Genomic DNA, 230686 nt, shown 5'->3' on the forward strand with positions numbered 1-230686 from the left:
GTTTCTAGGATTATTTCAATGTTGCCAAAATAATCTGTTCTGGATCCACGTGTAACCACACATCTTGTCCCACTTTCCAACCATCTTTGCTATGAATGCTCGCGCAAAATTCAATTGAGCTGTCCTTTATTTGCACAATGGCTTCTTCATTCTGCATTGAAAGAATCGTCGCTTGAAAAAGGTTATTTTTTTCTTCTAATGGGGTGGCGCTAATTTTCACCCAAGGGGCTTTAAACATGACCATCACTTCTTTTTCAGTAATAAGTCTGAGACGCTCAGCACTGCGCATTGTGATTGAAACATGTAATGGATGAGGCAAATCCTGAATGTTTACTGCAACAATGCAGCGAGAGTCCACAATATGTTGACTTGCAACCTTACCAAAAAATTGATTGCGTGCGCTACTTTGTAAGGAGAATTTTGCCGTTGCTGAAAGGAGACTGTTTAGCGGGATCGTCTCATCTTGCAGAATATGAAAGGCGTGCTCTTGCGTTTGTTCGAGCAAATCATAAAGCTGCAGTAAACGCTCGGCATAAGTGGTTAATGAGGTACCGCCTCCATTTTTCCCACCGATATTACGTTCTAAAAGCGGTTTTGGGCTGATTTTATTCATTGCCTCAAGGTGATCCCAAGCACTTTTGTAGCTTACTTTGGCGTTTTTGGCTGCTTGGTTGATTGAGCCACATTCTTTAATTTCTTTTAAGAGGCGAACACGTTTTGGATCAATAAATAATTCTTGATGAAGTTTGATCGTCAGTAAAATTTCAGTTTGTTTCATCATCTCCTCCTAATACACAATTCTGTTTATTTTACTTGATCTTTAAGTTTTTCTGTATGCTTATTTAAAAATTCAAGTTATAATTTACCCGTAGTATATTTTTTTATATATAGTTTCATTTATATAGGAGATAAATAATGAAATTAACTAAATTTGCAACCGCACTTTTAATTGCGGGTATGGGGGTATCTTTTGCTGCATCAGCAAAAGTGACTGTGTTTGCTGCCGCTTCAATGACTGATGCGTTACAACAAATTGCAGATCAATACCAAACTGAAAAGCCAAATAATACCGTCGTTTTCTCTTTTGCTTCTTCTTCTACCCTTGCAAAACAAGTTGAAGAAGGTGCACCAGCAGACTTATTTATTTCAGCTAGCAACAAATGGATGAAATATTTATCAGATAAGAATCTTACTGTTAAAGAGACTGAGAAAGTCATAGCTGGCAACGAATTAGTGTTAATTGCACCAGCCAAAAGTGCCACTAATTCAGTAGATATTGCAAAAGGTGAATGGATCAAAGGTTTAAAAGACAGCTATTTATCTGTGGGTGATCCTGCGCATGTTCCTGCAGGACAATATGCTGAAGAGTCATTAACCAAATTAAATTTATGGGATCAAGTTAAAGATAAGTTAGCGCGTGCGAAAGATGTGCGTGGTGCGTTAGCCTTAGTTGAACGCGCTGAAGCCCCTTATGGTATCGTGTATAGCACTGATGCAAAAGTGAGTAAAGACGTGAAAGCAGTAGGTGTATTCCCGAAAGACAGTTATAAACCAGTTGAATATCCCGTTGCGATTTTAAAAGATCATGACAATGCGGATACCCGTGATTTCCTTAATTACTTAGAATCGAGTGCAGCGAAAAAAATATTTGTTGAATATGGTTTCTCTGTGAAATAATGAGCTCAGACTTTATAAAGAAAGGACAGGCAACTGTCCTTTTTGTTATCTCTAAAGAAATTTCGTCATATCGATATATACACAAGGAAATATTTTGCTCTCTTGGTTTCAATTAAGCCCGATGGAATGGGATGCGATTCACTTAAGCATGAGTGTCGCATTGAGTTCTATGCTTTGGAGTTTGCCCTTCGCAATTTTTATTGCTTGGTTACTGGCTCGTAAGGAATTTTATGGTAAGTCGCTGGTTACAGGAATTATTCATCTGCCTTTGGTGTTACCGCCGGTAGTAATCGGTTATTTATTATTAGTCGCCATGGGACGTAATGGCTTTATTGGCAAGTATTTATATCAATGGTTTGGCTTATCCTTTGGCTTTAGCTGGAAGGGGGCAGTATTAGCTTCAGCGGTAGTGGCATTTCCATTGGTCGTACGAGCGATACGTCTTTCCTTAGAAAGCATCGATTTTAAGTTAGAGCAAGCCGCACAAACGCTTGGCGCTTCGCCTTGGCGAGTCTTTTTTACAATCACGTTGCCTCTTTCTTTACCTGGCGTATTGGCAGGTTTAGTATTAGGTTTTGCACGCTCTTTAGGAGAGTTTGGTGCGACTATTACTTTCGTTTCCAATATTGCGGGTGAAACTCAAACCATTCCTTTAGCAATGTATTCGTTTATCCAAACACCTGGCGCAGAAGCACAAACTGCACGCCTTTGCTTGTTTGCGGTGATCCTTTCATTAATTTCCTTATTGCTTTCCGAAGCCTTAAGTAAACGGATGCAGAAAAAATTGGGGCAGGGCGATGCTACACATTAATGTACAACAACAATTAGGTCGCCTGACTTTGCGAGCGGATCTCCAGCTACCAACACAAGGTGTGACGGCTATTTTTGGTTTGTCAGGTTCGGGTAAAACCTCATTGATTAATTTAGTGAGTGGTTTAACTCATCCTGATCAGGGATTTATTCGTTTAAATGACCGCACTTTGGTCGATGTGGAGAACGGTGAGAATCTCCCCGTGCATCAGCGCAAAATTGGCTATGTATTCCAAGATGCCCGTTTATTTCAGCATTACAACGTCAAAGGCAATTTACGTTATGGCATGAAGAATGTCAGCCGTGAAGACTTTGACTATATCGTTCAGCTACTTGGTATTGAACCGTTACTCAAACGCTATCCTCTGACGTTATCGGGTGGCGAAAAACAACGTGTGGCGATTGGACGAGCCTTATTGACAGATCCTGATATTTTGTTAATGGATGAACCTCTTTCAGCTTTAGATGTGCCTCGCAAACGTGAGCTTATGCAATATCTGGAAAGTCTATCCAAAGAAATTAATGTGCCGATTTTATATGTGACGCATAGTTTGGACGAATTATTGCGTTTGGCCGATCGTGTTGTGCTGATGGAAAACGGCAAAGTAAAAGCCTATGACACCTTAGAAAATGTGTGGAACAGTCCGTTATTTGCTCCTTGGAAAGGCGAATCGGAACAGAGTAGTGTATTGGCGTTGCCAGTATATTTACATAATCCAACTTATAAAATGACCGCACTTTCTTTAGGCGAACAACAGCTTTGGATCAACGAAGTGCATCATCAAGCGAATGAAAAAGTGCGCGTCTGTATTTATAGTTCCGATGTGTCACTCACTCTCAGCAAGCCAGAGCAAACGAGTATTCGCAATATATTACGAGGGCAAATCGTACAAATCGTTCCGCAAGAGAATCGCATTGATATTGCGGTGTTGGTGGAAGGGCATAAAGTTTGGGCAAGTATCAGTAAATGGGCGTTTAATGAATTGCATTTTGCTCAAGGCATGGATGTTTATGTACAAATAAAAGCCATTTCTGTCGTGTAAAGTCATTACTTATAAAATAAAAGTGCGGTCAATTTCAAAATAGTTTTAAAATTGACCGCACTTTCTGTTTAGGATTACTTACCTAAGTTATCAAAGAATTTCTTCACACCGTCTAAAAAGCTTGAAGATTTCGGGCTATGAGATTTTTGCCCTTTCAAACTTTCTTCCAGTTTTTCTAATAATTCTTTTTGTTCTTTATTTAAGTTGACTGGTGTTTCAATCACCACGCGGCAAATGAGATCGCCTGCGTAGCCGCTACGTGTAGAGATCACCCCTTTACCACGCATACGGAATAGTTTGCCTGTTTGGGTTTCCGCAGGAATTTTGAGTTTCACTTTACCGTCTAAAGTTGGGACCTCAATTTCACCCCCTAACGCTGCCATTGAGAAACTGATTGGCACTTCGCAGTAGAGGTTGTTTCCATCACGTTCAAAGATATGATGTTCTTTAACGTGAATCACCACATATAAATCGCCTGCTGGCGCACCATTTTCACCCGCTGCGCCTTCACCGCTTAAACGTAATTGATTGCCGGTATCCACACCTGCTGGAATTTTAACGGACAGGTTTTTCTTCTTGTGAACACGACCTTCGCCATGGCAGCTTTTACATGGTTTTTCAATTTTCTTACCAGAACCATGACAAGTCGGACAAACCGCTTCAGTTACGAAGAAGCCTTGTTGACGACGAACACGACCAGAACCATGACAGCTTGGACATGTTTCAACTTTTGAGCCTTTTTCTGCACCAGAGCCATCACAGCTATCGCAGTGAGCAAGCGTATTGATTTGGATGTCTTTGGTTGTACCTTTTACGGCTTCTTCTAACGTAATTTGGATGTCATAACGTAAATCTTCACCACGCACTACGCGCTGACGACCACGTCCGCCACCGCCGAAGATATCGCCGAACATATCACCAAAAATATCACCAAAATCAGCGCCACTGAATCCGCCACCGAAGCCACCGCCTCCCATGCCACCTTGTTCAAAGGCTGCGTGACCGTATTGATCGTAAGCCGCACGTTTTTCTTTATCACCTAAAATTTCATAGGCTTCTTGGATTTCTTTAAATTTTTCTTCTTTGGCTTTATCACCTTTGGTTCTATCAGGGTGATATTGCATGGCGAGTTTTTTGTAAGCACGTTTAATTGCTTTTTCATCTGCGCCACGTTCAACACCAAGAACGTCGTAATAATCTTTCTTTGCCATAATGTTTTCGTTTTCCGTTTAAAAATATAAATTTAAAAAATTTTATTTTGTTATTGTGTGGTACTGCATAACAACATACCTAACAATAAAAATGATGCCGAAGGCAGAAATATCAAGGGTAAATACGTTAATTTATACTTGTTTTTGTTTGCTTACTATTAAGATAAGTAAACAAATAAAAATAAGCGATAAGCTGAACGCTTTTATCTCTCTATTTAAAGTGGCAGGCAATTTGCCTGCCTTATAATACTTATTTCGCTGCAGCGAATGCTTGTTCTAAGTCAGCTAAAATATCTTGAATATTTTCAATACCGCAAGAAAGACGAATAAGTCCTGCAGAAATACCAACTTGTTCTAGTTCAGCTTCACTTAATTGGCGATGTGTTGAAGTCGCTGGATGTAACGCACAAGTACGAATATCGGCTACGTGTACTTCACGTGAGATCATTTGTAACGCGTTTAACCATTTTGCCGCGGTTTCTTTGCCACCTTTAATCTCAAAGGAAATGACACCACACAAGCCATTAGGTAAATATTTTTGTTTGAGTGCATAGTATGGTGAGCTAGATAAGCCAGGGTAATTCACTTTAGCGACTTGCGGATTTTTTTCTAAAAACTCGGCTACGGCCTGTGCATTTTCATAATGACGTTGCATACGAAGTGCTAGGGTTTCCATACCTACATTCAATAAGAAACTATTTTGTGGGGCAGGCGCTGCACCTAAATCACGCATTAATTGAACACGCGCTTTGACAATATAAGCCGCAGGGCCGAAGGTTTCTGTATAAACTAAACCGTGATAAGTTTGGTCTGGTGTGCTTAGTTGCGGATATTTACCGTTATTCCAATTAAAGTTACCACCGTCTGTAATTGCACCACCAAGGGCAATAGCATGACCATCTAAATATTTAGATGTGCTGTGAATGACCACATTCGCGCCAAATTCGATTGGACGACAAAAATAGGGGGTAGCAAAGGTGTTATCAACTAATAATGGCGCCTCTGCAGCTTTTGCTAAGGCAGCAAATTTTTCAATATCTAACACTCGTAAAGCGGGGTTAGCAATGGTTTCAGCAAAGACCGCTTTTGTATTTGGACGGATTGCTTTTTTGAGTTCTTCAAGTGGTAAATCTTGATCTACAAAAGTCACTTCAATACCCATTTTTTTGAATGTGTGGGCAAATAAATTGTAGGAACCGCCATACACATAAGAAGAGGAAATGAAGTGGTCGCCCGCTTCTAAAATATTTAACATTGCGTAGAAAACAGCAGATTGGCCTGAGGCAGTACACATTGTTGCGACGCCACCTTCAAGTGCGGTAATTTTTTCTTCCGCTGCATTAGTTGTTGGGTTTGCTAGGCGAGTATAGAAATAACCTGCAGCTTGTAAATCAAATAACTTACCAATTTCTTCTGCAGAATCGTAGGTATAAGTTGTGCTTTGCACGATAGGTTGAACACGTGGCTCACCGTTTTTAGGGCTATAGCCAGTATGGAGGCATTTCGTTTCGAATTTCATTGTTTTTTCCTTTAGTTGTGTTTGTTTTGGGGATAAAGTGCGATCGTTTTTTATAAAATTTTATGCACTTTGAGTTTAGCAATGAGGTTCAACAGCGATATAAATTTCTACCAAACCATCAGGGTGGTATTTTTCAAAATCTACCGAATAAGCCCGCTTAAGTAAACCTTGTTGTTCTTTTTTCCAGATCAGTTGCCATGTTTGATAAATTTCATCTACTTTGCAACGAAAAACTTCGTAGAAACTCAAATCTTCAATTTCAATCACCGGGATATCTGTTTCTAATGCTACTTCACTTGCAATCGCAAAATCATAGTCAGCTTGGTAATTCGTAGCATAATTAAAATAAATGCCATAACAACAGTGACCTTGTGGTAGTTTATTGAGGTTGTTTTGCCAAAGGGACGGGATTATCTCATCTGCTATGTTATTATTTAAGCGTTGTTGTACGATTGGGTAGAGTTTTAATGCCATTTATCCTCCTGGTTTATTTTTCCTCACTTCACTTTTTCAAATAAAGTCAGGAAAAATGGCATTTAATGAATATGCCAAAAGGGCGTATTGCTACGCCCTTCGATTTGGGTTCAAGTGAAATTATTTATTATCTTTCACTTCTTCAAACTCTGCATCAACAACATCATCATTTGGATTGCTGTTGCTTTGAGCTTGTTGTGCATTACCTTGTGGTTGTGCAGCTTGAGCAAGTTTTTGAGCAACTTCTGCAAGCGCTTGAAGTTTAGCTTCGATTGCTGCTTTATCTTCGCCTTTCGCTGCAGTTTCTAAATCGCTTAATGCGCTTTCAATTGCAGCACGATCTTCAGCTGGAACTTTATCACCGGCTTCTTCTAATTGTTTACGTGTACTGTGTACAAGATGATCCGCTTGGTTGCGAGCTTGTACTAATTCTTCAAATTTACGGTCTGCTTCAGCGTTTGCTTCTGCATCGCGAACCATTTGTTGAATTTCTTCATCACTTAAACCAGAAGAGGCTTTGATAGTGATTTGTTGTTCTTTACCCGTACCTTTATCTTTCGCAGAAACGTGGATGATACCGTCAGCATCGATGTCGAAGGTTACTTCAATTTGTGGCATACCGCGTGGAGCCGGGTTGATGCCTTCAAGGTTGAATTGACCTAAAGATTTATTCGCTGATGCTTGTTTACGTTCACCTTGTAATACGTGAATGGTTACTGCACTTTGGTTATCTTCTGCTGTTGAGAATACTTGTGATTTTTTAGTTGGAATCGTAGTATTTTTCTCAATTAAGGTAGTCATCACACCACCCATGGTTTCGATACCTAAAGATAATGGTGTTACGTCTAACAATAATACATCAGTTACATCACCTGCTAATACACCACCTTGAACAGCTGCACCGATAGCAACTGCTTCATCTGGGTTCACATCTTTACGAGGTGCTTTACCGAAGAATTCTTCTACTTTTTGTTGTACTAATGGCATACGGGTTTGACCGCCCACTAGGATAACATCATCAATTTGTGATGCACTTAAGCCAGCATCGTTTAATGCAACTTTTACAGGTTCAAGTGATTTAGCCACTAAATCTTCTACTAAAGATTCTAATTTAGCACGAGTTAATTTAATGTTTAAGTGTTTAGGACCTGTTGCATCTGCCGTGATGTAAGGTAAGTTCACATCAGTTTGTTGTGCAGAAGAAAGTTCAATTTTTGCTTTTTCACCTGCTTCTTTTAAACGTTGCATTGCAAGTGGGTCATTACGTAAATCAACGCCTTGTTCTTTTTTGAACTCATCTACTAAGTAGTTGATTACACGGTTATCAAAGTCTTCACCACCTAAGTGAGTATCCCCATTGGTTGCTAATACTTCAAAGGTTTTTTCACCACCCACTTCATCAATTTCGATGATAGATAAGTCGAATGTACCACCACCTAAGTCATATACAGCGATAGTTTTGTTGCCTTGACCTTTATCTAAACCGTAAGCTAATGCTGCAGCTGTTGGTTCGTTGATAATACGTTTAACTTCTAAGCCTGCGATACGACCTGCATCTTTTGTTGCTTGACGTTGAGCATCGTTAAAGTAAGCAGGAACAGTGATTACCGCTTCAGTCACTGGCTCACCTAAGAAATCTTCTGCAGTTTTCTTCATTTTTTTCAATACTTCTGCAGAGATTTGTGGAGGCGCAAGTTTGTCACCTTTTACATTTACCCAGGCATCACCATTGTCTGCTTTAGTGATTTCAAATGGCATAATGTCGATATCACGTTTTACTTCAGCATCGTCAAAGCGACGACCGATTAAACGTTTAATCGCGAATAATGTATTTTTTGGGTTGGTCACTGCTTGGCGTTTTGCCGGTTGACCCACTAAAATTTCGTTATCATTTGTATAAGCGATAATTGACGGGGTAGTACGATCGCCTTCTGCGTTTTCAATTACGCGTGGTTTATCACCATCCATTACAGCGACACAAGAGTTTGTTGTACCTAAGTCAATACCAATAATTTTTCCCATGTTGTTACTCCTAATTAAATTTTAAATTCGTTGTAAATTGTTACGATGAATAAGATGTGGATACTTTTTCGCATTTCAAGAGGCAAGATTTAAAATTTTTTCTTCCTTTTAAAGTGCGGTCATTTCCGTTCTTGTTTTACAAAATAAGTCCAGCTGAACAAAGTTCAAGGGGGAAATATAAAATTATTTTGAAAAAATAAGAAAAAAATTGTGATTTGTGGTAAATTGCCGACAATTTTAATCATCTATTAATTTAACAAAGGAATCTAAATGAAAAAATCAGTTGTAGCATTAGGCGTAGTTGTAGCTCTCGGTGCAGTAAGTGTCGGTGGTGCGTGGTTTACCGGGGAAAAAGCACAAACTGAATATTTACGTCAAATTGAATTAGCAAATAAACAAGCTCAAACTTTAGGCTTATCGGATTCATTTAAAGTTGTTTATCAAAATAAACAGTTTGAACGCGGTTTCTTTACCTCTCAAGTAGAAGATGAAGTGGTTATTTCTTTACCTAAAGAAGGGAAAGTATTCACTATTCCCCTTTCAACTAAACTTTATCATGGCCCATTTCCGCTTAATCAGCTAGAAAAATTTAACTTTGTACCAACGATGTTTTCAGCACAAGGTGTGATTGGTAAAAATGAAACAACCCAACCTTTATTTGATTTACTTAAATCAGATAAGCCAGTTCAATATCAAGCCTCTACTAGCTATAGCTTAGCAACAAAAGGTAAAGTTGAACTAGCTGCTGGGGAAGTGACAGATCCAAATTCTCCACAAAATAAAATAGCGTGGTCAAATATCAATATTGGTTTTGATGTAGATAAAGATCGTGCGGGTAAATATGACATGACCTTAGACGAAGTGACTGCTGATTTAGGACCTAATAGTGCAGATGGGGAAGAGAGCCAGGATGGCACTGCGGTTAAATCAGTAAAAACAAAGATGAAGGGCATGAAATTAGACGCTTCATTCAATCCTACAAAATGGGCTTATATTTATACGGGGAAAGGTTCTTATACTACAGAAAGCTTCGAAATGACAAGCACTGACTATGCTGGAAAAACGACTTCTCTTATTGAAAAAGGCTTAAAAGCCACATCTGATATTTCACTTAATGGTGATTTTGTAAACTTAAAAAGTGAAAGTGCAGTAGATTCATTTGTTCTAGATGGAAAAGAGCTAGGAAAATTAACTAACAATAGCGAGTTAAATCATATTGAAGCAAACGCAGTAAATGCTTTGATTGAAGCTGTTTTCACTGTCTTTAAGTCAGTCAGAGATGATAAAAATGTGAATGATGAAGTGGTATCTGAAATTTTAAGTTCATGGGTTGAAAATCATGGTATGGCTATTTTTAATAATCAACCTCAAATTAAACTCAATCCTGTGTCAATTTCAGATGATCAAGGCAAAGTGTCATTAGATTTAAATGTGGCGCTAGCGAAAGATCCGAAATTTGATTTAATGGCGGGGAGTTTATATAAACAGTTTACAGATTTTGCAGTGAATATTCATGTAGATAAAGCAACTGCAGAAAAACTTATGACACAATTAGATCCAGAAGCAGATAAAGCGTTGATTAAAGCACAAATTGAAGAGCAAGCTAAGCAAGCGGCAGCACAAAATATTGTGGTGAATAATGATAAAAATGTGACGCTTAACTTAGTGCTTGAAAAAGGCGAACTCAAACTTAATGGTCAAGTGATTCCAGAAGAGCAAGTTCAAGGCGTATTATTTATGTTAATAATGGGCGCAGCAATGCAGGGTAAATAATTAACGAATAAATAAGCAGAAAGGAGATAAAGTGATTTATCTCCTTTTTTATTTGGTTAATTTAAACGTGCTTTTAAATATCCTTCATAATCGGGAATATCAATATTGATTTCTTGATCAAATAAACTTGATGTTAAAAGGAAATCGGCTGTGCTTTGATTAATCGCCACCGGAATATTCCAGACGGTTGCAATACGCATGAGCGCTTTTACATCAGGATCATGTGGCGCGGCATTCATCGGATCCCAAAAGAAAATCATCATATCAATTTTTTTCTCAGCAATTAGTCCACCGAGTTGTTGATCGCCTCCCATCGGGCCACTTAATAGTGAGGCTATTTTGAGTCCCGTTTCTCTTTCTAATAGATGGCCTGTTGTACCAGTTGCATAAAGTTGATGGGGCGCGAGTGCTTCTTTGTGTTTTTTTACCCAATTGAGCAGATTTTGTTTACAGCTATCATGTGCAACGAGCGCTATTCGTTTATGAGAAAAGATTGGGCGAGTTGTCGTGTTCATATTTTGTCCTCTAAAAAGCTCAAAAGCATACGAACACTTTAGATCAAAGCGGGTAGGGAATGCAATATATAAAGTATGCTTTAACTTAAACCTAAAAATCCTTTAAAAATGACCGCACTTTTAATCACAAGTATGGAAATAACAGGAAGAAAACCGCAAGAACAGTCAAAATCTACTATCTTTCTTGCAAAAAATCTTCTAAAATTTACAAAATTTGTTAAATGTTTGTAACATTGATTAACAAGCTTGATTTTCGTGTTTGGTCATGACCAAACTTTATTTTCACTCAGTAAAATAAGGAAAGACTATGTCAGATACCTTAGTAAACGATATTGACCCAATTGAAACACAGGATTGGTTGTCAGCTGTTGATTCATTAATTCGTGCAGAAGGCGCAGAGCGTGCGCATTACATCATCAATCAGGTGATTGATCAGGCACGTAATGGTGGTGTGAACATTGCAAAAGGTGGCGTAACAACCCCTTATGTTAATACCATCCCACTTTCTGAACAACCAGCATACCCAGGTGATAAAGCTATTGAGCGTCGTATTCGTAGTGCTGTACGTTGGAATGCGATCATGGCGGTATTACGTGGCCAGAAAAAAGATCTTGAATTAGGTGGTCACATTTCAACTTATCAATCTGCTGCAAGTATGTATGAAGTTTGTTTTAACCACTTCTTCAAAGCAGCGACTGATAAAAACGGCGGTGACTTAGTCTTCTTTCAAGGCCACGCAGCACCAGGTATGTATGCTCGTGCATTTGTTGAAGGTCGTATTACTGAAGAACAAATGAATAATTTCCGTCAGGAATGTGAACCAGGAAAAGGTCTTTCTTCTTACCCACACCCGAAATTAATGCCTGAATTCTGGCAATTCTCAACTGTATCTATGGGTTTAGGCCCTGTAAATGCGATCCGTACTGCTCGTTTCTTAAAATACTTAGACAACCGTGGTTTAAAAGACACCAAAGATCAAAAAGTGTATGCTTTCCTTGGTGATGGTGAGATGGATGAAATCGAAGCAAAAGGTGATTTAACATTCGCAGCACGTGAAGGCTTAGATAACTTAATCTTCGTTGTAAGCTGTAACTTGCAACGTTTAGATGGTCCAGTAACGGGTAACGGCAAAATCGTTCAAGAATTAGAAGGTTTATTTGCTGGTGCAGGTTGGGAAGTGATCAAAGTCATGTGGGGCTCTGGCTGGGATAAATTATTTGCAAAAGATACTACCGGCAAATTAACCCAATTAATGATGGAAGTAGTTGACGGCGACTATTTAACCTTCAAATCTAAGAATGGTGCATACGTTCGTGAACACTTCTTCGGTCGTTACCCAGAAACCGCTGCATTAGTAGCAGACATGACAGATGATGAAATCTGGGCATTAAGACGTGGTGGTCATGATTCAGAAAAACTTTATGCTGCATTCCATAAAGCTCAAACTGCTGGTAAGCCTGTTGTGATTTTAGCGCACATGATTAAAGGTTATAAAATTCCTGAAGCAGAAAGTAAAAACACTGCGCACCAATCGAAAAAAATGTCTCTCGAAAGCTTAAAATCTTTCCGTGATCATTTCCAATTAGATATTAAAGATGAAGATATTCCTAACTATCCATACATCACTTTCCCAGAAGGTTCGGAAGAGTACAATTATCTTCACGGCAGACGTAAAGCGTTAAACGGTTATTTACCAAAACGTTTACCAAAATTCACCACTGAATTTAAAGTGCCATCATTGGAAGAATTTGCACCATTATTGGAAGAACAGGCTCGTCCAATTTCAACTACAATGGCATTTGTACGTTTCTTAAATACCTTATTGAAAGATAAAGACATTGGTAAACAAATTGTGCCAATTGTTGCTGACGAAGCGCGTACTTTCGGTATGGAAGGATTATTCCGTCAAATCGGTATTTACAACCCACATGGTCAAAACTATGTGCCTTCTGACCGTGACTTAGTGGCGTACTACCGTGAAGCGAAAGATGGTCAAGTATTACAAGAAGGTATCAATGAATTAGGTGCAGCATCCTCTTGGTTAGCGGCAGCGAACTCATACTCTGTAAATAACCTTCCGATGATTCCATTCTTCATCTACTACTCAATGTTTGGTTTCCAACGTGTGGGTGACTTAATGTGGGCAGCAGGTGACCAATTAGCACGTGGTTTCATGATCGGTGGTACTTCTGGCCGTACAACATTAAATGGTGAAGGTTTACAACACGAAGATGGTCACAGCCATATTCAATCTCTTGTTATTCCTAACTGTGTATCTTATGACCCAGCTTACGTTTATGAAGTGGCAGTTATCCTACAAGACGGTATCAACCGTATGTACGGTGAAAAACAAGAAGATGTGTTCTACTACATCACCACATTAAACGAAACTTACGAACAACCAGCAATGCCAAAAGGCGCAGAAGAGGGGATTCGTAAAGGTCTTTATAAATTTGAAACCGTTGAAGCGAAAGGCAACAAAGGTCATGTTCAATTATTAGGTTCAGGTGCAATCTTCCGTCATGTTCGTGAAGCAGCACAAATCCTTGCAAATGAATATGGCGTAAGCTCAGATGTATATAGCGTGCCTTCATTCACTGAAGTCGCTCGTGAAGGTGCGGATGCAGTACGTTGGAATATGTTACACCCAACAGAAACACCACGCATACCTTACATTGCACAAGTAATGAACGATGCTCCAGCTGTTGCAGCAACTGACTACATGAAATTATTTGCAGAACAAGTTCGTGCCTTTATTCCAGCACAAAGCTATCACGTATTAGGTACTGACGGTTTCGGTCGTTCAGACAGCCGTGAAAACTTACGTGAACACTTTGAAGTGGATGCACGTTATGTTGTGGTTGCAGCATTACATGAGCTTGCAAAACAAGGCAAACTTGATGCGAAAGTGGTGGCTGATGCAATCGCGAAATTTGGTTTAAAAACTGAAATTTTAAATCCGCTTTACGCTTAATAAAAATATCCTGTGTGTGAAAGCACACAGGAACATCTACAAATAAAGTGCGGTTGATTTTAACTGCGTTTTTTAAAGGTAAGATAACATGTCAAAACAAATTCAAATTCCTGATATCGGTAGTGATGAAGTTACCGTAACAGAAGTGATGGTGAAAGTAGGTGATACCATTACCGAAGATCAAAGCATTATTAATGTTGAAGGTGATAAAGCTTCAATGGAAGTACCCGCACCAGAAGCCGGTGTGGTAAAAGAAGTATTAGTAAAAGTGGGTGATAAAGTCACAACTGGCACACCAATGCTTGTTTTAGAATCGGCTGATGCGGCAGCACCTGCTCCAGCTGCAGCAGCACCTGCGCCGGCAGCCGCACCTGCAGCTGCAAGTGTCGTTGAAGTTAATGTACCCGATATCGGTTCAGACGAAGTAAATGTGACTGATATTATGGTGAAAGTAGGCGATACCGTTGAAGTTGACCAATCAATCATCAATGTTGAAGGTGATAAAGCTTCAATGGAAGTGCCTGCTCCTGTTGCTGGCGTAGTAAAAGAAATTTTAATCAACGTGGGCGATAAAGTTGTTACTGGCAAATTAATCATGAAATTTGAAGTGGCAGGTGCAGCACCAGCCGCAGCGCCTGCTCAACAAGCTTCGGCACCTGCAGCAGCACCGACAGCTTCAGCGATTAAAGAAGTGAATGTACCTGATATCGGTGGCGATGAAGTTAACGTAACTGAAATCATGGTTGCCGTTGGTGACAGCGTTTCTGAAGAGCAATCTTTAATCACCGTTGAAGGCGATAAAGCCTCAATGGAAGTGCCAGCTCCGTTTGCGGGTGTGGTAAAAGAAATTTTAGTGAAATCAGGTGATAAAGTTTCAACTGGTTCATTAATTATGAAATTTGAAGTGGCAGGTGCCGCACCAGCGCCTGCAGTAGCTCCTGCTGCGGCAGCTCCAGCTCCTCAAGCAGCACCTGCAGCAGCGCCGGCAGCACAATCAGGTAATGTGTCTGGTTTAAGCCAAGAACAAGTTGTAGCAAGCGCAGGCTATGCACACGCAACACCGGTAATTCGTCGCTTAGCGCGTGAATACGGTATTAACCTTGATCGCGTAAAAGGTACGGGTCGTAAAGGTCGTGTTGTGAAAGAAGATATTCAAGCTTACGTGAAAACTGCTGTTAAAGCGTTTGAAACAGGCACTGTATCTTCTGCAGCAGCGGGTAATGGTGTGGCAAACGGCGCAGGCTTAGGCTTATTACCATGGCCGAAAGTTGACTTCAGCAAATTTGGTGAAGTAGAAGAAGTTGAATTAAGCCGTATCAACAAAATCTCTGGTGCGAACTTACATCGTAACTGGGTAATGATTCCACATGTTACTCACTTCGATCGCACAGATATCACCGATTTAGAAGCATTCCGTAAAGAACAGAATAAGATTGTTGAAAAACAAAAATTGGATGTGAAAATTACACCAGTTGTGTTCATTATGAAAGCGGTAGCGAAAGCATTAGAAACGTTCCCACGTTTCAATAGCTCTATCTCTGAAGACGGACAAAAATTAACACTTAAAAAATACATTAACATTGGCGTAGCGGTAGATACACCAAACGGTCTCGTTGTACCTGTATTTAAAAACGTGAATAAAAAAGGTATTATCGAACTCTCTCGTGAATTAATGGAAATCTCCAAAAAAGCACGTGACGGTAAACTTTCAGGTTCTGATATGCAAGGTGGTTGTTTCACCATTTCAAGCTTAGGTGGTATTGGTACAACTCACTTTACACCAATCGTAAATGCACCTGAAGTGGCCATCTTAGGTGTGTCTAAATCAGAAATGCTACCAGTATGGAATGGTAAAGAATTTGAGCCACGCTTAATGCTTCCATTGTCATTATCTTTCGACCACCGTGTGATCGATGGTGCTGATGGTGCTCGCTTCTTAAGCTATATCAATGGCGTATTAGCTGACTTACGTCGCTTAGTGATGTAATTAACGCGGTAAGATGTGAGTGATTAGGCTCACATCTTACAGAAAGGATCGCAAGTGCGGTCAAAAATTTGAACGTTTTTACGAGGTAAAAATGAGTAAAGAAATTAAAACCCAAGTTGTGGTACTTGGTGCTGGTCCTGCAGGTTATTCAGCGGCATTCCGTTGTGCGGACTTAGGTTTAGAAACAGTACTTGTTGAACGTTATTCAACATTAGGTGGGGTATGTTTAAACGTAGGTTGTATCCCTTCTAAAGCATTACTTCACGTAGCGAAAGTCATTGAAGAAGCGAAACATGCAAGCAAAAATGGTGTGTATTTCGCAGAGCCTCGCATTGATTTAGATGAAGTACGCGCAGGTAAAGAAGCGGTTGTGGCTAAATTAACAGGTGGTCTTGCAGGCATGGCTAAACAACGTAAAGTCACCGTTGTTGAAGGTTTAGCGGCGTTTACCGATCCACATACATTAGTAGCACGTGATCGTGATGGTAAACCAACCACAATCAAATTTGATAATGCGATTATCGCAGCGGGTTCTCGCCCAATTCAATTACCATTCATTCCACATGAAGATCCACGTGTTTGGGATTCAACGGATGCACTTAAATTAAAAGAAGTACCGAAAAAACTTTTAATCATGGGCGGTGGTATCATCGGTTTAGAGATGGGTACCGTATATGATGCATTAGGTTCTGAAGTTGAAGTGGTTGAAATGTTTGACCAAGTAATTCCTGCGGCAGATAAAGATGTGGTAGGTATTTATACCAAACAAGTTGAGAAAAAATTCAAGTTAATGCTTGAAACTAAAGTGACTGCAGTTGAAGCAAAAGATGATGGTATCTATGTTTCAATGGAAGGTAAAGCATGCAACGATACTAAACGTTATGATGCAGTATTAGTCGCAATCGGTCGTACACCAAACGGTAAATTGATTGATGCAGGTAAAGCAGGCGTTGAAGTGGATGAGCGTGGTTTCATTCATGTTGATAAACAAATGCGTACCAATGTGCCTCATATCTTCGCAATCGGTGATATCGTTGGTCAACCAATGTTAGCGCACAAAGGTGTTCACGAAGGTCACGTTGCGGCAGAAGTGATTGCAGGACAAAAACATTACTTCGATCCAAAAGTCATTCCTTCAATTGCTTATACTGAACCAGAAGTGGCTTGGGTAGGTAAAACTGAGAAAGAATGTAAACAAGAAGGTTTAAACTACGAAGTGGCTAAATTCCCTTGGGCTGCTTCAGGTCGTGCGATTGCTTCAGAATGTGCTGAAGGTATGACCAAATTAATCTTCGATAAAGATACTCATCGTATACTTGGTGGGGCAATCGTTGGATCTAACGGTGGTGAATTATTAGGTGAAATCGGTCTTGCAATCGAAATGGGTTGTGATGCAGAAGATATCGCATTAACGATTCATGCTCACCCAACACTTCATGAATCTGTAGGTCTTGCGGCTGAAGTATTTGAAGGTTCAATTACCGATCTTCCAAATGCAAAAGCGAAGAAAAAATAATCAAATTTAATCCTTTTAAGGGCTGCTCATTGAGCAGTCCTTATTTTTTTGAGATCCCACTCACAAAATTGCATAAAAATTCAATAAAAACTGGCGGGCATAATGACTTTTTGATAAAATCCGACCAGTTTTATTTTTATATTTTTTTATTATTTAAAAGCTATGTTAAAGAAGATTTTGATTATTGTAGGTTTGGCTGTTTTGACAACAGCCTGTTCCAACGACTCGGGGCAGGCGCGAAACGGCATGATTAGTGAAAGTGATGATGCTGAGTTAACTGGACTGATTGCCGGTTTAGATGGAAAAAAAGGGGGCGTTTACCCTAAATTAAGAACTAACCGTCCTAAATCAGGTTTAATTGGTGATAAAGCGCTTGCTCAAGTTTATAACGAATGGGTTGGTACTCGTTATAGAATGGGGGGCACTTCAAAACATGGTATTGATTGCTCTGCATTTATGCAAACTGCTTTTCTCGATGCTTACGGCATGGAACTTCCACGTTCAACCTCAGAACAACGCTATTTAGGTCGCCAAATCCAAAAACATGAATTACGTAAAGGTGATTTAGTGTTCTTCCGTCGCAACAATCATGTTGGCGTTTATATTGGTAATAACCAATTTATGCATGCAAGTTCAAGCCAGGGCGTAACAATTAGCTCATTAGATGAAGATTACTGGTCAAGAACTTATACACAATCTCGTCGTGTGATGTAATGACAATTTTATTTCAATAAAAAAGTGCGGTTAATTTTAACCGCACTTTTTCTTTATTTAGATTATCTGATTATAGACTTAAGCTGCAAATTTCATTAAGTCTCTTCTTGGTTTCATTTGATGGATTGTATTCGTCACTGTGCCAACTAATGGAAGGTTTGTCCATTGTGTTGTTTTAATATTTTCCACTTTAGAATCTAATGCCATGAATACAAATTCATTACCGCTTATGCCGGCAAATTCATAAATATGGAATTCGTCTTGTTTTTCTAAAACGACAAGATCACCAATGAAAAGGCTGTCATTTTTTTCAACCACTAACATATCGCCCATTTCAATTCCCCAAGCAAGCATATTCGGATTGGTAACACGAATAAAGCAAGTTTGTTGTGGACGTTTGATGCAATAAAGGTTGAGATCTAATTTTTTATTAAATGTCGATTTACTTTCAACATCATTGAAAAATGGCATAGGATGATAAGAAAACGTCATATCATTTTGTGCAACTGTATTTGCGTAGTTCATCATCTTGTGTTCCTTTTAGTTAATGAGTTTTTAATCAGTGGTTGTTTATACAGGGTAATATACTGTGGTTAGATACAGTATGTCAATAGGGCATAGAAAAAATTTTTTTATAGGCGAAAATTTTAGAAAAAATTCATTCCTAGCTTAAAAAGTTCAATTTTTTAGCAAAATAATAAAGAAAAAATTTTCTTTTAAATAAAATTTGAGCTATCTTTATCGTGTTTCGGTGGATCGTAACGATCTGAAGTTCAACTTAATCTTCATTTAAAACTATTATGAATACATCACGTTTATTTCATTTTTTGTTCCAAGGTAATTTGGTAAAACGAATTGCCGTTGGTTTGGTACTCGGGATCCTTGTTGCGTTGGTGAATGAGAGTGTAAAAAATTCAGCAGGTATTGATCTTGCATCTAGCTTTGGTGTGCTCGGTCAAATTTTTGTTAAAGCATTGCGTGCCGTTGCACCAATTTTAATTTTCTTCCTTGTTATGGCAGCACTCGCTAATAAGAAAGTGGGTTCTAAAAGCAACATGAAAGAAATTGTCGTGCTTTATCTTTTGGGTACTTTCTTAGCGGCTGTGGCTGCAGTAATTGCAAGTATGACATTCCCATCAGATGTAGCTCTTGCAGTAAAAGAGGATGCGAGTTCAGCGCCTCAATCTGTTGGCCAAGTGATGCTTGCTTTAGTATTGAATGTGGTGGATAACCCATTAAATGCAATTTTCAAAGCAAACTTTATCGGTGTTTTAGCGTGGTCTATCGGTTTAGGTTTAGCCCTTCGTTATGCATCAGATGCAACTAAACAAGTGGTGGCTGATTTTGCAGAAGGCATTTCTAAAATCGTTCATGTGATTATTTCATTTGCACCTTTCGGTGTATTCGGTTTAGTGGCTGAAACATTATCTGACAAAGGTTTATCTGCGTTAGGTGGATATGTTCACTTATTATTCGTGTTAATCGGTACAATGCTATTTACTGCCTTTGTACTTAATCCAATTCTTGTTTATTGGAAAATTCGCCGTAATCCATATCCATTAGTGTGGACTTGTGTACGCGAAAGTGGTGTAACGGCATTCTTTACACGTAGCTCTGCAGCAAACATTCCTGTAAACATTGAATTAGCAAAACGCTTAAATCTTGATGAAGAAACCTATTCTGTGGCAATTCCATTAGGTGCAAATATCAATATGGCGGGTGCGGCAATTACCATTACTGTATTAACCTTAGCTGCTGTTCATACATTAGGCATCGAAGTATCTTTCATCAGTGCGGTGTTATTAAGTATTGTGGCGGCGCTTTGTGCATGTGGTGCTTCTGGTGTGGCAGGTGGTTCATTATTATTAATCCCATTAGCTTGTAGCTTATTTGGTATCAGTGATGACATCGCGGCACAAATGATCGGTGTAGGTTTTGTGATTGGTATCTTACAAGACTCAACAGAAACCGCGCTAAACTCTTCAACTGACGTATTATTTACTGCGGCAGTATGTATGGAAGAAGAGCGTAAAAACGGTTAATTAAATTAATCTGACAAGGCGGGCAAATTGCTCGCCTTTTGTTTTTAAAGGAAAGAGAATGACACTTTTAATTCAGCAAGCAAAATTTGAGCTTCATCAAAAACAAACCTTAAACTTACCGCACTTTGCGATTGAGCCACGACAATATTGGGTTGTGGTAGGCAGTAATGGGAGTGGAAAATCAGCGTTTGCTCTCGCTTTGCAAAATGAATTGTCTTTGCAGGAAGGGAAGTATCATAATTCCTTTCAACGGGTTCAATCCTTCTCTTTTGAAAAACAACGTGAAATTCTTGAAGCCACATTAAAGAATTTAAATAATGATGATACCGATCCAGATTTTTTTGGTAAAACCGCAAGGGAAATGATCTTAAATGGCAGTTCATCGCTAGATTTTTGCGAAGAGATTGCAGAAAAATTAGGGATTACTTATCTCTTAGAGCGTTTCTTTATCAAACTTTCCACCGGGGAAACGCGTAAAGTGTTATTGGCACAAGCGTTATTACAAAAGCCCGACCTATTAATTTTAGATGAACCTTTTGAAGGGTTAGATCAGCAATCTGTGCAAGATTGGATGGCGATGCTGAACGAACTAAAAAAAGAATGTGCAATCGTTCTGATCGTTAATCGTCTAGCTGATATTCCGGCTGAAGCGACTCATTTAGCTATGTTGGAAAATTTAGAGTTAGTATTAGAAGGTGAACGCCAATCTATTGAGCAACAAAGTATTTATCAACAATTAGTTTATGCGGAGCAATCTGTTGATGTGGCTTTGCCTGAACCAGCCTCACCATTACTAAAACTACCTGAAGACCAACCGCACTTTGAGCTTAAAAATGTCACGGTCCAGTATGGCGATAAAGTCATTTTGGAGCATTTAAACTGGGTTGTTCAACCTCATCAAAATTGGTGGATTAAAGGACCAAATGGTGCAGGAAAGTCAACCTTACTTTCTTTGATTACAGGTGATCACCCGCAAGCATTTGCTAATCATGTGGTGATCTTTGGTAAACAACGTGGTTCAGGCGAAACGATTTGGGATATTAAACAAAAAATTGGTTACGTAAGTAGCCAACTGCATTTAGATTATCGCGTGAATTGTTCTGTATTGGATGTCATTATTTCGGGCTTTTTTGACAGTATAGGGATTTATCAACAGGTGCCAGAGGCAATTCGTTTGAAAGCCATGCAGTGGTTAGCTCGTTTAAATCTAACTCATTTAGCAAAAACGCCATTTCGTTCACTTTCTTGGGGGCAGCAACGTTTGCTTTTAATCACACGAGCGATGGTGAAACATCCGCCTGTTTTAATTTTAGATGAGCCTTTTCAAGGGCTTGATGGGTTAAATCGCAAGTTAGTAAAACATTTTATCGAACAACTGGTAAATAATAGTGAAACGCAGCTTTTATTTGTTTCTCATCAAGATTTAGATGCCCCGAATTGCATTACGCATCTTTTTGAATTTATAAGAGAAAACGATAAATATATTTATGTACAAAGTGCGGTCTAATTTGATAGACTTTTCTTATATTTCCTCATCATTAAGGAGCAATCTATGGAAGGCTTATCTATTGCCGCAATCGTCTTTATTGTATTAGTTGTTGTAGTGCTATTTTCGGCACTTAAAACTGTACCGCAAGGTTATAACTGGACGATTGAGCGTTTTGGACGTTATACCCACACCTTAATGCCTGGCTTGAACTTTGTGGTCCCATTTGTGGATCGTGTTGGTCGTAAGATCAATATGATGGAACAGGTATTAGATATTCCCTCACAAGAAGTTATTTCTAAGGATAATGCGAACGTATCCATTGATGCGGTTTGTTTCGTCCAGGTGATTGATGCTCGCAGTGCAGCTTATGAAGTGAATCATTTAGAACAGGCGATTATCAATTTAACCATGACCAACATTCGTACCGTGCTAGGCTCGATGGAATTGGATGAAATGCTTTCTCAACGTGATTCCATTAATGGTCGTTTATTGGCAATTGTGGATGAAGCGACCAATCCTTGGGGGATTAAAGTCACCCGTATTGAAATTCGCGATGTGCGTCCACCACGAGAATTGATTGATTCCATGAATGCGCAAATGAAAGCGGAACGTAATAAACGCGCGGAAGTGTTGGAGGCAGAAGGTATTCGTCAGGCAGAAATTTTACGTGCAGAAGGGGAAAAACAAGCCCGAATTCTGAAAGCGGAAGGGGAGCGTCAAGAAGCCTTCTTACAAGCAGAAGCGCGTGAACGTGCAGCAGAAGCGGAAGCGAAAGCAACTCAAATGGTATCAGAAGCGATTGCCAGCGGTGATACCAAAGCGATCAATTACTTCATCGCACAAAAATACACAGAAGCCTTAAAACAAATCGGTGGTTCACCAAATAGCAAAGTGGTCATGATGCCGCTTGAAGCCGGTAATTTAATCGGCTCGGTAGCGGGCATTGCTGAACTGTTAAAAGGCGACAAAAAAGCGTAATTTCCTAAAGTGCGGTTAAAAATGACCGCACTTTTTCTCTCAAGGAGTTGATATGGCAGATTGGTTAACAACTTGGTCGGTTTGGCATTGGTTGGTATTAGGTTTTGTATTGTTAATTGCTGAAACCCTTGTACCCGGCGTGTTTTTATTATGGTGGGGCTTGGCTGCGATTGTGACGGCAGGCGTGATGGCGTTGGTGCCAAGTTTATCCTTAACCGTGTTAGCTGTTTTTTATGCGATTTTAGCGATTATATTCTCGTTGCTCTGGTGGAAATATCAACATAGCAAAGATAATCAGGACCAATCACGTACAACTTTAAACCAACGAGATCATACTTTGTTAGGTAAAAAAGGCACGGTATTAGAAATTGGTTCTAATGGGATTGGTCGTGGTGCCTTTGGCGATACCACATGGCGTATTCAAGGTGAGCATTTAGCGGTGAATGATCTAGTGGTGGTAGAACGCGTTGATGGCATTACACTGTTAGTTAAAAAGGTAACAGAATGAATCATTTAATTATTTTTGCACATCCCAATAGCCAAAAAAGTTTTGGTCGTGCTATCGTAGATCGCGTTGTAAAAGCAAGCCAACAACTTGGTGTTGAAACCCATTTGCGCGATCTTTACACCATGGAATTTAATCCGATTATTTCCTTTGAAGAATTACAATCGGCGAATAAAGGGATTATCCCAGCGGAAATTCAGCAGGAACATAATTTTATTCGCCAAGCAGATTTGATTACGATGGTTTATCCTTTATGGTGGATGGGTTTTCCAGCGATGCTAAAAGGCTATTTGGATCGTGTATTAAGTCATGGTTTTGCTTATAAAACAGAAAATGGCGAATCCAAAGGTCTGCTTCAAGGTAAAGCGATGCAACAATTTATCACTATTGGTAGCAGCGTAGCAAAATATCAAGAATACGGCGTGGATAAGTCCCTCAATCATTGTTTGATCAATGGTTTATTTAATTATTGTGGTATTGAGAATGTGGATTACACTTTGTTCGGTGATATTCATATTATCGATAATGCTGCTCGCCAAGCGATGCTTGATGAAGCCGCCGAAAAAACAACGGCAAAATTGACCGCACTTTTAGCTCAATCGTGAGCACAATCATAGGAAAGCAAACAGATGTCAGAAACTCAAGTGAATAATTTTTCTTTAATAAGCCGCCTATTTGGCAATTTATTTTATCGCAGCCCTACGGATCCCATTTTGAGTGGGGTATTTGATTGGTTGCAGCAACAAGGTTTAAGTCAAGTGTGGGCACTTTCTACGGATAAAGAAAGCGAAGCGGCCATTGATAATTTACAAATGAAAATTGATTTAACGTTGCTTGATCAAGAATATCAAAAATTGTTTGGACCAAACGGTAACGTACCAAAGGCTATTTCAAGTTATGATATGGATGTACAACGTTTTGTGGATTTTCGTCATGCGCGTAATGTGCCTGAAGCAGAGAATGTGGATCATTTTGCCTTGTTATTGCTTACGGCTTCTTGGTTAGAAGACAACACGGAATCGCTATCTGCTCAACAAGATTTATTCGGTGATTTCTTATTACCTTGTGCAGCGAAATTCTTAACCCAAGTGGAAACTTATGCAACACTTCCTTTCTATCGTTCATTGGCGTATTTAACCCGTGAAATTCTTGCGGCAATGGCTGATGAATTAGAAGAAGGCGAGTAGTTTTCATCAATAGAATAGAGCTCTAAAAGAGATTTTTAGATGCCAATAAAAAAGCCCCGCGAATCAAAACGCGGGGCTTTTATTTAATGGAAGACCAATTATTCTTCAGAAGTCACATCTTCAGTGCCTTCGTCTTCATCATCCACATCACAAACACGTTCAAGACTGACTACGTGCTCATCTTCTGCGGTACGAATTAAACGAACCCCTTGGGTGTTACGGCCAACGATACTTATTTCACTTACACGAGTACGCACTAAGGTACCTGCATCAGTGATAAGCATAATTTGGTCGGTTTCTTCTACTTGTGTCGCTGCAACGACTTTACCGTTACGTTCGCTCACTTTAATCGAAATTACCCCTTTGGTATTACGCGATTTGGTTGGGTATTCGCTTAATTGTGTACGTTTACCGTAACCGTTTTGTGTCGCCGTAAGGATTGCACCATCATTTTTCGGCACAACTAAGGATACGACTTTATCGATGTTGAGATCGAGTGTTTCTTCTGCATTATCGTCAGAAACATCTTCAATTTCGACCGCACTTTCATCGTCAGCGATGTCATTAGTAAGGGCAAGTTTAATACCGCGTACACCTGTTGCTAAACGACCCATTGCACGGACCGCACTTTCTGCGAAACGCACTACGCGACCTTGAGAGGAGAACAACATGATTTCGTTAGAACCATCAGTGATATCCACACCGATTAATTCATCTTCATCACGCAAGTTCAAGGCGATGATGCCGCTTGAACGTGGACGGCTGAATTCGGTTAGCGCAATTTTCTTCACAATACCACCAGCGGTTGCCATGATGACGAATTTATCTTCTTCATAAGCAGAGATTGGCAAGATTGCGGTGATACGCTCGTTTTCTTGTAACGGTAGAATATTGACAATTGGACGACCACGTGCACCACGGCTAGCTTGTGGTAATTGATAGACTTTCAACCAATATAAGCGACCACGGCTAGAGAAGCAGAGAATCGTATCGTGAGTATTCGCCACTAAGAGTTTTTCGATGAAGTCTTCATCTTTCATCTTCGTTGCAGATTTACCTTTACCACCACGACGTTGTGCTTCGTAGTCGGTAAGTGGTTGATATTTTACATAACCTTCGTGAGAAAGGGTCACTACCACATCTTCTTGAGCGATTAAATCTTCTAAATCAATATCACCGGAAGCCGCAGTAATTTCGGTACGACGTTCATCCGCGAATTGAGTGCGTACTTGTTCAAGCTCTTCACGAATCACTTCCATCAAGCGCTCAGGGCTGTTGATGATGTGGAGAAGTTCTGCAATTTTAACCAATAACTCTTTGTATTCATTGATCACCTCTTCGGTAGCAAGACCGGTTAAACGGTGCAAGCGAAGTTCTAAGATTGCATCAACTTGTTCTGGAGAAAGGTAGTAATCAGAACCTTGAATACCAAATTCAGCGGCTAATTCAGCTGGGCGTGCCGCTGCATCAAGTAAGCCTAAGATCTCATTGTTGAGTTTCCAAGGGCGAGAAATTAATTTTTCTGCCGCTTCTTTACGCTCTTTCGATTGACGGATGATGTCGATGATTTCATCGATATTTGATGTTGCAACCGCTAAACCTTCTAAAATATGGGTACGCTCGCGGGCTTTACGCAATTCAAATAAAGAACGGCGAATCACCACTTCGCGACGGTGCATCACAAAGGCTTCAATGATTTGTTTTAAGTTGAATAAACGTGGTTGACCGTGATCTAAAGCCACCATGTTGATCCCGAAGGTCACCTGCATTTGGGTAAGCGCATAGAGGTGATTTAATACCACTTCGCCTACAGCATCACGTTTGATGTCGATTTCAATGCGGATCCCTTCTTTGTTAGAAAGATCGATAATATTGCTGATGCCTTCGATTTTTTTATCTTTGATAAGCTCAGCAATTTTTTCCACTAATTTGGCTTTGTTCACTTGATAAGGCAATTCGGTCACAATGATTTGCTCTTTGCCTTTATCTGTGGTTTCTACGCTAGCACGAGCGCGAACATACACTTTGCCGCGCCCCGTGCGATAAGCTTCTTCAATCCCTTTACGGCCATTAATTAATGCCGCTGTTGGGAAGTCTGGGCCCGGGATATATTGCATTAATTCATCAATGGTGATGTTTTCGTTATCAATATAAGCCAAGCAGCCATCTAACACTTCATTTAAGTTGTGTGGTGGAATGTTGGTTGCCATCCCCACCGCAATACCGGAAGAACCGTTTGCTAAAAGTGCAGGAATACGGGTTGGTAATACATCCGGAATCATTAATTCGCCATCATAGTTTGGCGAGAAATTCACGGTTTCTTTGTCCAAGTCAGTTAATAACGCTTGGGTAATTTTTTGCATACGGACTTCGGTATAACGCATTGCCGCTGGCGCGTCACCGTCGATTGAACCGAAGTTACCTTGCCCATCTACCAACATGTAGCGCAATGAGAACGGCTGTGCCATACGCACAATGGTGTCATACACCGCAGAATCACCGTGCGGGTGATATTTACCAATTACATCACCTACCACACGGGCAGATTTTACGTATTTTTTGCCGGCAGTGATGCCAGATTGATCCATGGAGAAAAGCACACGTCGATGCACCGGTTTTAAACCGTCACGTACGTCGGGCAAAGCACGCCCAACAATCACCGACATGGCGTAGTCAAGGTAAGAAGATTTGAGTTCTTCTTCAATATTGACTGGGGTAATAGAGGAATGGATTGAATCCGTCATTTTTATTCCTTTTTTGATCAAAAAATTGTGACGGATTATAGCATAAATTTAAGCGTTTTTGTGTGAAAAGTGCGGTTGATTTTAAAGCGTTTTTTTAATGCGGAAATAAATAAGGCAGACATTAAGTCTGCCTTATGATTGAGAGAAAATCGTCTATTTACAATTTTCTCGTTTGGCTCTTTGTAATTTAGCATAGGCACCGAGTAAAGCTTGGTGTTCTTTGAAGTTTTCAAGCGTTTCATCGCTGGCTGGCAAGTTATAGAACGGGTTACCTTTTTCTGCCACCGTAGCCCAAGCTTGTTGAACGGCTTCTTTGCCATACATTCTTTCAAATACAGTGCGATATTGTTGTGGATCGCGAGTATTGTCTAAATGTAATTCAATGATGCTGATTAAGGCACGATAGTAATTTGCACGCTCAGGCGTAAACACAGAGCTATTCATATTCATCGTCCAGTTTGCCCAATCTAAGGCTAATTCTAATTCACCTAAAGCTAAGTAAAGCATGGATTTAAGCTCGCCAACACGTAATGTTGTCCAACCGCTTGCTTTTGGTGCAACGATACCGATAAATTCGCGAACACGAGTGGCATCGTCAATATCTTGCTCATCTAATTCTGCCAATAATTCTTCATAAGTTTCAGCATCATGATGATGATGTGGTAGATCCAATAAGATCTCACGCCAGTCCATACCCATATTATTATTGGCATAAATGAGGTCATCAGCAGGATAGATATCAGACATGCCTGGTACGATAATGCGGCAAGCGTAAACGTCTAAATGGTTGTAATCCATGATATAGACTTCTTTTTCTTCCGCATTAAAGATTGCCATCAAGTTTTCATATTCTTCTTGCGTTGAACCTGAGAAATCCCAATCTACAAATTCATAATCTGGCGTATTTTTGAATAAATCCCAAGAAATTAAACCGCTAGAATCAATGAAATGTGTTTCAAGATTGGCATGCTCCGCCACATCATCATTATTGAATGATGGAGGCGAGAATACATCGAGATCTTTTAAGCTACGACCTTGTAAAAGCTCCGTTACGGTACGCTCTAATGCCACTTGGAAGTTTGGATGTGCACCAAAAGAAGCAAAGCAAGTGCCATTATTTGGGTTAAGCAACACAACACAAATGACAGGATATTTGCCACCTAGTGACGCATCAAAGGCATAAATAGGGAAGCCTTCTTCCTCTAATTTTTCAATAGAGGCTTGAATAGATGGATAACGATCCATCACGGATTTTGGAATTTCAGGAAGACTGATTGCTTCTGCAATAATACGATTTTTTACGTAACGTTCAAAAACTTCTGAAAGCCCTTGCACTCGTGCTTCATTTTTTGTGTTACCAGCGGACATCCCATTAGAGACGTACAAATTCGCAATGATACTTTGTGGAATATAGACGGTTTTTTGATCGGATTGGCGCACATAAGGCATCGCGACAATACCGCGATCGTAATTACCGGATTGCAGATCCACAAGCAATTCAGGGGTTAGCTCTTGATTTGGATCGAAATAATCCCATAAATAATCATCTAAAATCCCTTCTGGTAAAAGGGCTTCATCTTCAATTGGAAACCATTTTTCAGTGGGATAATGGACAAAATCACCATTAGCAATCTCTTGTCCTAAATAGAAATCAGCAAAGAAATAGTTGGTGGAAAGACGCTCGAAATATTCACCTAATGCAGATGCTAACGCAGCTTTTTTGCTCGCGCCTTTGCCGTTAGAAAAACATTGTGGGCAATCCTTATCACGAATATGTACAGACCAGACATTTGGCACAGGATTAAGCCAAGAGGCTTCTTCGATATTGAAACCAAGTGCGGTCAATTTTTGTTGAAATTTTGAAATACTGTCTTCAAGTGCGGCATCTTTGCCGAGAATAAATGTTTGTTCAGTCATAATTGTTCCTGTTATAAAAAGCTCCCGCATCATAGGGGAGTTTAGTGGGCTAATCAAGCATAAAATTTATACGCTTTAGCTCTTGTTTTCCCTGATTTTTAAGGGTAAATTAGCTTGGCGCAGAAAGGCATTTTCTGTGTAGGTAAAATTATAAACAAATCAATCAATTGGGAGACATTATGGCTCAAGGGTTTTATGAATTAAAAGTGGCTAAAGACGGACAATTTATGTTCAACTTAAAAGCAGCAAACGGACAAGTTATTTTAACTAGCGAACTTTATAAAACAAAAGCATCAGCTGAAAACGGTATTGCTTCAGTACAAAAAAATGGTGTGGATGCGAAAAACTTTGAATATCGCGTAGCGAAAAATGACAAACCTTACTTCATTTTAAAAGCGGCTAACCACCAAGAAATTGGCCGTAGCCAATATTATTCTTCTCAAGCTGCAGCAGAAAAAGGCGTTGAGTCTGTAATGAATAATGCATCTTCTGCAGTAATCAAAGAAGTAACAGAATAATCATTCTGTTCTGATTTCTTTAAATGCACCTGCCGGCTCTAAAAACGCCGGCATTTTTGAGCACGCTTTCTCCGGGTTCAGTGTTAACGGATAAGTTCGTTTTTGGGCAATGATCACAGTGAGCGGAGAGCAGAGCGTGCTCTTTTCTTGTTTTATGGATAGTCTTTCTTCTGCAATCACATCAAAATTTAATAATGATAGCCAGTCAACCACTCGCCAAGTAGCATATTGTCGGAACTTAAATTCGCCTAATTTCGGTTTGAAAAGCAAGGGACTCAGCGGATTAAATAACGTGATGAACATCCAGCCGTCATCCTTTAAAACGCGATGTGCTTCACGTAATATTTGATGAGGGTCTTGCGCAAAATTTAAGGTGTTTGCCAACAAGCAGGCATCCATTTCTTTTTCAATAAAAGGTAAGGTTAATGGCGATGCTTGGAGCAAGCTATCACTTTCATTTAAAAGTGCAGTAGGAAAATGCGCTGTTTTTTCAGATAATACAATTTGATGACGTAAAGGCAAGTCAAAGGCAATTTCGCCACTTAATGCACCGACTTTCAGAATTTGATAGCCTAAAATTTTTGGTGTCCATTGGGCAAAATAATGTGTTAATACGTTACAATAGGCTTCACCTTGTGGTAACACTTGCCAACTTTCAGGTGAAAGAAGTGGTTTGTGCCATTTGGCTTTCCAATTCAATGTTAATCCTATTTTCATAAGGTAATTTATGCTAGTTCCTATTCCTGCACTCAATGATAACTATATTTGGCTTTATAGACGAGAAAATTTCCCCGTAATTGTGATCGATATCCCAGAAATAACCCGTTTAATTCCGTATTTAGAATCGAATAAGTTAGACGTAGAAGCGGTGTTATTAACCCATAATCACGATGATCATGTGCAAGGTGTTGCGGAGTTTAAGCAATATTATCCCAATGTGCCTGTTTTCGGCCCAACAGAATGTGCAAATAAAGGGGCAACCAACATTATGGATAGTGGCGTGATTAATACAGCACATTATCATATTGAAGTTTTGCCAAGCGGTGGTCATACGGCAGGGCATGTCAGCTATTTGGTGGATGCGCATCTATTTTGCGGCGATGCGTTATTTTCTGCGGGCTGTGGTCGCGTATTTACGGGAGATTTTGCTCAAATGTTTGAATCTATGCAGCGTTTTAATCAATTACCTAATGAAACCGTGGTTTGTCCCGCTCATGAATATACGCTGAGTAATTTAGCTTTTGCGGAAACCATATTGGCGGATAAAAGTGCGGTTGAAAATCGACGTGTTTTAGTGGAACGTTATCGAGCAGAGGGTAAACCGAGTTTGCCAACAACAATTGGATTAGAGAAACAAATTAACCCGTTTTTACAAGCAAAAAATTTAGACGAATTTACAAGATGGCGTTTAGCTAAAGATAAGTTTTAACTCATTTTAGTTATTTGTTTGAGTTTTTTCTCTTGAAATTTGCTCAATTCTCAACAATTCATTAAAATAGCGAAACTTTTACTTTCTACTTAAGCCGCATATTCATAAAAGTGCGGTTGTTTTTATTAGGTTTTTATGACCCTTCTTGTTCTTGGCATTAATCATAAAACGGCTTCTGTCGCTGTTCGTGAGAAAGTCGCTTTTTCTGAAGAAAAGCGGCAGCTTGCCTTACAACAAATTCACCAACAAGATTTGGCAGAAAGTGCGGTTATTCTTTCTACCTGTAACCGTACAGAGATTTATCTTCACCATCGTCAAATTTCACCCCAAGAGTGTAAGCAATGGCAAACGAACTGTACAAATTGGTTTGCTAATATTCATCAGCTTTCTGTCGATGAATTAAATAAGAGTATTTACACACATCAAAATCAACAAGCAGCGAATCATTTAATGCGCGTGGCCTGTGGTTTGGATTCATTAATTTTGGGTGAGCCGCAAATTTTAGGACAGGTGAAACAAGCATTCCAAATCAGTGAAGATTATTATCAAGCGGCGAATATTCCACTTTCGAGCACGCTTTCTCGTTTGTTCCAAAAAACCTTTGCTACGGCAAAACGTGTACGCACTGAAACTAATATTGGTGAAAGCGCTGTATCGGTGGCTTATGCAGCTTGTAGTTTGGCACGTCAAATTTTTGAATCTTTACGTGAATTACAAATTTTGCTCGTTGGGGCAGGGGAAACCATTGAATTGGTAAGCCGTCATTTATTACGCCATGGTGTAAAAAAATTGATGATTGCTAACCGCACTTTATCTCGCGCTGAACAGTTGGTAGAGACTTTAGCCTCCAATACGCCGATTGAGGTGTACTCTCTTGAAGAGTTGCAAACTCCACTAAATCAAGCGGATATAGTTATCAGCTCAACAGGCAGTCCGAATGTTTTAATCACCAAAGCAATGGCTGAAATTGCAGAAAAAGCACGCCAATTTAAACCGACTTTAATGGTGGATATTGCGGTGCCGCGTGATATTGATGAAAACGTCTCGGAATTAGAAAGTGTGTATCATTACACCGTAGATGATTTGCAAGATATTATTCAACGCAATCTTTCTCAACGTGAGCAAGCATCAGAGCAAGCGCAAGACATCATTACACAAGAATGCACGGATTTCTTCGAGTGGTTGAAGGTTCATCAGTTCTCTAATTTGATTCGTCATTATCGTGATGAGGCGGAGAATACTCGACAAGAATTACTCGAAAAAGCCTTACACCAAATTCAACAAGGTGAGAATGCTGAAAAAATTTTGCAAGAATTAAGTTATAAATTAATGAATAAACTCATTCATGCACCAACCCAAACCATGCAAGCCATGATGAAATCCGGTAATGCGGAAGGTTTGCATGCCTTTTCCAATGCTTTGCATTTAACCCATCCTTTAAATGAAAAAAACGATTAGATTTTTGACCGCACTTTTAGGTGGCTTATCGCTATTGATGAGTGTATCAGCCCTAGCAGAATATCGAACCTTTAATGATGGCAATATTACTTACGGGATTTTCCAAGCTAAACCTGAAGAAGTTCAGCTACATTGGAAGGATGCTGAAGGTAACGATTATCAAAGTTTAACGCGTCTCAAAAATGCCTTAGAAGATAGCTATAACGTAAAAATGATCATGAATGCGGGTATTTATAGCATGAATAATGTACCTGCAGGGTTATGGATTGAGCAAGGAAAAGAGCTCAATGCGTTAAATACAAAAGCAGGCAAAGGTAATTTCCATGTGCAGCCTAATGGGGTATTCGCCATTGCTGGAAATAAACCCTACATTTTAACAACCGCCGCGTATCAGAAAAGCAAACTCAAACCAGATTTTGCGTTGCAATCAGGCCCGATGTTAATTATTCATGGAAAAATGAATCCACAATTTCGAGCAAGCCTAGAAAGCTATCATAAGCGTAATGCAGTGTGTTTGACAAAACAAAATGAATTACTTTTCTTGATGACGATAAAAGGTGAGCCTAACCTTTATACCTTAAGCCAAGGTTTGCTGAAAATAGGTTGTCATGACGCCTTATATCTTGATGGAACAATATCTAATTGGTACATTCCAGGGCAATTTAACACCTTGCATTGGAAGCGTTTTGTTGGAATGATCTCCGTTCTTGATGTGAACAAAAAATAGCAAAAGCGTTTTATTTATAATCAACTAAATCAAAAAATCCGTTTTTTGCAAAAAAATGATTGACGAGAATAGGTCAAATCAGGATAATACGCCCCGCAAAGCCGATAAGGTAAAGCAAATGATGGCTACATAGCTCAGTTGGTTAGAGCACAACACTCATAATGTTGGGGTCGCAAGTTCGAATCTCGCTGTAGCCACCAAATTTGCGGGACTGGCGAAATTGGTAGACGCACCAGATTTAGGTTCTGGCGCCGAGAGGTGTGTGGGTTCAAGTCCCTCGTCCCGCACCATTTATCAGCTTGCAGTCAAATAGTAGTTGGGGTATCGCCAAGCGGTAAGGCACCGGGTTTTGATCTCGGCATCCCTAGGTTCGAATCCTAGTACCCCAGCCATACTATCTAAATAAAATCTTCTTTATTTCCAATCAAAGAATTTCAGTTGGGGTATCGCCAAGCGGTAAGGCACCGGGTTTTGATCTCGGCATCCCTAGGTTCGAATCCTAGTACCCCAGCCATCTTATTTTCTCTATTTCTTTTATATAAAAGAAAAGCCACCTTGTGGTGACCTTTCATATTGATTTATTTTAATTCTACTAAAGTTAAATTACATTGAGCTGTTGATGCTGCGGGTAATGCTTCATAGTCTTTACCTGCTTTGGGGGTGAATATAAGTTTTTTGCCTAGGCAATGTTCATGTACTATGAACTGATGATTGGTTATATAATTAGCACCATCGGGTGTAATAATTTCACTTTGTAGAGTGATTTCAGCCCCTGATGGGATTATAAATTCTTTAAAAAAAGTACCAGAACCTATTTCATTGAATTGACTAGGATTCATACTTGCACTAGAGCTTGGCATGCCAATAGATTCATTCCCTTTAAGATAGAGTAATGAGCTGAAAGATTGTCCAATGCTTCCTCCAACATTCACTTTTTCTGTTTTTCCATCCTGTTTTACTTCCATCTCGGTATAGCGACCATTTTGTCCGTATAGACGGATACGTGCATCAGTTTGTGGATTATAAGCTTTTCCTGCATTTGATAGCTCGGTGTTTACACAGCCTGAAAGTAGTAATGCTGCTGTACTGATAAGCATCAATTTTTTCATGATTTTTCCTTTTGTTAATGATAGAAAATAGTGAATTAATGTTCTCTTGTTTTAAAGAAGGTGACGTCAGGATAACGTTCTTGTGCAAGGTTTAGGTTTACCATAGTTGGTGCGATATAAGTGAGATTATCCCCTCCATCTAATGCTAGATTTTGCTCATTTTTACGTTTGAACTCTTCAAATTTTTTGTTATCCGCACATTCTACCCAACGAGCCGTTGCGACATTGACAGTTTCGTAAATGGCTTCAACGTTATATTCTGATTTCAAACGAGAAACGACCACATCAAACTGTAACACACCGACCGCGCCAACAATTAAATCATTATTGCTTAATGGGCGGAAAACTTGCACAGCACCTTCTTCAGAAAGCTGTACTAAGCCTTTTAACAATTGTTTTTGTTTAAGAGGATCTTTCAAACGAATGCGACGGAATAATTCAGGCGCAAAGTTTGGAATACCGGTAAATTTGAGATCTTCACCTTGTGTGAAGGTATCGCCAATTTGAATTGTGCCGTGATTATGCAAACCAATAATATCGCCAGCATAGGCTTCATCAGCATGGGTACGATCTCCTGCCATAAAGGTGAGTGCATCGGAAATAACCACATCTTTACCAATACGCACGTGTTTAAGTTTCATGCCTTTTTCATATTTGCCAGAAACTACACGAAGGAAAGCCACGCGGTCGCGGTGTTTTGGATCCATATTGGCTTGGATTTTAAACACGAAACCGCTGAATTTTTCTTCTTCAGCTGAGACTTTACGCGTGTCAGCCTGACGAGCTTGTGGTGCAGGCGCCCATTCGGTTAAACCATCTAAGAAATGATCGACACCAAAGTTACCTAATGCAGTACCGAAAAAGACTGGCGTCAATTCACCACTTAAGAATAAATCCAAATCAAATTCATTACTTGCACCTTTTACTAACTCTAATTCATCACGCAGTTGTTGGGCTAAGTCATCACCTACAGCAGCGTCTAATTCTGGGCTATTTAAGCCTTTCACAATTCGTACTTCTTGAATGGTCGAGCCTTGGCCACTTTGATAAAGATAGGTTTCATCTTTATATAAATGATAAACCCCTTTAAATAATTTACCGCAACCAATCGGCCAAGTAATCGGCGCACAATGGATTTTTAATACGCTTTCCACTTCATCTAATAATTCCATCGGATCGCGAATATCACGGTCAAGTTTATTCATGAAAGTGATAATTGGCGTATCGCGTAAACGGGTCACTTCCATTAATTTAATAGTACGTTCCTCAACCCCTTTTGCAGAATCGATAACCATTAAGCAGCTATCCACAGCCGTCAAAGTGCGGTAGGTATCTTCCGAGAAATCTTCATGTCCCGGTGTATCCAATAAATTCACTAAGCATTCATTGTAAGGGAATTGCATCACGGAAGTGGTAATGGAAATACCACGTTGTTTTTCCATTTCCATCCAGTCAGATTTTGCATGCTGTGCAGAGCCTTTACCTTTTACTGAGCCTGCTTTTTGAATGGCATTGCCGTATAGCAATACTTTTTCGGTAATGGTGGTTTTACCCGCGTCAGGGTGGGAAATAATCGCAAATGTGCGACGTTTATTCACTTCTTCTAATGGATAACTCATTTGTCTTGTTTCTTCTGTTTTAAATAATGCTGTATTGTCGCTGATTTTCAGATTGAGCTCAAATTAAATTGTTTTTCTTTTGTTATCTATAGCTTATTTAGGTGTATGACTCTGTCATTTCTTTTCTTTAAAAATTTTTGATAAAAAAAGCAAACGTTTGCGCGAAAAGTGCGGTATAATACGCGCCGATTTTTTATTCTTATAATAAAAGGTGCAAACAATGACACAACTTAGTCTAAAAAAAATCTATTCAGGGAAAGTGCGTGATCTTTATGAGATCGATGATAAACGGATGTTAATGGTAGCCAGTGACCGTTTGTCCGCATTTGATGTGATTTTAGATGATCCTATCCCACGTAAAGGTGAAATCCTGACTCAAATTTCCAATTTCTGGTTTAATAAGTTAGCCCATATTATGCCGAATCATTTTACGGGCGATTCAGTTTATGATGTGTTACCAAAAGAGGAAGCTGATTTAGTAAAAGATCGCGCAGTGGTTTGCAAACGTTTGAATCCAATTAAAATTGAGTCTATCGTGCGTGGTTATTTAACAGGTAGCGGGCTAAAAGATTATAAGCAAACAGGTACCATTTGTGGTTTGAAATTACCGGAAGGGTTAGTTGAGGCAAGTAAATTACCTGAACCGATTTTTACGCCATCAAGTAAAGAAGAAGTAGGTAATCATGATATCAATATCAGCTATGAACAATGTGAAAAAGCAATTGGCGCAGAGTTAGCGGCACAAGTGAGAGAAAAAGCCATTGCACTTTATACTGAGGCTGCCAAATATGCGCTGACTAAAGGTATTATTATTTGTGATACTAAATTTGAATTCGGTTTAGATGAAAATGGCACACTAACTTTAATGGATGAGGTATTAACACCAGACTCTAGTCGTTTTTGGTCAGTTGATACTTATAAAGAAGGAACAAATCCGCCCTCATTTGATAAGCAATTTGTACGAGATTGGTTAGAGCAAAGTGGTTGGAATAAACAACCGCCAGCGCCTAAAGTACCAAAAGAAGTGATTGAAAAAACAGTGGCTAAATATCAAGAGGCGTTGGATTTATTAACAAAATAACATTAACAAACTCCCTGCTATGCTTTAGAATAGCAGGGATTTTTATGGATAAAATATTGTGAATAAAAGAGTATGAAATCTGTTGCGATAGTTGGTTTAGGTTGGTTAGGCTTACCGCTGGCGCTGCACTTAAAAGAACTTGGTTGGTGTGTAAAAGGCTCAAAACAATCCCCTGATGATGCTCAGAAATTGCATCAGCTAGGTATTGAAACTTATCCTTTTTCGCTTTCTGACGAAATGAAACGTTTACCAGACCATATTCGCCCTCTTTTTAATGTAGATGCTCTCATTATCACCCTACCACCTAGCAGTTTTTCTTCTCAACAGTATTGTGAATATCTTGCTTTTTTAACTAATCAAGCCAAGAAACAAGGTGTACAACATGTACTTTTTACCAGTTCAACTTCTGTTTTTCCTGATATTTCGGGGCAATTTGATGAAGGTTCTCAACTTTCAGCTGAAACAGAAATGGGTAAAACACTGATGCAAGCAGAACACTGCTTGTTCCAATCAGGAATATCGCATTGCGATATTCTTCGACTTGCAGGATTAATTGGTAAACAACGCAATCCGGTTAAATTCTTAGCAGGAAAATGCAATTTAAAACAGGGCTATTCACCTGTTAATTTGGTGCATCTAGAGGATTGCATTCAAGCTATTACTGCCTTACTCATGAATCCAAATGGATTGCGAACTTATCATCTTTGCGCGCCAATTCATCCTACTCGAGCAGAATATTACACAAAAGCAGCGGTATTTTATGATTTATCCATACCACAATTCGATTGTAGTGATTCGGATCCGAAACGAATCATTATGGCAGATAAAATTTGTCGAGATTTAGGCTTCGCTTATCGTTATCCAAATCCCGATGATATGTTAGAAAAGCGCAGTGATTTTTGACCGCACTTTTTAAAGACTTACTCACCATAACCACAATGAAGGAAATAAAATATGTCAAATACGATTCTGCAACATTTACCTAAAGGTCAAAAAGTTGGTATCGCTTTTTCAGGCGGGCTTGATACCAGTGCGGCATTACTTTGGATGCGTCAAAAAGGTGCAGTACCTTATGCTTATACAGCAAACTTAGGTCAACCAGATGAAGATGATTACAATGCAATTCCGAAAAAAGCGATGGAATATGGTGCGGAAAATGCGCGTTTAGTGGATTGTCGTGCGCAGTTAGCCCATGAAGGGATTGCGGCTATTCAATGTGGTGCATTCCATATTTCTACTGGTGGAGCAACCTATTTCAATACCACACCACTTGGTCGTGCGGTAACAGGTACGATGCTTGTCGCAGCAATGAAAGAAGATGATGTTAATATCTGGGGGGATGGCTCAACTTTCAAAGGTAACGATATTGAGCGTTTTTATCGTTATGGTTTATTAACCAACCCAAATTTAAAAATTTACAAACCATGGCTAGATCAACAATTTATCGATGAGTTGGGCGGTCGCTTTGAAATGTCAAAATTCTTAATCGCAAATGGTTTTGACTACAAAATGTCGGTAGAAAAAGCGTATTCAACTGACTCTAATATGTTAGGTGCAACACACGAAGCGAAAGACTTAGAAGAATTAAGCACTGGCATTAAAATTGTGAAACCAATTATGGGCGTGGCATTTTGGGATGAAAATGTTCAAGTAAAACCAGAAGTGGTGACTGTTCGTTTTGAAGAAGGTGTGCCGATTGCATTAAACGGTAAAACATTTGATAACGTGGTGGATCTTTTCTTAGAAGCAAATCGCATTGGTGGTCGTCATGGTTTAGGCATGTCAGACCAAATTGAAAACCGTATTATCGAAGCCAAATCACGTGGTATTTATGAAGCACCGGGAATGGCATTATTCCATATCGCTTATGAACGTTTAGTGACCGGTATTCACAATGAAGATACTATTGAACAATATCGTATCAACGGTTTACGTTTAGGTCGTTTGTTATACCAAGGTCGTTGGTTTGATCCACAAGCGTTAATGTTACGTGAAACTGCACAACGTTGGGTCGCTCGTGCGGTGACTGGTGAAGTGACATTAGAACTTCGTCGTGGTAATGACTACTCAATCTTAAATACTGAATCACCAAACTTAACTTATGCGGCAGAACGTTTAAGTATGGAAAAAGTGGAAAATGCACCATTTGATCCAATCGATCGTATTGGTCAATTAACCATGCGTAACTTAGACGTAGCGGATACGCGCGGAAAATTAAGTATCTACTCTCAAGTAGGTCTCTTAACAGCAGGGAAAGATTCCGTTTTACCACAATTAGGTAAAAAATAATTTTCTCTTTTAAATTGGAAAAAGTGCGGTCGATTTAAACCGCACTTTTAGTTGAGAGAATAAAAAACCTTAGGTTTTAGCCTAAGGTTTTTGTTCTTTAGCAAGAATTATTTTTTCTCTTCACATTTGTTGATATCGCTACATTTGCCGTAGAGATATAAACTGTGTGCTTTTAATTTGATGCCATGTTGTTCACTGATTTCTTTTTGACGTTGTTCAATAATGTTATCAGTAAACTCAAATACTTTGCCACAATCTTCACAGATAATGTGATCGTGGTGTTCTGTTGGCGCAAGCTCAAAAACAGATTTGTTGCCTTCAAAATTATGGCGAATCAAGATATGAGCTTCATCAAATTGGTTAAGCACGCGATATACAGTTGCAAGGCCAATATCACTGCCTTGCTCTAACAAGATTTTATATACTTCTTCAGCTGAGAAATGTTCATGCTTATGCTCTTGCATTAATGCAAGGATAGTGAGCCGAGGTTCAGTAATTTTTAATCCTGCTTTTTTGAGTAATTTGATGTTTTCTTCAGACATAATGTTCCCTTAAATTTGCTAAATTAGAGATGGTTAAGCTAATTCTGCTAAACACATTTCATCGTAGATTTGTTTTGTCCATTTCTCTACGCGTTCTGCAGTAAGTTCAGGTTGACGATCTTCATCAATACATAAACCGATAAAGTTTCCATCATCTAATAATGCCTTTGATGATTCAAAGGTATAACCATCCGTTGGCCAGTTCCCTACAATAATCGCACCGCGTGGTTCAACGATATCTCGTACTGTACCGATCGCATCACAGAAATAATCTGCGTAGTCTTCCTGATCGCCACAGCCAAAAATACCGACTAATTTGTCAGTAAAATCAATTTCTTCTAGAGTTGGGAAAAAATCATCCCAGTCAGCTTGTGCTTCACCGTAATACCAAGTTGGAATACCGAAAAGTAAAAAATCATAACCTTCGATATCTTCTTTAGAGCTTTTTGCAATGTCACGAATATCAACGAGTTCGTTGCCTAATTGCTTTTGAATCATTTTTGCAATGTTTTCTGTATTACCTGTGTCACTACCGTAAAATAAACCGACAACTGCCATTGTTCTTTCCTTTTGAAATAAAATTAGGTGAGTAGAAAAAAAAGATGAGGGATCAAAGCCCTACAATTTGTGCGAACTATAACATAAATGAATTCTCATTTGAATAGAATAATTCTCATTTAAAACGATTAATTTTTATTTAGAAACCTATCAATAGCACGTATCACAAAATCAGGTTTTTCTGCATGAACCCAGTGCCCACAACCATTGATAGTGAAGGAGGTCGCATTAGGGAATTGTTTTAGAATGGTTTCGGTATATTCAGGTTTAATATAAGATGAAAGCCCGCCTTTAATGAAGAGTGTAGGCGTATTAGCATAAACTTCCTGCCAATCCATCAGTTCTGCATAATGCTCAAAAAGTGCGGTCAAATTGAAACGAAAATATTCATTTGAAGTTGGCTCAAAAGATTTCAACATAAATTGCACTACACTAGGATCAGCAATTTCAGTTTCTAAAATAGGCTTAGCTTGTTGACGAGTTTGTGGCTGCGCTTTTTTCACCGCAAACAAAGCACGAAACACATCATCATGTCCAGCACTGCTATTTGCGACTGGAGCAATATCAATGACAACTAATTTTTCCACTCGCTGTGGTTGAAGTGCGGTCATTTTCATGGCCGTTTTTCCGCCCATTGAATGACCAATTAAGATCACTTTATCTAATTTAAGGTGATCGATAAGTTGCCATACATCATCAGCTATGACATCGTAATTCATTGTTTCTGAATGAAAACTATGCCCATGATTACGTAAATCTACGCGCAAAATATTATAGTTATCGCTAAATGCACGCGCGATGACGCCAAGATTATTCATATCCCCAAACAAGCCATGAATGAAAATTAAAGTGGGCGAATTAATTAATTGTTTTGCTTGGTGAAATTGATGGTTTAATAATTGGGAAGATGACATATATTTTGCGTGAGAATTTGGTTAGAAATCGTTATAATGGACGAAAATTTTAGCAAACGGAGAGAAAAAAATGAAGATAATTGAAGTCGATGAAGAATTATATCAATACATTGCGGCACAAACTCAATCTATTGGAGAAAGTGCGTCTGATATTCTTCGCCGTTTGTTGAATTTACCTACTCATGCAACAAGCTCGGTTGATTTCTTTGAATCAGTGGCATCAGCTGAAACGCCAAAAAGTGCGGTGCATTCTGAGCCTGTTTTAGCGGAAAAAACAACCGAAGCATCTCAGCCAAAAGTTGAACCTGTCGAACCGCCAAAAGCAGTGAAAAAACAATCAGATGAAGCAATTAATCACATTGTTGATAAAGTGCGTGCACTCTTGAATTCTGCTGAATTTAAAGAAGAGCCAAAAGCAGTCGTGCGTTTTTTAAGTATATTGCGTACACTTTATCGTACCAATCCAGAAAGCTTTGCACAGGCAACCGAAAGCTTGCAAGGCCGTACTCGTGTGTATTTTGCTCGTGATGAAGGAACGTTGCTTGTGGCGGGGAATCATACTAAACCAAAACAAATTCCAGATACGCCATATTGGGTGATTACCAATACCAATAGTGGTCGTAAGATGTTGATGCTAGAAGGGGCGATGCAATCTATGCATTTGCCGGAATATTTAATTGACGAAATTCGCCCTTATTTCGTTAGCAACTAATTCGATGCAAAAATTCCCTTGGCAAGCATTTGCCCAAAATTCAGCGTATGCAAATCAGGTCGCGTTGCGAAATTCGCAAGGCGATCCTTTTACTTGGGTGGAACTTGCTGAGAAAATTAATCAAGTGGAAGCCTTTCTTTTACAACAAGGTGTAACGACGCAAAGTGCGGTCGCTTTTTGCGGTAAAAATTCAGAACAGATCTTATTTCTCTATTTAGCGGTCATTCAGCTAGGCGCAAAAATTTTAGGTATCAACCCTGCATTTCCTCAAGAAAAAAGAGAAGAATTGTGCCGAGTTTATGGTGTAGATTTTTGTTATCAAACCGAAGATATTCGCTATTTAGTGACTAAAGCGTTAGCCCAACATGAAACCGATTGTACAAAAGCAGCTACGATGACGCTCACATCGGGTTCGACTGGTTTGCCTAAAGCTGTTGTGCATAATATTTCTGCTCATTTAGCTAATGCGGAAGGCGTTTGTGCCTTAATGAATTTTGGCAAAGAACAATCATGGCTACTTTCCTTACCGCTTTATCATGTTTCTGGACAAGGTATTGTGTGGCGTTGGCTGTATGCGGGAGCAACTTTAGTACTACCGAAAGAAGATTTTTATCAATCTATTGGTGAAGTTTCTCATGTTTCTCTCGTGCCAACGCAATTACAACGTTGGTTTGATTATTTGACGGAGCATCCTCAATCTATTCATACGCAAGCGGTATTATTGGGGGGAACGCAAATTCCTGTTAAATTAACTCAAGCGTTAAATGAATTAGGGATTCGAAGTTATTCCGGTTATGGTATGACAGAAATGGCTTCTACCGTATTCGCTAAGCAATCTGATGGAAAAATAGGCGTGGGACAGCCTTTACTTGGCCGAGAGTTCAAGTTAGTGAATGAAGAAGTTTGGCTAAAAGGTGCCGGACTTGCCATGGGATATTGGCGAGAAGGGCATATTGTTCCACTCACCAATGCAGAAGGTTGGTTCCAAACAAAAGATAAAGGTCAATGGCTTGATGACGAATTAGTTATTCAAGGCCGATTGGATAATATGTTTATTTCTGGTGGAGAAAATATTCAGCCGGAAGAAGTTGAAAAAGTGATTGCACAATCAGATTTTGTGAAACAAGTCTTTGTTTTACCTAAACATGATGAGGAATTTGGCCATCGCCCTGTCGCAATTGTTGAATTTCATACCTCATTTAATGAAAGTGCGGTCGAATCTCTCAACGTTTTTTTACAAGGGCGATTGGAGCGATTTAAGCAACCTGTTGCCTACTATGAACTCCCTCAGGATTTAATCCAAGGGGCAATAAAGATTTCTCGCAAAGCACTCGCCGATTGGCTGTCGCAACAATAGGAAAGTTAGTTTAATGAAAAATATCTCTCGAGTTTTGACCGCATTTGGTCTTTCATTTGTTTTTACGCTGGCGCTTTCTCAGCCTGTTTGGGCAGAGAATAATAATGCTGATTTACCGACGGAAAAAACACTAAAAAGTGAATTAGCCGAGGCACAAAAATTACCAGATGGTGATGAAAAAACAAACAACGTCGCGACAATCCAGGCTTCGCTTGATTTCTTGCAACAAATTCAAACACAGCAAAAAAATAATAACGATTTGCAAGATACGCTTATTGATGCAGATTCTGAAATTCAGAAGAATAATGCCGATCTTCAAAATCTTAAAAAACAGCTAAGCACGCCAAATAACACCGATTATGCTTCGCAAAGTTTAGCGAATTTGCAGGCTCAGGTTGAGAAACTGACCAATCAACAACAAGATGCTCAATCTGCATTAAGTGCCGTGAATACACAACTTGCAGGGCAAAGCTCTGTATCCGAACGCGCCCAAACTGCCTTAACAGATAATGTTAAACGTACGCAAGAATTGAATCAGAAATTGGCTGACCCAACAACTAGTTCGCTATTAAAACAGCAAATTCAACTTGAGTTGCAATTGATTGAGCTAAAAAATATCTATAATCAAGTGCTATTAAAAAATAGCGATCAGTTGACTGTGCTTTATCAAAGTCGATATGAACTGTTGAATACGCGAGTTCAAGCATTGCAGCAACAAATTGCGGCTATTCAAGAAGTGATAAACCAAAAGAATTTGGCTAAAACACAAAATCAAGTTGAGCAAGCACAACAACAAAACCAAAGTGTTGAGCAAAATCCGCTGATCCAGAAAGAGTTGGATTTAAATTCTCAACTTAGCCAATATTTACTTGAGCAAACAGAGAAAACCAATACATTAACGCAAGATGAACTACGCATGCGAAATGTGTTGGATAACTTAACGCAGACACAACGTACCATTGATGAGCAAATCAGTGCATTACAAGGCACATTGGTGCTTTCACGCATTATTCAGCAACAAAAACAAAAATTACCGACCAACTTAAATATTCAAGGTCTTTCAAAACAAATTGCGGATTTGCGTGTACAGATCTTCGATATTACGCAGAAACGTAATGAGCTTTATGATATTGATGCCTACATCAGTAAAATTGAGCAGGATGAAAACAAATCCTTTACGCCAGCAGAAAAAACACAATTAACCAATTTGCTCACTGAACGTCGTAAAGTGGGTTCTGATTTAATTAAATCGTTGAATAATCAATTGAATTTAGCGATTTCCTTAGAGCTAACCCAACAGCAAATTACACAAATCAGTGATCAGATTCAGTCTAAACTCGACCAACAAAGTTTCTGGGTAAAAAGTAATAATCCAATTAATCTTGATTGGTTCAAGAAATTACCGATGTCACTTAAAGCACAATTTGATGGTATTGGTAAAAAATTAGGTTTCCCAACAAACTTTGATAATTTGCCGTATTTACTCACTTACGTCTTTATTTTGTTTGTGATTGGTGGATTGATTTTCAAATTTAAAGAATCGATTAAACAACGCTTAGCCGTGATTAATGGTGAGATTAACACGCTTCGTTCTGACAGCCAATGGCATACGCCACTTGCGTTATTTTATACGGCGCTTTTATCGTTATCAGGCACCCTGTGGTTCTTAGCGACTTGCCAACTTTTAGGCTTTTTCTTTGTGAAAAATCCACAAGAGTTTTGGGAGTGGTCGCTTAGCATGGCGGGCTATTGGTGGTTCTTTAGTTTTATCTTAGCTATTCTTCGTCCGAATGGTATTTTAGTGTGCCATTTTGGTTTTACTAAAGAGAGTGCAGCGAGCCTACAAGACGTCACGAAACGTATTATTGTTTCTGTTGTGTTATTACTGAATACGTCAATTTTCAGTAATGTCATGGATACAGGTTTAGCAAATGACGTATTGGGTGAAATTAATACCATTGTTGCTTTGCTTTTCTGCATTGTAATTATTGCACCACGTTTTATTCGTACTGAAAAATCATTGAGTTCAACGACAACAGATAAGCGTGATAGAACCATTTTCAAAATTGTACGAATCTTATTGCAATTGGTCCCTGTTATTTTAATTGCACTAATTGCTTTAGGCTATTATTACACCGCCTTAAATTTAATTACGCATATTATTAATACCTACATTGCATGGGTGGTGTGGTCGTTGGTGCGTCATACAATTTATCGTGGTGTCACCGTAGCATCAAGACGTTTAGCTTATCGTCGTTTACAAGAAAAACGTCAGCAAAAACAACAAGATTCAAGTGATGCTTCAGCCTCTGATGATGTGGTCGTGATTACCGAACAAGAAGAGGGATTGGACTTAAATGAAGTGCGTAGCCAGTTACTACGCTTTGCCGATCTCTTTATTTGGACCGCACTTTTTGTCATCTTTTATTATGTCTGGTCAGATTTAGTTACGGTGGTAAGTTATTTGCGTGATATTACCTTGTGGCAACAAACTTCAACAACTGAAGCGGGCGTGGTGACCGAAACGATTTCACTCTTTAACTTGATTGTTGCGTTAATCATTGTTGTGATTACCTATATTTTAGTGCGTAATATTCAAGGTATTTTAGAAATATTACTCTTCTCCCGAGTGAAACTTTCACAAGGTACGCCTTATACCATTACAACATTATTAACCTATATCTTGGTTGCAGTGGGTGGCGCATGGGCATTTTCTACCCTTGGGATGTCATGGTCTAAATTACAATGGTTATTTGCCGCCCTTTCCGTTGGTCTCGGTTTTGGTATGCAGGAAATTTTTGCGAACTTTGTTTCCGGCATCATTTTATTATTTGAGCGTCCAATTCGTGTGGGCGATACTGTGACAATTAACGATGTAACAGGTACAGTAGCGAAAATCCGTATTCGCGCCATTACGATGATCGATCCGGACCGAAAAGAAGTGATTGTGCCAAATAAATCCTTTGTAACCGGACAAGTGACTAACTGGGCATTATCTAACACCGTTACTCGTTTGGTTGTATCTGTTGGGGTGGCGTATGGTTCAGATTTAGACTTAGTGAAACGCTTATTATTGCAAGCTGCACATGAGCAACCAAGCGTCTTAAAAGATCCAGAACCAAGAGCGCTATTTTTAACCTTTGGGGCAAGTACATTAGATCACGAATTACGTGTTTATGTAGGGCAAGTATCTGAGCGAAATGATACGCTTGATGCGCTCAACCGCCGCGTGAATGAGTTATTTGCAGAAAATAATATTGATATTGCATTCAACCAATTAGATATCTTTATCAAAAACAAAGATACAGGCGAAGAGATTCCATTTATTGATGTGGCAAAATTAGCCCAAAATCATTAATTAAAGAGAGAAAATATGGCAGGGAATACTATCGGACAACTTTTTCGTGTGACGACCTTTGGGGAGTCACATGGTATTGCATTAGGCTGTATCGTAGATGGCGTACCGCCGAATCTTGAATTATCGGAAGCGGATATTCAACCTGATTTAGATCGTCGTAAACCCGGTACATCGCGTTACACTACGCCACGTCGTGAAGACGATGAAGTACAGATTTTATCTGGGGTGTTTGAAGGTAAAACAACGGGTACCAGTATTGGAATGATCATTAAAAATGGTGATCAACGTTCACAAGATTATGGCGATATCAAAGATCGTTTTCGTCCTGGGCATGCTGATTTTACCTATCAACAAAAATACGGTATTCGTGATTATCGCGGAGGTGGACGATCTTCTGCACGTGAAACCGCTATGCGTGTTGCTGCGGGAGCGATTGCGAAGAAATATTTACGTGAACAGTTTGGCATTGAAGTACGTGGCTTTTTGAGTCAAATTGGCGAAGTGAAGATTGCACCACAGACTATCGATAAAATTGATTGGGATAAAGTGAATAGCAATCCATTTTTCTGTCCAGATGAAAGTGCGGTCGAAAAATTTGATGAATTAATCCGTGAATTGAAAAAAGAAGGCGATTCGATTGGCGCCAAACTAACCGTGATTGTAGAGAATGTTCCTGTTGGTTTAGGAGAGCCTGTTTTTGATCGACTTGATGCGGATTTAGCCCATGCTTTAATGGGGATTAATGCGGTTAAAGGTGTAGAAATTGGCGATGGCTTTGCAGTGGTCGAACAGCGTGGCAGTGAACATCGTGATGAAATGACACCAAATGGTTTTGAAAGCAACCATGCTGGCGGTATTTTAGGGGGCATTAGCTCAGGTCAGCCAATTATTGCGACTATTGCTCTAAAACCAACATCCAGTATTACCATTCCAGGACGCTCTATTAATTTAGCGGGAGAACCCGTGGAAGTGGTGACAAAAGGTCGTCATGATCCTTGTGTGGGTATTCGTGCAGTACCCATTGCAGAGGCTATGGTTGCAATTGTTTTACTCGACCATTTATTGCGTTTTAAGGCGCAGTGTAAATAACTATTTTAAATTAAGCTTATTTTTCTTTTATTAAAGATAAGGTAATTCGTTTTAGGAAATCTTATGAATAAATCTTTAACAAAATTACTTTCAAGTGCGGTTGTTTTAGGGAGCGTTTTTTTCTCGCTACAAACAACAGCCTCGCCACAAGATTGGCAACGAATTAAACGTCCAATTCCTGCAACAGATGGTAAGGCAAATCCAATTGGTAGCTATTCGAATGGTTGTATTATTGGGGCTGAACCTTTGCCTTATAAAGGTGAGGGATACCAAGTGATTCGTATGAATAAAAACCGCTATTATGGTCATCCGGATATGATTGCCTATTTACAGCGTCTTGGACAAAAAGCGAAGTCAGCGGGCTTACCGACAATGTTAGTTGGGGATATTGCTATGCCAGGTGGTGGTCGCTTTTTAACGGGGCATGCAAGCCATCAAATGGGATTAGACGCGGATATTTGGTTGCGCATGGGTACCATGACAGACAGTGAAGCGTTAAATTCTGACGGAAAAGGCTTACTCGTGGTGAATCGCCAAGCACAACGTGTTGATGAAAATGTGTGGAGTAACAATCATGCAACGTTAATCAAACTGGCCGCGCAAGATCCCAAAGTGACCCGTATTTTTGTGAATCCAGCAATTAAATTAAAACTTTGTCAAACTGCGGGAGACGATCGTGCTTGGTTACACAAAATTCGTCCATGGTTTGGCCATGATTCACATTTCCACGTGCGTATTGCTTGTCCAAAAGATGCCGCTTATTGTGAAGATCAAGCACCTGTACCAGCAGGCGATGGTTGTGGCGATGAACTTTATTCTTGGTTTGAACCCGCAAAACCAGGTTCAGGCGCTTCTAAACCAAAAGTGACACCACCAGAACCGTTCTTGTGCCAACAAGTGTTGAGTTCGCCAAATAGTAGCGAATGGTTAGAGTAGGAGTTAAATAATGGACTTGGGGATTGATATTTTAGCCATGCTTTTTGCTGCTGCCTTTATTGCCGCATTTATTGATGCGATAGCGGGTGGCGGAGGCTTAATTACAATCCCTGCCTTATTAATGACAGGTATGCCACCTGCAATGGCATTAGGCACGAATAAATTACAAGCATTCGGCGGTGCGTTGTCGGCAAGTATTTACTTTCTGCGTAAAAGAGCGGTCAATTTATCGGAGTTTTCTTTCATCTTACTGGTGATTTTTATCGGCTCGGTGATTGGTACCTTGCTTATTCAAAGTTTAGATGCGTCATTAATTAAGAAAGGGCTTCCATTTCTCATTTTAGCGATCGGCTTATACTTTTTGTTTACGCCTAAATTGGGCGAAAGTGATCGCAAACAACGAATTTCTTATACTGTTTTTGCGTTATTTTTTGGCTCTCTTCTGGGTTTTTATGACGGCTTTTTCGGGCCTGGGACGGGTTCATTGATGAACCTAGCTTGTGTGACGTTACTTGGATTTAACCTAACCAAAGCCACCGCACATGCGAAAGTGATGAATTTAACCTCAAATTTTGCTTCATTAATTTTCTTCTTTATTGGTGGTCATGTGATTTGGACCGTCGGTTTAGTTATGATGGCAGGAAGCCTGATAGGTGCAAATTTAGGTGCCAAAATGGTGATGGCAAAAGGCAAACAACTGATCAGACCGATGGTGGTGATTATGTCATTTATCATGACGATAAAAATGGCGTATGATCAAGGTTGGTTTCATTTTTAACGATTGATTATGACAGATTCTCAAAAAAAATTACGTATTACGGCACGAACAGGCTATGAACCACATTTTTCATGGTCATATTTGCACCCGAAAAATTGGGGCATTTGGCTTGGTATTTTTGTGCTTTTGTTACTTGCTTTTGTGCCATTTCGTTTACGCGATAAAATGGCCGAGAAACTGGCTCGTGCGCTGACGAAAAAAATCGGTAAACCACGTATTCGTGCCGAGATTAATTTGAAACTCTGTTTCCCGGATTGGACGGCTGAGCAGCGTGACAAAGTGATTGAAGAGATGTTTGTGACGGTCGCACAAGTCATGCTTGGTATCGGTGAAATTGCCATTCGTTCTAAAAAACATTTACAAAAACGCAGTGAATTCATTGGTCTTGAGCATATCAAACAAGCCAAAGACGAAGGGCATAACATCATTTTGATGGTGCCACATGGTTGGGCGATTGATGCCTCTGGTATTATTTTGCATACACACGGCATGCCGATGACATCAATGTATAACCCTCACCGAAATCCATTAGTAGATTGGTTATGGACTTTAGCTCGTCAGCGTTTTGGCGGGAAAATGCATGCTCGCCAAAATGGGATTAAGCCGTTTTTAGCGCACATCAAGCAAGGTCAAATGGGATACTATCTTCCAGATGAGGATTTTGGTGCCGAGCAAAGTGTCTTTGTAGATTTCTTTGCCACTTATAAAGCCACACTTCCTGGGTTAAACAAAATGGCGAAATTAGCAAAAGCGGTGGTTATTCCAATGTTTCCACGCTATAACGCTAAGAATGGCAAGTATGAAATGGAAATTCGCCCACCTATGCAATTAAGCGAAGATCCTGAGCAATCAGCTCGTGCGATGAACGAGGAAATTGAATATTTTGTTACACCAACCCCCGAACAATATGTCTGGATTTTACAGCTTCTTCGTACGCGAAAAGACGGGGAAGATATTTACCCAGATTAATTTATTTTATTTATAAAAGTGCGGTCAAAATTCACCGCACTTTTGTATTTTTATATGCTAGAATGCGAGCCTAAAAACAGGATTTTTTCTTACTCTTTTTTGAGCAATTATTTATGAACAAACAACTTGAATTAATCAAATCTTCTATCAAATCTATCCCAAATCATCCAAAAGAAGGCATCATTTTCCGTGATATCACGAGCTTACTCGAAGTGCCTGCGGCTTTCAAAGCCACAATCGATTTGATCGTTGAAAAGTATAAAGATCAAGGTCTCACAAAAGTAATTGGTACCGAGTCTCGTGGATTTATTTTTGGTGCGCCAGTTGCATTAGCATTAGGCTTGCCATTTATCCCCGTTCGTAAACCAGGAAAATTACCGCGTGAAGTGATTGCACAGTCTTATCAATTAGAATACGGTCAAGACACCCTTGAATTGCACACAGATGCGATTTCACAAGGTGATAATGTGTTAATCATTGATGACTTGTTAGCGACAGGCGGTACAGTTGAAGCTACCGTGAAATTAGTTCAACGTTTAGGCGGTGAAGTGAAGCATGCTGCCTTTGTAATTAATTTGCCAGAATTAGGGGGCGAAAAACGCTTACGTGATTTAGGCATTGATTGCTATACCTTAGTAAATTTTGAAGGCCATTAATTTTTAAAGAGATGCGATGAGCTACCAAGTTTTAGCCAGAAAATGGCGACCAAAAAACTTTTCTGAAGTAGTGGGACAAAGCCATGTGCTCACTGCTTTGGAAAACGGTTTAAAAGAAAACCGTTTACATCATGCTTATTTATTTTCCGGCACCCGTGGCGTGGGTAAAACCTCCATTGCTCGTTTATTTGCGAAAGGATTGAATTGTGTAAACGGTATTACTGCCGATCCTTGCGGTGAATGTGAAAACTGCAAAGCGATCGAAGCGGGCAACTTTATTGATTTAATTGAAATCGATGCGGCTTCTCGTACCAAAGTAGAAGATACGCGTGAGCTATTAGACAACGTGCAATATAAGCCGGTAGTGGGGCGCTATAAAGTCTATCTTATCGATGAAGTGCATATGCTTTCCCGCCATTCTTTCAATGCGTTGTTAAAAACCTTGGAAGAACCGCCTGAATATGTGAAATTCTTATTGGCTACAACGGATCCACAAAAATTGCCGATTACAATTTTATCCCGTTGTATGCAATTTCATCTTAAAGCATTAGATGAACCGCAAATTTCAGCGCATCTTAATCGCGTGCTTACGGCAGAAAATATTCCTTTTGATGCGCCTGCATTGGATAAATTAGCCAAAGCGGCACAGGGCAGTATTCGTGATAGTTTAAGTTTAACGGATCAAGCGATTGCCATGGGCAACGGTAAAGTTTCTACCGATGTGGTGAATACCATGCTTGGGCTGTTAGATGAAGATCAGCCGATTGAAATCATTTACGCCTTACATCAAGGTAACGGTGAGCGTTTAATGAAAACCATCCAAACGGTGGCAGAAAAAGCGGGCGATTGGGATGAGTTATTGGCAGAAACAGCAGAGAAATTGCATCAAATTGCCTTAATGCAGTTGCTTGCTAAAAATGCCACAGATGAAAACGATCACTTAGGTTTTCTGGCCAAACATATTTCACCGGAAGACGTACAATTTTTCTATCAAGTGATTGTATCGGGTCGAAAAGAATTGGCCACCGCACCAAATCGTCGAATTGGTGCAGAAATGACATTATTGAGGGCATTGGCATTCCACCCAAAGTTCCTTACGGCAGCACAAACGCCTAAACAAGGCGTGCTATCCCCTGAACAAAATACACAGAAAAGTGCGGTTGAAAATCAGCCTATCTCTGGTTATGTGGATATGCCGGTGCTGTCGCAAAACATCAAAGCAAATTATTCTGCACAAGCGCAAAAGCCAATGGCTCAATCGGCGATTGTGCATTCTTCACCTTCTCAACCTGTTTCCACTCAAACAACATCTTCATTAAATTTAGCCAGTCTTGCGGCATTAGAAGCATTGAATCAATTAACGCAAATTGAGCAATCAGAGCGCCAACATCATCATGATGAACAACAAGCCGCAGTGGAAGAAACCTTGCATCATCTCCAAGCGTTAGATGAGCAAAAAAATTCACCGAAAATGACCGCACTTCCTGTGCGAGAGATGACACCACCGAAAGCGACGCAAACGAAAGCAGCAGTGTCAAATCCAATTACTCAACAAGCAGAAGCGTTAAAGCAAAGTGTTGAAACGGTTGAAAATACCATTGATGACAATGCTGAAATGGATGCGGAAGAGCAGGAAATTCTGGATGCGGAAACTTACCGTTGGGAGTGGAGTAATCCGGATTTAGCTAAAGTGGATAGCGGTGTGCGACCTTCTGATATTAAACAGGCGATTTTAAAAGATGTGACACCAGAATTGCGTGAGAAAATTATTCAAATTACGCAAAAACAAGATCCTTGGACGGATATCGTTGAACGCTCTGGCGTGACTGGTTTCTCAAAAGAGTTGGCATTAAATTGCTTTATTAAGTCGCAAACCGAAGATGAAATTCAACTCGGGCTTCATTCTGAAAAAGCCCATTTAAAACAAGATCGAAATATTAAAAATTTAGTGGATCATCTTGAACGTTTATATGAAAAACCAGTCAAATTGTCGATTTTTGTTGAAGATTCCGATGTTTTAACCCCGATGGATTACCGCAAAAAAGTTTATCAGGAGTTGCGTGAACAGGCACGTACGGATTTACAGCAAGATAAAAAACTGCTTTTATTACAAAAAGAGTTTGATGCGAAGTTGGATGTTGAAAGCATTCGACCAGTCTAAAACTCATTTCTCTAAATTTTAACTTTATAAAGGAAAGAATATGGCGTTTAGCTCTCTTTTTACTCTTATTGATGACATTGCATCGATTCTTGATGATGTCGCCTTGATGACCAAAATGGCAGCCAAGAAAACCGTTGGCGTGGTAGGCGATGACTTAGCCTTAAATGCTAATCAGGTAACAGGGGCATCTTCCGATCGTGAATTACCCATTGTCTGGGCGGTAACAAAAGGATCGTTAGTCAATAAAGTCATTTTAATTCCAATTGCTTTACTGCTTTCTGCGTTTTTACCTTGGTTAATTGTGCCACTTCTGATGATTGGTGGGGCGTATTTATGTTTTGAAGGGGGAGAGAAAATTCTACATAAGTTTATTGCTCATGAAGAGCATGAAGAAAAAACAACCTTTAATGAAGCCGCTAAAATTAAAGGGGCAATTCGTACGGATTTTATTCTTTCCGCTGAAATTATCATTATTGCATTGGGCGAATTAACCGAAGCGAGCTTGCTGACCCGCATTATTTCCCTTTCAATAGTCGGTATCGGAATCACTATTTTTGTTTATGGCTTGGTTGCATTAATTGTTAGAGCAGATGATTTTGGTTTATACCTTATCAAAAAAGGTGGCGTAGCGAAGTCAATCGGGAATGCAATTTTAGTGATTATGCCAAAATTTATGCGTTCACTTAGTTTTATCGGTACGCTTGCGATGTTCTTAGTCGGTGGCGGTATTTTCGTACATAATGTGGATTTCATTCATCATTTGCTCGCTGATTATCAATTAGCCGATGGTTTACTCGGTAATGTGTCGACGTTAGTCGTGGGTGTGATCGTAGGCGCGATTGCTTGTGCGATTGTATTACCCGCGATGAAATTATTCGGTAAACACTAAAATGAGATAAAAAATAACCGCACTTTGATTGTTTCAAGGTGCGGTTTTTTATAGACAAAACAGATTATTTACGAGAAGTGTAATCGCCGACACAGACCCATTTATAACTGGTTAAGGCTTCTAACCCCATTGGGCCACGAGCATGAAGTTTTTGGGTACTTACCGCCACTTCTGCACCTAAACCAAATTGTCCGCCATCGGTGAATCGAGTACTTGCATTAACATACACGGCTGCCGCATCTACTTGATTGATAAATTGCGTGGCTAATCGTTGGTTTTCCGTCAAGATACTTTCTGAATGTTGTGTGCCATATTCACAGATGTGAGCAATCGCCGCATCCATATCTTCAACCACCACAACATTGAGATCGAGTGAGCCCCATTCTTGGCGTAATGCTTGTTCAGTCACTTCTTGCACATCGACATTTGTAGCTTGAAGAATCGAAAGTGCGGTCGATTTTGCATGGAATTTTACTTTTTTCTCGGCTAAATATTTCGCGAGTTTTGGTAGGAAGGTTTCTGCAATCGAGCGTTGAACTAAAAGTGTTTCCAACGTATTACATGTGCTTGGACGTTGGCATTTTGCATTCGCAATCACCGCAAGGGCTTTTTCTTGGTCAGCACTTTCTTCCACAAAAAGATGACAAACACCCACACCACCGACAATCACTGGAATGGTAGAATGTTGTTTACAAAGCTCATGTAAACCAGCACCGCCACGAGGAATAATCATATCCACGTAGCGATCCAATTTAAGCAGTTGCATCACCAGTTCACGATTCGGATCGGTAATAGCTTGGACTGCATGGCGTGGTAATCCTGCTTGTTCAAGGGCATTTTGTACCACTTCTACTAAAATTTGGTTGGAATGTTGTGTTTCCTTTCCGCCACGTAAAATCACGGCATTACCGGTTTTTAAGCAAAGGCTTGCCACATCAATGGTGACATTTGGACGTGCTTCGTAAATGGTACCAATCACGCCAAGCGGAGTACGAACTCGTTCGATCTTTAATCCGCTATCTAAGGTGCCCCCATCAATAATTTTACCCACAGGATCGGCGAGCGAAATCACATGGCGCACATCATTTGCAATGTCTTTTAGGCGATCTTCGGTTAATAAGAGGCGGTCAATTAAGGCTTCAGATAAGCCATTTTGTTTCGCGATTTCAATATCTTTTTGGTTTGCGGCAAGAATACGATCCGCTTGTTGTTCTAATTGATCTGCAATAATGCTGAGTGCATGATTTTTTTCAGTGGTGTTTAACTGCGCTAAAATAAAGGCTGCATCTTTGGCCTGTTTGCCCATTTGTTCTAACATATCGAATCCCTTGTTATTTCAACAAAAATATGGTGTAGCTTATCGTAAAAATGAGCAAGGTGAAATGATTAAAATTAAGGATTTTGTGAATTATGAGTAATGATTTATCATCTATTCAGTTTATATCTCGTGAGTAGGGTGCGATTTGAGAATTTATAAACCCTAGGTAAGTCTTAATATTTCTTAAACAATAAAATAAAGGTTTGTATGACATTATTTGAAGAGTGTGTAGAAGCTCTTTCAGACGATTTTAGCCTCTTATCAGAGGAAAAAGAGAAAGAGGTTCTAAATATTTTTTATAAATATCCATTTGAGTATGGAAATATAAATAAATTAAAGGAAGGTATTGTTACTTTAAAATTTGATAAATTGATCAGATTGATTGAAGAAAAAGTAAAATCTTCAGAAGTTTATGTTTTAGCCGATATAAGTGGGGTACCTATCTTTAAAACTAATTTATTCTTAGCTTTAGAAAAAATATATGATATATCTGCACTATCAACAAAAGTGTTTTTGCTTGGGGATGGTTATTTGGCTCAAATAGTGCCCCGAAAAACTCCATTAGATATTGTAGCCTTGAATTCTGAGTAGTTATCGAGTCGTTTAGCATTTGAGCGGTATACAATCTAAAGTGCTAGAATATAAAATGAGTTTGATTTTTAAGAAATTTTAAAAATTTTTTAAATAGTTTTATCTTATGACTCCATCATGCAATCTCTTTAATCAGAGAAAGCTAAACGTACAGCTTATCAATTATTTCGTTTTCTTCGGTAATTTATCATTTGTTTCATCTTCTTGCTCTTGGAAATCGAAAACGGGTAGTCCCCAGCCAAATCGAACAGCAAGTAAACGCAATGAAAAACCGCTGAATAAAGTCAGTAAAATCGTAAATGTATGATCTAATTGAATGTGTTGGAATGCCATATACATAGCCGCGGAGAAGAATGACACGCTGGCGTAAAGTTCTTTTTGGAATACAAGGGGAATGCGGTTACAAAGTAAATCACGCAACACACCACCAAATGCCCCTGTCACGGTTGCCGCAATGGATGTCACGGTAAAGCCATAACCCATATCAATGGCAATTTGCGCACCGATGATGGAGTACACGATTAATCCTAAGGCATCTAACACCAAGAAAATGGTGCGAAAGTAGCGCATAAAATGTTTGATGAAGGGCGCAATAAAAACGGTTAATACTGCCGCACCAGCTACCATGATGAAATATTCAGGATGTTTAACCCAGCCAACAGGGTAGTGCCCTAATAATACATCACGTACTGTACCTCCGCCAATCGCCGTCACGCAGGCGATAATAATTACCCCGAAAATATCCATTTTTTCTCGTCCAGCGGCTAATGCGCCGGTAATTCCTTCGGCGGTAATTCCAATAATATAAAGTACGCTTAATAGCATTTTTTGTGGTTCCTAAAGTGCGGTTATTATTTTGCTTATTTTAAAAGGGAATGAGGCAAAATGCACGAAAGCCATTAAAAAAAGCCGTAAATTTTGGCATAATGACGCCTTCTTTTTCTAATCGAGAATTTTATGTCAGAAGAACAATCCAAACCCTTGGCCGCATTTCTTGCGATATTGCCAATTGGGTTGCTATTAATGGTCGATTTTTTTATAGAATCTTTGCAACTTGCTGAAAAATTGATTCCTCATTTAGCCTTTGGCGTGCTGATTGCCCAATTGCTTTGTTTAGTTGCCTTTATTAAAGGGGAAATTTGCCCAGGGCAGCGTGGGCGTTTAATTAAAGCAAATGTCTGTTTTGCGCTTTATTGGTTTATTTGGCTAGGGATGAGCTTGGCCTCACCACATCATTACGTGATAATTGATATTGTCAGCTTATGCGGGTTATCTGCCGTATATGCAGTATGGAAACAACCTAAAGATGAAGTCGCTCGCCGTGGTTTTCTCTTAATGGCATCTTTGGTGAGTGGATTTGGTGTCATTGCCTATTTGATGATTTTCTTCGGCAATCCAACACCGAATTTCGTGCAATATAACCCACTGGCACAAGCTTTAATGGGCGTATTATTAGCGAATTTATGTTTGTCCGTTTCTCGTAATCGTCTGCAAGGTTTCATTGCATTACTACCATTATTGATGATTTTATTACTAGTCCTTAATGCATTGGCAGTACTGATTTTTATTATTTATCAAGGCACAAGTGCGGTCGTTTTTTCGAACGTTTTCGCATACGGCATTTATTTTCTGCTTCACTTAGTGATAGCGGGTGTATTGCTCTTACACAGTGTAAATAAATGGAAACTCAGCTATAACAGCCTACTCATTTTATTCTTTATGGCTAGTAGCTTGCCAGTCTGGGCGATGTTTATTTAATGGATAAAATAAAATCTTACGCCGCCCCGATGTTAGTCGTGGGCTGCGTGCTATTCGGTTTAGGAAGCCTAATTGTTAAGTTTGTGCCAGTGGGAGGTTATGCCATTGCGTTCTGGCGCTTACTCATTGCCTCTTTTATTTTCTGGTTTTTGATGAAATTAAAAAGACAGCGTTTTCCTAAAAGCCGTAAAGCGATCATGTATGCCGTATTATCTGGTATCTTTTTAGCCTTTGATTTATCTTTTTGGCATGATAGTGTATATGCAGTGGGGCCAGGTATTTCAACCTTGTTGAATAGCTTGCAGATTTTCTTCTTGGCGGCAATTGGGTATTTATTTTTTGGCGAACGTCAAAGCAAACTACAAATGTTAAGTCTATTTTTAGCGGTTGTGGGGGTTGTCTTAATCACTGGGGAAGAACTACAACATAATTTTGAAGGGATGTACGGCATTATCATTGGTCTCATTTCTGCAGGCATGCTTGCGGCTTCAATGATTATGATTAAAAAGGTGCACGAAGAAGAGCCAACGGCTTTATTTCCATTAATGTTTATTCTGAGCGTGAGTGGTGCTTTGGTCTTAATTATTCCTTCGCTTATTTTTAATTACGATAACCTTTATCCAACTACATTTACCGATTGGGGATTGGTATTTATTTATGGTACGGTGATGCAATGCTTAGCATGGGGAATGATTGCTTATACCATTCCTTACTTATCTTTAGGTTTAACCGGTTTATTGCTTCTTTCTGAACCGGTGGTGGCGCTTGTGATTGATTATTTTGGTTTGGATAAGCCCATCAATCATTGGCAATGGGCGGGTGCAGTGCTGACATTAGTGGCAATTTATCTGGGCTCTCAAAAAAGTAAAACCTCTTAAAACAAAAAAGTGCGGTAAATTTCACCGCACTTTGTCTTCACATTAAACCAATTACTCAGCTGTTTTCTTTTTCAAGTATTGATAGAGCTCGTCTTTAATCCGTAATTTTTCTTTTTTCAAGTTCTCAATTTCCGTATGAGTAGCGAGTTCTATGTTATCAATCTTATTTTTGATCTCTTGGTCTAATGCATTGTGCTTTTCAAACAAGCGATCGAAATAAGCATCTTTATTTTTGAGATTAGTAATTAAATCGCGAAATTCAGGAAACATAGGTTACTCCTCTTGGTTAACGTTCATTTTCATTATAGAACTTTTTTTTGCTGTTTCTAGTGTCTCATTCTCAGAATTTGACAGAGATCACAAAATTAAATCATGGCAAAGTGCGGTCATAAAATTGGATGTTTTTGAAGATATTAATAAAAGAAAAATCAGGGTTTTAACTGGTTTATTTGCTCAAAGCACGCTAGAATAAAGGTATCTGTTTCATAATGAAAAATAGGGAATTCCAATGATCGATCCAAATTTACTCCGTAATAATCTGGCTGAAGTAGCAGAAAAATTAAAAGTAAAACGTAACTTTATTCTTGATACGGAAAAACTTACCGCATTAGAAGAACAACGCAAAGATTTACAAGTAAAAACTGAAACATTACAAGCTGAACGTAACGCGCGTTCCAAAGCCATTGGTGCGGCAAAAGCACGTGGTGAAGACATTGCACCATTATTGGCTGAAGTAGATAACATGGGCGAACAGCTTAACGAAGCGAAAACTCAACTTGATGCCGTGTTAGCAGAAATCAATCAAATCGCGTTAAGCATTCCAAACATCCCAGCGGATGAAGTGCCATTAGGTAAAGACGACACTGAAAATAAAGAAATTTTACGTTGGGGGACACCGCGTACATTTAATTTTGAAATCAAAGATCACGTGTCATTAGGTGAAGATGCCAATGGATTAGATTTTGCAGCAGGGGCTAAATTAGCAGGTGCGCGCTTTGCGGTAATGAAAGGTCAAATTGCTAAAATGCATCGTGCATTAGCGCAATTTATGCTAGATCTTCATACTGAACAACATGGTTATTTAGAAGCTTATGTACCTTATTTAGTCAACCATACGACTCTTTATGGAACAGGTCAATTACCAAAATTCGGTGAAGACTTATTCCATACTTTAGCGCTAGAAGGCGAACAACCTTACGCATTAATTCCAACAGCAGAAGTACCGGTAACTAACCTTGTTCGTGATGTGATTGTTGATGAAGCAGATTTACCAATCAAAATGACCGCACATACACCATGTTTCCGTTCTGAAGCAGGATCTTATGGTCGTGATACCCGTGGTTTAATTCGTATGCACCAATTCGATAAAGTGGAAATGGTACAAATCGTTGATCCTGATAAATCTATGGAAGCGCTTGAAGAATTAACAGGCCATGCAGAAAAAGTATTACAACTTTTAAATTTACCATATCGTAAAGTATTACTTTGTACTGGTGATATGGGCTTTGGTTCTTGCAAAACTTACGACTTAGAAGTGTGGGTGCCTGCACAAGATACTTACCGTGAGATTTCTTCTTGCTCAAACATGTGGGATTTCCAAGCGCGTCGTATGCAAGCTCGTTGCAAAGCGAAAGGTGATAAGAAAACTCGCTTAGTGCACACATTAAACGGCTCTGGCTTAGCGGTAGGCCGTACATTAGTGGCGGTGCTTGAGAACTATCAAAATGCAGATGGCTCAATTACTGTGCCAGAAGTATTACGTCCTTACATGGGCGGATTAGAAGTGATCTGCAAATAATCAAAAATATATTAATTCAATTTAGGGCTAATGTTTATTAGCCCTTTCTTTCATTTAGAGAAATGAGATTTTTATTCTAGTCTTTGAGATAAATCCACATCAATATTCGTGCATTTATGGGTAATCTTATAAGGTACCAATTTTAGGAGAATAATCATGACTGATAAACGACCTTTTCCATTACCAACAGGGTATTTTGCTATTCCATTAGGTTTAGGTGCCTTGTCTTTAGCTTGGCTGCATATGGGCGATACGCTCTCTTTTTCTCGGGATGTGAGTGATATTATTGGCATAACGTCTGTTTCAGTATGGGCACTTTTCGTCTTACTTTATATTTATAAAATAATTTATTTCTCTCACGAAGTACGAGATGAATATTGTTGTCCGATACGTTTTTCTTTTCTTGCCTTAATACCGATTACAACGATGTTAACCGGGGATATTCTGTATCGTTGGTTTCCTCTCATTGGTGAGGGATTAATTTGGATCGGGACAATTGGGCAATTATTGTTTGCTTCAGTGCGTATTAGTGCATTATGGAAAGATGGCAAATTTGAGCAGAAATCGACACTGCCACCATTTTATTTGCCCTCTGTCGCGACTAATTTCACCAGTGCCTCATCATTAGCCTTGTTAGGCTATCAAGATTTAGGCTACTTATTCTTAGGGGCGGGGATGATTGCGTGGATTATTTATGAACCGGTGTTATTCCAACGTTTACGAGTGTTGCAGATTGAACCACAATTTCGTCCAACAATGGGGATCATTCTTGCCCCAGCATTTGTGGGCTCGTCGGCTTACTTATCGCTTAATGAGGGAGAGATTGATCTTTTCGTTAAGCTCTTATGGGGATACGGCTTTTTACAAATGTTCTTTTTAATTCGCCTTTTCCCTTGGATTAGTGAAAAAGGGATGAATATTGGTTTTTGGTCTTTTTCATTTGGATTAGCTTCTTTAGCAAACGGGGCTGTTTCTTTTGTTCATCATAACGTACTGAGCGGATTGGCAAACGGTGCATTTATCTTTGCTAACTTGATGATGAGCGGTTTGGTGCTGATGACATTAGGAAAAATTTTCAAAGGACAATTTTGGTTAAAATAGCTTAAATAAAAAGTGCGGTTAAAAATAACCGTACTTTTTTTATGAATTTTTTAAATAACAACCTATCATTTACAAAAACTAGACATGTCGTTTTGCTGTTGATGTAAACGCAATCTTATCTGGTCGATAACTAATACTCCCATATTGAAACGGTCGCCCATCAGCCAAATAAGTGGTGCTCGTCACATTCACAATCATGTCATACTCACCAAGATTTATCGCATTTTTTTCTTCTTCATTCGCATAGCGAAAGACAATTTTTCGTTGTGAGTGGCTAATTTTTAATTTTAATTCGTTTTCCAAATAGTGATAAATAGACTGCTCAGCGATTTCTCGGCTAATAAAAGGCACGATACGGCGATCAAAATAAGAAACCTCATATTCAACGGCTTCGCCATCAATTTCACGGAGACGAGCAATACGGTAGAAATCGATCTGGTCATCGACATTAAAAATATGCATCAGCTCTTCTTCACCTTGCACAATATACAAGCTGGTTAATGTGGTTTTTACTTGGTGTGTAGAGGCATTATTTAATTCGCTGACGGTTTTAATTTCAGAAAGCATTTGTGGTTTAGATAAATCATGTTCTAAAACAATCGAATTTCGGCCTTGTTGCTTTTGAATGTAGCCATCAATTTCTAGTAAAGAAAGCGCTTTTCGAATAGTATCTTTAGAAAAACCATAGCTTTGCATGAGTTCATTTTCACTCGGGAGTTCTTGCAATGGCGCTAAATTACCATTATTAATTTGGGTCTTTATCTCGTTATAGACTTGCTTGTACTTGCTCATTTTTAATCCTTTTATCGACCGTTCGTTCCATAGGTGTCGTCATAGCATATCATAAAATCATAAATGTTATACGTATAAAATGTGACAAAAGTCACACATTTACGAAAATGTTATTAACTTTTACGTATAAGTTGTTGCATAAAAATACGGTTAGGTTAGAATGAGCCAAAATGATAACTTCCTAGAGGAAATATTATGCTTACTCGTTCAAGTGGTGTTCTTATGCACATTACCTCGTTACCAAATGCATTCGGGATTGGTAGCTTTGGGCAATCGGCTTATGATTTTGTCGATTTTTTAGTTGAAACTAAACAAACTTATTGGCAAATTCTTCCACTTACTACCACCAGTTATGGTGATTCACCTTATCAATCTTTCTCTGCAATTGCAGGTAATACTCACCTTATTGATTTTGATTTACTAACCCAAATGGGCTTACTGAAAGAATCTGATTATGCTTCAGTCCATTTTGGTGATGATCCAACTAGCGTGGATTATGAACGTATCTTTTACGCACGCCGTCCGATTTTAGAAACAGCCGTAAAAAATTTTTTAGTGAATCAATCACTCCAAGCTGATTTCAATCACTTCGAGAAAAACAATCGATTATGGTTGGAGGATTTTGCTGAGTTTATGGCAATTAAAGAGCATTTTGGTAATCAAGCATTACAAAAATGGGATGATAAAAAAGCCGTTGCGCGCGATCCAAAGACATTAGAAAAATATCGCACGATGTTAGTGGATCAAATTCAGTACTTTAAAGTGACTCAATATTTCTTCTTCAAACAATGGGGCGAATTAAAAGATTACGCGAATCAAAGAGGCATTAAGATTATCGGTGATATGCCGATTTATGTGGCGGCAGATAGCGTTGAAGTTTGGACAAAACCAGAACTCTTCCAATTAGATAAAGAACGTAATCCACTTTTTGTTGCGGGGGTTCCAGCCGATCAATTCAGTGCAACGGGGCAGCTTTGGGGCAATCCGCTTTACGATTGGGAAGAACATAAAAAACAAGGCTATACTTGGTGGATTCACCGTATTGAAGAAAGTTTCAAGATTTATGATGTACTTCGCATCGACCATTTCAAGGGTTTCTCAGATTACTGGCAAGTGGACGGAAAGGCAGAGGTTGCTAAAGATGGTAGTTGGCAGCCAGGTCCAGGCTATGATTTATTTAAAGCCGTTAAAGAGCAATTGGGTGATTTACCGATTATTGCCGAAGATTTAGGTAATATTGATGATAAAGCAAGAAAACTGCTTGCAGATTGTAATTACCCAGGCATGAAGATCCTGCAATTTGGTTTTGAAGATGTCAGCGGAAAAAGCTTAGATAGCCCGCATTATTGCATCCCACATTCCATTGTTTATACCGGTACACATGATAACGATGTGACCAATGGTTGGTATAACGGACTTACCGATCAACAGCAACAATATATTAATGATTATACGCATCGTAGTGAGGATGAATCGATTTGCCAAGCGATGATTCGTCAGCTCTTTGCAACAGTCAGCAATACCGCGATTGCCACAATGCAAGATGTTTTAGATTTGCCAGCGAGCTCAAGAATGAATATTCCCTCAACAATTGGTGGAAACTGGCAATGGAGAATGCAGCAATCTGATTTAACGCAAGATAAAAAAGACTTTTTAGCAAAAATGACCACGTTATATCAACGTGCTAATCAGGAAAATCCAATGATTAAATTTAGTACATTTGTAAAAAACAAAACCAATAAATCGCTTGAGCAATTAAGTGATAAAGAAACTTATATTCAATTATTAAATTACGTAAAAAACCTTTCCGCAGATAAACCTAAAAACACGGGTAAACGTAAGGTTTACTATATCTCAGCAGAGTTTTTAATCGGTAAATTACTTTCTAATAACCTCATTAACCTTGGTGTGTATCAAGATATCAAAGTGGAATTAGAAAGTGCCGGTAAATCATTAAGCCATATTGAAGATATTGAGCCAGAACCATCTTTAGGAAATGGTGGTTTAGGGCGTTTGGCTTCTTGTTTTATTGATTCAATGTCTACCCTTGGCTTAAATGCTGAAGGGGTCGGTTTAAATTATCATTATGGTTTGTTCAAACAAGTCTTCAAAAAGAATGAACAACATGCCGAGCCTAATGACTGGATTGAAGATAGCTCTTGGTTAATTCCAACGGATATTAGCTATGAGGTGCCATTTAAGAAATTTACGTTAACCTCTAAATTAGATCGTATTGATATTTTAGGTTATAAGAAAGACACGAAAAACTATCTCAATTTGTTTGATATTAAATCAGTGAATCCTAAACTGATTAAAAAAGGTATCGAGTTTGATAAAACCGCGATTGAAGAAAATCTAACATTATTCCTTTATCCAGACGATTCAGATAAAAATGGGGAATTACTGCGTATTTATCAACAATACTTCATGGTATCAAATGCGGCACAATTATTAATTGATGAAGCAATTGTGCGTGGCAGTAATTTACATGATTTAGCCGATTATGCGTATGTACAGATCAATGATACACACCCTTCAATGGTGATTCCTGAATTAATTCGCTTATTAACCGAAAAACATCAAATTAAGTTTGCCGAAGCCGTTGAAATCGTACGTAATATGGTGGGCTACACAAACCATACCATTTTGGCTGAAGCATTAGAAAAATGGCCGCTAGATTATTTAGATGAAGTCGTGCCGCATTTAGTGGTGATCATTAAGAAATTAGATAAATTAGTGCGTGCAGAATATAAAGATCCTGCAGTACAAATTATTGATAAACAAAAACGTGTGCATATGGCGCACATGGACATCCACTTTTCAAATTCTGTGAATGGTGTGGCGGCATTACATACGGAGATTTTGAAAAATTCAGAACTTAAAGCGTTCTATGCGTTATATCCTGAAAAATTCAATAATAAGACAAATGGCATTACCTTCCGCCGTTGGTTAGAGTTTTCTAACCAACCATTAGCGTCTTACATTAAAGAATTGATTGGCGATGAGTATTTGCATGATGCAACGAAATTAGAAAAATTGTTAGCCTTTAAAGCTGATAAAAAGGTTCATCAACAATTAGCGAAAATTAAGTTTGAAAATAAATTAGCATTAAAAGCGTACCTTAAAGAAAATAAAGGTATTGATTTAGATGAAAATTCAATCATTGATACGCAAATTAAGCGTTTCCATGAATATAAACGCCAACAAATGAATGCGCTTTATGTGATTCATAAATACTTAGAAATTAAAGCGGGTAAATTACCAAAACGTAAAATTACGGTGATTTTTGGTGGAAAAGCCGCACCAGCTTACGTGATTGCACAGGATATTATTCATTTAATTCTTTGCTTATCTGAGTTAATCAATAATGATCCTAAAGTGAATAAGTATTTAAACGTGCATTTGGTGGAAAACTATAATGTGAGTGTGGCGGAAAAACTGATTCCAGCAACCGATATTTCAGAACAAATTTCACTTGCCTCTAAAGAAGCTTCTGGTACAGGGAATATGAAATTTATGCTGAATGGCGCATTAACGTTAGGCACAATGGATGGCGCTAATGTTGAAATTGCAGAATTAGCAGGCGCTGAAAATATCTATACATTCGGTAAAGACTCAGAAAGCATTATTAAACTTTATGAGACAGCGGGTTATGTTTCAAAAGCGTATTATGAAAACGACAAAGAGATTAAAAGAGCGGTCGATTTTATTCTGAATCCTGCCGTGGTGAAATTAGGCAATAAAACACGTTTAGAACGTCTTTATAACGAATTATTGAATAAAGACTGGTTTATGACGTTGATTGACTTTAATGCTTATGTTGAAGCGAAAGAACAAATCTTAGCTGATTATGAAGATCAAGATAGTTGGAATGAGAAAGTAGTTCACAATATCGCAAAAGCGGGCTTCTTCTCATCAGATCGTACTATCGCTCAATATAATGCAGACATTTGGCATTGTGAGGGCTAAGGGGGGAGGCAATGAAACTACTTACCCTGAATGTACACGCTTGGTTAGAAGCTAACCAAGCGGAAAAAATAGAGATTCTTGCTGAGACTATTGTGGAAAAGGGCTATGACATTATCGCCTTACAAGAGGTTAATCAATTGATGTCGGCTCCTGCTATTTCGCCAACGTTAAAGCAAGATAACTATGGTGTCATTCTGTTGAATAAAATCAATCAACGCGTTGCACAAAAATATTCGCTTTTTTGGAGCAATTCGCATATTGGCTACGATAAATATGATGAAGGCATTGCGTTTTTAACCCGTTTGCCTGTTTATGATGTTGATGCGTTTTATTGTAGCCAACACCAACGTCTTGACTCGATTCTCTCGCGTAAAATCATTGGCTTGACAGTGGAATATCAAGGCCAATTGATTGAATGTTATTCTTGCCACATCAATTTGCCAAATTGCGATGGGGAAAACCAACTCGATAATGTTCGTTATATTGTAGAGCGAAGTCAAAGTGCGAATCTTAAAATCTTGATGGGCGATTTCAATACCGATGCAATAAGCGATCAACACGCTTATCAACAAATTAAATCCTTAGGCTTATTCGATACCTTTGAAATGGCAGAACAGAAGGATAGCGGCATCACTGTGGAGAAAGCGATTGATGGCTGGAAAGGCCATAGTCAAGAAAAGCGGTTAGATTATATTTTTTTAAACCAAGCAAAAAGGGTTTTATCCAGTCAGGTTATTTTTAATGGCAAAAATAAACCGATTGTTTCCGACCATTTTGGCGTAGAAGTAAATCTCATCTCGTAGGAGGATTGATATGAAAAAACTACTCAGTTTTGAGTTTTGGCAAAAATTCGGTAAATGCCTAATGGTTGTGATTGCCGTTATGCCAGCAGCGGGTTTAATGGTGAGTATTGGTAACTCACTGCCTTTGATTAGTGACGCAGAATGGCTAGCGCGTGTCGGAAACATTATCGCTCAAATTGGTTGGGGGATTATCGGTAATCTTCATTTATTATTTGCTTTAGCGATTGGTGGTAGCTGGGCAAATGAGCGTGCAGGTGGGGCATTTGCAGCGGGCCTTGCTTTCATTTTAATTAACTTAATCACGGGTCACTTCTTCGGCGTGAAGATTGAAATGCTAGCCGATCCAAATGCTCACGTAAGTACCGTATTTGCAGGAGAAATCCCAGTTGCACATTACTTTGTGAATATTCTAGGACAGCCTGCGTTGAATATGGGGGTATTCGTCGGTATTATTGCGGGTTTTGTTGGAGCAACAACCTTCAATAGTTACTACAATTTCCGTAAATTACCTGAAGTACTCACTTTCTTTAATGGTAAACGTTTTGTTCCTTTCGTTGTCATTTATCGTTCTGTATTAGTCGCTATCGTTTTATCGCTATTCTGGCCTTTAGTTCAAACTGGAATTAACCATTTCGGTCAATGGATTGCGAACTCACAAAACTCAGCGCCAATTTTAGCACCATTTATTTATGGTACTTTAGAGCGTCTATTACTTCCGTTTGGTTTACACCACATGTTGACTATCCCAATGAACTATACGTCATTAGGCGGTACTTATGAATTCTTAACAGGTGTACAACAAGGTAAACAAGTATTTGGTCAAGACCCACTATGGCTTGCATGGATTTCTGACTTAATTAACCTTAAAGATGCGGGTAATGTAACCCAATATAACGAGCTACTTTCAACCGTGACACCAGCTCGATTCAAAGTAGGGCAAATGATTGGTTCAAGCGGTATCTTAATGGGCTTGACGCTTGCTATGTATATCAACGTAGATGAAGACAAGAAAAAACTCTATAAAGGTATTTTCCTTTCATCAGCACTTGCGGTGTTCTTAACAGGCGTAACCGAGCCAATCGAATACATGTTTATGTTTGTCGCATTACCGCTTTATATTGTTTATGCTTTAGTACAAGGTTGTGCTTTCGCGATGGCAGATATCGTGGACTTACGTGTGCATTCATTCGGTAACATTGAGTTCTTAACGCGTACACCAATGGCGATTAAAGCTGGCATTGGTATGGATGTGATCAACTTTATTTGGGTATCTATCCTCTTTGCCGTTGCCATGTTCTTTATCGCGAACTTTATGATTAAGAAATTTAACCTTGCCACAGCAGGCCGTAATGGTAACTATGATGCGAAAGGTTCAGATGAAGCTTCTAGCGATGAGCCAAAAGTTGCGAATGCTAGCACGCAAGTTATTCAAATCATCAACTTGCTTGGCGGACGTAATAATATCGCGGATGTTGATGCTTGTATGACACGTTTACGTATCACTGTACATAATCCAGATTTAGTCGGTGATGAAGCCAGCTGGAAACAAGCGGGTGCAATGGGCTTTATTGTAAAAGGTTCTGGTATCCAAGCGATTTATGGGCCAAAAGCAGATGTCTTAAAATCAGATATCCAAGACGTGCTTTCATCTGGTGTTGATATTCCTAAAATGTAATTCAATCTAAATGCTAATTTTATCCCCGCTCTTCAAGGCGGGGATATCATATACCTCTCCTAGATATTGAATATCTTCAATATATCTCCAAAATTCCTTTATTTGATACCATCTATAAAATATTGTCACAACTTCGGCGCTATAAAAAATACCGCCTATTGTGTAACGAGCGGTATTTTTAGTGTTAGATAGGAAGTGGTCATTAAATGATTAACTGACCGATAATACTGCGAGTTTCTTCTCGAACCTCGGTAAGTTTCACTTTCACTAAATCACCGATTTTGTAACGACGTTCCCCTTGAATATACAGCGCCAATTCATCCGCATTCACTTGCATTTCATCTTTATTTGGATGCAATGTGGAGGCCGGTACGAACATGGATGCGCCATTTTCCAATAATTGAACCCGTAAACCACCACGCATCACATCTTGCACTTCTGCATCAAATTCAGCATTTTCAGCGACTTTATCAGCAAGATAGCGACAATATAACCAATCTGCAATATCACGTTCAACCAAGCGATTTTGGCGACGTGCTTCTTGCAAGCGAGCAAGCACCTCATCTTGTGGTTTTTCACAAGCTTGCTGTGTGAGCACGGCTTTAATTAAACGATGGTTCACCATATCGGAATATTTACGGATAGGCGATGTCCAAGTTGCATAACCTTCTAATCCAAGCCCAAAATGTGGAGCAAGTTCCGATTTAAATTCCGCAAAGGTTAAATAACGGCGTAAACGGAATTCTAAATAGTCACCTTCAATCGGTTCAATATCATGACGCATTTGACAATAACCCTTTAAGGTTGCCAAATTTTCTACCGAATAACGCTCAGCAAGCTCGGCTTGATTTTCTTCATTAGCTAAATTTGCCATTAAGAAATTATGCGCGCTTTCTAAGAATTTCTTATCAAACCCAGAGTGTGTATTAAAAATACCGGTTTGTGCTTGTTCAGCTAAGAATTGTGCAGCACAGATATTGGCAATAATCATGGATTCTTCCACAATTTGATTTGCAATACGACGATATTCTGCTTTAATTTCTTTCACTTTGCCATTTTCAGCGAGAATAAAGGAGTAATCCGGTTTCTCTTTAAATAAGAGAGAATGCGTTTTGCGCCATTGAATACGCGCTTTGGTAAATTGATGTAACCAATCAATTTGCTGTGCAATTTCAGGTGTTTCCGGTTGCCATGCATTCGGTACTTGTTCTAAATAATCTGAAATCTTGTTATAGGCTAATTTCGCTTTAGATTGCACATAAGCCGATACAAAATGCGGTTTAGCCGTGATATTACCTTCAAGATCTGTTTCAATGTAACACACTAATGCAGGGCGAGTTTCATTTGCCATTAATGAACATAATTCATCAGATAATTCACGAGGCAACATTGGGATATTAAAGCCAGGCAAATAATTGGTAAAACAACGCTGTTTGGCATCTTTTTCAATTTGTGAATCTAATGCAATGTAAGCTGTTGGATCCGCAATAGCAACGACTAATCGCCAGCCAGTTTGTGTACCATTTTGCTCGACAGGTTCGATGTAAAGAGCATCGTCCATATCCTGCGTGCTTTCAGAGTCAATGGTGACAAAATGAAGTGCGGTCAGATCTTCGCGAGTTTGTTGATCTAACATTTCATAACTTTCTGCACCTTGCACAGGATGACGAGATTGCTCATGACGTGCTAATGTCACCCACCAAGGGGCTAATTCATCATCAGCACGGCAGATAAATTGATTGATGGTAGCATAGAAAAAGCGATCATCACGTAATGGGTGCGTTTTCAAATTTGCTACGACCCAGTCGCCTTCTTGTAATTCTTCTTTGACGGATTTGGCTTGTTGCGCGCCAATGGGTTGGTTGATACTTGGGTGATCAACCAAAACTTGTAATTTTTTGTCTTTATTGAACCGCACTTTGGCAATAAAGCGAGTGAGCATTGGCTCAATTAATTCTTCAGGTTCAGCTTGCTCTTTATCACCTTGTTTTTCGATGGTGGCTTTAATTTTGTCACCGTGCATGACTTTTTTCATTGCCGGTGGGGCAATAAAGTAGCTTTTTTTATCGCACTCTAAAAAACCATAAGCTTTATCGGTACTTTTTACCACGCCTTCAACGTGTTCTTTGCTATCGTGGATTTGTTGCTTAAGTTGTGCGAGTAATGGATTATCTTGGAACATAGTTATATTTAAAAAAAGAGAAAAGGCAGACTGAAAAGCCTGCCTAAAAATAGATTGTACGAAAAATTACTCTTCGCCTAATTCACCCATTGCAGTGATGCTGAAACCTGCATCTACGTGAACGATTTCACCTGTAATACCCGATGCTAAATCAGAGCATAAGAATGCTGCTGAGTTGCCCACATCTTCGATAGTAACAGTGCGGCGTAATGCTGCGGTTTTCTCAAATGCAGAAAGCATTTTCTTGAAGTTTTTAATACCTGATGCTGCTAAGGTTCGGATAGGACCAGCAGAGATCGCATTCACACGAATACCTTCTTTACCTAGATCAGCCGCCATCACGCGAGTTGCCGCTTCAAGAGAGGCTTTCGCTAAACACATGACGTTGTAGTTAGGAATTGCGCGCTCAGCACCTAAGTAAGAAAGGGTTAATAACGCTGCATTTGGATTTAAGTAAGGACGTGCCGCTTGAGCCATTGCTACAAAGCTGAATGCACTGATGTCGTGAGCGATACGGTAGCCTTCACGAGTTGCTGCGTTTACGTAATCACCATCTAATTGGTCGCCTGGTGCGAATGCGATAGCGTGTACGAAACCATCAAATTTTTCCCAACGTTTGCTTAATTCAGCAAAGCAGTTTTGGATGCTTTCATCGGTTGCTACGTCTAAAGGAAGTACGATGTCAGAACCAAATTCTTTTGCAAATTCTTCTACGCGTGGTTGTAATTTATCGTTTAAATAAGTGAAAGCAAGTTCAGCGCCTTGTTCTTTCATTGCTTTTGCAATCCCGTAAGCAATAGAACGGTTGCTTGCAAGACCTGTTACTAAAATACGTTTACCAGTTAAAAAACCCATATTTTTTCCTATGTTTGAGTTAAAAAAATCGACGAGATTATACTTGTTTTGTGTGCTTTCGGCAATTAATCACACTTTGTACCAGTTAGGCCGGATTATCAATATCTTTAAATTCTACATCCAAGCCATATTCAGCCGCTAACCATTCACCTAATGCTTTGATACCGTAGCGTTCAGTCGCATGATGACCAGCCGCAAAGAAATGAATACCTTGCTCACGAGCAGAGTGAATTGTTTGCTCTGAAACCTCACCGGTAATAAAGGCATCACAACCTTGTGCTGCCGCTAAATCAATATAGCCTTGTCCGCCACCGGTACAAATGCCAATTTTTCGGATTAAGTGCGGTCCGTTTTCCGTGCAAATTAACGGTTTGCGTTGAAGTACTTGTTCAATACGTTGAGTAAATTCTTCAGCGGTAACGGGTTCTTTTAACGTTCCCCAAACAGGAATGCTGGTTGTGCTATTTTCTAAAGGTTGAAGATCGCTAATCCCTAATAACAGAGCAAGTTTGGCATTGTTGCCTAATTCTGGGTGAACATCCAAAGGCAAGTGGTAGCCGTATAAATTAATGTCATTCACAAGCAAGGTTTTGATGCGTTTTCCTTTCATGCCGCGAATACATGGATTTTCACTTTTCCAAAAATAGCCATGGTGGACAAGCACTGCATCAGCTTGTTGTACAACGGCATAATCAATTAGTGCTTGGCTTGCGGTGACACCCGTGATGATCTTTTTGATCTCCGCTTTGCCTTCTACTTGCAAACCGTTAGGCGCATAATCGTTAATTCTGTCTGTGCTAAGTTTTTCGTTTAGTAAACGTTCAAGTTCTAGATTGTTCATGATCTCTAAGAAAAAAGAAAAGGGTGAGATATGGTAAGAGATTTCAAAAAAAATGGCTAGTGCAAAAGGAGTGGGGGGAATGCACTAGCCAGTAGAGTGTCTGTCATAACACAAGTTTACTATCTAAAACGAGATTCATTATATACTTAATTATATAAAGATCAAGAGGGATTTTAGATATTTTTAAAAATAGAATTATTGACAGATTTACCAGCCCTCAATAATAGTATTTTTACAAAATTTTATAGGCAGAACTCGCTGAGTTAGTCGCATAATAGAGCAATTAACTCAAGATATATTTAAGTGTTTAACCAATTGTTTTAATTATATTTTATTCCAAGAAGTATACTTCTTTTAGTTGGTATTGACATACCAACTAAACAAACACTGATAAAAATATTTTTAATTAACATTTAACATAAGGAATCGGAGTAAAACATGCCAAAAATTGAATTATCAAGTAAATGGTCTTGTGATGGACGTGAGTTAAAACCTAAAGTTGGAGTAAACCAAAGTGATATTTGGATATATGATGGACGTGAGCTAAAACCTAAAGTCGGAGCAAAACAAAGTGATATTTGGGTATATGATGGACGTGAGTTAAAACCTAAGGTTGGAGCAAAACAAAGTGATATTTGGGTGACAGAAGGGAATAAGATTAAGCCTAAAATTTCAGCAAACAATAATACTACTTATGAACTAAGTGGTAAGCCTATTCTAGTTGCTTTTGGTCAGATTGTTTTAAAACTTTGGTAAGAGAGAGGTAGTTATGTCTAAAAAAATTAGAAGTTGTGCAATTTATAAAGATTTAATTATCGAATCTGCTGAAGATTATACCGTTACTATCAGATGTCGTGACAGAAAAACACGAAACATGTTAAGAGAAATTTCTGAAGATCTTGGTTTTGAATATTCTGACGAATGGAATACTCGTTATTTTGGCCATCGATTAATTAATTTCATCAACGGTGTTGATACTCGTAGAGAAACTACAAAATTAGCAGAGGATAAATTCCCAGAAGAACTTATCTCAGATACTGATACTACAGAGTATATTTCTGATGAGGATTGGGAATGGTGGTGTGGATTATCAGATACACTAAAATATATTGTGTTATGGAATATTAAAGATGAATTTCTTGATGAAGACCATGGCCTAACTCCTGAATATGATGATTTAAGTCAGGAAATTTCTACAGAACTAGATCTTTATGACAGAAATGGTGCAATCGCTTTCTATTTGAAAGATTATATTGTAGGTGTGCATTTCTCAGATGGTAATTTTGAACCTGGAATAACTCATAAATTTGTCATTCCGGATAATGTGTATAATATTAGAGAGTTGCCTAAATTGTCACATATTAAGCAATTGTCTTCATTATCGTTCCATGGTTGGGGGGGCGGTTTTGGTTCGGAGGAAATTGATTTGCTTGCTCAAATTCCTCAACTGAAAGAACTGGATCTTACTACTAATAGTATTTCCGGAGATGCTCTAGAAAAATTATCCTCGTTGACTAATTTAAGAACTCTTTCTTTGCCATATTCGGGGGATTGGAGTGCGGATGAGTGTAGTATGTTAGCCGCATTAGGTGATAAATTACCAAATTGTGTAATTAATCTACATGTTGGTACTTATGAGGATATTAGTAATCTTGCTGCATTAAAAAACCTTAATGTATCATCACTTTCATTCAGAGATTGGGATGAGTCTATAAAAGAAGATGTAATAGATTTGATAATTTCATTCTCTAGTATTAAAGAATTAGACCTTTCTGGTAATAAAGTAGATATTCAATTATTAGCTAAATTAGCGTCTTTGCCTAATTTAAGCACCCTTTATTTAGAAGATACTAAGAATTTTGATTACTACAGCATAGAACCTGATAGTGATGAGTGTAATCAACTTCAAAGTGCATTACCAAATTGTAAAATTCGGTATAGCATATAATAAGTTGGATTTACGATTGACTAACTTTATAAATAACACTGTGTGTAATACATGCGGTGTTTATTATTTTTATTGTGGAATGGCAAGTATATAGAAAGAAATATTACTTATTCGTTTTGGTGTTCCCATATTTAAATAAATATCAAGAATTGGAGAAAATATGGAAAAGCCTTTACCTCCTAAACCCCATTTTTCAGAAGTTAATAAATATCTAAATGAATGGAAAAATCTTGAAGGTTATACTTCACAAGAAGAGGCATTAAATAAACTTTTTCTAGAGTTATTACCTGGAAATTCTGAAATAGCTGATATTTTATTAAAGGCATCATGTTTAAATGATTTTTATAGCACAAGAATATTTGCTATTTATCCTGTGGCAAAACATATTTTAAGTATTAAAGATCTAGATAAACGTTTAAAGGCTGGTGATATAAAATTAGTTCGTGAATTAGGAAACGTAAAAATTGGTGATAACAAAAGGTATTTTTATTCTTTTGCGACTAAATATTGTAGTCATCATAATCCAATTTCTTTTCCAATTTATGATAGCTATGTGGAGAAAGTTCTCGTTTATTTTAATAAAGTAGATAAATTTTCATCTTTTAAAATAAAAGATTTAAAAGATTACAGAAAATTTAAAGGGATTTTATTAGATTTTCAAAGATATTATAAATTAAAGAGATTCAATTTAAAAGAGATTGACCGATATCTCTGGTTATTAGGTAAGGAGTTTTTTCCAAAAAAATAATAACCTATTCTTAATATAAAATAAAAGGCTAGATTCTTTATAGTATCTAGCCTTTTCAGATTTTTTTAGTAGACCATCTTTTTTACAAATATAAACTCGGCTCATCTTCCGTTGGGCGGGTTTTAAATCGGCGATGTAGCCACATGTATTGTTCCACACCTTTTAAGATTTCCTTTTCTACGACTTTATTCATTCTTGCAGCGATCGCCGTTTCATCTGAAAGATCGGAAAAATCCACCGGTGGCGAAATACTGACCGTATAGCCTGAACCATCTTTATTACGTAATGGGGCAAAAGGCACGACTTTGCAATTTGGCGCAGATTTAAGTAGATAGTAACTGCCCGTCGTGGTTGCCGCTTCTTGTACAGCAAAGAAAGGCACAAATACCGCATTTTTTCTGCCGTAATCATGATCAGGCGCATACCAAATGGTTTCGCCACTGCGAAGAGCTTTAATCATTCCACGTAAATCTTTTCGATTAAGTAAATCTTTGTTAGATTTTAAGCGGCCTTGAGTTTGCAACCAATCAAAAGCTGGATTATCGTTGGGACGATAAACGCCTACACCGGGATGCTCTAAGCCTACAATACGCGCGCCTAACTCCAGAGTGAGGAAATGAACTCCCACAAAAATGATGCCATCTTGAGCATTTTCTTTTAAATAATTTAAGCCTTCAATTTTTGACCATTTTTTAATGCGCGCATCAGACCAAAACCATGCCATGCCGGTTTCAATAATCGCCATCCCAACGGCACGCAAGTTTTCTTGCAAAATGGCTTCACGCTCTTGCTCGGGCATTTCTGGGAAGCAGAGCTCAAGATTTCGGCGTGCGATAGCGGCACGGCGTTTTCCCACTTTTAGTTTTGAGAAAAGCCAGCCCAAGCCATTGCCAATATGACGTAGAATTGGATAGGGAAGTAACAAAAGGCTTCGCCAAATCGCCACACCAAGCCAAAATCCCCAGTATTTAGGGGCAAGAAAGTGCGGTTGAAATTGAGGGAGTTTTTCGTTTTTCATAATTCTTTTCTAGTTAGTTCGGGGTGTAGTTTATCGCAAATTTGAGTTGTGGTAAAATTGCGCCAAATTTTTATTATTCCAACAGAGAGATTTCAAAATGGCTCAATATTCTGCCAATTTTAATCAAGCAAAAGTATTAGTGTTAGGCGATGTGATGCTTGACCGTTACTGGTTTGGTGCGACTAATCGTATTTCACCGGAAGCACCGGTTCCTGTGGTTCGTGTACAAGATAATGAAGAGCGTGCAGGTGGTGCAGCAAACGTGGCAATGAATATTGCTTCTCTTAATGTACCTGTGCAAATTTTAGGTTTAATTGGTCAGGATGAAACAGGTTCCGCCTTAACGAATTTATTACAGCACCAAAAAATTGATTGTAATTTTGTGGCATTGAATACTCATCCAACTATTACAAAATTACGTATTTTATCTCGCCATCAACAGTTACTTCGTTTAGATTTTGAAGAAGATTTCCAAAATGTGGAATGCCAAGAGTTGCTTGCAAAATTAGAAGCAGAAGTGAAAAACTTTGGTGCGTTAGTACTTTCTGATTACGGTAAAGGTACGTTAAAAGATGTGCAAAAGATGATCCAAATTGCACGTAAAGCTAACGTACCCGTGTTAATCGATCCAAAAGGTACGGATTTTGAGCGTTACCGAGGCGCCACTTTACTGACACCAAATATGTCAGAGTTTGAAGCGGTAGTAGGTAAGTGTGATTCTGAAGAAGAAATCATTGAGAAAGGTTTAAAATTAATTTCAGACATTGAATTGACCGCACTTTTAGTGACGCGCTCTGAAAAAGGCATGACATTACTGCGTCCAAATCAAGAGCCTTTCCATTTGCCAACCGTTGCCAAAGAAGTATTCGATGTAACAGGTGCAGGTGATACCGTAATCAGCGTATTAGCAACCTCACTTGCAGATGGACGTTCTTTTGAAGAATCTTGCTATTTAGCCAATGTGGCGGCAGGTATTGTGGTCGGTAAATTGGGTACATCAACGGTTTCTACTGTGGAGTTAGAGAATGCGATCCACGGCCGTTCTGAAACAGGCTTCGGTATTATGTCTGAAAGCCAATTAAAAACTGCGGTAGCTCATGCTAAAGCGCGCGGTGAGAAAATTGTGATGACAAACGGTTGTTTTGACATTCTTCACCCTGGCCACGTGTCTTATTTAGAAAATGCTCGCAAACTTGGCGATCGTTTAATTGTTGCCGTGAATACGGATGATTCAGTGAAACGCTTAAAAGGTGAAAGTCGCCCAATTAACAATCTGAATGCTCGTATGACAGTATTGGCTGGTTTAGCTTCTGTGGATTGGGTTGTTTCTTTTGATGAAGATACACCACAACGTTTAATCGGCGATATTTTACCGGATTTATTGGTAAAAGGCGGCGATTACAAACCTGAAGAGATTGCAGGCAGCAAAGAAGTGTGGGCGAATGGTGGCGATGTTTGTGTATTGAATTTCGAAAATGGCTGCTCAACTACGAACGTAATTGAAAAAATCAAAGCGCTGAAAGATTAATTTATTAAGGAATGAGTAGAATAAAGCTTGCCTTTATCCTGCTCAATCGTTAAAATTCAGGCTCCTTGTCATCGCTGAGTTAGAGATCGGCGAATGATGTATTAATAACACTACCTTTTAGGAGTAAAAAAATGTCTCTAAGTACTGAAAAAAAAGCAGCAATCGTTGCTGAATTTGGTCGTGATGCGAAAGATACTGGTTCTTCTGAAGTTCAAATCGCATTATTAACTGCACAAATCAACCACTTACAAGCTCACTTCGCTGAGCACAAAAAAGACCACCATGGTCGTCGTGGTTTATTACGTATGGTTTCTCGTCGTCGTAAACTTTTAGACTACTTAAAACGTACTGATCTTGCTTTATACCAAAGCACTATCGCTCGTTTAGGTTTACGTCGCTAATTTTTATTACGATAGTAAAAATAAAAGCCTTCGGATTACCGAGGGCTTTTTTATTTTCTGCATATTAGAAAAATAAAAAACGGTCAAAAATTTGACCGCTCTTTTTTAGTCCATTAGTTTGCAATGCCTTTATGACGAAGTAATGCATCTAATTGAGGTTCACGTCCACGGAAGCGTTTGAATAATACCATTGGTTCTTCAGAGCCGCCGCGAGTGAGAATTTCATCCAAGAAGGATTTACCGGTAACTGGATTGAAAATCCCTTCTTCTTCAAAGCGAGAGAAGGCATCTGCAGATAGTACTTCAGCCCATAAATAGCTGTAATAACCGGCTGCATAACCGCCCGCAAAAATATGGCTAAAGCTATGTGGCGCTCTTGCCCATTCAACACCTTTAATCACGGCAACTTTATCTTTCACAGCTTTTAAGGTATCAAGCACTTGGTTAGCTTTACCCACTTCAAAAGTATGATGAAGGGTAAAATCAAACAAGCCAAATTCAAGCTGACGTAACACAAACATTGCCGCTTGATAGTTTTTCGCTTTGAGAAGTTGATTTAATTTTTCTTCTGGCAATGGTTCGTGCGTTTCAAAGTGACCCGAAATACAATCAAGGGCTTCTTTTTCCCAACACCAGTTTTCCATAAATTGACTTGGAAGCTCTACCGCATCCCAAGGTACACCATTGATACCCGCGACATCTGGAACATCAACTTTGGTGAGCATGTGATGAATACCATGACCAAACTCGTGGAAGAGGGTCGTGACTTCATCATGGGTGAATAGCGCAGGTTTATCACCAATAGGCGCATTGAAGTTACAAGTTAAATAGGCAACAGGTTTTTGAATTGAACCGTCGGCATTGCGTTTTCTGCCGATACAATCATCCATCCATGCGCCACCACGTTTATTTTCGCGTGCATAAAGATCGAGATAGAAACTACCGCGTACTTCATCGGTTTCATCAATTAAATCAAAGAAACGCACATCTTTGTGCCAAGTATCTACACCAAAACGTTCAACTGCACGAATATTAAAAATACGTTTAATTAATTCAAATAAACCCGAAATAACGCGATCTTCAGGAAAATAAGGACGAAGTTCTTCATCATTGATCGCATATAAATGTTGTTTTTGTTTTTCGGAATAGAAACTGATATCCCAAGGCGCAAGTTCAGTGACGCCAAATTCTTTTTCACAATAAGCTTTGAGTTCAGCTAATTCTTTCTCACCTTGTGCTTTTGAACGATCTGCAAGGTTATTTAAGAAATCTAACACTTGCTGTGGGTTTTCTGCCATTTTGGTCGCAAGTGAGCGTTCAGTATAGGTATTGAAACCTAACAATTTAGCCAATTCCACACGTAACGTCATGATTTCTTCAATGATCGCCGTATTATCCCATTTACCGGCATTTGGACCTTGATCTGAAGCGCGAGTCGCATAAGCACGATACATTTCTTCGCGTAATGCTGCATTTTTACAATAGGTCATGATTGGCAAATAACTTGGGATTTCTAACGTAAAGCGATAGCCTTTCAAGCCTTTACTTTCGGCGGATTGTTTTGCCACAAGTAATGCGGATTCAGGAAGACCCGCTAATTCACTTTCATCTTCAATGACTTTTTCCCAGCCCATGGTGGCATCGAGTACATTATTACTAAATTGTGAGCTTAATTCAGATAAGCGAGCAACAATCTCACCATAACGTTTTTGTTTTTCTTCGGATAAACCGATACCTGAAAGCTCAAAATCACGTAGTGCATTTTCAATGGCTTTCTTTTGTGCGACGGAATAAGTCGCAAATTCAGGGCTATTTTTTAAGGATAAATAGGCATTGTATAACCCTTCGTGTTGGCCTACCCAAGTACTGTATTCAGAGAGTAGTGGTAAGCAAGCTTGGTACGCATCACGTAATTCAGGGCTATTTTTAACTGAATTTAAATGGGAGATCGGTGACCAAGCACGACTTAAGTGCTCGCCTGCTTCAGAAAGCGGTTCAATAAAGTTTTCCCAAGTAAAGTGCGGTTGTTTTAGCACTTGTTCTATAGCTTGACGATTTTCTTCGATAAGTTTTTCAATTGCTGGTTGAATGTGTTCCGGTTTGATTTGAGAAAACGGAGGTAAGCCTTCAATATGAAGTAATGGATTAGACATAAATATTCCTTTTGCTAACTATTTCTTTAATAAGTTGCGACAAATTCTATAATATCAAGGTTGAAAAATCTAAAAAATCAGTGATAATTGCGTATCACTTTTATTTAGGAATGATGATGAACGACGCTTTATTGTTTTCTGGCTTAATCACTTTTTCGGTTATAGCCGGTTTTGTTGCACTTAAATTCTTCCCCAAAAATCCTTTAATTAAAGCCATTTATATTGTACTTGGTTGTATTTCTTTGGTTTTAGGCGTGATTGGTATTTTTCTACCGATTCTTCCGACCACACCTTTTTTGTTGCTAACACTTTATTCTTTTGCGCAAGGTTCATCTCGCTTAGAACGTTGGTTTTTAGAAACCAAGCTTTATCAAAAGTATCTGAAGTCTTTTAATGAACGTCGTACATTAACAAAAAAAGCAAAAATTTCTATTCTAACCTTTTCAACTACGATGCTTTTAATTGGCTTTTACTTTACCCCAAGTGTAGTGGGTCGAACGATTATTGCCATTTTAATTGCGGTAAAATATTGGTTCTTTTTCTTTTGGATTAAAACAGAAGATGTTGAAAATGGATAATTCTTTCTTTACTTGGCTTAAAAGTGCGGTTATTTTCGGTATCGTTTTTGGATTGAGTGGTTGTGATAAATTAAATAGCCCTAAATCTACAAATACGGCAATGGAAGATCAGCCGAAACAAAGTCAGTCGATTGAACAAGAAAATATATCAAAACCGAGTAGGACTTTACTGACTCGGGCGTTTACTCATCCCCCTTCTTTTGAGCCTTGGTTTGTGCGTTATCCCGAACAGGAAAACTTATTGCGAGATCTATATGAAGGCTTAACCGCCTATGATTCGGAAGGGCGAATCGTGCCAGGTATTGCAGAAAGTTGGCAAACCAAAGATAACAAAACCTGGATCTTTATCTTACGTGAAGGGCTTCGCTGGTCAAATGGTGATTCTCTAGTCGCCCAAGATGTCATGCTTTCTTGGCAAGCACTGTCTCAATCAAATAGTCCTTTAAGATCCTATTTAGCTTATCTCAATTTAAAAAATGCGAAAGGCGTTTTAGAAAAAAATAAACCTTTTAGGAGTTTAGGAATTTATGCGGAAAATGATCGCACTTTACGCATTGAGCTCGATAAAGCAACGCCTTATTTACCGGAAATGTTGGCGCATATCAGCCTTGTGCCTCAATATCGCGATCCTGATTACCCAGTGACAAACGGGGCTTATATGATCGAAAGTGAAAGTGTGAAAAGCATACACTTAACTAAAAACCCCTATTATTGGCAGAAAAATAATGTCGCTTTTGAACGCGTAGCCTATTTGCCTTTTGTTGAACCTAAATTGGCTGACTTTGATGTGGTGGTTGATGTGCCAGAAGTACATTCAGATCTTCAACATTTTCCACAGCTTTGCGGTTATTTTTATGAATTTAATCTGAAAGATCCTAAAGTTGCTAAGGCCGATGTGCGTAAGGCGATAGCGTCGTTGGTCTCTGTCACTAATATTGTGAATAATGAGATTCCAGCAGCAATTCCGAGTTCGTATTTTTTACCGAAAGCCATGTTAAATGGACAAGACTCAAGATGGGAGCCCGTTGTTGCCGAGCAATTATTGGCTCAAAATAAAATTGATGAAAGACATCCATTGCATTTAAATATGCTTTATGATGATGCGCCATTGCATGTGAATATCGCGCAGCGCTTAGTGGGGCAATTGACTCAATCAGATATGTTGCGCGTGGATGCTCAACCAGTCAATTGGCAAACATTACAAATGAAACGCCAAAAAGGTGATTTTCAAGTCATTCGTTCTGGCTGGTGTGCAGATTTCAATCATCCGATGGCATTCTTGGGGTTGTTCTATTCTAAAAGTCCTGATAATAAAAATGGCTATGCCAATGCAGAATACGATCAACTTTTTGAGCAAGCATTGCAAAGCTTAAATGAAAAAGAGCGGTCAGAAATTTACTTAAAATTAAGTGAGAAGATCCAACAGGAAAACCTTGCTTTACCGCTTTTCCAATACACCACGCCAGTTTATCTTTCTCCAACTATTATGGGGGCGAAGAAAAATCCAGTGGGCGTTATTTACAGTAAGGATCTATGGCGAAAAGTTGAAAGCTAAAGCTGATTAAGAAAGTTGTTCATGATGTGGTGAACAACTTTTTTTATTAAATTAAATAAAAGTGTAGAGTAACACTATTTACTTTTTATTTTTATACGATACAATACACAACAAATCAACCTAGAGGGAAATCCTTATGTTAAAAATGAATGATTTGGTTAAGCTCAGTCAGACACCAAAATCCACGGTGCTGTACTATGTGAAAGAAGGTTTGTTGCCAGAACCAGTAAAAGATAAACCGAATTTTCATCTTTATGATGAATATTGTGTAGAGCTGCTCAGCTTTATTAAATATTTACAAAGCAATTTCAATGCGACGATTTCACAAATTAAAGCACTTTTTGCTCATCCTAGTTTTGATTGGAATAATCCTTATGAAAGCCTTATTGGATTATTAGACATTATCATGGGGGCTGAAAATGAAGTATTTTCAGTCGAGCAGCTCTCTGCAGAATTTCATCTTTCCGCTGAACAAATAGAAGACATGGTAGCGGAAGGCTTATTGAATCCTCGTGAAGGCATTTTTACAGCAAAAGAACGTGATATTTTGGCGATCTTAGCTCGTTGTGATGAAGCCGAAATGGATGTGGTGAAAGCTTATTTGGCCGCTGCGAAAATGTTAGCGGAAAAAGAGGTGAATGTGACTTTAGCGGCATTAGCCAATAGCGAACAAAAAGATGAAAAATTAAAACACTTATTTGATTTATTGTTAGTGTTAAAACCGTATCTCTTGAATATGAAAACCTTTAATCTTTATCAAGCGGAGAGTGCGAAATGAAACTCTTAAAATATGCTGGCTTTGTACCTTATTTAGCCATTGCCTTTATTAATGCCAGTGTGGATTTGGCACATAAAATTACCATTCAAAATGTGTTGCTGAAAAGTTTTTCAGGCGAGAGTTTGGTTATTTTAACGGCATTAATTAATGCCATGATTTTATTGCCATTTATTTTCTTATTTTCGCCTTCGGCATTTATTAACGATAAATTTTCTCGCACCAATGTGATTCGTTATAGCAGTTTAGCGGCTGTGCTGATCAGTGCTGGGATTTTATTGAGTTATATGACGGGTATGTTTGCTATTTCCTTTGTACTGACATTGATTTTGGCAGCGCAAAGTGCGGTCTATTCTCCGGCCAAATATAGCATTATTAAATCAATTGTGGGCACTGAAAATATCGGTATGGCAAACGGTGTCATTCAAGCGCTTACTATTGTAGCCATTCTATTTAGTTCTTTTGTATTTTCTTTCTTCTTTGAAGCGCATTATGTAGCATCAGATGATCCGAATGAAGTATTACAAAGTGTTTGGGTGATTGGTGTGGCGTTAGTATTACTGAGTGCACTAGAAGCCTATTTTGCTTTTAAAATCCCATTCTTTAAGCAAGAAGCTGAAAATACAGATGGTCAGTTTGATATGAGAAAATACCTTTCTTTAGGGTATTTAAAAGATAACGTTCGCACATTAAAAGCAGATCAAAATATTTGGTTGAGTGTCATTGGATTAAGCCTATTTTGGGGCGTGTCACAAATTATTGTGGCAGCATTCCCTGCGCATTATAAAGCAATGTTCAATGAAGATAATGCTATTGTCATTCAAGCGATTCTTGCGGTGAGCGGAATAGGGCTTGCGCTTGGTTCATATCTTGCAGGACGTGCTTCTCGTTTGCATATTGAGTTAGGTATTGTTCCGCTTGGTGCATTAGGTATTTGTGTGTCGTTATTCTTTTTAACCCTAGCCCAAAGTGGGGTGGTATTAGCACTTTGTTCTTTTGTCTTTGGTTTCTCTGGCGGTTTATTAATCGTGCCACTAAATGCAACTATTCAGTATTTCGCACCTGAGAAAATCAGCGGCAAAATCATGGCAGGTAACAACTTTGTACAAAACGTGTTTATGGTAGTGTTTTTGCTATTAAGCATTGTTTTTGTACAACTTAATGTTTCGACTCAAGGTTTATTCTTAGTGACTTCAGTTGCATGTTTTGCTGCGAGTTTATATACCATGTCGAAAGTGCCTCATTTATTTACGCGTTTATTCTTGCTCTTTGCGTTAAAAGCGAATTACCGTTTTCATGTGGATGGCTTAAAAAATCTTCCACAAAGTGGTGGAGTTCTATTATTAGGCAACCATATTAGCTGGATTGACTGGTTGGTGTTACAAGCGGCTAGCCCTCGTGCGATTAAATTTGTGATGTATCGTCCGATTTACAACAAATGGTATCTCACTTGGTTCTTCCGTATTTTCAAAGTCATCCCAATTGGTGGTGGTTCAAGCCGAGAATCTATTGAAACCATTCGTGAATATTTAGCGCGTGGCGAAGTGGTAGCTTTATTCCCAGAAGGCCATATCAGCTATAACGGTCAAATTAATGAGTTCCAAAAAGGCTTTGAGTACGTATTAAAAGATTTAGAGAATGTGACGACTGTTCCTTTCTATTTACGTGGATTATGGGGCAGCAGCTTCTCTCGTGCAGATTCTTTCTATAAGAATTTAACTAAACGCCAAGGTAAGCGTGAAATTTTAGTGGCATTTGGTAAACCCATTCATGGCTTTATTGATGCGACAGCGATGAAGCAAAAAGTACTCGAACTTTCTTTCTCCGTATGGGAAAAAGTCATGAGTAAACGTAAACCGCTTATGCATCATTGGTTGAGCTCGGCAAAATCGAATTTATTCAAAGAAGCGGCTGTTGATGCACAAGGCACTAAATTGAATAACCTGAAATTCATTGCTGCAGTGCTAATGTTTGTGAAAACCTTGAAAGCTGCTTTAGGGGATGAAAAAAATGTTGGTGTGTTATTACCAAGTTCATCAATTGGAGCAATTATTAATATGACCCTAATGGTGATGGGCAAAGTACCGGTAAATTTAAACTACACACTAAGCCCAGAAGTGATGGAAAAAGCGTTGAAAAAAGCCAACATTTCGCAAGTCATTACCTCTGAAAAATTCTTGGATAAGTTGAACACAAAAGGTTTTGATTTTAGCCAAGTGGTGGCTGATAAAGCCCTCTTTATGGAAAATTTAGGGAAATCGATCACTAAGGCTAATAAAGTGCGGTCATTTTTAACGGCGTTTTTGGCGCCACAATGGTGGATTAAATTACGTTACTTTGCAGACGTAAGCTTGGAAGATAATGCAACCATCTTATTCAGTAGTGGCAGTGAAGGTGATCCAAAAGGCATTGAATTAAGCCATAAAAACTTACTGACAAATATTAAACAGATCGGTGAATTATTAAACTTCCACAAAGATGATGTGATTTTGAATTCCTTACCAATTTTCCATTCATTCGGCTTAACAGTGACAACTTTATTGCCATTGTGTGAAGGCATTAAAATGGTAAGTGTAGCGGATCCGACGGATGGGGCGACAGTAGGAAAAATGTGTGCTCGACATCGGGTGAGTATTTTATTTGGTACTTCAACTTTCTTTAGATTGTATGTACGCAATAAGAAATTCCATCCGTTAATGCTACAAAACGTGCGTATGGTTATTGCGGGCGCCGAAAAATTGAAAGCGGATGTAAAAGAAGCCTTCAAACTTAAATTTGGCTTGGAAATTTACGAAGGTTATGGCGCAACTGAAACAGCACCGGTAGCTAGTGTGAATATGCCTAATTTACTTGATCCGGAAACCTTACAGGAATTTACCTTCAATCAAGCTGGTACAGTTGGTATGCCATTACCAGGCACCATTATTAAAATTGTGGATCCAGAAAGCTTGCAAGAATTACCAGTCGGCGAAGATGGTCTGATCTTGATTGGTGGTGGACAAGTCATGAAAGGTTATTTGAATGCACCAGAAAAAACAGCAGAAGTGATTGTTGAAATTGACGGTGTACGTTATTACAAAACCGGCGATAAAGGTCATATCGATCATAACGGCTTTATTACTATTGTGGATCGTTATTCTCGATTTGCTAAAGTCGGCGGCGAAATGATCAGTCTTGGCAGCGTGGAAGAGAAACTTTCACAAGTATTTGATGAAGAAAATCAATTTGTTGCCGTCGCCTTGAGCGATGATAAAAAAGGCGAGAGCATTGTACTTTTAATCAAATCTGCACTTTCTTTAGATGAGATCAATGAACGCATTAAAGGATTAAATGTACCGCCGATTATGCTACCAAGCCAAGTTTTCTTAGTGGATGAAATCCCGATGCTCGGAAGTGGTAAAGTGGATTTCAAAGGTGCGAAGAACTTAGCGATGAGTTTGGTTAAGTAAAGAAAATTGTAATAAATAAAAGAGCGGTCAATTTGACGGCTCTTTTTGTTATTTTAATAAACCTCATTTAGGTGTTTTTCAGCATCTTTCACCTTACATCAACGTACCGACATATTTTAACATGACCCCAGCGGCAATAGCCGAGCCAATTACACCAGCAACGTTCGGTCCCATCGCGTGCATCAGGAGGAAGTTTTGGTTATCCGCTTCCAATCCGATTTTGTTAGAAACACGAGCGGCCATAGGAACGGCAGATACACCAGCAGAACCAATAAGCGGGTTAATTTTGTTTTTGCTGAATTTATTCATCAATTTTGCCATTAATACACCGCTACCTGTACCGATTCCGAAAGCAATGACACCAAGAATTAAAATGCCTAACGTTTGCGGTTGTAAGAATTTATCGGCGATAAGTTTAGATCCCACAGACAGGCCAAGCACAATGGTTACAATGTTAATCAAGGCATTTTGTGTAGTGTCACTTAAACGTTCTACTACGCCGCTGACGCGCATGAGATTACCGAAACAGAACATCCCGAGTAATGGGGCAGCATCCGGTAGGAGCAAACCAACGAGCAACAGCAAAATCACCGGGAATAACACTTTTTCACGATTACTTACATGGCGCATTTGCGTCATGCGGATTTTGCGTTCTTCTTCTGTGGTTAATGCTTTCATAATCGGTGGTTGAATCAACGGCACTAACGCCATATAAGAATAAGCCGCCACCGCAATAGCACCAAGCAATTCAGGCGCCAGCTTACTGGTTAGATAAATCGCAGTCGGACCATCCGCACCACCGATAATACCGATAGAGGCAGCTTGAGGCAGTGTGAATTCGATAATACCGAAGTAATTTAAGGCTAACGCACCAAGCACGGTAGCGAAAATGCCGAATTGTGCAGCCGCACCAAGTAGCAACGTTTTTGGATTGGCTAATAACGGACCAAAGTCTGTCATTGCACCTACACCCATAAAAATAACCAATGGTGCAATGCCGTATCCAATCGCAACTTTATAGAATAAAGCCAAAATACCGGCGCTGTAACCCATATCCACAGATAAAGCTTCTAATTGATTTATCATGGATATTGGCGCGGAAGTCATCGCTGTTTTAATCGCAGCAAGATCGGGTGAAACACCCAGTTGCGAGGCGATTACCACAATTTGCTCTGGTGAGCCGAGATGAAGCAAATTCTCTAATGCTGTCATGGCTAGCCCTGCTTCAGGGATATTTGACAATAATCCGCCGAAACCAATTGGTAGCAACAGCAAAGGTTCAAATTTGCGCGAAATGGCAAGCCACAGCAACAGCAGGCTCACAACGATCATTACTGCTTGCCCCCATTGCAGATGGAATATGCCCATCCCTTTAATTAACGCAATAATACTCTCCATAGACCATTCCTTATGCTAAGGTCATCACGGTATCACCTACCGCGACAGCATCACCAGCTTTGACGCAAATGCCGCGTACGGTACCAGCTTGTGCAGCTTTCACTTCGGTTTCCATTTTCATGGCTTCGAGAATGAATAATACATCGCCAGCTGCTACAGTTTGACCTTCTGTTGCAACAACTTTCCAAATATTACCCGCCATCGGCGCCGTTACTGGTGTCCCCCCCGTTGCTGGAGCAGGAGTCGCTTGTGGCGCAGCTTGCGGAGCTGTAGTCGCGACATGAGAGATATCACCACCTTCGCTTACTTTCACCACAAAAGCTTTACCTTCTAATTCCACGGTATAAACAGCGGAGCCAGAAGCAGATGGTACAGCTTTAGAAACAGGTTTATTTTCCACCGCACTTTCATTGCCGGTAGGGGCTGGTTCAAAGGCGGCAGGGTTGTTGCGGTTTTCTAAGAATTTCCATGCAATTTGAGGGAAGAGCGCCACGATTAAAGCATCATCTACGGCGTTGTCTGCCAATTTCACGCCTTTCGCTTTAGCTTGTTCAGCAACTTCAGCTTCAATTTTCGCCATTTCAGGTGCAATGTGATCGGCTGGACGGTCAGTTACTGGCGCAGCACCTTCTAATACGCGAGCTTGCAACGCACTATCTACCGGTGCAGGTGTTTTACCATATTCACCTTTTAAAATTCCGGCAGTTTCTTTGGCGATAGTTTTGTAGCGTTCGCCTGTAAGTACGTTAATAACCGACTGTGTACCAACAATTTGAGAGGTTGGTGTAACAAGAGGAATATAACCCAAATCTTTGCGTACGCGTGGGATTTCTTCTAATACTAAATCTAATTTATCGGACGCATTTTGTTGTTTTAATTGGTTTTCCAAGTTAGTGAGCATGCCGCCTGGCACTTGTGCCACTAAAATACGACTATCGACACCGCGTAATTGGCCTTCAAATTTAGCGTATTTTTTACGTACATTGCGGAAATAGGCAGCAATTTTTTCCAAACGAGGAATATCTAAACCGGTGTCATACTCAGTACCTTGCAAGGTGGCAACTAGGGATTCAGTTGCTGGGTGACCATAAGTACCTGACATAGAAGAAATTGCCGTATCAATACCATCTACACCAGCTTCAACCGCTTTTAATAACGCCATTTCTGCCATACCGGTGGTTGAGTGGCAGTGTAAATGCAATTCTACGTCAAAACGTTTTTTGATTTCGCGAACTAAGTCTGCTGCCGCCATTGGATTTAAAATACCTGACATATCTTTGATGACCAAGCTATCGATACCGATTTCAAGTAATTGTTCAGTCGTATCAAGCCAGGTTTGCATGGTATGAACTGGGCTAGTGGTATAACTTAAAGTCCCTTGAGCATGACCACCAAATTTACGTACTGCTTGCAACGCTGCTTTCATATTACGCGGGTCATTGAGTGCATCGAATACGCGGAAAACATCCATACCATTCGCTACACAACGTTCTACGAAACGTTCTACCACGTCGTCAGCATAGTGACGATAGCCTAATAGGTTCTGACCACGTAATAACATTTGTAATGGGGTTTTTGGACAGGCTTTTTTCAATTCGCGCAAACGTACCCAAGGATCTTCACCTAAAAAGCGAATACAGCTATCAAATGTTGCACCGCCCCAAGCTTCCAATGACCAATAACCAATATCGTCTAATTCATGAGCAATTGGTAACATGTCATCAAGACGCAAGCGAGTTGCGAAAAGTGATTGGTGGGCATCACGAAGCACCAGTTCTGTCATTTTAATTTTTTTAGCCATGGTAAAATCCTTATGTTATTTGAACTGTTGGGTACGGCGATGGTGTGCGATAGCCGCTGCAATCACAGGACGTAAACGCTCAAAATCGTCAGTTGGTGCCGCAGAAAGCGCGGTTGAATTTGGGGAAGTTTTGGGTTCGGGTTGTGGTTCAGGAAAGAATCGATTGATAAGTTTAGACATCACTCCAATTGCCCAAATTAAAATGAGCAAAAAGACCAACACAAAACCCATCCCTGAAAACATCAGGTTAATTCCTTCGCCTATAAGTGCTGAGGGAGTCATCATTTTTCTTCCTTATTTGTTTGAAAAAATGGACAATTTTATTCTAATCGATCTGTTCAAATAAAACTGTGATGAAGATCATAATTTGAAATATAGGCACACAAGAAAAGGTGAAAAGTGCAGTTGATTTTGACGATATTTTTGCGTGAGCTAAATATTATTAATGAGTCATCTCTGTATTAGAAATAACTTATACAAAGCTTATAAAAACTAAAAGGACCAAGCTCTGTAGTCACAGAACTTAGTCCTTGAATTAAGTGAATCTTGCTTTATTGATAGAAAGGAAAATTATTCTACTTTTACAATCCAGCCTTCAGGTGCTTCCACATCACCGAATTGGATACCTGTTAGCTCGTTGTAAAGTTTACGTGTAACAGGGCCCACTTCAGTTTCTGAATAGAACACGTGAAATTTACCTTTGTGTTGAATACCGCCTACTGGCGTAATTACTGCGGCAGTACCACAAGCTCCCGCTTCTGCAAATTGATCAAGTTGATCAATATACACATCACCTTCGATAGCTTCCATACCTAAACGCTCTTTTGCAATGTGAAGTAATGAGTATTTAGTGATACTTGGTAAAATAGATTCAGATGCTGGTGTGATAAATTTGTTATCTTTGGTAATACCAAAGAAGTTTGCCGCACCCACTTCTTCAATTTTAGTATGTGTTTTTGGATCGAGATAGATCGCATCAGCGAATTTACGTTCTGGCGTACCTTCTTCTGCGGCTAGTTCATGTGGAAGCAAACTTGCTGCGTAGTTACCACCTACTTTTACACCACCGGTTCCCATAGGTGCAGCACGGTCGTAATCAGTCGTAATGAAATTAGATGGTGCTAAACCACCTTTGAAATAAGCGCCAACAGGGCAGCAGAATACAGAGAAAATAAATTCAGGTGCGGTTTTTACACCGATATTCGCGCCTGTACCAAAGAGGAATGGACGTAAATATAATGTTGCGCCAGATCCGTAAGGACCCAACCATTCTTGGTTTGCTTTCACCACTTCTTTACAAGCACGGATAAATAATTCTGTTGGCACTTGCGGCATTAATAAGCGATCAGAGGTATGTTGCATGCGTTTTGCATTTTGATCAGGACGAAATAAGTTGATTGAACCGTCTTTACAACGATAGGCTTTTAAGCCTTCAAAGCATTGTTGACCGTAGTGAATAGCAGTTGAACCTTCGTGGATATGTAGCATATTATCGGTGGTGAGTTTACCTTCATCCCATTTGCCATCTTTCCAATGTGCGATGAAACGGTAATCTGTTTTGATATAACTAAATCCAAGATTGTTCCAGTCTAAGTCTTTCATTTTGCTTCCTTAATTTGTATAAATAATTTTATGAATGGAAATGCAGTTAATCTACACCATTACGATAACTATGAAAACCTTTAAACACAAAAATATTGTGATTTCTCAAAATTTTTATTGGATTTTTAAATTTGTGAAGTTGGTCAGGAAATAAAATTTTGCTTATGCTAAAATGCCAGGAATAAAAAAAACGCCGCTCGAAACGAGCAGCGCTTAACCAGAATGGTTTTAATATATACAGGAAGTAAATGAGTAACTTAATTGTTACTCCAGTTCGGAGAACCGAACTATATGCAAACACAACATCATACTTAAGTCTGAAACTCATTAACTTGTAAGGAATTACCAATCATTAAGTATGGGTGTATTGTAGGTAGAAGGTGATGGAAGGACAAATGATGTTTTTTTATTTGATGCATAAAAAAAACTAATCCGAATTAAATCTTCGTTATTATAAACTAAAATTTAGCTGTTTGGAAGAATTATGTATAAACGTTTGCCTCCCTTGAATTCATTGAAGTCTTTCGAGTCTGCTGCACGACATTTAAGCTTCACAAAAGCGGCAGATGAACTTTTTGTGACACAAGCCGCAGTGAGCCATCAAATAAAATTATTAGAAGATTTTTTAGGTGTTGAGCTTTTTATTCGTAAAAATCGTTCACTCGAATTGACAGAATTTGGGAAAGCCTATTTTGTTGATATCAATAAAATCTTACGAAAATTAAATGAAGCAACTGAACGTTTATTAACACTTAAAGCAGAGCCACATTTGGCAATTAGCGTGCCACAAACCTTTGGTATTCAATGGCTTGTGCCACATTTGAGTGATTTTAATAAGCAACACCCTGAAATTGAAGTACGCTTGAAGGGTGTGGATCAAGATGAAGGTTTATTGAATAAAGAAATTGATATAGCCATTTATTATGGAAAAGGTGATTGGGAAAATTTACAGGTTGATCGTTTAGGCGAAGAAAACCTCGTGATTTTGGCTGCGCCTTCATTGCTTGAGAAAACACCTGTGCGTTGTCCTAATGATTTGAAAAAGCATACGCTGATTCATACGCATACTCGAGATAACTGGCAAGCAATGGCGGATTATCTCAAATTAGATGATTTGAATATTCAGCAAGGCCCGTTATTTAGCCACACCTTTATGGCATTGCAGGCGGCCGTTCATGGGCAGGGGATTGCTCTAGCAAATCGTATTTTGGCTCAGCAAGAAATTGAAAACGGTCATTTGCAAATTGTGTTACCAACCGAATTGCGGGATCCAAAATCATTCTATGTGGTTAATCATTTAGATCGTTTAGATGACGAACAAATTCAAGCCTTTAGAAAATGGATTAAAGATTCAATTAAATTAGGAAAACATGAATAAATTAGCCTTATATTGTCGAATTGGCTTTGAAAAAGAAGTCGCTGCAGAAATTACCGACCGAGCTTCTGAGCGTGGTGTATTTGGTTTTGCTCGTGTAGTAGAAAATAGCGGTTATGTCATTTTTGAATGCTATCAACCAGGCGATGCGGATCGCTTAGCGAGGGAAATCCCTTTTAATCGTTTGATTTTTGCGCGTCAAATGATCGTTATTTCAGATTTCTTAGAAAATCTCGATCCTCAAGATCGTATCTCGCCAATTCTTGCTCAATATAAACGCATTGCAGAAGACATTAATCTTAAGCAAGCGGTAGAGCTATTTGTCGAAACAGCAGATACCAATGAAGCTAAAGAGCTTTCGACATTTTGCCGAAAATTTACCGTGCCGTTACGCCAAGCGTTGAAAAAACAAGGTTGGTTACAAGGTAAGCCGAATGCAAAGCGCGGTCAGATTTTACATTGTTTTTTCATTCAGCCGAATTGCTGCTATGTAGGGTATTCCTATCTTGGCAATAACTCTACCCATTTTATGGGGATACCACGTTTGAAATTTCCAGCGGATGCGCCAAGCCGTTCAACTTTAAAATTGGAAGAAGCGATTTTAACCTTTATTCCTCGAAATGAAGAAAGTAAACGCTTAAATGAAAGTATGGTTGGCGTTGATCTCGGTGCTTGCCCTGGCGGGTGGACCTATCAATTAGTGAAACGTGGTTTATTTGTGTATGCAGTTGATCACGGCAAAATGGCGGCCAGTTTGCATGATACTGGCAGAATAGAACATTGCCCAGAAGACGGATTTAAATTCCAACCACCAAAACGTAAGCATATCGATTGGCTTGTGTGTGACATGGTGGAGCAACCAAGTCGGATTGCGAATTTAATAGGGAAATGGTTGATTAACGGCTGGTGCCGAGAAACTATTTTTAACTTGAAATTGCCAATGAAAAAACGCTATCAAGAAGTGATGTTGTGCTTAGAAAATCTTGCAGTGATGTTGACAGAAAAAGAACTGGAATTTGATATTCAGGCTAAGCATTTGTATCACGATCGCGAAGAGATTACGGTGCATATTGCCTTAAAATAGAAAAGCAAAGCGCGGTCAAAAAACATAGGATTTTTTTGGCCGCTCTTTTATTTAAGCAATTATTTATTGGCTAAAATCACTGCACGAGTTGGAGCTTGATAGCCTTCGATGGTTTTACTGTGATCATTTGGATCTAAGAAATCAATCAAACTTTCATTTTCTAACCAATCCGTTTTACGCTGTTCTTCTAATGTCGTGGTGGCGACATCCACACAACGCACATTAGTAAAGCCGACTTTTTCCAACCAATTAATGAGTGCAGCAACAGAAGGAATAAAATATACGTTCTTCATTTTTGCATAGCGATCTGAAGGCACTAATACCGTATTGACATCGCCATCAACTACTAAGGTTTCTAAGACGAGCTCGCCACCTTTTACTAATTGATTTTTTAGCTGTGTGAGGTGATCAAGCGGTGATTTACGATGATAAAGCACACCCATTGAGAATACCGTATCAAATGCCGCAAGTGGTTGCATTTCTTCAATACCTAATGGGATTAAGTTAGCTCGACGATCGTTATTTAATAATTTTCGAACGGCTTCAAATTGGCAAAGGAAAAGTTCGGTTGGATCAATACCTACCACCATTTTTGCACCTTCACCAACCATTCGCCACATATGGTAGCCGCTACCACAGCCTACATCTAAAATGGTACGCTCTTTTAATGGAGCAAGATGAGGCAAGACACGATCCCATTTGAAATCAGAACGCCATTCGCAATCCACGTGAATATCAAATAAATGATAAGGTCCTTTTCGCCATGGCATTAATTGTTTCAAATGATGAATAATACGTTGTTTTTCGCCCTCTGAAAGTGGGGAAGTGCGGTCAGATTTCACTGCATTTTTTAAATCGATGGTATCTGCCTGCAAATCAGGAAGAAAGTCCACGATTTTTGACCATTTAGCATAATCACCATGGGTTTGTTTTTCCCATTCTTTTAATTGCAAAGGCAATGTTTCTAGCCAAGCAGATAAATTTGTGGTGGCAATTTGTTGATAAAAAGGACGAAAATCAATCATTATTTGCTTCCTTATAGGCTTTTTCTGCTTTCTCAAAAGTTTCTTTAACTTCATTTTCAGGTTCTGCAGAAAGGAGGGAAACCACAATAATCGCCAGGCTAGCAAGGATGAATCCCGGGATCATTTCATACACATTAAACCATTCACTGGTTTCAGGAATCACCGATTTCCAAGCAAAAACAACCACTGCGCCAACAATCATGCCTGCCATCGCCGCTGATGAAGTCATGCGTTTCCAGAATAAGGAGAAAAGCACGACCGGACCAAATGCAGAACCAAACCCTGCCCAGGCAAATTCAACGAGTTTTAATACTTTGCTGTTTTCATCTTGTGCAATCCAAATGGCAATGCCCGCGATAACTAAAACCATTGCACGACCTAACCAAACTAATTCTTTTTCAGCGGCTTTTGGACGAATAAACCCTTTATAAAAATCTTCAGTAATAGAGCTTGAAGAAATTAATAATTGTGCGGAAAGTGTGCTCATTACTGCTGCTAAAATTGCAGACAGTAGAATACCGGCAATCCATGGATTAAAGAGTAATTTAGCCAGTTCAATAAACACTTGTTCTGGTTCATTATTTACTACGCTCGCAACACCAGGATTCGCAAAGAAATAAGGGATACCGAAGAAACCGATACCAATTGCACCGGCTAGACAAATCACCATCCATGTCATACTAATACGGCGTGCTTTGATTAATGATTTCACCGAATAAGCTGCCATAAAACGCGCAAGGATATGCGGTTGACCAAAATAACCTAAGCCCCAAGCCGCTAAACTTAATAAACCTAATGGTGTAGTTGAACTAAATAAATCAGTAAAGTCTTTATTTGCTGCGATTTCTGCTTGATGTAACACTTCAGTAAATTGTGATGCATCACCCAAACTTAAAAAGATAAAGAGAGGCGTTAAAATCAGTGCAAAAATCATCAATGTGGCTTGAATGGTATCCGTCCAGCTTACAGCTAAAAATCCACCGATAAAGGTATAGACGATGGTCGCTAATGCGCCGTACCAAATGGCGGTGGAATAGTCGACTGAGAATAGGTTTTGGAATAATTTTGCTCCCGCAACCACACCTGAGGCACAGTAAATCGTGAAGAATGCTAAGATGATTGTTGCAGACACAATTTTTAAGAGATTATGTGATGTGCCAAAGCGATGGTGGAAATATTCCGGTAGTGTGAGAGCATTGTTGTTAAATTCGGTATAGATCCGTAAACGACCAGCCACGAGTAACCAGTTAAAATAAGCTCCGAGAATTAAACCAATGGCGATCCAACCTTCTACTAGGCCAGACACATATACCGCACCTGGCAAGCCCATTAATAACCAGCCTGACATATCAGATGCGCCAGCAGACATGGCTGTCACAAAACTTCCGAGTTTACGGCCACCTAAAATGTAATCGGATAAGTTGTTTGTATAATAATAGGCAAGGACACCGATTAAAATCATGCCGAAAATATAAATACTAAAAGTAATAAGAGTTGGGTCTAAACCAAACATTAAGTACCCCAAAAAAAGTCATGAAAATTTGAGAAAGGTCATATTTTACCTTATTTGGGTCTATTATTCTATTTTCCTTTTCGATAGACTTATACCATTAAAACTAAGGTCGAAAAAATGGATTCTGTTGAATTATTAATGAATGTTACGCCCAATGAAACTCGCGTTGCGTTGGTGGAAACGGGCGTTTTAAAAGAAGTTCATATTGAACGTCAAGCCAAACGTGGCATCGTGGGGAATATCTATAAAGGACGAGTAACCCGTGTTTTACCGGGAATGCAGTCCGCATTTGTGGATATCGGTTTAGAAAAAGCCGCATTTTTACACGCTTCCGATATTGTTTCACATACCGAATGTGTGGATGTGAACGAGCAAAAGCAATTCCGAGCAAAAAGCATTTCTGAACTCGTACGCGAAGGGCAGGATATCGTAGTCCAAGTGGTAAAAGATCCTTTGGGCACTAAAGGTGCAAGATTAACTACCGATATTACATTACCTTCTCGTTATCTCGTCTTTATGCCAGAAAATAGCCATGTTGGTGTCTCGCAACGTATTGAAAGCGAAGAAGAACGCGCAAGACTAAAAGCGTTAGTTGAGCCTTTTTGTGATGAGTTAGGCGGCTTTATTATTCGTACTGCTACCGAAGGTGCAACAGAAGAAGAATTGCATCAAGATGCAGAATTTTTAAAACGTTTATGGCGTAAAGTGCTTGAGCGTAAAGGCAAATATCCAACTCGTTCTAAAATTTATGGCGAGCCTGCATTACCACAGCGTATTTTACGTGATTTTATCGGCGCCAATTTAGAGAAAATTCATATCGATTCCAAACTTTGTTTTAACGAAGTGAAAGAATTTACCGATGAATTTATGCCTGAATTGAGTGAAAAATTAATGCTTTATACGGGCAGTCAGCCGATTTTTGATATTTATGGCGTAGAACGTGGTATTCAAAATGCCTTAGAGAAACGCGTGAATTTAAAATCAGGCGGCTATCTCATTATTGAGCAAACCGAAGCCATGACGACCATTGATATCAATACGGGAGCATTCGTTGGTCATCGAAATTTAGATGAAACCATTTTTAACACCAATATTGAAGCCACTAAAGCTATTGCTCAGCAGCTACAACTACGTAATTTAGGCGGTATTATCATTATTGATTTTATTGATATGCAAACCGATGAGCATCGCAATCGCGTGATTGAATCCTTGGAAGAGGCCCTATCGAAAGATCGCGTAAAAACCAATGTAAATGGCTTTACTCAACTTGGCCTAGTGGAAATGACGCGTAAACGTACTCGCGAAAGTTTAGAGCATGTATTGTGTGATGAATGCCCAACTTGTCAAGGTCGTGGACGTGTGAAAACCGTCGAAACAGTATGTTACGAAATTATGCGTGAGATCATTCGTGTTAACCACTTATTCTCGAGTGAACAATTTGTGGTGTATGCGTCTCCTGCTGTGGCGGATTACTTAATCAAAGAAGAATCTCACGGTTTATTGCCAGAGATTGAAATGTTCATCAGCAAACAGGTTCAAGTCAAAACAGAACAGTACTACAACCAAGAACAATTTGATGTAGTAGTGATGTAAAAGACAAAAGTGCGGTCAATTTTGACCGCACTTTTTATCCTTAAACTTAGATAGAATATGAGTGACTCAAAGGTAATAGAATAATGAAATATGTTTTTGGATATTTTGTGAGTATTCTGGCTTTTTCTTTGATTTATTTTGTTGCTATTTTTTATGTGCAATTTGATTCGGGAGTTAATAACATAAATTATGTTCTTCTAGCAAAAGAGGCAATAGTAGCAAGTTTGAAACTTCATATTCTCATTCTTCCTATTATATTTCTAACAACTAAAAGAAAAACAAAATAGCATGATGGAGCACTTTATATTTGTGTGTGAAAGTACTCTGTACAAATTATTTTTTACTTTTAAATGGCATAAATTTTCTGATGTTAGTTTTTAATTGCTTGTTGATAAGTTTTCATTTATAAAACGTATAGTTTAGAGTTCATAGGGGAAGTAAATGCTTATAGCTGATTTAAAATGGATTGATTATGGCTTTTCGATGAGGGATGAGGCATCCTTACTAGTTCTTAAGCCAGCTTATTGCTTAAATTTAACATTAGCAATAGGAACAAAAGGAAATTCTGGGAGTGACTATTTTTATACTAATGTTTTTAATGTAGGAATGGTGCAAAGAGAAAAGGTCTTGGTGATAAATAAAGGAATGGTTGTTGCTCTGAAAACATTAGATGACATAGAAAATTATTTGTCACTCATGATAAATAGTATATCAGGAGAAACCTGGGATGATATTGTTATTCAGTTACAAAAATATTTTGATTGGGAATATGAAGGGTATAGAGAAGTTTAAAAAGCATCAAATTTTAAATTCAAGAATAAAAAGTGCGGTCAAAATTGACCGCACTTTTTACTTTAACTACTTCAATCTTTCTAACTGTTGAATAATGGCTTCATCAGATTGTGATTGGATTTTTCGCATCCGAATAAAGAGTAAAGCCGCAGCAATGGTTAAGGCAATGATAAACGCAACCCAAAAACCTTTTGCGCCGATGCTTGGAACAATCCAATCCGTTCGTGAAAGAATATACCCAACCGGAATACCTACGCCCCAATAGGCAAGTAATGTGATATAAAGGATAATTTTGGTGTCTTTATAGCCACGTAAAATACCGCTCACGACGACTTGCACTGAATCTGAAAATTGATAAATCGCCGCTATCGCTAATAAGCTGCTTGAAAGAGCAATAACGGTGGCATTATCGCCTACAATCAATGTAGCGATCTCTGCACTAAATACCCAAATCACCAACGCCAATACACTTGCCGCAATCAAGCCAAGAATAATAGCGGCGTAAGACATGATTTTGGCTTTTTGTGGTGCATGATTACCCAGTTCTTGAGCCACTAAAATGGTTGCCGCCATGGCAATAGACATGGGGAACATAAAGGCTACGGCACTGGTGTTTAAGGCAATTTGGTGGCTGGCGACCACATCCGCGCCTAATGGGGAAAGTAATAAACTACTTAATGCAAAGAGTGAGACTTCACTACACAGCGCAATGGCAATAGGCAAGCCAAGTGCGGCCAATTTTTTCAGTGTTTTGATATCTGGCTTTTCAATAATCTTTTCAAAGACTTTCAGACTACGTTCATTATAGTTTTTAGCTGAATAGGTAATCATCAAGATCGCCATCGCCCAGTTAACAATAGCCGTTGCCACACCACAACCGACACCACCCAATGCCGGTGCACCAAATTTGCCGTAAATAAACATATAATTCAACGGAATATTCAGCATTAACCCCATGAAGGTAATCACCATAGCGGGTTTTGTTTTGGCAATGCCATCATTCAAACAGCGGAAATTAATCAGCAATAAATAGGCAGGCAAGCCCCATACCATCGCACGCAAATAATTCATCGTCACATCAGCCATGTGGGCATCCATATTCATGAACTGTAATATGAAATCATTATGATAGATGATGAGTGCAAGGGGAATCATCACTAAAAATGAAATCCAAAGGCCTTGTCTCACTTGGTGAGCAATGCGATGGCGCTGCCCTGAACCATTTAAATAGGAAATTGTTGGAGGCAAGGCGAGTAATAATCCTTGCCCGAAAAGTACCAAAGGTAGCCAAATAGAGGCACCAATACCAACACCGCCTACATCAGCCGAGCTCACACGCCCCGCCATAATCACATCCACGGTGCCCATGCCAGTTTGAGCTAACTGGGCAAGCCCGATAGGTGTCGCAATTCGGATAAGTTTTTTAATATCAATACGGTATTGAGAAAAAAGACGAGAATTCATAAATTTTGTTATAATATTGGAAAAATTTTTAATGAAGGAATAATAATGTTTACAGGTATTGTACAGGGCATCGCCCAAATTCATGCAATTAAAGATAGCGATAATTTTAGAACACAGATCGTAAAATTACCAGCCGAAATGCGAAAAGGCTTAGAAATCGGTGCATCAGTGGCGAATAACGGCGTGTGCTTAACAGTGACTGAAATTCATGATGATCTTGTGAGCTTTGACCTAATGCAAGAAACCTTGCGCATCACCAATCTTGGTCGCTTAAAAGCGGGGGATTTTGTGAATATCGAACGTGCAATGCAAATGGGCGCTGAAATTGGTGGTCATATTTTATCTGGTCACGTTTATTGTACCGCAAGCGTTTCACAAATTATCGAAAGCGAAAACAATCGTCAGGTTTGGTTTAAATTACCTAACAAAGATTTGATGAAATATATACTCACCAAAGGATTTATCGCGATTGACGGCATAAGCCTTACCATCGGTGAAGTGAAAGGTGATGAATTCTGCGTGAATTTAATTCCTGAAACCTTACATAGAACTCTGATTGGCAAACGACAAATTGGTGATTTAGTGAATATCGAAATCGATCCGCAAACTCAAGCGATTGTGGATACAGTGGAGCGATATTTAGCAGCTAAAGCTTAGTTGGAATGAAAAAAGTGCGGTAGAAAACAATGTTGTTTTTTACCGCACTTTTTATTGAATTGTATGATATTAGTTAGCTTTGGATTTCTTCGTTTTTTTCCATTTCCAAAATAGGTACAGAGCTAAAACACCGATTAGGATATAAATCACGAGTTGGCCTTTTTTAATTTGCTCGTGTAACCAATCTAAGTTTTTCGCACCAAATTCGCCAAGGTAAACCCAAATTGGCACAGAAATAATCGCGGCACAGAAATCAATGAATACAAAGCGAGTGTAGCTGACACGGCGGGTGATGCCTGAAACCATATAAATTGGTGCGCGTAATCCTGGAAGGAAACGAGCCACAAATAAAACACGGTTGCCGTATTGGGCAAATTTTTCACGCACCATTTTGAGGCGTTCTAATGTGATGATTTTACGCATTGGGCGGAAACGTAAAATACGCGTTCCGTAAATGCGACCAAGCCAGTACATGGTTGAATCGCCGGCAAGTACGCCAATCATACTCACGACTAACATTAAGTGGGAATTGACGCTTTCAGGATAGAGACCAGCTATTACACCGCCGGAAACAAGCGTGATATCTTCTGGAATAGGTACACCAAAGCCACAAATAATCAGAACAAATAGCACCGCCCAATAACCGTAATCGGTAAAAAAGCTGATAAGAAATTCCATTTGAAACCCACTTACAATCAGTTAGTTAAAATTAATTAAAAATTGGGATTTATTTTAATCGCTTTGCCTTGAAAAGCCTAGAAAAAATTTGCCGTGTAAATTTGCATTGTGGGGCTGAATATTTTATAATCCGTCGCTCTCAAAGTTTGTCTTTGAGCAAATTTAGGAAAATTGCTGGGTCGCCTGCAATTTTTTATTTTAAACTTTTAATCAAGAGAACATTAAAATGGCATTTAAATTTAACGCTGAAGTTCGTCAAGCGCAAGGTAAGGGTGCGAGCCGCCGCCTGCGTCACAACGGTCAAATCCCTGCAATCATTTATGGTGGCAGCGAAGCACCTGTTTCAATCATCTTAAATCACGATGAATTAAACAACGCACAAGTTCACGATTCTTTCTATAGCGATGTAATCACTTTAGTGGTTGAAGGTAAAGAAGTTGCAGTGAAAGTTCAAGCAATGCAACGTCACCCATTCAAACCAAAATTGGTTCACATTGACTTCAAACGTGCTTAATTTTTAGCTTGTGATAAGAACACCAATAATGATGAGTTATTGGTGTTTTTTCTTTTCGGGAAAAGTGCGGTCAAATTTGAAATCGTTTTAGGAGTATTTTCCAATGAAGATAGCCTTAGGCATTGAATATAACGGAAAACAGTATTGTGGCTGGCAGCGACAAGAGAAAGTACGCAGTGTGCAAGAAGAATTAGAAAAAGCGTTATCTTTTGTGGCAAATGAAAAAATTGAAGTGTTTTGTGCGGGCAGAACAGACTCTGGAGTGCATGGCACAGGACAAGTCGTGCATTTTGAAACCACAGCAGTTCGTCCTGAAAAAGCTTGGGCATTTGGTACCAATGCGAATTTGCCTGATGATATTTCTGTGAGTTGGGCAAAGGTGGTGAATGATGAATTTCATGCCCGTTTTCGGCAACCGCGCGTCGTTATCGTTATATTTTATATTGTAATAAATTACGTTCAGCCATTTTGCCAGAAGGAATTACCCATTGCCATTTAGATTTGGACGAAAAGAAAATGCACCAAGCGGGGCAGTTTTTATTGGGCGAAAATGATTTTTCCTCTTTCCGTGCGGCACAATGTCAATCGAATACCCCTTGGCGAAATGTGCATCATTTAAATGTGGTGCGAAAAGGGCAGTACATTATTGTGGATATTCAAGCCAATGCTTTTGTGCATCATATGGTACGCAATATTGTGGGAAGCTTGATAGAAGTCGGTGCCGGCAATCAACCTGTTGAGTGGATGAAATGGTTGTTAGAGCAAAAAGATCGTAAATTAGCTGCTCCAACAGCGAAACCCGAAGGCTTATATTTAGTGAATGTCATTTACCCTGAAAAATTTGCGATTCCACAGAAAAATTTAGGGCCGTTGTTTTTAGAAGATAATCTCATCTGACTAGCAAATTTCGCTAAATTATGATTAAATACGCAAACTTTTCTAGTTAATAAAAAAGGTAAAAAATGAGCTGGATTGATAAAATTTTTAGCAAAGGAACCTCTTCCGCTACATCACGTAAAGCAAACGTGCCAGAAGGGGTTTGGACAAAATGTACCTCTTGCGAACAAGTCCTTTACGGCGAAGAAGTAAAACGTAATTTACATGTTTGCCCAAAATGCGGCCATCATATGCGCATTGATGCTCGTGAGCGCCTTTTAGCTTTATTAGATGAGGGTTCAAGCCAAGAATTGTCGGCTGATTTAGAACCAAAAGATATTCTTAAATTTAAAGATTTAAAAAAATATAAAGATCGTATTACTGCTGCACAAAAAGAAACCGGTGAAAAAGATGCGTTAATCACAATGACGGGTACACTTTACAATATGCCTGTAGTTGTCGCTGCATCTAACTTCAGTTTTATGGGCGGTTCAATGGGCTCTGTTGTGGGTTCAAAATTTGTAAAAGCGGCAGAAAAAGCCATTGAATTAAACTGTCCATTTGTATGTTTCTCTGCAAGTGGCGGCGCACGTATGCAAGAAGCACTTTTCTCATTAATGCAAATGGCAAAAACCAGTGCGGTATTAGCGAAAATGCGTGAAAAAGGCGTGCCGTTTATTTCCGTATTAACGGATCCGACATTAGGTGGTGTATCTGCAAGTTTTGCGATGTTAGGTGATGTGAACATTGCTGAACCAAAAGCATTAATCGGTTTTGCAGGCCCACGTGTTATTGAACAAACCGTACGTGAAAAATTACCAGAAGGCTTCCAACGTAGTGAATTCTTACTCGAGAAAGGGGCGATTGATATGATCGTGAAACGTTCAGAAATGCGTTCAACCCTTGGAAACCTTTTGAGCAAACTCACCAATCAACCTTCACCTTTTGTTGAAGTAGAAGTTGTTGAACATGAGTAATACAATAAATTTAAAAGCCACTTCGCCACTCGCTGAGTGGCTTTCTTATTTGGAAAATAGTCACTTTAAGGCTATTGATTTAGGGCTGGAGCGTATTAAATCCGTGGCAGAAGAATTGGATCTTTTGAATCCCGCACCTTATGTGATCACGGTGGGGGGCACAAATGGTAAAGGCACGACTTGTCGTTTGCTTGAAACTATTTTGTTAAATCACGGTTTGCGTGTGGGTGTGTATTCTTCCCCTCATTTATTGCGTTATAACGAACGTGTTCGTATTCAAAATCAAGACTTGCCAGATGAAATGCATACTGCTTCTTTTGATTTCATCGAAAAGCGTAAAACGCAATCCCTCACTTATTTTGAATTTAGCACATTGTCGGCTTTGCATTTATTTAAACAAGCGAAGCTTGATGTGGTTATTTTAGAAGTAGGGCTTGGTGGACGCTTAGATGCAACCAATATTGTCGATAATGATCTGGCGGTTATCACCAGTATTGATATTGATCATACGGATTTTCTTGGGTCAACTCGCGAAGAAATTGGCTTTGAAAAAGCGGGGATTTTCCGTGCGAATAAACCGGTTGTAATCGGCGAACCAAATGTTCCGCAACCTATGTTAGAACAAGCGGAGAAATTACATTGTCTCGTTTCACGCCGAGATGTCACTTGGTCGTTTAAAGCTAATGAGCAAACTTGGATGTGGCAGAGTAATAAAGTGCGGTTAGAAAATTTGCCGTTTTGCCAAATTCCATTAGCTAATGCCGCAACAGCTTTGGCTGCCGTTGAACAGCTGCCTTTTGATATTTCTGTTGAGACCATTAAACGTTCATTAATTGAAGTGGAATTAGTTGGTCGTTTCCAACAATTGAAAGGTTATCAGCTAGAAAAATTGGCAGATCGCTTGAATGTACCTTATTCACAGTTGCCAAAAGTGATCATTGATGTTGGGCATAATCCTCATGCGGCAAAATATTTAGCCGAAAAATTGACCGCACTTAAGACACAAATATCAGGTCGAATTATTGCCGTTTGCGGAATGTTAAAAGATAAAGATGCCGAGTCGGTGTTTACCCAACTTACTTCCGTTATTGACCAATGGCATTGTGTCACATTAGGCGGTTACCGTGGTCAATCGGGTGATGACTTAAATACAAAATTAACATCAGTTTATCCATCAGCAAGAAGTGTTTCTGAAGATTCTGTTGTTGAAGGGGTGAAAAGAGCGGTTAAAACTGCGGATAAAGATGACATTGTGCTGGTATTTGGATCTTTCCACACCGTAGGGGAATTTTTAGAATATTTAGCATAATAGATATGAAAAATAATGAAGGCTGGTTTTGACCAGCCTTTTGTTTTTAAAGTATATTATGGAAATAATCACTTAATTCTGAGTATTGGAATGTAAACCCACAATCCTGTAAATGTTTTGGATAGACATTTTGGCTGTCTAAAAGAATGCAAGCGCGCTCGCCTAGAATAGTAGTTAATAAAAATTGAGGTACTTGAGCAAAACAAGGACGATGTAATGCTTTACCTAATAATTGGTTAAAGGTTTTGTTTTTAACAGGATGTGGCGCAGTAAAATTAAATGGACCTTCACAATTATTATGATCAAGTAAAAAGAGAAGGCCTTCTACCATATCCTCTAATGCGATCCAGCTCCAATATTGCTCACCATTCCCTAATTTTCCGCCTAGCCCAAAGCGATAGAGTGGTAGAATTTTAGCAAAAGCCCCGCCTTTTAGAGAAAGTACTAATCCGGTTCTCACTAAACAGACTCTGGTATTGGCTTGCTTTGCCGCATTTTCCCAATCAATACAAAGCTGTGCGGTAAATTGAGTACTTGGATTTGTGTTTTCAGTGATCTGCTCGTTACCACAGTTTCCATAAATTCCGGTTGCAGAACCTGAAATCAAGACTGGAGGATGTTCACTTTGGTTAATAAGTTGAACAATCTGCTGTGTTAAATCAATGCGGCTATGACGCAGTTTCTCTTTTTGTTGAACTGTCCATCTTTTATCGAAGATTGGCTCACCGGCAAGATTAATAACTGCATCAAAGGCATTCAAATTTTTGAGGGTGGAAAGTGCGGTCAAAAATTGCGGTGTTTTTTCAGAAAAAACAGCTTGGGCTTTTTCAATAGAGCGAGTCAGTACTGTAACGCTATCACCACGTAAAAGTAGCGATTCAACTAAAGGTTTCCCAACAAATCCCGTTCCACCGGTTACTAAGATATTCATTATAGACTGCTTTCAAAAAGCGTTTGAATTTGCTCTAGAAGCGATTTAATTGTTGTGTCTTTTGTTGGTGTCACAAAAATGGTGTCATCCCCCGCAATCGTGCCCAAAATACCTTCGGGTTTACCAATGGAATCCAATAATCGAGCAATCAACTGTGCAGCGCCTGGAGAGGTTTTAATGACGATAACGAAATCATTGTGATCAATATCCAAAACCAAATTTTTTAATGGGCTGCTAGTAGCGGGTACACTTAATTCACTTGGCAAGCAATACACCATTTCCATTTTCGTATTTCTTGCACGAACTGCGCCAAATTTACTTAGCATGCGTGAAACTTTAGACTGGTTAATGCTTTGAAATCCTTGTTTTTTTAAGGCTTCAACAATTTCACTTTGAGAAGCAAATCGTTCTTGATTGAGCAGTTCTTTAAATGCTTTAGTTAATTGATCTGACATAGTTATTCTCGTATAGGGGAATTTGCATAAGAATTGCATAAAAATTCATTTTAGGCAATTAAAATAAATTTGCCGTTTGAAAAGTTTGAGCTAGATCGCATTATTGAATTTCTCTGTTTGTAATTTAATGACTAACACTTTAAAATTCTACCTAGTTAGGATTAATTAATACATGAGGAGTATTTTATGAAAGTTGCAGTATTAGGCGCAGCAGGCGGTATTGGTCAAGCATTAGCCTTATTACTTAAATTACAATTACCCGCTGAAAGTGAATTAGCACTTTATGATATTGCACCAGTGACACCAGGTGTGGCTAAAGATGTGAGTCATATTCCAACAGCGGTTAAAGTGGAAGGTTTTGCGGGAGAAGATCCAACACCTGCACTTAAAGGTGCTGATGTCGTTTTAATTTCTGCAGGGGTAGCACGTAAACCGGGTATGGATCGTTCAGATCTTTTCAATATTAATGCGGGTATCGTGCGTAACTTAATTGAACATGTTGCAAAAACATGTCCAAAAGCTTGTGTAGGCATTATTACCAACCCTGTGAACACGACTGTTGCGATTGCTGCAGAAGTATTGAAAAAAGCGGGTGTTTATGACAAACGTAAATTATTCGGTGTCACCACTTTAGACGTGTTACGTTCTGAAACATTCGTATCAGAATTAAAAGGCTTAAATGTTTCTCGTACAAGTGTACCCGTTATTGGTGGACACTCAGGTGTAACCATTCTTCCATTACTTTCACAAGTTCAATATGCTGAATGGAAAGAAGAGGAAATTGCACCATTAACAAAACGTATCCAAAATGCAGGTACTGAAGTGGTTGAAGCAAAAGCGGGTGGCGGTTCTGCGACACTTTCTATGGCTCAAGCGGCAGCACGTTTTGCGCGTTCATTAGTGAAAGGCTTAAGTGGCGAAACTGTGGTTGAATGTACTTATGTAGAAGGTGACGGTAAATATGCACGTTTCTTCGCTCAACCAGTTCGTTTAGGTAAAGAAGGTGTAGAAGAAATTTTACCAATCGGTACCTTAAGCAAATTTGAACAAGAAGCTTTAGAAGCAATGTTACCAACATTGCGTGCAGATATTGAATTAGGCGAAAAATTTATTAACGGTTAATTTAATTCTATTTCTAGAGAAGAGGAGCTGTATGCTCCTCTTTTTTTATACGAAAATGATTAAACATAAAAAAGTGAAGAAAAAGCGTGATTTAGCTCACAAATTTGAACATTGCTATTTGCAATATAAAGGACTTTGCCGTATTCTTAAATCACTAAAAACAAGTGCTATTTTTAAATAGCCGACATCTATTTTGCTTTCCGAGTAGTGCCCCAGTGGGGCACTTTTTTTGCCTTATTTTTAGTCTAAGCATAAAAAAGTGCGGTCAAAAAACACTGGATTTTCTGACCGCACTTTATAAAACGAATACTAAGCGAAAGAATTATTCAAACATTGCTGAAATAGATTCTTCATTGCTGATACGACGAATTGCTTCAGCTAGCATCGTTGAAAGGGTAAGCACGCGCACTTTACCAAGCGCTTTCATTTCAGGTGAAAGTGGAACAGTATCCGTTACCACGATTTCATCAATCGCATCGCTTGCTAAATGTTGCGCTGCAGCGCCAGAGAATACGGCGTGGGTTGCGTAAGCAAATACGCGTTTTGCACCGCGTTCTTTTAATGCTTCAGCCGCTTTACATAATGTACCACCTGTATCAATCATATCATCCACAAGGATACAATCACGATCTGCAACATCCCCGATAATATGCATAACTTGTGATACATTTGCGCGTGGACGACGTTTATCGATAATCGCCATCTCTGTATCATTTAATAATTTCGCGACTGCACGTGCACGAACCACACCGCCGATATCAGGAGAAACAACGATAGGATTGACGAGATCGGTTTTCTTCAAGATATCATCAAGTAAAACCGGTGAACCGAATACGTTATCAACTGGTACATCAAAGAAACCTTGGATTTGCTCTGCGTGTAAGTCACAAGTTAATACGCGGTCAATCCCTACAGTTGAAAGTAAATCAGCTACCACTTTTGCAGTGATTGGCACTCGAGCAGAACGTACACGACGATCTTGACGAGCATAACCAAAATAAGGAACAACGGCAGTAATACGGCCGGCAGATGCACGACGTAAAGCATCAACCATTACAATCAATTCCATCAGGTTGTCATTCGTTGGTGCACAAGTGGATTGAATAATAAACACGTCTGCACCACGCACATTTTCATTAATTTGCACTTGGATTTCACCATCGCTAAAGCGTCCAACGGTGGCATCGCCTAATGAAATGTAAAGACGTTCAGAAATCTTTTTCGCTAGCTCAGGCGTAGCATTTCCAGCAAAGAGTTTAATGTCTGGCATTTTATATAACCTCAGGTTGAGTGTAGATAGATTGGTTGGTCGAGAGTTGTTTCAACATCGCATGTAATGGTGAAACGTTTAATCCTTTAGCAACAAAGCCGAAAAATTCCTTCGGTTTTTGTTGGAAAACAGCTTGTGCTGATTTTTCATCATCAAATTCAGCAAAAACACAAGCCCCGGTTCCGGTTAATCTGGCTGGTGCATATTGTAGCAACCATAGTAGGGCTTTTTCAACTTCAGGATATTGAGTTCGCACGACTTTTTCGCAATCGTTTGCAAACGGTTGATTCAAAAGTTCGGCAAGGGATCTTTTTTCTGTATTTCGAGGCAAATCGTGATCACTAAAGACCACAGCAGTAGAAATCGCAGTTTCAGGTTTTAGTACCACATAATATTTTTCTTGTGGTTCGCAGTATTGAATTTTTTCACCCACACCTTCTGCAAAAGCGGCTTGGCCATGAACGAAGATAGGCACATCAGCCCCGAGTTTTAGCCCAAGTTCGGCAAGTTCATCAATGGATAGATGGGTTTGCCATAAATAGTTCAAAGCAAGCAGAGTCGTTGCGGCATTGGATGAGCCGCCGCCAATCCCACCGCCCATTGGCAGAATTTTATCTAAATGAATTGTTGCGCCGAGTGTACAGCCTGTTTTTTCTTGTAGGAGTGTCGCTGCACGATAGATTAAGTTTTGTTCTAGAGGTAAGCCTGGAATTTCAGGAGAGATGCGGATTTGTTTATCTTGGCAAATATCAATAGTGAGCCAATCGCCGAAATCAAGAAATTGGAAAAGGGTTTGTAATTCGTGGTAGCCGTTTGGCAGTTTACCGTTTATATAGAGAAATAAATTGAGTTTTGCGGGGCTTGGAAAGCTGTTAGGCTTTCCAAGAGAAGTTGAAAGTGCGGTCGAAAAGTGATGTGTTTTCATTAGAACGCCCATTCATCCACACGAATTTTTAGGGTTTGTGATGTACTTTTATTCTTTAATAGAATATTTTCAGGCATCGAATTATCTGGATGATAGCTTAGATAATCAGCTGTCCAAATCGAACCATCAAGCGGGTAGCTAAATTCGGATAAAAGATGATTAGTTCCAACTTGATAATCCGCGTTATCAGCTGGTTGACCTTTTAACCAATAAGATAGATGCTCTAATGGCACATCCATTCCGATGATCTCACGTAACAATAATTTGGCATTTTTATCAGATTGTTGGTTGCCTTTATTATCTGAAATCGTCATGCCATTTGGATGCATTTCCATGGTTAGCGTCGTTTTGCTAATCAGAGAATAGAGTTTTAACTTATAGGCTTTCGGGTTTTGATATTGCCATTCAAAGCGGCTCGAAAAACGCTCTTGTGGACTGATGTAACCAATTTGTCCTTTTGTGCTATAAGATTGAATTTGTTTGATTTTTTTGAGGTGCTGTTGCCACGTAATATCGTTTTTATCGATATGTTGAACATCTGTTGGGCGCTCTGCATCAAGAGTACAAGCAGATAAGATCACACTTGTAAATACAGGTGCTAGAAGAGATTTTAATAATTTCATAACAAAATATTTACTAAAAAATTGCACATATTGTAAGGGTTAGTTTACTTTTAGTAAAGCTGGATTAAGCATTTAAGCGTGTTTTCTCCGCTTTCACCGCGGCAATTCTTCGACGCGTTAACTCATCTCGAATACCTTGTTTTTCAAAACCATCTGCAATGACTTGCTGTACATCAACAGCAAGAGCAGCTTGGTAGAGCGCTTTGAGATAATCAATTTGCGGGTATTCTTTATTTTCAAATCCAGTTCGCCCGCGAGTATCAGATAAACATACCAATAAAAATTCCTCAAATCGCTGAGGCTTGCGCCAAACATCAAAAGTATTAAAGAGTTTCACTACTGTTTCTGGGCGAAGTTCTAATGCTTTGTGTGCATGTGTGTGATATTCGCAAGTTAATTCAGCTAATTCTTGAAGATAATTAGGGATTCTAAGACGTTTGCATAATGAACGAGTCGGTTTAATCCCGGCTTTTTCGTGACCATGATGACTTGGCCACATTTCTTTTGGGGTAAGGGCTTTTCCAAGATCATGACAAATCGCTGCAAAACGGACCGCACTTTTATTCCAATTGCTATTTTCAGTGAGTTTAACGGCTTGTTGCAATACGAGCATGGTATGAACAAAACTATCAATTTCAGGGTGATATTTGGCAGGGTTCGGTACCCCATCTAAGGCGGCAGTCTCAGGGAAGAGCACTTTGAGTGCCCCCACATGATGCAGTGTTTCAAAATAAATTTCAGGATTCGGTTCGTTTAATGCTTTTTCTGTTTCCATCCAAACGCGCTCAGCCGTTAGGTGGGTGAGTTCGCCTTGTTTAGTAAGTTCAGCCATTAATTTAAGGGTTTCTTCGGCAATAGAGAAACCTAAATGATGAAAGCGAGCAGCGAAGCGTGCGACACGTAATACACGAAGTGGGTCTTCAGCAAAAGCGGGGGAAATATGACGTAAAATACGTTGATGAATATCTTCTACACCATGATAAGGATCGTGCAGCTTGCCATCTTTATCTTGGGCAATGGCATTAATAGTGAGATCTCGACGAATTAAATCTTGTTCAAGCGTAATATCATCTGAAAAATCACAAATAAATCCAGTGTAGCCTTTGCCAGATTTTCGTTCTGTACGGGCAAGCGCATATTCTTCATGGCTTTCAGGATTGAGAAAAACAGGGAAGTCTTTGCCAACTTGTTGGTAACCTTGAGCCAGCAACATTTCTGGTGTTGCTCCCACGACAACCCAGTCACGATCTTTTACTGGTAAACCTAAAAGTTGATCGCGTACAGCACCGCCGACAAGATAAATTTCCATTTTACTCTCCCACAATATATAAAGAAAAGGTAGGCAAAAGCCTACCTCAATGATGAATCATTACCAGCTATCACGGCGTTTACGTCTAGGTAAAATGTGAGGTAACACGAGACCAATTAACAAACCTACGCCTAAGACAGAACCGCCATAAATAAACCATTGAATCGCAATTTCACGTTTATTGGCATCAAGCATGGCTTCTAAGTCACGATTTTTATTTTTCGTCATTTCTAATTCACGTTTAAGTTGTGAATTTTGTTCAAGCAATTCACTACTTTGTTGTTCAGCTTGTTTGCTACGGCGTTGAATTTCGTTTGTGCGTTGTTGCCAATCTGAATCGACTCGATTAAGCTTTAATGTTAACTCTTGTACCTGTGCTTTTAATTTTGGATTTTCTTCACGGCTACTTGGCGTAGAACTCAGTTCCGAGGTTAAAATCCATGCCTCGCGATTTTTATTATCACGAATTAGGGTATATTTTCCTTCTTGTCCTAAGACTGTTACCGCTTCGCCAGATTGGATTGCACCCGCGATCTTAAATTGATCACCTGCACCACGACGTAAATATGTGTTCAGATTTTCTGTCACATATTGCGTTTCAGCTTGTACTGTTCCAATGGTTGATCCCAATAGAACACAAGAAAATAAAAGTTTGCTCACTTTTGACATAATACTTCCTAGATTCATGAAGAAAGTGCGGTCGGAAAATGAAACAAACCGCACTTATAATAATTATACTAGTGGAAAATCGCGCGAAGGATGTAGAAAATAACAATCGCAAAGAATGCACCAGCAGGCAACGTTACAACCCATGAACTAATGATGTTACGGATAACTGTCAAGTTAAGCGCCGCAATACCACGTGCGAAACCGATACCTAAGATTGCGCCCACTAAAGTTTGTGTCGTGGAGATTGGTAAACCTGTACCCGATGCGACAACAACAGTCATCGCAGTTGCAAATTGTGCGGCAAAACCACGACTAGGGGTTAAATCGGTAATACCCGATCCTACAGTTGCCATTACTTTTTGTCCCATTGCGATAAGACCAACGGCGATACCTAATGCACCTAAAGGTAAAATCCACCAGGCTAAATCACCACCACTCAGGATTTTCCCGCCATTTTGCACGATTGATACCACAGAAGAAAGCGGACCAATTGCGTTAGCTACGTCATTAGACCCATGTGCGAATGCCATTGCACAAGCGGTTAGAAGCATTAAGATACTAAAAATCTTTTCAACCGATCCGAATGATCCTTTTCTTGCTTTTGCAGTAAATGCTTTGCTGCGGAAGTAGAAATGACAGAAAATCATACCAATAACGCTGATAAGCAATGAAATAACGAGCGTTTCATTGTTAGAAAGATTTAAACCAACGTGTTTTAACCCTTTCGCCATGGTCACGATACAAAGTACGAATACGGTAATCGCCATGTAGTAAGGACCATATTTTTGTGCGTTTTTCAGTGGTTCTTCAGTATCGAAAATGAGTTTCTGGATACTTGCAAAGATGGTATAAGCTAAAAGTCCTGCGATCACGGGGGTGATAAACCAACTTCCAACGATCCCACCGATAGTAGACCAGTCAACAGAACTTGGACCAATCGTAATACAAGCAAAACCAATTAAAGCTCCGATGATGGTGTGAGTACCAGAAACAGGCCAACCCATTTTTGTGGCGATAAATAACCAAGCACCTGATGCAAAGAGAGTAGAAAGCATCCCTAATGCCAATACATCTGGCATCTCGACGAATTGAGAGGGATCGATCACACCGCTTTTAATGGTTTCAGTTACTTCACCACCGGCTAAATAAGCCCCTGCAGATTCAAAAATTAAAGCAATAATAATCGCTTGTTTTGCAGTAATGGTACCCGAACCTACGGAAGTCCCCATTGAGTTTGATACGTCGTTGGCACCAATACCAAATGCCATAAAAAAGCCGAATACCGCAGTAATTAAGACTAACCACGAGCCGTATGCATTAATAATTTCCATAGTGAATTTCCTATGTTGTAGTTAATGTCGTCAGAATTAGGAACGGGCTAGCATTAATTCAATGCGAGATCCAACACGTTGAGCTTGATCGGCTAATACGCCTACCCATTCGATGATTTTATATAAGAACATCACATCAATAGGGTTATAACGACTTTCAATCGTGTAGAGCATTTTACGCAATTTAATTTGCATTTGATCCGTATCGTCTTCAATGCTGTCTAGCTCTTGAATCATATGGTTCACTAACTTTAATTCACGGCCTTTAAAACCAGTTTCAAGTAGTTTATCCATTTCTTCAATCACTAAATGAGCTTGATGAATAGAATCTAAACTACGTTGAACATAATGCAAAAATTCTTCCTGCATTTCTTCAGGAATGCCAAATTGGCGACCAATCATACGACCAGCAATATCTTTAGCATAGTTAGCTAATTTGTCTTGTTGGGTGACTAATTCAAGTAAATCGGTACGATCAATGGGTAAAAATAAACCGCGAGGCAATTTCAAACGGATTTCGCGTTTTAAACTATCTGCTTCACGTTCACATTGAGAAATGTCAAGACGTGTTTTTTCCGCATCATCCCATTGTTTTACAAAGGTATGTTGGAAGAATGGAATTAATAAATCACAACATTCAGTCACTTTGTCAGAATGTTTCTGCAGTGGTTTTAAAGGAGAATGGGCAAATAATCCGAGAATATTATTCATTGCCATAGGTGTTTTACTCCATAACAAGGGTTAAAATTTCGGTTGCATATTACCTGATTTTATAAGGAAATACACGAAAAAGATCTTGATTTGTATAAAATTATCTGTATATTTAAACAGTTAAAAGTGATAAGGAAAAATAAAATGAGTAATGAAGTTGAATTAAAGCTTGCAGTCACCCCTGATGCCTTCGATATCCTAAAAACACACCTCAATCAATTCAATATCTTAGAGCAAAATACGATCTTTCTAGGAAATACTTATTTCGATTATCCCGATCATTTTTTGGCGAAACAAAAAATGGGATTGCGTGTCCGTCGAGAAAATAATGATTTCACACTTACCTTAAAAACTGACGGAAAAGTGGTTGGCGGATTGCATAGTCGTCCAGAATATAATTTATCTATACCTGATGATTCAGTACCGACATCGGCACAATTAACCTCATTGTATCCATTTGAACATTTGCCTTCCGCTGCATTACAGCCGATTTTCTCAACAGATTTTAACCGCACTTTTTGGTTGATTGCGTTTGGCGCATCAAAAATTGAAGTAGCCTTCGATCAAGGGAAAATTTTATCAGGGGAAAAAACACAGCCTATTTGTGAAATTGAATTCGAATTAAAAGAAGGGCTCGTTTCGGATCTTTTCCATTTTGTCTCACTTTTACCTTTTGAACAGGATGTGTATTTTAGTTCAGCGAGTAAAGCGAAACGAGGCTATCAACTAGGCAGTAAACAACTTCTGATTGATTGGTTAAATAAATGGCGGGATTTCTTAAAAGAAGAACGTGAGGGAAGTGCGGTTGATTCTCGCGAACAATTAAGTGCAGTCATGAAAATGGAGCAGCAATTGATTGAGGAAACGCTTTCATTCCCAACGGATGTGTTTGCTTTCGATTTTATGAAAACGGTTGAACGTGTCGGCGCATTTTTCAATCTTTATCATTATTATGATGACAACAAAGCCTTGTTTGAAAAACTGGAAGAAAATCGATCAGCTGAGTTATTAGCAAGTAATCAATTTTTCCTTAATGAAATAAAAGGCTTGATTACCTTTCATAGTCAAACAAAAGATAATGTTCAAACTATTGAGAAGTTAAAAGCGTTATTAAAGAGCCGTGCGTATTTTGAAAGAATGCTTGGTTTAATGATGTTGATGGCGTAAAACAGTTTCTCGAAAGGATAATAAAAATGGCAAAAGCTCCGAAAACCGCTTATGTATGTAATGATTGTGGCGCTGAATTTTCGCGCTGGCAAGGGCAGTGTTCTGCCTGTAAAGCATGGAATACGATCAGTGAAGTGCGGTTAATTTCAGCCTCAAATTCTACAAAAAATGATCGTTTTAGCGGTTATGCAGGAGAAACTCGTGCAAAAATCCAAACGCTTTCTGAAATTAGCTTACAAGAAACACCGCGTTTCACCAGTGGATTTAAAGAATTAGATCGCGTATTGGGCGGCGGGATCGTGCCGGGGAGTGCCATTTTAATTGGTGGGCATCCTGGTGCGGGGAAAAGTACCTTGTTACTTCAAGTGATGTGTGGATTAGCAAAAAATATGACCGCACTTTATGTAACAGGAGAAGAGTCGCTTCAACAAGTGGCCATGCGAGCTAATCGCTTAAATCTGCCGACAGATAAATTAAATATGTTATCTGAAACGTCTGTTGAGCAAATTTGTAATTTGGCAGATCAGTTGAAACCTCAAATTATTGTGGTGGATTCGATCCAGGTTATGCATCTTTCGGATATTCAATCTTCTCCAGGAAGCGTGGCACAAGTGCGTGAATGTGCCTCTTTCCTGACTCGTTATGCGAAAACCCGACAGGTCGCCATCATTATGGTTGGGCATGTCACCAAAGATGGTACCCTTGCTGGTCCGAAAGTATTGGAACATGCCATTGACTGTTCTTTATTACTAGAGGGCGAAGCGGATTCCCGTTTCCGTACGTTGCGTAGCCATAAAAACCGTTTTGGCGCAGTGAATGAGTTGGGTGTATTTGGTATGACAGAGCAAGGGCTGCGCGAGGTGAAAAATCCATCGGCGATTTTCTTAAGTCGAGGAGATGAACAAACACCAGGTAGCTCGGTCATGGTACTTTGGGAAGGCACTCGTCCGCTTTTGGTGGAAATTCAAGCATTAGTGGATCATTCCATGCTCGCTAACCCACGTCGTGTGGCGGTGGGGCTAGAACAAAATCGTTTAGCCTTATTGCTTGCGGTATTACATCGACATGGTGGACTACAAATGTCAGATCAAGATGTTTTTGTGAATGTCGTTGGCGGTGTAAAAGTCGGGGAAACAGGGGCAGATCTTGCGTTATTACTTGCATTAATTTCGAGTTTCCGTAATCGTCCATTGCCACAAGATTTAGTTGTCTTTGGTGAAGTCGGGTTAGCTGGGGAAATTCGTCCGGTAACCAGTGGTCAAGAACGGATTAGTGAAGCCGCAAAACATGGTTTTAAACGCGCGATTGTCCCTTTCGCCAATAAACCGAAAAGTGCGGTTGAGAATATGGAAGTTTTTACGGTGAAAAAACTCGCTGATGCACTTGCCATTTTGGATAATTTCTAAAAAAACGTTGTCCTATTGTTGTCTGATTACTGAAAGTTTTTGATAAATTAGATAGAATATGCGCCGTACATAAGGAAAGGTTATGGAAAAGAAATTAAATAAAGCGTTGGATAGCATTGATATCAAAATCTTAAATGAATTACAACGCAACGGTAAAATCTCTAATATCGATTTATCAAAGAAAGTTGGGTTATCGCCAACGCCTTGCTTAGAAAGGGTAAAACGCTTAGAAAAACAAGGTGTGATTATGGGCTATCGGGCGCTATTAAATCCTGAATTACTGGATGCGCCTTTATTGGTGATCGTTGAAATTACACTTGTGCGTGGTAAACCGGATGTTTTCGAAGAGTTTAATGCCGCGATTCAAGCACTTGATGAAATTCTCGAATGTCATTTGGTATCAGGTGATTTCGATTATTTACTCAAAACACGTGTAGCAGATATGGCGGCATATCGAAAATTATTGGGTACCACATTATTGCGCTTACCTGGTGTGAATGACACCCGAACTTATGTTGTCATGGAAGAAGTGAAACAAACTAATTATCTCGTACTAAAATAAAAATGATTAAACGAATTACAAAACGATTTACACCGAAACAATATTTAGCAGAATTATTACTCGGATTGACCGCACTTTTAGGTTTATATTTAATCGTGGCATGGTCAAGCTATACGCCATTAGATAACTCTTGGTCTACAGCAAGTTTTCAAACTGAAACCATTAATAAAGCCGGTGCTTTTGGTGCTTGGTTAATTGATGCGTTTTTTGTTTTTCTCGGCTATGTCGGTCATCTCATTCCGTTTGTCATTTTTATCGTACCGATTTATTTACTGAAAACCAAAGCGGTGCATTCTCTCTCTGTAACCCGTATTGCATTACGTTCCTTTGGCTTTATTGCTCTCATTATTGGCTTAACTATGATGGCAACATTGTTACTTTCAAATACGAACTACTATCTAGCTGGTGGCGTATTTGGTGGCAGCTTAGTGGTAAATTTATATCCTACGCTCGGTAAGTTTGGCTGTATTTTAGTCGGCTTTATCTGTGCAGTTGTGGGCTTTATTTTCTGTTCCGGTGCATCATTAATTCGTTTAATTGTGAAATTCTATCATTGGCTGACAATGAAAAATCAACCGGCAGAAGAAGAGCAAGCAGAACATACTTCTGTAGATGATCTTGAACAAATTGTGATTGAGGCACCTCAACAACTTGCTTTCTCTGATTCTCAATTGGAAACTGAATCTACAGAAAATGAGAAAGAGGACGAGCCTGGAAATGCCTTTGTTAAGCCTGAGCAACTAATTAATATCAGTGGGCTATCCTCACCGAGTGTTTCAGAGCCGGCAGATGTTGAAAAATTAGAAGATAAGTTTAAAGGCTTCACGGTTGAATCTGACAATTTACCGAATGTGTCTATTTCAGCCTCTTCTTCCGTTGAATTACCAACAAAAGAAGATTTTTCAGCAACATGGAAAAACTCACAAGTGAATTCTCAAAGTGCAGATGATTCAGATGATGTTTTTGAAGAAAATGTCATACCTAAAGTGTCACTAAAAACACCTGAAAATACGACCGCACTTTATCCAACTTATGATGAATCTTTAGAATCAGACAATGATGGTTTAGAAGATGAATTAGCGCGTCAGTTTGCTGCGCAAGAGCAAGCTCGTATGCAAGAAATGGAAGTGCGAGCAAAAGCCTCAAATGCTGAAGATGCATTAAAAGTGCTCTTGAATGAGCCGACAGCTTCACCAGTTAAAGAGCGTGAAATTCATATTGAGAATGCAACTGAAACAACCTATAAGCCGTATTCTGATACGCTTATTCATCCTGCATTCCAACAGCCAACGAATAAACGTGAAAAACCAACGACACCATTACCAAGTTTAGATTTACTTGAGCATCGTCCAACGCAAGCTCAAGACATTACGCGTGAAGAAATTTTAGACACATCCGCACGCATAGAACAACAATTGAAGAATTTTAATGTCAAAGCAACGGTACAAGATGTGTTAGTTGGCCCTGTGGTGACTCGTTATGAGCTTGAATTACAACCGGGTGTAAAAGCATCCAAAGTAACAAGTATAGATACCGATTTAGCACGTGCATTGATGTTCCGTGCGATTCGTGTGGCGGAAGTGATCCCAGGCAAACCTTATATTGGTATTGAAACGCCAAATGCACACCGTCAAATAGTGCCATTGCGTGATGTGCTCGATAGTAATGAATTCCGTTCCTCAACATCATTGCTTTCAATGGCTTTGGGTAAAGATATCAGCGGAAAACCTGTTGTAGTTGATTTGGCTAAAATGCCTCACTTACTTGTTGCAGGTTCAACAGGCTCTGGTAAATCTGTTGGTGTGAATACCATGATTTTAAGTTTGCTTTTCCGTGTGACACCGGACGAAGTGAAATTTATTATGATTGACCCGAAAGTAGTTGAGCTTTCTATTTATAACGATATCCCGCACTTGCTTACCCCTGTGGTGACGGATATGAAAAAAGCGGCGAATGCATTGCGTTGGTGCGTAGATGAAATGGAACGTCGTTATCAATTATTGTCAGCCTTACGTGTGCGCAACATTGAAGGGTATAACGAAAAAATTGAAGAATATGAAAAACTCAATATGCCAATTCCAAACCCAATTTGGAAACCGGGTGATACAATGGATAAGATGCCGCCTCCATTAGAAAAATTGAGTTATATTGTCGTGATCGTTGATGAGTTTGCTGACTTAATGATGGTTGCGGGCAAACAAATTGAAGAGTTAATTGCTCGCTTAGCACAAAAAGCCCGTGCGATTGGTATTCATTTGATTTTAGCAACACAACGCCCTTCAGTAGATGTGATTACCGGGTTAATTAAAGCTAATATTCCAAGCCGTATTGCCTTTACAGTGGCAAGTAAAATTGACTCTAGAACGATTCTGGATCAAGGTGGTGCAGAAGCCTTATTAGGCCGTGGTGATATGTTATATTCAGGACAAGGCTCTTCGGATCTTGTCCGAGTACACGGTGCCTTTATGAGTGATGATGAGGTGGCGCGTGTAGCAGATGATTGGCGTGCACGTGGTAAACCAAATTATATTGATGGCATTTTAGACGGCGCGGATGATGAAGACTCTGGTGAAAAATCAACGGCAAGCAGCGGCGATCTTGATGCATTATTTGATGAAGTCGTTGAGTTTGTCTTAAGCACAGGCAATACATCGACTTCTTATGTTCAACGTAAATTTAGTGTTGGGTTTAACCGAGCAGCTCGAATTATGGATCAGCTCGAAGAACAAGGTATTTTAGGCCCAATGAAAAATGGAAAACGAGAAATTTTAGCTCGACGTTCCGAATATTAATTCTCTTAAGTTTCACTTTACAAAAAGGAAAGTAGAATGAAAAAAACATTATTAAAAATGACCGCACTTACTGCACTTTTAAGTGCAAGTAACTTTGCTTTTGCAGATGCCGCAGATGAGCTACAAAATCGCTTAAATCAAGTGACGGTATTAAGTGCTGATTTCTCGCAAACTGTGACTTCTGCTGGTGGTAAAAACGTTCAACAAGGAAGTGGAAAACTTCAAATTAAACGTCCAAATCTTTTCCGTATGGATACCAAATCACCGCAAGAAACACAAATTATTGCAGATGGTAAAACCCTTTGGTATTACGATCCATTCGTGCAACAAGTCACCGCTCAATGGGTGAAGGACGCAGTAAATAACACCCCTTTCGTGCTTTTAACCAGTAACGATAAAACTCACTGGAATCAGTATTCAGTGACGCAGAATGCGGATACCTTTGTGTTAAAGCCAAAAGCGAAAAATAGTAATATTAAACAATTTGATATTCGCGTAGATACAAATGGTGTGTTAAAAAATTTCAGCACCACAGAAAAAGATGGCCAAACCAATCTTTATGTGTTGCGTAACATTACGAATCAAACACTAGCTGATAGCTTATTCCAATTTAGCGTACCGAAAGGCGTGGAATTGGATGACCAACGTAAAGGTAAAAAATAATCCATAAGGTGTGAATGATAATCTTCACACCTTTTGCTTATTAAGGAAAGAATATGTCTAATCTTAATTTTGATTTTGCTGAAAATGACTTTCGCCCTTTAGCAGCCCGTATGCGTCCAACAAATTTGGAACAATATTATGGACAGACGCATTTAATTGGGGAAGGAAAGCCGCTTCGTAAAGCAATTCAAGCAGGGCATGTTCATTCTATGATTTTGTGGGGACCGCCGGGTACAGGTAAAACAACACTGGCGGAAATTATTGCTCATCGTATCAATGCAGAAGTTGAACGGATTTCAGCGGTAACAAGTGGCGTGAAAGAAATTCGAGAATCAATTGAGCGCGCGAAACAAAATCGACTTGCAGATCGCCAAACGATTTTATTTGTGGATGAAGTGCATCGTTTTAACAAAAGCCAACAAGATGCGTTTTTACCCCATATCGAAGATGGTACGATTATTTTTATTGGTGCGACAACGGAAAATCCTTCCTTTGAATTAAATAATGCATTGCTTTCTCGTGCGAGAGTTTATCTACTCAAGTCATTGACAGTGGCTGAAATCGAACAAGTTCTACAACAAGCGATTTCTGATCCTGAGCGAGGATTAGGTAAAGAGCGGTTAGTTTTAGAAGAGAATTTGCTACAGGTTTTAGCTGAATATGTGAATGGTGATGCTCGCCTGGCTTTAAACTGCCTTGAACTGATGGTTGATATGGCTTCTGAAACTGAAAACGGTAAAAAATTAGACCGCACTTTGTTGAAAGAAGTATTAGGTGAGAGACAAGCTCGTTTTGATAAACAAGGTGATCGCTTTTATGATTTAATTTCTGCTTTACATAAATCTATTCGAGGCTCCGCAGCAGATGCTGCGCTTTACTGGTATGCGCGAATTATCACTGCAGGCGGTGATCCTCTTTATGTTGCACGACGTTTATTAGCGATTGCATCAGAAGATGTGGGAAATGCTGATCCTCGTGCAATGCAAGTGGCTCTAGCAGCTTGGGATTGTTTTACGAGAGTGGGCGCTTATGAAGGAGAGAGAGCCATTGCGCAAGCCATTATTTATTTGGCCGTAGCGCCGAAGAGTAATGCGGTTTACAACGCATTTAATGCAGCCAAACAACATGCAAAAGATTTTCCTGATTTCGATGTGCCACCTCATTTACGTAATGCGCCAACGGCTTTAATGAAAGAATTAGGTTATGGCGCTGAATATCGTTATGCACATGATGAACCTAACGCTTATGCTGCTGGAGAAAATTACTTCCCAGCAGAACTGAAAGATACACAATATTATTTTCCAACTAATCGTGGTATGGAAATTCAAATTAAAGAAAAGATTGAGCGCTTACAAGAGCAAGATAAAAACGCATCAAAAAAACGCTATAAATAGTTTCTTCGAAAATGGTAAATATAAAAAAGTGCGGTCAAATTTGACCGCACTTTTTGTTATCACTTAAAAGCGCATTATTTTGCTGCTTTTAACTCTTGGTAATACTGTTCATAATATTGAATCGCATCACCTACATCATCTTGCCAGTAGCTTTTTTGAAGAATTTCTGCTGGTGGATAAATAGATGGATCTTCTGTAATTTCTTTTGGAAGTACTTTTTTCGCTTCAAGGTTAGCTGTTGGGTAACCGATCGCTAAAGTCAATTTCTCCGCTGCTTTTGCACCTAACAAGTAGTTAATTAACTTGTGTGCACCATCTGGGTTTCTAGAGGTTTTAGGAATCGCTAAAGTATCAACCCAAAGAACAGGACCTTCTTTTGGGAACACCATATTTAATGGCGCTTGTTCTTTTTTCGCGATACGTACAGAACCATTCCATAATTGACCTAATTCTACTTCACCAGAGATGAAAGAGTTTGCAGGGTTATCAGAATTGAAAGAAAGTACGTTTGGACGTAATTTCAATAACTCTTCATAAGCTTGCTTGATAATTGCTGGATCTTTGGTATTTGGATCTTGACCAATTTTTAATAACGCAATATTGAATACTTCACGCGCATCATCCAATAATTGGATTTTGTTTGCATATTCAGGTTTCCAGAAATCACCCCAAGAAGTGAAGTCAGAACCTTTATAGGTATTGGTATTAAATGCAATACCTGGCGCACCTAACAACTGAGGAAGTGAGTATTTATTGCCTTTGTCATAAGGTTTGTTGAGCCAATCAGGGTCTAATTCTTTGATAACAGGTAATTTACTGTGATCTAATTCTTGTAGCATACCTTCGCGTGCCATTTTAGATACGAAGTAGTTAGATGGAGCAATAACATCATAACCGCCTGCATCACCTTGGGTTTTCATTTTGGCATACATCGTCTCATTGGATTCAAGACTTGCTACGATAACTTTGATACCAGTTTCTTTTGTGAAGTCATCTAAAAGACCATCTGGTACGTATTCAGTCCAAGTATATAAGTACACAGTATCATTTGCTGGAGCCTGTGCTTTTGTTGCATCAGACTTGTTGGCTTCTTTGTCGTTACAAGCAGTTAATGTAGCGGCAACTAAACCGGCAGTAAGCAAACCTGCAAATTTTTTCATTTTTCTTTGTTCTCCGTAAAAGAGGGGTAAAAAACCACCTGCATTTATGCAGGTATAAAAAAACGCCTTGATTGTGCGTCAAGGCGTATTTTATTTGATCTTAAAAGATTTGTGAAACCTTTTTATATCAATGTTTAATGATTATTTTTGCGTGTAACTAATTGGCTTAAAATGACTAATCCTAATGAAAGCACGATCATAATTGTGGCTAATGCGTTCACTTCTGGCGTTACCCCTGTTTTAACAAGAGAGAAGATACGCAATGGTAGAATTTCATAGCTTACACCACTTACGAAAGAGGATACAACAACATCATCTAATGAAATAGTAAAGCTTAATAACCAACCTGATACCACTGCAGGTAAAGCAAGTGGTAGGATAATTTTACGCAAAATAGTGACTTCGCTAGCACCTAAATCTTTTGCCGCTTCAAGCATTCTTGCATCAAAGCCATTTAAACGCGAGAAAATCGTGACGGTAACATAAGGTAAACAGAACGTTACGTGTGCCAATAATAATGACCAGAAACCAAGCGAAATCCCTACAACCATGAATAAGGCAAGTAGAGAAACCGCCATAACGATATCTGGTGACATCATGACGATAAATAACATACCGCTTACCGCTTGTTTACCGCGGAAACGATAGCGATAAAGTGCAATCGCGGTTAAACCACCCACAATAGTTGCTAAGGTTGCGGCAAAGAAAGCGATAGTGACAGAGTGGAAAGCGGCTTGGATTAAGGTATCGTTATTAAATAAACGTTCATACCAGTTCCAGCTAAAGCCTTTCCAACTTAATCCATAACGGTCCTCGTTAAAGGAGTTAGTCACCAAGATAATAATTGGGATATACAAATAAGCGTATACCACAAACATAAAAATATTACGTAGTAAACGACTCATTATTCTAACTCCACTTTCTTATTCAATAATTTATTTGCACGATAGTAAACGAAAATCAACAATGCCATTAAGATGGTTAAACCGATACTGATCGCTGAACCAAATGGCCAGTTACGAGAAATTAAGAACTCACTCTTAATCACGTTACCGACTAATAACACTTTCGCACCACCAAGTAAGTCAGCTACGTAGAACATACCCATTGCAGGTAGTAATACTAATAAACAGCCTGCTACGATACCTGGCATGGTTAGTGGCAAAATAACACGGAAGAAACGTTGAACCGCATTCGCGCCTAAATCTCTTGCCGCTTCTAATAAACGTCCATCTAATTTTTCAATAGCAGAGTAGAGTGGAAGTATCATAAATGGTAAAAGGAGATACACTAAACCAATGATTACAGCTACTTCGGTATTTAAAATACGAATAGGCTCACTCAAAATGCCCATATCCATTAACATGGTATTTAACACACCTTTCACACCAAGGAAGACTTTCATTCCATAGATACGAATAAGTGAGTTTGTCCAGAATGGCAATACCACGAGAAATAACAAAAATGGACGATATTTCGGATTAATTTTGCTGACCATAAAGGCAAACGGATAGCCAATGAGTAAGCAAATAATCGTCGCAATGCCAGACATATACAATGAGTTCCACACTACCTGCGCATAAAGCGGATTAAACAGGTTCGCATAGTTATCTAAAGTAAATGGCAAAGCATAAAAGTCACTACCATCTCGGGTTAAAAAACTTACGGTTAAAACCAATAAGTTTGGAATTAGCACAAAGAAGATTAACCAACTGAAGATAATTGCAACAGTAATTTTCTGGAATTTATTATTGATTATCTTCATCGTTGAGTACAACCTCCCAACCTTCGTGCCATGTAATACCTACACGTTGACCAACGCTGTGATCCATATGTGGATCATCTTCGTTAAAGAACTCGCTCACTAATACGCGTTTGCCGTTGTGATCAAATTCGACTGTAGACTCAAGTGTCATCCCTTTATAGGTACGATCCACAATGCGACCAATAATTGCATTTGAGTGCTCATTTTCGTCAAGCTCTTCAATCACAATATCTTCAGGACGTAACAATACTTGTAGTTTTTGACCTTTTTCAGCAGAGATACTGGTGTGAATATCACATACACGACCTTCTACATTAGCAAGTAGCTCATCATCAGATTTACGTTCAATCACAGTTGCATCAAATACGTTAATTTCGCCGATGAAGCGAGCAACGAATAAGTTAGCTGGATCTTCATAGATTTCACGTGGTGAACCATCTTGTGCAATTTTACCTTTACGCAATAAGATGATACGGTCTGACATGGTGATTGCTTCTTCTTGATCGTGAGTAACGAAAATAAAGGTAATGCCAAGTTGACGCTGTAATTGTTTAAGTTCGTTTTGCATTTGTTTACGTAACTTATAATCCAGCGCAGATAAAGATTCATCCAGTAGCAACACTTTTGGCTTATTCACAACAGCACGAGCAATCGCGATACGTTGTTGCTGACCACCAGAAAGTTGAGCTGGTTTACGGTCGGCCATTTCCTCTAATTGCACCATACGCAATGCATCCAGAACACGAGGTTTAATCTCGCTTTCTGCCACTTTTTGCATACGCAAACCAAAAGCCACGTTATCAAAAATGGTCATATGCGGGAATAACGCATAACTTTGGAATACAGTGTTGATATGGCGTTTTTCTGCCGGGACATTGGTAATGTCCTCACCATCCAAAATAATATGACCTTCATCTAATTCTTCTAAACCCGCCAATAAACGTAAAACTGTGGTTTTACCACAGCCTGAAGGGCCAAGAATTGTGACGAATTCGCCGTTATTAATGGTTAGATTGAAATCATTAATAATTGTGTTGGAACCATAGGATTTTTTGATAGAACGAAGCTCAATAATAGGCTTGTTTTGAACCAGATTTTCCACTAGCTTTGGTTTTCTCCCTAATTTCACCAATTTTATTGGTACTGAGTAGAAATAAACCTGCAAAAATGATGCAGGGGCGACATAAAATTGAACAGATATGATATAGCGAATTGTTAATGATGAAAAGGATTTAATCGTGTTTTTAGGAAAAAATTTATCGAAAATTTAACCGCACTTTTTTCAGAAAATTTTATAACTATCCACTTTCTTGTTATATATCAAGAACTGTAACGAATTTTGGGATTAGACTAGGGTTGATATAAAGGAGAATTTAAAAATGGAAGAACATAATAACAATGAATTATTACAGCGATTTTTAACTTATGTTGCGTTTGATACGCAATCTAAATCGTCTGCAAAACATTCGCCAAGTTCAGCAGGGCAAATGAAGTTGGCTTTGCATTTGCAGCAAGAATTAATTGAACTAGGCTTACAAGATGTCAATGTGACTAAGCATGCAGTTGTCACAGCTTATTTACCTTCCAATCATCCTGATTTAACACAAACCATAGGTTTTATTTCCCACCTAGATACTTCCCCTCAATGCAGTGGTAAAAATGTTCAACCCGAAGTGATCGAAAATTATCGGGGAGGAGATATTGCATTAGGTTTAGGGGAAGAGTTTATTAGTCCCGTGTATTATCCATTTTTACATCAGCTTATTGGCAAAACCTTGATTGTGACAGATGGAACCACTTTACTTGGTGCAGATAATAAGGCCGGAATCGCAGAAATTATGACCGCACTTTCTGTCTTGCAACGGGAAAATATACCACATTGTAATATTCGAGTGGCATTTACGCCTGATGAAGAAATTGGTTTAGGAATGTATTATTTCCCATTGGATGATTTCCCTTGTGATTGGGCATATACCATCGATGGAGGAGAAGTGGGCGAGCTCGAGTATGAGAATTTTAATGCAGCAACGGCAAAAATAACCTTTAAGGGACGAGGTATTCATCCGGGGTATGCTAAAAATAAATTGGTGAATGCGCTTACATTAGCTTGTGAGTTTCAACAAGGTTTTCCAAAAGATGATGTCCCCGAAAAAACATCAGGAAAAGAGGGTTTTTTCCATCTAGATGATTTTAAAGGGGATATTGAGAAAGTTGAGCTACATTATCTCATCCGAGATTTTGACCAAGCTAAATTTGAGCAACGTAAAGCGTTTATTTATCAACTTGTAGAAAAATTTAATAGAGAGAAAAGTTTGAAGGAGCCCGTGGAATGTGTCATTGAAGATAGTTACAAAAACATGTATGACACTGTCAAAAATGTTCCACAGGCGATTAAACTTGCTGATGCAGCAATGAAAGCTTGTGGTATTACACCAAATCACAAACCAATACGGGGTGGAACCGATGGGGCATTTTTAGCGGAAAAAGGATTAGCTTGTCCAAATATCTTTACTGGCGGCTATAATTTCCATAGCAAACATGAGTTAGTGACCCTTGAAGGGATGGAAAAAGCCGTCGAAGTGGTTATAAAAATAGCAAACTGTAAAGAATTGTAAATCTGTGTAAAGAAAAAGCTTGCATTTGTCAGAATATGTCAATATAATCGCTAGCGTTTTATCGAGATTCCTTTGATAAAGCTAAACTTTAGAGATTTTATTCATAAATTCCTTTTTGGTGCTCCTAAGAAATTAGGAGCTTTTTTTTACCCTAAATTCAGATCTTTACTTCAAAAACGGATTGCTTCGTTTTTCTTGTCCAATGGTGGTGTAAGGGCCATGTCCCGCAATGACAACCATGTCATCATTTAATGTAAATAATTTATTCTTGATTGATGAGATCAATGTGTCGAAATCCCCGCGAGGGAAGTCCGTACGCCCAATACTGTTTTGGAAAAGAACATCCCCGGTAAAGGCGATATTTTTTTCATGTTCAATAAAACCAATGTGGCCAGGTGTATGACCAGGAAGATGAAGAATTTCAAAGGTAAAGGCACCAATTTGAATTTTTTCGCCTTCTTGATTAAACCAGCGATCAGGTGTAAATGCAGAAATATAAGGTAAGCCAAACTGCTGAGATTGCTGTGGTAGACTTTCAAAAAGGAAGCGATCTTCTTCCTGTGAGCCCCAGATTTCAATGTTAAAATGATCGCGAATCGCTTCAGCAGCCCCTACATGATCAAGATGGCCATGCGTTAATAAGACTGCTTTTAGGTTTAATTCTAAGTCTTCAATGCGTTGAATAAGCTTTTCCGCATTGCCACCAGGATCGATAATTGCCGCATTTTTTTCATCATCCCAAATAAGAGAGCAATTTTGCTGAAAGGCTGTAACTGGAATAATTTCAATATTCATCTTTTTTCCTTATCGTTGATAACAAAAAACCGCACTAAAGTGCGGTCTAAAATTAAACTGTTTTTTATGCACCACGCCATGTTCTTACAGGGCCAGTATCTACGTGAATAAAATTACTATACGGATAATATCCTACACCACCGCTATCAAGATTTTCAGCCGCTTGGCGTAATCTTGCTAAAGGTACACCAGGGATTTTAAAATCAATCGCTTGGCCTTTAATATGATAGCTGTTGCTTGCTACATCACGACTTTGTCTACGACGCATGGCATTTGTCGCAGCACTACGATAGCCACAAATCACATCAATTTGTGCAGTACGTAAACCTAAATCACTTTGTAAATGATAAAACTTTATGAAGAGATTCGGATCCATTCGGCGTACTTGGTCAGTACGGCGATCTCTCATGAAGTAATCAAGTTTACCAAGTAATGAACGATTAAATCCAGTTGTTGCAGAGAACTCACCGCTTAATCGTTCATTGGTGTTGACATTATAGAAGCTGAGAATGCGCGGTTTAGGGGTAGAGACCATTGCTAACACCGTACTCGGCATCATGCTCGCGCCTAAAACGATGCCGCCTAATGAAAGCCATTTACGACGATTTTTGTCAATGTTACCCATTTTTTTAGTCTCTTTTATTACCCATCTCTCACCCTAGACAACTTTTTCTTTAAAAAGTTCTAGCGTGAACATTGCTTAAAGATATTTTTTTACAACAGCCCAGTCAATGCCATTAAAAGTCGCTGCATCGTCGTATTTATAAATATCTGGTAAAACTTGTGTTTGGCCGTTTTCAACCCATGCAGTTACATAATACAAGAATACGGGATCATTTGTACGAATGCTCGCAGACGTTGTTTTCTTACTTTCTAAAACGTTACGTTTTTTATCTTCAGACCAGCCAGCTTCTTGTAACAGAATAGAGGCAAGTTGATCAGATTTTTCTACACGCACACAACCTGAGCTTAATGCACGGTCTTTTTTGCTGAATAAGCTATGATTTGGTGTATCGTGAAGATAAATTGCATCAGAGCTTGGCATATTAAATTTATAGTTACCTAATGCACTGTCGCCAGCGGCTTGACGGATACGGTATGGGAATTTATCCCCAATACTACTCCAATTAATCGAGTAAGGATCGATAGTATTACCTTTACTGTCCAAAATAGAGTAGTTGTGTGCAGCCGCGTAGCCTGGGTCACGTTTTAATTTCGGTAAAATATCTTCATTGATTAAACGTGTTGGAGCATTCCAAGGTGGATTCACCACCACATTGCTCAAACGGCTGTACATCACTGGTGTACGACGTTCATTTTTCCCTACAATAACGCGTGATTCTAAAATTGCTTTGCCATCACGATAATATTTCAATTGATAGCTTGGAATATTAACGAAAATCCCATTTTCAAAATCAGGAATAACACGTAAACGCTGAGCATTGAGAGCAAGTTTTTTACCCATCGCAGAAATACCTGAAGCTGAAATCATCGATGGAAGTGCTTGTACCGTTTCACGGTATAAACGATTATGGTTAGATAATCCATTTATAAAACCAGAAACAGCATTGTTTTTAACTGCACTTTGCCATTGGTCAATAATTTCTTGATTTGGTAATTCTGGTTTATAAGCATTCGTTGCGTATAACCAACGTTGTGCTTGTTGATTTACGTTCTTGCTGTAATACAAGTAATCAAGGAAAGCGTCACTTAACAACACATCATAGGTGAGTCCACCCGTTTTTTCAGCGTTATGTAAATTGACTAACGATTGAGCTGAACGTTTAGAAATACCAGATGCAACCATGGCGGCATATTCACGTAGGAATTGTTTCTCAGCCGCCTTGTCTTTCCACATTAGGTCATATTTATTATCGGCATATAATTTAGCCAAAATTGGTTTGAACTGTAGATCTTGCTCACCAATTTCATGCGTTAATGACATCTCTAGCATCGCTTGCTTTTCTGCGGCGAGACGAGCTTGATCTTCTTTGATTTCAGCTTCAAGTTTTGCTCGCTCTTCTGGACTTAATTTAGACATATCAACGCCTTTATTTTCGGCTTGTTGAGGCTCTCCAACTGTTTTGGCCCATTCAGCTAATGCACAACCTGACGTCATCATTGATAATGATAAGACTAATGCGCTTAATTTCATTGTTCCTTTTAACATTGCTGTACCTTTAAAAATATTCATAAAAAATAACCGCACTTCAGTTTTTTTTATCTGCTAAAGTGCGGTCAAAATAATCGTTATTTTGTTGCTTTTGCCGCTTCTTGTTTTATTTCAGCATCCACTTTTTGTTGATTCGCATTAAGTTTAACTAAATCAGCAGCCATTTTTTCCGCTTCTTTTAAGAAGAAATCAGGTGCTTCATAGTCTTTTGGCAAATCATCAATGTCTTTTAATGCTTTTTTACCTTCACGTTTAAAACGATCATTGAGATCTTTTAAACGTCTCGCATCATCTTTATCATTTTCCGCTTTGCGCTCTTGGAAATTCAATGATAAGAATTTGCGCTCACGACGTTCATCACGGATTTTAAGATCTTCATTTAAAGCAATAAATTCAGGATCTTTTGCAATACGCTCTAGATGTTTTTCATTTAATGCTTCAACATCTTTACGCGCTTTATTGGTTTCAGAATAAGTCGCTGGTGGAATTTTATCCCAAGGTAAGGCGTTATCTTCTTTTTCTTCACCAATTTCTTTGGCATCAATAATTTCAGGGAAATTAATATCTGCTGCGACACCTTTTAATTGGGTTGAACCACCATTAATTCGATAGAATTTTTGGATAGTATATTGCAATACACCAAGTGGTGTTTGGTCTAAATCATAAACAAAGTTTAATGAACGACTTTGTTGCACGGTACCTTTACCAAAGGTATTTTGCCCAATAATGATACCACGATTGTAATCTTGCATTGCCGCAGCAAAAATTTCAGAAGCTGATGCACTGAAACGATTAATCATTACCAACAATGGCCCTTTATATTGCTGAGCATTGTCATCATCTTCGTGTACACGAATACGTTGATACGCATCTCGTACTTGTACTACAGGACCGTCAGTGATGAATAAACCGCTTAATGCCACGGCTTCTGTTAATGCACCGCCGCCATTCTCACGAAGATCCACAATTAAAGCGCCAATTTTTTTCTTCTCAGCATCTACTAATAATTTTTTCACATCATCAGTTAAGCCAATGTAGAAACTTGGAATTTTAATGACGCCAACGGTTTCACCATCTACCTTAGAAACAGTAAGTTTTGCGGCTTGGTCTTCAATACGGACTTTATCGCGAACTAAGGTAACAATACGGCTTTTTCCACCTTTTGCAGGTTCAATTTCAAGACGAACTTTTGTTCCTTTTTTACCTTTGATTTTGTCAACGATATCTTCTAAACGCCATCCGATAATATCTTCGATTTCGCCTTTTTCTTGCCCCACACCAATGATTTTATCGCCCGCTTGTAATTTCTTACTGCGTTCAGCCGGCGCACCTGGTACTAAAGACTTAATACTGGTTTCGTCATCTTCAGATTGTAATGTTGCACCAATCCCTTCTAAAGAAAGGTTCATGCTTTCATTAAAGCTTTTTGCAGTACGTGGCGCAAGGTAGCTTGTATGTGGGTCGATTTCTCGAGCAAAAGCATTAATATAAATTTGAACAATATCATCCGCTTTAGTTTGAGTTAATCGACGAATCGCTAAATTGTAACGTTTAGTGAGCTTTTCTTTAATTTCAGGCCATTTTTTATCTTTTAATTTCAGGCTGATTACATCATTTTTGACGCGTTCTTCCCAAAGCTTATTCGCTTCTTCTTCCGTTGCTGGGAAAGCGGCTTTTTCACGATCGATCTCAATTTGATCATTACCTTTTAAATCTGGTTCTTTATCCAATAGAGATAGAGCATAAGCATAACGCTCATAACGACGTTTCATCATCAGATCGTAAATAGCAAATGCGGCTGAAAGATCGCCCTCATTAAGTTGGTCATCTAATTTTGAGCCATATTTAGCACGCAAATCATCAATATCTGATTTTAAAAAGGTGTTATGGCTATAGTCTAAACTTTTAATATAACGATCAAAAATCTTTTCGGAAAAGGCGTCGTCAAGCTGGAATTTACGATAATGTGATTGGGTTAAACGTGTCGTTGCACGCTTAGTTGCTAACTGATTTGCATCAGTTGCCGAAGGAATCGTAATATCACTTTGCTTTAATTTCGGCTGTACAGCAAATGTGTCAGACGAATGAAGAAATAACGCACCTAAAATTGCTGTCGCAATAAGACTTTTGGTTGTATGTAATTTCATTTAACCTTTCCCGATAAGAAATAAATTATTAGGCAAATAAACGATCTGCGGTGACTGTCATCACTAAACCATTTTCAAGTTCTACGCGTGCGCCATCTTTTTCCACATTTAATACGGTCGCATTTTTCGCTTGTTCAGCCACTTTCACTTTCACTTTGCTACCTGCAGAAAGTGTGGTGAAATCAACCGCACTTAGTTTTACTTGTGGTGCTTTTGGTTTGCGAGTTGCTTGATTTGAATTTGGTTTACGAGCAGGTCGTTTTTGTTGTGCTTTTTTCGCTGCTAATTCTGCTTTGCGTTTTTCTGCAAATTTAGCTTTTGCTTCTGCTAATTGTTGCGCCGCATGAGAAACGTGTTCTGCGTCTAATACACCAGCAGGGTTGCCGTATAAATCCACACGCTCAGCTCCTTCACGGCAGCCGTGTAAATAGCGCCAGTTAGAAGTGTATTGACGTAAAGCCTGACGTAATTGAGTTTTGCTGACACGTTCATCATCTTTTAATGCTTCTGCAAGATCTTGGAAAAGACCAATTTTTAATGGTTTTGCTTCACCTTCTGCAATAAAGCAAAGCGGGAATTTTTCCACAAGATATGCAATAATCGCTTTTGTATCAGTTAATTTTTGAACGCCTTCAGCATTATTTTCAGCTTGGGCTTCAACTTGAGAATCTGTCATTTCTGCGTTTTCCTAGGATAAAAATAAAAACTTGCACAGTTTACCGCACTTTTATAAGGATTGACAATGGTTGGGCGGAATAATTCCGTTTCTAGTACAGATGTATAACTTCACAAATCCCCTCAATTAAGGCTAAAATAGTCCACTTTTTAAATTTTTGATGAAATAATGACAAAAACACCTGATTTTACTCATGCTACTTATAAACTTGTGCGTTGCATAGGATGCGATGCAACGGTGTCTGTTTGTCGTCCTCAAGAAGGGGAATACGCGCAATGTCCGCGTTGCCATCATAAATTGCAATCGGGAAGTCGTTGGTCACTTAAACGTTGTTCATTAATCGCCCTTTCTATCTTAATTTTAATGCCATTTGCTTTAGGCTATCCTTTATTGAGCTTAGATTTACTAGGTACCAAAATTGATGCTTCTGTTTGGAAAGGGATTTGGAAAATGGCAGTAGAGGGATATTCCTATACTGCATTTATGATTTTCATCTGTGCTGTTTTAATGCCTGTCTCTTTTGCAATTTTAGTCATTATGTTGCAGATTTCTAAATTACTCAAAATTAAGCCTCGTAATGTCTTATTATTTGTGGGTTATATTAAGCCTTGGGTGATGTTCGACGTCTATTTAGTTGCACTGGCTGTCACTATGTTTAAAGTGCGTGAATATGCCACATTAGAAGTGGATGTGTATTTAATTGCTTTTGTTTTTACTGCACTTTTAACCACTTTATTATTCATTAAAATTAATTTAGATGATTTATGGCATGATTTTTATCCCGATCAGAAACCGGTTACCAAAAGTGATAAACCGTTAGAGCTTTGTACCGCTTGCGATTACACTTTTTTAAAAGAAGATCAACAATACGATCACCGTCATCGAGCCATTTGCCCACGTTGTGCATCGCTTATTGAAATACCAGAGAGTGTAAAATTACAACGTGTTTGGGCGACATTAGTGGCGGGGATTATCATGCTTTTCCCTGCAAACTTGCTCCCAATATCTGGCGTTTATTTGACAGGAAGTTTGTCACAAGATACCTTGATGTCGGGTGTAATGTCATTTATAAGCATGGGCAGCTATTTTGTTGCTTTCGTGGTATTCTTCGCCAGTATTTTTGTGCCCGTAAGCAAAATCCTCATTATGTTGTATTTACTGGCAAGCGTGCATTTTAAATGGAGACATTCAATTAAATGGCAAATGCGGCTATTACATATCGTTCACTTTGTAGGACGTTGGTCAATGCTGGATCTTTTTGTGCTAGCCTTGATGATGTCTCTAGTAACACGCGGACAGATTATTAATTTTACTGTAGGCCCTGCGGCATTTTATTTCGGTGCAGCAGTGTTTTTAACTATGATTTCAACTTCTCAGTTTGATAGTCGATTAATTTGGAAAATTTATGACAGAAAACAATAAACCAGAATCTCAATCTATTGATGAGCAATCTAACAATGTAGAAGCGTTATTACGTAAGAATAAACGCATCTCACCGTTTTGGTTGTTACCTTTTATCGCATTATGTATTGGTGCCATTTTATTTTTCCAAATTGTACAAGAACGAGGAAAGACTATTACGATCACGTTCTCTAATGGGGCAGGGCTCGTTGCAGATAAAACCCCTATTCGCTATCAAGGTTTGCAAATTGGTGTCGTGAAGAAGGTTAACTTTACCGACAATATGCAAAAAGTGAAAGTTGAGGCAAATATTTATTCTGAAGCAACAGAAGTGTTAAAAGAGAATACCAAGTTCTGGCTTGTTCAGCCAAGTGTGTCTCTTGCAGGTATTTCAGGCTTAGATTCTTTGGTTTCAGGAAATTATATTACCCTCCAACCAGGTGATGGTGATTCAGAAGATGAATTTATTGCGGAAGAGCAAGGCCCTATTGCACAAGTCAATCCTGGGGATTTATTAATTCATTTAATTTCAGATGACTTAGGTTCAATTTCGATCGGTGCTTCTGTGTATTTCAAAAAAATGCCAGTCGGGAAAATTTATGATTACCGATTCAATAAAGACAATAAAGTTGAAATTGATGTGGTGATTGATAAAGCCTTCGCGCATTTTGTGAAGAAAGATTCACGTTTCTGGAATATTAGCGGTATTAACGCCAACATTAATTCATCTGGTATGAATGTGGCAGTGGAAAGTTTAAATGCAGTGGTGCAAGGTGCCGTATCATTCGACTCGCCATCAGATAGCCCGCAAGCGGTGACTAATAGCAATTATATCCTTTATTCTAATTTACAAGCGGCTAAACGCGGGATTGAAGTTGAAGTGACTCTACCTGTTTCAGCAGGTTTACAAGCAGGACAAACTTCAGTTTATTATGGTGATGAGCAAGTTGGTTTGCTTTCGTCTTTAAGAACCGTCGAAAATAATGAAGATATTTTACAAGGGACATTATTAATTGAGCCAAGTCAGGCTAATCTCTTAAAAACCAATACGCACATTGTGTTGAAAAGTCGCAAGTTAGATTTAGGTGATATTGCCAATCCACAGAAATTCTTCCGTGGTGATTATTTCGAAATTATTCCAGGAAGTGGAGAAAGCAAAACGCAATTCGAAGTCATTCGAGAAAATGAGTTATTACTCAAAGCACCAAATACCTTGGTTTTGACCTTAACGGCACCAGAGACTTATGGTATCGCGGAAGGACAATCGGTGTTTTATAACAATATTGCCATTGGGCAAATTGTGAAGCAGCACTTAAATGTTGATGGTGTCAAATTTGAAGTGGCGATTGCGTCAGAGTATCGCAATCTTATTCATGAAAACACTCAGTTTGTCGCTGCCTCTAATTTTGATGTGAGTTTGAGTATTGATGGCTTACGTTTTGAATCTGCGACACCATCAAAATGGTTGCAAGGTGGCGTGCGTGTCTTAGCGAAAAAAGGAAATGGCGCACCGCATTCTACCTATCCACTTTATAAGGATATTAGCAGTGCAGAAACAGGTGTTACGGGCAACTTAGTGAATCCAACGATTGTGTTACATTCCACGAATTTGCCAAGTATTAGTAAAGGTTCTGTGGTGCTTTATCGTCAGTTTGAAGTGGGTAAAATTATTAACGTAAGACCAAAAGCCAATAATTTTGATATTGATGTGTACATTTATCCGGCTTATCAAGATCTTCTAACAGATAAAAGCGTATTCTGGGTTGAAAGTGCGGCACAGATTGATATTACGCCGAAAGGCATTAGTATCCAAGCTTCACCGGTTGCTCGTTCATTAAAAGGCGCAATTAGTTTTGATAATACGGGTTCAGGCAAAAATAAAACACTTTATCCAAGTGAACTTCGAGCTAAATCAGCTGGGCAAGTGATTACGTTAATAACAGATGATGCAACCGCTTTAAGTAAAGGAATGAGTTTGCGTTATCTTGGTATGAATGTTGGTGAGGTTGAGCAGATTGCCCTTGATCAAAAAACAAATCGTATCACAGCAAAAGCATTAATTAACCCAAGTTATATGGGCATGATTGCAAAAGAGGGGACGGTATTTAAAGTGATTTCCCCACAAATCTCAGCGGGTGGAATTGAAAACTTAGATAGCCTTTTACAGCCTTACATTGATATTGAATTAGGTAAAGGTCCATCAAAAACACAGTTTAATTTAGCGCAAACCGCACAACCTCGAAATAAATACAGCAATGGCGTGCCATTTATTTTGGAAACGAGTGATGCGATGAATTTAACGGAAGGATCACCTGTGCTTTATCGCGGTGTTGAAGTGGGAACCGTTCGTAAGTTTGAATTGAATTCTTTAGGCGATCGTGTGTTGGTACATATTGCGATTACACCGAAGTATCAACATTTAGTACGCAAAAATTCAGAGTTCTGGGTTTCATCAGGTTATGATTTCAACCTTGGTTGGAAAGGCGCAGAGTTTAATACCGGTAGTGTACAGCAATTGTTGAAAGGTGGAATTTCGTTCTCGACCCCGTCGGGTACGATCGTGCAACCGCAAGCAACGGCAAATCAGCGCTTTATGTTGCAAGTGAAGAAACCAGCTGAAGCACCAACTTGGAATTCGGGTGCTTTACCGGTAAATTAATAAAACATAAAAAGAAATAACCGCACTTTTGAATCATCAAAGTGCGGTTATTTTTTTAGGTATTTTGAATAGTGCTATTGCCCCATATTTTTGAGTGATTTTAAAAAGCCCTTGGCTGAAGTATAGACTTCATCTTTGCCCTGAGCATGTAAAATCATATCGGACATTTCACGGAATGCACCCTTCCCGCCGCTAAGTGAAAGTATATAATCCACAGCATTTTGCACATAAGGCGCAGAGTCTGCCACAGCAAAAGAAAGGCCACAGGTTGCAAAAGCAGGGAGATCGACGCTGTCATCGCCAATATAGGCAGTTTGTTCTGCCGTAACACCAGCTTGTTTCATAAGATCCAAACAAGCACTTTCTTTTTCAAGCTTACCTAAAAAGAACAATTTAATTCCGAGATCACTAATTCGCTTACGTAAAATCGCCGAATCTCTGCCCGATAATACGGCGACTTGAATACCTGCATCCATCAACATTTTGACACCAAGACCATCACGAACGTGGAAACTCTTAATCGCTTCACCATTCGCATCGTAATGGAGTAGACCATCAGTTAATACGCCATCGACATCGGTGATGACCAATTTAATTTTCTTTAATTTTTCGTTAATCATTAGCTTGAGAACTCCACTAACCCCACAACATTATTTTCATCATTGACCACAACAAGAGAGTGAATTTTCTTCTCTTTCATCAAGTCTTCCGCTTTCGCTAAGAATTCATTTTCATGAATAGTTTTCGGTGACGAGGTCATCAGTTCTTTCGCGGTTTTATTAAGCGTGTCAGCACCATTAGCGGTTAATGCTCGGCGCACATCACCATCGGTAATAATGCCTTTAAGTTGTTGGTTTTCCATCACTAATGCCACACCCATACGACCTTCATTCATAATGCTTAAACAATCAGTGAAGCTGGTATCTGGTGTCGTAATTGGTAGGCGAGTTTGCATTTGATCTTTCACTTTGCATAACAAACGACGACCAAGACTTCCACCTGGATGGAATTTCGCAAAATCAGCTGGTTGGAAATGGCGAGCAGTAATCAATGAAACCGCAAGGGCATCGCCTAAGGCTAAAGTCACTAACGCAGAAGTGGTTGGAGCGAGGTTGTTTGGACAGACTTCACGCTCTACGGTGATATCTAAAACATAATCCGCATGGTGAGCAAGTGTCGAGTTTTTATTACTGGTTAAAGCAATAATTTTATTACCAAAGTTTTTCAAACTTGGAATGAGTTTATTTACATCATCGGTTTCACCGCTATAAGAAATCAGCATCACGATGTCGATCGGTTTTAACATACCTAAATCACCATGAAAGGCTTCGGTCGGGTGAAGGAAGAAACTTGGGGTTCCCGTGGAAGCAAAAGTCGCCACCATTTTTTTGCCGATTAGCCCTGATTTACCAATACCACCGATAACTAAACGACCTTCGCAAGCAAGGATAAGATCCACAACTTGAGAAAACTCATCACCTAAGCGTTGGCTTAGTTGTGTGAGCGCTTGGCTTTCAACAGAAAGGGTTTCTCGTGCGATTTGTAAATAATTCATAGGAAATCCTTATAATAGAAGTGCGGTTGAAAATAACCGTATTTTATGGGGCTATTCTAACGGAAGTTATTAAAAATAAGAATGAAAATTTGACCGCTCTTTGAATTCCCCCTATACTACGCCGCGAGTTGGTTAGACAATCGCTGGTTTATTGAAGCCCTTAACCGTGTTCGCACGACCTAGTGGGACAAGTAAACGAGAGGAAAGTCCGAGCTACAAAGGGCAGAGTGCCGGATAACGTCCGGGCGGCGTGAGCCGACGACCAGTGCAACAGAGAGCAGACCGCCGTGAAAACGGTAAGGGTGAAAGGGTGTGGTAAGAGCACACCGTGCCGTTGGTAACAACGTGCAGCAAGGTAAACTCCACTCGTAGCAAGACCAAATAGGAACTCAATGGGTGGCCCGTCCAGAGTTCGGGTAGGTTGCTTGAGCGGCAGAGTAATTTGTCGCCTAGAGGAATGATTGTCCACGACAGAACTCGGCTTATCGACCAACTCAATAAATTCATCAAAAATGACCGCACTTTTGTTTTTTCGTTATCCTACTCGGGATGGAATGAATAAAAGTGCGGTCATTTCCTTTTGTGTTTTACCACAAGCTCATTTGTTCTAAATGGCTTTCTTCCGGTAAATTCACGTGTAATCCAACGAGACGAATGGATTTTCCGTGGCTACGTTGCCAAATTTGTTCCAGTAATTGTTGAAAGCTTTTTAGTGATAAAGGCAAGCCAGTTTTTTCTAAGGTCGTCACCTGAAAATCTTCAAACTTTAATTTCACCCCAATTTTGCGAAAAGCAGTTAAAGGGATATTCGGTGCACTTCGTTCAATGCGACGAATAAGCTCGGTATAGAGATTATCTAGCAATGCTATGCCTTGTTCGAGATGACGAATATTTTCGGATAAAGTGCGTTCTACGCCGATAGATTTTCTCTCCCGATGCGCTTGAATTTCACGATCATCAATGCCATGGCTAAAATCCCAAATTCGCTTGCCCATTTTACCGAAGATATTTAACAAAATAGATTGGTCGAGTTTTTGTACATCTTCGCAAGTTTCTAATCCCATTTTTAATAAACGTTCAGAAGTGACTTTGCCTACGCCAGGGATTTTTTTTAATGGCAGTGTTTTTACAAATTGTTCAACTTCATGAGGTTGAATCACAAATTGTCCGTTCGGTTTATTCATATCGGAAGCAATTTTGGCGAGAAATTTAAGGGGGGCAACGCCAGCTGAGTCGGTCAGTTTTAATTCATCAAAAATCGCTTGGCGAATTTCTTGTGCGATCCAAGTGGCAGATCCTGAACATTGTGTACAATCCGTGACATCCAAATAAGCTTCATCTAATGAAAGTGGCTCAATGATAGAAGTATAGCGTTGAAAGATCTGATGAATTTGTGCGGATACCTGTTTATAAAGCGGCATATTAACGGGCACTAAAATCAGATTAGGGCATTTTTTGATGGCTTGTGCCGTAGGCATCGCACTGTGTAGCCCAAATTTTCGAGCTTCATAATTACAGGTGGTGAGCACACCACGTTGTCGAGAACTTCCTCCCACAGCAACAGGTTTACCCTGTAGCGTTGGATTTTCACGGATTTCAACAGAGGCATAAAAGCAATCCATGTCAATGTGAATGATTTTTCGGGTGGAGTTCATGCTATAAGTGTGGTCAAAATTAGGCGTGTTTTTAGTATATCGAAAAGAAAATAACTGTTCAACCATACAGTAATTAAAGAGCCCACATTACGTGGGCTAGAGAAGAGAATTAACGATCTGAGAGAACGGTTTTATCACCAAACAGGATAACGCGTTCAATAGGATAAACATCAATTTTTTCTTGTTGGTTCATAAAGACTTTGCGTGCGTCTTCAGCCAATTGAACAAACGGAATTTGTAAATTAATATTGATGGATTTGCCTGGTTGTAATGGAGTTTCTAAATTGATTTGCATATCTTGGCTGTAAATAACTTTACGGTTATTCACATATACGCCCACCCATTGAATGTTTTTGATTGGTTTTTGACCAATGTTAGTGATTTCATGTTTGAATGCACTTAACGCTTGGCCATTTTCATCAACCACCATTTCACGATTACCAATATTGATGGCAAGGTATTTGTCGATGTTATCACTCGCTTTTACCGCTTGTTGTTGGGGTTGTGTTGCTTTTTCGGGTGTTGCTTCTTTTGCAATAACTTGTGTGTTAAATGCTAAACATAATGCACCTAATGAAAGTGCGGTCAGAGATTTTAATGTTTTCATTATTCGATTCCTTATAAAAAAGTGGCAAAATTTTACCCTAACTTCTCAGGTTAATAAATAGCTTCTTTTCCTTTCTTAGATTTTTTGATAAACTGCCGAACGATTTTGGGGCTGATTCTGGATTCGACGGGATTAGCGAAGCCCAAGGTGCACGTCGAGGTGCGGTAGGCCTCGTAAATAAACCGCAAAAAAATAGTCGCAAACGACGAACAATACGCTTTAGCAGCTTAATAACCTGCTCATAGCCTTCGCTCCCCAGCTTCCGCTCGTAAGACGGGGATAAAGCGGAGTCAAACCAAAACGAGATCGTGTGGAAGCCGCTGTTTGAGGATCGAAGCACTAAATTGAATCAAACTAGCTTAAGTTTAGCGTGTCTGTCCGCATGCTTAAGTGAAATTAAAGACGAGACTAAACGTGTAGTACTGAAGGTAGAGTAATTTCGGACGCGGGTTCAACTCCCGCCAGCTCCACCACAAAACAAGATCTAAAAAGATCACAAACTGTCAAATTTATTGAAAAATCAATAGTTTGACCGTTTTTGTTTTGTGTCTTAATACTGCTTAAAAGATCAGTTAATTTCACAAACGATCACATTTTTTAGTAGTAAAAATGGAAGTAAGAACTTACAATGCGCAAAATCTTACTACCATTTTATGAAATTCCTACCATGGCAAAAATCATCAAACAGCTAACCATTGCACAGGTAAACAACGCCAAAGCGGCGGAAAAGATCTATTATTTATTCGATGGGGAAGGGCTGAAACTTGTCGTCAAACCAAACGGGGTGAAAACGTGGGTGTTTAATTATAAACGGCCCTACACATTAAAACGCACTGAAAAAACCATCGGCACTTATCCCACTGTATCGCTTAAAGATGCTCGCCAAAAAGCACTTGAATTCCGCCAACTTTTAGCCAATAAGATTGACCCACACGAATTTGAGCGTAAACAAGCCATAGATGCACTAAAAGAACAACAAAGCACATTCGCCCATGTTGCAAATGAATGGTTGCTCTATCGTGCGAAAATCGGCAAAGAACAAGGCAATTACACAGATAAAACGAAAATTGATACAGAAAGACGTGTCAATGCCGCCATTGATTTAATTGGTGACGTGCCTTTCAAAGAATTGACCTTAAAACACGGCTTATCCGTGCTTGAACCGCATCGCCAATCAGGTGCAACGGCTGAATTGAAAAAGCGTTATTTGGTTTTAAAATCAATCGCAGAATATGCCGAACGTTTTGAATATTGGGAAAACAACAAATGGAAATATCTTGGCGATGATCTCCCTGCAGTGAATAAAAACAAACATCACCCGTCAATCCATTACAAAGCGTTACCAGAATTTATGATTAGCCTTGCACGGGCCAACATATCCCAAACAGTGCGACTTGCGATTTTGTGGGGATTGCTCAATGCCACAAGGGCGAGCGAAACTGTCAGCGCAAAATATTCTGACATCATCGAACACGAGAATTTACCGAATGGCAAAGTGTGGCAAGTGGAAATTTCAAAAGGCGGGAAAGGGGAGCGATTGCACCTTGTGCCATTAAGTAAACAGGCTGAAACCTTGCTTTCATACATCAAGCAACACGCAAACAAGGAATATTTGTTCCCGTCCACTTTATCAAAGGCGAGGAACGAAAAGCATATCAACAGCCAAACGCCGAATGAAGTAATTAAAACAATGGACGGCGGAAAATACAAAGGCACCATGACAAATCACGGCATACGGTCGTTATTCAGCAGCTATTGCAATGATAATCGCCTAGAACTAGGATTGGATAAAGAAGTCATCGAAATTTGCCTAAGCCATTTGAATTCCGATGAAATAAGAAACGCCTATAATCGGGCGGAATATCTTCCTTACAGATTAAAGACGTTTCAAGAATGGGCAAACTATGTTGAAAAATGTGCGAATGGTTTATTCAAAGAAATTATTGCCGACAAGTCTTAATGTATTCGTTCAAGTCGCTTTCCGCAATCTTGCGGGAGCGACCGAATTTATAAGACTTTAACTTGCCACTAGAAATCCAACGTTTCACGGTGGCTTCTGAACAAATGCCAGTCTGCACGATCTCTTTTATTGAAAAATAACGTTCCATTATAAATCACCTTCTTTCACAAACACGCCGTCAATCATACGCCCTTTGCGGTCTTTGATTTCATCCCATGCCGCTTGCACACAATCGTGTATATTTAAATCAAAATGATCTGTAACTTCTAACAGTTGAACAAAGCATGTCATAAAAAAAACACTAATATTTGCATGACTGCTTAACTCATGGCTTAAAAGATGCAACGCATACAATGAATTAATTAAATGATCTTCAATATCAACTTTATTGTTGCCGTATGGTTCAACAAATTCGGCAACTGCACCCGCTGAAAGCATTTCATCTTTCTTGCGTTGTGCGGCCAAAATCACCATCACCACAAAGCAATCCCCGATGCTATCTTTCACCACATCAATTTTATTTTTAGATACGCCACTGCATAGCTCCCCGAATTCTTCCATTAATTTAATGAATTGTTTTTTCGGTGTAGAACCTTCAATCAAATTGCGAGCTTCTGCCCAATTTTCGATATTTTTAATAAGTTGTGTTAATGTTGTCATTTAATGCCTCATTTGTGTTAATTTTGTCTATTGATAGTTGTTTTTTACTTTGCCGATTAAAAGAATCTAATTCATGTACTGTGCCATCATTATATAAAGCCAATCCACCCGCTTGTGGGTCATTTTCATTAAAATAAATAACTTGAATAAGTTCCTTAATTACAATCATGATATTTAACTTTAATCCTGCGGAATATCATTAAGTCTGAACCATTCACCACCTTCAAATTTTTCATCGGTAATTTGAATCCCTCTTTGCCATAAAGTACCATCATCACACAAAGCAATAATTTCTCCCATGTACCCATGGTTGCTCAAATTATTTGACATAGCTATTTGCACAATTTTTCTTACTGGCGAATTTACGCCATTAGATATCCGTTGCACTGATTGCTTTACTTTTATTGTTTTTTTCACTTTTTCCATAATTCACCTACATTTTCCCCAATCTTTCCCAAAATCCAGTCACTTTCTGACTAAATTTTTTCACAGAAAAGAGCGGGATTTTTTCTTCTTTGATGAAAACGTTGTCGTTTTCATAACAAATCCACTGAAAGTCATTAATCCGTAACCGTTTATGTTTGATTAATAGATCAATTTGTGAACGATTAATCATAAAACCGACAGGTAAAAGTGCATTTTTTACCTTTTGTTCAATTTCTGAACGGTTACAGTTACTGACACAAGTCCAAGCGTCGCTACGCTCCTTGTTTGTTTCGGTGGTCTCCGCATTGGCATCAGTTGCAACATCTGCCACTGTGCCTTTTTTGATAACCCAATTTTTAAGTTTTGTTCTTACGCTTGCAAAACTGAAACGATTTTTCACCCCCACAATTTTTTTTCTTGTTTCGCCGTATTGGTTCGGCTCGCTTTCTTCATATTCCACGCACAAAGGCTGATCTTCACGTTTAGCCATTGCGCCCCCTTGCAACTCTAAATAGCTTGCAAAACAAGACACATCACAAACTGCTTGCGCGTCTGCAATGGTCTTATCATCGACATCATCTAACTGCCATTTCTCTAATTTGCGTAATTCACGCCACACAGAAATTGGCGGATTACCGTAAAACTGGAATTGTCGGATGCCCCAAAGGTTCGCCCACGCACGCACACGTTGCACGTTTTCGTCTAGTTTCAATCCTTCCACTTCGTCCGATGTTTCGTCTTTCTGATTGCCCGCATAAATGTTTTTAGCAATGTATTTCGCAATATAAGAAACGGCAGAACCTTTTGCAGGGTCAATTTCATCTACTCTGCAGCGGTGTTTTTTCGCCCCGAATTCATCGCCGTCTAACTCTAAGGCTTTTGATTTGAATAAGCGGATCACTTCTTCTTTATCTTCTGCTTTCACATACACAAGCAAATGCCAGTGTGGTGTGGCGTCATGGTGCGGCTCAACGCCACGCATGCCAAAAAAGCCGATGCCACGTTTAGCAAACAATGCCCGCAACTGCGCCCAATTCTTGCTTAAATAAGCGTGCGTTGTGCGTGGGTCTGCACCTTTCCATTTCTTGTTATTTGTGCCGTTGTTGTGTGTCGCATGGAACGATGAAGGGGCGGTCATGGTTAAGAACAATGACACATAGCCTTTTTCAGTTGCCCATTCGTCCACGCCACGCAAGCGGTTCATCATCTCGTTAAAACGGATGGCGGGATTACCGGAAGATTTTTGCCACATTGCCATCAATTCCACCTGCTCGGATGGATCGTCAATGTTTTCAATAATCATCTGTTTTAAATATTCAAGATTGGCTTTTTGTTGATTGCGGTAATCGCTCAATGCACCTGTTGAAATGTAAGGGCTGACTTTTGCCGATACTTCACCACAACCAATCGCCAAATGCTCAATAAGGCGTTTTTGCGTGTTGCGTAATGTGCGGAACCAGTATTTTTCGCATACTACACGCAACAATTCGCCTTCTTGTTGTTGCACAGAAAGGCGTTTACCTTCTTCTAGGCGGTGTTGGCTTTTAAGTGGAAAGCCAATGTTTTTGCAAACATCAGCACAAAGGCGGTGCAGTTCACTGCTTAAACGTGAAAAATCGACCGCACTTAATAGCCCAACAGCTTTTTGATTGGCGCAATCTTCCACGAAATCGCTTTGCAATCCGTTGAAGTGCAAGGCGAGTTTATAGGCGATTTCTTTTAATTGGCGTTCGCCTAATAGATAAAAATGCAAGCCTTTACTATCCACAGGCTTTTGCATGGCCAAGTTGGCTGAATAGTGTTTGCGTTCAAGCAACCACGAAACAGAAATGCGATATTGCTCAAAAACGGCTTCCAAACGATTGGTCAAAACATCGCGTAAGGTTGTGTTTGCAATGCGGGCTTGTTTATTGCCTAAGCTAAAACTAATTGACCCATCATCTTTCACACTGCGATAAGCACGCAACCACACATTGCGGAAGTGTTCGCGTTGGCGTTTGCGCGGTAAATCTGAAAGCAGTTTTTCAACATAATCAAAATGATTCGGGGCAACCGCAAACAGCTCAATTTGTGCGGCTGTTGCTTGTGGCAAGTCTAAAGTGCGGTGAGTTTTTACCGCACTTTCCATTCTTGCCAAACGAGCTTCTTCCATCGCTGAATCACGTTTAGCGATGTTATTGTCTCGTTGTTGCTCCCAGTTCATCATTTTTATTTACCTTTTAAATATCTTCACCCAAATAGTTTTTAATTCTTATCCCTAACCATCTTATAATTGGCACCGCCATGCTGTTCCCAATGCTTTTATATCTAGGGCTGTCAGGGCAGTTAATGGCTTTTTTATTTCTGTATGGTATTTTTGTGTAATCGTCTGGAAATCCTTGTAATCTTTCGCACTCTTTTGGGGTTAGCTTTCTTATTGTGCTTGTATCAAATAAAAACACACATGGAACGTTATTCCCTCCAGTTCCCATTCTTGCTGTCAGGGTTGGAGTTTTATCTTTTTGCATTCTTATAACATCTGATCTATGAGCAATATCGAATAGCATCCCTCTATCTATTTGTCTTTTGTAATTATTGCCTCCATTGCTTCCCTTAATCTCTCTGGTATTAGTTTCTTTTTTTCTTTCGATCTTCTCAAAATGCTTTCCAGTGTTGTTTTGCTCAATAAGTATTTGTGCGACACTTCGTTTTCTAGAACTTGCCACAAGGAACACTCTCTTTCGTCTTTGGGCGAGTCCGAAATGTTGAGCGTCGAGTGTTCGCCATGTAATGGTTCTTGCTGAATGCACATAACCAGCGTTTGACCATTTTCCCCTTGGTGGCTGAAGTGGCTTATTTTCTTTACACAATCCAGCCAAAAAATATCCAAAGGCGTTGTCCTTTGTTGATAATACTCCCGGCACGTTTTCCCATAATAAGACGCATGGCTTCTTCCCTTGTTTTTCTCTAACATGATCTATTGCCTCTAAAATTTTGATTAAAATTAACGTAAGATTACCGCGATCATCATTTAGAGATTTTCTCTCTCCTGCGATGCTGAATGCTTGGCATGGTGTTCCAGCCACTATCACATCAGGAGCTTGAATATCTCCGTTAATGATTTTCCCTTCTAGTCCTTTCATATCGCCAACATTTTGGATATTCGGGAAGTGATGGTTTAAAACTGCACATGGGAATGGCTCGATTTCACTAAACCACACTGGTTTCCCCACTCCAGATAAAGCTATCGATGCTGCTTCAATCCCTGAACAAATTGAACCAAAAGAAAATTTATTCATAAATATCCCTATCGTGTTGCTAAATATTCGTTGTGTTGGTCAAAGTAATCTTTAATGGCTTGATTGGTTGAGTTGATCGCACTTTCCATTTCAGTGAGTGAAAGCACTTCATATTGTGCTAAGGCAAAGTTGCGGACTTCATTCACTGCACCAATGATGGTGTTATGTAATCGCCCAATCACTCTGGCTTTTTGTTTTCGCCAACCGTCACTATCAGCGACAATCTCTAATACTTGAAAGCGGTCGCCAATCTTGGTGATTTGCAATTCCGCGCCGCAATCTAAATTGATGTAAATGTCAGTATTCATTTTGTTTTCTCCTTAAAAGTGCTTGCTTATCCAACTTGCCAACCAACACAAGGCGGCATCTAATAAGGCGGCGGCCATAAAACAGCCCAACATCACCACCGCTAATCCAATGAAGAAATCACTCATTGCCTTTCTCCAAAAAATCCTTGAAATCTAACTGTCTGCTTTTTCTTACCTTGATTGCGCCTGTATCAATGGCGGCTTTAAAACAACGATCTGCACGTGCAAAGCACCAATCTTCATCCTGTGTACTTGGTGCTAACTGATAGGCTTTGCGCCAAAATTGTGCGGCTTTTAAAAATTGCTCTGCACGTTCTGCTTCTGCTGCCGTTTCGCTTGCCGTTCTAAAGGCGATGAATTTTGTTCTCATGCTGTTTTTCTCCGTGGATTGGCTTGCCATTGCTCCCAATCTCTGTATTTTTGTAAAAAGATTTGGCGTGCTTTTGTCGCCAAGTCGCCGTTTTCAATAAATTCATTAAATGCTTGTCTTGCTTGCTCTTCATCGCCTTTGTCTAAGTGATAGATGTAAGCGAATAATTTTTCCTGTGCCTTATCGAGTTTTTGATAATATTCCTTTTCCACAATGCTCAATGCGCCACGGCTTAAAATAACGGTTGCCATACTTCCCCCTAATTCAATGCTTTATCAATCAATGTGAATTCGCGTTCGGTAATGCCTTTCGGAAACATTCCCGAAATCAACCGCACTTTGCGAAACGCCTTGGCGATTTTGCGTTGTCCGTTTTCGGTGTAGTGGTGTAGTTTCTCGCCTGAAAATGTGGTGCTAACTAAATCATTGATGTCGAGTTCTGCCATTGCCAACAGGATTTCTCTTTCGCCTTGTGAAAGGTTGCTGAAAGCGTATTCCACGCGATAGCGACTTTTGCCGATAACGTGGCGGCAATCGCCCCAACTTTGCACCTGTTCAACCGCAATTTGATTTTCTTTGCAGAATTTTGCTGCCGCACTTTCTTTGCCTGAAACGTACATCACACGCCCCCTTGCTTATTTGCCTTGAACCCAACTTAACCAACGACCAAACATTCCTTGCTTGTTCCAACTGGCTTTTTCAAGCAGTGCCGCACGGTCGGAAAGTGTTTCATTCAATAGCACTTGTTGTTTGTTTAATTCTGCTTGATGATTAATGTGACGGCTGATGATTTGAATTTGCGTTTCCAACTTTTTCACACGTTTTTCTAACTCCCAGACATTCACACGTCCTTTGCGTGTTTTGCCGTTGTCGTAGGTGTAATCATTTTTTGCCATTTGCTTGGTCTCCCTGAATTTTGGTTGCAAAAATCCTATCGCATGAATTTCTTCAAACGACAGGCTTTAAATTAATGTTTAAAAATTAAGAATTAATCGGTTGGAATTTCGACTTGTCGAGTGTCCGTCTCGTCTAATGGCTTATTGCCTAACATGGCTTGCTGATTGGTTTCAAAGCTTGCTGTTTCGACTTCTACAATCTCACTGATCACTTTAAAACGACACTCACGACAGCCACTGCAATAGCCAAATGTTTGCGTGGTTAACTTTGATAATCTTTCTGAGGTTCGCACATAGATATTTTCTGAACCGCATTTCGGGCATTTAACATTAACTTTCACTTTTTCCACCTTTTGTTATACTCAAACCATTTACTTGATAAATGAAGGAATCACCATGCAAGACCAAATTATTTCCAGCTCCAACGCCAGTAATCTTCCCCCATCTCCGCTTGCACAGCTTTTTGCAGCGTGGCGATTTCCTCCCGAACTTGAACCAACTGCTTTCTTGTCAATGCTCGCTTTAGTTTCCGCAATGCAAGTGAGTCCGAATCCTGCTCATCGGTTAAAAGTAGCAACTGATCAATTTCATCTGCTATTTCCAAGAGTGAACGAAGCCCAGCGTTTTTTTGAACAGAAGTTAAAGCAAGCCCTAGCTTATCTGCTGGAACAAAACCAACCATCAGCGGCATTGGCGTTGTTGAAGGCTTACCGCCAACTTCCGCAGTTTGCGGATTCTGAAATTCAGCTTGTTTTGACATCTCAAATACCTTATGAATGGCGCGAAACTTTTCAGAAGTTTCTATGATTGAACCACAACATTGGCAGCGGAAGTATTTAAGATCTTTGTCGGCAAGATGCAGATCAAGACTTCCGCAGTTTAGGCATCGAAAATTTAAACCCATACACACCACCTTTTCTATTTAACTGTTTCTAATCACTGCCCAATCCACATCAGGGCGTAAATCTTCGGCTCTTACTTTGCCTTCTGTTGCTTTGATAATGGCGGGAATATATTTCACATCCATTTTTCCACCGCAAAGCCACTTAAGCACCGCTGTTTGGCTCACTCCGCAAGCTCTCGCAAGGGAAGATTGCCCGTTGCAAAGTGCGACTGCTTGTTTAATTCCTTTCATAAAATCACCTATAAAACTAAAGTTTGAAATATATTAATCTGAAAGTTTTAATATTGCAATAACTTTTTTGATGATATTTTATAACTTAGGTTTTAAACTATCACACCAAAGGAGAAAAAATGCCTGATTTATCTACACGCTTTAAAACTTTACTTTACGAAAAACATCTTTCAATGAATGCTTTTGCAAAGATGATTGGAGTTTCTCAACCATCAATCGCGAAGATTGCAAACGGTGAAACAAGAAACCCTAAAAATATTTTAGAAATTGCGACCGCACTTAATGTGGACCCGCATTGGCTAAAAACAGGTGAGGGCGACCCTGACCCGTCTTATCGCATTGTAGAAGTGAGCGAACCGCAAAACCCAAACACAGTGCGGATTGATATTTTGGACGTGGAAGCGAGTGCCGGAAACGGGGCATATTTAAGCCCAACCGAACAAGGCTTGCTTTCACAAGAATTTGATTTAACGTTCTTCCGTCAACAATTTGGACGTGCTGATGCAAAACATTTGAAGTTGATCACAGTGAAAGGGGATAGCATGGCGCCAACCCTTGAAAGCGGTGATTTGCTTTACGTGGATATTTCCGAAAATTACTTTGCCGCCGATGGTCTTTATGTTTTCACCTTTGACGGCCAAACATTCGTCAAGCGTTTGCAAAAAGTGGGAAAAGAAATGCTCGTCATTTCCGACAACCCAACCTACAAAGAATGGACGTTCACGCAAGATGACGATGTTTTTATCCACGGCAGGGTAATATTCAGCATGCCGATGAAGTGGCGGAAGTGGTGATTTATTTTAATAAAACAAACCTAAGGGGAGTTTGGTTATGCAATATGAATATAAAATGATTCAAGCTGCGCCACATATTATTGCGCAAAGAAAGAATATTCAAACTGCAGCAGCAGACTATTTACAAGAACTGGTGAATGAACAGGCTAGATTAGGTTGGGAGTTTTTCAGGATAGATGATTTTTCTACTGAAGAAGCTGCAGGGTGCTTTTCAGGTGGTAAAACAACATCCAAGATTCATAAAGTTATCACTTTTAGACGTGAAAAAAATGACTAATGGCTTGGCTTAGTATTCAACTTATTTTACTTTATCAATATCTTGCACCGCAAAAAATTCGTGATGCCTGTCGGTTTGAACCGAGCTGTTCAAACTATGCAATTTTAGCCTTGCGGAAATATGGTTTCTTTCGTGGCTGGCAGATGGCAATCAATCGGCTAAAGCGGTGCAAATACCCGAATGGTGGTGAAGATTACCCTTAACGTGTATCCACTGTTCGTTTTTCAGTATCACTATAAAATTTGGACAACCTAAGAAAATGAAAATCGACCGCACTTTGCAAAATGAAGTTCTGCATTTTTTAAAATCGCATTATGACATTTTTATTGAAGAACGCTTAATTTATGCCACTTGTATTGACGGCATTGAATGCCCTGATCTAAGTGATCAGTTTGAGCTATTCTTAAAAATAAAAGTGGACATGCCAACACTCAAACACTTGCGAGAGAATTTGATTTATTTAAGTGAGCATGGATTACTAGAGCAAAAAGGCTCTAGCTACCGCATCACGCACACAGGCATTGATTTTATAGAAGATGACGGTGGATTATCCGCTATTTTGAATGTATCCACCGTAAAACTGCACCCTAGTTCAGTGGAATTGCTCATCTCTGTGATTGATGGTTCAAGCCTAAACCCGAGCGATAAGCAGAAAATGATTGATCAACTAAAATCGCTTCCTGCCGATTCCATAAAACAAATCCTGACTGAATTAGTGAATAAGGGAGTTGGCTATTTGCCTGCATTATTTGCATCATTTTATATGTAGTATAGCCACGCTCAGTGCCGCTTTTTTCTAGTACAGCCACGCCAATGTTTTTGCCTAAGTCTAAGCAAAGGCCATCGGCTTGGCTGTCTATATTAAAAAATGTGCCATTTGTGTGAAAAACTACGCTTTTTACGATTCCCATTTTATTTTACCTCTTTCTTAATTTTGATTTCTTCATCTTCTACTTTCAATTCGCATTCAATTTGACTGGTAAATCCGCCATCTGAAAGATTGTGCGTTACTCTTGTGATCAGCCAATTTGTTGCATCAATTTCGGCTTTAAAGCCTGAAAGTTCAATCGGCGTTTCTGGCATTAAATCAGGTTCACCAAAGGCGAGATTAAGGCTAAAAGTTGCCACGCCACGTTTTAGCTTATCAAAGGCGGATTTTGCGGCGGTAATGGCGGTTTTTTCGCTTGCATAGGTGTGTCGCAGTGATTTTATTTGAGAACTGTCACTTGTAATGGGTTCTTGTTGCTCAATTTCGTTGTATTTGCGTTTACTTAATCGTCTGCCTTTTACAGTGCCGTTTTTCAGCGTTCTGCCTTTCGTCATTCGCTGTTTTTTCACAATCTTGGTGTTTTCATCAACTGTCACTTCGCCACGCTTGCCGCTGTCCGTATCGTGCCAATACGCCCGCACGGCTTTGTAGTTTTCACTTTCAGCAATGGAAAAATTGTAGTTGTCGCCATTCTTGCGGATGATTTTACGCAGTGGAATATCTTTCCCTGTGGCGGTTTTTCCTTTGCCTAATGGCATAAAGAGCAACGTGCCATTTTTCACCGTACACATTGCCCCGTGTTCTTCCGCAAGGCGTGTCAGCAAATTGATGTCGCTTTCGTTGGTTTGGTCGATGTGGTCGATTAAGCGGCTTGCAAGCTCTTTGCCACTTGGCTTTTGAGCTTGTTCCCCTGTGCAATTTCGTTGACGATTTCGCCCAATTTCTTTTGATGAAATGACCGCTCTTTCTGTTCAGTGAACGTGCCTTTTAAATCTGCGGCTCTTGCCCGAATGGTGAGCTTATCAGCAGATGATGCGCCGCCAGAAAACTGCACTTCATCGACCGAATATTTCCCTTTGTCAATCAGCGGTGCGCCTTTCCAACCAATTGCAAGGCTGATTGTGGCATTGCGTGGCGGCAAAGCCAATTTGCCGTCATGGTCGGATAATTCTAAGTCGAGCGTGTCCGCTTCCAGTCCGCGATTATCGGTTAAAGACAAGTTGATCAGACGGCTTGATACCACTTGCGTGATGTCTTGCTGTTTGTTGTCTTTCGTGATGATCACCACTTTAAAAGCGGGGGTGCGGTGATTGTCGTTAAAATCTAAGCCTAACATTACAGATTACTCATTAAACTGTCTGCAATGGCAATCAACATCGGATCGTCAGTGCGTTTAAGGTTCATCGTGAAGTCAATGGCACGGGGTGCGCCATCACCAAAGAATTCTGTGCGGGTTTCTTGGATGTTTTCAATCACAAAAAAGCCGATAATCTCAAAAGTTGCACCATCAATCAGCGGAAATGCACCGCCACTGTCCGCCATTAATTCCAACGCTTTAATGGAAAATCTGCCGCCCGTGATTTCAGGGATAAGTCGCCCGCCGATTGTCACGGTTTCGCTTTCCTTACCGGTGAATTGTGATTTCGGCATCGCACCCACAATCGCATTGGTTGGATGTCGCCACGTTGATGTGCGGTCTAAGCTTTGGAAAGGCACGGTTTGCCGTGTAAAAACGAACATCCCAAGTGCGGCTAAAGCAAAGTTTTGAAACATGCTAGCGTTCCTTTACGTGTAGTTGGATAAATGTTAATGCAATGGCAATGGCAATAATCCAACCCCAACCATTAATGTTGTGATACATCAAAAACGCGGCGCAAACTGTTGCGGTGATAATTGATAAAAAATAGAAAAAGAAGATTAAAATCGTGGCCATAATTATTCCTAAAGAAAAGTACGGTCAAAAAATCCCGTGATTTCTGACCGCACTTGGTGAGTTAGCGAATGAGAAAGGCAATGCCGAAAATCACAAGCAACCAAAATGAGATGGAAAGAATAAAGATTCCACGCCATACAATATGCCGTGGCATATTTAATACATAATCAATCATTTTCTGTTTCATTTCGTTCCCTTGCTTTTTCTCGCCATGTCATCAATTCGGCAAATGTCATTTGCTCAAAGGCTTGTGGTTGCCAATGGAAAATTAATGCAATGTCCGCCATGGCATCTTCTACCGTGGCGGCTATCATTATTCGGTCGCTTCCGCTTCCGAATTCTTCCCTAAAAAACCGACAGCCACCGCCGCAAGCTCGGTGAAGTCTGCCACTTCCATTGTTGAGAAGTCAGATTTGTGCAATACCGGATTTGTCACGCGAGTGAGCAACACTTGCAATGCGTCCACGTCCATTTGCAACACGTCAAACATTTTTAAGCCTTTTAATGCCGGCACGGTGGGTTTGTTGACGGTGATTTCAGTGATTTTGTTTTCTCCACGCACAAGTGGATTAGTTAATGTGATCACTTTGCTGTTTTCGTTTTTCATGATTTCTACCTTTAAAAATGCCACGCTTTAAGCGTGGGGGAGTGATTTAATAAAAGCCCCTTGCGGGGCTAGGTGGTGATTAGATGCCAATCGCTGAACGGTGTTCTGCCAAACGGTCAGTGCCGCCGACAATAAAGATTGAGTTGAGCAAATCAATCTCGACCAAATCTTTGCCGTTTTCGATGATTTTGTAATAGGTTAATGGCACGGTGTAGCTTTGTTCGGTGTCATCGCCTGATTTGCTTGTGCCGTTGTCAATTTCGCTGAAACGACCACGCATAATCAATTCAATGGCGGTGACTTCTTCGGTGTCGTCTTGTTGATATGCACCCGCAAAACGTAATGCAGAACCGTCAATTTTGCCGCCAAATTCTTTGATGAGTTCGGTCATATAACCGCCCATTTTGAATTGCGCTTCCAAGCCTTCCACGCCTAAATTCACTTTCACTGGACCAATCATGCCGCCTGCACGGTATTCTTCCAGTTTCATTGCCAATTTAGGTTGGGTGATTTCTGTGACTTGGCCACGGTAAGAATTACCGTCCGCCAAGAAGTTCATGAGTTTTAATTTACGTGGTAAAGCCATTTGTTATGCTCCTACTTTGGCAATCTCTGCGGCGAATTCCACAAGGTATTCATCGCTGATGTATTGGTTAAAGCCTAATTGTTCTAATGGCGGAACAGGACAGTAATCATAAGACACAAGCAGTTTTGCATCTTTTAAGGTGGCGGCGGTGTTCAGTGATGAATTGATAAATGCTTTACCGCCGACTAAGTAACCTTTCGCCACATATTCACGCCATTTCGCATTGATCGCTTCCACGATTTCTTTCACCAACATCACGCTGATGTTTTTATCCACTGCCCAATCAAAAGATTGGGCGATAGTGTCTTTCAACACTTGTGCGGTGCGGGTGTAGTTTTCGTAGATGAACAATTTGTCGGCTGAACAGGTGCGCAATCCCCACAACTTGAAGCCATTGTGATTCACACAACAAGTGATGCCTTGTTCGTTCAAGTAGTTGACATCGGTCGCACTGTCGTTAATGTCAAATGAAAGTGGTTTAGTCACGCCAGTGACGCCAGTTAAACCTTTGTTAGAAATGCAAGTGTGCCAGCCATATTCTTTATCTTGATACGCACGCATTGCCGCCGCACGGACAACTGCATAATCCACTTCGGTTGCTTTAGTGTTCGGGTTGAACGATAAGAAGTCACCGAAAATCAGCATTAATTCACGCTGTGAGAAATTACGGCGATAAGTCACCGCTTCTTCTTTGGTTTTGGCTGATCCGCACGATGCATACACAAAGCCATTCAGTTTTTTCGCCACGCTTAAAAGCTCGGTGGTGACATCTTGGCTGTCATACTTCGGCACGCAGAAAATACGCGGTTTCACGCCACAAACGGCAGCAGATACCAAGAACGCTTTTAAGCCAGTGTAATTGCCGTCGCTGTCCACTGTTCCGATGACGTTTGCTTTCATGGTGCTTTCATCGTCGTTTTCTTCCACACGAATGACGACCACTTTACAATTCACGATGTCCGCAATGCCATCTAACGCACGGGATAATGTGCCTTGTTTACCGGCTTTCGCTTGGACTTCGGCGGTGATACCTGTTAAAAGAGTGGGTTTATTGAGTGGGAAAACAGTTGCGTCTGCATCTGCTGCCGTTGCCACTAAACCGATCACGGCAGTGGATGATGTGGTGAGTGTTCGCAAGGCTTCGGCAATTTCCGTTACCTTGACCCCATGGAGATATTCATCAGACATATTTTAGCCCTATGGTTTCTATTGGTTAAATAATGTCTTTATTGTGATCGAGAGAATGTGGCAGTGCGAGCGGTTGGAAGTGTGAAAAACGGGGTAACAAAATGCGGCCAAAATTGACCGCATTTTATTTAAATTAAGGCAGAACTTCAGGGAATGGGTCGTCAGTTATCCAACTGACGACTGGAAGACGCATATAATCAAGGTCTGTTGTTGGTACTTTATCCCTAAATCTTAACTCAATATAAGCTCTATCGCCTATACTAGCAACATATACAGTAGCAATTTCATCGCCGTCATCGCTATAAAACGGAAGCATAATAGGCGTGCGTGTACGGAAGCCAACTGGTATTCTCGGAGGGGGTAAAATATCCATTCGCTTGGCGTGATTTTTCCTCGTAAATTTAGGATTACTGCTCCCGTAAAAAGAAATAGTGTCCCAACGCCCCGCATAGAAAGAACACTCAACTCTGTTATTCACTCGTCTTAAATGAATAGCCCCTTCTTTAATATTTACAGAAATGTTAGATAGTCGTCTAATACCTGTATCACCCGATATAACAGTCCACTGTCCATTTTGCTTTTGCCATAGGTATGCTCCAACGCCTGCACCGTTTGTTGAGTTATAAAAAGTTCCGTTTGGCTCATTACCTTTAATCTTATTTTCATAAACGTTAGACCCATTAAGAAACCTTGTTGTGTCAGGTTTATCGGGTCTGCCGTCTCCAGTGATGATATTAGAATTTGTAGGTTGTGCAGAAATGCCAGTCGGAATCTTATTCTCAACTCGTCTAACTTCACTTCCTATATATTCTGCTAACTCTGTAATTGCTGTATCAAACGCCATTATTTGTTATAACCTCGATTGTAGGCTTCTTTAAGGTTAATTCCGTCCAACACTGTAAATTTACCAACAAGAAGTGACAAAGATTGATTTGTTTGAGTTATTTTTTGAACCAATTTATTTAAGCCATCTTCACCTGTTTGAATGTTCTTCAACATATCGCCAAGCTCTTTGATGGTGTCAATGCTTGCATCAACTTGTCCGCCTAAAAGCTCATTTTTTACATCGGCTTTCGCTTGATTTAAAAGCTCAAGAATTTTCTTGGCTGATAATGTTGCTGTTTCATTTGTCGCACTATCATTAATGCCGGCCGCACTGCTTGATAGGCTGTTGATTCGCTGATTCATCTCATTGATTGCGCCAACAATCGTATCTTTCTGAGTTGTGGTTAGGCTTTGCATTTCCCCGATTAGCTTGATAATCTCTTTATCTTTCATCCCCACAAATTCAGCAAATTCTGTGATTGTTTGATTAAATTCTTGTCTTGCCATTAAAGCGCTCCGATGTTGTAGTGAATAATTAATTCGTTGATGTTTGGTAATGTTCTTGTGTCAAAATCGCCGCCGATATTGGCATATCCTTTTTGGACGGTGATTTTGTGTTGTTGTTTAGGCTTGAGTGTCACTTTGTGTTTGGCTTTCGCCTTAGTCTTTATACACATTTCACCCCCTTGTGACATCCCGTTTTAACCGCACTTTGCCACCGCAAAGGGTGCTAATTAATCCGTTCTTGTCAGTTTGTTGCAAATCCCAACTTGCCACCGACCAATCTGCATTTTCTGTTTGATCGTGCGACACGTGCAGTGTGATTTCGTTTTCTTTAACGGTTAAGCCATTTGATGTTGATAGCTTAATGGTTTCTGATTGACTTCGTTCCGGCACGATATGCAAATCAAATTGACTCCCTGTAAAGTCCATTGGGGTGTCGTCATCATTATTGAAAATGAGTGTTTCAAATTCGTCATCCCCACGGATCCAATCAAAAATTATTTCATTCATTTTTCATTCCCTTGATTGAACCGATAATCGCGCTGTTTGCCGTTTATTTCGCTTTCGTATGCGGTTTTGCAATGGTTTTTATCTCTAAACAATCCATTGATGAAACGATAGAGTACACGCCACCGTTTTTTCGGTTGTTCGGCTAAAATAGCCCCACGATAGGTGCGACTTGATAATGTTTCGTCTGCTGCTCCGCCTGTTAAGGCATTGAATAGCTGGTCGATAGCGATTAAATTATGATAAGCGTAGTTCTTTAATTTGCTTGGAATTTCCATTCTTCAATTTCCTTTCCAAGTGCGGTTAGTTCTTCTAGTGTTTTCGTGGCAAGCAAGCGATCTTCAAACGCTTGGCGTTGTCCGATAATGACACCAATAGCGACCGCAAACTGTGATGCTTTCTCTATAACTTTCTCAACTAACACATCAAAAGGAACGCCACGCACTCTTGCGATTTGTTTAAGCATTGGGGTGTCAGCTTTATTATCAGCTTTCCATGCTAAGGCTTCTTTCTCTTGGCGATAGAAGCTTTCAATCTCTGTTTGCGGATAGCCAACCAGCAAGCTAGATTTAAGCGTATCGGCTTTATCGGCAAGCGTGGCGAGTAAGGTTTCTTTGCGTTGCATAAACAGCTCGACAATTTTCGCTTCATCTTTTACCCATCCTGTGCCATTCCACTTGCAAGGCTCGGCAAACGGTGCAAGTGCGGTTAAATTATCAGGTAGTTCACCTAGTGCGGTATGTTCTACTTTTTCGCCTGTTTCCTTGCTGTAATATGTGCCACGGTGATCTGCTTGATATTGCCAACTGTTATCTGCTCGCACAATGACAAAGCCTTGTTTGGGTTTTGGCGGTGCATCTAAATAACTGCCCGCCGCAAGACTTCCGCCTGCGCTGACATACTCGGTTGTTTCTTTGGTGTAAATCCCTTGTGCGTCAGTGCAATACACGGTGATTTCACCGCTGGTTTCGGCAAAGCCGTCTTGATTAAATGTTACGGTCATGTTGTACTCCTTATTCGGCTAAGCAGATGTAGTGATAGGCGATGTTGCGTGGGCGTACACCAAATGCTCCCCATCCCCTTGTTGAGCTTGGCGTTGATAAAATTCTACTAACGCCTGATTCCGCAGTATATTTGTCTTGGATCGCTTTATCTCTTGTGTCAGTATCATTGAATGCATTCAAGACAAAACCAACATTAGGGTAATCATTTCTATTTAATAAATCGGCAGAAGCGTGTTGTGCAGCTTGCTGAACTGTCGAATCATCTAACATAACGATACCTGTTGCAGCTAAATTGGCGATATTATTATCAATAGCCATAATGGTCGGTTTTTGATCGCTTAATAAAGCCCGATTTCCATCTACACCCCGCCCATTATCCAAGCCTCGGATAAATTCGCCACGCATATCAGGGAGTGTGCCTGATGGGTATATCAACGCAAGCTTAGGATAGCGTAATTTGTCAAATCTTTGCCCATTCATGGCCAAACAACCTTGTGGGACGGTAGAGAGCGGATAAGGAATCGGAATGCCAATAAATAAATCATGTAAAGCATTAAAATCAGTGGCGTTGGCTTTTTCCCCGATTGCTGCAAGCAACGTCGCTTTCAAGTTTGCATCACCTGCTAATGCTTTGGCCAATTCTTCCAGTGTATCCAATGCAGCAGGCGCAGAACCTACCAATGCGGCAATTGCGGATTTAACAAATTCGGTTGTCGCAATTTGTGTATTGTTCGTGCCTAATGCGGCTGTCGGGGCGGTTGGGACACCCGTGAGCGCTGGACTTGCTTTTGACGCGTAGCCTTTGCGGTCTTGATTAATGGCATCTACTTGACCTTTTAAATATTTGGTTCGGTTGGCGAGTTGTTTAGCTTGCACGTTAATTACGCCAAGTTCGCCACCTAATACCTTGTCTTGTTTTTCAATGAGATAGACATCATCTTCCCATTGTTGTTGTTCGGTAATTTTCCCCATTTACACTTCTCCAAAAGTAAAGTTTCCGTCGAAATTAATTTCGCCATCCCAACGATGACCGGCCCTTGTAAAATTAAACGCAACCAAATGACAACGCGCAGGGGTATTTTCATTTAAAATACGGCGCACTTGTTTTGATTCTTCAATAGTAATGGGCTGATGTAACACAATTTTGTATTCTGCCCAGTGCATTTCTTCATGCTCAAAGGTGTCTGAGCCATCAAAAGTTAGTTCACCATTCCATGTTTTAAGCGATTGGTTTTCGATAATATCCACTTCGCCATAACCCACTGACTTCATCACGCGTCGAATGGCTGAAATTGTTCCTTTATGTTTATGAACGTGAATGCTATTTAAAATGGCTTGCCGTTTATTATCTTCGCTCCAATCATCGTCCCATTCATCAATTGAGAGTGACCAAGCAAGCCACGTCAATAAATTCACGGGGCAATGGTCAGCGTTCCATAAAAGGCGAATGGGGACAGGAATTTCCGCAATGGCTGAAAACGTATTCGATAATTGTTTTTCTAGCTTGCTTGACCCCGTAGGTAGTAGATAGCTATTCATCTCTACCACCTACGTTGACTTGAATTTGTGTGCAATATGCTGCTTGGTGAGGTTGTACGATTAAATCTGCAAGCGGTTTGGTCAGTTTTACGTTCTGTACGCCTTCTTGATGTAAGGCGGCATAAATGCCTGAAAGCGTAATATCAATGCCAAGCAAGTGTTGCTTATTTGCATAATTGGCGATGGCTTGATTAACATTTGCCATAACAACGCTTTCTAGTACAGTTGGATAAAGTGTGATGGCAGCTTGAATTTCATAAGGTAAAATCACCGCACTTTCGACTAATACCGTATCAGTCAATGGGCGAATATGTTCGGCATTTAACTGTTCTTTTACCGCATTAATTAAATCACTGTCGGCTGTGCCTTGACCTTCTGTTGATAATATAGCAACTTTCACCGTGCCTGCAGTTGGGCTTGTTACATCAACGTCTTTCACTTTTGTAGAGGTAGAAAGTGCATGGAATTCATAGCTTGCGCGACTGCCTGCTGTGGTTAATCCTTCTAATGACATTTGAATGCGTGTTCTAAATCGTTCATCATCTTCATATTTAGCGGGACTAGGTGGTGTGCTTTTTAAATCTTCTGCTTGAATAATCAATCGAGTGACGCCAAATAATGCGCCTAATTGATCTAAGTCTGAGCCTGTCGCATAGGCAAGCATTACTGCCTTGGCTGATTCATTAATATTTGTTCTTAGCAAGAGTTCTAAATAAGCATTTTCTTCAAGCAATTTAACCACTGGTTCGCTTTCTAACTGTAAGCGAGCTTGCCAATGTTGGCGCATATCGTCATTTTCTTGTAATGACAGGAATTTAGCTTTTCGTTGAGCAAGTAAAGTTTCATAACTGAGTTCTTGCACAACTTTTGGTGCGGGGAGTTTTTTTAAATCAACTAATTCGCTCATTCTTACCGCCTAGCCATACATCATCATAATTGATGACGTTGTTTTGATTTTTTGTTCTGCCCACAATGGAGCAAGTGATGCCGTTTTCTGTAAGTTGTGGTTTAAATTGGCTAATCGTCACGCGTGGTTCCCATTTGTGTAATGCCATCACCGCACTTGCGGCCAGTTGGAGCAACAAAGCGTGGTTCATCGGTCTGTCAATGAGTTCCGGAATACGACTGCCATACTCTCTGCGTTGTAAACGTGATCCGATTGGTGTCAATAAAATGTCTGCGATTGACTGCTTGATGTGTTCCGTTTCGCTTGTGATTTTCTCGCCTGTAAATCGATTCATTATTCAGGCTCTCCAGTTTTATCTTTACCTTTTGAAACATCTTTGTGTTTATGTTTCATTTGACTAATTCCGCCCGCTATCATGTCGCCTGTTGATGTCACTTCCCCATCAATATTCACATTGCCTTTAATGTTGACAGTGGGGCAGTCGATATTGATTTGATTAGCTGCTTTGATATTGGCGGTGTTTATTCCTGTTACAACCAAGCTGCTATTTGCTTGGTTGTAGGTAATTTTTGCGCCATCGGCAAATTCGATCACGTGTTCATCTGCTGAATGGCTTGGGCTGTTTTGAGTGTAAAGCCCTGTAATGATGCATGCTGTTGTCAGTTCACCGCTTGCCGCCAAGATGACACATTGTTCGCCTTGTGTTGGCGGTGACCATGTTTTTGTCGTGCCTGATCGCATTGTGATGAATGGGATGAAATCCGTTAATATTTCACCGCACTTTACCCGTGCTTTTGCTTGTTCATAATCGACTTCGGCAATTAAGCCAAAGCGGATAATGCTTTCAATTCTGCGGTTGTTATCGGCTGACATGGGCGGATTTCTACTTGTAATAATTGCCCCTATTTTTGGTGAGTTTGTTTAATTTTGCGAGTGTGTGGAAGTGTGAAAAAGGTGGTAACAAAAAAGGGCCTTCGCCCTTTTGTTTTTATGCCCGATCTGTCATTCGACTTCGCATTCTTGCTTGTTGTTGTCGGTTGATTCGTTCAAGCTCTGCGGCGACAAGTTGGGCGATTTGTCGTTCATTTTGCCCTGCTTGTGCATTAATGGTGATATTGACCGCCATTGGTTGCATAGTTTGGCTGATGCTTGGACGTGCTGAAATTGGCGGTCTGTTATCCACCTGAATTGGTGCTGCAGTGGCAAGTCCGATACCTAAACCGCCCGCAATTAAAGCTTGCTTGCCGTAATTTAAGGCGTTCAGCGTGGCGATGCCTAGACGATTTGTGGCTTCTTTGGTCATGATGTATTCACCACCGTGGAAAATGCCTTTTGGCTCGTATTTCCCGCCATTCCCCGCATAACCGCCTGACCATCTATTTACATTTGGCACATCTAATCCTGCACCAGTCATGAAATAGTTTCCTGCAGCACTGTTATTCATGGCATTAGCTGTGGCATTTGATACTTTTTGTTTTGCTGCGTCGATTGTTTTCCCAATGCCTTCAAGCGTTGGCATATTATCAAGCACCCACTTAATGCCATCCATCAACCATTGCAAAGGTTTTGTCACTAAATCAATACCTGCAGCAAGCCATTCGCCGAATTTCTTACCTGCACTAGCGGCAGCATCTAAATCTTCTTTTGTGCTTTGTACTGGCGCAAGTAGGTTAGTGAACCAGTTAAAAGCACTTTCAATCCAACCGACAAGCGGCTTGAATTTGTCTATGACGGGTTGTAATCCTGATTGTAGCCCGCTTAAAAATCCACTAAAGAATGAGCTAATCGGCTGCCAATATTTAAAAATGGCAATACCTGCAGCAATGATAGCGGCACCGATAGGGGATAATGCAAGTCCCACAAATTTAAGCGGTGATAATAATCCACGAACGATTGCACCGCCAATTCTTGGCAATATCACGCCTAAATTTGCCAATGCCAAGCCTAACCGTGCGATAGGGTATAAGACAAAGCTTAAAACCGTGCTTAATGCCCCGAAAATCGTCAATGCTCCGCCGATTGCTCCCGCAATCATTACAATGTTTGATGTGAGTTTTGGATTTTCAATAATCCAATTTTTAACCCGATCAATTACTCCGCCGATTTTATCCATTAAGCGTTCAAGCGTTGGTGCGAGAGTTCCCCCAATGACAGAATTGAGATTGAATAATCTATTTTTAAAAATGCCCCATTTAGAAGACAAGGCTTTCATTCTTGTGTCAAATTCACGCCCCATTGATCCTTTTGCCGCTTCGCTGTTTGCCAGTTCAATTTGTCTGCGCCATTCTTCTGTATTTGAGACTAACAATGCGAGTGTTTTTGTATGCTCCGTGCCGACTAAATCTGCAATGGTGCCTAGTCGTTTTGATTCAGGTAGTTTTTTGAGTGCATCCACGATTTTAAAAATCGTTCCTTGTGCATCTTTAACCATGCCTAATTCAACAGCATTTGCACTTAACCCTAACGCGGCCAAGCCATTCTTAACGGGCTTTTTCTTACTTGCTTGTGACAAGCGCGTGAAGATCGCATTGACGGCTGTCGCTGATTGTTCTTCTGCCGCCCCTGCAGTTTGCAATGTTGAACCTAACGCCGCCATGTTCTTTTCACTAATATTAGCGATGCCAGAAATACCCGAAACTCGGTTCATAAATCCGATGATTTCTGTTCCTTTAGAAATGGCGTTATCATCAAGATAGTTAATGGCATCGGCCAGTTCGCGTGATGCTTGTGCTGATAGTTTAAAGTTTTTTGTTACTTTCCCGTATTGTTCGACAAGTTCATCCGGATTCGCCGCATCAAATGCTGTTGCCATTTGTGTATTTAATCGCACAAATTCTGCAAGCTGTTCTTTTGGCACGTCCATTCTTGCCGCGCTTTCAATCATGTTGGCAATTTGCACGGTTGTGAGTGGCAATTCTTTTGATAGATCCTGAATATTTAATTTCCACTGTTCAAATTCAGGCGTGAAATTCCCTGCGTCATCTTTCAAGCCTTGCACTTGTCTTGCTACGCCAACCATGGCATCTTCAAAGCTCATAAAATCACGCACTGAACCAACTAAAGGTGCAGTGATGGTCGCGCCTGCTGCAAGTGCTTGCGCACCGACAATTTGAGCTTTGCTGTTAATGTCTTTGAGATTATCGACTTTCCCACGATAGCGATTATATGCCGCCTGTTTAGCATTTAACTTGCTCAATGCGGCTGATTGGTTGCTAATCTGCTGATTTGCCGCGCTCATTTTGCTTTTTAATTCGCTTTGACGCTGTGCAAGTGTCTTTGATGATAATCCTGCAGCATTAAGTTCTTGGCGAGTTTGTTTTAATTTATTCGCAGTTGATGTTTGTTCTGTGGTTAATTTTTTGACGGCTTGTTGTGCGGCCAATACTTTATTTTTGAATTGCTCGGTTGGATTTTTCGCACTGTTTAATTGATTGGTGTATAAGGCGGCTTTTTGTTTAGCTTTTGCCACTTCATTATTGAGTGCGCTTAATTTGTTTTTTAATGGATTGATCGTTGCCGCATACTTTTTGATAGCCGCTTCGTTTTCGCGTTCTGCCTTGCTTAATTGCGCGCGAACGTTTTTATTTTCTTTCAATTTCTTTGAAAGTTCAGACACACTTTTGCTTGCACTCTTTAATGGTGCAGACATTTTATCAATGGCATTGAGTAAAACTGATAATTGCAAATTGTTCATAAAAGCTCGCTTAAATACTTAATTGTTCAATGACTAAATCTTCGATGATGTCTAAATCGCTTTGGCTAAAGCCTAACAATTCACGCCGTGCGTATCGCACTTTGAAATCTTTTGTTTTTGATGGGCTACTCATTAAGCCGTATTGATGCACTTTTGCGATCATTGCGCTTGACCCATTAAACCCGACCGACACTTCATTGGCATTACTTTGAATTTTGAAATATCTTGCTGTTCTTAACTTTGCAAACATGGCTTTTCGTTTAATTCTGCCTTTCTTTTTCCCAAATTCTTTCCTTGGTTTTCTTGGCTCAAATGCTGTGCCGTCTGGGTTTTCTTGACGTGCGATGCGGGCTTGTTGATTTTTTCTTAAAGCTTGCGCAATGTTGCGTGCTAACTGTCGGCGGGCTTGCGGTGAGAGATTATTAATCAGTGCGTTCAGTTTCGCTTGGATTTCTTCCACCGTTGCCATTATTCACCGCCTTTGAAAATCAAATGTTCATCGTCTATTTTTTCAAGATAAACTTTCAATGTGTTTAATGTTTCCCATTCCGGTGCGGTTGGTTCGGTGGCGTAAGTCATCTGCACGTTTTCGCCCACTTGTTTTGCCACAACGCGTTCGGTAAGTTGGATTTCAAACGATACGTCCGCTGTGTTGTTATTGTTGTAATCCATTTGGAATTTAAAGGCGTTTTCGCTGCGTTGCGGATTTTCGAATAGTTCAGGTTGGTTTTTTCGTAAGTACGCATTAATCGGCACGATTAGGCTTGCAATATCAAAGGCAAAATCGGTGATGATGATGTTAAGCGTGTAACGATACTCAAAACTTAGTGATGTGCTGCCAGTTGCAACAACTTGACCGCCGTCAACATAAAGCTGTAAGCGGTCAGGATTTTTTACAAAGTCTTGGTGACTTTGTTCAAGGATTTTGCGCAGTTGGTTTGGCTTTTTCATTTTGCGTATCTCTGCAAATTAATGGTCGGCTGTCTTTATCTACGGCAACAATCAAATGTCCAGTATCCGTCATCAAATAGCCTACTTGATGAATGCATACTTCTGTTATTCTTCCATCAGGGTAATTTGAATATTTACCAAGTGGACCATCTCTAAATGGTACGGTGTACGTATTTGCTAAACATGGCAATGAAGCGGCAATAGCGAGATAAAGAGTGGTTTTTCTCATTTTCTGAAATTCCGTTGTTGCATTTCATATTTTTGCTGACAATCCACGCAACGGTTTACGCCTTGAATTAATTGGCGGCGTTTTTCAGGAATGGGGATGTCGCAATCTTCGCAATAAAACGCACTGATTGCTTTAAAAGTGCGGTGTTTTTTTAACGCAATATCACGTGTCATTTGTTCGAGTTCTTGCGCACGGTCAAATTGATCGGTCATTGTTTTTCCTGTTTATTAAATTCATCAATGCATTTCTTTAATGCTTGATTCTCAACAATGCATACACTTAGCTTTTGTTGGCTTTGTAGATAAGCGTTAGCCAAATCCCCGTTTGTTTTAATTGTGGCGGCAAATGGTGTACATTCTGCAACTTGCGGGCATAGAATTGGCTGTTTAATGATTTTCGGTGTAGTTGAACACGCCGCTAACATCATCAGGGATAAAAGTGTCAGCCCAATCTTGGTGTTTTTTAAGTGCATTTTTTAAATCCTGTGTTTGCTTGGTTTGAGAGATTTTTAATTGATTAACGGCTTCCGTGAGTGCTTTTTGTTGCTCATTGAATTTATCCACGCTTTCATTTAAGGCAATGTAAGACGCTTCCCATTGTTGTTTTAATTGTTCTTCTTTTGCTGCTTCAGCTCGCCAGTGGTTAGCTTGCCACCCTTGAAACAGGATAATTGCCACAAGCATGAGCGGGCCAACCAATAAAATGTATTTTTCTTTTTTCGTTAAGAACCCAAACATAATGCTTTCTCCTTTTGTCGTCTTTCAATTAAGCCTTTCAGTGGAACGCCGTTTGCATAAATCCATCGTTCAAATTGACCGCACATGGCTTTGCTATATCCTTTCCGTGCCATTTTAAAAAGCGTGCTGTTTTTTAAGTTCCCGCATCCTGCATTAAAGGTAATTGACACTAAGGCATCAAATGCACCTTGCGGCATTGCTTGACCGTTTGCATACGTATTCACACATTTTTCGGCTTGTTTAATTCCCTTTGTAAAGGCATTTGCAATTTCTTCATCTGTATAGACTTTATGTGGAATGACCTTTTCGACTGCATCAGTGGTTCCTAGCCCGAATGTTAATACATCTGCAGGGCAGTTATATGGCACTCTTTGACATCCTTCTGCATTGCCAGTCAATAGCAAGCCTTTTTCTGATGTTCTAATTTCATGCCCGTGTAAAGAGAGTGCCAATCCTACAATCGCCACAACACTGCATGCATATTTCGCTGTTCGTTTAATCATGGTGATGGCTCCGTTGGTTTAATTCTTTTTCTTTTAATTCAAAATCTTTTTTCTTGTAATACCAATTCACAAGGAATGTTGCGACGCCGATCACAATACCTGTTGCTGATGCGACGTCAGCCCAATTTACATTTGAAAACATATCCGCAATGCGTCCGATGAAGAAGGCAAATAATCCTGATATGTAAGATGCTCTTGATGGTGTGTCGTGCATATCAGCTCCAAAGTTGTATAGTGTCACTTGCCACGCTGATCTTTTCCGTGTCAGTTTCTGGCAATATTACTGGTGTTCCGATGGGAATGACGGGTTTATCCATTAAGTGCGGGTTTAATTCGCACGCAATTTCTAACAGTCCTTCACTGCGGCCAAAATAGCGATAAAGAATGGCGTCCAAGTTGTCATTTTGTTGTGCGTAAACTTCCATTAAATTAACTCCGCATCGACCCGTCTTTTGCCGATGATGTCACTAATGGCAAAGCGTGCGTCTCGTCTTAATTCGTTGATGCTGTCTTTGAGTAAATCCATTTTCTTTTCACCATCGTTTGTGCTGTCATAGCTTGCGTAACGCTCATAAAGGTTAGCAAGTGCCAAACAGTTCACCGCACGTTTATAGCGATAAATCAACACGCTTTCGCCATTGACTGATGGTGCAGGGATTTGTTCAAGGAAGTGATGTTCGCTTTGTGCTCTGAATGTAGATAATTCATCATTCACACTGGCGATGGCTTCAATCAATGCATCTTGCAAGCGTTGTTCGGTGATTGTGCCGTCTGCACGATATTGATTGCGAAAAGCAGAAAGAGAAATGTCAGGGAAAAAATCATCGTTCCGAATAATATCTTCGCCTGTTCCGTAATCTTCCAGTTGTTTTTGCACTGCAGCCATCTCATAGTCAGGGGCAAGTTTTACTGATAGAGATCCGTCGCTCATGTTTTCCTTTATAAAAAAAGTCGGGTGAGGATTAAATCAAGCACGGCCAAAAATCCGTCAGAATTTGACCGCACTTTTAATCCGCCCGACGGGTGCGTGGTTTGCTCGTTATCAAATCCGATTATTCATCGGCTTTGCTTAATTTTTTACGTAATTTTTTAATGTCGCCTTTCACGCCAATTTTTTGATCTAAACCTAAAGCACGTTCAAGGTATTGCAAGGCTTGTTCAGGGTTCTTTTCAACCAATAACAAACCTAATTCCCGCAATAATCGCGCGCGGCTTTCATCTGGCATGTCACATTCAGCGGTGATGCGTTGTACTTGCTCTAAGTAAGCCACTTCAAATGGCTGATTGGCGGCTTGTGCGGTTTTTGCTTGGTCTGCAAATTCTTCCGCCAATAATGTGCCAAGTGTTCGCGTAAACGGTTCAGGCAAACGTAAATCATGGAATACGGCATAATCCGCAATCTGCAAGGCAAGGTGATATTCCCCGCAGTCGATTGCCCACACGCACCATGTCATTAAAACGTTATCTTGTTTGCCTGTGCCGGCAGATAACGCCCCTGTAATCCATGGCAGATAGTCGGGCAAAATTTGCTTTTTAAATGCGGCTTTGCGTTCGGTCGATTGGATGTTTTTCAAATCCTTTCGATGTCTCGCAAGAATACGGCACATTTTTTCGTATTCCGTGAAGTCGCTTAGATCTTCGGTTTCTGCCGCATTAGCGATAGCGGCAGAAACTTCAAGAAAGTGACGTTTAGTTGGTCGCATTATGATTACGCGTGAGTTGGTGCATCAAGAACGGTGATATTTTTCGCCATCGCCACTGCTTCGTAGTTTTCCACTACATAAGCTTCATTGGATGACAAGTAATCTTCCACACGGTTGCGTTTCGGCGCGTCTTTTAAGTGACGGCGCATACGTTCGTCTTGCACATAGATTGACAAGTTGTCAAGTGATGTCACTAACACAGTGCCTTTAGGGAAGAATGGCACGCTTACGGCTTGTAAGCCGCCAACTCGTTTTTGGCTGACTACAATGTTGCCCGCTGCTTGTTCGCTTGGTTTTGATTGGTTGATAAGCGGGAAGTATTTGTCCGCTAACAAATCACTGCCCATAATTGCCACAAGTTTTGTGTCGTCACGGTATTGGTCAGGGATGAAATCTTCTTTTAATGCAAAGACTAATGCATCAAGATTTTTGTATTCTTTACCTTCACCGATTTCGATTTTGCCTGTGCCGCTTTTCGCTTCTTTCATCACACGTGCAGTGGCTTTTTCTTCGATTTGAACTAACCAACCTTTGTTCACGTCTTGCAATAATGGATTTGATGTGCGGTTGGTTGTTGCCGCCACGCTTGTACCGTTCCAACCGATCATGATACGGTCTAATGCAATTCGCTGTGCTTTTAAGTTACCGATTCGCGCCGCAAAGTCAGGGAATTTCGCCCAACTGTCTAACGTTGCATAGTTTAAATGCGTGTCAAAGTTGGTTTGCTCGCAAGAATATAAGTTTTCTTGCAAGCTGTGGATATCCGTGGTTTCACGTGCTTTGGTGTTGGTATCGGTACGGCTTGCAACAGGTGAAAGCACGCCTAAACGCAATGCGGCACCTTTCATTTCAGTAACAGGCACAACATTGATGCGTTTTAAGAAATCGGAACTTTCAAGCACCGCGTTTTCTAATTTTTGCTGCATTGTTGGTGTGACGGTGAATTGCCCGCCATTTGCAACAAATGCCACATCTTCGCCGTTATCTTGTGCGACACCTTCAATGTAAGCTTGGAATTTTTGTTGGGTAAATTTATTCATTTGGTTTTTTCCTAAGATAAATTAAAAGAAGCGGCCGTCAGTTTCAGGTTTTTCACCATAAACTAATGGGCGGGTGTTTTCGGCTTGTGCCGGCTTTTGTTTGAGTTCTTCAAACGTTGCATGGATTTCTTCATTGCCCGCTTTCATTTCTTCAATGTCGGCTTGGTGATTGGCAAAATTGCCTTGAAGTGCGGTCAATTTTTCTAAGATTTCTTTTTGTTGCTCGGCTAAAAGCTCAATAGCACTGGATTGGTCTGCAAAGCGTTCATCATCCGATTTTTCTTTTTTCGCAAATAACGCTTTGATTTTTTCCAACACAGATGGGCTTTTTTCTGCTTCTTCAACAAATTCCAATTCTGTTTCAACGGCAGCGGTGAAGATGTTTTCCGCTTTTAATTTGCGGGCATTTAAGCCATTGTGCGAGAAACTTAACATTTCTGTGCCTAAGCTTGCCGGATTATCTGTAACGGCTAAACCGACTAAGTATGCCTTGCCTGTGTCTGCAAAATTGGTGTCAATTTCAACTGATGTGTAAACTTTTTGACCTTCCTTATTTAAGGCAATGAGTGCATCAGTTGGTTGAAGTTCGGCTAAAAGCTGTAACTTGCCATCTTCACGTTCTTCTGCTTTCACGGCCAAGACATCACCAAAGCAGTGAGCATTGGCAAGTTCAGGGAGATAGATAGAGAATTTGATGTGATCAAGATTGATGCGTGCGCCGTAGATGTTTTTTGGATCGTAACTTTCGGCCATTTCTTCAATCCAGTTGCGCTGAATTGTGCGACCGTCAGTTGTTGCCCCTTCTGTTGCGACAACTACCCATTTAGATTTTTTTGCCATTGGTTGTCCTTTCTGTGGTTGGTTTGGCTCAAAGATTGCCATTATTCTGAAAGGTTTAATTTTTGCGGTCTATGGGTTGTTTTTGTTGCTTTTCTGTTCACAGGTGCGCTGTAAAGACTAACGCCAGCCCCCTTTCTATTATGCGGTTGTAAATTGAAAGGATTATGAATGGACGAACAAGTTATCAATCAAGCCTCGCCCGATGTGACGGCGGAAATAAAACGAAAAGCACAACAGATGTATTTTAGCGGTTATAAAATCGCTGAAATTGCTCGTCAGCTTGATATTGCCGCGTCCACGATTTCCAGTTGGAAAGATCGCGAAAAATGGGATGATGTCGCCCCTGTTGGGCGTGTTGAATTAGCCCTTGAAACAAGATTGAATTTGTTGATTGCCAAAGAAGAAAAAAGCGGGGCAGATTATAAAGAAATTGATTTGCTTGGTCGCCAAATGGAACGCATGGCAAGAGTTAAGAAATATTCTTTCGGGGATGGCAATGAAGTGGATTTAAACCCGAAACTTGCCAATCGAAACAAAGGCGAACGGAAGAAAGCAGAACAAAATGCCATTGATCAGGAACAAGAAGAATTGTTGATCAATGGCTTTCTTGATGGAATGTTTAATTATCAGCGTGTTTGGCATAAAGCGAAAGAAAACCGCATCAGAAACATTTTGAAAAGCCGACAAATCGGTGCGACTTACTATTTCGCCCATGAAGCCTTTATTGATGCATTGACGACTGGACACAATCAAATCTTTTTGTCTGCCAGTAAAAAACAGGCGTTGCAGTTTCGCTCTTACATTGTGAACTATGCCAAGCAAACGGCAGATGTAGATTTAAAAGGCGAAACCATCAAATTGCCAAATGGTGCAGAATTGATTTTTCTTGGCACGAACTCCGCCACGGCTCAATCGTATCACGGCAATTTATATTTTGATGAAGTGTTTTGGGTGCCTAAATTTGATGTGATGCGTAAAGTGGCGTCAGGTATGGCGGCGCAAAAAATGTATCGCCAAACTTATTTTTCAACGCCGACCACGATTGCACATCCCGCTTATGCGTTTTTCTCTGGAAAAGCATTTAATAAAAATCGGGCCAAGGCGGATAAAGTTGAAATTGATATTTCGCACGAGAATTTAAAAAGCGGGAAACTTTGTGCTGACCGCCAATGGAAGCAGATTGTTACCATTAATGATGCGATGGAAGGTGGGTGCAACCTATTCAATATTGACGACCTGATCGCAGAAAACAGCAAAGAAGAATTTGAACAGTTGTTTTTGTGCCAGTTTGCTGATGATAACACGTCGGCGTTTAAATTTGCTGACTTGCAACTTTGCCAAGTGGACAGCTTAGAAGAATGGCATGATTACAAGCCATTCTATCAACGCCCATTCGGTAATCGTGAAGTGTGGTTAGGTTATGACCCCGCCTTTACTGGTGACCGTGCAGCGTTAGCGATCATCGCTCCGCCTAAAGTGGAAGGCGGTGATTATCGTGTTTTGCATTGGCAAACATTTCACGGCATGGATTATGAAGCACAAGCGAGCAGAATTAAAAGTTTCTGTGATGATTACAATGTCACCCGCATTGTGATTGATAAAACGGGGATGGGTTCGGGCGTATTCCAAGAAGTTAAAAAATTCTATCCAATGGCAATCGGTCTTGATTACAACGCTGATTTAAAAAATGAAATGGTATTAAAAACGCAAAACTTAATTCAGAAACGCCGACTTAAATTTGATGGTAACGAAATCATCACCAGTTTTATGACAGTTAAAAAACGGATTACCGGAACAGGAAAGATTACTTATGTATCTGACCGTTCAGAAGATGCAAGCCATGGCGACTTATCATGGGCAATCATGAACTGCATTTTAAATGTGCCTTATGGTTTAAACGGCGATGTGTCAAGTAACCAACCAACCATTTTCACTTTTGAATAGGATTACCAAATGAGCAAAAAAACAAAAAAATCAACCGCACTTTCTACGGGGAATCAAGCACAGGCGTTCAGCTTTGGTGAACCTATTCCCGTGCTTGACCGTGCAGAAGTATTGAATTATTTCGAAAGCGTGTTGATGTATGAGAAATATTACAACCCACCAATTAATTTAAGTTATCTTGCCAAAGCCTTAAATGCATCTGCACATCATAACAGTGCGATCACGGTGAAGAAAAACATTTTGCTTTCTACCTGTAAAACGACCGCACTTTTACCACGCACGCAGTTAGAAAAACTGGTGCAAGATTACTTAGTATTCGGTAATGCTTATCTTGAAAAAGTTGAAAACACTTTCGGAAAAGTGATTGCGTTAAAATCTCCCCTTGCAAAATATATGCGCGTTGGCGTGGAGAAAGGCATTTTTTATCAGATTGTGAATGGCTTTGATGAATATGAATTCCCGAAAGATGCGGTGTTTAATCTGATCAACCCTGATGTGAACCAAGAGATTTACGGCGTGCCGGAATATTTAGCGGCTTTACAATCAGCTTTCTTAAATGAAAGTGCGACATTGTTCCGTCGCAAATATTATTTGAACGGTGCGCATGCGGGTTCGATTATCTATATGACTGACCCAACTCAAAACAAAGACGACATTGAAGCAATCAAAACACAAATCCGCCAAACAAAAGGCACTGGCAACTTTAAGAATTTATTTGTGTATATTCCTAACGGCAAGAAAGACGGGATGCAAGTCATTCCATTGTCTGATGCAGTGGCGAAAGATGACTTCTTGAATATTAAAAATGCAAGCCGTGATGATGTATTGGCGGCCCATCGTGTACCACCGCAACTAATGGGAATTGTGCCTAATAACACAGGCGGTTTTGGTGACGTAGAGAAAGCAACGCGAGTATTTTTTATCAATGAGATTATCCCACTGCAAGAACGCTTGAAAGAGATTAACAGTTGGGTAGGGGAAGATGTGATCACGTTTACCGAATACAAATTACTACAATAGATCCTTTCAAAATAAATAGCCCGCAGAAATGCGGGTTTTTTATTGCGGAAGAACTGTTTTTGTCTTGTATAGTATTAATATCTCCCAAGTTTATTATATCAAATCAATCAATAAAACAAACTTTAAAGCCCTGTTTTAACCCGATTTTTCGACCAAATGCACGCACGAAAAATCGCAGTCAAACCCTCGCCACGCCTGCGCAGTAAATGTGTGTGTTTCAACGCAAATTTAGATCCTTTCCAAAGCCTTTTCAGATCTACCGCCTTTTAGATCCTTTTAATCAGATCCTTTAACGCAAAATAACGCAAACAATTGCAAAATTTGATGTTATAATCTCGGCAAAATTAGGCTAAATAACGTCTGAATTGGCGTCCTGTTTTTTTATTGTAGTAAGCTTGGTAGTAAGCTATTTTTAATTATTAAATATTCCTTTTAAAAACAAAGTGATATTTATCTAGATCAGCTTTCGCCAGCTCCACCACAAAATAAACCTATCAAGTCCTATGAAAGACTTTAAAGCCTTGAAAATAATGACTTCAAGGCTTTTTTATTACGCTTTTAACTTCTATCAAACTCTCGAATTTGAGTAGTACGTTTAATAGTTGGCGCTTATTGATTGGTTAAATTGTTGCATTAGTAAAGTGCTTAGTAATCGGTAAATTATCAGCTAAAGGAGAAAAAATGAATATTTTATTATTAGATGGTGGTAAAGATTTCGGACATTCACACGGTGAGTTAAACCATACACTTCACAAAAAAGCGAAAGAAGTTTTGACCACACTTGGACACAATGTACAAGAAACCGTGATTGATGCCGGCTATGATGTTGAAGCAGAAATCGAAAAATTCTTGTGGATGGATGTCGTGATTTGGCAGATGCCAGGTTGGTGGATGCACGAACCTTGGACAGTGAAAAAATACATAGACGAAGTATTAACCGCTGGACACGGCAAGCTTTACCACAGTGATGGTCGCCATCGTGTCAATCCGACTGAAGGCTACGGCACAGGTGGCTTGTTGCAAGGCAAAAAACACATGCTTTCGCTTACGTGGAATGCGCCGATTGAAGCCTTTACCCGCGAAGGCGACTTCTTCGAAGGCAAAGGCGTGGATGCGTTATACATGCACTTCCACAAACTCAACGAGTTCATCGGCTTGACCCGTCTGCCAACATTCTTATGTAACGATGTGATTAAAAATCCACAAGTAGAACAATACTTAGCAGACTACCAAGCACATTTGGAAAAAGTATTTGGTTAATTGGGGAATATTCGTTTAGAAGGTGAGCATTTTGGCTCACCTTTTTTATTTTTCTCTAATCAAACTTCCTAACGGAGAGAGGGAAGAGGAATAGATTGGGTTTAGAGCACACAAGTGGTCTAATTTTGAATTGAATTTGCAAAAACACCTAAAAATCTGACCGCACTTTAAAATAAAAAGATCTAAACATCCTCAATTTGAAACTGCTTACGCCAGCGATTCGGTGAAATTTTATGTTTTTTCAAGAAGTGCTGACGCAAGGCGGTATCGCTATGAAACCCACTTTGTTCTGCAATATCAGTAATAGATAAATCTGTGCTTTCCAAAAGCTCTCTTGCTCGCTGTAGCCTTGCTTCAATTAACCATTGATTTAATGACATTCCGGTTGCTTTACGAAAATGTCGGGTGAAAGTGCTACGGCTCATTGACAAACGTTCGGCAAGGCTATCAGTCGAATGAAGTGCGGTCAGATTTTCATTTAAATAAGCAAGCAACGCATTGATATTATGATTAGGTGTGGAACGAGAAATAGGGCGTTCGATAAATTGTGCTTGTCCGCCTTCACGATGAGGGGGGATAACCAGTATTCGGGCAATATGATTGGCAATTTTCACACCATATAATTTACGGACAATAGAAAGACAACAATCCATGGAAGCTGCCGTTCCTGCTGAGGTAATCAGTCGATCTTGTTCCCAATAAATAGGATTTAAATCCCATTTCACCTGCGGAAAGCGACTAGTAAAATCACTATCTCCCAACCAATGTGTGGTTGCTTTTTTGCCGTTAAGTAGGCCACTGCACGCTAACACATAGGCGCCATAACATAACCCCACTACTGTCGCACCACGTTGATACACTTGCCGTAATGCTGTTAATAAAGCCTCAGACGGCATCACTTGAGTATTATGCCATCCAGTCATCACAACAATATCAGCATTCTCCAACCATTCTAAACCTCCATCTAAATGTATGTGAAATAGCGAGTTTGTCAGGTTGTCCGAATCGCTAACGATTTTACAGTCAAATAACGGCTTGCCGTTTAAATCCGACATAGAAAAAACGGAATATGCCATCGCAAAATGAATGGGCATCATTTGTTCATACACAATCAAAGCAACTGTGGGTTTATTCATTTTATTTCTCCTACTTTGATATGAGCATAGCACAAAAATGACCTGATCATTACGTTTATTGATTTTTTTTCTATTTTTGCGCAATTTTGTTCTCACTATAATATGTTTATTCATTCAATAACGTATATAGAAAGGGAAAAACAATGAACTTAAAAACCTTAATTAGCACTACAGCATTGGCTATTAGCACAAATACTTTCGCTGTAGATCTTGCCTCTAAAAACACTGATAGCTACCAACATATCCGCAATGCCACGGGTCGCCTGAACTATGCAGGGAAAACTTTTTTAATTGACCCGATGCTCGCTGAAAAAGGACGTTATGCAGGCTTTGAAGGAACATTAAATAGCCATTTGCGTAATCCACTTGTGGAATTGCCGATGAAAGCAGAAGATACTTTCAAAGATGTTGATGCCATTATTTTGACTCATACACATGAAGATCATTGGGATGAGGTTGCACAAAAAATTTTACCTAAATCCATCAAAATTTTTGTGCAACATGAACGGGATGGCGACTTACTCAAAGCGCAAGGTTTTACTAACATAACCAGTTTATCGCTAGAAAAACCGGTGGAGTTCGAAGGTATTATTTTAAATAAAACCGGCGGTTCTCACGGCACAACGGAAATGTACGCTGTACCACAATTAGCTGAGATTTTAGATGAAGCGATGGGCGTAATATTCCAAGTGAAAGGTCATCCCACTGTTTACTTGGTTGGTGACACAATTTGGACTGCTGAAGTAAACAAAGCCATTAATCGTTATAAACCAGATGTAATGATTATGAACACAGGTGATGCGCGTACCTTAGCTTTTCCGAATGACGGCATTATTATGGGGTTACAAGATGTTGCCCATGCTCGTAACATGCTACCGAATACAAAACTTATCACGGTGCACATGGATGCCGTAAATCATATGTCTGTGTACCGTAAGGATTTACGCCAATTTGTCCAAGCAAACAAGCTTGAAAATATAGCAATTCCAGAAGATGGTGAAACAGTGAAGTTTTAAAAACAAGCGGTTTTAATTTTGAATTGAATTTGCAAAAACGCCTAAAAATTTGACCACACTTTGTTATAAAAAAGCCGTCTGAAATTTCAGACGGCCTTTTTCTAAGAAATAATTTTAATTAATTCCTTCCACTAAAATTGCGCGGTCTGTTGTTGCGCCCAAACGGATGGATTTGAATGCTTGGAAACGCCGAAATCGGGCACGATACGCAATACTTTCCGCAAAACAGGTTTTCTGTTTCAGGAAAACCACCTGCCGGAAAACTTGACCGCGATGCAGAATATCGCTATTTTTATGGACAAACCCGATGAAGGCGAAATCATCGCGCTGGCGGCGAAAGTCGGGCGGACTGCGGGCGATTTGAACAAATATCCGACCGAATTGTCCGGCGGCATGGCGAAACGGGGAGCATTTTTGCGCCTGCTGCTGTGCGGCTGCGACCTTGCCTTGCTGGACGAGCCGTTCGTCGGTTTGGACCGCGATTTGCGCGATATTTTGGTCGCCATGCTGGTGGAAAAAATCGAGCGGCAGGGCATGGCGTGTATGCTGGTAACGCACGACCGCTTCGAAGCCGCACGCCTGAGCCATGAAATCATGCTGCTTTCCACTAAGGGCATGAACGTGCAAAACGTGATTACCCTGCCTACGCCGCTGTCCGAACGCGATTGGGCTTTTGAAGAAGCCGTGGTGGCAAGAGAGTTTCAGGGGATTCATTATTATGAGTGATAGGAATTTAAATTTCTGACAAACCTTGCGGTTCGTTGCCCTCTCCCTAGCTCTCTCCCACGGGGAAAGGGGATCAGGTTTCTCAAAATCAGAGAGCCGTAGAATTGGGAATCAGATGTCAGGTAAACCTGAAAATGTTCAGGCTCGACAGCCCAATTCCCTCTCCCCGTGGGAGAGAGCTAGGGAGAGGGTAAGCAAGCCGCAGGCTTGCCTCTTTAGCGAAAGATACGAATCTGTTATCCGAACGCGATTCGGTTTTTGAAAAAGCCGTGGTGCCAAGGGGGCAGGGGATTCATTATGAGGTGCTTTATGTTTTCGACTGTGATTACTGCTGCTGTTTTATATATTGCTACAGCAGTAGATTTGTTGGTAATACTATTAATATTTTTTGCTAGAGCAAATACTAGAAAAGAATATCGAGATATTTATATCGGACAATATTTAGGTTCTGTAATTTTAATATTAGTTAGTTTATTTCTAGCTTTTGTTTTGAATTATGTTCCGGAAAAATGGGTGTTGGGTTTATTAGGTTTAATACCGATTTACTTAGGTATTAAAGTTGCTATTTACGACGATTGTGAGGGCGAAAAAAGAGCTAAAAAAGAATTGGATGAAAAAGGGTTGTCAAAATTAGTCGGTATTGTTGCTTTGGTTACAGTTGCTAGTTGTGGTGCAGATAATATTGGACTTTTTGTTCCTTACTTTGTGACTTTAGATCTTGTCGACTTATTAGTTACTCTTCTTGTATTTTTAATATTGATTTTTGTTTTAGTATATACAGCACAAAGATTGGCTAATATTTCAGGTATTGGTGAAATTGTAGAGAAGTTTAGTCGTTGGATAATGGCTGTTATTTATATTGGTTTAGGGTTATTTATTATTATTGAAAATAATACAATTCAAACAATAATATCAATAATATGAATGATACGGGCATGTGAGTATCTGACAAACCTTCGGCTTGCTTCTTCAATACAAGATACAACCCTGTCCGCCCAATAAATCCATGTCCGAAAGCATCTTCATGCAGAATTAAGCCAAACCATGAATAAGTTTTTCACCCATCCCATGCGGCCGTTTTTCGTCGGTGCGGCGGTGCTTGCCATACTCGGCGCGTTGGTGTTTTTCATCAGCTCCGGTGCCGTCATTTTGAAATGAAACCAAATCAAAGCCGATTGAACCATCGTCCACTTGGGTACGACCATCACGTCCGCCGGTTGCTGTTGCTGATGTTTTGTAGAAAATTTTCATGATATTGTCCTCAATTCAATATTGGTTAAATGTTTTGGCGTACTGCCGTTGAAAGTGAGTTCATTATATTGAACGGCAATATGAAGTGTTATATGATTTATCCAAATTACTTGCCTATTCCTACAAAACTATGTTCTCAACTGAAACGATAGAACGCTTATTAAAAGTTATTCCACATAACGAAACCTATTCATCTCCAATTAAAGGCTTGGTGATTCGCCATGCCGATCAGCCGTTTTGCTACGAGGGTATTATTCAAGAACCGAGCATTTGCATCGTGTTAAGTGGGGAACGTGAAATACAACTAGGTGAACAATGCTACCGTTTTGACAATCAACACTTTATGTTCTGCCCTGTAAATGTGCCGATGCGCGGCGAAATTAAATATGCCGAGCCGAAAAAGCCGTTTTTAGTGATGTCGATGAAAATTGATATTGAAAGCGTTAGCAAGATTTTATTAGCAAATCCAAACCTTGCAGATGATGTTCAACAGGGCGACGAAGGTTTTGCACAATGGCATTTGGATGAATCTCTCAAAAATGCTGTTGAACGTCTATTGCTCTTGCACGAAAATCTAAAAGATATTGAGTTTCTTGCACCGCTTATCCAACAAGAAATTTATTATCGACTCCTTACAGGCGAGCAAGGTGGCAAATTTAAAGCCATGGTAAGCAATGGATCGCACACCAAAAAAATCGCCCAAGCCACCCATTATCTGCAACAACATTTTAGTGAAACCATCACCGTGGAAACCTTGGCAAATCTAAGTAGTATGTCATTATCTGGATTTCATAGTCATTTTAAGAAGATAACCAGCCTTTCACCGCTACAATATCAAAAGTCCTTACGCCTAATGGAAGCCAGACGCCTAATTGCTCAAGAAGGGCGAGGCATTACTGAAGCAGCTTACCAAGTCGGCTACGAGTCACCAAGCCAATTCAGCCGTGAATACAGACGGTATTTCGGGCATGCACCGAAGGGAGATATTAAATAGAAGGGGCTTAAAGATAGGTTTAAAAACACCTAAAAATTTGACCGCACTTTATGATGAAAAAAATCTGAAACGTTAATTTCAGACGTTTTTTATTTAACCAAGATTTTGTGAAAAACATTAAAAATGAGATAATTCTCAAACCTTTTAAGAGGCGTTATTTATAAAAATATTTGGAGAAAGCATGGAACACAAACTTGAGGATATCATTGCGATTTTTAATCAATGTTTTGAAGAAGAATATAATACGCGATTGGTTAAAGGTGGGGATGAGCCGATTTACATTCCTGCAAATGATGAGGTGCCTTATAACGCCATTTACTTTGCGAGAGGCTTTTACAGCAGTGCATTACATGAAATTGCCCATTGGTTGGTGGCGGGGAAAGAGCGTCGTAAATTAGAAGATTTTGGCTATTGGTATGAGCCAGATGGTCGTTCTGAAGAGCGTCAACGTGATTTTGAAAAGGTTGAAGTGAAACCTCAAGCGTTGGAATGGATTTTAGCCACAGCGGCGGGATTCCGTTATTTTGCCAGTGCGGATAATTTGAATGGCAATCCAGGGGATACGCAACCATTTAAGCAAGCGGTGTATGAACAAGTGAAAACCTATGCTGAAAAAGGTTTACCAAAACGTGCAGAAACCTTGCGTCATGCGTTGGCTGAATTTTATGGCTCAGAAGATCGAATTGATTTAGCGAAATTTGATGTGACTCGCATCTAAAGTGCGGTCATTTTTAGGCAGATTTTGCGTCTGTCAATTTTCCTTAAAATCGGCTAAAATAGGCCGATTTTATTTTTGGCTTTAACTTTATAAAAATATGAAAGATTCTATTATTGCAAAACTTGAAAGTTTAAAAGAACGTTATGAAGAATTAGAGGCATTGCTAGGCGATGCGTCGGTGATTTCGGATCAGGATAAATTCCGTGCGTATTCTAAAGAATATTCACAACTTGAAGATGTAGTGAAATGTTTTAATCGTTGGAATCAGCTTAATTCTAACATTGCTGAAGCAGAATTGATGTTAGATGATCCTGAGATGAAAGAAATGGCAGAAATGGAAATTGAAGAATCCAAAGCCGAAATTGAAGAGGTGGAACAACAACTTCAAATTCTTTTATTACCAAAAGATCCAAATGATGAATATAACTGCTATTTAGAAATTCGTGCGGGTACTGGTGGTGATGAAGCAGGTATCTTTGCCGGCGATTTATTCCGTATGTACAGCCGTTATGCAGAAAGTAAACGCTGGCGTGTTGAAATGCTCAGCGCAAATGAAAGCGAGCAGGGCGGTTATAAAGAAGTGATCGTTAAAGTAAGCGGTGATGGTGTGTATGGACAGTTAAAATTTGAATCAGGCGGCCACCGTGTACAACGTGTACCAAAAACAGAAAGCCAAGGTCGTATTCATACTTCAGCTTGTACTGTTGCGGTTATGCCTGAATTGCCTGAGTCTGAAATGCCGGAAATCAATCCTGCAGATTTACGTATTGATACCTATCGTTCATCTGGTGCAGGTGGTCAGCACGTTAATACAACAGACTCTGCGGTACGTATTACCCACATTCCAACAGGTATTGTGGTGGAATGTCAGGATGAGCGTTCACAACATAAAAATAAAGCTAAAGCGATGTCTGTATTGGCTTCACGTATTGTTCAAGCGGAGCAAGAACGTCAAGCCGCAGAGCAAGCAGATACCCGCCGTAACTTATTAGGTTCAGGCGACCGTTCCGATAAAATTCGTACTTATAACTACCCACAAGGTCGTGTAACAGATCACCGTATCAACTTAACGCTCTATCGCTTAGATGAAGTGATGAACGGCAAAATTGATGAGCTTATTCAGCCGATTATCACTGAATATCAAGCAGATCAATTAGCGGCATTATCTGAGAGTAATTAATGACCTACCAACAATGGCTTGCCGATGCTGCGCAAGCCTTAAATCAGGTAAATCCGACAGAGAATGGCAAAGTTGATGCGTTAGTGCTACTGCAACACGCAACGGGCAAATCGAGAACGCAAATTTTAGCTTTCGATGACACGGAAATTGATGAAAAAGTGCGGTTAAAATTGACCGCACTTTTAGATCGTCGTTTAAAAGGCGAGCCTATCGCTTATATCCTCGGAGAAAAAGAATTCTGGTCCTTGCCTTTAAATGTGTCTGAAGGAACATTAATTCCTCGCCCCGATACCGAAATTCTCGTAGAAAAAGCATTACAAATTGCGTTAGAAAAACTGGAAAAAAATCCACCGCACTTTCGTATTCTCGATCTTGGCACTGGCACTGGCGCCATTGCGTTAGCGTTGGCTTCTGAGCTTTCTCTAATTTGTCAAAAAAAGCATATTCAATTGGATGTTATTGGTGTTGATTTAATGCCAGATGTCGTCAAATTAGCGCAATCCAATGCCGAAAAAAATCAGCTCAAGGTACAATTTTTGCAGAGTCGTTGGTTTGAACATGTTGAAGGGCAGTTTGATATTATCGTCAGTAATCCGCCTTATATTGATGAAACCGATGAGCATCTTTCTCAAGGTGATGTTCGTTTCGAGCCTCGTTCGGCGTTGGTGGCGAGCGAAAACGGTTTAGCTGATTTACGTCATCTTATTAAGTGTGCACCAGTACATTTAAAAGATAATGGCTATTTATTGTTAGAGCACGGCTGGAAACAGGGTGAAGAAGTGCGGTCAATTTTCTGGCAAAATCATTGGCAAGGGGTTGCAACCATACGGGATTATGGCGACAATGAGCGCGTAACGTTGGGATATTGGAAGCAGTAATGAAATACGATCAAAAAGCCTTATATACTGAACTGACTCATTTTTATTTGAGCATTTGTGAGAAAGAGCAACTTGATGAGCCTCGTATAAGAGGGCTTGTGGGTAGCTTAGTGCGTAGAGCTCGCCAAGCTATTCCAGAAGAATGGGATGATAAAGCTAAAATTCATCAATTATTACAGCTATTTTACGGTGATTGGGGATTTCATTGCGATGCGGATAATTATTTCTATGCCCGCAATTTGTACCTTTCGTATGTTTTAGAAGAGCGTGAAGGCATGCCGGTGAGTCTTGGCGCCTTAATCCTTTATTTGGCTGCAAGTTTAAAATTGCCGATTTATCCCGTAAATTTCCCGACTCAACTGATTTTACGTGCAGAAGTCGATGGAGAAGTGGCGTTCATTGATCCTTGGAGCGGAAAATATATTTCAGTGGATGAATTGAAAAAACTCTATGAAGGCGCCTTTGGTTTTGGCGCTCAAATTCAACCTGAAGATTTAGCTCGAGCAGATATTCCGATGCTGACCGCACGTTTCCGTCAGCTCGCCAAGAATGCCTTAATTCGTGAAGAGCAAAACGATTTGGCTTTTAATTATATCCAATTCTTGTTAGCGGGAAGAAAAGATCCTTATGATATTCGCGATCGTGGCTTAGTGTTGGCGCAAATGGGCGCTTATCCTTCAGCTATTGAGGATTTAGAATATTTTGTGGATCAATGTCCAAATGATCCCACTTCTTCGCTGTTAAAAACTCAACTTTTAGAACTGAAAGGCGAAGCATTGAAAGATGCCAATGCCATCCATTAAAAAGGAAATATTATGCAAAATAAAATTGTAAAAATTGGCAATATTGATGTCGCAAATGACAAACCCTTTGTGCTTTTCGGCGGGATGAACGTGCTTGAAAGTCGCGATATGGCGATGCAAGTTTGTGAAGCTTATGTGAAAGTGACAGAAAAGTTGGGCGTTCCTTATGTTTTTAAGGCATCTTTCGATAAAGCTAACCGTTCTTCAATTCATTCTTACCGTGGTCCAGGCATGGAAGAAGGTTTAAAAATTTTCCAAGAGTTAAAAGAAACCTTTGGTGTGAAAGTGATTACCGATGTGCACGAAATCTACCAATGTCAGCCTGTTGCTGATGTGGTGGATGTGATTCAGTTACCGGCATTCTTAGCTCGTCAAACTGATTTAGTCGAAGCCATGGCAAAAACGGGTGCGGTAATTAACGTGAAAAAACCACAATTCTTAAGCCCAGGTCAAATGGGTAATATCGTCGATAAGTTTGAAGAATGTGGTAACGATAAAATTATCCTTTGTGATCGTGGTTCAAACTTTGGCTACGATAATTTAGTGGTGGATATGTTAGGCTTTGGTGTAATGAAAAAAGTGTCTAAAGGTAGCCCTGTCATTTTTGACGTGACTCATTCATTACAATGCCGTGATCCGTTTGGTGCCGCTTCAGGTGGTCGTCGTGAACAAGTGACCGAATTAGCTCGTTCTGGTTTAGCAATTGGCATTGCAGGCTTATTCTTAGAAGCACACCCAAATCCAAATCAAGCAAAATGTGATGGCCCTTCTGCATTGCCACTTTCGGCATTAGAAGGCTTTGTCTCACAGATGAAAGCCATTGATGATTTAGTGAAATCTTTTCCTGAATTAGATACCTCTATTTAATAGAGAAGTGCGGTTGAAAACAGCGTTGTTTTTGACCGCACTTTTGTTCTGTAAAAGGAGATAACAATGAATATCGTATTTTTAGACAGCACCGCAATTCCGAAACATATTCCTATTCCTCGCCCAAGCTTTCCGCATAACTGGGTAGAGTATGAATATACTTCTGCGGAGCAAACCATTGAGCGAGCAAAAGACGCGGATATTATTATCACCAGTAAAGTGATTTTAAGCCGCGAGGTGTTGCAACAACTACCTAAATTAAAATTGATTGCTATCACCGCAACAGGCACCAATAACGTGGATTTAGACGCGGCAAAAGAATTGGGTGTGACGGTTAAAAATGTGACGGGTTATTCTGCCACAACCGTACCTGAGCATGTGTTGGGGATGATTTTTGCGTTAAAACACAGCTTGGCTGGCTGGCAGCGCGATCAAATAACCGGTAAATGGACAGAGAGCAAACAGTTCTGCTACTTTGATTATCCCATTACGGATGTTAAAGGTTCAACGTTAGGCGTGTTTGGAAAAGGTTGTTTAGGCACAGAAGTGGGGCGTTTAGCCGAGCTTTTAGGCATGAAAGTCCTTTATGCTGAACATCGAAATGCGACAACATGCCGTGAAGGTTACACGCCTTTTGAAGAGGTGCTAAAACAGGCCGATATTCTGACATTGCATTGTGCATTGACTGAAACAACCAAAAATTTAATCAATCAAGAAACCTTGTCACTTTGTAAGAAAGGTGCGTATTTAATCAATACTGGTCGTGGTCCATTGATTGACGAGCAAGCAGTTTGTGACGCATTAAAATCAGGGCAATTAGGTGGTTCTGCATTAGATGTGTTAGTGAAAGAACCACCAGAGAAAAACAATCCTCTGATTGAATTAGCGAAAACGATGCCGAATTTAATTATCACACCTCATATTGCTTGGGCGAGTGATAGCGCGGTAATCACGCTAACGAAAAAAGTGACGCAAAATATTGAAGATTTCGTTCAACAATTAAATCAAAAATAATGAATTTACCTATTTCTTTATACGTCGCCCTGCGATATTGGCGGGCAAAAAGTGCTGATCGTTTTGGGCGACTTGTTGCTAATTTGGCAAGCTTTGGCATCGTACTGGGTGTGATGGCATTGATTATTGTGCTTTCTGTCATGAATGGACTAGAAGGCTATCAAAAACAACAGGTGCTTTCGAGCATTCCGCATGCGATTGTTAGCCAAGAAGCGCCTATTTCTGCAGAAAAACCGCTTGAAAATACACCGCACTTTGTGCAAAAAGCTGTACCGATTAATACCACGAATGTTGTGTTTCAAACGGCAAAAGGTGTGAGCGCGGGACAAGTGATTGGTATTCAGTCTTTTTCAGATGATCCTTTACTGGAAGGTTTCGATCCTAGTCAGTTTAACCAACTTTTACCGCAAGGTGAGTTTAAGTTGATTATTGGTGATACGTTGGCGCAAAAATTAGGCTTAGTGGTAGGCGATAAAGTTCGCTTAATGATTACGGAAAACAGCCAATACACCCCATTTGGTCGAGTGCCGATGCAGCGTTTATTTACGGTGAGCGAGCTTTACTATGATTATGGTGAAGCGTCAGGCTATGAAGTTTTTGCTAATTTAGCGGATATTGGTCGCCTAATGCGCATTCAACCAGGTGAGGCTCAAGGCTATCGTTTATTCCTGGATGATCCTTTCCAAATCACAGAATTGCCGACCTATTTTAAAGAGAGCCATATCAGCGATTGGCGTGTCCAAAAAGGGGAGTTTTTCCAAGCGGTCCGTATGGAAAAAAATATGATGGGCTTGTTGATTAGCTTAATTATTGTTGTTGCGATTTCGAATATCGTGACCTCATTAAGTTTAATGGTGGTGGATAAACAAGGGGAAATCGCTATTTTGCAAACGCAAGGTGTGACTAAATCACAAGTGCGTTCGATCTTTATTTATCAAGGTTTATTGGTGGGGCTAGTGGGCACATTGATTGGTGCTGTACTGGGTGTATTAATCACCTTAAACCTTGGGGCAATTTTAAGTGCGGTCAATCCGAACGGTGTTTTCTTGCCAACATCCATTGAGCCTGTGCAAGTCATTATTGTGATTGCCTTTTCTTTATTGTTATCTTTATTATCAACCATTTATCCAGCTTATCGTGCGGCAAAAACAAAACCGGCGGAAGCATTACGTTATGAGTAAAATATGAATAACTATTTATTAGAATGCCAAAATATTAATAAATTTTACCAAGAAGGCGAGAACCAAACCCAAGTATTAAAAGGCGTAAGCTTTGCCATGAAACCACAAGAATTAGTGGCGATTGTGGGGAGTTCTGGTTCGGGAAAAAGTACTTTATTGCACACTTTAGGTGGTTTAGATCAGCCAAGCAGTGGAGAAGTGTTTATTAAAGGGCAATCTTTGCAAAAAGCGTCTGAAAGTGAATTGGCTAAATTACGTAACCAAAATCTAGGTTTTGTGTATCAATTTCACCATTTAATGGCGGATTTTACTGCGTTAGAAAATGTGATGATGCCAATGTTAATTGGTCGTCAGAATAAAACAGAAGCAAAAGATCGTGCTGAAAAAATATTAGGCGCAGTAGGCTTAAGTCATCGCATTACTCACCGACCGTCAGCCCTTTCTGGTGGGGAACGTCAACGTGTGGCGATAGCTCGTGCATTAGTGAATAATCCCGCTCTCGTCTTGGCTGATGAACCAACCGGTAACTTAGATCATAAAACCACCGAAAGTATTTTTGAGTTGATTCAAACCTTGAATTCGGAACAAAACATTGCGTTTTTATTGGTGACGCATGATATGTCATTGGCGCAAAAACTGTCTCGTTGTTTAACTATGCAAGACGGCATTTTGAAGGAAGGTGCATAATGAATACGCCTTTTTTCATTAGTTGGCGTTATCAGCGGGGCAAGCAAAAAAATCCGTTGGTAGCGTTAATTTCAAAATTCTCTGCTATCGGTATCGCCCTTGGCGTAGCGGTGTTGATCGTGGGGTTAAGTGCGATGAATGGCTTTGAGCGTGAATTAAACTCGCGCATTTTGGCTGTCGTGCCACATGCGGAAATCACAGTAAATCCACAGGGCAATGAAGCCACATTAAACCATTGGCAAAAGCTAGCGGATCGTCTAAAAACAAATAAAAAAATTACCGCACTTTCGCCTTTTGTGAGTTTTACAGCTTTAGTCGAGAATGGCAATAAACTTAAAGTCGTTCAAGTGAAAGGGGTCGATAAACAAGCTGAAGATCAAGTGAGTTCTCTCGGTAAGTTTGTGGAAGGCGATGGCTGGCAAAAATTTGCAGAAGAAGGTGGATTGGTGCTGGGCTCTGGTATTGCGAAAGAGTTAGATGTTCAAGCCGGTGATTGGGTGTCGTTATTAATCTCTCAACCAAATGGCGAAGATCAAATAGCTCAGCCTAATCGTGAGCGTGTTCAAGTGACTGCTATTTTGCGTTTAGATGGCCAGTTAGACCACAGTTATGCCTTATTGGCATTGCCTCAAGCACAAGAATTAATGGGGTATCGCGAAGATCAAATCACCGGCGTTGAATTAAAAGTGGATGATCCATTTAAAGTACAAGACATGGATTATTCGATGCTAAATGATTATCCGCAACTGCTTTACATTCAAAACTGGGTGGCAAAATTTGGCTATATGTATCGTGATATTCAGCTTATCCGTACGGTAATGTATATCGCCATGGTGCTTGTAATTGGGGTAGCGTGTTTTAATATTGTTTCTACCTTAATTATGGCGGTAAAAGACAAGCAAGGTGATATTGCGATTATGCGAACCCTGGGGGCAAATAATGGCTTTATTAAACAAATCTTTATTTGGTATGGTTTGCTTGCTGGGATGAAAGGGTGTTTGATTGGTATCGTGTTAGGCGTCGTACTTGCTCTTAATCTCACACCGATTATTCAAGGCATCGAGACATTACTCGGTAAAAAACTGTTATCAGATGGCATCTATTTCGTTGATTTCTTACCAAGCGAATTACATTGGTTCGATGTTGTATTAGTTCTCGTGGCGGCATTGGTATTGAGTTTACTCGCCAGTCTTTATCCAGCTAGTCGAGCGGCAAAATTACAGCCAGCTCAAGTATTGAGTAATCACTAATAAAAAATCAGGGATTAAGCATTTAATCCCTGATTTTTTTATTGTTCAACCGTTAATTATTATTGGTTTTCTTTATCTGTTTTTAATAAGCCAGATGAGCCTTCAGAATAATCACGAGGAGGCTCTTCAGATTTACTTTCTGATGAGGCAGTCACCAATTGCTGGGTAAATAAACCTTTGTCGGCGGGTTTACTGCCAAGCAAGGTTTCAGATGAAGCGGCATAGTGACGGTACAGTTTTTGATAATCACCAATTAAGGTTTTAAATAATTCAGCACTTTCTGCGAAATGTTTTTCAAGTTGTGCTTGTTTATCGCTTAATTGTGTTTTTACTTCTTTTAGTTCAGCTTCAGTTTGAACTTGTTTTTTAACAGAACCTTTTGTTAAGCGTAATAACACATAGCCTAAGATTACGCCAACTACAAGCCCAATCACAGCAGCTTGCCACATTTCTGGTGTCCATGATTGCATACATTACTCCTTCTTTTGAATTCAGTGTTGAGTGTAAAGGAAAACCGAAAAACTTTCTTTGCGGTTGATCACATTTTGAAAAAGCATTGCTTACACAGCTGCGATAATAACAATTTCAACTTTCCAATCAGGATCTGCAAGTTTCGCCTCTACCGTTGCTCGGCTTGGTGGATTTTGACTATCGACCCATTCATCCCATGCTTGGTTAAGTTGAGCATAATCAGCCATATCTGCAAGGAAGATTTGAGTAGTGAGAATTTTGCCTTTTTCAGAACCAATTTCAGCCAATAATTTATCGATCAGTGAAAGGACTTCTTTGGTTTGTTCGTAAGCATTTTGCTTAACGGTTTTTTCCGGTACTTGGCCTGCAAAATAGGCGGTATGGTTATGAATGACCACTTCAGAAAAGCGTTTACTTGGTTGAATGCGTTGAATCGACATAATGGCTCCTTTTTGATGAAGATAATTCCATTCTAAAGGCGGTTTTAGACTTTGTAAATCAAGAAATTGTGGGATAAAATAACTGAGAATTTTTATCAACTAAAGAGAACTATGAAACTCCTGATTTCGAATCAATATGGCGCCATTGTGATGGCATTATTGCCTTTTGTTTATGGTATGTTATTAGCGTCTCCCGTTTGGGCGCATTTCTTTTTGATGTTAGCTTGGTTCACCATGTATTTGCTGAGTTACCCAATGCTTAGTCTCTTTAAAGGCAAAAATATGGCGGAATATAAAAAGTGGACTATCATCTATGGTGTTGCGGCTTTTTTATTTGCGCTTCCTGCCATTTTTTATAACTGGCAAATTCTTTTCTTTATTGCCGCCATGTTTCCTTTTGTATTAGTGAGTATCTATTACACCAAGAAAAAAGATGAACGCAATCTTCTCAATGATTTAGCGGGTATTGTGATTTTTGCCCTTGCAGGTATGGGATCCTATTATTTTTCTGACCGCACTTTTGATGAAAAAATCTGGTGGGTAGCATTGTATCCAAGCTTATTTTTTATTGGCACGACGCTTTACGTCAAATCAATGATGCGTGAACGCAAAAATCCGCTTTATCTCAAAGCCTCCATTATTTTCCACGTGCTTTGCGTACTCGGTTGCTTGTTTACCCAACACTATGTCTTGTCACTTGCTTTTGTGCTGGCGTTAATTCGTGCCATTTATTTACCCACCAAGAAACTTTCAGTGAAACAAGTCGGTCTAATAGAATTCGGAACATCCGCCATTTTTTTGATTATTTTATTGATAGCGACATTATAAGATGAAGACATTAGCCAAATTTTTACTCCTCGCCACGTTTACCTTAAGTAGTTCAGCATTTGCGATGAAAACTATTGATTTGGTCGATAAAGCGCAAATGACGGATCAGCAAAAAATGGATCTGGCACAAAAACTGGCAGAGAAACAAGATTGGAAAGCGGTTTTTGAAATTATGTATCCTTTAGCTTTGGAAGGTAATTTACAAGCACAAAGCAATTTAGGGATGCTTTATAATTTAGGCCGTGGAGTGGATGAAAATAAAGAGCTGGCTTACTGGTGGTTTAGTGAAGCAGCTGAGCGAGGCAGTATTAAAGCTATCAATAATTTGGCGGTCATGTATTTCAACGGCAACAACTATGTAAAACAAAATACCGCTCAAGCGATTAAATTATTTGAAGCCAGTGCAACAAAAGATCCCGATGCTATGCTTACATTAGGGGAAATTTATACCAATCAGAAAGAATTTACCAAAGCCTTTGAATGGTTCCAAAAAGCCGCTAATGCGGGCAGCAATGAGGGGCGATTCCGTTTAGCTCGTTTGTATGAAGAAGGGATTGGGACACAAGTGAATATTGGTTTGGCCAAATTGCTTTATTTGGAAATTATGAATACAGCAAAAAAGGATGAAATCAAAGAAATCGCCAGACAGCGATTACAGCGTTTAAGCTTATATTAAGAAAAAGTGCGGTTGATTTTAACCGCACTTTTTTTATTTCACGTCCGCCCCTTTCAACCAGCGTCTGACCCAACTGCGGTTTGGCATTAAGTTATGAATCAGATCTTCACTCATCGGTAAGGGCTCGCCATAAATTAAGGAAGCCAGTGTTTCCCCTAAAAACGGCGCAGAGGTTAATCCTCGAGAGCCTAATGCACCGATTAAATAGAGATTAGGGTAGTTTTCAGCCTGTTCTATTGGCTGTTTACGGCGTCGTAAATTAAACAAATTCTGATATTGTGCTTGCTGCGCTGAAAAATGAGGAATAGCCCCCATCATTGGGGTGAGATCACGTACTGAACAACGCACACCGATTCGAGCAAGATTGCCCGATGTATCCACTTCTTTTGTCCAATCTTCAGGAATATTTTGCTGAATTTTTTGTTGGTTTTCTTGTTGTTCAGCTAGGCTAAATTCACGTGTTGCATTATCACGAACATGACTTGCGCCAATACAATGACTGGCTTTCGCTTGATCGACTGGAGTCAGATAGCCGTCATAACACAACACAGTTTTGAGTTTAAGCAAGTTTGAGGATGTTGGAATTTGGCTCACTTGCCCGCGAACAGGATAGAGTGGCAGTTTTTGTGTTTGTTCAAACTCAGTGAGTTTATGCCCGTTTGCTAAAACAACCACTTCATGGCAGAAAGTTTCATTTTCAGCTGTGGTGATTTGCCAACCGTATTCTGTTTGAGAAAGTGCGGTTACTTTTTGTGATGTTTTAATCTGGACACCTTGTTTCTCTAAAAAGGCAAAAGCATGCTGAACTAACTGACGTGGTGCAAGCCAAGCGCCTTGAGGAATAAAACCGCCCCCAAAAGGTAACGGTAAACCGACTTTTTCGCTTAATTCAGTTTGACTTAATGACTGATATAAATCAGAAGGCAAATTCAGCGCAGCGATTTTATTTAATTTACTTTCAGCTTTGTCGTTGTAAGCACAAAGCGCAACACCGCAGAATTCGTGTTCAAATTCGATTTTTTGCTGAATTGCCCATTGTAGAAATTGGAGGCCATAGGCAAAAGCATGAATATAAAAACGAATATTACGCTCGTTATCATCACTCAGTTGCGGATAAAAAGCGCCTTGTTTATTGCCAGATGCATTCAGGGCAGTTTGCTCATCTTCGCAATAAATTGTGATTTTAGCCCCACGTTTAACCAATGAAATGGCTGTGCAAAGCGAGGCAATCCCACCACCAATAATGGCAATATCTTGCTCGTTTAGATTCGCGGGCTGACTATGAAACCAGGGGGCTGAAAGTGCGGTCAGTTTTTCATGCGTTTTTGACCAGAAAGACATTCCCGTTTTTTACCAAATCCTTTGCGTTTCTTAATATTAAAGCCCGCATTTTCTAAGCCTTTTCTAACCGCACTTGCCGCAGTAAAGGTCGCAAAGGTGCCTTGTGGCTTGGTAAAACGAAACATTTGCTGATAAAGCTGCTCATTCCACATGTCGGGGTTTTTACTCGGCGCAAAACCATCTAAAAACCAGGCATCAATTTTACCATTCATATAATCGCCCAGTTGTGGCAGATTTTCAGCGACATCGCCAAACCAAAGATCTAACGTGGTTTCATCAAAATGAAAACGATAGCAACCTTGAATGGGATTAAGCCAATGCTGTTGTAAATGCTGAGCAAGATGAGAAAATTGCGGATAAGCTAAATGGGCTTGTTGTAATGCATCAAGTGGCAAAGGGTATTTTTCAAAAGATATAAAATAAAGGCGTTTTAGAGGCGAATCTGGATATTTCTGACGAAATTCACGGAATAGCGTAGTCACTGCAAAGAAATTTAATCCAGTGCCAAATCCCGTTTCAGCAATAACAAAATGGGCTTCTTGATAATTAGTCCAACGTTCCCACAACTGATTGCCTTCTAAAAACACGTAATGCGTTTCCGCTAAGCCATCTTGATTAGAAAAATACACGTCATCAAATTTATCCGAAACAGGCGTATTCTCTTGGTTAAAATGAATTTTTGCGTGCTGAATGGTGAACATGTGTTAGCCCTTTTTTGCCTTATCAAATTCTTTTATAATAGCACGGAAATTTTGAGTCGGTTAAAACTTAACTGGTCGAACAAATGAATTATTGCTTGCAATATTTTCATTTCATAGTAAATTGCGTTCAGCTAACAACTGTAAGTTGAACTAAATTTACCCTAAATCATAAGGAATAAAGAATGAAAAGAGCTGTAATTACTGGTTTTGGTATTATTTCAAGTATCGGTAACAACAAAGAAGAAGTTTTGGCTTCATTAAAAGCAGGTAAATCTGGTATTGAAGTCGTGCCTGAGTTTGTTGAAATGAAAATGCGTAGCCATGTTGCCGGCACAATCAAACTTGATCCAAGCGAGCACATCGATCGTAAAGTATATCGTTTTATGGGTGATGCGGCAGCTTATGCATACCTTTCTATGCGTGAAGCGATTGAAGATTCAGGTTTAACAGAAGATCAAGTTTCAAATGACCGTACAGGTCTTGTAATCGGTGCAGGTACTGGTTCAGCTCACAACCAATTAGTGGCTTGTGACGCAGTACGTGGTCCACGCGGTGTGAAAGCGATTGGTCCTTATGCGGTAACTAAAACGATGGCATCAAGTGTGTCAGCTTGTTTAGCAACCCCTTACAAAATCCGTGGTGTGAACTACTCAATCAGCTCTGCTTGTGCAACGTCTGCACACTGTATCGGTCATGCAGTTGAATTAATCCAATTAGGTAAACAAGATGTGGTTTTCGCTGGTGGTGCGGAAGAATTATCTTGGGAATGTGCAACTGAATTCGATGCAATGGGTGCGGTTTCAACTAAATACAATGATACCCCAGAAAAAGCGTCTCGTGCTTACGATGCAAACCGTGATGGTTTCGTTATCGCGGGTGGTGGTGCAGTTGTGGTGGTTGAAGAATTAGAACACGCATTAGCACGTGGTGCAAAAATCTACGCTGAAATCGTAGGTTATGGTGCAACCTCTGATGGTTACGACATGGTAGCACCAAGTGGTGAAGGTGCAGAGCGTTGTATGAAACAAGCGATGGCAACTGTGGATACCCCAATTGATTACATCAACGTACACGGTACATCAACACCAGTTGGTGATGTAAAAGAATTAGGTGCAATCAAAAATGTATTTGGTGACAAAATCCCAGCGATTTCTTCAACCAAATCAATGACTGGTCACTCTTTAGGTGCAGCAGGTGCACACGAAGCAATCTATACCTTATTAATGTTACACAATGACTTTATTGCACCAAGCATTAATATCGAAACATTAGACGAAGCGGCAGAAGGCTGTAATATCGTGACTGAAACAAAAGAAAATGCAGGCTTACAAACTGTAATGTCAAACAGCTTTGGTTTCGGTGGTACAAACGCGACTTTAGTGTTCAAACGCTATAACGGCTAATTAAAAATCGCTTAAAATCTAACCGCACTTTGGGGCTTCCAAGTGCGGTTTTTTCTTGTCATCGATTCTTTTCCCTCCACTCATAAGAGAAAACAACATTTAAAATGTGATCTAGTTCAAATTTTTGAACAAAAGAATAAAATTTTTTTATTTTTATAAAACTCTATATAAAAATGCAATTCTCTTTGTTTTTTTATTTCAATCTTTATTTAAAACTTTATTTTTATATTTTTATGGATTTTAATTCTTTTAAATTTGTTTTTTTAGACTTTTGCAATGCTAGACAAGTTGTTTTCTTTCGGTATGATGGTTCCATTGTTTTGACAACAAATCGTAGTAATAAAAGTGCGGTCAGTTTTAGGAGTAAAATATGAAGAAATTATCCGGTGCGGAAATGGTGGTTCAGTCTTTGCGTGACGAAGGCGTTGAGTATTTATTTGGTTATCCAGGCGGTGCCGTATTGGATATTTATGATGCAATCCATACCCTTGGTGGGATTGAGCATATTTTAGTTCGTCATGAACAGGCAGCGGTACATATGGCAGATGGTTATGCACGTGCGACCGGTAAAGTAGGTTGTGTGTTAGTGACATCAGGACCAGGTGCAACCAATGCGATTACGGGTATTTTAACCGCTTATACTGATTCAGTGCCAATGGTGATCATTTCTGGTCAGGTAATGAGTAGCTTAATCGGCCGTGATGCGTTCCAAGAATGTGATATGGTGGGGATTTCTCGTCCAGTGGTTAAGCACAGCTTTATTGTTAAAAAAGCAGAAGACATTCCAGGTATCTTGAAAAAAGCATTTTATATTGCTTCAACAGGCCGTCCTGGTCCTGTTGTCGTAGACATTCCAAAAGATACCGTAAATCCAACTTTAAAATATCCTTACGAATATCCAAAATCTGTTGAGCTTCGTTCTTATAATCCAACGGTAAATGGTCACAAAGGTCAAATTAAGAAAGCGTTAAAAGCATTATTAGTGGCTAAAAAGCCGGTTTTATTCGTCGGTGGTGGTGCAATTGCAGCAGGCTGTCATGAGGAATTAACGCAATTTGCACAACGTTTAAATTTACCGGTAACTTCATCATTAATGGGTTTAGGTGTGTATCCAAGTACCGATAAACAATTCTTAGGTATGCTTGGGATGCACGGGACTTACGAAGCCAATACAGCAATGCATGAAAGTGATTTAATCCTTGGTGTTGGCGTTCGTTTTGATGACCGTACCACTAACAATTTAGATAAATATTGCCCGAATGCAAAAGTGATTCAGATTGATATTGATCCAACCTCTATTTCTAAAAACGTCCCTGTTGCGATTCCAATTGTAGGTAACGCGAAAAATGTATTGGATGAGTTCTTAAGCTTATTAGGTGAAGAAATTGGTTCGCGTCCTCAAAACCAATTAGAAGATTGGTGGAAACAAATTGATGAATGGAAAGCGAAAAAATGCTTGGATTTCGACCGCACTTCAGGCGTAATTAAACCGCAGCAAGTGATGGAAGCCGTATATCGTATTACAAAAGGCCAAGCTTATGTGGCATCGGATGTAGGCCAACATCAAATGTTTGCCGCATTACATTATCCGTTTGATTTACCACGCCGTTGGATCAATTCAGGTGGCGCAGGTACGATGGGCTTCGGTTTACCGGCTGCATTAGGGGTAAAACTTGCGCATCCTGAAGCAACTGTGGTTTGTGTAACGGGTGATGGCAGTATTCAAATGAATATCCAAGAGCTTTCAACAGCAACGCAATACGGTATTCCTGTTGTGGTAATTTGTTTGAACAACCACTTCTTAGGTATGGTAAAACAATGGCAAGATTTGATTTACTCAGGCCGCCATTCTCAAACTTATATGAATTCTTTACCGGATTTCGTGAAGTTAGCCGAATCTTATGGTCATGTGGGAATTCAAATTTCTACACCAGATGAATTAGAAAGCAAATTAAAAGAAGCCTTCAGTATTAAAAATAAATTGGTCTTTGTTGATATTAACGTTGATGAAACCGAACACGTTTACCCAATGCAAGTTCGCGGCGGGGCGATGAATGAGATGATTTTAAGCAAACCACAAGAGGAGAAAGAATAATGCGTAGAATTTTATCTGTTTTATTAGAAAATGAATCCGGTGCATTATCTCGTGTGGTCGGCTTATTTTCCCAACGTGCATTTAACATTGAAAGCTTAACTGTGGCACCAACTGATGATCCAACGCTTTCTCGTATGACGATTGAAGCGGTGGGTGATGAGCAAGTACTCGAACAAATCGAAAAACAACTTCACAAATTAGTGGATGTGTTTAAAGTTATTAACTTGAGTGAACATGAGCACGTTGAGCGTGAAGTGTTGTTAGTGAAAGTACGTGCAACGGGTTCATCACGTGATGAGTTAAAACGTTTAGCCGATATCTTCCGTGGTCAGATTGTGGATGTAACAACAAAATCCTACACAATTCAATTAACAGGTACAAAAGATAAATTAGATGCTTTTGTTGAGGCTGTGAAGGAAGAAAGTACATTACTTGAGATTGTTCGTTCAGGCTTAATTAGTCTTTCCCGTGGTGAGAAAAATATTCTCTAATGATGTAGAAAGTGCGGTTAAAAATGACCGCACTTTTGAAAACGAAAAAAGGAAGTCATGATTGACTTCCTTTTTGTTTATTCTGAATGAATGTTAAGCTTCTGATTTATTAGTTAATGCGATATATAAACAAACTGCAAAACCGGCAATTAAAACATAAGGCGTAAAGGTTGGAACGCCAGTAGGAGCGGCTGCGAAACCAAAGTTATGTGCCGCTGCTGCACCCAGTAGCATACCGAGCACAAATAATGCTGAGTCATTATTTCCTTCACCAATATTGACTAATTGTTTGCCTGGACAACCACCGCCTAATGCAAAGCAAAGGCCGCAAAGTGCCATAGAAAGGAAATTGTAGAGATAGTCATTATGTGCGATAGGTTGTTTTTCAAAGCCTAAATGGAATTGACCTAATAATGCATTGGTTATTGCTGCAAAGACTATCAGTGCAATCACACCATTTAATAAATGAGCATCACGGAAGAGGACAAAGTTTCGGAATGCCCCTATTGTGCAAAAACGCGATTTTTGCATCAGCACACCGAGAAGTAATCCGCCAGCAAGTGACATCCAAATAGCCGCATGTTGTGCACCAGGCCCTTTTTCAGAGGTATAAATCGCTAGATTTTCACCAAATTTAAATTGGGTTAAGGCTAAAACAAGCAAAATCACCGCAAAGATTGGACCGATTAAGCCAGAAGATTGGCTTTGTTCCTTAGATTTACCTAATGAGAATCCTCGATTAGCAAAGAAAATGCCACCTAATACACCGGCAAATAATCCTACAATACCTGCAATTGCAGTGAGATCACCACCACCTAATCGTAAATAAGCACGCCATGGACAACCTAAGAAAATAAGCGCACCAAGCATTGCAAAAAAGCCTAAGCTAATACGAACAAGTGGGGCAGAGCCACCACGAGGTTTAAATTCCTTAGATAAGAATGCACTGGCGAGTGCTCCTAAAACTAATCCAATGAGTTCTGGGCGAAGGTATTGCAATGGGGCAGCGTGGTGTAATCCAAGCGATCCGGCTGTATCGCGTAAGAAACAAGCCGCACAAAATCCCATATTACCAGGATTGCCATTATAAGTGAGAAGTGGCGCAACGATACCAAGTGCAGCACCTGCAACCACAGGCCAAGTTAAAATTTTCATAATTAGACCCTTGTGATATCTGAAGTTAAATTGAATTGTGTGTTTTTAATAATAAAAACAAAGGTATTGTAGAAAGAGTTGAAAAATAAAGAAAGTTTATTTTTTTGAAATTGTGAGCAGGATCAAAGATTAATTGATAATGAGAACAGCTTGTTTAATTACTGTAAAAAAATAAAAGTGCGGTTAAATTTAACCGCACTTAGGATATGTTATTCAGCAGGGTACCAATGCAAATGTTCAAAGGCTATCTGACATGTTTCCCCTTCTTTCGGACCAGAATCTCGTCGTCCAATTTGAACACGAATATCTTGATCTCCAACTTGGATATTATAATCCGTCACTTCACCAAGATAAGAACGACGTTTTACAACACCAGGGATTCCACCTTGTTGAACAAATTCAATGTCAGATGGACGGCTTGCTAATATGGCTTTCCCTTGTGAAAGTAAGTCATTATTTGGCATTTCTGGAAGATTAAAAATACCATCAACTTTATCAATATGAATACCTTGTGATGACAGGTTTACATTTAATTGATTTGATAACCCGATAAAATTGAAGACAAACTTGTTAGCGGGGTTGTTATAAATATTTAATGGGGTATCAATTTGTTGTACCGCCCCTTTCTTCATGACCATAATACGATCTGAAAGTGCCATCGCTTCAGATTGGTCATGAGTCACATAAATAATTGAGAACCCAAATTTTTTCTGTAATGCCTTAATTTCAAACCGCATTTCTTCGCGAAGATGTGGGTCTAAGCTTGATAATGGTTCGTCTAGTAACATGACGTCTGGGTTAATTGCTAATGCTCTAGCAAGTGCCACACGTTGTTTTCCGCCACCAGATAAATCATCAGGGCTTTTCTTGGCAACACTAAGTAAATTAGTATGTCTTAGCGCATCGGTTGTTCGTTTTTCAATTTCTTGGGCTGAAATATTTTTGAGTTTTAACGGAAAGGCAACGTTGTCATATACCGTCATATGTGGCCATACCGCAAAGGCCTGAAAGACCATACCAAAATTGCGTTTCTCAGGCGGAAGATAGAAATTGTTTTTCTTCGATGACAGTAATTTATCACCGACTTTAATTTCTCCTCCGTCTAAGTCTTCAAAGCCTGCGATCATTCGTAAGGTTGTTGTTTTTCCACAACCTGATGGCCCTAGCATAGAGAAACATTCCCCTTTTTCGATAGAAAGGTTAAGATCTTCAATGGCAATAACATCACCAAATTTTTTCATGACATGATTTAATTGAATATAGCTCATCTTTTACTCCTAACCTTCTATTTTTGAGTTTTCTTTTCAGCATAACGTTTAATAACAGTTTGGCCTAACACAATGATTATTAGGGCAATACCCGCTAATGCTGCAGAATAAACCGTTTCACCGTCTTCATTTAGAGTATAAATTGCGACACCGATAGTTCGTGTAGAAGGACCATATAACATAACAGAAACAGTCAATTCACGTAGAGCCGGAAGGAAAATCAGGAAGAAAGCGGCAATCATCCCTGGTCTTACGAGTGGGATAACAATATCTTTTAAGGATTGCCACATACTTGCTCCACATGCTCGAGAAGCTTCAACTAATGAATCATGCACTTGCTCAAGTGCAGCAGAGTTGGCTTTGAGTGAGAAAGCCATATAACGAGCGATATAGGCAATTAAAATAATCCAAACTGTGTTGTAGAGATTGATGCCAAATTTACCACTCCAGGCAAGGATCACCCCAAGAGCAATTACAGAGCCAGGTACGGAGAATGGCAACATCCCTAAGAACTCAAGGATGCCTTTTCCGCGAACACGCATTTTAACGATAACATAAGAAATCATTACCCCTGCAAACATGGTAATCAATGCTGCAGCGAGACCGAGAGTCACACTATTGCGAATTGCATCTTTTGTTAACTGCCATTCAAATAAGATGAATTTATAGTTATCTAATGTGAGATTTTCCCATGTAATTGGTAATCCATAGGTTTTTAATCCACCAACAAGGAAAATCGTGACTGTAGGCAATATGATTGTAAAGGCGATGTAGAGTAAGCAAATAACAAGCAACGGTTTTCTCAAACCACGAAGTTTTACTTCGATAGGTCTAAAGCTTTTACCTGCAATAATTTGGAATCGACCTTTATTTAAGATTTTGTTTTGTAACCAAATAATCAGTGCCGCAGTGAATACTAAAACAGTTGCAAGTACAGTACCGGTACGAATGGCTTCAAAACTACCCGCACTTTGGTGAATACGTTCATAAATGAGGGTTGGAATGTTGAAAATACCATTTTCTACGCCTAGTACGGCAACAGTACCAAAGTGAGCCATAGAATAGAGCATAATGAGTAATGCACCAGAAAGAATACTTGGCATGACGAGTGGAATGGTAATTTTACGTGTAATGGTAAAGAGACTTGCGCCTGAGATTCTCGCTGATTCTTCTAATGTAGGATCCATGCGCTCCAATGCACCACAAACTTGGATAAAGACGAATGGGAAAAGATACATCGTTTCTACAGCCATAATACCGGCATAGCTATAGATATTAAAAATAGGACCATCAAATCCTAAATCCATGAAGAATTGGTTAATGTAGCCAGAACGTGGTGAAAGTAACATTTTCCAAGCTAATGCCCCAATGAAAGAAGGAAGCATAAAAGGTACAAGGAACATCACTTTCATAAAACCTTTATAAGGTAGATCTGTTCGAGTCACCAACCAAGCAAAAAATGTACCAATAATCGTACTCATCACAGTTACGCCAGATGCGATGAAAAGTGAATTGAGTAATGCTTCATAGGTTTCTTCTTGCTTCAGAATATTCACCACATCGGTGATATTAAATTGCCCATCAACCCAAAAAGAATTGAGGAAAATAAGTAAAACAGGAACCGCAACAACGATAACTAAGATACCGATAGATAAGGCTAGAATAACGTTAGCAATATTGAATGGATGATTATTTTGAATAGTTGTAGCCATAATAAACCCCTCTAGATTTCTTTAGCAGAATCAAACCAAAGCAAATCATGAAAACTGATAAAGCAATTTTCACCTTCATTGAACATTAAATTATTACGTAATGCTTTATTAGTTGGGATTTCTGTTCGCAGTGTTACACCATCAATCTCTACCATATAATCCATTACCGCGCCAAGAAAGCTGGCTCTTGATATTTTTCCTAGTAAACCTTCATTGTCTTTGCTTAGTATGATATCGGAAGGTCGACATCCTAATTTCCCTGAGTTAGGTGGCAAGTTTTTCCAGTTTAAAATTTGATTACCTTCTCCAATATAGTGATGATTATTTTCGTATCGGACTGGAATGAAATTTGCGAGTCCCATAAATTTAAATACCATCTCATTTTCTGAGCGCTCATAAATGTCCCATGGTGTTCCAACTTGTTGGATATCGCCATGTTCATTCATAATGGCCAAACGATCAGATATTGCTAGGGCAATTTCTTGGTCATGTGTTACGTAAAGAATAGTAATACCGAGTTTTTTCTGTAATTCTTTAATTTCAAAACGCATTTCTTCTCGAAGATTGGCATCTAAATTATTGAGAGGCTCGTCTAAGAGCATTAAAGATGGTTTAGCAACTAATGCCCTTGCGAGAGCAACACGCTGTTGTTGTCCCCCTGATAATTGAGAAGGTAAACGTTCTTCTAAACCAATTAAATTAACTAATTCGACAATTTCCATCACTTGTTTATGAAGAGCTTGTTTTTCAATATTCTTTAATTTAAGAGGGTAGGCGATATTGTCAAAGACAGTCATATGCGGCCAAACAGCATAATCTTGGAAGACCACACCTAAACCGCGTTGATCTGGCTGAATATCCGTGTTTGTAGCGGGATCGGCAACAACCACATCATCAATTAAAATACGGCCACTATCTGGCACATCAAATCCTGCAAGCAGGCGTAATAAGACAGTTTTCCCACAGCCGGATGGGCCAAGAAGCGTAAAACATTCTCCATCTTGTACAACTAAGGACAGATTTTTTAACACTTCATTTGAACCGAATTTTTTGGATATATTTTCAAATGTAATTGTTGCCATAATCACTACTCCTTACTGATTAACGACCTTGAAGAATTTGAGTGAAATGTTTAATTGTTTCTTCTTTTTCTGACATTAATTTTTCATAGTCAATAGGAATCGCTCTTGATACGGCATCTTCTAGAGATGGCATACCAAATTTAGCATCAAGTTCAATACCTTTTCTAACTGGTAATGTCCCTTCATTTGCAATAATTTTCTGCCCATCTTCAGAAAGTAAGAAGTCAATAAATTTTTGTGAAGCAGCAAGGTGTTCAGTACCTTTTAAGATCGCTGCAGGGCTAGGGATGACGAGCATTTCTTTTGGATAAACCAATTTTAATTGCGCGCCTTTTTTAATTTTATCGTTGGTAATATAGTCAACAGCGAGAGAGGCTAATAAATCACCAGATGCGGTATCATCGATAACTTGGCCTGCACCTTTACCTACTTTAGCTTTATTTGCTTTTAATTTTTCAAAGAATTCCCAACCAAATTTATCTTTTAATAAAGATACACTCATATATGACGTACCCGATAATGCAGGATTTGCAATACCAAACGCACCTTTATATTCAGGTTTTAAGATATCAGCCCATTCAGCAGGCGGGTTATCTTTAACGAAGCGGGTATTGTAGGCGATTGCTAGTGTACCGAGGCGGATTGGAGTAAAAGAACCATCAAAGTTAGGGATAGGGTTAACAATATTGGCAGTTTCAGGAGAAACATAAGCTTCAAGCATGCCGTTTTTTTTCATTTGGAAGAAGTCAGGTACTTCACTTGACCAAATTACATCGGCCATAATTTTCCCGGATTCTTTTTCCGTTGCAATTTTAGCCATCAATTTTCCAGCGCCGGCAGACTGATAATCCATTTCAACATCTGGATATTTTTCAGTAAATTTTGCTTTTAATGCACCAATTAATGATTCTTTCATTGATGTGTACACAATTAATTTTTCTTGTGCCGCAGCCATATTACTAAGTGACATACCTAGTCCAATGGCAATCAATGTTAAAGACATTTTTTTATTCATAATGAAACCTCACTGAGATAGGGATAAAATCAGTAAATGAGATCAAACTACGATCGACATTTATACCAAAACATCTAATCTACAAAATACACTTAAATATTTGAATATAAAAGTCTAAATTTAAATAATTTTCAGATTTGTGATAGAGATCACTTAATAACGTTTAAAGCCATCTTCCCAAATGCAATTCCACAATATCGACTAAATGTCGAAGAAATGTTGTGTCTTGGTCGTTGTGGAAACGGTCTGTGTCTCGAGATTTGAAGAGTAAAAGTGCGGTTGGTTTTTGTGGTGTTCCGCCTAAGCGGCAAATCGCCACAGAGCCGATAGGGAGCTCTTCTGGAAGGAACATGAGGGCTTTTTCTTTATTGGAGAGATCGCCTAAATAGAATTGGCGTAATCCCATACGCTCTAGGCGAATAAGTTCAAAGGCTTTTCGGTCTAGCCAATGTTGCTCAGGAATAGTGCTATTTTTTGGCCAACTATCCGTGAAAAGTAAAATTTTAGCGCCTTCTAACTCATAGCCTTTTGCCCAGTCATCTAACTTTTCATTGATGGCGATAAAGTCTTCTGTTTGAAACAGCTTCTTCTGCAAAGGCAAGAGGGCAAAGAAAATATCTGCTTCTTGATGAGCAAGCTGATGAAATTTTTCGAGGAGTTGAGTAAGCGTTTTGATTTGTTCTCGTTGCTGAGCAAGCTGTGCTTCGACTAACGAAATCGTCCCTTCTTCATGGCTATGAGAAATGATAAGCTGTTGAAGTAGTTCTGGGTGATGGGTAAAAAAATCAGGGTGATTTTTTAGGTAGTCCACAATATCTTGTTCAGTCATCAAAAACTCCTTAAAAAATAACCGCACTTGGTTATGCCAAAGTGCGGTTTATTTTTATGTTGTTTTAGGCAGCAAATGGATCGCGTAAAATCATTGTTTGAACACGATCTGGGCCCGTTGAAAGGATAGCTACTGGTACGCCAGTGACTTCTTCGATACGTTTGATGTAATTACGGCAAGTTTGCGGTAATTTATTTACATCAGTGACACCGAAGGTGTTTTCTTTCCAGCCTGGTAAGGTTTCGTAAATTGGCTCTACGCCTTCCCAATCTTTCGCTGCTAATGGGGCATATTCAATGATTTTGCCATTTGGCATTTTGTAAGCTGTACAGATTTTCACTTCATCGAAACCATCTAATACGTCTAATTTGGTCATACAGAAGCCAGAAATAGAGTTAAGTTGAATTGCACGGCGAATGGCTACTGCATCAAACCAACCACAACGACGAGGACGACCGGTTACTGCACCAAATTCATTACCTTTACGAGCAATTTCAGCACCAGTTTCATCGAATAATTCTGTGGTGAATGGACCGCCACCAACTCGTGTACAGTATGCTTTGATGATACCCAACACATAGTCAAGGTTGCGAGGACCGAAACCAGAACCTGTTGCTACGCCGCCTGCAGTGGTGTTAGAACTGGTTACATACGGATAGGTGCCGTGGTCGATATCAAGCATAGTGCCTTGTGCACCTTCGAATAGGATGTTGTCACCATTTTTACGTGCAGTATCTAAGATGGTTGTGATATCTGCCACCATACCAGTAATAATATCAGCTACCGCGAACACATCGTCTAATGTTTTTTGATAATCAACAGGTTCTACTTTGTAGTAGTTCACCAATTGGAAATTATAGTATTCAAGGATATTTTTTAATTTTTCAGCAAAGGCTTCGCGATTGAATAAATCGCCCACACGTAAACCACGACGAGCCACTTTATCTTCATAAGCTGGGCCGATACCACGACCGGTTGTACCAATAGCTTTTTTGCCTAACGCAGCTTCACGAGCGTGATCCATTGCAACGTGATAAGGTAGGATTAATGGACAAGCTTCTGAAATTAATAAACGTTCACGTACTTTTACGCCACGGCTTTCTAATTCGCCCATTTCTTGCATTAATGCAGCAGGAGAAAGTACCACACCGTTACCAATTAAACAGGTCACGTTATCACGTAAAATACCTGATGGAATTAAGCGTAATACAGTTTTTTCACCATTAATAATTAAAGTGTGACCTGCGTTGTGACCACCTTGGTAACGCACCACATATTTGACTCGATCCGTTAATAAATCAACGATCTTGCCTTTTCCTTCATCGCCCCACTGAGCGCCAAGAACAACAACACTTTTTCCCATAATTTCCGCCTTAAGTTTGCGTAAGTTTATAAATTAGACAAACGATTACTTTACTCTTTTTTGGTTGTAATCTCAAATTTTAAACGTAAAAAAGTGCGGTTATTTTTAACCGCACTTTTTATAAATTTATTATTCAAACAACGATTTATGTAATGAACGTACTACATCATCCGCTTTGTCACTATGCGCTAGCATACAAATGTTATTCGTGCTTGCGCCATAGCTAATCATGCGAATGTTATAGCCTTCAAGCGTGTCAAAAATACGTTTTGCCACACCTGAAGCAAGGTGTAAATCATTTCCAATTAATGCGACAAGCGATAAGCCTGTATCAACTTTCACGGTGCAGTATTGGCTTAATTCTTCTAATAATTCTGGTGAAAGTAATTCTACACCAGATGAAGCTGAGCCAGTTTTATCTAAGGTTAATGCAATGCTTACTTCAGAGGTTGTGATCGTATCCACTGAAATTTTATATTTCGCTAAGATAGTGAATACATTCGCTAGGAAGCCTTGTGCATGTAGCATACTGAGACTTGAAAGGGTTAATAGGGTTTGATCGCGACGTAATGCAATTGCACGGAATGTTGGACGAGGTTGAGGATCACGAGTTACCCAAGTACCACCAGCCTCTGGTGCTTTACTTGAACCCACATAAACAGGGATATTACTGCGCACAGCAGGAAGCAATGTCGCAGGATGTAATACTTTCGCACCAAAGGTTGCCATTTCAGCCGCTTCAGCAAAGCTCATGGTATCAATACGTTGCGCATTTGGTACGATACGTGGATCAGTCGTATAAATACCGGCCACATCAGTCCAAATTAAGACGTCTTTTGCGTTTAATACTTCTGCTAAAAGTGCAGCAGAGTAGTCGCTACCACCACGCCCTAACGTTGTGGTTTTACCGCCTGGTTCACGACCGATAAAGCCTTGAGTGATGACTAATTCACCACGGTCAATTAATGGTTTTAATAAATTATTACAGTTCGCTTGAGTTTGTGCATCATCTGGTGCGGCTTTACCAAAGTTATCATTAGTTGCCACTAAAGTACGTACATCAACCCAAGTGGCAGAAGCTTGTAATTCTCTTAATACTTCAATGAAAATTTGAGTTGACATCATTTCACCATGACTAATGAGTTCATCAGTTAAAGCAAATGATGTCGCAAGGCTAGCCGCTTCAGAAAGTGCGGTAATATTTTCTAAGTATTTTTCAATGATAGGACGAATGCGACTGTCATCTTTTAATTCATTTAAAATGTTTTCTTGAATTTGACGGACTTCACCAATTAATTTTGTACGTTCTTCAGCTTCTACGCCATTGGCTAAGGCAACTAATAAGTTTGTTATACCAGCTGATGCAGAAAGCACCACTACGCGAGTATTAGGATCTGCAATGACGATTTTGGCACAAGCTTGCATAGCGGAATAGTTTGCGACAGACGTGCCACCAAATTTTGCTACCGATAAATGAGACATAAGATAATCCTCTAAAATGAAAAGTAAGATGTTGTGTTTTATGATGGCTATTAGAAATAGCGATTTAATTAAAAATTGTCAAATAAATATGATAAAAAATCGTATAAAAATCTTTTTATTTAGATCTTTTTTGATTAAACAGGGTAAAAATTAAAGAATCATTAACTATTCGGCAGGTATTGGCAGAGGTTCTGGTGCACCGAGAAAATAAGGTTTTACACCGATAATTAAGTCTAACACGGCTTTTACGCGAGCAAACATTTCGCGGACACGTGTTCCAAAATAAACTTCTGGCTGTTTTGCGGTGAAACAAATTGCGTCAATATCGTAATGTTTAGCAATAAGCAGAGCACGTTCACAATGGAATTTTTGACTGATAATAGTAAAAGAGGGTACTTGGAAAACTTTATTTGCTCGCACAACAGAGTCTAAGGTGCGGAAGCCTGCAAAATCTTTAAACATGACGCTTTCAGACACGCCCATTTTACGTAGATCCAAAAACATGGTACGCGGCTCGTTGTATTGAAGCGTGCGGTTATCGCCACTTAGTAGTAGATAATCAACTTTATTTTGATCGATTAAGTATTTTGATGCTTCTAAGCGATAGTCATAATATTTATTGGTTTTTCCCTTAGCGACATATTTGGATGTACCTAGTACTAGTGCGTAGTGACGATGCGGGAGCGTTTCAATGTCTTCATAAACGCGATCTTGCACATAGAAACTAATAGCACGATCAATGGTGAAGCAGCCAATCAAGACGAGTAAACCTAACCCCAAGGCGTAGCCGAGGAGTTTTTTCAGCGGAAGGCGAGAGAGCCATGAAAGTGCGGTCATTTTTAACCGCATTTTGGATAGTTGCATATAGCTAACATACTGAAAAATCAAAATAATTTCAAGTGTAATTTGTTTACCAAATTGATAAGGAAATATTTAGACGTCTAAACGTCTAAAATTTCTTGACAAAAAACATGAGCTGTTGATAATTGTTAAATCATCAACGTAAAAGGTTATCATTTAATGGCTGTGCAAAATGTCGTGCTTTTTCAAGACAATCCCCTCCAATTAACATTGGGTGGTCAGCTTTCGCCTATCAATGTCGCATATCAAACTTACGGGACTTTAAATGCAGATAAAAGCAATGCTGTATTAATTTGTCATGCCTTAACGGGAGATGCAGAACCTTATTTTGATGAACCGAATAAAGATGGTTGGTGGCAAAATTTTATGGGGGATGGCCTCGCATTTGATACATCTAAATACTTTTTTATTTGTTCAAATGTATTAGGTGGTTGTAAAGGGACGACGGGACCAAGCTCAATGAATCCCACTACGGGAAAACCTTATGGTAGCCAGTTCCCCAATATTATTGTTCAAGATATTATTAAAGTGCAAAAGGCTTTACTTGATTATCTTGGCATAGCGCATTTAAAAGCGATAGTGGGCGGATCCTTTGGTGGTATGCAAGCTACACAATGGGCAATTGATTATCCGGATTTTATGGATAACATTGTGAATCTTTGTTCTTCCATCTTCTTTAGTGCGGAAGCCATTGGATTTAATCATGTGATGCGTCAGGCTGTCATTAATGATCCAAATTTTAATAATGGCGATTATTATGAGGGGACACCGCCTAATCAAGGGCTTTCCATTGCTCGCATGTTGGGAATGTTGACCTATCGGACAGATGTACAGTTAGCCAAGGCATTTGGGCGAGCAACTAAATCTGAAGGACAATTTTGGGGTGATCACTTTCAAGTGGAATCCTATTTGAGCTATCAAGGTAAAAAATTCTTAGAACGTTTTGATGCTAACACCTATTTGCATTTATTGCGAGCTCTCGATCTGTATGATCCTAGTGTAGGGTATGCAGATGTGAAAGAAGCCCTATCTCGAATTAAAGCTTGCTATACATTAGTTTCAGTGACGACAGATCAACTATTTAAATCTATTGATTTACATAAAAGTAAACAGCTTTTAGAACAAGCAGGCGTGGATTTAAAATTTTATGAATTCCCATCGGATTATGGTCATGATGCTTTTTTAGTGGATTATACGGCGTTTGAAAATAAAATTAGAAGTGGATTAGAAGGCGAGTCTGAATAAGAACAATAGAAAAGGCGGAAATTTCCGCCTTTTTTGATTTTTTCTTTATAGATGGCTCACGAAACGTGACAAATCTTTGGGTTTACAGTCTCTTTCTAATTTTTCAGCTGCTGTACCAATTTGTAATAAGGCAACAATCTTATCATTTTTACCACAACCAAATGCTTCACGTAATTCACGCCCCTCAACGAGAGGACCTGTTGCCCAAAAACTTTCAAAACCCAGTGCATTGCCTGCAAGTTGAATCGCATAAGTTGCCGCACCCGCAGTAAGCATTTGTTCCCAACCCGGTACTTTTTTCACTTCATGATTAATTTTAGCAATCACCGCAATGATCATTGGCGCACGGCGTGCAAAATTCTCTGCTTTTTTTAATCTTTCTTCACCTAAATCAAATTCAGTCACCGCTGCTTTGAGCAAGCTTTCCAATTTACTTAAACCGGTGCCTTGGATAACTACGAAATGATAAGGTTCAAGTTTACCATGATCAGGGGCATGTAAAGCTGCTTGAAACATTTGTTCTAATTGCACTTGGCTGGGGGCTGGTGCTGTTAATTTTTTATTCGATTTACGTTGTGTTAAAAGGGTTAATGCATCCATAGTGTTTTTCCTTTTTTAGTTTTAAGTGCGGTTAATTATAACATAGTTTTTCACTAAACTTTATGATAGGCTACGCACAATTTTTATTTCTGTTTTTAAAGGTTTAATTTCACATGAATGCCATATTAAACGTATTGAAATTTTGTTGTAAAGCACTCAATTTTATCCGAAATCTTGTGATGAATTTTGTGTTCTTACTATTTGTTTTAGCGTTGATTGTCCTTATTAGCCTTTTTAGTGATGGCAAGAAAAGCCAAGTCTTATCAGGCGATCAAGGTGCATTATATTTAAATTTAACAGGCTATCTTGCTGATAACACGGAAGATATGCTGAGTTGGCAAGAGGAATTCCAACGTTTAAATAATGAAAAAGTTTCTTACAAATATTCAACCTTTGATGTGGTGCAAAGTATTTTATCTGCAAAAGATGATGAACGCGTTCGTGGTTTAGTATTGAATCTAAATGACTTTGAAGGGGGGGATCTTCCATCATTAGAGTACGTAGGAAAAGCCATTCAAAGTTTCAAAGAGTCAGAAAAGCCCGTTATTGCTTATGCTGACAATTACACACAAGCACAATATTTCCTTGCGAGTTTTGCGGATGAAATTTATCTCAATCCGATTGGACAAATCAGCATTCAAGGTTTGCGTCAGGAAAATCTTTACTTTAAATCCATGCTCGAAAAACTTGAAATTACACCACATATTTTCCGAGTGGGGACATATAAGTCCGCGGTAGAGCCTTTCTTGCGTGATGATATGTCGCCAGAAGCAAAAGCGAATATGCAAAAATGGCTTGGAGGCATGTGGCAAAACTATATGCAAACACTAATGGTTAATCGCCATATTACCGCCAATGACGTATTACCTAATGCACAAAAATATATTAGTGATTTAAAAGCGTTAAAAGGTGATGAAACGGCTTATGTAAAAAAACGTCAGTTAGTGACACAGTTTGCGACAAGATTGGATTTAGATAAAAAATTGACCGCACTTTTCGGTCAAGGTGAAGAAGGCAAAGCCAAATTAGTGGATTTTGAAGATTATTTATCTGATTTAGGCGATCGTTTCTCAGTGGATCCAAATGAAAAAAATATTGTTGCGGTAGTGAATGTAGAAGGGACGATTATTGATGGTGAAAGCGATGAAGAATCTGCAGGTGGCGATACCATTGCGAAGTTATTAAGACAGGCCTACGATAATGAGAAAGTGAAGGCTGTTGTTCTCCGTGTTAACTCACCGGGTGGCAGTGCATTTGCCTCTGAAATTATTCGCCAGGAAATTGAAAATCTTCAAAAAGCAGGCAAACCTGTTGTCGTATCAATGGGGGGCATGGCAGCTTCTGGTGGTTATTGGATTTCTTCGACTGCAGACTATATCGTGGCGGATAAAAATACGATTACGGGTTCAATTGGGATCTTTGCATTATTCCCAACCTTTGAAAATACAATCAAAAAAATGGGAATGAGTACTGATAGCGTAGCGACAACAGATCTTGCGGAAACCTCAGTGTTAAGCCCATTAGGTAAGAACACACAGGATATTTATCAACTTAGTATTGAAAATGGTTATGATCGTTTCTTAGATGTGGTAAGCCGTGGGCGTCAATTATCAAAAGACAAAGTAGATAAAATTGCTCAGGGCCAAGTTTGGTTAGGACAAGATGCACAGAAAAACGGCTTAGTTGACGAATTAGGTGATATTGATATAGCCATTGATAAAGTGGTCGCGCTAGTCAATCAACATCCGGATAAATATATGGATAATTTTAGTGTGCAATGGTTGGTTGATGAAGATAATAGCTTCTTAGCTAAATTAGATCGCAAGCTTAAACAAAAAGGTCAAGCCTTACTGACAAATTGGTTGGGATTGCCACAGGAAGTGCATCAAGTGAAAAAACAACTAAATGCGTTAACCAAATTTAATGATCCAAAAGGGCAGTATTTGTATTGTTTAAATTGTGGTTTGGTTAAGTAAAACAGTAAAATACAAAAAGGGCGGAATGTAATTTCCGCCCTTATTTTTTACCCAAATCGCTTATTTTTCATTTTTGATATTAGAGAAAATATTCGCCAAAATTGGACCTGATACATTGTGCCAGAAGCTAAATAAAGCACTTGGTACCGCGGCAATTGGGTTGAAATGAGCAGCAGCTAATGCAGCACCTAAACCTGAGTTTTGCATACCTACTTCAATTGCTACAGCTTTACTATCCGCCGTATTAAGTTTAAATAATTTTGCTGCAAAGTAGCCAATTAAATAGCCTAAGCAGTTATGTAAAACCACTACGCTAAAAATTAATAGACCAGATTCGACGATTTTATCTTTACTTACTGCTACTACCGCTGCCAAGATTAAGACGATAGAGATAACAGAGACTAATGGCATAGTTTGGCTTGCTTGTTCCACCTGTTTTTTGAAGAGCGCACGAACGACTAACCCTAAGAAAATTGGGAACAACACCATTTTTAATACAGACATAAACATTGCGCCTGCATCAATATCTAACCATTGACTTGCTAATACATAGAAAATAGCAGGGGTTAATACTGGTGAAAGTAAGGTTGAGATAGTGGTACAAGCAACAGAAAGCGCGGTGTTACCTTTCGCTAAATAAGTCATTACGTTTGATGACGTACCACCTGGGCAAGAACCCACAAGAATCACACCAACTGCTAAATCAGCCGGTAAATCAAAGGCTTTTGCTAATCCAAATGCAATAGCAGGCATGATAATGAATTGACCCGCTACACCAATGAATACAGATTTAGGGTGTTTAGCCACTTCACTGAAATCAGCGAAAGTTAAGGTAATCCCCATGCCAAACATCACCAAACCTAAAAGGTAAGGAATGTAGGGGGCAAAAATTTTGAATTGCTCAGGGAAGAGAAAGGCGAGAAGAGCAAAAACAATCGCCCATAGTGCGAAAGTTTTGCTCACAAAGTTAGTGAGTTTTAATAATGCTTGCATAGTTGCTTTCCTATTTTGTTAAAAAGAATGAAAAGAGCGGTCAATTTTAAAGACGTTTTTTTGAGATGTCTATGACTAACTTGTATTTGAAGATGCTTAGGAAGTGGTTGTTTGCCAAGCATTTTCATCAAGCAATTGACCAAAATGGCTTTCTACAAGAAGACGAGTAATATTGTTTTGAGGATTGGTGAAGATCTCTCTTGGTGTACCTGATTCGATAATTTCACCTTCATCCATAACTAGCACTTGATCCGCAATATGTTTGATAATCCCTAAATTTTGTCCAACATAAATATAGGAAATGCCTAAGTGTTCTTGTAAATCTAAAATTAGATTAAGCAATTGAACACGAACGGAAGCATCTAATGTACCAAGTGCGTCATCGATAATAATCACTTCAGGCTGAAGAATGAGTGCGCGAGCCAAAGCGATCCGCTGTTTTTGACTGACAGAGAGGTGTTTAATTTTAAGATTAGTATAATCTGGATAAAGCCCTACTAATGAAAGGGTTTCAAAGATCTTTTGATTGCGAGTTTCTTCATCCCAATTGGTAATTAATCGCAGCGGGGCATCTAAGGCTTGGCCAATATTTAAGCGAGGGTTAAACGCTGAATTTGCATCTTGGAAAACCATTCGGATATGTTGTGCACGATAGTGAAAATCTTCAAATTGGAGCGGTAAATCATTAAATAAGATTTTTCCAGATGTAGGAGGGGTAATTCCTGCAATCATTTTCACTAAGGTGGATTTTCCTGAGCCATTTTTACCAATAATCGCAAGTGTTTCTTTCCGACTAAGCGAAAAACTGACATCCTTTACCGCATAAAATTGCTCAGAGCCAAAAAGTTTGGCTGGACCATCAAAGGTTTTACTAAGATTTTCCACTTTTAATAATGGCATTATTCGTTTCCTTTTGATTCTGTGTTGAGCGTAAGCGGTGAAGCGGTCACTTTATCTTTAAACTACCGTTCTCGAAGATTTATCGGATGATGGCAGGAGAACTCATGCTGTTTAATGCGATAGCGGCTTGGTTTTTGAATGCATTCACGTTGAGCGAAAGGACAACGTGGTCCTAAACGACAACCAATCGGCATTTGTTCCAAAATTGGTACTGTGCCTTCTAGTGTCCCTAATTTGCTTTTAAAACTTAAAGGACGACTAAAATCCGGAACAGAGTAAAGCAATGCCTGCGTATAAGGATGGTGAGGCATTTCTAATATTTGGTCGGTTGGCCCAGACTCTGTATTTTGCCCACAATAAAGGACGGAAATACTATCACACCATTCGCTGATACTTTTAAGATCGTTACTAGCTAATAAAATTGTCGTACCTTGGTTTTGGTTCATACTTGAAAGCAAGCGGAAAATTTGCAATGCCGTAATGGATTCCAAAGAATTAGTGGGTTCATCCGCAATTAGTAATCGAGGTTGATTCGCCACTGCTATAGCTATCATCACCTTTTGACCTTCACCTTCAGTGAGCTCATCAGGATAACTCGCCATAATGTCCTTGTGGTTTTTAATCCCTACACGGTGCAGTAATTCAATCGCACGACGTTTTTTCCAACCAAACCACTGCCACCAGCGGCCTTTAAAGGTCCAGTTTGGAATACTTTGGATAAGCTGTTTACCAATTTTTCGGCTTGGATCAAGGCAACTTAATGGGTTTTGGAAGATCATTGAAATTTCTTTTCCAACGATTTTTCGACGTTGATTCGGTGTCAGTTTAAGCAATTCAATATCATTAAAACGAAAACGGTCAGCGGTGACAATCCAGTTATCTTTAATAGAATTACTGATTACTTTAGCGATTAAACTTTTACCTGAACCTGACTCACCGACAAGTCCTAGAATTTCACCTTCATTAAGCGAAAGATTGACGCCGTCCACAATTTTTATGCGGCCGTTTGGTGTTTGAATTTCAATATTAAGATTGCGAATATCTAACAGCGCCATGGGTTACTCGTAATATTTATTGATTGCTTGACACAATCCGTTAGTAAAAATAATGCTTAATAAAATGGTAAAAATAATAGCAAAACCTGGTAATAAAATCGTCCAAGGCGCAAGATAAATTAACTCCAGTGAGTCTTTTATCATCGCACCCCATTCTGGCATTGGTCGTTGAGCACCAAGAGAAATGAAGCTGAGCGCTGTAATATCTAAAATAGCGACCACAAATGCACGAGAAATTTCTTGCGTATAGACGATACTAATATTCGGCAAAATTGTGCTTTTTAATAGCTCCCAGTTTGAAATCCCATCTAATTTGAGTAAGAGAACATAGTCTTTTTTCAGCTCTTGCTGAATCGCTTGATAAATGGCATGCACAAAATACGGCAAAATAGCCAATAGGGTAGCAAACATCGCATTCATTAAGCTTGGTTCCATTAACGTGGAAATGATAATGGCAATCAGCAAAATAGGAATCGATAAAAAAGCATCAAAAAAATGACCTAAAAAACGCGCTTTAATCCCGTCAGACATACCCGCAAGAATACCTAGTGCGCCCCCAATAATTGCCACAGCGATAACCACCAAAAGGGATGAACCAAGCGTATATTGTGTCCCCATTATTAATCGACTGAGTACATCTCTGCCAAGATCGTCCGTGCCAAAGAAAAAGGCGATACGACCTTTTTCTACCCAAGATGGCGGCATCAATTCTTCTCCCACAAACTCCATGCTTTCGCTATAAGGCATGATGAGTTTCGGGAAAATCGCGACCAAAATCAGGATAACAAATAAATAGAAACTAAATAATGCCACACGATTTTGGCGGAAAAGCAACCAAATTTGAAAGAAGGAGGTACTTTCGCGAAATTCATCAGGTTCTCTATCTTGCATACCAACCCTTCTTATTAAATGGATCTAACATAAACATCAGCGACTTGGCTAAGGTATCAATAATGATGATGCAAACACCGATCACTACGACACCAGCCGAAATACTGTTGTAATCTTGTTGGGTTACGGCATCAATGAGCCAACGCCCTATTCCAGGCCAACCTAAAACGTTTTCTACCAACATACATTGTGTTAATACTAAGGTAAATACGCGAGTAAGCTGTGGAATCAATAATGGAAATGTATTACGAAAAACGTAACGTTTTAAAATCGTCCATTTCGACCACCCACGTGTTACAGCTGCTTTGGCATATTCTTGTTGAAGTAAATAATCAGCCCGTTGCTGAATGATTCGGATAAACTCCATTGTTGGCAGAATACAAAGCACTAATGTCGGTAAAGCTAAATGCTGTAAAACGTTTTGTACGATTTTGGTTCGGTAAGGGACATCAACAAACCACATATCAATGGTAGGGAAACCTGTGATAGGTTTGATTTCATAGAGTAAATTATACTGCCCGATGGCTGCAATCTCCCAGCTTTGAATCGCGGCCACATAGAGTAAAATCGGGGCAAACCAGAAAATAGGAATAGACAAACCAACATTAGAGATACTTTGCAATGCGCGTGCACAAGGACGCTGATTATAGACCGCACTTAATACGCCGAGAGGAATACCTAAAATGCAAGCCAATAAAAGTGCGGTAAAACAGAGCTCTAATGTGGGTGGTAATACCGTAAAAATTAAATCTTTTAACGATTCTCCGCCGTTATAGGTAATCCCTAAATCGCCCTGTAACAATGATGTAAGGTAATGATAATAAGCACTATAAATGTTATTTGTGACAAGATCGGCATTGAGTGGATCTCGCATTAAAATCACAAAACTTAATACGGATAAAATCAATAATAAAATGCTTACCCAAATGACATAACGAATTGCTGAAAAGAGCATTATTTTTTCTCCTTATTTTTCATGAAATACAAGGTAGAAAAATTGATGCTACCAAATGGGGTCATTTCAATTCCTTTTACATTACCACGTGCGACTAAAAGTCGTTTTACGTTTGCAATTGGCACAATAGGTAATTCGTTTAAGATGAGCTCTTGTGCATTATTATATGCTTTAGACCGTTCATATAAATGATTGGTGGATAGTGCGCGATCCATCATCTTATCGAATTCAGGGTTACACCAATTGGATAGATTAGTGATTTCCTTTTGTGTATCGCAACTTAAAATCGGGCGCATAAAACCGTCAGGATCAAGGTTTCCAGCAAGCCAACCCGTTAAGATTAAATCGTAATCTTCCGTGCCTTTGCGTAATTGTTCGATTAAAAACGTGCGTGTTACTGACCGCACTTTAACATCCACTCCCGCTTTGGCTAAATCCCATTTAATGAGCTCCGCCATTTTTATTGGTGCAGGGTTATATACTTGCTCTTCGTTTATTACCCACATCTTTAACGTGAGTTTTTTATCGCGTAACGTTTTTTCCGCTTCTGAGGGCTGATAATCATAAGAAAAATCAGGCGTATTAATCGCAGAAGCCCAAGAAATATCAGGAATAATATTATTCGCTACGGTTGCTGTATTGTGGTAAATATTTCGCACAATTCTAAAACGATTTAAGCTTTGCGAAATGGCTTGACGAATAGTTTTATCTTGCATTAATGGCTTTTGGAAATTGAAAGCCAAATAGGCCAAGTTCATTCCATCCGTAGATTGCAGATAATAACGGTCGTCCTTTTCACTTAATAAACCGAGTTGGCTGACTTCAGGATAAGACGCGATTTGACATTCATTATTAAAGAATTTAATTAAACGCCCTGTACGATCCGCCGAAAGATCCACAATAATATTTTTGATTTTGGCTTCTTTTTTCCAATAATCCTCATTGCGTACCAAGCGAACATATTGGTTATAAACGTAATCTTTCACTTGATAAGGACCCGTGCCAACAGGGTGTGTGTCCAATTGGGTGAGATTATCATCTGCACTTAATTGATACGCATATTCTTGAGAGAAAATAATAGAATATTGACTGGCAAGATGCGACAGAATTGACGCATCGGGTTCAAACAGTTCAATTTTGACCTGATAAGGATTCGTTGCTGTGATGCTTTTAATTTTTTGATTCAGCTTAATACTTTCAAAATACGGAAAGTGTACCTTCTTAGCTTGTTCGTGGAAGATTCTATATTGTGGATTTTTATAGGTTACTTCATTATCTGAAAATGTAGGCAAGTAAGTATCATGCCCTAAAACACGATTAATCGAAAAGACCACATCCTCGGCATTAAAGTCACGAGTTGGTGTAAACCAAGGAGTACGATGGAATTTCACCCCTTTACGAAGATTAATAAGAATTTGTTTACCGTCAGAGGAAATTGAATAGGATTGTGCTAACACTGGAACGAGTGCGGCGCTGTGATCTTTAATATCAAACAGTTTGTTATAAATTTGCTCCGTCACCACATTCATACTGGTACCAGCGTCTGCAGTTTGCGGGTTAAAGGAAAAACCCGATGCATTTGTGCAGTATGTTAAGCCGTTTTCTGTCAGCATTTTGGGTATGCTTGGGGCGGCTTGTGCCAGATTAATTTGGCTCAACCCACACAATAAAAAACAAAAAGTGACATTTCGACGTAACATAGCTTTATTATTAAAGACCGTTTTGTGATAAATTGAGTGAATTGTAAAATATCTTGGCAAAAATGGCTAGTTATTGGATTTTTAGGATATGTTTAAATCAATTAATCGGGAAATTAATCAAATAATCAATCGTGGATTTGACCGCACTTTACGTTTAGCTGTGACAGGGCTAAGTCGAAGCGGTAAAACGGCCTTTATTACGAGCTTGATTAATCAATTGTTACATATTAATCAAGAGGGAAATACTCATCTTCCTTTATTTGAGGCTGCCCGAAATCAATCTATTTTAGCGGTAAAACGTGTGCCTCAGCAGGATTTAAGTATTCCACGTTTTGATTATGAAGCGAATCTCAATGATTTAATGAATAATCCACCACAATGGTGCCAATCTACTCGAGGCGTGAGTGAAACACGTCTTGCTATTCGTTTTGAACGCCAATCGGGCTTGCTTCGCCATTTTAAAGAACGTGGCACATTATATTTAGATATTTTTGATTATCCTGGTGAATGGCTATTGGATTTACCTTTGCTAAATCTAGACTTTCAACAATGGTCACTTGAACAAGCCAAAATTACATTGGGTATTCGCCAGCAGTTTGCTCAAGATTGGTTGGATAAACTGGAAAAACTCGACCTAAGTGCGGTCGTCAATGAAGATGTTTTAGCGCAGATTGCAAAATCTTATACCGATTATTTGCTTGCCTGCAAAGCAGAAGGAATGCAATTTATTCAACCTGGCCGATTTGTCTTGCCTGGGGAATTAGAAGGTGCACCTGTATTACAATTTTTCCCGTTATTGCATTTGTCTGAGGAACAATGGCAAAAACTGAAAAGAGAGGCGAAATCCAATAGCTATTTTGCCGTGTTAAATAAGCGGTATAATTATTATCGTAATAAGGTGGTGAAAGGCTTTTATGAAAATTATTTTTCTACTTTTGATCGCCAAGTAATTTTAGCAGATTGCTTAACGCCACTGAATCATAGCCAACAGGCTTTTATTGATATGCAAACAGGGCTTAATCAGCTTTTTAAAAATTTCCATTATGGCAAACGCAATTTACTTAATCGCTTGTTTTCCCCGAATATTGATAAGCTTATGTTTGTGGCAACAAAAGCCGATCATATCACGACAGATCAAATTCAAAACTTAATCAGCCTGATGCGCCAATTGGTACAAGAGGGCGGTCGTCATGTAGAATTTGAAGGGATTGATACAGAATATACAGCCATTGCTGCGATTCGTGCGACAAAACAAGTTTTAGTTAATCAAAACGGTAAACAAATCAAAGCTATTCAAGGAGTACGTTCTGTAGATAAGCAACTGATTACGCTTTATCCAGGATCTGTTCCAAGTAAATTACCTAATGCAGAGTTCTGGTCAAAACAATCTTTTGATTTTGATTCCTTTGAACCTCAAGTTTTACAACAGGGTGAAAGCATTCCGCATTTAAGAATGGATGCAGTTTTACAGTTTTTATTGGCGGATAGGTTTGATTGATAGAAAAATCAAATCAATTTAATTGTCAAATATTTAATATAAACCACTATTTTTTTATTGGTATTTAGGTAGAATTAATTTGAGTCTTTCTAAAGTAAAGGAGCTTATGATGAAAATGAAAACTCTCTTAGCATTAGCAATCAGCGGAATTTGTGCTGCTGGCATGGCAAATGCACATGACCATATGGCAAAACCAGCAGGTCCTTCAATCGAAGTAAAAGTACAACAATTAGATCCTGCAAATGGTAACAAGGATGTAGGGACTGTAACTATTACTGAATCAAATTATGGTTTAGTATTTACACCAAATCTACAAGGTTTAGCTGAAGGTTTACATGGCTTCCACATTCATGAAAATCCAAGCTGTGATCCAAAAGAAAAAGACGGTAAATTAACCGCAGGTTTAGCGGCTGGCGGTCACTGGGATCCTAAAGGCGCAAAACAACACGGTTACCCATGGCAAGATGATGCTCACTTAGGTGACTTACCGGCTTTAACTGTATTACATGATGGTACCGCAACTAACCCTGTTTTAGCGCCACGTCTTAAAAAATTAGATGAAGTTCGTGGTCATTCTATTATGATCCACGCAGGTGGTGACAACCACTCTGATCACCCAGCTCCACTTGGCGGTGGCGGCCCACGTATGGCATGTGGCGTGATTAAATAAATCGATTATCGAAAGATAAAAAAAGTGCGGTCAATTTTGACCGCACTTTTATTTTTATCGTTTTACTTAACCACTTCCGCCGTATATTCTAATTTATGAATTGCATTAATCAATTGCTCATCAGGAACTTTTGGATCTTCTACAACAGTCACAGTTCTATCTTTAATGGAGGCTTTAGTGGAAATCACGCCATCAATATTGCGTAACTCTTTATTCACTAAATAAGCACAAAGCTGGCAGTTCATTTCATTCACTTTTAGCACAACTTGCTTTGTTTCTTCCGCCTGAGCGGCAGAGAAGGTGAATAATGAAAGCAAAAGTGCGGTCGTTAATTTCTTCATTTTTTGTTCCTAATTAGAAAGCTCTAAAATCCACGGTAAAATGGTTGGATAAGTTAAGAAAAAGAGCATGACGATAAATACAATCCAATACAAAACAATGAGCTTTTTACGGGAAATGTATTTGCTGCAAATGATTTTTTTGGAAAACATTAGCAACCAAAAGCCGTAGGCAAAGGCGCATAATGAAACGATAAGCATCGGAATACGTAAATAGTCATATTCACCCAAGCCAATTAACCATGTGGATGACACGCCAAATACTAAATAGATTAAAGGCGCAATACAGCACAAGGTTGATGCCACCGCAGCACTTAGCGCGGTGGCAATCGCAACCCAAAAAGATTTATTAGAGCTTTTTAGAGACGTAGTCATATTTAAATTCTTTCGGGTCAAAGGAATTTAACGGGTCACCACCGATTTCGGCATACGGATAGCCAAAGTTATTGAGTGGGGCAAGTTCTGGCTGTGGATATAAATCGAAGTCACGAGCATGGTTAAAGCCAACCCAGTTTGCTTCCCAGTTACCGAATAAGTATTTGGCAACGGCTTGAGTATCCTTATCGTCAACAGATTTTTTCTCCGCTAAACGCATTTTTGCCACGTCTGCAGAATCAACAGGCACCCAGCCGAATCCTGCAAGATAGAATTCTGCACGACAGTGCTGACCACCACTTACGTTTGCTACGCCATGTTCGTCCGCACTACCGAATGCACCTTTGGAATATTTGCCCATTTTATCCGCCGCACCTAAACGAATACCAAAAATTTCACGGGCAGGAATACCGCTGGCTCGAGCAAGTGCAACGAAAACAGAGTTAATATCGGTACATTTGCCTTTTAACACACCAGTGGTCAGAATTTTTTCTACATCACCATCGCCACAGCCTAAAACAGAATTATCACGTTCCATATTGTTGACGATCCATTGGTGAATCAATTCAGCTTTTTTCAATGGATTAGTTTCAGTGCCTACAATTTTATCGGCGAACTGTTTCACAATACCATCTGTTTTAATATGTTGAGTCGGTTTTAAATATTCTTGTACATCAACAGAATAGTGAACATCTTTTGGTGGCTTGTAATTCGTCAACGCACCTTTAACCATTGGTTCGCGATCTTTGGTTTCAATCACTATTGTGATTTTTAAATCGCGTTTTTGCGCATCTTTATCCCAAGTTGCAAAGAGGGTTTTCGCACCATATTTGTTGTTTTCCGTTACATAGGCATCCAAATAGTTACCTTCAAAATGGATAGATTTTACCTGTTGATACTCGCCATTAAACGGTAAAGGCACCCACAGATTCGCTTGTCCTTGCGAACCTTTTGGCGCAACTAAGTCATAGGTTTGAGTGAATTCATACAGATGTGAATCGGTATTGTAGTTTGGAATGTCGGTATTGGCGTAAGCCATGGAACATGCGGAGAGTACCGCAGTGGCGATAAGTTTCTTCATGAAAAGATCCTTCTAGTTAGTTAACAGTTAAAACTTAACACATTAGATAAACTAATTGTGGACTATGGCTATAGTATCTCATTTTATTTTCTAGTCAATATTGCTTTTTTATTTCAGCCATTTAAGATTTGCTAAAGAAATTCGAAGTAAAATACCGTTTCTATTTTTATTGGAAAGAATAATGACAAAACAAATTTTCACACAATCCCAACAAGTCGAAGAGGAAGAAATTCTGCCTAAGCAGGAATTTTATAATGTTGAAACCACCATTGATAACGAACCTTTAGAAGGGGAGTTGTTGGACGAGCAATTTGAGAAAATTGTGAAACCTAAATCGAATGGTTGGAAAACGGCTTTGAAATTGACCGCACTTTTATTTTTAGGAGCAACAGTTGCGCAATCTGTTCAATGGATTTGGGATAGTTATCAAAACCAACAATGGATTTATCTTGCTTTTGCCTTGGTGAGTTTTATTGTGGTGATGTTTGGTTTATCTGAAATCATCGCAGAATGGCGACGTTTGGTGAAACTCAAAAAGCGTTTGAATCTACAAGAACAAAGTCAGCGATTAATAGGTGAAAGTGCGGTTAAAAATCATAAAGTTTTTTCTGAACAGGATAGCGAGAAAGGAAAAGCCTTGTGTTTATCGATTGCTGATACCTTAAAATTGGATTCGCAACATCCCTCAATTGTCCAATGGGAAAAACAGCTGAATGAAAGTTATTCTGCTCGCGAAGTCACCCATTTATTCAGTAAGACGGTGTTACAGTCTTTTGATCAAAAAGCGAAAAAACTGATTACTAAAATGGCAGCAGAATCAGCGGTGATTGTGGCAATTAGCCCTTTGGCCGTTATTGATATGTTTTTTATTGCATGGCGAAATATTCGTTTAATCAATAAAATTGCAGCGATTTATGGGATTGAGCTAGGGTATTTTACCCGTCTTCGCTTACTTAGAATGGTGTTAGTGAATCTTGCTTTTGCAGGGGCAACGGAGATTGTGCAAGATTTAGGCATGGATTGGCTTTCGCAAGATATTACCGCGAAACTTTCTGCACGAGCAGCGCAGGGGATTGGCGTGGGATTATTAACGGCTAGATTGGGCATTAAGGCTATGGAGTTTTGTCGCCCACTGGCATTTGAAAAGTCGGAAAAACCAAAACTTTCTCATGTACAGAAAGAATTGTTGACGGTGATGAAAGATACGGTACTTGGCAAGACGAAAGTGAAAGAAAAAGAAGACGTGTAATAAAAAAGTGCGGTTAAAATTGACCGCACTTTTTTGTATAAGAGATGATTAAAGTCCTGCTTTCAAGCTTGCTTCAATAAAACGATCGAGATCGCCATCTAGTACAGCTTGTGTATTACGATTTTCAACGCCTGTACGGAGATCCTTAATACGTGCATCATCTAACACATAAGAACGAATTTGGCTGCCCCAACCAATATCAGATTTATTATCTTCCATCGCTTGTTTATCCGCATTTTTCTTTTGTAACTCAAGCTCATACAATTTCGCTTTTAACTGCTTCATGGCTTGATCTTTATTTTTGTGTTGAGAACGATCGTTTTGACATTGCACGACAATTCCACTTGGCATGTGAGTAATACGCACCGCACTTTCAGTTTTATTGACGTGCTGACCACCCGCACCAGATGCACGATAAACGTCAATACGTAAATCAGCCGGATTAATTTCAATATCAATATCGTCATCAATTTCAGGATAAACGAAAGCCGCTGCAAACGATGTATGACGTCGATTATTAGAGTCGAATGGGCTTTTGCGCACTAAACGATGAATACCGGTTTCCGTACGTAACCAACCGAAAGCGTATTCACCACTGACACGAATCGTCGCGGATTTTAAACCTGCGACATCACCATCAGAGACTTCCATTAATTCTGTTTTAAAGCCTTTGCTTTCCGCCCAACGGAGGTACATGCGAAGTAACATTTCCGTCCAGTCTTGCGCCTCTGTTCCACCAGAACCTGCTTGTAAATCGACATAACAATCACACGCATCATGTTCACCGCTAAACATGCGTCGGAATTCTAATTTGGCAAGTTGTTGTTCAAGCTCATCTAATTCAGCAACGGCCTCATTGAAGGTCTCTTCATCTTCCGCTTCAACTGCTAATTCAAGCAGCCCTTCAACATCTTCTAAACCTTGTTCTAAATTTTTGATGGTATCAACCACTTGTTCAAGTGAAACGCGTTCTTTTCCAAGCGCTTGGGCTTTTTCAGGTTCGTTCCACACGTCGGGTTGTTCTAATTCGGCATTAACTTCTTCTAAACGCTCAACTTTTGCGTCGAAGTCAAAGATACCCCCGAAGCACAGAAGTGCGTTCGGAAAGGTCGGCGATTTTGTTTTTGATTGGATTAATTTCAAACATAATAAATAAACCTCTATAAGCGACAGAAGTATAAGTCATTTTCAGTTTTTTGGGTAGTTTGGCTTGCACAAATCATCGATCCATTTATAATTCTAATCTTTGTTGTTTAGATATTTAGGAATAAAAATGAAAAAATTACTGACCGCACTTTTAATTGCTGCTTCTGCCACTGCAATGGCGAGTGATGCTGAGATTAAATCTAAGTTACAGGCATTAGGTGCGAAAAATATTGAGGTGAAAGATTCACCGGTAAAAGGCCTTAAAACAGCCGTGACTGATCAAGGCATTTTATATGTAAGTGAAAATGGTCAATATGTTTTGCAAGGCAAAATGTATGAATTAACAAATAAAGGCCCCGTTGATGTGGCTGGTAAACTTTTAGCTGATAAAGTGAATGCGTTAAAAAACGAAATGATCATTTATCCGGCAAAAAATGAAAAATATGTTGTGACAGTATTCATGGATATTACTTGCCATTATTGCCATATCCTTCATCAACAAGTGAAAGAATATAATGATTTAGGTATTACCGTTCGTTATCTTGCATTCCCGCGTGCTGGAATGAATGAAACTGCTCGCCAAATGGAAGCCATTTGGACAGCGAAAGATCCTGTATTTGCATTGAATGAAGCTGAAAAAGGTAACTTACCGAAAGAATTGAAAACACCTAACATTGTGAAAAAACACTATGATTTAGGTGTACAACTTGGTGTGAAAGGTACGCCAAGTATTGTGACTTCAACAGGTGAAATGCTTGGGGGATATTTAAAACCTCAAGATTTATTAGCTGTGTTACAAGAATCAGCACAATAATTGTTAGTAGCGAGGGCGTATGATATACGCCCTTAAAATATTCATATAATCAAAGCACATATCAAATGTTCCTTTAGTGATCATTTAAAATAATGAAACACCGTGAAAAAACTCATCAAACGTCGTGAAATTCCCGCTGGAAATCCTGTTTCAGATAATGCATTACTCGATCGTCTCTACCGTTCTCGCCATATTAAAAATAGCCAAGAATTAGACCGCACTTTGCAATCAATGCTGAATCCCAATCAATTACATGGTATTCAACAAGCCGTAGATTTATTGCTCGAGGCTTATCAACAGCAACAAAATATTGTTATCGTGGGTGATTTTGATGCTGATGGGGCGACCAGTACAGCACTTTCAGTGTTAGCTTTGCGTATGCTTGGCTTTACTGATGTAGAATATCTGGTGCCCAATCGTTTTGAGCAAGGCTATGGTTTGAGTGTACCCGTTGCTGAAATGGCAATGGAAAAAGGCGTACAGTTATTGATGACGGTGGATAACGGGGTATCGTCTTTTGAGGGCGTGGCGTATTTAAAAGATCAAGGGGTAAAGGTGTTAATTACCGATCATCACTTACCACCAGAAATACTGCCGAATGCTGATGCCATTGTTAATCCAAATTTGCAACAATGTGATTTCCCTTCAAAATGTTTAGCCGGCGTAGGTGTAGCATTCTATTTAATGCTCGCTTTACGTGCCAAATTTCGCGAGTTGGGCATTTTTACGGCTGAAACACAGCCTAATTTTACTGAATTACTGGATTTAGTCGCGCTCGGCACAATTGCGGATGTCGTTCCCCTTGATCAAAATAACCGTATTTTAGCCCATCAAGGGTTGATGAGAATTCGTGCGAAACGTTGTCGACCAGGAATTATTGCTCTCGCTGAAGTGGCTAATCGAGAAGTTGAAAAACTTTGTTCGGCTGATTTGGGCTTTGCGATTGCCCCACGTTTAAATGCAGCGGGTCGATTAGATAATATGTCTGTCGGTGTGGAGTTATTACTTGCAGAAAGCATGCAAGAGGCAAGAGCTCAAGCCTTAGATTTGGACAGTTTAAATCAGGCTCGAAAAGAAATTGAGCAAGGCATGAAGTTGGAAGCCTTAGAGATTTGCCGAAATCTCACCGCACTTTCTGATGAATTACCGATGGGGATCGCCTTATTTCAGAAAGATTGGCATCAAGGTGTTTTAGGTATTGTGGCTTCTCGTATTAAAGATCAATACCATCGACCCGTTATTGCTTTTGCGCAAGATCAAGAAGGTATTTTAAAAGGTTCTGCACGTTCAATTGAAGGCTTGCATATGCGCGATGTATTAGAGCGTATTCATTCCCAACATCCTGATATGATTTTAAAATTTGGTGGTCATGCCATGGCAGCAGGATTAAGCATTAAAGAAAGCTTTTTCCCTGATTTTCAAAAGATTTTTAATCAAACGGTGCAAGATTGGTTAAATGAAGATCAATTACAAGGTGTGATTTGGACGGATGGTGAACTTCGAGCAAATGAATTTAGTATTGAAACTGCAGAAGTGATAAAATCTGGCGGACCTTGGGGACAAGCCTTTCCTGAGCCTGTTTTTGATGGTGAATTTAAAATTTTTGAGCAACGAGCAATCGGACAGAATCAAAATCATTTAAAAATGCTTGTTGAGCCTAAAAATGGTGGTCCATTATTAGATGCCATTGCGTTTAATATCGATACTCGGTATTATCCCGATTTGTCGATTAAGCAGGCAAAATTTGCTTATAAGTTAGAAATTAATGAGTTTCGTGGAAATCGAAACCTCCAATTATTAGTCGATTATATTGAACCAATTGGTTAATTTATGAAAAAAGTTTGGCAGAATAAATTATTAAAAGGATCCTTTGCAATGATATTGCTGAGTGTGACAAATGTCGCATTCGGTGAAGTCAATGCAAAGGATTTTTCTGCCAAAAATTCACCGCACTTACCGCCAGCGAATGTGGCACAATTTGAAGATGGTCGAGATTATTTTTCATATCAAGAACCGATTGAACAAGCTAAAAGAAACGATCGTAAAATTCCTATCCAATTTTTCTTTGATTATGACTGTCGAGTTTGTTCTTCAGCTCAAGATATTTTGCAACTTTATAGCCAAATTCGTCCTAATAAAGTCGCATTAGAAGAGCATCCAGTCGCCACAAATGAAGCTAAATTTTCAGCCACAATATTCTATACATTACAGCGTTTAAAAGTGGACGAGCTGTCAGATGTGCTGTTATTTGAAACCTCTGAAAAGGCGCGCTATACCGAATTATCCACATTAGATAAGATGCGTGAATGGGTTGTCTCACAAGGGATTAGTAAAGCTGAATTTAATAAGGTCGTCCATTCCAAAGAAGTGAAAGAGGATGTGAGTAACGCCATTTATTTGACAGAAGAATATGGTGTCTTTACTTTTCCTTATGTGGTTGTGGACGGAAAATATGTTCTCACCGCGAGTACGCTGTATAACGATGATTATGGCGTAGCAGTATTAGATTTCTTAGTGAATAAACTCGAACAAGAAAGGAAAAAATAATGAAAATCGGGATTGTTGGTGCAATGGCACAAGAAGTGGAAATTTTATCCCAATTAATGACAGATAAAAGAGAAACAAAAGTGGCAAGTGCGGTCATTTTTGAAGGCAAAATTAATGGCAAAGAGGTCGCATTATTGCAATCAGGGATTGGTAAAGTCGCCGCGGCTATTGGCACTACCGCTTTATTACAATTGGCTAAACTGGATGTGGTTTTAAATACCGGCTCAGCAGGTGGTGTGGCAAAAGGCTTAAAGGTAGGAGATATCGTTATTTCCGATGAAACCCGCTATCACGATGCTGATGTGACAGCTTTCGGTTATGAAAAAGGTCAATTACCCGCAAATCCAGCAGCTTTCCTTTCGGATAAACAATTAGCCGATTTAGCCGATGAAATTGCACAGTCACAAGGGCAAAATGTAAAACGTGGTTTAATTTGCTCGGGAGATAGCTTTATTAATAGCGAAGAAAAAATTGCTCAAATTAAAGCGGATTTCCCAAATGTGACAGCAGTAGAAATGGAAGCAACAGCAATTGCACAAGTTTGTCATGCCTTTAACGTACCTTTTGTGGTCGTTCGAGCTATTTCTGATGCAGGCGATGGCGAAGCGAGTATGTCATTTGAAGAATTTCTCCCACTTGCAGCAAAACAATCATCGGCATTAGTGTTGGGCATGATAGATAGATTGTAAACTTATATATAAAATCATTATATAATAGGGAAATCAGTTATTAGATAGCCTTTTATAAAACACATAAAATCAAAAGCCTCCGCAATGGAGGCTTATTTTTTATAACAATAAAAGGATTATCAAAATGCTAAACATCATACATAAAACTCTTGCAGGAGGATTGCTGTTATTGCTGTCTTTCTTTTCACAAGCTGATGACGCAAGTCCTTTACGAGTAGGAATTGATTTAACTTATGCTCCTTATGCTTACTTAGATAATAAAGAGGCCAGCGGATTTGATCCTGATTTAATGCGATTACTTGGAAAAAATCTGAATCGTCAAGTTGAGTTTAAAGACACTCGAATTGAAAATATTATTATTGGGTTAAATGCTGGACATTATGATCTTGTTGCTTCAGCTTTATATGTTAATCCTCAACGTGCGAAGCAAGTTGATTTTCTCCCTTATTTACAAACCGGGGGAGTTCTTGTTGTCCGAGGTAACGATAGCTTTTCTCCACA

224 protein-coding genes, 4 tRNA genes, 2 other RNA genes and 5 pseudogenes (1 of these 235 running past the window's edge) are annotated in these 230686 nt (G+C 39.5%); 109 read left to right on the forward strand and 126 right to left on the reverse strand.

Annotated features, from left to right (window positions below; genetic code table 11):
* Positions 1-10: 10 nt before the first annotated feature.
* Positions 11-778, reverse strand: coding sequence for a TOBE domain-containing protein (locus HMPREF2750_RS00475; RefSeq protein WP_070582160.1), 768 nt, complete (start codon positions 776-778; stop codon positions 11-13).
* Between the two features lie 134 nt (positions 779-912).
* Between HMPREF2750_RS00475 and modA the strand changes: the two genes are divergently transcribed.
* The 3 genes from modA to modC all read left to right on the forward strand — a co-directional run bounded on the left by modA (position 913) and on the right by modC (position 3530).
* Positions 913-1677: a molybdate ABC transporter substrate-binding protein gene (gene modA, locus HMPREF2750_RS00480; protein ID WP_083304568.1), complete on the forward strand. Its 765-nt coding sequence runs from the start codon at positions 913-915 to the stop codon at positions 1675-1677.
* A 94-nt stretch (positions 1678-1771) separates the two neighbouring features.
* On the forward strand, positions 1772-2488 hold the full coding sequence (gene modB / locus HMPREF2750_RS00485; RefSeq protein WP_261660547.1) for a molybdate ABC transporter permease subunit: 717 nt from the start codon (positions 1772-1774) through the stop codon (positions 2486-2488).
* Entirely contained in the window at positions 2475-3530 is a 1056-nt protein-coding gene (modC, locus tag HMPREF2750_RS00490) for a molybdenum ABC transporter ATP-binding protein ModC (RefSeq protein ID WP_070582163.1), read from the forward strand. The genes modB and modC overlap by 14 nt, the downstream gene beginning before the upstream one ends.
* 74 nt (positions 3531-3604) lie before the next feature.
* On the opposite strand, the gene dnaJ is transcribed toward modC, so the two are convergent.
* From dnaJ to dnaK, 4 genes are all read right to left on the reverse strand, one after another.
* Positions 3605-4741, reverse strand: coding sequence for a molecular chaperone DnaJ (dnaJ, locus tag HMPREF2750_RS00495; RefSeq protein WP_070582164.1), 1137 nt, complete (start codon positions 4739-4741; stop codon positions 3605-3607).
* 250 nt (positions 4742-4991) lie between these two features.
* The gene (locus HMPREF2750_RS00500; RefSeq protein WP_070582165.1) at positions 4992-6260 is read right to left on the reverse strand and encodes an O-acetylhomoserine aminocarboxypropyltransferase/cysteine synthase family protein; all 1269 of its coding nucleotides are present in this window, start codon (positions 6258-6260) and stop codon (positions 4992-4994) included.
* A gap of 75 nt (positions 6261-6335) precedes the next feature.
* Complete coding sequence (locus HMPREF2750_RS00505) at positions 6336-6734, reverse strand: GyrI-like domain-containing protein (RefSeq protein ID WP_070582166.1); 399 nt, start codon at positions 6732-6734, stop codon at positions 6336-6338.
* A 120-nt stretch (positions 6735-6854) separates the two neighbouring features.
* Positions 6855-8756 (reverse strand): molecular chaperone DnaK, encoded by a 1902-nt coding sequence (dnaK, locus tag HMPREF2750_RS00510; RefSeq protein WP_070582167.1) that lies wholly within the window; start codon positions 8754-8756, stop codon positions 6855-6857.
* Positions 8757-9026: 270 nt separating this feature from the next.
* Here dnaK and HMPREF2750_RS00515 point away from each other — a divergent pair, with 270 nt between their 5' ends.
* Positions 9027-10529, forward strand: coding sequence for a YdgA family protein (locus tag HMPREF2750_RS00515; RefSeq protein ID WP_070582168.1), 1503 nt, complete (start codon positions 9027-9029; stop codon positions 10527-10529).
* A gap of 56 nt (positions 10530-10585) precedes the next feature.
* Here the strand turns inward: HMPREF2750_RS00515 and mgsA are convergent, their stop codons facing one another.
* Positions 10586-11044, reverse strand: coding sequence for a methylglyoxal synthase (mgsA, locus tag HMPREF2750_RS00520; protein WP_070582169.1), 459 nt, complete (start codon positions 11042-11044; stop codon positions 10586-10588).
* A gap of 307 nt (positions 11045-11351) precedes the next feature.
* Between mgsA and aceE the strand changes: the two genes are divergently transcribed.
* The 4 genes from aceE (at position 11352) to HMPREF2750_RS00540 (ending at position 18235) form a co-directional block, all read left to right on the forward strand.
* Positions 11352-14018: a pyruvate dehydrogenase (acetyl-transferring), homodimeric type gene (gene aceE / locus HMPREF2750_RS00525; RefSeq protein ID WP_070582170.1), complete on the forward strand. Its 2667-nt coding sequence runs from the start codon at positions 11352-11354 to the stop codon at positions 14016-14018.
* 88 nt (positions 14019-14106) lie between these two features.
* Positions 14107-16005 (forward strand): pyruvate dehydrogenase complex dihydrolipoyllysine-residue acetyltransferase, encoded by a 1899-nt coding sequence (aceF, locus tag HMPREF2750_RS00530; protein ID WP_070582171.1) that lies wholly within the window; start codon positions 14107-14109, stop codon positions 16003-16005.
* Between the two features lie 91 nt (positions 16006-16096).
* Entirely contained in the window at positions 16097-17521 is a 1425-nt protein-coding gene (gene lpdA, locus HMPREF2750_RS00535; protein WP_070582172.1) for a dihydrolipoyl dehydrogenase, read from the forward strand.
* A gap of 162 nt (positions 17522-17683) precedes the next feature.
* On the forward strand, positions 17684-18235 hold the full coding sequence (locus HMPREF2750_RS00540; protein ID WP_070582173.1) for an NlpC/P60 family protein: 552 nt from the start codon (positions 17684-17686) through the stop codon (positions 18233-18235).
* A 78-nt stretch (positions 18236-18313) separates the two neighbouring features.
* Here HMPREF2750_RS00540 and HMPREF2750_RS00545 read toward each other — a convergent pair whose 3' ends face one another.
* Positions 18314-18763, reverse strand: a complete 450-nt coding sequence (locus tag HMPREF2750_RS00545) for a LexA family protein (RefSeq protein ID WP_083304569.1) — start codon at positions 18761-18763, stop codon at positions 18314-18316.
* A 272-nt stretch (positions 18764-19035) separates the two neighbouring features.
* Between HMPREF2750_RS00545 and sstT the strand changes: the two genes are divergently transcribed.
* Genes sstT through HMPREF2750_RS00575 form a run of 6 tightly spaced genes read left to right on the forward strand, consistent with a single transcriptional unit; the run spans position 19036 to position 24436 of the window.
* A complete protein-coding gene (sstT, locus tag HMPREF2750_RS00550; protein ID WP_070582174.1) occupies positions 19036-20277 on the forward strand; it encodes a serine/threonine transporter SstT in 1242 nt (413 codons plus the stop codon).
* Between the two features lie 58 nt (positions 20278-20335).
* The gene (gene modF / locus HMPREF2750_RS00555; protein WP_070582175.1) at positions 20336-21784 is read left to right on the forward strand and encodes a molybdate ABC transporter ATP-binding protein ModF; all 1449 of its coding nucleotides are present in this window, start codon (positions 20336-20338) and stop codon (positions 21782-21784) included.
* A 45-nt stretch (positions 21785-21829) separates the two neighbouring features.
* A complete protein-coding gene (locus HMPREF2750_RS00560) occupies positions 21830-22744 on the forward strand; it encodes an SPFH domain-containing protein (RefSeq protein ID WP_049366068.1) in 915 nt (304 codons plus the stop codon).
* 52 nt (positions 22745-22796) lie between these two features.
* A complete protein-coding gene (locus HMPREF2750_RS00565) occupies positions 22797-23252 on the forward strand; it encodes an NfeD family protein (RefSeq protein WP_070582176.1) in 456 nt (151 codons plus the stop codon).
* Positions 23249-23854, forward strand: a complete 606-nt coding sequence (locus HMPREF2750_RS00570; RefSeq protein ID WP_070582177.1) for an NAD(P)H-dependent oxidoreductase — start codon at positions 23249-23251, stop codon at positions 23852-23854. Before HMPREF2750_RS00565 ends, HMPREF2750_RS00570 begins: the two co-directional genes overlap by 4 nt.
* A gap of 24 nt (positions 23855-23878) precedes the next feature.
* Positions 23879-24436 carry a TorD/DmsD family molecular chaperone gene (locus HMPREF2750_RS00575; protein WP_070582178.1) on the forward strand — a complete coding sequence of 186 codons (558 nt, stop codon included), beginning with the start codon at positions 23879-23881 and terminating at the stop codon, positions 24434-24436.
* 98 nt (positions 24437-24534) lie between these two features.
* Here HMPREF2750_RS00575 and gyrA read toward each other — a convergent pair whose 3' ends face one another.
* Both gyrA and ycaO read right to left on the reverse strand, forming a co-directional pair.
* Positions 24535-27180, reverse strand: coding sequence for a DNA topoisomerase (ATP-hydrolyzing) subunit A (gene gyrA, locus HMPREF2750_RS00580; RefSeq protein ID WP_070582179.1), 2646 nt, complete (start codon positions 27178-27180; stop codon positions 24535-24537).
* A 153-nt stretch (positions 27181-27333) separates the two neighbouring features.
* Positions 27334-29097: a 30S ribosomal protein S12 methylthiotransferase accessory factor YcaO gene (gene ycaO / locus HMPREF2750_RS00585; RefSeq protein WP_070582180.1), complete on the reverse strand. Its 1764-nt coding sequence runs from the start codon at positions 29095-29097 to the stop codon at positions 27334-27336.
* Between the two features lie 179 nt (positions 29098-29276).
* Between ycaO and HMPREF2750_RS00590 the strand changes: the two genes are divergently transcribed.
* Positions 29277-29615 carry a YegP family protein gene (locus HMPREF2750_RS00590; protein WP_049381360.1) on the forward strand — a complete coding sequence of 113 codons (339 nt, stop codon included), beginning with the start codon at positions 29277-29279 and terminating at the stop codon, positions 29613-29615.
* Here HMPREF2750_RS00590 and HMPREF2750_RS00595 read toward each other — a convergent pair whose 3' ends face one another.
* Positions 29616-30332 carry a class I SAM-dependent methyltransferase gene (locus HMPREF2750_RS00595; RefSeq protein WP_070582181.1) on the reverse strand — a complete coding sequence of 239 codons (717 nt, stop codon included), beginning with the start codon at positions 30330-30332 and terminating at the stop codon, positions 29616-29618.
* A gap of 10 nt (positions 30333-30342) precedes the next feature.
* On the opposite strand from HMPREF2750_RS00595, the gene gloB reads away from it, so the two are divergent.
* The 7 genes from gloB to HMPREF2750_RS00630 all read left to right on the forward strand — a co-directional run bounded on the left by gloB (position 30343) and on the right by HMPREF2750_RS00630 (position 33743).
* Complete coding sequence (gloB, locus tag HMPREF2750_RS00600; RefSeq protein WP_070582182.1) at positions 30343-31044, forward strand: hydroxyacylglutathione hydrolase; 702 nt, start codon at positions 30343-30345, stop codon at positions 31042-31044.
* Between the two features lie 135 nt (positions 31045-31179).
* Positions 31180-32502: a glutamyl-tRNA reductase gene (gene hemA / locus HMPREF2750_RS00605; protein ID WP_070582183.1), complete on the forward strand. Its 1323-nt coding sequence runs from the start codon at positions 31180-31182 to the stop codon at positions 32500-32502.
* On the forward strand, positions 32486-33229 hold the full coding sequence (locus HMPREF2750_RS00610) for a phosphodiester glycosidase family protein (protein ID WP_070582184.1): 744 nt from the start codon (positions 32486-32488) through the stop codon (positions 33227-33229). Before hemA ends, HMPREF2750_RS00610 begins: the two co-directional genes overlap by 17 nt.
* Before the next feature lie 123 nt (positions 33230-33352).
* Positions 33353-33429, forward strand: a tRNA-Met gene (locus tag HMPREF2750_RS00615).
* A 5-nt stretch (positions 33430-33434) separates the two neighbouring features.
* Positions 33435-33519: transfer RNA gene (locus HMPREF2750_RS00620), tRNA-Leu, on the forward strand.
* Positions 33520-33546: 27 nt separating this feature from the next.
* A tRNA-Gln gene (locus HMPREF2750_RS00625) sits at positions 33547-33621 on the forward strand.
* Between the two features lie 47 nt (positions 33622-33668).
* Positions 33669-33743, forward strand: a tRNA-Gln gene (locus HMPREF2750_RS00630).
* A gap of 64 nt (positions 33744-33807) precedes the next feature.
* On the opposite strand, the gene HMPREF2750_RS00635 is transcribed toward HMPREF2750_RS00630, so the two are convergent.
* Positions 33808-34338 (reverse strand): hypothetical protein, encoded by a 531-nt coding sequence (locus HMPREF2750_RS00635; protein ID WP_070582185.1) that lies wholly within the window; start codon positions 34336-34338, stop codon positions 33808-33810.
* Positions 34339-34373: 35 nt separating this feature from the next.
* A complete protein-coding gene (gene prfC / locus HMPREF2750_RS00640) occupies positions 34374-35957 on the reverse strand; it encodes a peptide chain release factor 3 (RefSeq protein WP_005695711.1) in 1584 nt (527 codons plus the stop codon).
* A 220-nt stretch (positions 35958-36177) separates the two neighbouring features.
* Here prfC and HMPREF2750_RS00645 point away from each other — a divergent pair, with 220 nt between their 5' ends.
* The 3 genes from HMPREF2750_RS00645 (at position 36178) to argG (ending at position 39327) form a co-directional block, all read left to right on the forward strand.
* Positions 36178-37038, forward strand: coding sequence for a phosphoribosylaminoimidazolesuccinocarboxamide synthase (locus tag HMPREF2750_RS00645; protein ID WP_049376356.1), 861 nt, complete (start codon positions 36178-36180; stop codon positions 37036-37038).
* A 72-nt stretch (positions 37039-37110) separates the two neighbouring features.
* The gene (locus tag HMPREF2750_RS00650) at positions 37111-37941 is read left to right on the forward strand and encodes a Rossmann-fold NAD(P)-binding domain-containing protein (protein ID WP_070582186.1); all 831 of its coding nucleotides are present in this window, start codon (positions 37111-37113) and stop codon (positions 37939-37941) included.
* 51 nt (positions 37942-37992) lie between these two features.
* Positions 37993-39327 carry an argininosuccinate synthase gene (argG, locus tag HMPREF2750_RS00655; protein WP_070582187.1) on the forward strand — a complete coding sequence of 445 codons (1335 nt, stop codon included), beginning with the start codon at positions 37993-37995 and terminating at the stop codon, positions 39325-39327.
* A 107-nt stretch (positions 39328-39434) separates the two neighbouring features.
* On the opposite strand, the gene fur is transcribed toward argG, so the two are convergent.
* From fur to HMPREF2750_RS00670, 3 genes are all read right to left on the reverse strand, one after another.
* On the reverse strand, positions 39435-39869 hold the full coding sequence (gene fur / locus HMPREF2750_RS00660) for a ferric iron uptake transcriptional regulator (protein ID WP_049366031.1): 435 nt from the start codon (positions 39867-39869) through the stop codon (positions 39435-39437).
* A gap of 33 nt (positions 39870-39902) precedes the next feature.
* A complete protein-coding gene (fldA, locus tag HMPREF2750_RS00665; protein WP_049362803.1) occupies positions 39903-40427 on the reverse strand; it encodes a flavodoxin FldA in 525 nt (174 codons plus the stop codon).
* Between the two features lie 128 nt (positions 40428-40555).
* Positions 40556-41341, reverse strand: a complete 786-nt coding sequence (locus HMPREF2750_RS00670; protein ID WP_070582188.1) for an alpha/beta fold hydrolase — start codon at positions 41339-41341, stop codon at positions 40556-40558.
* 70 nt (positions 41342-41411) lie between these two features.
* Between HMPREF2750_RS00670 and seqA the strand changes: the two genes are divergently transcribed.
* From seqA to HMPREF2750_RS00720, 10 genes are all read left to right on the forward strand, one after another.
* On the forward strand, positions 41412-42053 hold the full coding sequence (seqA, locus tag HMPREF2750_RS00675; RefSeq protein ID WP_070582189.1) for a replication initiation negative regulator SeqA: 642 nt from the start codon (positions 41412-41414) through the stop codon (positions 42051-42053).
* Positions 42054-42057: 4 nt separating this feature from the next.
* Positions 42058-43410 (forward strand): o-succinylbenzoate--CoA ligase, encoded by a 1353-nt coding sequence (gene menE / locus HMPREF2750_RS00680; protein WP_070582190.1) that lies wholly within the window; start codon positions 42058-42060, stop codon positions 43408-43410.
* A 13-nt stretch (positions 43411-43423) separates the two neighbouring features.
* Complete coding sequence (gene mscK / locus HMPREF2750_RS00685) at positions 43424-46768, forward strand: mechanosensitive channel MscK (protein WP_070582191.1); 3345 nt, start codon at positions 43424-43426, stop codon at positions 46766-46768.
* Between the two features lie 15 nt (positions 46769-46783).
* Positions 46784-47857 carry a chorismate synthase gene (aroC, locus tag HMPREF2750_RS00690; protein ID WP_070582192.1) on the forward strand — a complete coding sequence of 358 codons (1074 nt, stop codon included), beginning with the start codon at positions 46784-46786 and terminating at the stop codon, positions 47855-47857.
* A gap of 63 nt (positions 47858-47920) precedes the next feature.
* Positions 47921-48793, forward strand: coding sequence for a penicillin-insensitive murein endopeptidase (gene mepA / locus HMPREF2750_RS00695; protein WP_070582193.1), 873 nt, complete (start codon positions 47921-47923; stop codon positions 48791-48793).
* A 10-nt stretch (positions 48794-48803) separates the two neighbouring features.
* A complete protein-coding gene (locus tag HMPREF2750_RS00700; protein WP_070582194.1) occupies positions 48804-49571 on the forward strand; it encodes a TSUP family transporter in 768 nt (255 codons plus the stop codon).
* A 9-nt stretch (positions 49572-49580) separates the two neighbouring features.
* On the forward strand, positions 49581-50540 hold the full coding sequence (gene lpxM, locus HMPREF2750_RS00705) for a lauroyl-Kdo(2)-lipid IV(A) myristoyltransferase (protein ID WP_070582195.1): 960 nt from the start codon (positions 49581-49583) through the stop codon (positions 50538-50540).
* A 113-nt stretch (positions 50541-50653) separates the two neighbouring features.
* On the forward strand, positions 50654-51196 hold the full coding sequence (gene apt, locus HMPREF2750_RS00710) for an adenine phosphoribosyltransferase (RefSeq protein ID WP_005698770.1): 543 nt from the start codon (positions 50654-50656) through the stop codon (positions 51194-51196).
* A gap of 16 nt (positions 51197-51212) precedes the next feature.
* Positions 51213-53357, forward strand: coding sequence for a DNA polymerase III subunit gamma/tau (gene dnaX, locus HMPREF2750_RS00715; protein ID WP_070582196.1), 2145 nt, complete (start codon positions 51213-51215; stop codon positions 53355-53357).
* A gap of 40 nt (positions 53358-53397) precedes the next feature.
* Entirely contained in the window at positions 53398-54246 is an 849-nt protein-coding gene (locus HMPREF2750_RS00720; protein ID WP_070582197.1) for a DUF808 domain-containing protein, read from the forward strand.
* 64 nt (positions 54247-54310) lie between these two features.
* Here the strand turns inward: HMPREF2750_RS00720 and proA are convergent, their stop codons facing one another.
* The gene (gene proA / locus HMPREF2750_RS00725; protein WP_070582198.1) at positions 54311-55564 is read right to left on the reverse strand and encodes a glutamate-5-semialdehyde dehydrogenase; all 1254 of its coding nucleotides are present in this window, start codon (positions 55562-55564) and stop codon (positions 54311-54313) included.
* A 207-nt stretch (positions 55565-55771) separates the two neighbouring features.
* Between proA and HMPREF2750_RS00730 the strand changes: the two genes are divergently transcribed.
* Complete coding sequence (locus tag HMPREF2750_RS00730; RefSeq protein ID WP_070582199.1) at positions 55772-56155, forward strand: CDI toxin immunity protein; 384 nt, start codon at positions 55772-55774, stop codon at positions 56153-56155.
* A 162-nt stretch (positions 56156-56317) separates the two neighbouring features.
* Here HMPREF2750_RS00730 and HMPREF2750_RS00735 read toward each other — a convergent pair whose 3' ends face one another.
* Complete coding sequence (locus tag HMPREF2750_RS00735) at positions 56318-56980, reverse strand: trimeric intracellular cation channel family protein (RefSeq protein WP_049362782.1); 663 nt, start codon at positions 56978-56980, stop codon at positions 56318-56320.
* Positions 56981-57112: 132 nt separating this feature from the next.
* Here HMPREF2750_RS00735 and HMPREF2750_RS00740 point away from each other — a divergent pair, with 132 nt between their 5' ends.
* Both HMPREF2750_RS00740 and HMPREF2750_RS00745 read left to right on the forward strand, forming a co-directional pair.
* Positions 57113-57913: a hypothetical protein gene (locus tag HMPREF2750_RS00740; RefSeq protein ID WP_070582200.1), complete on the forward strand. Its 801-nt coding sequence runs from the start codon at positions 57113-57115 to the stop codon at positions 57911-57913.
* On the forward strand, positions 57913-58791 hold the full coding sequence (locus tag HMPREF2750_RS00745; protein WP_070582201.1) for a DMT family transporter: 879 nt from the start codon (positions 57913-57915) through the stop codon (positions 58789-58791). The genes HMPREF2750_RS00740 and HMPREF2750_RS00745 overlap by 1 nt, the downstream gene beginning before the upstream one ends.
* Positions 58792-58842: 51 nt before the next feature.
* On the opposite strand, the gene HMPREF2750_RS00750 is transcribed toward HMPREF2750_RS00745, so the two are convergent.
* The gene (locus HMPREF2750_RS00750; protein WP_070582202.1) at positions 58843-59061 is read right to left on the reverse strand and encodes an HP1242/YdcH family protein; all 219 of its coding nucleotides are present in this window, start codon (positions 59059-59061) and stop codon (positions 58843-58845) included.
* 238 nt (positions 59062-59299) lie between these two features.
* Here HMPREF2750_RS00750 and serS point away from each other — a divergent pair, with 238 nt between their 5' ends.
* Positions 59300-60589 (forward strand): serine--tRNA ligase, encoded by a 1290-nt coding sequence (gene serS, locus HMPREF2750_RS00755; protein ID WP_070582203.1) that lies wholly within the window; start codon positions 59300-59302, stop codon positions 60587-60589.
* A gap of 156 nt (positions 60590-60745) precedes the next feature.
* Positions 60746-61690: a dicarboxylate transporter/tellurite-resistance protein TehA gene (gene tehA / locus HMPREF2750_RS00760; RefSeq protein WP_070582204.1), complete on the forward strand. Its 945-nt coding sequence runs from the start codon at positions 60746-60748 to the stop codon at positions 61688-61690.
* A gap of 78 nt (positions 61691-61768) precedes the next feature.
* Here tehA and HMPREF2750_RS00765 read toward each other — a convergent pair whose 3' ends face one another.
* Positions 61769-62482, reverse strand: coding sequence for a GntR family transcriptional regulator (locus HMPREF2750_RS00765; RefSeq protein ID WP_070582205.1), 714 nt, complete (start codon positions 62480-62482; stop codon positions 61769-61771).
* 195 nt (positions 62483-62677) lie between these two features.
* Between HMPREF2750_RS00765 and malQ the strand changes: the two genes are divergently transcribed.
* From malQ to HMPREF2750_RS00780, 3 genes are read left to right on the forward strand one after another with little or no spacing between them, the layout of a single operon-like run.
* Positions 62678-66451 carry a 4-alpha-glucanotransferase gene (malQ, locus tag HMPREF2750_RS09815; protein ID WP_083304570.1) on the forward strand — a complete coding sequence of 1258 codons (3774 nt, stop codon included), beginning with the start codon at positions 62678-62680 and terminating at the stop codon, positions 66449-66451.
* Between the two features lie 11 nt (positions 66452-66462).
* Positions 66463-67254, forward strand: coding sequence for an endonuclease/exonuclease/phosphatase family protein (locus HMPREF2750_RS00775; RefSeq protein WP_070582206.1), 792 nt, complete (start codon positions 66463-66465; stop codon positions 67252-67254).
* 10 nt (positions 67255-67264) lie between these two features.
* A complete protein-coding gene (locus tag HMPREF2750_RS00780; RefSeq protein ID WP_054418688.1) occupies positions 67265-68929 on the forward strand; it encodes a PTS transporter subunit IIBC in 1665 nt (554 codons plus the stop codon).
* A 202-nt stretch (positions 68930-69131) separates the two neighbouring features.
* Here HMPREF2750_RS00780 and rnb read toward each other — a convergent pair whose 3' ends face one another.
* From rnb to HMPREF2750_RS00795, 3 genes are all read right to left on the reverse strand, one after another.
* A complete protein-coding gene (gene rnb, locus HMPREF2750_RS00785) occupies positions 69132-71111 on the reverse strand; it encodes an exoribonuclease II (protein ID WP_070582207.1) in 1980 nt (659 codons plus the stop codon).
* A gap of 66 nt (positions 71112-71177) precedes the next feature.
* Positions 71178-71966: an enoyl-ACP reductase FabI gene (locus HMPREF2750_RS00790; RefSeq protein WP_007242104.1), complete on the reverse strand. Its 789-nt coding sequence runs from the start codon at positions 71964-71966 to the stop codon at positions 71178-71180.
* A gap of 85 nt (positions 71967-72051) precedes the next feature.
* A complete protein-coding gene (locus HMPREF2750_RS00795; RefSeq protein WP_070582208.1) occupies positions 72052-72807 on the reverse strand; it encodes a Nif3-like dinuclear metal center hexameric protein in 756 nt (251 codons plus the stop codon).
* 438 nt (positions 72808-73245) lie between these two features.
* Here HMPREF2750_RS00795 and HMPREF2750_RS00800 point away from each other — a divergent pair, with 438 nt between their 5' ends.
* The 3 genes from HMPREF2750_RS00800 (at position 73246) to HMPREF2750_RS00810 (ending at position 75503) form a co-directional block, all read left to right on the forward strand.
* Positions 73246-73563, forward strand: a complete 318-nt coding sequence (locus HMPREF2750_RS00800) for a hypothetical protein (RefSeq protein ID WP_070582209.1) — start codon at positions 73246-73248, stop codon at positions 73561-73563.
* 13 nt (positions 73564-73576) lie between these two features.
* A complete protein-coding gene (locus tag HMPREF2750_RS00805) occupies positions 73577-74755 on the forward strand; it encodes a leucine-rich repeat domain-containing protein (RefSeq protein WP_070582210.1) in 1179 nt (392 codons plus the stop codon).
* 160 nt (positions 74756-74915) lie between these two features.
* On the forward strand, positions 74916-75503 hold the full coding sequence (locus HMPREF2750_RS00810; protein WP_070582211.1) for a hypothetical protein: 588 nt from the start codon (positions 74916-74918) through the stop codon (positions 75501-75503).
* Positions 75504-75585: 82 nt separating this feature from the next.
* Here the strand turns inward: HMPREF2750_RS00810 and HMPREF2750_RS00815 are convergent, their stop codons facing one another.
* Complete coding sequence (locus tag HMPREF2750_RS00815) at positions 75586-76521, reverse strand: Kdo(2)-lipid IV(A) acyltransferase (RefSeq protein ID WP_070582212.1); 936 nt, start codon at positions 76519-76521, stop codon at positions 75586-75588.
* A gap of 97 nt (positions 76522-76618) precedes the next feature.
* Here HMPREF2750_RS00815 and hldE point away from each other — a divergent pair, with 97 nt between their 5' ends.
* Positions 76619-78049 (forward strand): bifunctional D-glycero-beta-D-manno-heptose-7-phosphate kinase/D-glycero-beta-D-manno-heptose 1-phosphate adenylyltransferase HldE, encoded by a 1431-nt coding sequence (gene hldE / locus HMPREF2750_RS00820; protein WP_070582213.1) that lies wholly within the window; start codon positions 76619-76621, stop codon positions 78047-78049.
* A 131-nt stretch (positions 78050-78180) separates the two neighbouring features.
* Positions 78181-78450: a 30S ribosomal protein S15 gene (gene rpsO, locus HMPREF2750_RS00825; protein WP_005628925.1), complete on the forward strand. Its 270-nt coding sequence runs from the start codon at positions 78181-78183 to the stop codon at positions 78448-78450.
* Between the two features lie 113 nt (positions 78451-78563).
* Here rpsO and prlC read toward each other — a convergent pair whose 3' ends face one another.
* Positions 78564-80603, reverse strand: a complete 2040-nt coding sequence (gene prlC / locus HMPREF2750_RS00830) for an oligopeptidase A (protein ID WP_070582214.1) — start codon at positions 80601-80603, stop codon at positions 78564-78566.
* A gap of 206 nt (positions 80604-80809) precedes the next feature.
* On the opposite strand from prlC, the gene HMPREF2750_RS00835 reads away from it, so the two are divergent.
* The 4 genes from HMPREF2750_RS00835 (at position 80810) to HMPREF2750_RS00850 (ending at position 86960) form a co-directional block, all read left to right on the forward strand.
* Positions 80810-81181: a YbaN family protein gene (locus HMPREF2750_RS00835; RefSeq protein WP_070582464.1), complete on the forward strand. Its 372-nt coding sequence runs from the start codon at positions 80810-80812 to the stop codon at positions 81179-81181.
* Positions 81174-82736, forward strand: a complete 1563-nt coding sequence (locus HMPREF2750_RS00840) for a peptide ABC transporter substrate-binding protein (protein WP_070582215.1) — start codon at positions 81174-81176, stop codon at positions 82734-82736. Before HMPREF2750_RS00835 ends, HMPREF2750_RS00840 begins: the two co-directional genes overlap by 8 nt.
* Before the next feature lie 136 nt (positions 82737-82872).
* Positions 82873-83514 carry a MerR family transcriptional regulator gene (locus HMPREF2750_RS00845; protein WP_070582216.1) on the forward strand — a complete coding sequence of 214 codons (642 nt, stop codon included), beginning with the start codon at positions 82873-82875 and terminating at the stop codon, positions 83512-83514.
* Entirely contained in the window at positions 83511-86960 is a 3450-nt protein-coding gene (locus HMPREF2750_RS00850; protein ID WP_070582217.1) for an acyl-[ACP]--phospholipid O-acyltransferase, read from the forward strand. Before HMPREF2750_RS00845 ends, HMPREF2750_RS00850 begins: the two co-directional genes overlap by 4 nt.
* A gap of 93 nt (positions 86961-87053) precedes the next feature.
* On the opposite strand, the gene HMPREF2750_RS00855 is transcribed toward HMPREF2750_RS00850, so the two are convergent.
* The 4 genes from HMPREF2750_RS00855 to HMPREF2750_RS00870 all read right to left on the reverse strand — a co-directional run bounded on the left by HMPREF2750_RS00855 (position 87054) and on the right by HMPREF2750_RS00870 (position 91761).
* Positions 87054-88358, reverse strand: a complete 1305-nt coding sequence (locus HMPREF2750_RS00855; protein WP_070582218.1) for a sodium ion-translocating decarboxylase subunit beta — start codon at positions 88356-88358, stop codon at positions 87054-87056.
* 10 nt (positions 88359-88368) lie between these two features.
* A complete protein-coding gene (oadA, locus tag HMPREF2750_RS00860; RefSeq protein ID WP_070582219.1) occupies positions 88369-90159 on the reverse strand; it encodes a sodium-extruding oxaloacetate decarboxylase subunit alpha in 1791 nt (596 codons plus the stop codon).
* A gap of 15 nt (positions 90160-90174) precedes the next feature.
* Positions 90175-90441, reverse strand: a complete 267-nt coding sequence (locus tag HMPREF2750_RS00865) for an oxaloacetate decarboxylase subunit gamma (protein WP_070582465.1) — start codon at positions 90439-90441, stop codon at positions 90175-90177.
* 288 nt (positions 90442-90729) lie between these two features.
* Complete coding sequence (locus HMPREF2750_RS00870; RefSeq protein WP_049362750.1) at positions 90730-91761, reverse strand: branched-chain amino acid aminotransferase; 1032 nt, start codon at positions 91759-91761, stop codon at positions 90730-90732.
* Positions 91762-92245: 484 nt separating this feature from the next.
* Here HMPREF2750_RS00870 and HMPREF2750_RS00875 point away from each other — a divergent pair, with 484 nt between their 5' ends.
* Positions 92246-93139, forward strand: a complete 894-nt coding sequence (locus HMPREF2750_RS00875; protein ID WP_070582220.1) for a transcriptional regulator GcvA — start codon at positions 92246-92248, stop codon at positions 93137-93139.
* The gene (gene rlmM / locus HMPREF2750_RS00880; protein ID WP_070582221.1) at positions 93132-94220 is read left to right on the forward strand and encodes a 23S rRNA (cytidine(2498)-2'-O)-methyltransferase RlmM; all 1089 of its coding nucleotides are present in this window, start codon (positions 93132-93134) and stop codon (positions 94218-94220) included. The genes HMPREF2750_RS00875 and rlmM overlap by 8 nt, the downstream gene beginning before the upstream one ends.
* Positions 94221-94279: 59 nt before the next feature.
* Here rlmM and cmoB read toward each other — a convergent pair whose 3' ends face one another.
* Both cmoB and putP read right to left on the reverse strand, forming a co-directional pair.
* The gene (gene cmoB, locus HMPREF2750_RS00885) at positions 94280-95245 is read right to left on the reverse strand and encodes a tRNA 5-methoxyuridine(34)/uridine 5-oxyacetic acid(34) synthase CmoB (protein ID WP_070582222.1); all 966 of its coding nucleotides are present in this window, start codon (positions 95243-95245) and stop codon (positions 94280-94282) included.
* Positions 95238-96758 carry a sodium/proline symporter PutP gene (gene putP / locus HMPREF2750_RS00890; RefSeq protein WP_070582223.1) on the reverse strand — a complete coding sequence of 507 codons (1521 nt, stop codon included), beginning with the start codon at positions 96756-96758 and terminating at the stop codon, positions 95238-95240. The genes cmoB and putP overlap by 8 nt, the downstream gene beginning before the upstream one ends.
* A 117-nt stretch (positions 96759-96875) precedes the next feature.
* Here putP and rng point away from each other — a divergent pair, with 117 nt between their 5' ends.
* Positions 96876-98351 (forward strand): ribonuclease G, encoded by a 1476-nt coding sequence (gene rng / locus HMPREF2750_RS00895; RefSeq protein ID WP_049373973.1) that lies wholly within the window; start codon positions 96876-96878, stop codon positions 98349-98351.
* 441 nt (positions 98352-98792) lie between these two features.
* The gene (locus tag HMPREF2750_RS00905; RefSeq protein WP_049373971.1) at positions 98793-99143 is read left to right on the forward strand and encodes an Imm8 family immunity protein; all 351 of its coding nucleotides are present in this window, start codon (positions 98793-98795) and stop codon (positions 99141-99143) included.
* A 66-nt stretch (positions 99144-99209) separates the two neighbouring features.
* Here HMPREF2750_RS00905 and HMPREF2750_RS00910 read toward each other — a convergent pair whose 3' ends face one another.
* Positions 99210-100607: an MATE family efflux transporter gene (locus HMPREF2750_RS00910; protein WP_070582224.1), complete on the reverse strand. Its 1398-nt coding sequence runs from the start codon at positions 100605-100607 to the stop codon at positions 99210-99212.
* A 45-nt stretch (positions 100608-100652) separates the two neighbouring features.
* Between HMPREF2750_RS00910 and HMPREF2750_RS00915 the strand changes: the two genes are divergently transcribed.
* Positions 100653-101264, forward strand: coding sequence for a riboflavin synthase (locus HMPREF2750_RS00915; protein WP_070582225.1), 612 nt, complete (start codon positions 100653-100655; stop codon positions 101262-101264).
* 69 nt (positions 101265-101333) lie between these two features.
* On the opposite strand, the gene HMPREF2750_RS00920 is transcribed toward HMPREF2750_RS00915, so the two are convergent.
* Positions 101334-101942: a DedA family protein gene (locus tag HMPREF2750_RS00920; protein WP_070582226.1), complete on the reverse strand. Its 609-nt coding sequence runs from the start codon at positions 101940-101942 to the stop codon at positions 101334-101336.
* 226 nt (positions 101943-102168) lie between these two features.
* On the opposite strand from HMPREF2750_RS00920, the gene rplY reads away from it, so the two are divergent.
* From rplY to folC, 4 genes and pseudogenes are all read left to right on the forward strand, one after another.
* Complete coding sequence (gene rplY / locus HMPREF2750_RS00925; protein WP_014065570.1) at positions 102169-102456, forward strand: 50S ribosomal protein L25; 288 nt, start codon at positions 102169-102171, stop codon at positions 102454-102456.
* Positions 102457-102559: 103 nt separating this feature from the next.
* A pseudogene (gene truA, locus HMPREF2750_RS00930) lies at positions 102560-103353 on the forward strand (tRNA pseudouridine(38-40) synthase TruA).
* Between the two features lie 65 nt (positions 103354-103418).
* On the forward strand, positions 103419-104309 hold the full coding sequence (accD, locus tag HMPREF2750_RS00935) for an acetyl-CoA carboxylase, carboxyltransferase subunit beta (protein WP_049356505.1): 891 nt from the start codon (positions 103419-103421) through the stop codon (positions 104307-104309).
* 4 nt (positions 104310-104313) lie between these two features.
* Positions 104314-105618, forward strand: coding sequence for a bifunctional tetrahydrofolate synthase/dihydrofolate synthase (gene folC / locus HMPREF2750_RS00940; protein ID WP_070582466.1), 1305 nt, complete (start codon positions 104314-104316; stop codon positions 105616-105618).
* A 46-nt stretch (positions 105619-105664) separates the two neighbouring features.
* Here folC and HMPREF2750_RS00945 read toward each other — a convergent pair whose 3' ends face one another.
* Together HMPREF2750_RS00945 and argR are read right to left on the reverse strand one after the other, a co-directional pair.
* On the reverse strand, positions 105665-106549 hold the full coding sequence (locus tag HMPREF2750_RS00945) for a TIGR01777 family oxidoreductase (RefSeq protein WP_070582227.1): 885 nt from the start codon (positions 106547-106549) through the stop codon (positions 105665-105667).
* Entirely contained in the window at positions 106549-107004 is a 456-nt protein-coding gene (gene argR / locus HMPREF2750_RS00950; RefSeq protein ID WP_070582228.1) for a transcriptional regulator ArgR, read from the reverse strand. Before argR ends, HMPREF2750_RS00945 begins: the two co-directional genes overlap by 1 nt.
* Before the next feature lie 186 nt (positions 107005-107190).
* Between argR and mdh the strand changes: the two genes are divergently transcribed.
* On the forward strand, positions 107191-108126 hold the full coding sequence (gene mdh / locus HMPREF2750_RS00955) for a malate dehydrogenase (protein WP_005698784.1): 936 nt from the start codon (positions 107191-107193) through the stop codon (positions 108124-108126).
* 322 nt (positions 108127-108448) lie between these two features.
* On the opposite strand, the gene HMPREF2750_RS00960 is transcribed toward mdh, so the two are convergent.
* From HMPREF2750_RS00960 to HMPREF2750_RS00990, 7 genes are all read right to left on the reverse strand, one after another.
* Positions 108449-109396, reverse strand: a complete 948-nt coding sequence (locus tag HMPREF2750_RS00960) for a ribose-phosphate pyrophosphokinase (RefSeq protein WP_005698775.1) — start codon at positions 109394-109396, stop codon at positions 108449-108451.
* A 1-nt stretch (position 109397) separates the two neighbouring features.
* The gene (gene ispE / locus HMPREF2750_RS00965) at positions 109398-110321 is read right to left on the reverse strand and encodes a 4-(cytidine 5'-diphospho)-2-C-methyl-D-erythritol kinase (protein ID WP_083304572.1); all 924 of its coding nucleotides are present in this window, start codon (positions 110319-110321) and stop codon (positions 109398-109400) included.
* Positions 110321-110944, reverse strand: coding sequence for a lipoprotein insertase outer membrane protein LolB (gene lolB, locus HMPREF2750_RS00970; protein ID WP_070582230.1), 624 nt, complete (start codon positions 110942-110944; stop codon positions 110321-110323). Before lolB ends, ispE begins: the two co-directional genes overlap by 1 nt.
* 64 nt (positions 110945-111008) lie before the next feature.
* Positions 111009-112253: a multifunctional CCA addition/repair protein gene (locus tag HMPREF2750_RS00975; protein WP_070582231.1), complete on the reverse strand. Its 1245-nt coding sequence runs from the start codon at positions 112251-112253 to the stop codon at positions 111009-111011.
* Positions 112254-112313: 60 nt separating this feature from the next.
* Positions 112314-112922, reverse strand: a complete 609-nt coding sequence (locus HMPREF2750_RS00980; RefSeq protein WP_070582232.1) for a TIGR04211 family SH3 domain-containing protein — start codon at positions 112920-112922, stop codon at positions 112314-112316.
* Between the two features lie 68 nt (positions 112923-112990).
* Positions 112991-114253, reverse strand: a complete 1263-nt coding sequence (locus tag HMPREF2750_RS00985) for an inorganic phosphate transporter (protein ID WP_070582233.1) — start codon at positions 114251-114253, stop codon at positions 112991-112993.
* A 36-nt stretch (positions 114254-114289) separates the two neighbouring features.
* Positions 114290-114970: a TIGR00153 family protein gene (locus HMPREF2750_RS00990; RefSeq protein ID WP_049372644.1), complete on the reverse strand. Its 681-nt coding sequence runs from the start codon at positions 114968-114970 to the stop codon at positions 114290-114292.
* 138 nt (positions 114971-115108) lie between these two features.
* Between HMPREF2750_RS00990 and HMPREF2750_RS00995 the strand changes: the two genes are divergently transcribed.
* From HMPREF2750_RS00995 to HMPREF2750_RS01020, 6 genes are all read left to right on the forward strand, one after another.
* Positions 115109-116131 (forward strand): CYTH domain-containing protein, encoded by a 1023-nt coding sequence (locus tag HMPREF2750_RS00995; RefSeq protein WP_070582234.1) that lies wholly within the window; start codon positions 115109-115111, stop codon positions 116129-116131.
* A gap of 26 nt (positions 116132-116157) precedes the next feature.
* Entirely contained in the window at positions 116158-117537 is a 1380-nt protein-coding gene (gene radA, locus HMPREF2750_RS01000) for a DNA repair protein RadA (RefSeq protein WP_049380993.1), read from the forward strand.
* An 82-nt stretch (positions 117538-117619) separates the two neighbouring features.
* A complete protein-coding gene (gene lrp / locus HMPREF2750_RS01005) occupies positions 117620-118099 on the forward strand; it encodes a leucine-responsive transcriptional regulator Lrp (protein WP_005695827.1) in 480 nt (159 codons plus the stop codon).
* 2 nt (positions 118100-118101) lie between these two features.
* Positions 118102-120891 carry a DNA translocase FtsK gene (locus tag HMPREF2750_RS01010; RefSeq protein ID WP_070582235.1) on the forward strand — a complete coding sequence of 930 codons (2790 nt, stop codon included), beginning with the start codon at positions 118102-118104 and terminating at the stop codon, positions 120889-120891.
* A gap of 36 nt (positions 120892-120927) precedes the next feature.
* Positions 120928-121554, forward strand: coding sequence for an outer membrane lipoprotein periplasmic chaperone LolA (gene lolA, locus HMPREF2750_RS01015; protein ID WP_070582236.1), 627 nt, complete (start codon positions 120928-120930; stop codon positions 121552-121554).
* A 53-nt stretch (positions 121555-121607) separates the two neighbouring features.
* Positions 121608-122948 carry a replication-associated recombination protein A gene (locus HMPREF2750_RS01020; RefSeq protein ID WP_070582237.1) on the forward strand — a complete coding sequence of 447 codons (1341 nt, stop codon included), beginning with the start codon at positions 121608-121610 and terminating at the stop codon, positions 122946-122948.
* A gap of 74 nt (positions 122949-123022) precedes the next feature.
* Here HMPREF2750_RS01020 and HMPREF2750_RS01025 read toward each other — a convergent pair whose 3' ends face one another.
* The 4 genes from HMPREF2750_RS01025 to potA all read right to left on the reverse strand — a co-directional run bounded on the left by HMPREF2750_RS01025 (position 123023) and on the right by potA (position 126975).
* Complete coding sequence (locus HMPREF2750_RS01025) at positions 123023-124108, reverse strand: extracellular solute-binding protein (protein WP_070582238.1); 1086 nt, start codon at positions 124106-124108, stop codon at positions 123023-123025.
* A gap of 134 nt (positions 124109-124242) precedes the next feature.
* Entirely contained in the window at positions 124243-125013 is a 771-nt protein-coding gene (gene potC / locus HMPREF2750_RS01030) for a spermidine/putrescine ABC transporter permease PotC (RefSeq protein WP_005695832.1), read from the reverse strand.
* Positions 125013-125873: a spermidine/putrescine ABC transporter permease PotB gene (potB, locus tag HMPREF2750_RS01035; protein ID WP_005698572.1), complete on the reverse strand. Its 861-nt coding sequence runs from the start codon at positions 125871-125873 to the stop codon at positions 125013-125015. Before potB ends, potC begins: the two co-directional genes overlap by 1 nt.
* On the reverse strand, positions 125857-126975 hold the full coding sequence (gene potA / locus HMPREF2750_RS01040; RefSeq protein WP_070582239.1) for a spermidine/putrescine ABC transporter ATP-binding protein PotA: 1119 nt from the start codon (positions 126973-126975) through the stop codon (positions 125857-125859). Before potA ends, potB begins: the two co-directional genes overlap by 17 nt.
* A gap of 277 nt (positions 126976-127252) precedes the next feature.
* Here potA and pepT point away from each other — a divergent pair, with 277 nt between their 5' ends.
* Positions 127253-128488: a peptidase T gene (gene pepT / locus HMPREF2750_RS01045; protein ID WP_070582240.1), complete on the forward strand. Its 1236-nt coding sequence runs from the start codon at positions 127253-127255 to the stop codon at positions 128486-128488.
* A gap of 165 nt (positions 128489-128653) precedes the next feature.
* Here pepT and HMPREF2750_RS01050 read toward each other — a convergent pair whose 3' ends face one another.
* From HMPREF2750_RS01050 to proQ, 5 genes are all read right to left on the reverse strand, one after another.
* Positions 128654-129283, reverse strand: a complete 630-nt coding sequence (locus HMPREF2750_RS01050; RefSeq protein WP_070582241.1) for an MBL fold metallo-hydrolase — start codon at positions 129281-129283, stop codon at positions 128654-128656.
* Between the two features lie 64 nt (positions 129284-129347).
* The gene (locus HMPREF2750_RS01055) at positions 129348-129908 is read right to left on the reverse strand and encodes a peptidoglycan L,D-endopeptidase MepK (RefSeq protein ID WP_070582242.1); all 561 of its coding nucleotides are present in this window, start codon (positions 129906-129908) and stop codon (positions 129348-129350) included.
* A gap of 75 nt (positions 129909-129983) precedes the next feature.
* On the reverse strand, positions 129984-131453 hold the full coding sequence (locus HMPREF2750_RS01060; RefSeq protein ID WP_070582467.1) for a L,D-transpeptidase family protein: 1470 nt from the start codon (positions 131451-131453) through the stop codon (positions 129984-129986).
* 80 nt (positions 131454-131533) lie between these two features.
* Positions 131534-133603 (reverse strand): carboxy terminal-processing peptidase, encoded by a 2070-nt coding sequence (gene prc / locus HMPREF2750_RS01065; RefSeq protein WP_070582243.1) that lies wholly within the window; start codon positions 133601-133603, stop codon positions 131534-131536.
* Positions 133604-133631: 28 nt separating this feature from the next.
* Complete coding sequence (gene proQ / locus HMPREF2750_RS01070; RefSeq protein ID WP_005698557.1) at positions 133632-134279, reverse strand: RNA chaperone ProQ; 648 nt, start codon at positions 134277-134279, stop codon at positions 133632-133634.
* Positions 134280-134447: 168 nt separating this feature from the next.
* Between proQ and HMPREF2750_RS01075 the strand changes: the two genes are divergently transcribed.
* Both HMPREF2750_RS01075 and HMPREF2750_RS01080 read left to right on the forward strand, forming a co-directional pair.
* Positions 134448-135701 carry a paraquat-inducible protein A gene (locus HMPREF2750_RS01075; protein ID WP_032822728.1) on the forward strand — a complete coding sequence of 418 codons (1254 nt, stop codon included), beginning with the start codon at positions 134448-134450 and terminating at the stop codon, positions 135699-135701.
* Positions 135685-138339, forward strand: coding sequence for a PqiB family protein (locus HMPREF2750_RS01080; protein WP_070582244.1), 2655 nt, complete (start codon positions 135685-135687; stop codon positions 138337-138339). The genes HMPREF2750_RS01075 and HMPREF2750_RS01080 overlap by 17 nt, the downstream gene beginning before the upstream one ends.
* Positions 138340-138413: 74 nt before the next feature.
* Here the strand turns inward: HMPREF2750_RS01080 and HMPREF2750_RS01085 are convergent, their stop codons facing one another.
* Both HMPREF2750_RS01085 and HMPREF2750_RS01090 read right to left on the reverse strand, forming a co-directional pair.
* Positions 138414-138959, reverse strand: coding sequence for a KdsC family phosphatase (locus tag HMPREF2750_RS01085; protein ID WP_070582245.1), 546 nt, complete (start codon positions 138957-138959; stop codon positions 138414-138416).
* Positions 138959-139894 carry a KpsF/GutQ family sugar isomerase gene (locus tag HMPREF2750_RS01090; protein ID WP_070582246.1) on the reverse strand — a complete coding sequence of 312 codons (936 nt, stop codon included), beginning with the start codon at positions 139892-139894 and terminating at the stop codon, positions 138959-138961. The genes HMPREF2750_RS01085 and HMPREF2750_RS01090 overlap by 1 nt, the downstream gene beginning before the upstream one ends.
* A gap of 124 nt (positions 139895-140018) precedes the next feature.
* On the opposite strand from HMPREF2750_RS01090, the gene rnpB reads away from it, so the two are divergent.
* Positions 140019-140395: RNase P RNA component class A (rnpB, locus tag HMPREF2750_RS01095), an RNA gene on the forward strand.
* A gap of 86 nt (positions 140396-140481) precedes the next feature.
* Here rnpB and dinB read toward each other — a convergent pair.
* Positions 140482-141549, reverse strand: coding sequence for a DNA polymerase IV (dinB, locus tag HMPREF2750_RS01100; protein WP_070582468.1), 1068 nt, complete (start codon positions 141547-141549; stop codon positions 140482-140484).
* Between the two features lie 109 nt (positions 141550-141658).
* Complete coding sequence (locus HMPREF2750_RS01105) at positions 141659-142156, reverse strand: hypothetical protein (protein WP_070582247.1); 498 nt, start codon at positions 142154-142156, stop codon at positions 141659-141661.
* Between the two features lie 107 nt (positions 142157-142263).
* On the opposite strand from HMPREF2750_RS01105, the gene ssrA reads away from it, so the two are divergent.
* Positions 142264-142629: a transfer-messenger RNA gene (gene ssrA, locus HMPREF2750_RS01110) on the forward strand.
* 155 nt (positions 142630-142784) lie between these two features.
* Complete coding sequence (locus HMPREF2750_RS01115) at positions 142785-144116, forward strand: integrase arm-type DNA-binding domain-containing protein (protein ID WP_070582248.1); 1332 nt, start codon at positions 142785-142787, stop codon at positions 144114-144116.
* Here HMPREF2750_RS01115 and HMPREF2750_RS01120 read toward each other — a convergent pair.
* From HMPREF2750_RS01120 to HMPREF2750_RS01185, 14 genes are all read right to left on the reverse strand, one after another.
* Positions 144097-144264 carry a helix-turn-helix domain-containing protein gene (locus tag HMPREF2750_RS01120; protein ID WP_049367448.1) on the reverse strand — a complete coding sequence of 56 codons (168 nt, stop codon included), beginning with the start codon at positions 144262-144264 and terminating at the stop codon, positions 144097-144099. The genes HMPREF2750_RS01115 and HMPREF2750_RS01120 overlap by 20 nt on opposite strands.
* Positions 144264-144776 (reverse strand): MazG-like family protein, encoded by a 513-nt coding sequence (locus HMPREF2750_RS01125; protein ID WP_070582249.1) that lies wholly within the window; start codon positions 144774-144776, stop codon positions 144264-144266. The genes HMPREF2750_RS01120 and HMPREF2750_RS01125 overlap by 1 nt, the downstream gene beginning before the upstream one ends.
* Entirely contained in the window at positions 144751-144945 is a 195-nt protein-coding gene (locus tag HMPREF2750_RS01130) for a hypothetical protein (RefSeq protein ID WP_049372663.1), read from the reverse strand. The genes HMPREF2750_RS01125 and HMPREF2750_RS01130 overlap by 26 nt, the downstream gene beginning before the upstream one ends.
* 11 nt (positions 144946-144956) lie before the next feature.
* Positions 144957-145202: a hypothetical protein gene (locus tag HMPREF2750_RS01135; RefSeq protein ID WP_070582250.1), complete on the reverse strand. Its 246-nt coding sequence runs from the start codon at positions 145200-145202 to the stop codon at positions 144957-144959.
* Between the two features lie 7 nt (positions 145203-145209).
* Positions 145210-147408 (reverse strand): replication endonuclease, encoded by a 2199-nt coding sequence (locus tag HMPREF2750_RS01140; RefSeq protein WP_070582251.1) that lies wholly within the window; start codon positions 147406-147408, stop codon positions 145210-145212.
* A gap of 13 nt (positions 147409-147421) precedes the next feature.
* Positions 147422-148480, reverse strand: a complete 1059-nt coding sequence (locus tag HMPREF2750_RS01145; RefSeq protein ID WP_070582252.1) for a DNA cytosine methyltransferase — start codon at positions 148478-148480, stop codon at positions 147422-147424.
* An 8-nt stretch (positions 148481-148488) separates the two neighbouring features.
* Positions 148489-148788: a hypothetical protein gene (locus HMPREF2750_RS01150; RefSeq protein ID WP_070582253.1), complete on the reverse strand. Its 300-nt coding sequence runs from the start codon at positions 148786-148788 to the stop codon at positions 148489-148491.
* A gap of 118 nt (positions 148789-148906) precedes the next feature.
* The gene (locus HMPREF2750_RS01155; protein ID WP_070582254.1) at positions 148907-149158 is read right to left on the reverse strand and encodes an ANR family transcriptional regulator; all 252 of its coding nucleotides are present in this window, start codon (positions 149156-149158) and stop codon (positions 148907-148909) included.
* Entirely contained in the window at positions 149155-149409 is a 255-nt protein-coding gene (locus tag HMPREF2750_RS01160) for a hypothetical protein (RefSeq protein ID WP_070582255.1), read from the reverse strand. The genes HMPREF2750_RS01155 and HMPREF2750_RS01160 overlap by 4 nt, the downstream gene beginning before the upstream one ends.
* 8 nt (positions 149410-149417) lie before the next feature.
* The gene (locus HMPREF2750_RS01165) at positions 149418-149777 is read right to left on the reverse strand and encodes a hypothetical protein (protein WP_070582256.1); all 360 of its coding nucleotides are present in this window, start codon (positions 149775-149777) and stop codon (positions 149418-149420) included.
* 15 nt (positions 149778-149792) lie between these two features.
* Positions 149793-150053: a hypothetical protein gene (locus HMPREF2750_RS01170; protein ID WP_070582257.1), complete on the reverse strand. Its 261-nt coding sequence runs from the start codon at positions 150051-150053 to the stop codon at positions 149793-149795.
* A gap of 92 nt (positions 150054-150145) precedes the next feature.
* The gene (locus HMPREF2750_RS01175; protein ID WP_070582258.1) at positions 150146-150394 is read right to left on the reverse strand and encodes an ogr/Delta-like zinc finger family protein; all 249 of its coding nucleotides are present in this window, start codon (positions 150392-150394) and stop codon (positions 150146-150148) included.
* A gap of 68 nt (positions 150395-150462) precedes the next feature.
* Entirely contained in the window at positions 150463-150957 is a 495-nt protein-coding gene (locus HMPREF2750_RS01180) for a hypothetical protein (RefSeq protein WP_070582259.1), read from the reverse strand.
* Between the two features lie 18 nt (positions 150958-150975).
* Complete coding sequence (locus HMPREF2750_RS01185) at positions 150976-151188, reverse strand: helix-turn-helix domain-containing protein (protein WP_014064343.1); 213 nt, start codon at positions 151186-151188, stop codon at positions 150976-150978.
* Positions 151189-151307: 119 nt separating this feature from the next.
* On the opposite strand from HMPREF2750_RS01185, the gene HMPREF2750_RS01190 reads away from it, so the two are divergent.
* Genes HMPREF2750_RS01190 through HMPREF2750_RS01205 form a run of 4 tightly spaced genes read left to right on the forward strand, consistent with a single transcriptional unit; the run spans position 151308 to position 153028 of the window.
* Positions 151308-151982: an XRE family transcriptional regulator gene (locus HMPREF2750_RS01190; RefSeq protein WP_070582260.1), complete on the forward strand. Its 675-nt coding sequence runs from the start codon at positions 151308-151310 to the stop codon at positions 151980-151982.
* 37 nt (positions 151983-152019) lie between these two features.
* The gene (locus tag HMPREF2750_RS01195; RefSeq protein ID WP_070582261.1) at positions 152020-152259 is read left to right on the forward strand and encodes a DUF4177 domain-containing protein; all 240 of its coding nucleotides are present in this window, start codon (positions 152020-152022) and stop codon (positions 152257-152259) included.
* The gene (gene yidD / locus HMPREF2750_RS01200) at positions 152259-152462 is read left to right on the forward strand and encodes a membrane protein insertion efficiency factor YidD (RefSeq protein WP_070582262.1); all 204 of its coding nucleotides are present in this window, start codon (positions 152259-152261) and stop codon (positions 152460-152462) included. The genes HMPREF2750_RS01195 and yidD overlap by 1 nt, the downstream gene beginning before the upstream one ends.
* A 56-nt stretch (positions 152463-152518) precedes the next feature.
* A complete protein-coding gene (locus HMPREF2750_RS01205; RefSeq protein ID WP_070582263.1) occupies positions 152519-153028 on the forward strand; it encodes a hypothetical protein in 510 nt (169 codons plus the stop codon).
* 143 nt (positions 153029-153171) lie between these two features.
* On the opposite strand, the pseudogene HMPREF2750_RS01210 reads toward HMPREF2750_RS01205, so the two are convergent.
* From HMPREF2750_RS01210 to HMPREF2750_RS01350, 33 genes and pseudogenes are all read right to left on the reverse strand, one after another.
* Positions 153172-154364 (reverse strand): annotated as a pseudogene (locus tag HMPREF2750_RS01210) (phage late control D family protein).
* On the reverse strand, positions 154364-154801 hold the full coding sequence (locus HMPREF2750_RS01215; protein ID WP_005700061.1) for a phage tail protein: 438 nt from the start codon (positions 154799-154801) through the stop codon (positions 154364-154366). Before HMPREF2750_RS01215 ends, HMPREF2750_RS01210 begins: the two are co-directional and overlap by 1 nt.
* Before the next feature lies 1 nt (position 154802).
* Positions 154803-154961 (reverse strand): hypothetical protein, encoded by a 159-nt coding sequence (locus HMPREF2750_RS10005; protein ID WP_186821564.1) that lies wholly within the window; start codon positions 154959-154961, stop codon positions 154803-154805.
* Positions 154962-155022: 61 nt separating this feature from the next.
* Positions 155023-155148 carry a hypothetical protein gene (locus HMPREF2750_RS10110; protein WP_261660549.1) on the reverse strand — a complete coding sequence of 42 codons (126 nt, stop codon included), beginning with the start codon at positions 155146-155148 and terminating at the stop codon, positions 155023-155025.
* Positions 155129-155275 carry a GpE family phage tail protein gene (locus HMPREF2750_RS01220; protein ID WP_005700138.1) on the reverse strand — a complete coding sequence of 49 codons (147 nt, stop codon included), beginning with the start codon at positions 155273-155275 and terminating at the stop codon, positions 155129-155131. Before HMPREF2750_RS01220 ends, HMPREF2750_RS10110 begins: the two co-directional genes overlap by 20 nt.
* Complete coding sequence (locus HMPREF2750_RS01225) at positions 155275-155568, reverse strand: phage tail assembly protein (RefSeq protein WP_007242702.1); 294 nt, start codon at positions 155566-155568, stop codon at positions 155275-155277. Before HMPREF2750_RS01225 ends, HMPREF2750_RS01220 begins: the two co-directional genes overlap by 1 nt.
* 79 nt (positions 155569-155647) lie before the next feature.
* Positions 155648-156154 (reverse strand): phage major tail tube protein, encoded by a 507-nt coding sequence (locus HMPREF2750_RS01230; protein WP_005700105.1) that lies wholly within the window; start codon positions 156152-156154, stop codon positions 155648-155650.
* A 3-nt stretch (positions 156155-156157) separates the two neighbouring features.
* Entirely contained in the window at positions 156158-157342 is a 1185-nt protein-coding gene (locus HMPREF2750_RS01235; RefSeq protein WP_049372672.1) for a phage tail sheath subtilisin-like domain-containing protein, read from the reverse strand.
* Between the two features lie 133 nt (positions 157343-157475).
* Positions 157476-158186: a hypothetical protein gene (locus tag HMPREF2750_RS01240; RefSeq protein WP_070582264.1), complete on the reverse strand. Its 711-nt coding sequence runs from the start codon at positions 158184-158186 to the stop codon at positions 157476-157478.
* Positions 158186-158674, reverse strand: coding sequence for a hypothetical protein (locus HMPREF2750_RS01245; protein ID WP_070582265.1), 489 nt, complete (start codon positions 158672-158674; stop codon positions 158186-158188). Before HMPREF2750_RS01245 ends, HMPREF2750_RS01240 begins: the two co-directional genes overlap by 1 nt.
* Positions 158674-158844, reverse strand: a complete 171-nt coding sequence (locus HMPREF2750_RS10010; protein WP_161797278.1) for a hypothetical protein — start codon at positions 158842-158844, stop codon at positions 158674-158676. Before HMPREF2750_RS10010 ends, HMPREF2750_RS01245 begins: the two co-directional genes overlap by 1 nt.
* A gap of 1 nt (position 158845) precedes the next feature.
* Complete coding sequence (locus HMPREF2750_RS01250) at positions 158846-159181, reverse strand: hypothetical protein (protein ID WP_005700111.1); 336 nt, start codon at positions 159179-159181, stop codon at positions 158846-158848.
* A complete protein-coding gene (locus HMPREF2750_RS01255) occupies positions 159178-159456 on the reverse strand; it encodes a DNA helicase UvrD (RefSeq protein ID WP_070582266.1) in 279 nt (92 codons plus the stop codon). Before HMPREF2750_RS01255 ends, HMPREF2750_RS01250 begins: the two co-directional genes overlap by 4 nt.
* Positions 159435-160181, reverse strand: a complete 747-nt coding sequence (locus HMPREF2750_RS10115; RefSeq protein ID WP_261660552.1) for a tail fiber assembly protein — start codon at positions 160179-160181, stop codon at positions 159435-159437. The genes HMPREF2750_RS01255 and HMPREF2750_RS10115 overlap by 22 nt, the downstream gene beginning before the upstream one ends.
* A 10-nt stretch (positions 160182-160191) precedes the next feature.
* Complete coding sequence (locus HMPREF2750_RS01265; protein WP_070582267.1) at positions 160192-161154, reverse strand: phage tail protein; 963 nt, start codon at positions 161152-161154, stop codon at positions 160192-160194.
* Entirely contained in the window at positions 161155-161721 is a 567-nt protein-coding gene (locus HMPREF2750_RS01270; protein ID WP_070582268.1) for a phage tail protein I, read from the reverse strand. It lies immediately after the preceding gene.
* Positions 161714-162628 (reverse strand): baseplate assembly protein, encoded by a 915-nt coding sequence (locus HMPREF2750_RS01275; protein WP_070582269.1) that lies wholly within the window; start codon positions 162626-162628, stop codon positions 161714-161716. Before HMPREF2750_RS01275 ends, HMPREF2750_RS01270 begins: the two co-directional genes overlap by 8 nt.
* On the reverse strand, positions 162612-162962 hold the full coding sequence (locus HMPREF2750_RS01280) for a GPW/gp25 family protein (protein ID WP_070582270.1): 351 nt from the start codon (positions 162960-162962) through the stop codon (positions 162612-162614). Before HMPREF2750_RS01280 ends, HMPREF2750_RS01275 begins: the two co-directional genes overlap by 17 nt.
* A complete protein-coding gene (locus tag HMPREF2750_RS01285; protein WP_070582271.1) occupies positions 162962-163501 on the reverse strand; it encodes a phage baseplate assembly protein V in 540 nt (179 codons plus the stop codon). Before HMPREF2750_RS01285 ends, HMPREF2750_RS01280 begins: the two co-directional genes overlap by 1 nt.
* A gap of 115 nt (positions 163502-163616) precedes the next feature.
* Complete coding sequence (locus tag HMPREF2750_RS01290; protein WP_070582272.1) at positions 163617-166322, reverse strand: phage tail tape measure protein; 2706 nt, start codon at positions 166320-166322, stop codon at positions 163617-163619.
* Positions 166323-166332: 10 nt separating this feature from the next.
* Complete coding sequence (locus HMPREF2750_RS01295) at positions 166333-166791, reverse strand: phage virion morphogenesis protein (protein WP_070582273.1); 459 nt, start codon at positions 166789-166791, stop codon at positions 166333-166335.
* Positions 166791-167273, reverse strand: coding sequence for a phage tail protein (locus tag HMPREF2750_RS01300; protein ID WP_070582274.1), 483 nt, complete (start codon positions 167271-167273; stop codon positions 166791-166793). Before HMPREF2750_RS01300 ends, HMPREF2750_RS01295 begins: the two co-directional genes overlap by 1 nt.
* Positions 167239-167502, reverse strand: coding sequence for a hypothetical protein (locus tag HMPREF2750_RS01305; RefSeq protein WP_070582275.1), 264 nt, complete (start codon positions 167500-167502; stop codon positions 167239-167241). The genes HMPREF2750_RS01300 and HMPREF2750_RS01305 overlap by 35 nt, the downstream gene beginning before the upstream one ends.
* Positions 167499-167714, reverse strand: coding sequence for a TraR/DksA family transcriptional regulator (locus tag HMPREF2750_RS01310; protein WP_070582276.1), 216 nt, complete (start codon positions 167712-167714; stop codon positions 167499-167501). The genes HMPREF2750_RS01305 and HMPREF2750_RS01310 overlap by 4 nt, the downstream gene beginning before the upstream one ends.
* Complete coding sequence (gene lysC, locus HMPREF2750_RS10095) at positions 167711-167974, reverse strand: Rz1-like lysis system protein LysC (protein WP_222563112.1); 264 nt, start codon at positions 167972-167974, stop codon at positions 167711-167713. Before lysC (HMPREF2750_RS10095) ends, HMPREF2750_RS01310 begins: the two co-directional genes overlap by 4 nt.
* A complete protein-coding gene (locus HMPREF2750_RS01315) occupies positions 167889-168239 on the reverse strand; it encodes a chemotaxis protein (protein WP_014064324.1) in 351 nt (116 codons plus the stop codon). Before HMPREF2750_RS01315 ends, lysC (HMPREF2750_RS10095) begins: the two co-directional genes overlap by 86 nt.
* Positions 168224-168742 (reverse strand): lysozyme, encoded by a 519-nt coding sequence (locus HMPREF2750_RS01320; protein ID WP_005700153.1) that lies wholly within the window; start codon positions 168740-168742, stop codon positions 168224-168226. The genes HMPREF2750_RS01315 and HMPREF2750_RS01320 overlap by 16 nt, the downstream gene beginning before the upstream one ends.
* Positions 168735-168956, reverse strand: a complete 222-nt coding sequence (locus tag HMPREF2750_RS01325; RefSeq protein ID WP_070582277.1) for a phage holin — start codon at positions 168954-168956, stop codon at positions 168735-168737. Before HMPREF2750_RS01325 ends, HMPREF2750_RS01320 begins: the two co-directional genes overlap by 8 nt.
* A gap of 1 nt (position 168957) precedes the next feature.
* On the reverse strand, positions 168958-169167 hold the full coding sequence (locus tag HMPREF2750_RS01330; RefSeq protein WP_005700063.1) for a tail protein X: 210 nt from the start codon (positions 169165-169167) through the stop codon (positions 168958-168960).
* The gene (locus tag HMPREF2750_RS01335) at positions 169167-169673 is read right to left on the reverse strand and encodes a head completion/stabilization protein (protein ID WP_070582278.1); all 507 of its coding nucleotides are present in this window, start codon (positions 169671-169673) and stop codon (positions 169167-169169) included. The genes HMPREF2750_RS01330 and HMPREF2750_RS01335 overlap by 1 nt, the downstream gene beginning before the upstream one ends.
* A gap of 121 nt (positions 169674-169794) precedes the next feature.
* On the reverse strand, positions 169795-170445 hold the full coding sequence (gpM, locus tag HMPREF2750_RS01340; RefSeq protein ID WP_070582279.1) for a phage terminase small subunit: 651 nt from the start codon (positions 170443-170445) through the stop codon (positions 169795-169797).
* 5 nt (positions 170446-170450) lie between these two features.
* On the reverse strand, positions 170451-171485 hold the full coding sequence (locus HMPREF2750_RS01345; RefSeq protein WP_070582280.1) for a phage major capsid protein, P2 family: 1035 nt from the start codon (positions 171483-171485) through the stop codon (positions 170451-170453).
* 21 nt (positions 171486-171506) lie between these two features.
* Entirely contained in the window at positions 171507-172325 is an 819-nt protein-coding gene (locus HMPREF2750_RS01350) for a GPO family capsid scaffolding protein (RefSeq protein ID WP_070582281.1), read from the reverse strand.
* A gap of 168 nt (positions 172326-172493) precedes the next feature.
* Between HMPREF2750_RS01350 and HMPREF2750_RS01355 the strand changes: the two genes are divergently transcribed.
* The 3 genes from HMPREF2750_RS01355 (at position 172494) to HMPREF2750_RS01365 (ending at position 176549) form a co-directional block, all read left to right on the forward strand.
* Positions 172494-174269 (forward strand): terminase large subunit domain-containing protein, encoded by a 1776-nt coding sequence (locus HMPREF2750_RS01355; RefSeq protein WP_070582282.1) that lies wholly within the window; start codon positions 172494-172496, stop codon positions 174267-174269.
* Between the two features lie 9 nt (positions 174270-174278).
* Positions 174279-175289, forward strand: coding sequence for a phage portal protein (locus tag HMPREF2750_RS01360; protein WP_070582283.1), 1011 nt, complete (start codon positions 174279-174281; stop codon positions 175287-175289).
* 681 nt (positions 175290-175970) lie between these two features.
* Positions 175971-176549 (forward strand): NAD(P)H-dependent oxidoreductase, encoded by a 579-nt coding sequence (locus tag HMPREF2750_RS01365; protein WP_070582284.1) that lies wholly within the window; start codon positions 175971-175973, stop codon positions 176547-176549.
* Between the two features lie 182 nt (positions 176550-176731).
* Here the strand turns inward: HMPREF2750_RS01365 and HMPREF2750_RS01370 are convergent, their stop codons facing one another.
* Positions 176732-177685: a GlxA family transcriptional regulator gene (locus HMPREF2750_RS01370; RefSeq protein ID WP_070582285.1), complete on the reverse strand. Its 954-nt coding sequence runs from the start codon at positions 177683-177685 to the stop codon at positions 176732-176734.
* 143 nt (positions 177686-177828) lie between these two features.
* On the opposite strand from HMPREF2750_RS01370, the gene HMPREF2750_RS01375 reads away from it, so the two are divergent.
* The 3 genes from HMPREF2750_RS01375 to HMPREF2750_RS01385 all read left to right on the forward strand — a co-directional run bounded on the left by HMPREF2750_RS01375 (position 177829) and on the right by HMPREF2750_RS01385 (position 180351).
* Positions 177829-178701, forward strand: a complete 873-nt coding sequence (locus tag HMPREF2750_RS01375) for an MBL fold metallo-hydrolase (RefSeq protein ID WP_070582286.1) — start codon at positions 177829-177831, stop codon at positions 178699-178701.
* Between the two features lie 180 nt (positions 178702-178881).
* A complete protein-coding gene (locus HMPREF2750_RS01380) occupies positions 178882-179427 on the forward strand; it encodes an ATP-binding cassette domain-containing protein (protein WP_239657826.1) in 546 nt (181 codons plus the stop codon).
* Positions 179428-179736: 309 nt separating this feature from the next.
* A complete protein-coding gene (locus HMPREF2750_RS01385; RefSeq protein WP_049371213.1) occupies positions 179737-180351 on the forward strand; it encodes a CadD family cadmium resistance transporter in 615 nt (204 codons plus the stop codon).
* Positions 180352-180459: 108 nt separating this feature from the next.
* Here the strand turns inward: HMPREF2750_RS01385 and HMPREF2750_RS01390 are convergent, their stop codons facing one another.
* Positions 180460-180678: an OsmC family protein gene (locus HMPREF2750_RS01390; protein ID WP_070582287.1), complete on the reverse strand. Its 219-nt coding sequence runs from the start codon at positions 180676-180678 to the stop codon at positions 180460-180462.
* An 85-nt stretch (positions 180679-180763) separates the two neighbouring features.
* On the opposite strand from HMPREF2750_RS01390, the gene HMPREF2750_RS01395 reads away from it, so the two are divergent.
* The 10 genes from HMPREF2750_RS01395 (at position 180764) to lolE (ending at position 190250) form a co-directional block, all read left to right on the forward strand.
* Positions 180764-181672 (forward strand): AraC family transcriptional regulator, encoded by a 909-nt coding sequence (locus tag HMPREF2750_RS01395; protein WP_261660553.1) that lies wholly within the window; start codon positions 180764-180766, stop codon positions 181670-181672.
* A 181-nt stretch (positions 181673-181853) separates the two neighbouring features.
* The gene (locus tag HMPREF2750_RS01400; RefSeq protein ID WP_070582288.1) at positions 181854-182390 is read left to right on the forward strand and encodes an elongation factor P hydroxylase; all 537 of its coding nucleotides are present in this window, start codon (positions 181854-181856) and stop codon (positions 182388-182390) included.
* Between the two features lie 97 nt (positions 182391-182487).
* Complete coding sequence (gene prfA / locus HMPREF2750_RS01405) at positions 182488-183570, forward strand: peptide chain release factor 1 (protein ID WP_005698533.1); 1083 nt, start codon at positions 182488-182490, stop codon at positions 183568-183570.
* Positions 183570-184448 carry a peptide chain release factor N(5)-glutamine methyltransferase gene (gene prmC / locus HMPREF2750_RS01410; RefSeq protein WP_070582289.1) on the forward strand — a complete coding sequence of 293 codons (879 nt, stop codon included), beginning with the start codon at positions 183570-183572 and terminating at the stop codon, positions 184446-184448. Before prfA ends, prmC begins: the two co-directional genes overlap by 1 nt.
* Positions 184448-185251: a SirB1 family protein gene (locus HMPREF2750_RS01415; protein WP_070582290.1), complete on the forward strand. Its 804-nt coding sequence runs from the start codon at positions 184448-184450 to the stop codon at positions 185249-185251. The genes prmC and HMPREF2750_RS01415 overlap by 1 nt, the downstream gene beginning before the upstream one ends.
* A 12-nt stretch (positions 185252-185263) precedes the next feature.
* Positions 185264-186118, forward strand: a complete 855-nt coding sequence (gene kdsA / locus HMPREF2750_RS01420) for a 3-deoxy-8-phosphooctulonate synthase (protein WP_049367492.1) — start codon at positions 185264-185266, stop codon at positions 186116-186118.
* Between the two features lie 66 nt (positions 186119-186184).
* Complete coding sequence (locus tag HMPREF2750_RS01425) at positions 186185-187132, forward strand: 2-hydroxyacid dehydrogenase (protein WP_070582291.1); 948 nt, start codon at positions 186185-186187, stop codon at positions 187130-187132.
* The gene (locus tag HMPREF2750_RS01430; protein ID WP_070582292.1) at positions 187132-188313 is read left to right on the forward strand and encodes a lipoprotein-releasing ABC transporter permease subunit; all 1182 of its coding nucleotides are present in this window, start codon (positions 187132-187134) and stop codon (positions 188311-188313) included. The genes HMPREF2750_RS01425 and HMPREF2750_RS01430 overlap by 1 nt, the downstream gene beginning before the upstream one ends.
* A gap of 3 nt (positions 188314-188316) precedes the next feature.
* Positions 188317-189000: a lipoprotein-releasing ABC transporter ATP-binding protein LolD gene (gene lolD / locus HMPREF2750_RS01435; RefSeq protein ID WP_070582293.1), complete on the forward strand. Its 684-nt coding sequence runs from the start codon at positions 188317-188319 to the stop codon at positions 188998-189000.
* Entirely contained in the window at positions 189000-190250 is a 1251-nt protein-coding gene (lolE, locus tag HMPREF2750_RS01440) for a lipoprotein-releasing ABC transporter permease subunit LolE (protein WP_070582294.1), read from the forward strand. The genes lolD and lolE overlap by 1 nt, the downstream gene beginning before the upstream one ends.
* Positions 190251-190309: 59 nt before the next feature.
* On the opposite strand, the gene HMPREF2750_RS01445 is transcribed toward lolE, so the two are convergent.
* Both HMPREF2750_RS01445 and HMPREF2750_RS01450 read right to left on the reverse strand, forming a co-directional pair.
* Entirely contained in the window at positions 190310-190720 is a 411-nt protein-coding gene (locus HMPREF2750_RS01445) for a Z-ring associated ZapG family protein (RefSeq protein WP_049365925.1), read from the reverse strand.
* Positions 190721-190810: 90 nt separating this feature from the next.
* Positions 190811-191161: a RidA family protein gene (locus tag HMPREF2750_RS01450; protein ID WP_070582295.1), complete on the reverse strand. Its 351-nt coding sequence runs from the start codon at positions 191159-191161 to the stop codon at positions 190811-190813.
* A 111-nt stretch (positions 191162-191272) separates the two neighbouring features.
* Between HMPREF2750_RS01450 and HMPREF2750_RS01455 the strand changes: the two genes are divergently transcribed.
* Complete coding sequence (locus HMPREF2750_RS01455) at positions 191273-191989, forward strand: YwiC-like family protein (protein WP_070582296.1); 717 nt, start codon at positions 191273-191275, stop codon at positions 191987-191989.
* 64 nt (positions 191990-192053) lie between these two features.
* A complete protein-coding gene (locus HMPREF2750_RS01460; protein ID WP_257282668.1) occupies positions 192054-192665 on the forward strand; it encodes a tetratricopeptide repeat protein in 612 nt (203 codons plus the stop codon).
* A gap of 33 nt (positions 192666-192698) precedes the next feature.
* Here HMPREF2750_RS01460 and mnmC read toward each other — a convergent pair.
* Positions 192699-194707 (reverse strand): annotated as a pseudogene (mnmC, locus tag HMPREF2750_RS01465) (bifunctional tRNA (5-methylaminomethyl-2-thiouridine)(34)-methyltransferase MnmD/FAD-dependent 5-carboxymethylaminomethyl-2-thiouridine(34) oxidoreductase MnmC).
* A 182-nt stretch (positions 194708-194889) separates the two neighbouring features.
* Here mnmC and fabB point away from each other — a divergent pair.
* The 3 genes from fabB (at position 194890) to ilvN (ending at position 198696) form a co-directional block, all read left to right on the forward strand.
* Entirely contained in the window at positions 194890-196110 is a 1221-nt protein-coding gene (gene fabB / locus HMPREF2750_RS01470; protein ID WP_005698496.1) for a beta-ketoacyl-ACP synthase I, read from the forward strand.
* Positions 196111-196480: 370 nt separating this feature from the next.
* Positions 196481-198205, forward strand: a complete 1725-nt coding sequence (locus HMPREF2750_RS01475) for an acetolactate synthase 3 large subunit (protein ID WP_049367501.1) — start codon at positions 196481-196483, stop codon at positions 198203-198205.
* A complete protein-coding gene (gene ilvN, locus HMPREF2750_RS01480) occupies positions 198205-198696 on the forward strand; it encodes an acetolactate synthase small subunit (RefSeq protein ID WP_005695880.1) in 492 nt (163 codons plus the stop codon). The genes HMPREF2750_RS01475 and ilvN overlap by 1 nt, the downstream gene beginning before the upstream one ends.
* Before the next feature lie 93 nt (positions 198697-198789).
* Here ilvN and yedE read toward each other — a convergent pair whose 3' ends face one another.
* The 9 genes from yedE to HMPREF2750_RS01525 all read right to left on the reverse strand — a co-directional run bounded on the left by yedE (position 198790) and on the right by HMPREF2750_RS01525 (position 209466).
* Entirely contained in the window at positions 198790-199851 is a 1062-nt protein-coding gene (yedE, locus tag HMPREF2750_RS01485) for a YedE family putative selenium transporter (protein WP_070582298.1), read from the reverse strand.
* Positions 199852-200060: 209 nt separating this feature from the next.
* The gene (locus HMPREF2750_RS01490) at positions 200061-201119 is read right to left on the reverse strand and encodes an ABC transporter ATP-binding protein (protein WP_049365916.1); all 1059 of its coding nucleotides are present in this window, start codon (positions 201117-201119) and stop codon (positions 200061-200063) included.
* A 17-nt stretch (positions 201120-201136) separates the two neighbouring features.
* Entirely contained in the window at positions 201137-202831 is a 1695-nt protein-coding gene (locus HMPREF2750_RS01495; RefSeq protein ID WP_070582299.1) for an ABC transporter permease, read from the reverse strand.
* An 11-nt stretch (positions 202832-202842) separates the two neighbouring features.
* Entirely contained in the window at positions 202843-203913 is a 1071-nt protein-coding gene (locus HMPREF2750_RS01500) for an ABC transporter ATP-binding protein (protein WP_070582300.1), read from the reverse strand.
* 19 nt (positions 203914-203932) lie between these two features.
* The gene (locus HMPREF2750_RS01505) at positions 203933-204928 is read right to left on the reverse strand and encodes an ABC transporter substrate-binding protein (protein ID WP_070582301.1); all 996 of its coding nucleotides are present in this window, start codon (positions 204926-204928) and stop codon (positions 203933-203935) included.
* A 163-nt stretch (positions 204929-205091) separates the two neighbouring features.
* Positions 205092-205757: a DUF484 family protein gene (locus HMPREF2750_RS01510; protein WP_070582302.1), complete on the reverse strand. Its 666-nt coding sequence runs from the start codon at positions 205755-205757 to the stop codon at positions 205092-205094.
* Between the two features lie 64 nt (positions 205758-205821).
* A complete protein-coding gene (gene purA, locus HMPREF2750_RS01515) occupies positions 205822-207120 on the reverse strand; it encodes an adenylosuccinate synthase (RefSeq protein WP_070582303.1) in 1299 nt (432 codons plus the stop codon).
* A gap of 129 nt (positions 207121-207249) precedes the next feature.
* On the reverse strand, positions 207250-208602 hold the full coding sequence (lysC, locus tag HMPREF2750_RS01520) for a lysine-sensitive aspartokinase 3 (protein WP_070582304.1): 1353 nt from the start codon (positions 208600-208602) through the stop codon (positions 207250-207252).
* A gap of 165 nt (positions 208603-208767) precedes the next feature.
* Positions 208768-209466, reverse strand: coding sequence for a SanA/YdcF family protein (locus tag HMPREF2750_RS01525; protein WP_049372491.1), 699 nt, complete (start codon positions 209464-209466; stop codon positions 208768-208770).
* A gap of 156 nt (positions 209467-209622) precedes the next feature.
* On the opposite strand from HMPREF2750_RS01525, the gene HMPREF2750_RS01530 reads away from it, so the two are divergent.
* Positions 209623-210708: a homoserine O-acetyltransferase MetX gene (locus HMPREF2750_RS01530; protein WP_070582305.1), complete on the forward strand. Its 1086-nt coding sequence runs from the start codon at positions 209623-209625 to the stop codon at positions 210706-210708.
* A gap of 45 nt (positions 210709-210753) precedes the next feature.
* Here HMPREF2750_RS01530 and HMPREF2750_RS01535 read toward each other — a convergent pair whose 3' ends face one another.
* Complete coding sequence (locus HMPREF2750_RS01535; RefSeq protein ID WP_049372493.1) at positions 210754-211308, reverse strand: nitroreductase family protein; 555 nt, start codon at positions 211306-211308, stop codon at positions 210754-210756.
* A gap of 113 nt (positions 211309-211421) precedes the next feature.
* On the opposite strand from HMPREF2750_RS01535, the gene sppA reads away from it, so the two are divergent.
* Positions 211422-213284 (forward strand): signal peptide peptidase SppA, encoded by a 1863-nt coding sequence (sppA, locus tag HMPREF2750_RS01540; protein WP_070582306.1) that lies wholly within the window; start codon positions 211422-211424, stop codon positions 213282-213284.
* Positions 213285-213344: 60 nt separating this feature from the next.
* Here the strand turns inward: sppA and HMPREF2750_RS01545 are convergent, their stop codons facing one another.
* The 6 genes and pseudogenes from HMPREF2750_RS01545 to HMPREF2750_RS01570 all read right to left on the reverse strand — a co-directional run bounded on the left by HMPREF2750_RS01545 (position 213345) and on the right by HMPREF2750_RS01570 (position 219778).
* Positions 213345-214277 (reverse strand): bile acid:sodium symporter family protein, encoded by a 933-nt coding sequence (locus HMPREF2750_RS01545; protein ID WP_049365906.1) that lies wholly within the window; start codon positions 214275-214277, stop codon positions 213345-213347.
* 96 nt (positions 214278-214373) lie between these two features.
* Positions 214374-215177 carry a peptide ABC transporter ATP-binding protein gene (locus tag HMPREF2750_RS01550; RefSeq protein ID WP_070582307.1) on the reverse strand — a complete coding sequence of 268 codons (804 nt, stop codon included), beginning with the start codon at positions 215175-215177 and terminating at the stop codon, positions 214374-214376.
* Positions 215177-216232: pseudogene (locus tag HMPREF2750_RS01555) on the reverse strand (oligopeptide/dipeptide ABC transporter ATP-binding protein). The gene HMPREF2750_RS01550 and the pseudogene HMPREF2750_RS01555 overlap by 1 nt, the downstream one beginning before the upstream one ends.
* Positions 216233-216235: 3 nt before the next feature.
* Positions 216236-217123 (reverse strand): ABC transporter permease subunit, encoded by an 888-nt coding sequence (locus HMPREF2750_RS01560; RefSeq protein ID WP_070582309.1) that lies wholly within the window; start codon positions 217121-217123, stop codon positions 216236-216238.
* Complete coding sequence (locus HMPREF2750_RS01565; protein WP_070582310.1) at positions 217113-218078, reverse strand: ABC transporter permease; 966 nt, start codon at positions 218076-218078, stop codon at positions 217113-217115. The genes HMPREF2750_RS01560 and HMPREF2750_RS01565 overlap by 11 nt, the downstream gene beginning before the upstream one ends.
* A complete protein-coding gene (locus tag HMPREF2750_RS01570) occupies positions 218078-219778 on the reverse strand; it encodes an ABC transporter substrate-binding protein (protein WP_070582311.1) in 1701 nt (566 codons plus the stop codon). Before HMPREF2750_RS01570 ends, HMPREF2750_RS01565 begins: the two co-directional genes overlap by 1 nt.
* 88 nt (positions 219779-219866) lie before the next feature.
* On the opposite strand from HMPREF2750_RS01570, the gene HMPREF2750_RS01575 reads away from it, so the two are divergent.
* Both HMPREF2750_RS01575 and sodC read left to right on the forward strand, forming a co-directional pair.
* On the forward strand, positions 219867-221276 hold the full coding sequence (locus HMPREF2750_RS01575) for a YcjX family GTP-binding protein (RefSeq protein WP_070582312.1): 1410 nt from the start codon (positions 219867-219869) through the stop codon (positions 221274-221276).
* Positions 221277-221385: 109 nt separating this feature from the next.
* Complete coding sequence (gene sodC / locus HMPREF2750_RS01580; protein ID WP_070582313.1) at positions 221386-221946, forward strand: superoxide dismutase family protein; 561 nt, start codon at positions 221386-221388, stop codon at positions 221944-221946.
* Positions 221947-222008: 62 nt separating this feature from the next.
* Here the strand turns inward: sodC and HMPREF2750_RS01585 are convergent, their stop codons facing one another.
* The 3 genes from HMPREF2750_RS01585 to HMPREF2750_RS01595 are packed head-to-tail and all read right to left on the reverse strand — an operon-like array spanning position 222009 to position 223740.
* Positions 222009-222287, reverse strand: coding sequence for a heavy-metal-associated domain-containing protein (locus HMPREF2750_RS01585; protein ID WP_070582314.1), 279 nt, complete (start codon positions 222285-222287; stop codon positions 222009-222011).
* Positions 222288-222296: 9 nt separating this feature from the next.
* Complete coding sequence (locus tag HMPREF2750_RS01590) at positions 222297-222659, reverse strand: mercuric transporter MerT family protein (protein WP_005695901.1); 363 nt, start codon at positions 222657-222659, stop codon at positions 222297-222299.
* Positions 222634-223740: a transglutaminase-like domain-containing protein gene (locus HMPREF2750_RS01595; protein ID WP_070582315.1), complete on the reverse strand. Its 1107-nt coding sequence runs from the start codon at positions 223738-223740 to the stop codon at positions 222634-222636. Before HMPREF2750_RS01595 ends, HMPREF2750_RS01590 begins: the two co-directional genes overlap by 26 nt.
* Before the next feature lie 181 nt (positions 223741-223921).
* Here HMPREF2750_RS01595 and HMPREF2750_RS01600 point away from each other — a divergent pair, with 181 nt between their 5' ends.
* Positions 223922-224989, forward strand: coding sequence for a TIGR01620 family protein (locus tag HMPREF2750_RS01600; protein ID WP_070582316.1), 1068 nt, complete (start codon positions 223922-223924; stop codon positions 224987-224989).
* A 48-nt stretch (positions 224990-225037) separates the two neighbouring features.
* Here HMPREF2750_RS01600 and prfB read toward each other — a convergent pair.
* A protein-coding gene (gene prfB / locus HMPREF2750_RS09830) for a peptide chain release factor 2 (protein WP_115912626.1) occupies positions 225038-226136 on the reverse strand; the annotation gives its coding sequence in 2 pieces (ribosomal slippage) (positions 225038-226060 and positions 226062-226136; 1098 coding nt in all).
* A 126-nt stretch (positions 226137-226262) separates the two neighbouring features.
* On the opposite strand from prfB, the gene dsbC reads away from it, so the two are divergent.
* The 5 genes and pseudogenes from dsbC to HMPREF2750_RS10175 all read left to right on the forward strand — a co-directional run.
* Positions 226263-226949 (forward strand): bifunctional protein-disulfide isomerase/oxidoreductase DsbC, encoded by a 687-nt coding sequence (gene dsbC / locus HMPREF2750_RS01605; protein WP_070582317.1) that lies wholly within the window; start codon positions 226263-226265, stop codon positions 226947-226949.
* Positions 226950-227051: 102 nt separating this feature from the next.
* Positions 227052-228776, forward strand: a complete 1725-nt coding sequence (recJ, locus tag HMPREF2750_RS01610; RefSeq protein ID WP_070582318.1) for a single-stranded-DNA-specific exonuclease RecJ — start codon at positions 227052-227054, stop codon at positions 228774-228776.
* Between the two features lie 48 nt (positions 228777-228824).
* Complete coding sequence (locus tag HMPREF2750_RS01615; protein WP_261660555.1) at positions 228825-229496, forward strand: thiol:disulfide interchange protein DsbA/DsbL; 672 nt, start codon at positions 228825-228827, stop codon at positions 229494-229496.
* Positions 229496-230185, forward strand: a complete 690-nt coding sequence (locus tag HMPREF2750_RS01620) for a 5'-methylthioadenosine/adenosylhomocysteine nucleosidase (protein WP_070582320.1) — start codon at positions 229496-229498, stop codon at positions 230183-230185. Before HMPREF2750_RS01615 ends, HMPREF2750_RS01620 begins: the two co-directional genes overlap by 1 nt.
* A 124-nt stretch (positions 230186-230309) precedes the next feature.
* Positions 230310-230686 (forward strand): annotated as a pseudogene (locus tag HMPREF2750_RS10175) (ABC transporter substrate-binding protein/permease) (its annotated part continues 1135 nt past the right edge of the window); the annotation flags it as partial.

Source organism: Haemophilus sp. HMSC066D02 (assembly GCF_001810545.1).
In the GTDB taxonomy this organism is placed as follows: domain Bacteria; phylum Pseudomonadota; class Gammaproteobacteria; order Enterobacterales; family Pasteurellaceae; genus Haemophilus_D.

Bases quoted from the DNA above. Each gene is read 5' to 3' on its own strand.
- HMPREF2750_RS01530 (WP_070582305.1), top strand. From the start codon at position 209,623: ATGGCTGTGCAAAATGTCGTGCTTTTTCAAGACAATCCCCTCCAATTA.
- HMPREF2750_RS00815 (WP_070582212.1), bottom strand. From the start codon at position 76,521: ATGAAAAACGAAAAACTCCCTCAATTTCAACCGCACTTTCTTGCCCCT.
- HMPREF2750_RS01170 (WP_070582257.1), bottom strand. From the start codon at position 150,053: ATGGCAAAAAATGATTACACCTACGACAACGGCAAAACACGCAAAGGA.
- lolD (WP_070582293.1), top strand. From the start codon at position 188,317: ATGAATAACTATTTATTAGAATGCCAAAATATTAATAAATTTTACCAA.
- HMPREF2750_RS01090 (WP_070582246.1), bottom strand. From the start codon at position 139,894: ATGAATTATTTACAAATCGCACGAGAAACCCTTTCTGTTGAAAGCCAA.
- dnaJ (WP_070582164.1), bottom strand. From the start codon at position 4,741: ATGGCAAAGAAAGATTATTACGACGTTCTTGGTGTTGAACGTGGCGCA.
- HMPREF2750_RS01490 (WP_049365916.1), bottom strand. From the start codon at position 201,119: ATGAGCTATATTCAATTAAATCATGTCATGAAAAAATTTGGTGATGTT.
- HMPREF2750_RS01125 (WP_070582249.1), bottom strand. From the start codon at position 144,776: ATGACAACATTAACACAACTTATTAAAAATATCGAAAATTGGGCAGAA.
- HMPREF2750_RS00795 (WP_070582208.1), bottom strand. From the start codon at position 72,807: ATGAACAATCTAGAACTTGAACGTTTACTAAACGAAAAACTTAGCACA.
- sstT (WP_070582174.1), top strand. From the start codon at position 19,036: ATGAATACATCACGTTTATTTCATTTTTTGTTCCAAGGTAATTTGGTA.
- HMPREF2750_RS01290 (WP_070582272.1), bottom strand. From the start codon at position 166,322: ATGAACAATTTGCAATTATCAGTTTTACTCAATGCCATTGATAAAATG.
- pepT (WP_070582240.1), top strand. From the start codon at position 127,253: ATGGAAGAACATAATAACAATGAATTATTACAGCGATTTTTAACTTAT.
- proQ (WP_005698557.1), bottom strand. From the start codon at position 134,279: ATGACAGATTCTCAAGTTGAAGCCCAAGCTGAAAATAATGCTGAAGGC.
- HMPREF2750_RS10110 (WP_261660549.1), bottom strand. From the start codon at position 155,148: ATGAAACAGAAAATGATTGATTATGTATTAAATATGCCACGGCATATT.
- HMPREF2750_RS00765 (WP_070582205.1), bottom strand. From the start codon at position 62,482: ATGAGCAAGTACAAGCAAGTCTATAACGAGATAAAGACCCAAATTAAT.
- HMPREF2750_RS01400 (WP_070582288.1), top strand. From the start codon at position 181,854: ATGGAACACAAACTTGAGGATATCATTGCGATTTTTAATCAATGTTTT.
- aceF (WP_070582171.1), top strand. From the start codon at position 14,107: ATGTCAAAACAAATTCAAATTCCTGATATCGGTAGTGATGAAGTTACC.
- putP (WP_070582223.1), bottom strand. From the start codon at position 96,758: ATGTTTGGTTTAGACCCAACTCTTATTACTTTTAGTATTTATATTTTC.
- HMPREF2750_RS00865 (WP_070582465.1), bottom strand. From the start codon at position 90,441: ATGACTCCCTCAGCACTTATAGGCGAAGGAATTAACCTGATGTTTTCA.
- HMPREF2750_RS00635 (WP_070582185.1), bottom strand. From the start codon at position 34,338: ATGAAAAAATTGATGCTTATCAGTACAGCAGCATTACTACTTTCAGGC.
- HMPREF2750_RS00905 (WP_049373971.1), top strand. From the start codon at position 98,793: ATGCTTATAGCTGATTTAAAATGGATTGATTATGGCTTTTCGATGAGG.
- HMPREF2750_RS01135 (WP_070582250.1), bottom strand. From the start codon at position 145,202: ATGGAAAAAGTGAAAAAAACAATAAAAGTAAAGCAATCAGTGCAACGG.
- HMPREF2750_RS00515 (WP_070582168.1), top strand. From the start codon at position 9,027: ATGAAAAAATCAGTTGTAGCATTAGGCGTAGTTGTAGCTCTCGGTGCA.
- HMPREF2750_RS01475 (WP_049367501.1), top strand. From the start codon at position 196,481: ATGAAGAAATTATCCGGTGCGGAAATGGTGGTTCAGTCTTTGCGTGAC.
- HMPREF2750_RS01305 (WP_070582275.1), bottom strand. From the start codon at position 167,502: ATGAGAAAAACCACTCTTTATCTCGCTATTGCCGCTTCATTGCCATGT.
- HMPREF2750_RS01025 (WP_070582238.1), bottom strand. From the start codon at position 124,108: ATGAAAAAATTTGCAGGTTTGCTTACTGCCGGTTTAGTTGCCGCTACA.
- HMPREF2750_RS01130 (WP_049372663.1), bottom strand. From the start codon at position 144,945: ATGATTGTAATTAAGGAACTTATTCAAGTTATTTATTTTAATGAAAAT.
- HMPREF2750_RS01595 (WP_070582315.1), bottom strand. From the start codon at position 223,740: ATGAAGAAACTTATCGCCACTGCGGTACTCTCCGCATGTTCCATGGCT.
- HMPREF2750_RS00500 (WP_070582165.1), bottom strand. From the start codon at position 6,260: ATGAAATTCGAAACGAAATGCCTCCATACTGGCTATAGCCCTAAAAAC.
- rlmM (WP_070582221.1), top strand. From the start codon at position 93,132: ATGAATAAATTAGCCTTATATTGTCGAATTGGCTTTGAAAAAGAAGTC.
- HMPREF2750_RS01615 (WP_261660555.1), top strand. From the start codon at position 228,825: ATGATATTGCTGAGTGTGACAAATGTCGCATTCGGTGAAGTCAATGCA.
- rpsO (WP_005628925.1), top strand. From the start codon at position 78,181: ATGTCTCTAAGTACTGAAAAAAAAGCAGCAATCGTTGCTGAATTTGGT.
- HMPREF2750_RS01250 (WP_005700111.1), bottom strand. From the start codon at position 159,181: ATGAATGAAATAATTTTTGATTGGATCCGTGGGGATGACGAATTTGAA.
- hldE (WP_070582213.1), top strand. From the start codon at position 76,619: ATGGCTCAATATTCTGCCAATTTTAATCAAGCAAAAGTATTAGTGTTA.
- dsbC (WP_070582317.1), top strand. From the start codon at position 226,263: ATGAAAAAATTACTGACCGCACTTTTAATTGCTGCTTCTGCCACTGCA.
- mgsA (WP_070582169.1), bottom strand. From the start codon at position 11,044: ATGAACACGACAACTCGCCCAATCTTTTCTCATAAACGAATAGCGCTC.
- HMPREF2750_RS01085 (WP_070582245.1), bottom strand. From the start codon at position 138,959: ATGATTAACGAAAAATTAAAGAAAATTAAATTGGTCATCACCGATGTC.
- kdsA (WP_049367492.1), top strand. From the start codon at position 185,264: ATGCAAAATAAAATTGTAAAAATTGGCAATATTGATGTCGCAAATGAC.
- HMPREF2750_RS00910 (WP_070582224.1), bottom strand. From the start codon at position 100,607: ATGAATTCTCGTCTTTTTTCTCAATACCGTATTGATATTAAAAAACTT.
- HMPREF2750_RS01325 (WP_070582277.1), bottom strand. From the start codon at position 168,956: ATGCACGACACACCATCAAGAGCATCTTACATATCAGGATTATTTGCC.
- yidD (WP_070582262.1), top strand. From the start codon at position 152,259: ATGGCTTGGCTTAGTATTCAACTTATTTTACTTTATCAATATCTTGCA.
- HMPREF2750_RS01140 (WP_070582251.1), bottom strand. From the start codon at position 147,408: ATGATGAACTGGGAGCAACAACGAGACAATAACATCGCTAAACGTGAT.
- HMPREF2750_RS01575 (WP_070582312.1), top strand. From the start codon at position 219,867: ATGTTTAAATCAATTAATCGGGAAATTAATCAAATAATCAATCGTGGA.
- HMPREF2750_RS01565 (WP_070582310.1), bottom strand. From the start codon at position 218,078: ATGCTCTTTTCAGCAATTCGTTATGTCATTTGGGTAAGCATTTTATTA.
- HMPREF2750_RS01275 (WP_070582269.1), bottom strand. From the start codon at position 162,628: ATGAGCGAATTAGTTGATTTAAAAAAACTCCCCGCACCAAAAGTTGTG.
- malQ (WP_083304570.1), top strand. From the start codon at position 62,678: ATGCTTACTCGTTCAAGTGGTGTTCTTATGCACATTACCTCGTTACCA.
- HMPREF2750_RS01320 (WP_005700153.1), bottom strand. From the start codon at position 168,742: ATGATTAAACGAACAGCGAAATATGCATGCAGTGTTGTGGCGATTGTA.
- HMPREF2750_RS00790 (WP_007242104.1), bottom strand. From the start codon at position 71,966: ATGGGTTTTTTAACTGGTAAACGTATTTTAGTAACAGGTCTTGCAAGC.
- HMPREF2750_RS00800 (WP_070582209.1), top strand. From the start codon at position 73,246: ATGCCAAAAATTGAATTATCAAGTAAATGGTCTTGTGATGGACGTGAG.
- HMPREF2750_RS01590 (WP_005695901.1), bottom strand. From the start codon at position 222,659: ATGACTACGTCTCTAAAAAGCTCTAATAAATCTTTTTGGGTTGCGATT.
- serS (WP_070582203.1), top strand. From the start codon at position 59,300: ATGATCGATCCAAATTTACTCCGTAATAATCTGGCTGAAGTAGCAGAA.
- HMPREF2750_RS00745 (WP_070582201.1), top strand. From the start codon at position 57,913: ATGGATAAAATAAAATCTTACGCCGCCCCGATGTTAGTCGTGGGCTGC.
- lolA (WP_070582236.1), top strand. From the start codon at position 120,928: ATGAAAAAAACATTATTAAAAATGACCGCACTTACTGCACTTTTAAGT.
- HMPREF2750_RS01190 (WP_070582260.1), top strand. From the start codon at position 151,308: ATGCCTGATTTATCTACACGCTTTAAAACTTTACTTTACGAAAAACAT.
- rplY (WP_014065570.1), top strand. From the start codon at position 102,169: ATGGCATTTAAATTTAACGCTGAAGTTCGTCAAGCGCAAGGTAAGGGT.
- apt (WP_005698770.1), top strand. From the start codon at position 50,654: ATGAACAAACAACTTGAATTAATCAAATCTTCTATCAAATCTATCCCA.
- HMPREF2750_RS01495 (WP_070582299.1), bottom strand. From the start codon at position 202,831: ATGGCTACAACTATTCAAAATAATCATCCATTCAATATTGCTAACGTT.
- cmoB (WP_070582222.1), bottom strand. From the start codon at position 95,245: ATGATTGATTTTCGTCCTTTTTATCAACAAATTGCCACCACAAATTTA.
- HMPREF2750_RS01425 (WP_070582291.1), top strand. From the start codon at position 186,185: ATGAATATCGTATTTTTAGACAGCACCGCAATTCCGAAACATATTCCT.
- HMPREF2750_RS01310 (WP_070582276.1), bottom strand. From the start codon at position 167,714: ATGACCGATCAATTTGACCGTGCGCAAGAACTCGAACAAATGACACGT.
- HMPREF2750_RS01535 (WP_049372493.1), bottom strand. From the start codon at position 211,308: ATGGATGCATTAACCCTTTTAACACAACGTAAATCGAATAAAAAATTA.
- HMPREF2750_RS01620 (WP_070582320.1), top strand. From the start codon at position 229,496: ATGAAAATCGGGATTGTTGGTGCAATGGCACAAGAAGTGGAAATTTTA.
- HMPREF2750_RS01390 (WP_070582287.1), bottom strand. From the start codon at position 180,678: ATGAAAATTTTCTACAAAACATCAGCAACAGCAACCGGCGGACGTGAT.
- HMPREF2750_RS00720 (WP_070582197.1), top strand. From the start codon at position 53,398: ATGGCGTTTAGCTCTCTTTTTACTCTTATTGATGACATTGCATCGATT.
- HMPREF2750_RS00540 (WP_070582173.1), top strand. From the start codon at position 17,684: ATGTTAAAGAAGATTTTGATTATTGTAGGTTTGGCTGTTTTGACAACA.
- lysC (WP_222563112.1), bottom strand. From the start codon at position 167,974: ATGCACTTAAAAAACACCAAGATTGGGCTGACACTTTTATCCCTGATG.
- potC (WP_005695832.1), bottom strand. From the start codon at position 125,013: ATGAGTCGTTTACTACGTAATATTTTTATGTTTGTGGTATACGCTTAT.
- lolE (WP_070582294.1), top strand. From the start codon at position 189,000: ATGAATACGCCTTTTTTCATTAGTTGGCGTTATCAGCGGGGCAAGCAA.
- tehA (WP_070582204.1), top strand. From the start codon at position 60,746: ATGACTGATAAACGACCTTTTCCATTACCAACAGGGTATTTTGCTATT.
- HMPREF2750_RS00700 (WP_070582194.1), top strand. From the start codon at position 48,804: ATGGACTTGGGGATTGATATTTTAGCCATGCTTTTTGCTGCTGCCTTT.
- HMPREF2750_RS01330 (WP_005700063.1), bottom strand. From the start codon at position 169,167: ATGGAAGTTTACGCACAACAAAATGACAACTTGGACGCCATTCTTTAT.
- HMPREF2750_RS00645 (WP_049376356.1), top strand. From the start codon at position 36,178: ATGACACAACTTAGTCTAAAAAAAATCTATTCAGGGAAAGTGCGTGAT.
- HMPREF2750_RS01080 (WP_070582244.1), top strand. From the start codon at position 135,685: ATGACAGAAAACAATAAACCAGAATCTCAATCTATTGATGAGCAATCT.
- HMPREF2750_RS01160 (WP_070582255.1), bottom strand. From the start codon at position 149,409: ATGGCAACCGTTATTTTAAGCCGTGGCGCATTGAGCATTGTGGAAAAG.
- HMPREF2750_RS00560 (WP_049366068.1), top strand. From the start codon at position 21,830: ATGGAAGGCTTATCTATTGCCGCAATCGTCTTTATTGTATTAGTTGTT.
- aceE (WP_070582170.1), top strand. From the start codon at position 11,352: ATGTCAGATACCTTAGTAAACGATATTGACCCAATTGAAACACAGGAT.
- HMPREF2750_RS00775 (WP_070582206.1), top strand. From the start codon at position 66,463: ATGAAACTACTTACCCTGAATGTACACGCTTGGTTAGAAGCTAACCAA.
- dinB (WP_070582468.1), bottom strand. From the start codon at position 141,549: ATGAACTCCACCCGAAAAATCATTCACATTGACATGGATTGCTTTTAT.
- HMPREF2750_RS01455 (WP_070582296.1), top strand. From the start codon at position 191,273: ATGAAACTCCTGATTTCGAATCAATATGGCGCCATTGTGATGGCATTA.
- HMPREF2750_RS01060 (WP_070582467.1), bottom strand. From the start codon at position 131,453: ATGTTAAAAGGAACAATGAAATTAAGCGCATTAGTCTTATCATTATCA.
- rnb (WP_070582207.1), bottom strand. From the start codon at position 71,111: ATGTTCCAAGATAATCCATTACTCGCACAACTTAAGCAACAAATCCAC.
- gloB (WP_070582182.1), top strand. From the start codon at position 30,343: ATGCTAGTTCCTATTCCTGCACTCAATGATAACTATATTTGGCTTTAT.
- HMPREF2750_RS01570 (WP_070582311.1), bottom strand. From the start codon at position 219,778: ATGTTACGTCGAAATGTCACTTTTTGTTTTTTATTGTGTGGGTTGAGC.
- HMPREF2750_RS01010 (WP_070582235.1), top strand. From the start codon at position 118,102: ATGATTAAACGAATTACAAAACGATTTACACCGAAACAATATTTAGCA.
- prfA (WP_005698533.1), top strand. From the start codon at position 182,488: ATGAAAGATTCTATTATTGCAAAACTTGAAAGTTTAAAAGAACGTTAT.
- HMPREF2750_RS01220 (WP_005700138.1), bottom strand. From the start codon at position 155,275: ATGATAGCCGCCACGGTAGAAGATGCCATGGCGGACATTGCATTAATT.
- HMPREF2750_RS01255 (WP_070582266.1), bottom strand. From the start codon at position 159,456: ATGGAAATTCCAAGCAAATTAAAGAACTACGCTTATCATAATTTAATC.
- oadA (WP_070582219.1), bottom strand. From the start codon at position 90,159: ATGGCTAAAAAAATTAAAATGACAGAACTGGTGCTTCGTGATGCCCAC.
- lolB (WP_070582230.1), bottom strand. From the start codon at position 110,944: ATGAAATTATTAAAATCTCTTCTAGCACCTGTATTTACAAGTGTGATC.
- HMPREF2750_RS00595 (WP_070582181.1), bottom strand. From the start codon at position 30,332: ATGAAAATAGGATTAACATTGAATTGGAAAGCCAAATGGCACAAACCA.
- HMPREF2750_RS01235 (WP_049372672.1), bottom strand. From the start codon at position 157,342: ATGTCTGATGAATATCTCCATGGGGTCAAGGTAACGGAAATTGCCGAA.
- HMPREF2750_RS01500 (WP_070582300.1), bottom strand. From the start codon at position 203,913: ATGGCAACAATTACATTTGAAAATATATCCAAAAAATTCGGTTCAAAT.
- HMPREF2750_RS00845 (WP_070582216.1), top strand. From the start codon at position 82,873: ATGTTAAAAATGAATGATTTGGTTAAGCTCAGTCAGACACCAAAATCC.
- HMPREF2750_RS01430 (WP_070582292.1), top strand. From the start codon at position 187,132: ATGAATTTACCTATTTCTTTATACGTCGCCCTGCGATATTGGCGGGCA.
- sodC (WP_070582313.1), top strand. From the start codon at position 221,386: ATGAAAATGAAAACTCTCTTAGCATTAGCAATCAGCGGAATTTGTGCT.
- HMPREF2750_RS01205 (WP_070582263.1), top strand. From the start codon at position 152,519: ATGAAAATCGACCGCACTTTGCAAAATGAAGTTCTGCATTTTTTAAAA.
- HMPREF2750_RS00650 (WP_070582186.1), top strand. From the start codon at position 37,111: ATGAAATCTGTTGCGATAGTTGGTTTAGGTTGGTTAGGCTTACCGCTG.
- HMPREF2750_RS00840 (WP_070582215.1), top strand. From the start codon at position 81,174: ATGGATAATTCTTTCTTTACTTGGCTTAAAAGTGCGGTTATTTTCGGT.
- HMPREF2750_RS01315 (WP_014064324.1), bottom strand. From the start codon at position 168,239: ATGTTTGGGTTCTTAACGAAAAAAGAAAAATACATTTTATTGGTTGGC.
- HMPREF2750_RS00670 (WP_070582188.1), bottom strand. From the start codon at position 41,341: ATGTCATCTTCCCAATTATTAAACCATCAATTTCACCAAGCAAAACAA.
- HMPREF2750_RS10005 (WP_186821564.1), bottom strand. From the start codon at position 154,961: ATGGCCACGATTTTAATCTTCTTTTTCTATTTTTTATCAATTATCACC.
- mscK (WP_070582191.1), top strand. From the start codon at position 43,424: ATGAAAAATATCTCTCGAGTTTTGACCGCATTTGGTCTTTCATTTGTT.
- HMPREF2750_RS10115 (WP_261660552.1), bottom strand. From the start codon at position 160,181: ATGACCGTAACATTTAATCAAGACGGCTTTGCCGAAACCAGCGGTGAA.
- HMPREF2750_RS01450 (WP_070582295.1), bottom strand. From the start codon at position 191,161: ATGTCGATTCAACGCATTCAACCAAGTAAACGCTTTTCTGAAGTGGTC.
- mdh (WP_005698784.1), top strand. From the start codon at position 107,191: ATGAAAGTTGCAGTATTAGGCGCAGCAGGCGGTATTGGTCAAGCATTA.
- yedE (WP_070582298.1), bottom strand. From the start codon at position 199,851: ATGAAAATTTTAACTTGGCCTGTGGTTGCAGGTGCTGCACTTGGTATC.
- HMPREF2750_RS01050 (WP_070582241.1), bottom strand. From the start codon at position 129,283: ATGAATATTGAAATTATTCCAGTTACAGCCTTTCAGCAAAATTGCTCT.
- dnaK (WP_070582167.1), bottom strand. From the start codon at position 8,756: ATGGGAAAAATTATTGGTATTGACTTAGGTACAACAAACTCTTGTGTC.
- seqA (WP_070582189.1), top strand. From the start codon at position 41,412: ATGAAGATAATTGAAGTCGATGAAGAATTATATCAATACATTGCGGCA.
- HMPREF2750_RS01215 (WP_005700061.1), bottom strand. From the start codon at position 154,801: ATGTTTCAAAACTTTGCTTTAGCCGCACTTGGGATGTTCGTTTTTACA.
- HMPREF2750_RS01270 (WP_070582268.1), bottom strand. From the start codon at position 161,721: ATGAATAGCTATCTACTACCTACGGGGTCAAGCAAGCTAGAAAAACAA.
- HMPREF2750_RS01560 (WP_070582309.1), bottom strand. From the start codon at position 217,123: ATGCAAGATAGAGAACCTGATGAATTTCGCGAAAGTACCTCCTTCTTT.
- HMPREF2750_RS00565 (WP_070582176.1), top strand. From the start codon at position 22,797: ATGGCAGATTGGTTAACAACTTGGTCGGTTTGGCATTGGTTGGTATTA.
- HMPREF2750_RS01385 (WP_049371213.1), top strand. From the start codon at position 179,737: ATGTTTTCGACTGTGATTACTGCTGCTGTTTTATATATTGCTACAGCA.
- HMPREF2750_RS01105 (WP_070582247.1), bottom strand. From the start codon at position 142,156: ATGAAAACATTAAAATCTCTGACCGCACTTTCATTAGGTGCATTATGT.
- HMPREF2750_RS00995 (WP_070582234.1), top strand. From the start codon at position 115,109: ATGAGTAATGAAGTTGAATTAAAGCTTGCAGTCACCCCTGATGCCTTC.
- mepA (WP_070582193.1), top strand. From the start codon at position 47,921: ATGAATAAATCTTTAACAAAATTACTTTCAAGTGCGGTTGTTTTAGGG.
- HMPREF2750_RS01165 (WP_070582256.1), bottom strand. From the start codon at position 149,777: ATGTACGTTTCAGGCAAAGAAAGTGCGGCAGCAAAATTCTGCAAAGAA.
- HMPREF2750_RS00575 (WP_070582178.1), top strand. From the start codon at position 23,879: ATGTCAGAAACTCAAGTGAATAATTTTTCTTTAATAAGCCGCCTATTT.
- HMPREF2750_RS00990 (WP_049372644.1), bottom strand. From the start codon at position 114,970: ATGGCAATGAATAATATTCTCGGATTATTTGCCCATTCTCCTTTAAAA.
- modF (WP_070582175.1), top strand. From the start codon at position 20,336: ATGACACTTTTAATTCAGCAAGCAAAATTTGAGCTTCATCAAAAACAA.
- HMPREF2750_RS00780 (WP_054418688.1), top strand. From the start codon at position 67,265: ATGAAAAAACTACTCAGTTTTGAGTTTTGGCAAAAATTCGGTAAATGC.
- lpdA (WP_070582172.1), top strand. From the start codon at position 16,097: ATGAGTAAAGAAATTAAAACCCAAGTTGTGGTACTTGGTGCTGGTCCT.
- HMPREF2750_RS01230 (WP_005700105.1), bottom strand. From the start codon at position 156,154: ATGGCTTTACCACGTAAATTAAAACTCATGAACTTCTTGGCGGACGGT.
- HMPREF2750_RS01355 (WP_070582282.1), top strand. From the start codon at position 172,494: ATGGACGAACAAGTTATCAATCAAGCCTCGCCCGATGTGACGGCGGAA.
- HMPREF2750_RS01510 (WP_070582302.1), bottom strand. From the start codon at position 205,757: ATGACTGAACAAGATATTGTGGACTACCTAAAAAATCACCCTGATTTT.
- HMPREF2750_RS00730 (WP_070582199.1), top strand. From the start codon at position 55,772: ATGACATTATTTGAAGAGTGTGTAGAAGCTCTTTCAGACGATTTTAGC.
- rng (WP_049373973.1), top strand. From the start codon at position 96,876: ATGGATTCTGTTGAATTATTAATGAATGTTACGCCCAATGAAACTCGC.
- HMPREF2750_RS01240 (WP_070582264.1), bottom strand. From the start codon at position 158,186: ATGGCGTTTGATACAGCAATTACAGAGTTAGCAGAATATATAGGAAGT.
- HMPREF2750_RS00920 (WP_070582226.1), bottom strand. From the start codon at position 101,942: ATGGAATTTCTTATCAGCTTTTTTACCGATTACGGTTATTGGGCGGTG.
- HMPREF2750_RS01295 (WP_070582273.1), bottom strand. From the start codon at position 166,791: ATGGCAACGGTGGAAGAAATCCAAGCGAAACTGAACGCACTGATTAAT.
- HMPREF2750_RS01155 (WP_070582254.1), bottom strand. From the start codon at position 149,158: ATGAGAACAAAATTCATCGCCTTTAGAACGGCAAGCGAAACGGCAGCA.
- prmC (WP_070582289.1), top strand. From the start codon at position 183,570: ATGACCTACCAACAATGGCTTGCCGATGCTGCGCAAGCCTTAAATCAG.
- HMPREF2750_RS01345 (WP_070582280.1), bottom strand. From the start codon at position 171,485: ATGAATAAATTTACCCAACAAAAATTCCAAGCTTACATTGAAGGTGTC.
- argG (WP_070582187.1), top strand. From the start codon at position 37,993: ATGTCAAATACGATTCTGCAACATTTACCTAAAGGTCAAAAAGTTGGT.
- HMPREF2750_RS00975 (WP_070582231.1), bottom strand. From the start codon at position 112,253: ATGGAAATTTATCTTGTCGGCGGTGCTGTACGCGATCAACTTTTAGGT.
- HMPREF2750_RS00750 (WP_070582202.1), bottom strand. From the start codon at position 59,061: ATGTTTCCTGAATTTCGCGATTTAATTACTAATCTCAAAAATAAAGAT.
- HMPREF2750_RS01460 (WP_257282668.1), top strand. From the start codon at position 192,054: ATGAAAACTATTGATTTGGTCGATAAAGCGCAAATGACGGATCAGCAA.
- hemA (WP_070582183.1), top strand. From the start codon at position 31,180: ATGACCCTTCTTGTTCTTGGCATTAATCATAAAACGGCTTCTGTCGCT.
- ispE (WP_083304572.1), bottom strand. From the start codon at position 110,321: ATGAAAACACATCACTTTTCGACCGCACTTTCAACTTCTCTTGGAAAG.
- ilvN (WP_005695880.1), top strand. From the start codon at position 198,205: ATGCGTAGAATTTTATCTGTTTTATTAGAAAATGAATCCGGTGCATTA.
- HMPREF2750_RS01300 (WP_070582274.1), bottom strand. From the start codon at position 167,273: ATGAAAAAGCCAAACCAACTGCGCAAAATCCTTGAACAAAGTCACCAA.
- argR (WP_070582228.1), bottom strand. From the start codon at position 107,004: ATGTCAGATCAATTAACTAAAGCATTTAAAGAACTGCTCAATCAAGAA.
- HMPREF2750_RS01505 (WP_070582301.1), bottom strand. From the start codon at position 204,928: ATGAATAAAAAAATGTCTTTAACATTGATTGCCATTGGACTAGGTATG.
- HMPREF2750_RS01350 (WP_070582281.1), bottom strand. From the start codon at position 172,325: ATGGCAAAAAAATCTAAATGGGTAGTTGTCGCAACAGAAGGGGCAACA.
- lrp (WP_005695827.1), top strand. From the start codon at position 117,620: ATGGAAAAGAAATTAAATAAAGCGTTGGATAGCATTGATATCAAAATC.
- radA (WP_049380993.1), top strand. From the start codon at position 116,158: ATGGCAAAAGCTCCGAAAACCGCTTATGTATGTAATGATTGTGGCGCT.
- HMPREF2750_RS00945 (WP_070582227.1), bottom strand. From the start codon at position 106,549: ATGAATATCTTAGTAACCGGTGGAACGGGATTTGTTGGGAAACCTTTA.
- ycaO (WP_070582180.1), bottom strand. From the start codon at position 29,097: ATGACTGAACAAACATTTATTCTCGGCAAAGATGCCGCACTTGAAGAC.
- HMPREF2750_RS01585 (WP_070582314.1), bottom strand. From the start codon at position 222,287: ATGAAGAAATTAACGACCGCACTTTTGCTTTCATTATTCACCTTCTCT.
- HMPREF2750_RS00475 (WP_070582160.1), bottom strand. From the start codon at position 778: ATGAAACAAACTGAAATTTTACTGACGATCAAACTTCATCAAGAATTA.
- HMPREF2750_RS00740 (WP_070582200.1), top strand. From the start codon at position 57,113: ATGTCAGAAGAACAATCCAAACCCTTGGCCGCATTTCTTGCGATATTG.
- lpxM (WP_070582195.1), top strand. From the start codon at position 49,581: ATGACAGATTCTCAAAAAAAATTACGTATTACGGCACGAACAGGCTAT.
- HMPREF2750_RS00505 (WP_070582166.1), bottom strand. From the start codon at position 6,734: ATGGCATTAAAACTCTACCCAATCGTACAACAACGCTTAAATAATAAC.
- fur (WP_049366031.1), bottom strand. From the start codon at position 39,869: ATGTCTGAAGAAAACATCAAATTACTCAAAAAAGCAGGATTAAAAATT.
- HMPREF2750_RS01360 (WP_070582283.1), top strand. From the start codon at position 174,279: ATGAGCAAAAAAACAAAAAAATCAACCGCACTTTCTACGGGGAATCAA.
- prfC (WP_005695711.1), bottom strand. From the start codon at position 35,957: ATGAGTTATCCATTAGAAGAAGTGAATAAACGTCGCACATTTGCGATT.
- HMPREF2750_RS01550 (WP_070582307.1), bottom strand. From the start codon at position 215,177: ATGCCATTATTAAAAGTGGAAAATCTTAGTAAAACCTTTGATGGTCCA.
- HMPREF2750_RS01335 (WP_070582278.1), bottom strand. From the start codon at position 169,673: ATGAGCGACGGATCTCTATCAGTAAAACTTGCCCCTGACTATGAGATG.
- HMPREF2750_RS00735 (WP_049362782.1), bottom strand. From the start codon at position 56,980: ATGCTATTAAGCGTACTTTATATTATTGGAATTACCGCCGAAGGAATT.
- aroC (WP_070582192.1), top strand. From the start codon at position 46,784: ATGGCAGGGAATACTATCGGACAACTTTTTCGTGTGACGACCTTTGGG.
- HMPREF2750_RS00590 (WP_049381360.1), top strand. From the start codon at position 29,277: ATGGCTCAAGGGTTTTATGAATTAAAAGTGGCTAAAGACGGACAATTT.
- HMPREF2750_RS01225 (WP_007242702.1), bottom strand. From the start codon at position 155,568: ATGAAAAACGAAAACAGCAAAGTGATCACATTAACTAATCCACTTGTG.
- potB (WP_005698572.1), bottom strand. From the start codon at position 125,873: ATGAAGATAATCAATAATAAATTCCAGAAAATTACTGTTGCAATTATC.
- prc (WP_070582243.1), bottom strand. From the start codon at position 133,603: ATGAAATTACATACAACCAAAAGTCTTATTGCGACAGCAATTTTAGGT.
- HMPREF2750_RS00980 (WP_070582232.1), bottom strand. From the start codon at position 112,922: ATGTCAAAAGTGAGCAAACTTTTATTTTCTTGTGTTCTATTGGGATCA.
- HMPREF2750_RS01285 (WP_070582271.1), bottom strand. From the start codon at position 163,501: ATGTCAGCCGATAACAACCGCAGAATTGAAAGCATTATCCGCTTTGGC.
- HMPREF2750_RS01365 (WP_070582284.1), top strand. From the start codon at position 175,971: ATGAATATTTTATTATTAGATGGTGGTAAAGATTTCGGACATTCACAC.
- HMPREF2750_RS01195 (WP_070582261.1), top strand. From the start codon at position 152,020: ATGCAATATGAATATAAAATGATTCAAGCTGCGCCACATATTATTGCG.
- purA (WP_070582303.1), bottom strand. From the start codon at position 207,120: ATGGGAAAAAGTGTTGTTGTTCTTGGCGCTCAGTGGGGCGATGAAGGA.
- gpM (WP_070582279.1), bottom strand. From the start codon at position 170,445: ATGCGACCAACTAAACGTCACTTTCTTGAAGTTTCTGCCGCTATCGCT.
- HMPREF2750_RS01185 (WP_014064343.1), bottom strand. From the start codon at position 151,188: ATGAAAGGAATTAAACAAGCAGTCGCACTTTGCAACGGGCAATCTTCC.
- HMPREF2750_RS01600 (WP_070582316.1), top strand. From the start codon at position 223,922: ATGACAAAACAAATTTTCACACAATCCCAACAAGTCGAAGAGGAAGAA.
- HMPREF2750_RS01020 (WP_070582237.1), top strand. From the start codon at position 121,608: ATGTCTAATCTTAATTTTGATTTTGCTGAAAATGACTTTCGCCCTTTA.
- dnaX (WP_070582196.1), top strand. From the start codon at position 51,213: ATGAGCTACCAAGTTTTAGCCAGAAAATGGCGACCAAAAAACTTTTCT.
- HMPREF2750_RS01280 (WP_070582270.1), bottom strand. From the start codon at position 162,962: ATGAATCGATTTACAGGCGAGAAAATCACAAGCGAAACGGAACACATC.
- HMPREF2750_RS01545 (WP_049365906.1), bottom strand. From the start codon at position 214,277: ATGCAAGCATTATTAAAACTCACTAACTTTGTGAGCAAAACTTTCGCA.
- modC (WP_070582163.1), top strand. From the start codon at position 2,475: ATGCTACACATTAATGTACAACAACAATTAGGTCGCCTGACTTTGCGA.
- sppA (WP_070582306.1), top strand. From the start codon at position 211,422: ATGAATGCCATATTAAACGTATTGAAATTTTGTTGTAAAGCACTCAAT.
- HMPREF2750_RS01245 (WP_070582265.1), bottom strand. From the start codon at position 158,674: ATGGCAAGACAAGAATTTAATCAAACAATCACAGAATTTGCTGAATTT.
- HMPREF2750_RS01150 (WP_070582253.1), bottom strand. From the start codon at position 148,788: ATGAATACTGACATTTACATCAATTTAGATTGCGGCGCGGAATTGCAA.
- HMPREF2750_RS01375 (WP_070582286.1), top strand. From the start codon at position 177,829: ATGAACTTAAAAACCTTAATTAGCACTACAGCATTGGCTATTAGCACA.
- HMPREF2750_RS01445 (WP_049365925.1), bottom strand. From the start codon at position 190,720: ATGCAATCATGGACACCAGAAATGTGGCAAGCTGCTGTGATTGGGCTT.
- HMPREF2750_RS01055 (WP_070582242.1), bottom strand. From the start codon at position 129,908: ATGGGTAACATTGACAAAAATCGTCGTAAATGGCTTTCATTAGGCGGC.
- HMPREF2750_RS00875 (WP_070582220.1), top strand. From the start codon at position 92,246: ATGTATAAACGTTTGCCTCCCTTGAATTCATTGAAGTCTTTCGAGTCT.
- prlC (WP_070582214.1), bottom strand. From the start codon at position 80,603: ATGTCTAATCCATTACTTCATATTGAAGGCTTACCTCCGTTTTCTCAA.
- HMPREF2750_RS00960 (WP_005698775.1), bottom strand. From the start codon at position 109,396: ATGCCAGACATTAAACTCTTTGCTGGAAATGCTACGCCTGAGCTAGCG.
- accD (WP_049356505.1), top strand. From the start codon at position 103,419: ATGAGCTGGATTGATAAAATTTTTAGCAAAGGAACCTCTTCCGCTACA.
- HMPREF2750_RS00855 (WP_070582218.1), bottom strand. From the start codon at position 88,358: ATGGAGAGTATTATTGCGTTAATTAAAGGGATGGGCATATTCCATCTG.
- HMPREF2750_RS01115 (WP_070582248.1), top strand. From the start codon at position 142,785: ATGCGCAAAATCTTACTACCATTTTATGAAATTCCTACCATGGCAAAA.
- proA (WP_070582198.1), bottom strand. From the start codon at position 55,564: ATGTTAGAACAAATGGGCAAACAGGCCAAAGATGCAGCCTTTATTTTA.
- HMPREF2750_RS00805 (WP_070582210.1), top strand. From the start codon at position 73,577: ATGTCTAAAAAAATTAGAAGTTGTGCAATTTATAAAGATTTAATTATC.
- HMPREF2750_RS00850 (WP_070582217.1), top strand. From the start codon at position 83,511: ATGAAACTCTTAAAATATGCTGGCTTTGTACCTTATTTAGCCATTGCC.
- HMPREF2750_RS00545 (WP_083304569.1), bottom strand. From the start codon at position 18,763: ATGATGAACTACGCAAATACAGTTGCACAAAATGATATGACGTTTTCT.
- HMPREF2750_RS01370 (WP_070582285.1), bottom strand. From the start codon at position 177,685: ATGAATAAACCCACAGTTGCTTTGATTGTGTATGAACAAATGATGCCC.
- HMPREF2750_RS00610 (WP_070582184.1), top strand. From the start codon at position 32,486: ATGAAAAAAACGATTAGATTTTTGACCGCACTTTTAGGTGGCTTATCG.
- menE (WP_070582190.1), top strand. From the start codon at position 42,058: ATGCAAAAATTCCCTTGGCAAGCATTTGCCCAAAATTCAGCGTATGCA.
- gyrA (WP_070582179.1), bottom strand. From the start codon at position 27,180: ATGACGGATTCAATCCATTCCTCTATTACCCCAGTCAATATTGAAGAA.
- HMPREF2750_RS00985 (WP_070582233.1), bottom strand. From the start codon at position 114,253: ATGGAAATTATTAATGCATACGGCTCGTGGTTAGTCTTAATTACTGCG.
- HMPREF2750_RS00870 (WP_049362750.1), bottom strand. From the start codon at position 91,761: ATGAAAGACTTAGACTGGAACAATCTTGGATTTAGTTATATCAAAACA.
- HMPREF2750_RS01180 (WP_070582259.1), bottom strand. From the start codon at position 150,957: ATGGGTTTAAATTTTCGATGCCTAAACTGCGGAAGTCTTGATCTGCAT.
- HMPREF2750_RS00810 (WP_070582211.1), top strand. From the start codon at position 74,916: ATGGAAAAGCCTTTACCTCCTAAACCCCATTTTTCAGAAGTTAATAAA.
- HMPREF2750_RS00915 (WP_070582225.1), top strand. From the start codon at position 100,653: ATGTTTACAGGTATTGTACAGGGCATCGCCCAAATTCATGCAATTAAA.
- fabB (WP_005698496.1), top strand. From the start codon at position 194,890: ATGAAAAGAGCTGTAATTACTGGTTTTGGTATTATTTCAAGTATCGGT.
- HMPREF2750_RS01265 (WP_070582267.1), bottom strand. From the start codon at position 161,154: ATGGGGAAAATTACCGAACAACAACAATGGGAAGATGATGTCTATCTC.
- HMPREF2750_RS01415 (WP_070582290.1), top strand. From the start codon at position 184,448: ATGAAATACGATCAAAAAGCCTTATATACTGAACTGACTCATTTTTAT.
- HMPREF2750_RS01075 (WP_032822728.1), top strand. From the start codon at position 134,448: ATGACAAAAACACCTGATTTTACTCATGCTACTTATAAACTTGTGCGT.
- HMPREF2750_RS00570 (WP_070582177.1), top strand. From the start codon at position 23,249: ATGAATCATTTAATTATTTTTGCACATCCCAATAGCCAAAAAAGTTTT.
- lysC (WP_070582304.1), bottom strand. From the start codon at position 208,602: ATGTCTCATTTATCGGTAGCAAAATTTGGTGGCACGTCTGTCGCAAAC.
- HMPREF2750_RS10010 (WP_161797278.1), bottom strand. From the start codon at position 158,844: ATGTGTATAAAGACTAAGGCGAAAGCCAAACACAAAGTGACACTCAAG.
- HMPREF2750_RS01145 (WP_070582252.1), bottom strand. From the start codon at position 148,480: ATGAATAAATTTTCTTTTGGTTCAATTTGTTCAGGGATTGAAGCAGCA.
- HMPREF2750_RS01525 (WP_049372491.1), bottom strand. From the start codon at position 209,466: ATGCAACTATCCAAAATGCGGTTAAAAATGACCGCACTTTCATGGCTC.
- HMPREF2750_RS01120 (WP_049367448.1), bottom strand. From the start codon at position 144,264: ATGGAACGTTATTTTTCAATAAAAGAGATCGTGCAGACTGGCATTTGT.
- fldA (WP_049362803.1), bottom strand. From the start codon at position 40,427: ATGGCAGTTGTCGGTTTATTTTACGGTAGTGACACAGGTAATACAGAA.